Origin of the sequence: Micromonospora sp. NPDC048894 (assembly GCF_040649765.1) — a bacterium.
GTDB lineage: Bacteria > Actinomycetota > Actinomycetes > Mycobacteriales > Micromonosporaceae > Micromonospora > Micromonospora antibiotica.
This window is the reverse complement of the sequence record NZ_JBEZFY010000002.1, coordinates 285978-515835: the sequence shown is the minus strand read 5'-3', so window position 1 is coordinate 515835 and position 229858 is coordinate 285978. Positions and strand designations below refer to the sequence as shown.

The window sequence follows — 229858 nt, the reverse complement described above, 5'->3', positions numbered from 1 at the left end:
CCGACCGGCTCGGCCCGACCGGCTCGGCCCGACCGGCTCGGCCCGCCGGTGTCGGCGGACGCGGTGCCCGGGGGTGAGCCGGTCTCCGACGGGACCCATGGCATTGCGTAACCTGATGCGACCTGTGGTGCGGGATGGGGAGGATCAGTGCGACTCGGGCTCAGCCTCGGATATCAGACAGCGTGGAGCATGCCGGCGGACCACCTGGCGCTCGCCCAGGAAGCGGACCGCCTCGGCTACTCGGTGGTGTGGGCGGCGGAGGCGTACGGCTCGGACTCCCCGAGCATGCTGGCCTGGATGGCCGGCCAGACCCAGCGGATCGACGTGGGCAGCGCGGTGATGCAGATCCCCGCCCGTACCCCGGCGATGACCGCGATGACCGCGGCGACCATCGACGCCCTCTCCGGCGGCCGGTTCCGGCTCGGCCTGGGCGTCTCCGGCCCGCAGGTCTCCGAGGGCTGGCACGGCGTCCGGTTCGCCAAGCCGCTCGCCCGCACCCGCGAGTACGTCGACATCGTGAAGCTGGCGGTGGCCCGCAAGGAGGTCGCCTACGCCGGTGAGCACTACACGCTGCCGCTGCCCGACGGCCCCGGCAAGGCGCTGCGACTGGGTTTCCACCCGCCACGCGAGCACATCCCGATCTACCTGGCCGCCGTCGGCCCCAAGAACCTGGAACTGGCCGGTGAGATCGCCGACGGCTGGCTGGCGGTCTTCTACGCCCCCGAGTTCGCCGAGGAGCAGCTCGCCTCGGTGCGGGCCGGACGGGCGAAGGCGGGCAGGGAGCTGGCCGGCTTCGACGTGGTGCCGTCGGTGCCGGTGGTGGTCGGCGACGACGTGGCCTCCTGCGCCGAGCTGGTCCGCTGGTACGCCGCCCTCTACGTCGGCGGGATGGGCAGCCGGCAGCAGAACTTCTACAACCAGCTGGCCACCCGGATGGGCTACGGCGACGCCGCCCGGCAGGTCCAGGATCTCTACCTGGCCCGGCAGCAGCGGGACGCGGCGGCGGCGGTGCCGATGGAGTTCATCGACCGCACCTCGCTGCTCGGCCCCAAGGAACGCATCGCCGAGCGGATGCGGGAGTACGCGGCCGCCGGGGTGACCACCCTGTCGGTCACCCTGTTCGTGGCCGACCGGGACAGCGGCGTGCAGACCCTGCGTACCGTCGCCGAGGCCCTCGACCTCTCGGGAGTCGGCGAGTGACCTGGGTCGAGGCCATCGTCCTGGGCATCGTCCAGGGGCTCACCGAGTTTCTTCCGGTGAGTTCGTCGGGGCATCTGCGGATCACCTCGGCGATCTTCTTCGACCGGGACGCGGGCGCGTCCTTCACCGCGGTGACCCAGCTGGGCACCGAGGCGGCCGTGCTCATCTACTTCGCCAAGGACATCTGGCGGATCACCCGGACCTGGCTGGTCGGCATCCGGGACGCCTCGGTCCGCTCCAGCCTCGACTACCGGATGGGCTGGTACGTGATCGTCGGTTCGATCCCGATCGGGCTGTTCGGTTTCCTGTTCAAGGACCAGATCCGCACCGCCGGGCGCAACCTGTGGGTGGTCTCCACCACGTTGATCGTCTTCGCCTTCGTGCTGGCCTTCGCCGAGTACTGGGGCCGGCAGACCCGTACCCTGGCGAACTTCCGGATGCGCGACGGCATCGTGATGGGCTTCGCCCAGGCCATGGCGCTGGTCCCCGGCGTGTCCCGCTCCGGCGGCACGCTCACCGCCGGCCTGTTGCTCAACCTGACCCGGGAGGCCGCCGCGCGGTACTCGTTCCTGCTGGCCATCCCGGCGGTGGTGATGTCCGGCATCTTCAGCGTCGGGGACGTCTTCGAGCCGGCCGCGCCGGGCACCTCGGTGCCCTCGGTGGCGCAGATGGTGGTCGCCACGATCATCGCCTTCGGCATCGGCTACGCGGCCATCGCCTGGCTGCTGCGCTATGTGGCGCACCACACCCTCTACGTCTTCGTCCTCTACCGGGTGGCGCTCGGCACCCTGGTACTGGCGCTGCTGCTCACCGGCACGATCAGCGCCACCTGACCCGACGCCGGCCCGCCGGACCCGACGGCCCCCGACACCACCAGCCGGTGTCGGGGGCCGTCGCCGTGCCACCTGCCCCTAGGGTGGGGGCGTGGCGACCCTTCTGCTTCTGCGACACGGCCGGACGACCGCGAACGCCGACGGCGGGCTGGCCGGCCGGCAGCCGGTCGAGCTGGACGACACCGGGCGGGCCCAGTCGGCCGCGGTCGGCGAGCGGCTTCGTGGCCTGCCGTTGGCGGCGGTGGTCACCAGTCCGCTGATCCGCTGCCGGCAGACCCTCGACCTGGCGCTCCCGCAGGCCGCGCCGGTGGTCGAGGAGGGGCTGATCGAGTGCGGCTACGGCGCCTGGGAGGGGCAGCCGTTGAAGAAGCTCGCCAAGGAGAAGCTCTGGCCGGTGGTGCAGCAGCATCCCAGCGCGGCCGTATTCCCCGACGGGGAGTCGATGGCGCAGATGTCCGCGCGCGCGGTCGCCGCGGTGCGGGCCTGGGACGCCCGGGTCACCGCCGAGCACGGGCCGGAGGCGGTCTGGCTGGCGTGCAGTCACGGCGATGTGATCAAGGCCATCGTGGCCGACGCCCTCGGGGTGCACCTGGACCTGTTCCAACGCATCGTCGCCGACCCGGCCTCGGTCACCGCGATCCGCTACACCTCGCTGCGGCCGTTCCTGGTCCGGCTCAACGACACCGGCGGTGACCTGGCCGCACTGGTGCCGCCGCCGGCCCGGCGGCGGCGTCGGGCGACCCGACCGGCCGACTCCGACGCGGCCGTCGGCGGGGGTGCGGGGACCGCCGGCTGAGCCGGCGGTCCGACGTCGCACCCGGGTCGCGCCGTTTCGCCCTCGGCTGATTCGGCGTCGGTGCCTTGCGCGACCGTTCCACGCTCCGGATAGGGTCGTGGGTATGACCCACCAGGTGCACGCCTTCGAGCCGCCGGAGCGGTTCGTCGCCGGGACCGTCGGGCCACCGGGGGAGCGCACGTTCTTCCTCCAGGCCCGCGGTGGCGGTCGGCTGGTCAGCGTCGCGCTGGAGAAGGTGCAGGTCTCCCTGCTCGCCGAAAAGCTGGAGGAGCTCCTCTCCGAGGCGCAGCGCCGGTTCGGTGTCGAGCTGCCGGAGGCGCCCGTGGCCGTGGGTGACAACGACCCGTTGGACAACCCGGTCGACGAGGAGTTCCGGGTCGGCACCCTCGGGTTGGCCTTCGACGTGGACTCCGCCACCGTGGTGATCGAGGCGATCGCCGCCGGCGAGGGGGAGGCCGAGGTCGAGTTGGGCGACGACGACGAGGCCGACGAGGACGACGACGAGGAGCCGGACGAGGACCTCGACCGGCTGCGGGTGCGGCTGACCCCCGAGGCGACCCGCGAGTTCATCGAACGGGCCCGCCGGGTGGTCAACGCCGGCCGTCCGCCCTGCCCGTTGTGCGGGCAGCCGCTCGACCCGGCCGGGCACCTCTGCCCCCGGCACAACGGCTACCACCGGTGACCTCGTCGGAGGTGCGGCGTCAGGACGCCGACGCCGCGCTCCGGCTGCTGTGCGACGGTGAACTGGAGCTGGAGGGGCGGCTGGTCGACGCCTCCAACACCACCCTGCGGGCGATCCTGACCCTGGACGGCCGGACGGCCCGCTGCGTCTACAAGCCGGTGCGCGGCGAGCGCCCGCTCTGGGACTTTCCCGACGGCACCCTCGCCGGCCGGGAGGTCTCCGCCTACCTGGTCTCCCGGGCCACCGGCTGGGACCTGGTCCCGCCGACGGTGCTGCGGGACGGGCCGCTCGGGCCGGGGTCGTGTCAGCTCTGGATCGACGAGCCGGACGACGCCGATCCGCTGGTCGGGTTCGTGCCGGCCGAGGCGGTGCCGCCACGCTGGTTCCCGGTGGCCGCCGCCCGCGACGACGACGGGGCGGCGTACGCCCTGGCACACGCGGACGATCCCCGGTTGGCCCGGCTGGCGGTGCTCGACGCGGTGCTCAACAACGCCGACCGCAAGGGCGGGCACGTGCTGGCCGGCGCGGACGACCGCATCTACGGGGTGGACCACGGGGTCTGCTTCCACGTCGAGGACAAGCTGCGGACCGTCCTGTGGGGGTGGGCGGGCCGCCAGCTCCCGGCGGATGCGGTGCAGGTGCTCGACGCCCTCGCCGGGCAGCTTGCCGGCGAGTTGGGTGAGGAGTTGGCGGAGCACCTGACCCTCGGCGAGGTCGCCGAGGTGGGGGCCCGGGTGGGGCGGTTGCGGGACACCGGTCGTTTCCCGTTGCCGCCGCAGGAGTGGCCGGCGATGCCCTGGCCGCCCATGTGAGCCGTTGTCGTGTTGATCACCCGGGCGACCGTGCCCGGCGGCGGGACGGCTCGTTAGGCTGACGGTCATGGAGTCTTGGGCGGGACACGAGGTGCCACGGCTGCCGGGCGACGGCGGGCCACTGAGCTTGTACGACTCGGCGCGGCGTGGTGTCCACCCGAGCAGCCCTGCCGGCCCGGCCACCATGTACGTCTGTGGCATCACCCCGTACGACGCCACCCACCTGGGGCACGCCGCCACCATGATCACCTTTGATCTGGTGCAGCGGATGTGGCGTGACGCCGGTCTGACCGTCCGGTATGTGCAGAACGTCACCGACATCGACGACCCGCTGCTGGAACGCGCCGAGCGTGACGGGGAGGACTGGAAGGTCCTGGCGATGCGGGAGACCGCGTTGTTCCGCGAGGACATGGAGGCGTTGCGGATCATCCCGCCGGCGTACTACGTCGGCGCGGTCGAGTCGATCCCGGACATCGCCGACCGGGTGCAGGAGTTGCTCAAGGGCGGTGCCGCCTACCGGCTCGACGACGGCACCGGCGACGTCTACTTCGACATCGCTGCCGCCCCCGCGTTCGGCTACGAGTCGAACCTGACCCGGGAGCAGATGCTGGAGATCTTCCCCGAGCGCGGTGGCGACCCGGAACGGGCCGGCAAGCGCGACCCGCTCGACCCGCTGCTGTGGCGCGGCGCGCGCGACGGCGAGCCGTCCTGGCCGGGCGGTGAGCTGGGCCCGGGGCGGCCCGGCTGGCACATCGAGTGCACCGTGATCGCGCTCAACCTGCTCGGTGACCGGCTCGACGTGCAGGGTGGCGGCAACGACCTGATCTTCCCGCACCACGAGTGCTCCGCCGCCCACGCGGAGCGGCTCACCGGCACCGCCCCCTTCGCCGACCACTACGTGCACGCCGGCATGATCGGCCTGGACGGCGAGAAGATGTCGAAGTCCAAGGGCAACCTGGTCTTCGTCTCCCGGCTGCGCGCCGACCAGGTGGATCCGATGGCCGTCCGGCTCGGCCTGATGTCCGGGCACTACCGGACCGACCGGGCCTGGACCGACGACGTGCTGACCGCCGCGCAGGAGCGGCTGGACCGGTGGCGGCGGGCCGCTACCGCGCCGTCCGGGCCGTCCGGCGCGGCCTTCCTCGCCGGGGTACGCGAGCGCCTCGGCGCCGACCTGGACACCCCTGGCGCACTCGCCCTGGCCGACGGCTGGGCGGATGCGGCGCTGGCCGGCACCACCGACGACCCGCAGGCCCCCGCCCTCTTCGCCACCACCGTCGACGCCCTGCTCGGCATCCGCCTCTAACCCCACCCGCCCCGACCACGGCACGGCCCCTGGCCGGACTCCGCGTGGCCCCGTCCGGCTCGTCGATCATGGAGTTGTGGTGGGGTTGAGCCCCGTTGCGGGGTTGCGGGGCGGGTTGGCGCAGCGCGACCCGCGTCTGGGTCTGCACCACGCCGCAGCTCTTCTTGAGCCGACGCAGCAACGCGTCCAGGGCGGCGGTGTCCCGTAGCCGGGCCCGCAGCAGATAGTCGTACGGCCCGGTCATGTGCACCGCGTCGACGATCTGCTCGATCGGGGCGATGGCATCGACGAACGCCTCGTAGTCGGTCCCGGCGTCGTCCGGGAGGGGATGCTGCGTGGCCACCGCAGTGGCCTGGCCGCCGCTTCCGGCGTCGCTACCGTCGACACCCTCTACTGCCTCGGCGCGCTGCTGACCGGGGCGGCGCTCGCGCCGGTGATCGCCTCGTGGGGCGACGCCCCCCGCTATCTGTCCGGGTTGGTGATCGTCGGGCTGGGCTGCCACCAACTGGTCACCCTGCGCCGCGCCCCGGCACGCCCCGCCGGTGCCGGAGCCGAGCGGAACGCCAGCGGCGGAGCCCGCCGGGACGGTGCCGGTGCCGAGCGGAACGCCACCGGTGGAGCCCCCGGGGACGGGACCGGTGCCGAGCGGAACGCCACCGGCGAGGCCTGGCGGAACGGCACCGGTGGAGCCCTGCGGGACCGGGCCGGTGCCGAGCGGAACGGCGGCGGTGGGGAGCGTCCGGCCCGGACCGCCGCCGGACCGGTCTACGTCCGCTTCGTGCTCCTCACTGCGGTCAACCCGTTGACCCTGGTGTACTTCTTCGCCCTGGCCGGGACGGTGAACGCCGTGCCGGGCAGTTGGACGGGGCCCGGGGTGTTCGTCGTCGCTGCCGGGCTGGCCTCCCTGCTGTGGCAGACCGGCCTCGCCGCGATCGGCGCGGCCCTGGGCGCCACCGTCCCGGTACGGGTCGCCGACCTGCTCGGGGTGGTCGCCTCCCTGATCGTCGTCGCGCTTGGGGCGGCCGTCGTCGTGGTCACCGCCGTCACCTGAGGCACGGCTGGCCCCGTGCGCCCGGTGCCGTCCCGCGAGCCGCGCCACCCCTGCCCGGCCTGCGGTACTGCCGCCCGGCCCCCGCGCGGTGCTGCCCGGCCGTGCGGGGGCCGGGACGGCGGGCGGTGCCCGGGCGGGATCAGCCGAGGACCAGGCCGGGGTCGGGGTCGGGGTCCGGCGCGGGGGCGGGGATCTGGTACTCCTCGGTCAGCGTGGTCATCGGGCCGGGCCAGGTGGCCTGGGCGACCTCGATCGGCTTACGGTGGGCGTCGTAGGCGACGTGCAGCAGGTGCAGCACGGGCGTGTCGGGGCGGATCTGGAGGGTCTCCGCCTCCTCCCGGCTGGGCTGGCGGGCGCTGATGGTGTCGGCGGCGGTGGTGTACCGCCGGCCGGTCGCCTCCTCGGCCTCCTGGTAGAGCGGTCGACCGAATGCCTCTGCCCGTTCCAGGGAGGTGCCGGCGGTGTCCTTCGGCAGGAACCACGACGCGCCCACCTCCACCGGGGACTCGTCGGTGCGTACCAGGTGCCGGCGGCAGAGCAGTTCGGTGCCGTCGGGGATCCCGAACGCGTCGGCCACCTCGGGCGGGGCGGGTGTCCGACCGACGGAGACGAGCTGCTGGCGGTACCGGGCGGCGAGGTCGGCGTGGTAGCCCCGGAAGCCGCCGTACCGGCCCCGGGAGAGCCGGTTGAGTCGCCGCCGGGTGCCCCGCACGTACGTACCGGAGCCGGGTTTGGTGATCAGGATGCCCTCGACCCGCAGCTGGTCGATGGCGCGCTGCACGGTCTGCTTCGCGACCCCGAACAGCTCGGCGATGGCCGGGATGGATGGCAGCCGCTCGCCCGGCCCCCAGTCGCCCCGGCGCACCTGGGCCTTGAGCTGCGCGGCGATCTGCCGGTGCGGGAACTCGGCGGTCCCCGGGTTGATCTGCACGCCCGCCTCCTCCTGACAGCTAGGTTCCTAGGATGCCCTAGAGGACGTGACGACGCCACCCCGGACACGCCGAAAGGCCCCGGACGCCGCGACGTCCGGGGCCTTTCGAAGACAACTGCCAGAAACCCGAAAGATGACTACCAGGAATGCGAAGAACGACTACCAGGAGCCGGCGGTGGGGCCGGCGGAGCCACCCCGGCGGCGCAGGTACTTCTCGAACTCCTGGGCGATCTCGTCACCGGTCAACGGCGTGATGCCCGCGTCACCGACCCGTTCCTCCAGCTCGCGGACGTACTCACCCAGCTCGGCGTCCTGCTCGGCGGCGCTGCGGACCCGCTGCTCCCACTCGGCGGCCTCCTCGGCCAGGTCGGCCATCGGGACCGGCAGGTCGAGCACCTCCTCCACCCGGTGCAGCAGGGCGAGGGTGGCCTTCGGGCAGGGCGGGTTGTTGGCGTAGTGCGGCACGTGCACCCAGAACGACACCGCGTCGACCTCGGCCCGGGTGCAGGCGTCCTGGAGCACCCCGACGATGCCGGTGGGCCCGTCGTAGCGGGTGGGGGTGAGCTGGTAGCGCTGGGCGGCCTGGGCGTCGGAGGCGCTGCCGCTGATCGGCAACGGCCGGGTGTACGGCACGTCGGCCAGCAACGCGCCCAACAGCACCACCCGCTCGACCTCCAGGCTGTGGCAGATCTCCAGCACCTGCTCGCAGAAGGTGCGCCAGCGCATGCTCGGCTCGATGCCCCGGATCAGCACCACGTCGCGTTCGGTGCCCTCGGGGCTGGCCACCACGAACTTGGTGGTGGGCCACTCCACCCGGCGGGTCTCGCCGTCGGACATCGTGATCGTCGGCCGACTGACCTGGAAGTCGTAGAACTCCTCCGGGTCGATCTCGGTGATCTGCCGGGCCTGCCAGACCTGCTCCAGGTGTTCCACGGCGGCGGTGGAGGCGTCCGCGGCGTCGTTCCACCCCTCGAAGGCGGCGATCGCCACCGGGGACCGCAACACCGGCAGCCCGTCGAACTCGGTCACGCCGTCACCTCGCCCCGCTCGTCGCCGACGGTGCCGGGGGTCGACCCGGTCACCCGCCCGCCGTGCACGGTGGCGTCCCTGATGTCCTTCACGTCCGCCAGCCTACGTCCCGGCGCGGCGCGTGGCCCGTCGGCCGCGCCGGTCCGCCGACCCACCCCGCCCCCGAACCGGTACGAACCGACCCGATGAGCGGATGGACACATAGTGGGACGGGGCCGGGCGTCGACAATCGTCGGGATCCTCGCACTAACCTGAACCTGTGCGGACTTCGTTGCGGGATGTGCTGGCCGACCGGATCCTCATCGCCGATGGCGCGATGGGGACGATGCTCCAGGCGGCTGACCTGAGCCTCGACGACTTCGAGGGGCTGGAGGGTTGCAACGAGATCCTCAACGTGACCCGCCCCGACGTGGTCCGCGGTGTGCACGAGGAATACCTGGCGGCCGGCGCGGACTGTGTCGAGACGAACACGTTCGGTGCCAACCTCGCCAACCTCGCCGAGTACGACATCCCGGAGCGCATCCGGGAGCTGTCGGAGGCCGGCGCACGGATCGCCCGGGAGGCCGCCGACGCGTACACCACGGCCGAGCGGCCCCGCTTCGTGCTCGGCTCGATCGGCCCCGGCACCAAGCTGCCCACCCTCGGCCACGCCCCCTACGCGACGCTGCGGGACGCCTACCAGGAGAACGCCGCCGGGCTTATCGCCGGCGGGTCGGACGCGTTGATCATCGAGACCTGCCAGGACCTGTTGCAGGTCAAGGCGGCCGTGGTCGGGTCCAAGCGGGCGATGGCCGAGCTGGGCCAGCAGGTGCCGATCATCTGTCACGTCGCGGTGGAGACCACCGGCACGATGCTGGTGGGCAGCGAGATCGGGGCGGCGCTGGCGGCCATCGAGCCGCTCGGGGTGGACCTGATCGGGCTGAACTGCTCGACCGGCCCGGCCGAGATGGGTGAGCACCTGCGCTACCTGTCGCAGCACTCCCGGATCCCGCTGTCGGTGATGCCCAACGCCGGCCTGCCGGTGCTGACCGCCGACGGGGCGTACTTCCCGCTGACCCCGGTGGAGCTGGCCGACGCCCTGGAGCGGTTCGTCGGCGAGTACGGCGTCGGGCTGATCGGTGGCTGCTGCGGCACCACCCCGGAGCACATCCGGGCGCTGGCCGAGCGGCTGCACGACGCGTCCCCGGCACCCCGGGAGCCCCGGCATGAGCTGGGCGTCTCGTCGATCTACCACCCGGTGCCGTTCGCCCAGGACGCCTCGGTGCTGATGGTGGGGGAGCGGACCAACGCCAACGGTTCCAAGGCGTTCCGTGAGTCGATGCTCGCCGCCGACTGGCAGGCGTGCGTCGAGGTGGCCCGCAGCCAGGCCCGCGACGGCTCGCACCTGCTCGACCTGTGCGTCGACTACGTCGGCCGCGACGGCACCCAGGACATGCGGGAGCTGGCCGGCCGGTTCGCCACCGCGTCCACCCTGCCGATCATGCTGGACTCCACCGAGCCGCAGGTCATCGAGGCCGGGCTGGAGATGCTCGGTGGGCGCTGCGTGGTCAACTCGGTCAACTTCGAGGACGGCGACGGCCCCGGCTCCCGCTACGCCCGGGTGATGCCGGTGATCGCCGAGCACGGCGCGGCCGTGGTGGCGCTGCTCATCGACGAGGAGGGGCAGGCGCGTACCCGGGAGTGGAAGGTCCGGGTCGCGGCCCGGCTGATCGACGACCTGACCGGCCGGTGGGGGATGGACCGGGGGGACATCCTCATCGACGCGCTGACCTTCCCGATCGCCACCGGCCAGGAGGAGACCCGCCGGGACGGCATCGAGACCATCGAGGCGATCCGGGAGATCGCCGCCCGCTACCCCGGGGTCAACTTCACCCTGGGCATCTCGAACGTCTCCTTCGGGCTCAACCCGGCGGCCCGGCAGGTGCTCAACTCGGTGTTCCTGCACGAGTGCGTGCAGGCGGGGCTGACCTCGGCGATCGTGCACGCCAGCAAGATCCTGCCGATGTCCAAGATCCCCGAGGCGCAGCGGGAGGTGGCCCTCGACCTGATCTACGACCGGCGGCGCGAGGGCTACGACCCGGTGCAGCGGTTCATCGAGGCGTTCGAGGGGGTCGACGCCGCCTCGGCGCGGGCCACCCGGGCCGAGGAGTTGGCCGGGTTGCCGCTGGACGAGCGGCTCAAGCGACGGATCATCGACGGCGAGCGCAACGGCCTGGAGGCCGACCTGGACACTGCGATGGCGCAGGGGCGCAGCCCGCTGTCCATCATCAACGACATCCTGCTGGACGGGATGAAGGTCGTCGGTGAGCTGTTCGGCTCCGGGCAGATGCAGCTGCCGTTCGTGCTCCAGTCCGCCGAGGTGATGAAGACGGCGGTGGCCTACCTGGAGCCGCACATGGAGGCCGTCGAGGACGGCGGCAAGGGCCGGATCGTGCTGGCCACCGTGCGCGGCGACGTGCACGACATCGGCAAGAACCTGGTCGACATCATCCTGTCCAACAACGGCTACGAGGTCGTCAACATCGGCATCAAGCAGCCGATCACCGCGATCCTCGACGCCGCCGAGGAACACCGCGCCGACGCGATCGGGATGTCCGGGCTGTTGGTCAAGAGCACCGTCATCATGAAGGAGAACCTCGCCGAGATGGCCTCGCGCGGGGTGGCCGAGCGGTGGCCGGTGCTGCTGGGCGGGGCGGCGCTGACCCGCGCGTACGTCGAGGACGACCTGCGGGCGATGTTCCCCGGCCAGGTGCACTACGCGCGGGACGCCTTCGAGGGGTTGGCCCTGATGGACCGGGTGATGACCGCCAAGCGCGGTGGCGCACCCGTGATCGACCCGGAGCGGGAGGCCGCGCTGGCGGCCCGGCGGGCCCGCCGGGAGAAGCAGCGCACCATGGTCACCGAGGTGCTGCCGGAGCTGGACGACGCCTCGGTGCGCTCCGACGTGGCGACCGACGTGGCCGTGCCCACCCCGCCGTTCTTCGGCACCCGGGTGGTCAAGGGGGTGCCGCTGGCCGACTACGCGTCCCTGCTGGACGAGCGGGCCACCTTCCTCGGCCAGTGGGGGCTGCGCGGGTCGCGGGGCGGCCAGGGCCCGTCGTACGAGGAGTTGGTGGAGACGGAGGGGCGGCCCCGGCTGCGCTACTGGCTGGACCGGCTCATCGCCGACCAGGTGCTGGAGGCCGCCGTGGTGTACGGCTACTTCCCGGCGTACTCCGAAGGCAACGACCTGGTGATCCTGGACGAGAACGGCAACAGCGAGCGGGCCCGGTTCTCGTTCCCCCGGCAGCGGCAGGAACGCCGGCTCTGCCTGGCCGACTTCTTCCGCCCGAAGGGTGACGGGCTCGACGTGGTGGCGTTGCAGCTGGTCACCGTCGGCCAGCCGATCAGCGAGTACACCGCGAAGATGTTCGCCGCCAACGAGTACCGCGACTACCTGGAGGTGCACGGGCTGTCCGTGCAGCTCACCGAGGCGCTCGCCGAGTACTGGCACCGGCGTATCCGCTCCGAACTGACCCTCCCAGGCGGCGGCACGGTCGCCACCGGCGACCCGACCGATCTGGCCGGGCTGCTGCGCAACGACTACCGGGGCTGCCGGTACGCGTTCGGCTACCCGGCCTGCCCCGATCTGGAGGACCGGGCCAAGATCGTGGAGCTGCTCGGGGCGGAGCGGATCGGCGTGCAGCTGTCGGAGGAGTTCCAGTTGGTGCCGGAGCAGGCCACCGACGCGATCGTGGTGCACCACCCGGAGGCCAACTACTTCAACGCCAAGTGACGCCCTGACCCGGACCGGTGGGGGCGGCCCAGACCACGGGCCGGCCCCACCGCAGGTCACTCGGGGATGACGAACTGGGCGGTGCTGGTGGCGTCGTAGTTGACGCCGTTCTTCTCGGCGTGGTGGGTGCAGCGGACCGTGACGGTGCGGGACTGGACGGGGACCCCGGTGACCGGGACGGTCGGAGACCAGAAGGTCACGTCGACGAGCGCCCCGTTGTTCTCGGAGTCGTAGTCGTTTGAGACGTAGGCGAGCACGGTGGCGGAGCACCGGACGTTGATGTAGTTGGCGTCCACCCGGTCGTTGCCCCAGGTGGCGAGCCGGGAGTAGCCGCGGACCTTGATCCCGCCGACGCGCAGTGGCCAGTTTCCCTCGTGACCGACGCTCTCCAGTTGGATGACGCCCTGCAGGTTGTACGCAGGTCCCGGCGGAGACGTGGGCGTGGGCGGGACGGGGTCGCCACCGCTGCCGCCGCCGTCGCAATTCAGGGAACACTCCGGTTCCGAGGCGTACGCCGGAATGGCCACCGCGCCGGTGCCTGCAATGCAGGCCAGCAGGGTGATTGCGACCGTTGCAACGCGTTTGAGCACGTCATCTCCTGTCAGTGGACCCCGAGGAAATTGACCGGGGTGGGTGATCCGATGCGTAGGTTATCCCTGTCATTTTCAGAAGCGCAATGGATACCGGTCGGTACGGTCGAGCCGGCATTGGTCCGCTCGTCGAATCAGGGGCACGGTCGGGTGTTATTCCTGCTCACAGGCTTTTGGGGGCCCCAATTCGCTGGAGAAGAGCGACCGGAGTCCAGCTATATCGGCAGATGCTGGCCGAGGCGTGCGGTGTGCGGTGGTATCAGGCGTGTGGCGAACTGGTGGTGATTGTCTGAGGTGGAGGGTTATGCGGTTAGCCCGACTGTTTTATCCATGCCGTCCGGCCGACCATTTGCCACCTGGCCCCATTAATTGACTGGCTTGCGTGTAATTGCCACCGAAAGGGGTGTGGTGTGGGGCGGAAGTCGCGATATCGGCGACACCGGTCGGTCGCGAAGCGTGTCCCACGCCCACGCCGGCGGTGGCCCTACGTGGTCTGGTCGTAGGCCCGGCGCGCGGCTTCGATGGCGGGCAGGTGCTGGCCGGCCCAGTCGAGCAGCACGTCGACCGGGTTGCGCAGGGTCTTGCCCAGCGGGGTGATGCGGTACTCGACGGCGACCGGCCGGGAGGAGAGGACGTGTCGCGCGACGATGCCGTTGCGTTCGAGCCGGCGCAGGGTGGCGCTCAGCGACTTCTGGGACACGGCGGGGATGGCGTGGCGCAGTTCGTTGAACCGGGATGGTCGTTCGCAGAGCTGGTGGAGCACCTCCAACGACCACTTGTCGAGGACCTGGTCCAGGAGTTCACGGTGCGGCGGGGTGATCTGGAGGCGTTCTGCCGCGAGGGGGTCGGTAACTGCCATGACACTTAGTCTCGTTGAAGTTTCCTTGGCGCACCAGGTATCCATGAGCTACCCAAGAGGAAGGAAGCCAGATGGGTGTCCAGCTTTTCTCGCCGCAGGGCATGATGCAGCCCGTCCCCTATCACCACGTCGCAGTCGCGTCGGGGTCACGCCACGTCCACGTGGCCGGCCAGATCAGTCGGGACGAGGCTGGCCGGCCGGTCGCCACCGGCGACCTACGGGGTCAGGTCGCCCAGGCGCTGCGCAGCACGGGACACGGCCTGGCCGGTGCCGGCGCGGGCTTCGCGGATGTCGTCCGCCTGACGTTCTACGTGACGAACTGGTCGCCGGAGCGGATCGGCGACTTCATGGCCGGGGTCGAGGATGTCGCGGGGGAACTCGGCCTGCCGCAGCCGCTGCCCCCGTCGTCGCTCATCGGCGTCGACTACCTCTTCGAGCCCGACGTCCTCGTCGAGGTCGAGGCGACGGCGATCCTGGACTGAGCGGCGAGCTCAGGGGCGTCGTGCCGGCTATGATCCGCCGGTGGCCCGTCCGATGGTGGGAGAGACGCGATGACGGACGACCGCTCGCCCGGGCCGTACGGTGCCGACAGCCATGATCTGATCCGGGTGCAGGGCGCGCGGGTGAACAACCTGCGCGACGTCGACGTGGAGATCCCGAAGCGCCGGCTGACCGTGTTCACCGGGGTCTCCGGGTCGGGCAAGAGCTCGTTGGTGTTCGGCACGATCGCCGCCGAGTCCCAGCGGTTGATCAACGAGACCTACAGCGCCTTCGTGCAGGGCTTCATGCCGACGTTGGCCCGACCCGAGGTCGACGTGCTCGACGGGCTGACCACGGCGATCATCGTGGACCAGGAGCGGATGGGGGCGAACGCCCGCTCCACCGTCGGCACCGCCACCGACGCCACCGCCATGCTGCGCATCCTGTTCAGCCGGTTGGGGCAGCCGCACATCGGCCCGCCCAACGCGTACTCGTTCAACGTCCCCTCGGTCCGGGCCAGCGGCGCGATCACGGTCGAGCGGGGCGCGGGCCGGACGAAGACCGAGAAGGCGACCTTCCACCGTCTCGGCGGCATGTGCCCGCGCTGCGAGGGGATGGGCGCGGTCACCGACATCGACCTGTCGGCGCTCTACGACGACAGCAGGTCGCTCAACGAGGGCGCGCTGACCATCCCCGGTTACAGCATGGACGGCTGGTACGGCCGGATCTTCCGGGGCTGTGGCTACTTCGACCCGGACAAGCCGATCCGCAGGTACACGAAGACCGAGCTGCACGACCTGCTGCACCGGGAGCCCACCAAGATCAAGATCGACGGCATCAACCTGACGTACGCCGGGCTGATCCCGCAGATCCAGAAGTCGTACCTGGCCAAGGACGTCGACACCCTGCAACCGCACATCCGGGCGTTCGTGGAACGGGCGGTGACCTTCACGACCTGCCCCGACTGCGCCGGCACCCGCCTCGGCCCGGAGGCCCGGTCGTCGAAGATCGCCGGGAAGAACATCGCCGACGTCTGCGCCATGCAGCTCAGCGACCTCGCCGGCTGGCTGCGCGGCCTCGCCGAACCCTCGGTGGCCCCGCTGCTGACCGGGCTGCAACGGCTGCTCGACTCGTTCGCGGAGATCGGCCTCGGCTACCTGTCGCTGGACCGCCCCGCCGGCACCCTGTCCGGCGGGGAGGCGCAGCGGACCAAGATGATCCGCCACCTGGGGTCCTCGCTGACCGACGTCACCTACGTCTTCGACGAGCCCACCGTCGGGCTGCACCCGCACGACATCCAGCGGATGAACAACCTGCTGCTGCGATTGCGGGACAAGGGCAACACGGTGCTGGTCGTGGAGCACAAGCCGGAGACCATCGCGATCGCCGACCACGTGGTCGACCTCGGCCCGGGTGCCGGCTCGGCCGGTGGCGAGGTGGTCTTCGCCGGCACCGTCGCCGGGCTGCGCGACAGCGGCACCCTGACCGGGCGGCACCTGGACGACCGGGCCGCCGTGAAGCCGGCGGTGCGCACCCCGTCGGGCGTCCTCCCGGTACGCGGCGCGGACACCCACAACCTGCGCGACGTCGACGTCGACATTCCGCTGGGCGTGCTGGTGGTGGTCACCGGGGTGGCCGGGTCGGGCAAGAGTTCCCTGATCCACGGCTCGGTGGCGGGGCGCGACGGGGTGGTGGCGATCGACCAGGGGGCGATCCGGGGGTCGCGGCGCAGCAACCCGGCGACGTACACCGGACTGCTCGACCCGGTCCGCAAGGCGTTCGCGAAGGCCAACGGGGTGAAACCCGCCCTTTTCAGCGCCAACTCCGAGGGGGCCTGCCCCGGCTGCAACGGCGCCGGTGTCATCTACACCGACCTGGCGATGATGGCCGGGGTCGCCACCGTCTGCGAGGAGTGCGAGGGCCGACGGTTCCAGGCCGCCGTGCTGGAATACCGCCTCGGCGGTCGGGACATCAGCGAGGTGCTCGCGATGTCGGTGACCGAGGCGGCGGAGTTCCTCGGTGCGGGCGAGGCGCGTACCCCGGCGGCGAGCGCCGTCCTCGGCCGGCTCGCCGACGTCGGGCTCGGCTACCTGCGCCTCGGCCAGCCGCTCACCACGCTCTCCGGCGGTGAGCGGCAGCGGCTCAAGCTCGCCACCCGGATGGCCGACAAGGGCGGCGTCTACGTCCTCGACGAGCCGACCACCGGGCTGCACCTCGCCGACGTGGCCCAGCTGCTCGGCCTGCTCGACCGGCTGGTCGACGCCGGCACCTCGGTCATCGTCGTGGAGCACCACCAGGCGGTGATGGCACACGCCGACTGGATCATCGACCTCGGTCCCGGCGCGGGCCACGACGGCGGGCGGGTCGTCTTCGAGGGCACCCCCGCCGATCTGGTCGCCGCCCGCTCCACCCTGACCGGCGAACACCTCGCGGCCTACGTCGCCCGCTGACGCCGCCCTGCCCTGCCGGGACCACCCCCGGCCGGCTCGCCCTGCGCCCGCCGGGCCGCGCGTGACCGGGGCCTGCCGGGCTGGGTCGCGGGGACGGTCCGGCCGGTGCGGGTCGCGGGGACGGTCCGGCCGGGGCGGGCGGGGCGCGGACCCGACGGTGCCGGGGGCGGCGGGGAGCAGCCGCCTCCGGCACCGGGGGCGTCAGGGCATCGACGGACCTGGTCGACGCGGCGTCGCCGCGCGGCGGGCTAGCGTCCCCTGGTGAGGAAGCCCTCCAGGGCGAGGGTGGCCGCGCCGAGGCTGACGGGGTTGCCGGCGACGGGGGAGCGGACGATTTCGGTGGCGGCGAGCGGGCGGCGCAGCGCGTGCTGGGCGACGACGGTGCGGACCTCGTCGCGCAGCCGGTCGCCGAGCCGGTCGGCGACCCAGCTGCTGAGCACGACGACCTCCGGGTTGATCAGGTTGACCAGGTCGGCGACGGCGACGCCGAGGTAGCGGGCGGTCTCGGCGACCACCTTGGCGGCGGTGGGATCGTCGGCGGCCAGTGCGGCGGCGAGGGCGTCGAGGGTGGCGGTCTGGTCCTCGGGGTGCAGCAGCGGGCTGGTCGGGGCCAGGTCGCGCAGGGTCTGCATGATGCCGGGTGCACCGACGTACGCCTCCACGCAGCCCCGGCTGCCGCACCGGCACAGCCGCCCGTCGAGGACCAGGGTGGTGTGCCCCCACTCGCCGGCGCTGTTGCTGCCACCCCGGTAGAGGGTGCCGCCGAAGGCGAGGCCCGCGCCGACCCCGGTGCCCAGGTTGATCACGGCGACGTCGTCGCGGCCCCGGGCGGCCCCGGCCCACAGCTCGGCGAGCACCGCCGCGCGCAGCGGGTTGTCCAGGTGCAGCGGCAGTGCCAGGCCGTCGGCGAGCAGGTCCCGCAGCGGTACGTCGTGCCAGTCCCAGTTCGGTGCGAACACCGACACGCCGCCCTCCCGGTCGACCTGCCCGGGGACGCTGACGCCGACGCCGAGCACCCGGGCGTCGGTGCCGGCCAGGACGGCGTCGACACCGCTGACGATGTGCCGGACCACCTGGTGGGGGCGGCGTTCCAGCGGGTGCAGTGGCTCCTCGGCCCCGGCCAGCCGGGTCAGCGTGGTGTCGAAGAGGTCGACGTGCACGTACGTCTCGGCGACGTCGACGCCGACGAGCAGTCCGCCGTGCGGGTCGGCGGTGACCAGGCCACGGGGCCGGCCGCCACCGGAGTCCTCCCGGCCCGCTTCGGTGAGCAGCCCGAGGGCGGTGAGTTCGCCGACCAGGGTGGCGACGGTGCCGAGGCTGAGGCCGGTGTCGGCGGCGAGGCGTTGCCGGCTGGTGGTGCCGGCGGCGACGACCTGCTGGACGACGGTGAGGCGGTTGGCGGAGCGGATGTCGCGGGAGGTCCGGGCCATGGCTTATCGCAACACTTACGAAAACCCTTGGCAATAGTGCAGGATGACAACCGTCGATTTATGGGGAAGAGGTGTGTCGATGGGACGTCTCCGTTACGCCGCTCTGGCGGCGGTGCTCTGCATGCTCGGTGGCCTGCTGGTCGCCGCACCCGCGCGGGCCAACGCCGCCGGGCCGGTCCCGCACTACCTGATGACCGCGTTCACCAACAGCAGCGAATCCAACATGTACGTCTACGACTCGGCCGACGCCACCCGGTTCACCCTCCAGCGGGCCAACGCCTACACCCCGCCGTCCGGGCTGGTCCGCGACCCCAGCGTCATCCGGCACACCGACGGCTACTACTACCTCGTCTACACCACCGGCTGGACCGGCAACACCATCGGCATCGCCCGCAGCAGCGACTACCTGACCTGGACGTTCCAGCGCAACGTCACCATCTCCGTCGCGCCGGCCAACGGCAGCACCTGGGCCCCGGAGTGGTTCGTCGACAGCGACGGCAGCGTGCACGTCGTCGTGTCCGTCTCGCAGACCGGCACGGCCGGGCAGTTCCAGCCGTACCGGATCACCGCGACGAACGCGGCGCTGTCGGCGTGGAGCGCCCCGGCGGCACTCGCCGGCATCGGCACCAACCACATCGACAGCTTCATCGTCAAGGTCGGCAACACCTACCACAACTTCATGAAGAACGAGACCACCAAGTACATCGAGCACGCGACCGCCCCCGCGCTGACCGGCCCGTGGAGCTGGGCCGGCACCGGCAACTGGGCCGGTTGGGGCTCCGGCCTGGAAGGCCCCGCCCTGGTTCCTCTGCCCGACAACCGGTGGCGCATCTACTTCGACCAGTACGGCGCCGGCCGCTACTACTCCGCCGACAGCAGCGACCTGTACGGCTTCACCGGCAAGACCGAACTGGCCGGGCTGTCCGGCACGGTGCGCCACTTCACCGTGCTGAGGGAGAGCGTCGGGGACAGCTCCGCCCCGCCCACCGGCAACCGCTCGCTGCGCTCGGCGAACTTCCCCGACCGCTACGTCCGCCACCGCGACAACGTCGCCCGCATCGACGTGCTGGGCAGCGGCAGCCCGCTCGCCGACCGGCAGGACGCCACCTTCCAGATCGTCCCCGGGCTGGCCAACGCGTCCTGCTACTCGTTCCGCGCGGTCAACGGCTCCTACCTGCGGCACTGGGACTTCACGATGCGGCTCGCCGGTAACGACGGCAGCGCCGTCTTCGCCGGGGACGCCACCTTCTGCAGCCGCACCGGGCTGGCCGGGGGCGGCAGCTACTCGTTCGAGTCGTGGAACCACCCCGGCCGCTACCTGCGCCACTACGACTACGTGCTGCGGGTCGACCCGTACGCCGCCGGCAGCACCTTCGCCGGGGACGCCTCGTACACCCTCACCACGCCGCTGGCCTGAGCCCGGCGCGGGGCCGGCCGGTGGGCGCAGCCACGTCCACCGGCCGGCCCCGGCCGTCAGCGGGTGGCGGGCAGGCCGAACGCCGGGAACAGGGTGTCGTCGAGGAACGAGACGAGCTGGGCGATCCGGCCGTCGCGCACCGTCAGCACCGTGATCGACCACGGCAGGTAGGGGCCGGTGTCGCCCGTGCGCAGATAGTTGGCCACCGCCGGTTGCCCGTTGGCCGCCACCGACACGTGTCGCCAGCTGCCACAACTGCCCAACGGCATGGTCCGGGCGAAGTCCAGCACCGCGTCGCGGCCGGCGTACCAGTGCGGCAGCGGTGGCATCGACCAGGTGACGTCCTCGGTGAGCAGGGCGACCAGGGCGTCGGCGTCGCCGTTCTCCAGGGCGGCGGCGTAGCCGGCGGCGACCTCCCGCAGCCGGGCGTCACCGAGCGTGCGGAGGGTCCGCTGCTGGCTGCGGGCCGGCACCCGCTCGGCGACGACCCGGCGGGCCCGCGCCAACGCCGAGTTGACCGAACCGGTGGAGGTGCCCATCATGGCGGCGATCTCGGCGGCAGTGAAGCCGAGCACGTCGAACAGCAGCAACGCGGCGCGCTGGTTGCCGGGCAGGTGTTGCAGCGCGGCGACGAACGCCAACTCGACGGCCTCCCGCTGCTCGTAGCGGGCGTCGGGGGCGGCCGGGCCGGCGACCAGGGCGGCGTCGGGATACGGGCCGAGCCACCGGACGTGGTCGGCGGCGGCGCTGCCCGGCACGGCGTGTTCGCTGGCCGGCCCCAGGTCGACAGGCAACGCCCGCCGGCCCCGCCCGGTGGACAGGTCCAGGCAGGTGCGGGTGGCCACGGTGTAGAGCCAGGTCCGCAGCGAGCTGCGCCCCTCGAACCGGGGCAGCGCCCGCCAGGCCCGCAGCAGCGCCTCCTGCAACGCGTCGTCGGCGTCGTGCGGGGAACCGAGCATCCGGTAGCAGTGCGCGTGCAGCTCCGGCCGCAGCGGCGCGACGAGCGCGGTGAACGCGGCGTCGTCCCCGCCCCGGGCCCGGGTCAGCGTCGCCTCGTGGTCGTCGGCCGTGATGTCGGCGAGAATCATGCTCACGACCGACGATTCTGCCCCACGCCGGGAGTCTGCACCGTGTAAGAGCCGCACGTCACGACCCGGAGGACCCGATCATGAGCAGTCCCACCACCATCCCGGTGACCACCGCCACCCTGTCCGTCCCCGACGGGACCCTGCACTTCGAGGTACGCGGCCAGGGCCCCCTGGTGGCGCTGGTCGCCGCCCCGATGGATGCCCGGGCGTTCGCCCCGCTGGCCGACCTGCTCGCCGCCGACCACACCGTGCTCACCACCGACCCGCGCGGCATCCGCCGCAGTCGGCTGCACGACCCGGAGCAGGACTCCACGCCCGAACTACGCGCCGACGACCTGGCCCGGCTGCTGGCCCACCTCGACGCCGGCCCGGCGACGGTGCTCGGCTCCAGCGGCGGCGCGGTCACCGTGCTGGCGCTCGCCCACGCCCACCCGCAGGCGGCGCACACCGTGATCGCCCACGAACCGCCGCTGCTGCTCCTGCTCGACGACCGCGAGGAACTCCTCGCCCGGGAGGACGACATGGTCGCCACCTACCGGCGCGGGGACCGGCTGGGCGCCTGGCGGAAGTTCCTCGCCAACGCCAACATCGCCATGCCGGAGGAGATGATCCAGGGCATGTTCGGCCGCGACCCCGACCCGCAGGACGCCGCCGACGAGCGCTACCAGTACCTGCACACCCTGCGCGGCACGACCCGCTACCAGCCGGACGTCGCCGCGCTGCGCGACGGACCCACCCGGGTGCTGGTCGGCCTCGGCGAGGAGTCGGCCGGGGAACTGTGCGACCGCAGCTCCCGGGCGTTGGCCGCCGCGCTGGGGGTGCCACCCACGATGTTCCCCGGCGGGCACATCGGCTTCACCGACGACCCCGCCGGCTTCGCCGCCCGGCTGCGCGAGGTGATCGCCTCGTGACGGTGGGGCGTCCGTAGATCGACGGTCCGGCCGGAGTGACCCGCGTACCGTAGGACCGGCCGGGGCGGCGGCGACCGATGCACGACAGTGGCGCGGGCGGTGGGCGTCGCGGTCCTAGAGTGCCGCGCATGAAGCTGATCGTGCGACTCGCCGGCGGGTTCGCCGTCCTCGTGGCGGCGTTGGCGGCGGGGCCGGGGGCGGCCTGCGCCGCGCCGGCCGACGGAGGTCTCGGGCTGGACCTGCGGACCACCGCCCCGCGGTACGCCCCGGGCGAAGCGATCCGGTTGACGCTCACGGTCACCAACGCCACCGGCGCGGCCTGCGGCCTGGCCACCGTGGCCGACGGCACCGTGCAGGTGACCTCGGTCCGCCGCGACGGTCAGGAACTGGTGCCGGCGCTGGGCCGCAGCTTCTACGGCGACGGCATCGGTGCCGCCGCCGGCACGACGACCGTGGAACCCGGTGCGAGCGTGGCCGTGCCGCTGGCCGGCACCCGGATGCACGACGGCACCGACGCCGGTGCCGTCGTGCTGCGGTCGGTGGCGGCGACCCCGGACGGCGGCGGGTTGGACACCCTCTGGCCGGTCGGGGCACCCGGGGTTTACGAGGTGACGGCGAGCTGGACGGCGCTGCCGGTGACCGGTCTCGACACCCCGTGCACGGGCGCGACGGCGCTGCGGACCACCAGCTTCACCGTCGGCGACGACCCGGCCGGCCGGGGGTGGTGGCCCTGGCTGCTCGGCGGGGCGGTGCTGCTGCTGGTCGTCGTGGGCGGGCTGGCCGTCCTGCTCCTGCGGCGTGGTCGCCGTCGCCCGACGCTCGTCGTGGCGCTGCTGCTCGTCGGCGTCGGGACCGCCGTCGGGGGCACCGGTGGGCCGGCCCGGGCCGACTACCAGGTCGACCCGAGCGCCGGGGTGCCGGTCAGCGGCGTCGACTTCCAGGCGGCGGTCGACGGCTGCCTCCAGGGGTTCGCGGCGGCCGGCGGTGACCCGGCGGGCATCCTGCCCCGGCTCAAGGACACCAAGACCCCCCGGGTGCGGATCATCCCCACCCCCGGTGGGTCGGGGTCCTTCGAGACTCCCACCAGCAAGGACGGCAAGGGCTCGTCCACGGTGACCTGGAACCCGACCTCGGTCGACCCGTACGGCGACGGGATCGCCCGGGACCCGTGCGCGGCGCTCTACCACGAGCTGAACCACTCCGACGACATCTCCCGCGACGCGGTGCCGCAGGGCGACTGCGGTGGCACCGGGATCAAGACCGCCGAGGTCAAGGCGACCCTGGCGGAGAACAGGTACCGGGCGGCCAAGGGTCTGCCGGCGCGCACCGAGTACGACGGCAAGACCCTCCCGAAGAGCCTCGACGAGTGCAGGAAGCCCGCGAAGAAGACTCCACCGCCGAAGGGCCCGGTCAAGCTCTGCGAGGACGGGGGCGACTGCGGCGGCACCAACGGCGACCCGCACCTGGTCACCTTCGACCGGCACTACTACGACTTCCAGGCCGTCGGCGAGTTCGTGCTGGTCGGCTCCACCTCGGGTGCCCCGCTGGCGGTGCAGGTCCGGCAGACGCCGATGGGCGACTCGCGGACGGTGTCGGTCAACACCGCCGTCGCCGTCCGGATCGGCGCCCACCGGGTCGCCCTCACCCTGGTCGACGGCGACACCGAGGTACGCGTCGACGGTGCCGTCCGCGTCCCGCCGCCGGGGGAGACGGCCCTGCCCGGCGGTGGCACGCTCACCCGCCGTGACTCCGACACCGGTGCCGCCGACGGCTACGACCTGGGTTGGCCCGACGGCTCCGCCGCCGCCGTCGACCAGATCGGCCCCTACGGCTACCGGGTGCTGACGAAGCTGGCGGCGAGCCGGGCGGGGAAGGTCCGGGGACTGCTCGGCGACTTCGACGGCGACCCGACCGACGACGTCGCCGCGCCGTCCGGTGCCGCCCTGCCCCAACCCGCGCCGTTCGCGAAGCTCTACCCGTCGTACGCGGACAGTTGGCGGGTCACCCGGGACAGTTCCCTGTTCAGCTATCCCGACGGCCAGGACACCGGGTCGTTCACCGATCGCGGCTTCCCGGAGCGGGCGGTGACCCTCGACGACCTCGACCCGGCCCGGCGGGCCGCCGCCGAGCAGGTGTGCCGGTGGGCCGGGATCACCGATCCCTGGCAACTCGCCGAGTGCGTCTTCGACGTGGCCGTGACCGGCCGTCCCGAGTTCGCGGTCAGCGGCGTCGGCACCGAGCGGATCGCCCCGCCGGCCGACGCGCCGATCGCCGCGACACCGATCGCCACCGGCGCGCTGACCCCGGGCGGCGACCCGCTGACCTTCCGCGGCCGGGCCGGCGACGCCGTGTTCGTCGACGTCAGCGCGCCCGGCCTGGCGGACCGCTGCTCCCCGTACCGGCTGCTCGACCCGACCGGGACGGAGCTGGCCAGCGGCTGCAACATCGACGGACGCGGCCTCGTCGACCGCACCGAACTCACCCGCGACGGCAACTACACGGTGGTGGTCGACGCCGCCGCCGGGGGCACCGGTCGGGCGGCCGTGCGGGTCTACGCGGCCCGGGACGTCACCGGCACCCTGCGACCGGACGGGCCGGCGGTCCCGGTGACGATCGCCGGGCCGGGCGGCCGGGCCCGGTACCGGTTCACCGGCGTCGCCGGCCAGCGGGTCTTCGTCGAGGTGCCGGAGAGCACCCTGCCGGACCAGTGTTCCCCGTTGGAGCTGCGCGATCCGGACGGACAGCGGCTCAGCAGTGGCTGTGTCGTCAACGGCACCGGCGACATCGACGGCACGGTGCTGCCCGCCGACGGCACGTACACCGTGCTGGTGGACCCGGTGGACCGTACCGTCGGCACGGTGGCGCTGCGGCTGTTCGTCACCGGGGACCGGTTCGACCCGATCGCGCTCGACGGACCGCCGGTCGTCGCCACCGTCGACCGGCCCGGCGCGGTGCTCGGCTACCGGTTCACCGGTACGGCCGGCACGTCGGTGACCGTGACGGCCACCGACGCCACCCTGCCGGACCAGTGCTCGCCGCTGGAGCTGCGCGACCCCGACGGGGTGCCGGTGGGCACCGGCTGCGTGGTCAACGGTGCCGGTGGCATCGACGCGACCGTCCTGCCGGCCACCGGTGTCTACACCGTCGTGGTGGACCCGTCCGGGGCGGCCACCGGCACCGTCACCCTCACCCTGCGACAGTGACCTGAGGGCGAGGGTCGGCAGGTGAGGGTGGCGTGGACCGCGTGACGCCCACGGAGCGGACGGCTCTGGGCCGGGGCTTGAAATCCTATCGCATTGATAGGAAAATGAGGCCATGCTGCGCGTTCGGCTATTCACCTCCCGCCGGGTCGTCGACCTGATGCGGGTCGCCGCGCAGCGCTGTCCCGGCACGCCCGTCGCGGCCTGACCGGCCGCGCCGCCGCCGTGCCGGTCACCCGCTGCCGGCCCCGGTCACCGGCCGGCGACCGGCTTCAGCCCCGTCAGCCCTCCAGCCCGCGCGTGGCCGCCCGGCCCGCCCGGCACTTCTTCCACGACCTCGTCGTCCGACCGGGGGAGTCCCGATGACCGACACACCGACCGACACCGCCGCCTTCGTCCGCGACTGGCAGGACTGGCACCGACGGCACGAGGAGGCGTTGGCGGCCCCGCACGGTTTCCTCGCCGTGACCGGGCTGCACTGGCTCACCTCCCGGCCGCAGCGCTTCCCCGACCTGCCGGGGCGCTGGCACACCGGTGACGAGGGGGTGGTCGTCGAGCTGGCCGACGGCGAGCAGCTCACCATCGACGGGCAGCCGGTGCGGGGCCGGCACGGGTTCGCGTCGATCGCCGAGCGCGGCGGGCTCACCGTCGGGATCGAGGGCGGGGTGCTGGAGGTGGCCCGTCGGGGCGGCCGGGACATCCTGCGACCCCGCCGCCCCGACCACCCGCTGCGCACCGGTTTCCGGGGCACCCCGGCCTACCCGCCGACGCCGCGCTGGGTCCTCGACGGGCGGTACGTGCCGTTCGACGCACCCCGGCCGACCACAGTCGGCGCGGCGGTGGAGGGGTTGGCACACGTCTACGACGCCCCCGGTCGGATCGAGTTCAGTGTCGACGGGGTGCCGTTGAGCCTGACCGCGTTCGACGGCTTCACGCCGGGCAGCCTGTCGGTGCTGTTCACCGATGCCACCTCCGGGGTCACCACCTACCCGGCGAACCGGTCGCTGGCCGTCGACGCCCCCGACGCCCAGGGGTGGGTGACGCTGGACTTCAACCGGGCGACCAACCTGCCCTGCGCCTACACCGACTTCGCGACCTGTCCGCTGCCGCCGGTGGAGAACCGGCTGCCGGTCGCCGTCGACGCCGGCGAGAAGCTCCCGTACGAGCGGCACGCGTCCGCCGGGCAGCCGTGACCCGCCGATCCGCGCGCAGGAGGTCCCCCCGATGACCGAGCCCGACAATCGTCCACCGCCCGTCGACGCCGATGCCGACGCGCTGCGTACGCTGCTGCGCCATCAGGCCAGCACCGTCGTGGTGGTCACCGCACCCGGTGCCCCGGCGGTCGGCTTCACCGCCACCTCGTTCACCTCGGTGTCACTGGCCCCGCCGATCGTCTCGTTCTGTCTGAATCTCGGCGCGTCGAGCTGGCCCACGGTGGCCCGGAGCCGGCACGTGGTGGTGCACCTGCTCGCCCACCACCAGCAGGAGCTGGCCCGTACCTTCGCGACCAGCGGCATCGACCGGTTCGCCGCGCCGACCCGCTGGCGGACCGGGCCGGAGGGTGCGCCGATTCTCGACGACACCCTGGCCTGGCTGCTCTGCCGGGTGGTCGAGCGGGTGGTCGTCGGCGACCACGCGATCGTGCTCGCCGAGCCGGAGCTGATCCAGCACGCCGACGTGGGTTCGCCGCTGCTCTACCACCGAGGTCGTTACGCCGGCCTGGCCGGTGGTCCGGACGGCGTGACCCGCCGCCCCGCCGCCTGACCGACGCGGGCCCGACCGGGGTGACCGGCCGGGCCCGCGTCGCGGCCGATGGCTGCCGTGCCGGGTGCCGATGGCGTCCCTGCCGCTGGTCCCGGTGTCGGCGTCACCCGTCCGGGACCCGGGGTGCGTCCCGCCTCGGGTCGTCGCACGAGACACAATCCCCGTAAATCCTATAGCTTTAGTAGGGTATGCGTCAACGGATCGACACCTCCGGGTGCGATAGCCGACATCCGCCGCGCGATTCGTTGACACCGGCGACGCCCGACGGTGGACTCGGCCCATGTCCAGCGAGCTGCGGTTGACGATCCGCGGCCACATCGACTTCGGTCGGGTGTGGTCGAGTTCCTGTCTGGCCTGACCCGGCACCCACACCCGTACCCGACGCGCCGCACCGGCCCGCCGAGGTGGGGCTCACCGCCGAGCTGACCGCCGCACCCCTTCCCCGACACCCCACCGGCCCGCGCACCCTGCCCGGCCGGATGTCGGCGTACCCCTCCCGCCTGTCTGGACAGGAGACCCCGCCATGTCCGTCCGCCCCCTGCGGACCCTCGCCGCCGTCGTGCTCGTCCTCGCCGCCGGCTGCGCCACCACCACCGACCCGGCCGTCGAGGCCGTCGGACAGCCCCGCTCCGGCGGCGCCCTCACCTGGGCCGTGGAGACCGAACCGATCACCCTCAACCCGCACCAGTACGCCCAGGCCAAGGCCCGCCTGCTGGTGTGGAACAGCTTCGAGTCGCTGCTCACCTACGACGACCGGGGCGCCCTGGTGCCCTGGCTGGCGACCGGCTGGCAGGCCACGCCCGACGGGCTGAACTACACCCTGCCGTTGCGCGCCGGAGTGACCTTCACCGACGGCACCCCGTTCGACGCCGTCGCCGTCAAGGCCAACATCGACAAGCTCCGCGAACCCGGGTACGCGCCCGCCGTGGCCGCCGTGCAACTGCGCCACCTCAAGGCCGTCGAGGTCGTCGACCCGCGCACCGTACGGCTCACCCTGACCGCCCCCGACGTGCTCATCCTCGACTTCCTCGCCTCCCCGCAGGGCGCCCAGGTGTCTCCGAGGTCGCTGCGGGAGGCCAGGAACCTCAAGGCCGGCGGCGTCGACGTCGTCGGCACCGGACCGTTCGTGCTGGACCGCTACGTCCCCGGCCAGGAACTGCACTACCGGCGTAACCCCGGCTACGACTGGGCGCCACCCACCGCCGCCCACACCGGGCCGGCCCACCTCGACGAGATCACCTACCGGTTCCTCAAGGAGTCCGCGGTCCGGGTCGGCGCCCTCACCGCGCAGCAGGTGCAGCTCATCGAGGGGGTGCCCGCCACCGACCAGCCACTGATCACCGGCAACCCCCGGCTGCGGCTGACCCGTCAGCTGAACTCCGGCTCCGCCTACTCGTACTACCTCAACGTCTCCCACGCCCCCTTCGACGACCTGCGGGTCCGACAGGCGTTCCGGGAGGCCCTCGACGTCGACACCGTGCTGGCCTCGGTCTACCGGGACACCGCCACCCGGGCGTGGAGCGTGGTCAGCCCGTCCAGCCCGCTGTACGACAAGCGGCTGGAGGGCAGCTTCGGCGGTGACACCGCCAGGGCCAACCGCCTGCTCGACCAGGCCGGCTGGGGGGCCCGCGACGCCGACGGCTACCGCACCCGGGACGGCCGGCGGCTCACCGTACGGCTGGTGCAGGCCGCCCCGTACGTGCGCGACCGCCGCGACGTGCTCGCCCAGGCAGTGCAGGCGGCGGTCAAACAGAGCGCCGGCATCGACCTGAAGGTCGCCGTGGTCGACCAGGGCACCGCCCAGCAGGCGTTCGAGCGCAACGAGTACGAGGTCTTCGACAACTCCCGCGCCGACACCGACGCCGGCGCGGCGCTGAACCTGCTGCTGCACTCCGGTGGCGGCATCAACCGCACCCGGATCAACGACCCGCAGCTCGACCGGCTCCTGGAAGCCGGGCAGGCCACCGCCGACCCGACCCGTCGGGCCGCCGGCTACGCCGACCTGCAACAGCGGGTCGTGGCCGACCAGGCGCTCGCCCTGCCGCTCTACGCCCCGGCCGACCAGATCGCCGCCAGCACCGCCGTGGGTGGGGTGCGGTTCGAGCCCACCGCCGGGGTGCCCGCCAGCGCGTACGACCTGTGGATCGCGCGATGAGCCTGCTGCGGGCGGTGGCCCGCCGTGTGGTCGCCGGTCTGGTCGTGTTGTGGGCCGCCGCCACCGCCGCCTACCTGGCGCTGCTGGCCGCGCCGGGGGACACCGTGGACAGCATCGTGGGCGACGGCGCGGACACCCCGCAGATCCGGGCCCAGGTCATCGCCGAGTGGGGTCTGGACCGGCCGGCGGTCGGGCAGTACCTCGACTACCTGTGGCGGCTGGCCGGGGGTGACCTGGGCCGCTCCTACCTGCGGCAACGCCCGGTCGCCGAGGTCATCGGCGAGCAGCTCGCCCCCACCGCGACGCTCGCCGTCGCCGCCGCCGGCCTCGGGGTGCTGCTGGCCGTGGCGGTGGTGGTCGGCACCGCCGGCCGTCGTCGCCGGTGGCCGCGCCGGGTCAGCTCCGCAGGCGAGCTGCTGCTGGTCTCCACCCCGCCGTTCCTGATCGGCCTCGTGCTGCTCAGCGTGTTGTCCTTCCGGTACGGGCTGTTCCCCGTCTCCGGCGACCAGGGGCCGGCCGCCCTGGTGCTGCCGGCGGTCACCCTCGCGCTGCCCATCGCCGGTCTGCTCGCCCAGGTGCTGCGCGACGGCCTGGACCGGGCACTGGACGAGCCGTTCGTGCTGACCGCCCGGGCCCGCGGGGTGCGGGAGCGGACGGTGCTGCTGCGGCACGCGCTGCGGCACGCGCTGCTGCCGGCGGTCACCCTCGCCGGCTGGCTGTTCGGCATCCTGCTCGGCGGCGCGGTCATCGTCGAGCAGGTGTTCGGTCGACCCGGCCTCGGTCAGGTCACCCTGAGCGCCGTGACCGGCAAGGACATGCCGGTCGTGCTGGCCGTGGTGACGCTCTCCGCCGCCGTCCACGTGCTGGTCAACACCGCCGCCGACCTGACCTACCTGCTCGTCGACCCGCGCCTGCGAAGGAGCTGACGATGACCGTCACCCTGGGCACCACGCCCACCGCCGAGAAGGCGGCCACCCTCGCCGCCCACCCACCCGCACCGGTACGCCGACGCCGGGGCCGACCCCGACCGGGACTGCTCGTCGCCGGGGCGTACCTGGGCCTGCTGGTCGTCGCGGCGGCCGTGCCGGCGCTGCTGGCCCCCGGCGACCCGATCGCCGCCGACCCGCGCGCCGCGCTGGCCGCCCCGGACGCGGCGCACTGGCTCGGCACCGACCACCTCGGCCGGGACGTCTGGACCCGGGTGGTGCACGGCGCGGGGCACTCGCTGACCATCGGGCTCGCCGCGACCGCGATCGCGGTCACCGGCGGGGTCCTGCTCGGACTGCTCGCCGGGCTGGCCCACCGGTTCGCCGACGAGACGCTCAGCCGCAGCTTCGACGCGCTGTCGGCGTTCCCGCTGCTGCTGCTGGCGCTGCTGCTGATCACGGTCGCCGGCCCCGGTACGGCCAGCCTGATCGTCGCCATCGGCATCGCCACCCTCCCGCACCACGCCCGGGTGGTACGCGCACAGACCCTGCTGGTCCGTCGGGCCGGCTACGTCGAAGAGGCGGTCAGCTTCGGCCTGTCCCGGCCACGTCTGGTGCTGCGGCACGTGCTGCCCAACGTGCTCGGTCCGGTCCCGGTGCTCGCCGTGATCGGGCTCGGCGAGGCGATCCTGGCCGCCGCCGGCCTCAGCTTCCTCGGCCTCGGCCCGCAACCGCCGTCACCCGAGTGGGGCGCGATGCTCTCCGAGGGGCGCAACTACCTCCAGGTGGCCTGGTGGATGACGGTGCTGCCCGGTGCGGCGGTCACCGCGACGGTGGTGGCGTTGACCGTCGTCGGCCGGCACTGGCAGGCCCGCTTCGACGGGCGGCGACCCTGATGGCCGCGCTGCTCGCCGTCGAGGACCTGCACGTCACCTTCGACACCCCGACCGGCCCGGTGGAGGCGGTCCGGGGCATCGGCTTCACCGTCGGGGCCGGCGAGTGTGTCGCCGTCGTGGGAGAGTCCGGCTCGGGCAAGAGCGTCACCGCCCGTACCCTGGTCGGCCTCGCCGGTGCCGGCGCCCGGGTCCGCGCCGCCCGGCTCGACCTCGCCGGCCGGGACGTGCGGGGCTACCGACCACGGGACTGGCGGCGGGTGCGGGGCCGGCTCGCCGGGCTGGTGACACAGGACGCGCTGGTCTCCCTCGACCCGCTGCGCACGGTCGGCGCGGAGATCGGCGAGGTGCTCGCCGCGCACGACATCGTCGGTCGGCGGGAACGCGTCGGCCGGGCCATCCACCTGCTCGACCAGGTGCACGTGCCCGAACCCGGACGGCGGGCCCGGCAGTACCCGCACCAGCTCTCCGGCGGGCTGCGGCAGCGGGCGCTGATCGCCTCGGCGATCGCCGGGGAACCCGCCCTGCTCATCGCCGATGAGCCGACCACCGCGCTCGACGTCACCGTGCAGGCGCAGATCCTGCGGCTGCTCGCCGAACGGCGGGACACCGGCGTCGGCCTGCTGCTGATCAGTCACGATCTGGCGGTGGTCGCCCAGGTGGCCGACCGGGTCCTCGTGATGCGGGACGGCCGGATCGTCGAGCACGGACCGACCGGCCGGCTGCTGCGGGCCCCGCAGCACCCGTACACCCGGCAGTTGCTCGCGGCGGTGCCGTCGGCCTCGTCGCGGGGACGTCGACTCGGCGAACCGGCCCGGGTCCGCGACGACTGCGCCGTGCCGGTGCTGCGGCGCACCCCGCTGCCGGCGCGGCCCGTCGTCCGTCCCGACGACACCGTGCTCGACGCGGTCGGCCTGACCCGGCGGTACGGCCCGCACACCGTCGTGCGGGACGTCTCGTTCAGCGTGGCCCGGGGCGAGACGCTGGGGCTGGTGGGCGAATCGGGCTCCGGCAAGAGCACGATCGCCCGGCTGGCCGCCGGACTGCTCACCGCCGACGCCGGCGCCGTCACCTTCGAGTCGGCCCGGTGGTCCGGGGTGCCGGAGCGGGCCCGCCGTCCGCTGCGCCGCCGGTTACAGCTGATCTCCCAGGACCCGCTGGGCTCCTTCGACCCCCGCTACACCGTCGGCCGGGTGGTCGCCGAGAACCTCGACCCGGGTCCGGACCGGACCGACCGGGTGCTCGCCCTGCTGCACCGGGTCGGCCTCGGCCCGGACCTGCTCCACCGGCACCCCCGGTCGCTGTCCGGCGGGCAACGGCAGCGCGTCGCCATCGCCCGGGCCATCGCCCCCCGACCCAGCCTGATCATCTGCGACGAGCCGGTCTCCGCCCTCGACGTCTCGATCCAGGCCCAGGTCCTCGACCTGCTGGCCGAGTTGCGCGCCGCCGACGGCACCGCCCTGCTGTTCATCTCCCACGACCTCGGCGTGGTGCACCACCTCGCCGACCGGGTGCTGGTCCTGCACGACGGTGTGGTGGTCGAGCAGGGCCCGGTCGGTGACGTCTTCAGCTACCCCCGGCACGACTACACCCGGTCCCTGCTCGACGCGTTGCCCACGCTCGTCACCGCCGGCTGACCGTAGGAGGAACCCATGCCCGATCCCACCCTGCACCTGGCCGTGGCCCTCGACGGTCTCGGCTGGCACCCCGCCGCCTGGCGGCTGTCCCACGCCGACCCGGCCGGGCCGCTGTTCCCCCGCTGGTGGTCCGCCCTGGTCGGACAGGCCGAACAGGCCGCCCTGGACCTGGTCACCATCGAGGACTCGCTGGACCTGCAGTCGTCGCTGCCCGACGGGCCGGACGGTCGGACCGACCAGGTCCGGGGTCGCCTCGACGCGCTGCTGGTCGCCGCCCGGATCGCCCCGTCGACCCGGCACATCGGGCTGATCCCGACCACCAGCGTCACCCACACCGAGCCGTTCCACGTCTCCACCGCGGTGGCCACCCTCGACCACGTCAGCGGCGGGCGGGCCGGCTGGCGGCCCCGGGTCTCCGCCCGCCACAGCGAGGCCGCGCACTTCGGCCGGCGTGACCTGCCCCCGCTGGACCCGACCCGGTCCGACGACCCACGGACCGTACGCCTCGTCGGTGACCTGTTCGCCGAGGCCGCCGAGGCCGTCGAGGTGGTCCGGCGGCTCTGGGACAGCTGGCAGGACGACGCGGAGATCCGGGACGCCCCGACCGGCCGGTTCATCGACCGGGACCGGCTGCACCACACCGACTTCACCGGCCGGTGGTTGTCCGTCAGAGGACCGTCGATCGTGCCCCGGCCGCCGCAGGGGCAGCCGGTGGTCGCCGTGCTGGCCCACTCGACGGTGCCGTACGCGTTCGCCGCCCGGCACGCCGACGTCGTCTTCGTCACCCCCACCGACGCCGCACACGCCGAGGCCGTCGTCACCGAGGTCCGGGCGACGGAGGAGACCGTCGGCCGGTCCGGCCCACCCCTGCGGATCCTCGCCGACCTGGAGGTGCTGCTCGACGACACCCCGCAGCTGGCCCGGCGTCGGCGGACCCGGCTGGACGAGTGGCACGGCGCGGAGTTCTCCTCGGACGCGGCGAGCTTCACCGGCAGCCCCGGACAGCTCGCCGACCTGCTCGCCGACTGGCGGCGGGCCGGGGTGCAGGGATTCCGGCTGCGGCCCGCCGTGCTGCCCGACGACCTCACCACGATCACCCGGGCGCTGGTGCCCGCGCTGCGGGACCGGGGCCTGTTCCGTGCCCGCTACCCCGGCGGAACGCTGCGCGACCTGCTCGGCCTGCCCCGGCCGGCCAACCGGTACGCCGTCGCGGGCCCCCGCTGATCCCAGGAGACGACCCCGTGCCCAAGCAGATCATCCTCGCCGCGCACTTTCCCGGCGTGAACAACACCACCGTGTGGAGCGACCCGGCCTCCGGCAGCCACATCGACTTCGCCTCCTTCGTCCATCTGGCCCGCACCGCCGAACGGGGCCGGTTCGACTTCTTCTTCCTGGCCGAGGGGTTGCGGCTGCGCGAACAGCGCGGCCGGATCCACGACCTGGACGTGGTGGGCCGGCCGGACACCCTCACCGTGCTGGCCGCGCTCGCCGCCGTCACCACCCACCTGGGGCTGGCCGGCACCCTGAACACCACCTTCCGGGAGCCGTACGAGCTGGCCCGGCAGTTGGCCACCCTGGACCACCTCTGCGCCGGGCGGGCCGCCTGGAACGTGGTCACCACCTCCGACGCGTTCACCGGGGAGAACTTCCGCCGGGGCGGCTACCTCGACCGGTCGCTGCGCTACGAACGGGCCGCCGAGTTCGTCCGGGTCGCCCGGCGGTTGTGGGAGTCGTGGCCGGCGGACGCGATCGTCGGCGACCGTGCCGCCGGCCGGTACGTCCGCGCGGCCGACCCGGGGGCCTTCGTCCACCACGGCGACCAGTTCGACATCGCCGGGCACTTCACCGTGCCGCGCAGCCCGCAACTGCACCCGGTGATCCTCCAGGCCGGCGACTCGCCCGAGGGCCGGGAGTTCGCCGCATCCAGCGCCGACGCGATCTTCTCCCGGCACGGCACCCTGGAGGACGGTCGGGAGTTCTACCGAGACGTGAAGGCCCGACTGGCCCGGTACGGCCGCACCCCCGACGACCTGAAGATCATCCCGGGGGTGACCTTCGTGCTCGGCGACACCGACGCCGAGGCCCAGGAACGCGCCCACCACATCCGCCGCCAGCAGGTCAGCCCGCAGACCGCGATCCTGCTGCTGGAACAGCTGTGGAACCGGGACCTGTCCGGGTACGACCCGCACGGCCCGCTGCCGGCCGAGGACCCCGACGTGGACGGCGACGCGATCAGCCGGGGCCGGGCCGGCATGTACCCGGACCCGGTCGGCACCGCCCGGCAGTGGCGGGCGCTGGCCGAGGAGAAGGGACTCGGCATCCGCGACCTGATCATCGAGGTCACCGGCCGGCAGTCCTTCATCGGCACCCCGCAGCGGGTCGCCGAGCGGATGAACCACTTCGTGCAGTCCGACGCCGCCGACGGGTTCATCCTGGTGCCGCACCTGACCCCGGGCGGGCTCGACGAGTTCGTCGACCGGGTCGTCCCGCTGCTCCAGGAACGCGGCGTGTTCCGTACCGAGTACACGTCCACCACCCTGCGTGGGCATCTCGGCCTGCGGCCGGCCCGACCGGCCACCCGGGTCGGCGCGGCGTGACCGGCCCGGTGGCGTCGACGCCGGTTACCGTCTGCCGGCTGCGCTGGGACGACCCGGACGCCGTGGCGCTGCGCGCGGCGATGACCGGGGAGCTGCGCCAGCGCTACGCCGACCGTCCGCACGACCCGATCCACCTGCCCCCGGCACGGGTGCTCCTGCCGGGCTCGGTGGCCTGGACCGGGGTGGCGTACACCGCCGACGCCACCCCGGTCGGGCACGCCGCGCTGCGCTGGTGCGGCCCCGACCTGGAACTGAAACGGATGTACGTGGCGCCCGCCCACCGGGGGCGGGGCATCGCCGACCAACTCCTGGACGCCGCCCGGGAGGCGGCCGGGCGGTTCGGTGCCGGCCGGATAGTGCTCCAGACCGGCGACCGGCAGCCCGACGCGGTCCGCCGCTACCTTCGGGCCGGCTACCGACCGGTCCCGGTCTTCCCGCCGTACGACGCGTTGCCCTACTCCCGTTGCTACGCCCTGGTGGTCCACCCCATCCCTCCCCGGAAGGCCCCGGTCCCGGCATGAAGTTCCTGCTGATCACCCACCTGCCCGACCCCGTCACCGGGCGACGCCGCAGCACCACCGAACGGTTCCGGGAGGTGGTCGACACCGCCGTGCTGGCCGAGGAGTTGGGCTTCGACGGCTACGGCGTCGGCGAACGGCACGAACGCCCCTTCATCTCCTCCTCGCCGCCGGTGGTGCTCAGCCACATCGCGGCGCGGACCAGCACCATCCGGCTCTTCACTGCCGTCACCACGCTGAGCCTGCTCGACCCGGTCCGCGCCTACGAGGACTACGCCACCCTCGACCACCTCTCCGACGGTCGGCTGGAGCTGATCATCGGCAAGGGCAACGGCGCCGCCCAGGCCCAGCTGTTCCACGTCACCGCCGAGGACCAGTGGGACCGCAACCGGGAGAGCTACGAGCTGTTCCGCCGGCTCTGGCGGGAGGACCGGGTCACCTGGTCGGGCCGGTACCGCCCGGCGCTGACCGAGGCCGAGACCTGGCCCCGTCCGCTGCAACCGGCGATCCGGGTCTGGCACGGCAGCGCCACCAGCCGGGAATCGGTCGACCTGGCCGCCCGCCATGGCGACCCGATCTTCTCCGCCAACGTCACCAACCCGGTCGAGCCGTACGCCGAGCTGGTCCGGTACTACCGGCAGCGGTGGGTGCACCACGGCCACGATCCGGCGGACGCCCTCGTCGGGGCCGGCACCGCCGGGTTCTACGCCGCCCGCACCTCGCAGGAGGCGGTCGAGACGTACCGGCCGATCTTCGACGCCCGGCTCGCTGCGTTCCGCCGGCTCGGCGTGGAGCCGGTCTTCCCCACCATCGCCGACGCCGTCGCCCGCAGCTCCCTGCTGGTGGGCAGCCCGCAGCAGATCGTCGACAAGGTGCTGCGCCACCACGAGCAGCTCGGGCACGAGGTGATCCACCTCCAGGCCGACCCCGACGGGCTGACCGACAAGGCCCACCGGCAGAGCCTGGAGCTGTTCCAGGCCGAGGTGGCGCCGGTGCTGCGTCGGGAGATCCCCAGCCGCCCCTTCCGCCCGCCGGCGACCGCCGTCGCGTCGCGCTGACCAGAAACGGGACCCCCATGTCATCGACCGCGCTGTCCGTGCTCGACCTGTCGCCGGTGCCTGCCGGCGGCACCGTCACCGACGCCCTGCGGCACACCGTGGACCTGGCCCGCCGGGTCGAGCAGTTCGGCTACCGCCGCTACTGGCTGGCCGAGCACCATCTGGCCGCCGGGGTGGCCAGCTCCGCCCCGACCGTGCTCATCGGGCAGGTCGCCGCGGCCACCAGCGTGCTGCGGGTCGGCTCCGGCGCGCTGCTGGTGGGGCACCGTACCGCCCTGTCGGTGGTGGAGGAGTTCGGCACCCTCGCCGCCCTGCACCCGGGCCGCATCGACCTCGGCATCGGCCGGTCCGGACCGCCCCGCGCCGACGCCACCCGGGAACCCGTCCCGCCACCGACCGGGGCCCGGGTGGTCGACGGGCTGCTGATCCCCGCCCCGTTCTCCTACGCCCACCTCGTCGGCGCACCCCGGTACGCCCTCGCCACCGCGCTGCTGCACCAGGCCGGTGCGCAACCACCCGCGTTCGCCGGACAGCTCGACGACATCCTCGCGTTGCTGCGTGGCGACTACCGGGACGCCGACGGCCTCGACGCGCACGCCGTGCCGGGGGAGGGGGCGGATCTGCAGGTGTGGCTGTTGGGCAGCAGCGGTGGGGAGAGCGCCCGGCTGGCCGGGGCGTGGGGCCTGCCCTTCGCCGCCAACTACCACGTCAGCCCCGCGACGGTGCTCGACGCGGCCGAGGCGTACCGGGCCGCGTTCCGGCCGTCGGCGGCGCTGGCCGAGCCCTACCTGGTGGTCTCGGCCGACGTGCTGGTCGCCGACACCGACGCCGAGGCGCGTCGGCTGGGCAGCCCGTACGGGCACTGGGTGCGCAGCATCCGTGGCGGCGACGGCGCGATCCCGTACCCGAGCCCCGAGCAGGCCGCCACGCTGCCGTGGCGCGACGCCGACCGGCAGCTCGTCGCCGACCGGGTGGACACCCGGTTCGTCGGCGCGCCGGAGACGGTCGCCGCCCGGTTGCGCACCCTGCGGGACGTCACCGACGCCGACGAACTGCTCATCACTACGATCACCCACGACCACGCCGACCGGGTGCGGTCCTACCAGCTGCTGGCCAAGGAGTGGGCCCAGTCCGGCGACACCGGCCGGGCCCGATAGACACGACGGTGCGCTCACCCCGGCCCGGACGGGGACCACGGATTTGGGGGTGTCCGGGTCGGGGTGTCGCGTCAGGTCATCGTGCTGAGCAGCCCGACCTCCGGATGCAGGACGCCGTCCTGGCCCAGCGACCGGAAGTCGGCCTCGACGGCGGCCCGCTCCAGCCGGCCCGCCCGCACCGCGTGGTAGCGCACGACCGACCAGAGGAAGACGTCGAGGGTGTCGAAGCGGGTGCCGCCCTCGACGACCTCCTCCTCGTGGAACCAGAGGCCGACCTGCCCGTCGGCGAGGACCACGTGCAGGTTGCCGCCGCCGTCGGCACCGACGGAGTAGACGTCGTCGTCGGCGAGCGTCGGTTGGTAGTCGGCGTCGAGGAGTTGGCAGTCGTTGCCGGCGAAGTCGAACCCGTAGGACCAGTCGTAGATGTCGAGGAACTGGGGCATCCGCCCGGACCGGACGCGGTGGTCGAAGGCCGCCAGCGCCGTGGCGGCCGGGGAGGGGAGACGGTCGAGCAGCGACGTCACCGGGCGGGTCCCGGCGGGAACGGTGACGGGCGGCCGGTCGGCGAACCACCGGGCGAGATCGGCGTCGAGGTCCCGCTCGACGTAGCCGGTCAGATCGTCAGGGGTGAGGGTCACCGGCGGATGCTAACCGCCGACCCCGACAGGCTCGCCCGCCGGACCCGGGGCCAGCGGCAGGGTCGTCGACGAGCGTCGGTTTCGTCCACCGCTGCGGCTTTCACCGAGGTCGGGCTATATTGACGCAAGTCACTACTGCTCTGGAGGTGCCCGACGTGAGAGTCCGTTCGATGGTGGCGGCAGCGGTCGCGGCGGGGCTGGCGGCCACCGGCGTCGGCACCGCCACGCTCGCCGGGGCCGCGCCGGCCGACCCGGCCCCGGCCGCCCCGACCCTGGCCGTCGGCGACTTCGACTTCACCCGCCCCCAGGTGGTCGCCACCGGCCTGACGGTGCCCTGGGGGATGGACTTCCTGCCCGACGGCAGCGCCCTGACCGCGCTGCGCAACTCCGGCCAGGTGGTACGGGTCCGACCCGGTCAGGCCCCGGAACAGGTGGCCCAGATCTCCGGCGTGAACGCCAGCGGCGAGGGCGGCCTGCTCGGCCTCGCGGTCTCCCCGGGGTACGCCCAGGACGGCTACGTCTACGTCTACCTCACCACCACCACCGACAACCGGATCGTCCGGTTCCGGCTCAGCGCCCCGCAGAACCAGGAGCCGGTCCTCACCGGACTGGCCCGCTCCACCATCCACAACGGCGGGCGGATCGCCTTCGGCCCGGACGGGATGCTCTACGCCGGGGTCGGTGACGCGGGGCAGACGGCCAACGCGCAGAACCCGCAGAGCCGCAACGGCAAGATCCTCCGGATGCGTCCGGACGGGTCCGCGCCGTCGGACAACCCGACGGCCGGCTCCCTGGTCTACAGCCTCGGGCACCGCAACGTGCAGGGCCTGACCTGGGACGCTCAGGGGCGGCTCTACGCCGCCGAGTTCGGGCAGAACACCTGGGACGAGGTCAACCTCATCGTGGCCGGCGGCAACTACGGCTGGCCCACGGTCGAGGGGCGGGCCAACGACCCACGGTTCCGGGACCCGCTGCTGGTCTGGACGACCGCCGAGGCGTCCCCGAGTGGCGCGGCGGTCGCCGGCAACCGGCTCTTCGTCGCCGCCCTGCGCGGCACCCGGCTGTGGACCGTGCCGCTCACCGGCACCGGCGGGGTCGGCACCCCGGCCGCCGAGCTGACCGGCGCGTACGGTCGCCTGCGTACCGTGGAGTACGGGCCGGACGGCTGGCTCTGGGTCACCACCAGCAACCGGGACGGGCGTGGCACCCCGGCGTCGACCGACGACCGCATCCTGCGCTTCCCGCCGAAGGACACCACCCCGCCCCCCACCAGCCAGCCACCCACCACCCCGCCCCCGACGACGCCTCCGCCCACCACGCCTCCGCCGACCACGCCCCCGCCCACGACGACGCCGCCTCCGCCCACGACGCCGGGCACCCCGCCGCCCGTCTCCTGCCGGGTCGTCTGGCAGCCCAACCAGTGGAACGGCGGGTTCACCGCCGAGGTGTCCATCACCAACCTGGGTTTCCCGGTCACCAGTTGGACGTTGACCTGGTCCTTCGCCGCCGACCAGCGGATCACCAACGCCTGGAACGCACAGGTCACCCAGTCCGGGTCCGCGGTCACCGCGCGTAACGCCGCCTGGAACGGCAGCGTGCCGCAGAGCGGCACGGTCAGCTTCGGCGTCCAGGGCACCTCCGGCGCGAGCAACCCACGCCCGGCCGCGTTCCAGTTCAACGGGGGAGTCTGCCTGGTCCAGTGATCCACGACGGGGCCGGTCCGGGGCACCCCGGACCGGCCGCCGTCCGCCGTGCCACCCGGCCCGTCCGGGCGACGCGGTCGCGTCGTCGCCGACACCCCGGCGTCGGTCGAACCGGGGCAATGTGCCGGATTCGCCGACGCCGGCCGTCGTTCCGGTGGAGCCTGCGAGGGACGCTATCGCGCACGGTGCGGCGGAACGGGGTGGTCTTGAACCGAAGGTTCGTCGGGCTGCTGCTGGTGACCAGCCTGGTGCCGATGATCGAGGCCACCGTGCTGGTCGCCCTCGGATTCCGGGCCGCCCAGGGCATCCCCCCGCAGCTCACCGCCCTGTGGCCGTACGACACCTACCACGACCTGCGGTGGCTCTACGTCTACCACCGGTCGTGGTGGGAGTTCGCGCTCTGGCTGACCTACGTGCTGGTCGCCCGGGGCCTGTTCACCACCGGCCTGGTGCTGCTGGCCTGGCCGGCCGGGGTGCCCCGGCCGCCACTGGGCTGGCTGCTGCGCCGCAACGTCGTGCTCGGCGTGCTGGTCGGCGGGTTCGTCGCGCCCTGGGCGGCGATCTCGGTGGCGGCGTCGGTGGTCGCCCTGTCCTGGGTGCTGCTGGCGTCGCTGCTGCCGATGTTCCTGCTCGCGCCGTTCCTGCAACGGGTGGCCGTGGTGGAGCACTGGTGGCGGGGGCTGCCGTCGATCTCGCTGGTCGGCTGGTCACTGCTGAACTTCGTGGTGCTCACCGTGGCCGGCGCGCTGTGCTGGGTGGTGCCCGGCTGGTGGACGGTGCCCGTGGCCGGGGCGGCGGGGGCGCTCAACGGGGTGCTGTGGAACCGGACCGTACGGGCGGCGCTGCTGCCCTCACGGGTGCGTTGGGCCCGGGTGCCGGTGACCCCGCTGGCGGCGCTGCTGGCCGTCGCCGTGCCGCTGGTCATCCCGCCGGTGACCGAGCTGGTCCCGGGAAACGAGCAGTGGATCAGGACGGCGGTGCTGGAACGACCGCTGCCCGCCGCGGTCACCCATGCGGTGATCGTGCTCACCGGCTACGGCTCGGACTACGGCGGTGAGCAGCCGTCCGACCCCCGGGTGCAGCGCTTCTCCTACCGGGGGCTCGACTCCGACGGGAAGCCGCTCGCGTACCGGTCGGCGGACACCACCCGGTCGATGGCGGACAGCGTGGCGCTGCTCGCCCGGCAGGTGGAGCTGCTGCACCGGCGCACCGGACGGCGGGTGGCGCTGATCGGGGAGAGCGAGGGGGCGATGGTGGCCCGCACCTATCTGGCCCGGCGGCACGACGCGACGGTCGACATCCTCGTCATGTTCAGCCCGTTGATCTATGCCGGCCGGGCCTACTACCCGCCCCCGCACCACGACGAGGGCTGGGGGGTGGTCACCGGCTGGCAACTGCGGGCCATCTTCGGGCTCGCCGACGTCGGCGGCGGCCCCGACGAGCCGTTCATCCGGTCGTTGCTCGACGACGCGCCGTTCTACCGCAACCAGTTGATGTGTCCCGTGCCCGGGGTCCGGATGGTCGCCTTCCTGCCCACCGCGACGGCCACCGAAGCGCCACCGGGGGAGTACAGCCGGATTCCGGTCTACCAGATCCCCGGCGTGCACGGTGGCCTGCTGGACCGCAGGCTGCTCCAGGACCGGCTGATCGACTTCCTGACCGGCAAGCCGATCGCCCACACCCGGGCCGAGTACCCGCTGATGCAGAGCTTCGCCGCCGCCTGGCAGGCGCCGCCGCTGCCGATCGCGGCGAACCCGGCCTGGGCGGGCAACCGGCAACCCGACCCGGCGTTCACCGGGAAGGTCTGCCTGCCGGCCCGCTGAGCGCCAGGCCGCCACCGTCACCCCGCGAGCAGTTGGACGACCACCAGCACGGCGACCAGGTCCGGGCCGCGCAGCACCTGACGGACCAGGTCCACGGGCACCATCGCGAACGGCGTGTTCACCATCGCCCCGCCGTACCGCATGGGTGGGCGGGTGCCGGCCCAGAAGGCCGCCGCCACGACCCCGAGCAGCAGCACCGCGTCGAGCGGGACGGGCACCGGCCGCAGGGCGGGCAGGGTGGCCAGATACCAGAGGGTGGCGCCGACGCCCGGCACGACGAGATGCGTCAGCCGCAACAGGGCGTCGTTGCCGCCGAGGGACCGCCGCAGGCCCGGTGCGCGACTGACCGCGCGGAGCCCGCCGGTGAGCCCGCCCGTCGCCAGGTACGCCAGCACCAGGTGCGCGGGACCCGCGATCGACGGCAGCGCCACCGCGACGGCGTACATGGTCAGCAGCGCCCCGACCCAGCCGACGAGGGCACCCCGGCGGCGCGACAACCGGCGTACCTCTGCCTGGAGCAGCACCCGCAACCGACCACCGGCACGGAAGGGCCGCCCGCGCACCAGGCCGATCCCGCGCCACCGGCGGCTCTCCACCAGCGCGGCGAGCAGCGACGGATCCAGCAGCACGGCGGCGGTGGTGGCGGCGTTGGCGAACTGCGCGCCCGTGGTCAGCGCCGCCCGGTCCACCCGGGCGAGCCGCCGGTGCGCGCGGACGGTGGACGCCACCGCGACCGGCAGCAGCACCAGGCCGACGCCGGCGGTGAGCGGCACCGGCGGCAGCGGGAGGGACCACCCGGCGGCGTGCCCGAGCACCACCAGCACCGCGATCGTCGCCCCGGCGGCGGACAGACCGACGCCGAGCCGTCCCGCCCAGCGGGGTGTGGGGCGGACGCTCTGGGCGACGACGGCCCACCCGGTCGCGGTGGCCCCGCAGGTGAGGCCGGCCAACGCCGCCCAGCCCAGGTCGACGGGGCGGTCGAGGCCACCGGCGTACGCGGCTGCCACCGCCAGCAGCCCGACACCGATGGTGCCGCCGCCGACCAGGCCACCGAACCGGGGGAGCAGCCACGCCCGGCGGTCCACCGGTGAGCTGACCAACCAGGTCTGCGCGGCCGGGGTGACCAGCAGCGGCCCGGTCAGCCGCAGGCCCCACCAGGCGAGCCCGGCCCCTGCCGTCACCGCGGCGACGGCGATCCAGTACCTGTCGCCCGGGTCGGTCCGGGTCACCTGCGGGGCCGCCAGGTGGTCGCGGATCGCGGCGACCGCGAACCAGCCGTACAGGGCGACGAACAGGACCACGACGTAGGCGTCGGTGAGCACCTCGCCGAGCGAGCCGGGATGGTGGCGGCGGCGGGCCCGTCGCAGCCCGGCCCGCAGTTGCCGGGGCGTGGGCCCGACCACCGGTGGTGGGGAGGTCCTGGTCGACGTCACCTCAGCCGCCGATCTCGATCCGCCGGTCGGCGACCGCGTCGATCAGTTCGGTGTCGTGCGACGCCATCAGCACCGCCGTGCCGGCTGCCTTCTCCCGCAGCAGCCGCTGCGCCAGCCAGGCCCGGCCCCGGACGTCGAGGCGCTGCTCCGGTTCGTCGAGGACGAGCAACCGGCGCGGGCGTACGAAGCAGGAGGCGAGGGCGAGGCGGCGGCGCTGGCCGCTGGACAGGGTCGCCGGAAGCTGGTCGCGGGCCGGTTCGAGACCCAGCTCGGTGAGCACCTCCTCGACCGGGTCGGCGGTGCCGCCGTGGGCGTAGGCGAGCAGTTCGAGGTGTTCGACGACGGACAGGTCGGGAAAGAAGTCGATGTCGTCGAGGGCGGCGGCGACCGCCGCGCGGACCCGGGGGTCGGTCTCGTCGCAGCGTCGGCCGTCGAGCAGGACCTCGCCCTCGTCGGGGCGGTCCGCCCCGACGACGCAGCGCAGCAGGGTGGTCTTGCCGGAGCCGTTGGGCCCGACGACGACGGCGACCTGCCCCGCGTCGAGCTGGAAGCGCACGTCGTCGAGGACGACCAGCGCGCCGAACCGGCGGGTCAGCCCGCGTACGGCAAGTGTGCTCACAACCAGGCACTGTCGCACGCGGGCCGGTGTGGCCGTCGACCCGGTCCCGCCGCAGCGGTCAGCCCTTGACGGCGCCGATCAGCACACCCTTGATGAAATGCCGCTGGATGAACGGATAGACCGCGACGATCGGGGCGACGGTGAGCACGACCACCGCCATCTTGATCGCCTCGGTCGGTGGCATGGACACCCCGGTGCTGCCGCCGGAGGTGTGCGGGGCCTGGCCGGCCAGCAGGTAGCTCTGCAACACCCGCTGGATCGGGTACATGTCGTTGCGGTCGATGAACAGCAGCGCGTCGAACCAGACGTTCCAGTAGCTCACCGCGTAGAACAGCCCCACCACGGCGATGACCGCCCGGGACAGCGGCAGCACGATCCGCACCAGGGTACGGAAGTGGCTCGCCCCGTCGACCCGGGCGCTGTCCAGCAGTTCCTGCGGGATGGCCTGGAAGAAGCCGCGCACCACCACCAGGTTGAACACGCTGATCGCCGGCGGCAGGATCAGCGCCCAGATGGTGTCCTTGAGGCCCAGCCCGGTCACCACCAGGTATTTCGGCACCAACGGCGGGTACACCAGGAACGGGACCAGGAAGTAGATCAGCAGCCAGCGGTAGCCCACCGAACGCGGCTGGGACAACCCGTACGCGGCGAGGACGGTCACGGTCAACGCCAGCGTGCTGCCGATGACGGTGACCAGCGTGCTGATCCACAGCGCCCGGGTGACCGCCCCACCGGCGAAGATCGTCTCGTAGGCCGCGGTGTCGATGCCCCGGGGGATGACGACGATGCCGCCGGCCTCGGCGAGGGTCTCCCGGGAGGACAGGCTGGTCACCAGGATCACCCAGAGCGGGAAGAGCACACTGAGCACGAGCAGACCCAGGAAGGCGGCCTTGAACCCCTGGCCGATCCGGGTCGGTGGCTCCTCCCACACCGGCCGGCGGTCGCGCCCGGAGCGGGCCCGCAGTGCGACGGTCTCGGTCATTTCGAATAGATCCCTCGTTCGCCGAGCAGGTGGGCGACCCGGTTGGCGGCCAGGATCAGGCCCAGCCCGATCGCGGCCTTGAACAGCCCGGCCGCCGCGCCGTAGCCGTAGTTGCCGGTGGCGATGGAGAAGTGGTAGACGAAGGTGTCGAGCACCTCGGCGGCCTGCCGGCCCACCGCGTCACGTTGCAGCAGGAACTGTTCGAACCCGACCGAGAGCGCGTCGCCCAGCCGCAGGATGAGCAGCAGCACGATCACCGGGCGCAGGCCGGGCAGGGTGATGTGCCACAGCCGCCGCCACCGGCCGGCGCCGTCGGCCGCCGCCGCCTCGTAGAGGCTGGTGTCGATGGTGGACAGCGCGGCGAGGAAGACGATGGTCCCCCACCCGACGTCCTTCCAGACCGCCTCGGCGGTGACCAGGATGATGAAGGTGTCCGGGTTGGTCATCACGTTCCACGGCTGCATGCCGGCGTCGCGCATGGTCTGTGCGAGCAGGCCGGCGCCGCCGAGCATGGCGACGAAGAAGCTGACCACCAGCACCCAGCTGAAGAAGTGCGGCAGATAGACGACGGTCTGCACGAAGCCGCGCCACCGGCTGGAGAGCAGGTTGTGCAGCATGATCGCCAGGAAGATCGGCAGCGGGAAGAAGAAGACCAGCTGGAACGCGGTGATCGCCAGGGTGTTGCGCAGCGCTTCCCAGAAGGCCGAGTCCTCGAAGAGCAGTTGGAACTGGCCGAACCCGATCCAGTTGCTGCGCGCGAACGCCTGCAACGGGTTGTCGCCCAGGTAGGGGTTGTAGTCCTGGAAGGCGATGATGTTGCCCAGGATCGGCAGGTAGCTGAAGACCAGCAGGACGAGGAAGCCGGGCGTCACCATGACCAGCAGCTGCCAGTCCCGGGCGAGCCGGGTGCGCAGCGGCACCCGGCGACGGCGGGCGGGACGGCGCCCGCGTGGCGTCCCGGTGGGCCCGTCGGGCCGGGTCCGGTCGGACCCGGCCGCGACGGTGGTGTCGCGAGTGGTCATCGCCCGGCCTTGGGCAGGGACTTGGCGAGCAGTTCCCGCGCTTCCTCGCCCCCGTTGGCCTTCCACTCCTGCACGATGGCGTCGACGTCGGAGAGCGGCCGGCGGCCGCGCAGGAGGTCGGTGAACTTGTCCTCGGTGGGCACCTGGTTGGCCTTGTACGCGGCCGGCATCTCCAGCTTCACCCCGTCCCAGGGGTCCTTCTCCAGGAACTTCACCATGGCGTTGGAGTAGTTCAGGAGGTCCGGCACGTAGTTCGGGGTCTCCGGGTACGGGCCGATGGTGGGGTTGCGTCCGCTGATGAAGAAGTACTGGTTGGCGATCTCCTTGAACGCCAGGTCGGTCTTGACCGGCCCGTTCGGGGTGCTGTTGTGGTGCTTGCCCGCCAACCCGTAGTCGCGCAGCTGCGCCTCCTGCGAGCCCAGCGGCGCGGAGCACCAGTTCATGATCCGCAGCAGCTCCTCGACCCGCTCCTTGCCGAGTCCCTTCTTGACGAAGGTGAAGGAGATCGGCTCGTCGTCACCCCAGACCAGCGGGTCACCGCCGGTGGCCGAGAAGACCGGCACCGGCTGGATGTTCAGCTTGGGGTTGACCTTCTGGTGCTCGGCCTGGGCGCCCTGCCAGAAGCCCACCCCGTTGCGGGAGAAGACGATCGCGCCGTTCTTGGCGAACAGTTGGACGTTGTCCGCGCCCTTGCTGGCGACGATCTCGGGGTGGACCAGACCGTCCTTGTAGATCTTGGCCATCACCTCGACGGCCTGCCGGTACTCCGGGGTCTCGTACTTGAACTCCGGGGTCCCGTCGGCCTTCAGCCGCCAGCCCTGCTTGGAGGCCGGCACCTTGTGGTACATCTGGATCATCTCGAAGACGTTGTCGAACGCCCACACCTTCTTGGCCGGGTCGGTGACCTGCCTGGCCACGGTGAGCAGGTCGTCGAGTGACGCCGGCACCGCCAGCCCGCGCGCGTCGAGCAGGTCCTTGCGGGTGAACAACGCCCAGGGGAACGGCCCGTCGGTCGGGTTGGGCACGGCCATCAGCCGCTCGTTCCACAGCGAGTTGCGCCAGGCGCCGGTGGGGAACGAGGCCAGCATCGGGTACGCGTTGGCCGCGTCGCCCTTGAGGTAGTCGGTGAGGTCCTCGAAGAGCACCTTGATCGCCTCGGAGAAGCGCGGGATCTTCTGCACCTCCCAACCCGGCACGCAGAGCAGCTCCGGGACGTCCCGCGCGCCGAGCATCGCGTTGAGCTTGTCGGCGTAGGTGTTGCCGTCCTGGATGGTGAAGTTCACCGGCGTGCCCAGCTCGGCGTTGACCGCCTGGAGGTAGGCGTTCTGGGCGACCCCGGGTGGGGCCGGGCCCCAGGCCGGGGTCATCGCGGTGATCTCCTTGCCGCTGGTGCCGGGCCGCTCGGTGATCGCGTCGACCAGCGAGGTCGGGTACTTCGTGTAGCCGTCGGGCACCGGCCGGGTGCCGATGATGTCGGGCTTGATGCTCTGGGCGAGGTCCTTCTGCGTCGGCAGCAGGTTGGCGTACGCGTCCAGGTTCTGCGCGGCACCGGAGCCGGCCGGCTTCTCGGAGCACCCGGCGAGCAGCGGGCCGCCGGCGATGGCTGCCGTGCCGAGGCCGACCAGGCCGAGGAAGTGTCGGCGCGAGCCTGTCGAGCCGGGTTGCTGGGGTGTCATCGGTCCCCCTTCGAGAAGGGCTAGGTAGTGGGTTCGCAGGTTGGGGTAAAGCTAGTTGGTCTGGATGTTAAACAAACTAATGGACGGCGGGAGATTCCGACAAGAGGCATCGACGGTCGCCGTACCGGTACCGGCGGCGCGTCGGGTCGCCGTGACGTCGGCGTGCCCGCCGGGCCGAACCCCACCCGGAGACGACGAGCGGCCCCCGCACCCGCTACGTAGGCTGCCCGGATGAGCGCACCGTCCCGGATCCTGGTCTACGGGGTGTACGGCGCGGGAAAGTCGACCCTCGCGGCGGTGCTGGCCGACCGGTTGCGGTTGCCGTGGCACCCGGTCGACGACCTGCTGTGGCAACCCGGCTGGGTCGAGGTGCCGGTCGCCGAGCAGCGCAGCCGGATCATTGAGGTCTGCCGGGGCGACCGGTGGATCCTCGACGGGGCCTACCACGGGTGGCGGGACGTGCCCCTGGACCGCGCCGACCTGGTCGTCGCCCTGGACTACCCCCGCTGGCGTTCGTTCGGGCGGCTGCTGCGGCGTACCCTCCGCCGGCTGGCCACGGGGGAGGAGATCTGCAACGGTAACCGCGAGTCACTGGGCAGTGTGCTGTCCCGGGACTCGATCCTGGTGTGGCACGTCAGCGCGTTCGGTCGTGCCCGGCGGCGGATGCGGGCCTGGCAGGCCGACCCGTCGGGACCACCGGTGCTGCTGTTCCGCTCCCCGACCGAGCTGGACCGCTGGCTTGCCACACTGCCCCGACGGTGAGCGGCCGGGACAGGTGAGTGGCCGGGACGCCGCCGCGCCCCGGACCGTCGTCACTTGGGCGCGGGCCCGTTGTCCACGAACCGGAACACCGTTTCCAGGGGAGCGTCGCCGAGCTCCTCCAGGATCAACCCGCGCTGGTCGGAGTACTGGAGATAGGCGGAGTTGTTGCTGAGGGCGTAGGTCCGCTGGCCCCCCTCCGAGCTGTGCACCACGATCGAGAACAGTTGCCTCGGCTCGTCCGGCGAGCAGGCCGCCGCGACGACGGTGAGCGGGTCGGAACCCGCCGACCGGACCTGCCAGCAGTCCCGGTTACCGTCAGCGTTCGGTTCGGCGGTACGGACCAGATAGGTGCCGGACCCCTGGGGCACGAACACGAACAGGCTGCGCCCCTCGTCGCCGTCGACCTCGCCGAGACTGCCGTCGTCGAGCAGGGACACCACGGACTCCATCGCGGCGGACCGCAGGACGACGTAGCGGCGCTGTCCGAGCCGTAGCGGGTCGGTGGACGCCGAACTCTTCGACCCGCTGGGCGTGCCCCTGGGGGTGGCCCGGGGCGACCCGGACGTCGGATCCCCGGTGGTCGAGGTGTCCGGGGTCGGCCCGGTGGACGGGGTGGCCCCCGGTGTCGGGCCCGACGTCGTACCGCTCGGGCCGGCGGGCAGGGTGGTGCGCGCAGTGCCGGCGAGGTGCACCACGGTGGCACCGGCACCCACCGCCCCCAGCAGGGCGATGCCCAGCGCGGCGGTCGCGACGTGCCGACGCCGACGCCGGCTGTCACCGCGTCGACGGACCTCGGCGACGGTGGCGAGCCGACCGGTCTGCCCGGCCTGTCGGGCCAGCCCGCGCAGGGCCTCGTCGAGCATGTCGTCAGGCCCCATGGCTCCTCCCGGCCGCCGTCTGATGTCCGTCATCGCTCAGGTACCTGGCCAGGGCCTGGCGGCCCCGGGCCAACCGGGTCTTGACGGTGTTCGGATTCGCCCGGGTCTCCGCGGCGATCTCGGCCACGCTGAGGCCGACCAGATGATGCAGCACGATGGCCCGGCGCTGCTCGGAGGGGATGTGCCGTAACGCGTCGACCAGCACCACGTGGTCGACGGAGACCGGTTCCACCTGCTGTCCGGTCGCCTCCCGCCGGTGCGCCGTGACCCGGTTCACCGCCTTGCGCCACGCGCTCACCGCCACCCGGTAGGCGACCTTGCGTACCCACGCCTCCGGGCTGTCGCACTCCCGCACCGTCGCCCACCGGCTCCAGGCCCGGGCGTACGCCTCGGCCACCGCGTCCTCGGCCTCGGTACGGCTGCCGAGCATCGCGTACACCTGCCCCAGCACCCGTTGCGCCGACGAGGCGTAGAAGGCGTCGAACTCCTCGGCGTCACGCATCGATCACGCTCTCCACCTGACCGGTCGCCTCTGCACCCGCAGCGCCCGGCCCGGGGGCCGCCCCGCCCCGCGCGGGCCCGGTCGGATCGGACGGGACGTCGGTCCAGTCCGATCCGACCGGCCTGCCGTCAGCGGTTGGCGGGCGCCGGTCCGTTGTCGTTGAACCGGAAGCTGCTCGTCGGCGGGGCGTCACCCAGCTCCTCGAGGATGAGGCCGGAGCGTGCGGAGTCCCGCAGGAACGCCCCGGCGTTGCTGATCAGGTAGGACGGCGTGGTGCCGGTCGCGGCGAAGATCTCGAACTGCTGGCGGGGATCATCGGCGTTGCACGTGGCGGCCCGAACCTCCAACGGTTTGCTGTTGCCGGGATTATGCACCCGCCAGCAGAGCGGGCCGGCACTGGCCCGGGAGTACGACTTGACGAGGTACTTCTGCCCACCCAGCGGGGTCGGCACGAACAGCTGCCGGCCCTGGTCGTCGTCGACCTCGGCCAGCCGCCCGGAGTCGGTCAGCGACAGGCCGCTCTCGAACGCGCCGACCCGGACGATCGTGTACTGCCGGGTGCCGGTGAACCCGCGTGGGGCCCTGGTCGCCGTCGGCGGCGTGGCCGACAACCCCACCGGTACGCTGTCCGCCACGGCCGTGGTGTCCCGTTGCGCCGGGGCCGCCTGCCCACCGTCGGCCCCGGGTCGGGTGTCCACCGCACAGGCCGCCAGCGCCCCGGTCAGCGCCAGCAACCCGGCACCCGCGAGCCATCGTCTCATCGCCATTGTCCGCTCCTTCACCTGGGGACGTGGTCGGCAGGTCCGTCGTCGCACCGGCCCGGTGCCGACGTCGTTGCCCGACTCACCTCTCAGGACGTTCGGCGTGGCCGCCAGGTTTCAGCCCCACCCCACGATCTTTTCGGCACCGCCGACATCGTCCTGGCGGCGGGACCGGGGCGTCAGGCCCGCATGCCCGCATGCCCGCCCGGTCGCCCGGTCGCCCGGTCGCCCGGTCGCGGGTATCGTCGTCGGGTGCCCGAACTGATCGCACCTGCCGTCGAGCGGTACGACGCCTGGCGGGAGGCGCACCTGGAGTGGGGGCCGGGGCGGCACGAGGACGGCTTCGGGCTGCGCCCGTGCGACGAGGTGGACTCGCCGGACGGGTTCGCCGCCTGGGTGGCGCGGTTGACGCGACAGCCTGGTCCGGCCGGGCCAGCCGAGGTCGACCGCTGCACGTACCGCTGGATCGTCGCACACGAGCGGGTGCTCGGCGGGATCGCCCTGCGCCACGACCGCGACGAACACGCGCAGTGGGCCGGCCACCTCGGGTTCGGCATCCGCCCGTCCGCCCGGGGCCGTGGGCTGGCAAGTTGGGCGCTGGGCCGGATGCTCGACGAGGCGCGCGCGCTCGGGCGGGAACGGTTGCTGGTCGTCTGCGCAACCGGCAACGTCGCCTCGGCGCGGACGATCGAGCGGTGCGGCGGAGTCTTCGAGGGCATCGGGGAGACCCGGTTCGGTCCCACCCGACGCTACCGGATCACGCTGCACGGGTAGGGCCGGCGGCGTGCGGCGCGACACGCGGTGCCGGCCGACGGGCGGTGCCCGGCCGGCGACTTTGGGATGCTGTGACGGTCCAGCAAGTGATCCATCCGACTCGAAGGGACCTTTCCGATGGCAAAGGTCATCTCCACGCTTTTCATCTCGGCCGACGGCGTGGCCGAGATCGACCCCGACTGGCACTTCCCGTACTTCGACGACAACATGGGTCGGGCCGTCAGCGAGGACTACGACGCCGCCGACGTGCTCCTCATCGGCCGGGAGACCTACGACAGCTTCGCCGGGGCGTGGCCCGGCCGGGAGACGGCGGGCGGCGACGACGCGCCGTTTGCCAAGCAGCTCGGTGACCTGCGCAAGGTGGTCGTCTCGCGGCAGTCCCGGGAGTTTCCCTGGCGCAACTCCGAGCTGCTCGACGGCGATCTCCTCGAGGTCGTCGCCGCGCTCCGGAACGACGCCGGCATCGGTGGCGTCCTCATCCCCGGGTCGATCTCCGTGGTGCAGCAGCTGCTCGCCGCCGGGCTGGTCGACGAGCTGCGGCTGCTGGTGCACCCGGTGGCGGCGCGGAAGGGCCGCAGACTGTTCGACGACGGTGACGCGCCCTACCACCTGCGGGTGACGACGACGGAGGTGTTCCCGACCGGGGTGATCCGGGTGGTCTACGCGCCGGTCGAGACGCCCGCCCCGGCCGGCTACGACGAGGCCAAGGAGCAACTGCCCGCAGGGGAGTAGCCGCGCCCCGCGCGGGCCGCCTCGGCCGTCGTCACCCGCAGGTGGCACACCGCGCCACCATCGTCGCGTGGTGCCCGTCCGGCCGGTGGTCCGCGCGGCGACGCGGTCGGCGTACCGGCTAGGGGGTTGGTCCGGGCGGTTGCCGGTCCCGCTCGGCGGCGGTGACGCCGCCCCGCGCCCGCAGCCAGACGACCAGCTCGGTGGCGCCGCGCCGGACGGCCGCGTCCAGGGCGGTGCGGTGCTCCCACGGCGGTATCCAGTTGAGCCGGGCGCCCCGCTCCCACAGGTACCCGGCGCAGGACTGCCGGCCGCCGTGGCAGGCGCCCCAGAACGCCGCGTCGATCTCGTCGGCCGACGGCGGGACGACGTCGGTGCAGGCCCGCTCCACCCGGTCGAGCAGGCCGAGGGTGGCCGCGTCGGTGAGGGTGGTGCGGGCCCCCCGGACGACGAGCCGGTACGCCGCCCGCCACTGGGCGAAGGCCCGCGCGTCGGCGAGCGGCGTACCGCCGGCGATCACGCCCCCGGCAGCCTCGATGTCGGCACCCGCGTCCAGCAGGGCGTCGACGACGTCCACGTCGTCGCAGCTGGCCGCCCAGTGCAGCGGGGTCTCCCGGTGCGGTCCGACGAACCGGGCGTCGACGTCGCTGCCGGCGGCGACCAGGGCGGCCACGGTGGCCGCCCCGTGCGGAAACCGGCCCGGCCAGTCGGTGACGACGTGCAGCAGCGTGCGGGACGTCGCACCGGAGGCCCCACCGACGTGGTCGACGAGGTGCGCGGTGGCCAGCCCCGGATGTGCGGTAAGCAGCCGGCGCAGCGTGGTGAGGTCGCCGCTGCGGATCGCCCCGCTCGCCGTGACCGCCAGCGGGTCGTCGACCGCGAGCAGCAGGAGGTCACCCGTCACCTTGGCGACCCTACCTGCCGCCGGGGAGCAGCCGGTCCAACGGCCGGGGGACGTGCTCCAGATCGAGGGCGTGCACCAGTGCGGCGGCGTACCTCGCCTTACGGCCGCTGGTGGTGCCCAGGAACCGGCGTAGCTGCCGCTGCACGGACCGACCGCGCTGGGCGGGCTGGTTCTGGAAGACCCGGAATCTGGGCAGGTCGCCCTCGGTGTCCAGGACGTCCTCGACACCGGCGGGACCCAGCGCGCGGATCAGCTCGTCCTCCAGGTCGGCGACGCACACCGGGAAGCCGAGCGCCTCCATCGCGGGGCGGTTCAGGTCGACGCCGAGGCCGACCTGCTCCAGGCCGCGCCGGAACCACCCCTCCTCGGCCTCGTCGCAGAGACCCCGGACGGCCAGGCCGAGACCCGGCGGGCCGAGCAGCCGCAGGAACCGGCCGGCGCTCATCGCGCCCCCCATCGCCAGCACGCAGACGCCCTCGTCGGTGAGGTCGCGGCCACGCCGCACGGCCAACGCCTCGACCGCGCTCCGGTCACTGACCCCCTCGACGAGCACGACCGTGGCCACCACGTCACCGGCCAGGCGGCGGGCGGTCACCGCCGCCGCCGCCGCGTCCGCGCCACCGGCCGCCCAGGCGCCGACGGCGGCGCGGAAACGGTCGGGCTCTCGCACGGTGGCAGTCTCGCAACCACCGGCCGGGACTGCCACCGGGATTCGGCGGCGGTCGGCGGCCCGGATGATCACCCTTGCGGCCGGCGCTGCGAACCTGGTCCGACCCGCGGCGCGGTGAACTGGAGCCGCCACCGGGAGCCGTGCCGGCTGAGCCGCACCACCGCCAGCGGGGCGACGTCCAGTCGGGGCAACACGGCCGTCGGAAGTCGCAACGCGTGCACGATCGCCACCCGGACCACCATCGGATGGGTCACCGCGGCGATCCGGACACCCGGGGCGAGCCGACCGTCGAGCCAGCCCCCGACCCGGTCGCGCAGTGCGGCGAGGGACTCCCCGCCGTGCGGTGCCGCCCCGGGGTCCTCCCACCACTGCCGCAACGCCTCGGGCTCCCGCGCCCCCACGTCCGCCAGGCTCCGCCCGGCCCAGGCGGCGTAGTCGCAGTCCGCCAACGCGGCCTCGACGGTGGGATGCAACCCGAGGGCGTACGCGGTCTGCGCCGCTGCCGCCGCCGGGCTGGTCAGACAGACGTCCACCCGGCCCAGAGGGGTGCGCCGGTCAGGGCCGACGAGGGCGAGAGCGGCCTGCCGGCCGCCCTCGTCCAGGTCGTCGTCACCCGCGCCGAACACCGCCTGCCGCAGGGCGGCGGTGTGCGCGTGGGCGACCAGCCGCAGGCTGGTCGTGCTCACGGGTGAGCCGGTGTGCCCTGACCGATCGCCGGCTCACCGGGGCGGTCGCCTGCGTGCCGCTCGCTCTTCGGCCGTCCGCCGCCCCGACTCATCAGGGCGCTGAACAGCAGGCCGATCGCGGTCCAGAGCACCACCTGGGTGCCGAGCGAGGCCAACCGGAAGTTCCACAGCAGGGTCGCCGGGAAGTCGTCCGGAACCTCCTGGAACGACGGCAGGACCACATAGCCGACGACGGCGACCAGGAGGAATCCGCCGACGCCCGCCCCGAACCGTTGCCAGACCGGCGCGTCGGCGCGCACCGACCGGTAGCCGAGGGTGCCCGCCCAGACCGCCACCAGGCCGAGGACCACCAGCGCCAGGTAGGCGACGGTGCGCTGGTCGATGGTGTCGGGATCACCGACCGCCGGTGGATTGGCCGGGTACTTCCCGAACGGCACGAGCACCGCGCCGACCAGGGTGCCACCGGCGAGCAGCAGCACCGACCGGCCGTCGTCCGTGCTGCGCAGGCGACGGCGCAGCAGCACGTACGCCGTCGCCAACAGGCCGCCCATCGCGGTCCCGAACAGCCCGGTGGCCAGGAACAGGCCGGCCCGCTGCCCGCCCCGACCGACCAGGTCGTCCGCGTGGTGGTCGTCGGCCACCGGCCCGGTGTGGGTGGCCGACTCCTCGATCGCGATGGCCGCCTCGATGCGCGGCTCACCGACGAGATAGCCGAACGCCCCCGCGAGCAGGCCGGCGACGAGACCGGCGAGTAGACCGCGGAGCAGGACGGTCGCGAACGTGGGTGGACTGTGGGGTGTGGTCAGTGGCACGGGACACCGAGCAGGTGCCGCCCGTCGTGCATGAGTTCGTGCAGGTACATGCCGCTGCGCGAGATCGCGCCCTGATCGAAGGCGACCAGGTAGGTGAGCAGGAGGAGTACGCCGACGACGACCAGGGCCGTCCCCCACACGCGGGCGGACCCGACGGGTTGCACCAGCGACTGGGTGGGAGTGGAACTCGACATGGGACACGAACCTTCCCGGGGATGACGCGTCCCCATCGCAAGGCTGCGGACGACCGAGCGTCCTGGCTCGTGGCACCGTCGACGACGGGACCGCTCACAGTGGCGCGACCGCGCCGGAATCTCACCGGCTTACCTCGCGACGCCGCAGATAGTAGGTCGACCGTAACGGCGCGACCCCCGACTGGTCAATCGTCACCCTGACGAATGTGAGCCACCCCGGGCGGAAGCCCGACGCCTTTGACGGGTCGACGGTCCCGGCCGGCCGTCGCGCGACAACCGGCCGGGACCGGTCATCGACCGGCGGGTGCGGGTGACGTGGGGGTGGTGGTGCGCCGACGCCGTCGCGAGGTCGCGCCCAGGACGACGTCGATGGTGAGGAAGGCCAGGAGGGTGAGCCCGAACAGGGGCAGCGCCCAGCCGATCGCCACCGTCGACGGCACGCCGACGAGCAGGACCCACCGCGGTACGGCCCGCACGCCGCCCCGGGCCGGTGGGGTGCCGACGAGCGCGCGCCGGTCGGTGCGGGTGGGTCGCCGTTGCCACCACATGCGGTAGCCCCACACGATGACGCAGAGCAGCCCGAGAGCCAGCGCGGCGAGCAGGAGTTGGTTGACCGGGCCGAAGAGCACGCCCATGTGGGCCTGGATGCCGAGACCACTGAGCTTGGCCAGCAGCGGCCAGTCGGCGAAGTCGCTGCGGGCGGTGACCGTGGTCGTGGCGGGGTCGACGGCGACCCGGTCCTTCGCGACCGGCCAGGTGTTGTCGACCTGGGTGACCGTCCAGGCTGAGCCCGGCTCCGCAGCCGGGGCGATCTCGACCGGGCCGACCAGCCCGGCCGTCCGGGCGGCGGTCAGCACCCGGTCGAAGGCGGCCGACTCGACCACCCCGCCCGCCCCGGACGCACCGTGGTGACCACCGCCGTCGGCATCGGCCGGGTCGCTCGGCGTCGCGGTGAGGGCGGTGGACAGCAGCGGGGCGCGGGCGTCGAGGGAGTCGAGGCCGGCGCCGAAGTTCGCTCCGGCGTACCGGGACCAGGTCAACCCAGTCGCCGAGAGGAACAACAGGCCGACGGTGAGCCAGACCCCGAGGGTGGCATGCCAGCCCCGGGTCCGGCGGACCCCCCGGGCGGCGGACAGGTCCGGCACGAGCAGGTGCCGCACGGTGGCCCGGGAGGCCCGGCGGCGTCGCCACCACAGCACGACCCCTCCCAGCGCGATGATCCACAGCCAACTCGCGGCCAGCTCCGAGTAGTGCCGGCCGACCTCCCCGAGGTGCAGGTTGCGGTGCAGGTCGTCCAGCCAGGTGGTGGCCGGGGTGGACCCGAACCAGGTGGTCAGCTGCCCCTGCACCCGTGCCGTGTACGGGTCGACGTACACGGTGTGCTGCTTCTCCCCGTACTCCGGGGCCGCGAACACCACCCTCGTGGCCTGGTCACCCGTTCCCGGCTGCACCGAGGCGACACCGCCTTCGGGGTGGGCGTTGCGGGCCGCCCCGACCTGGTCGGCCACCGGTAGTGGCCGCTCACCCACCTCGGCCACCGTCATCCGGTCGCCGTAGAGCACCCCGTCCACCTGCGGCGCGACCGTGTACGCCAACCCGGTCAGCGCGGCGACCACCAGGAACGGCGCGACCAGCACACCCGCGTAGAAGTGCAACCGCAGCAGCAACGCGCCGAACGGGGAACCACCCCGGGTGGACCGGACGGGCGGGTCGGCGGGTGGGGCGGGTTCCGGCCTCGACGGGCCGGGCAACTCAGTGACAGACATACTCATCCGATCGAGATCGTCGGGAGGTACCCGATGGTCGTCCCGTGCCTACGGGCGGATCAGCCCGCGTTCGTGGTGCCGGCGTCGCGCCGGCCCGCCCTCAGCGGCGTGCCGACCGGCGTCGCCACCGGAGCGCGCCCGCCGCCACCGCCAGCGCGGCCACCGCGCCGCCGGCCACGCCCAGGACCGTGCCCCGGCCGCCGTCGTCGTCCCCGGCCGGGGCCGCGGCGGTGGCGGCGGCCGGGGGGGCCGACGCGGTGCTGGGGGCGACGGTCGGCGCGGCGGGGTCGGCCACGGTGAACGGGTACGACCCCTGCACCGGGTGCCCGTCGGCGGACACCACCCGGTACGCGACGGTGTACGTCCCGTTGGGCAGGGTGTCCGTCACCTGGACGGTGCTCTTCGTCCCGTCGACCACCGGATCGCCGGTGGGGACGCGTCGTTTCGTCCCGTCGGTGAGCACGATGGTGGTGAAGGCCGGGTCCAGCCGGGCCAGGAACTCGAGCGTGATCTCGGTGGGCGCGCGGGACAGGGTCGCCTCCCGAGCCGGTGAGGCCGAGGTGAGGCTGTTGTGTGCCCAGGCCGGCGTTGCGGCGACGAGGAGCGCCAGCGCGGCGGCCAGCAGCGCGGCGGCGAGCCGGCAGGTCGAGGTGATCATGACGCTCTACCGGGCCGGCTCATCCGAGCACCTGCTGACCGATCCAGCCGTCGGGTGGGCAGCCGGGCGGGACGGCGAACACGGCGGAGCCGATCGGGGTGGTCCATTCGTTGAGCAGGTCCCGGTCGGCGAGTCGTCGTTGGATCGGCAGGAACTGGGTGGTGATGTCGGCCTGGTAGGCGGCGAAGATCAGTCCACTGTCGGCGTGCCCCTGCGGGGTGGGTGTGCCGTCGTAGTTGTAGGGCCGGCGCAGGATCTTCAGCCGGTCGTCGGTGACGTGTGCCCGGGTGAGGTGGGAGAAGTCCGGGATGACGGTGAGGCCGTCGTCGCCGGTGGCGGCGAAGTTGGGTTCGTCGTGTTCGGCGGTGCCGGTGAGCGGGGCGCCGGTGTCGAGGCGGCGGCCGATGGCGAGTTCCCGGTCGGTGCGGCCGAGCAGGTCCCAGGTCTCCAGGTTCATGCTGATCCTGCGGACCACGAGGGTGGTGCTGTCCTTGAGCCAGGCCGGGCCGTCGGGCACCCACACGGCGGTGTCCGACGGTGGGCCGGGGCGAGGGTTGGCGGTGCCGTCGAGCTGACCGAACAGGTTGCGTTGGGTGTGGCCGGCCGGCTCGACGCCGGGGCTGCGCCGGAAGCCCTGCTGCACCCAACGGACGGTGGCGAAGGGCCGGCTGTCCTTGATCAGTACCCGTTGGGCGTGGGCGACGGTGACCGCGTCGTCGGCGCAGATCTGCACCAGTAGGTCCCCACCGGACCAGGCCGGCTGGAGCCGGTCGACACGGAACGCCGGCAGGTCCACCACGGACGGCGGCCGGCGGTCGTCGACGCCTGCGGCCCGGTAGAGGCCGGGGCCGAAACCGAAGGTCACGGTGAGCCGGGCGGGCAGCAACCCGAGTTCCGCCTCGGTGTCGGCCAGCGCCGGCCGGCCCTGGGTGAGCCGGGCGGCGTCGTCGCTGAGCAGCCGCAGCAACCGGCCCAGCGCCGCCCGGTCGGTGCCCGGTCGCAGGGTGAACGCGACGAAGGCACCGTGCGCCTGTGGCTCGGTGGTGACCCCGGCCTGCCGGGGACCGTGGAACGGCTCGACCAGCGCACCGACGGCCGCCACCGGGCTCGGCGCAGCCGTCGCAGGCGGGCCACCGGCCTGGTCACCGGTAGCGGCGGCGACCACCGCCGCGCCGGCCACCGCGCCACCCGCAGCCAACGCCCCACCGGCGAGCAGACCCCGCCGGCTCACCGCCCGGGCGGGCGGGGTCGTGGTCACGACGCCGGACTCGTCGTCGGCTGCCCGCTCATGCTCGGCATGGGGGCGCCGTGGTCGGGGGCGTAGCTCTCCTGCGCGCCGGTGAACGGCTTCGCCACGGCGGTGAACTGCTGGGTCCGACCATCGCCGAAGGTGAGGGTCACGGTGAGGGCGTCACCGGCCCGCACCGGCTGACGCAGGTCCATCAGCATCAGGTGATCACCGCCGGGCTCCAGGACATGGGTGCCCTTCGCCTTGATCACGATGCCGCCCTCCTTCTGTCGCATGACCATCTTTCCGTCCTTCATGGTCATCTCGTGCAGCTCCATCGGCGACACCGACGTCGTGGCACCGGTGAGCGTCACGTCGGCGTCGCCGCTGTTGACCAGGGTCGCGAAGGCCGCCGTCATGCCCTTGTCGGCCGCCTTCACCCACGGGTCGCGAATGTCGACCACCCCCGTGACCGCGCTCGCCGGGGCCGAGGCGCTCGACTGCGGAGCTGCGGCCGGATCGGCCGGGCCGCAGCCGGCGGTGCCGAGCGCCAGCAGCGCTGCGGCGGTGGTGGCGAGGACGACCGACGGGCGTCGATACGAGCCGAGTGGACGGGTGGGGCGCATGGGTTCTTCCTCCGTTGTGCTGGTGCTCTGTCCCGTTGGTCGGTCACCGGGCCCTGGAAGTTCCGGCCGGTCGGCATCGACGTTTCGTGGTCGGTCAGGCCGCCGACCGGTCGCGGATCCGCGCCGAACCGACGTGCGGCGGCACCAGGCGCAGGGGCGGCGTGGCGGTCGGTACGTCGTGCGCGGCCAGCCGCCACGCGGGACGGTCGCGCTGGTCGCGGCCCGCCGGCCCGTCGGGTCGCAGTCGGGGTCGGGACAGGGCGACCACGATCAGGTAACCGGTGAGCAGGAAACCGTGACTGACCAGCCGGGGCGGTTCCACCCGCCCGGTGACCAGGTCGTTGGCCGAGAGCAGCACCAGGGCCCCGACGAAGGCGCTCAGGGTCGGCAGGAGCCCGCTGGTCGGGGTGCGCCGGGCCGCGACGAACAGGAAACCCGCGCCGACGGCGATGTTCCAGGCGGCGGACTCGTGCCACAGGTGCCCGGAGGTCAGCGTGTCGAGCGCGCCGTGGGCGTGACCGGCAGCCGGGCCCCGCCCGACCTGGGCCAGTCCCAGCACCAGTTGCAGTGCGCCGATGAGGGCCAGCCCGGTGCGCAGGGCGAACACGAGCCGGTCGCGGAGCCGGCGGGGTGCGGGGAGCGCGGCCAGGACGGCGTCGGTGAGATCGGGGCCGGGCACCGCCCGACGCCGCCGGCCGGGGGCGGGGGCGGAGAGGGCCAGTCGGGACCGTCTGGTCACCGTCGCGGCCTGGTCACACCAGTCCCGGCAGCCCGTGCACCCGTCCAGGTGGGCGTCGACCGCGATCCGCTCGGCGGGGGTCTCCTCGCCGTCCAGCTGCGCCGACAGGATCTCACGCCACTGCTCACACCCCATGTACCGGTAGTCGGACCGGGGTGCCCGCTGGTTCCCGTGGACCGTGGTCGCGACCCAGGTCAGCGGTCAGCCGGCGGCGCTTCCGGGCCGGCGGCGGATCGAGCGGGGGTTGCCCTCGACCAGCACGACGAGATCCTCCCGGGCCCGGGCGACCCGGGACCGGATGGTGCCGACCGGACAGCCGCACACTTCGGCCGCCTCGGCGTAGGACAGGCCGAGGACCTGGGTGGCGACGAACGCCTCCCGACGGTCGGCGGGCAGGGCCAACAGCAGGTCGTTGAGGACCACCTCGCCGTCGAAGCCGCTGCCCCGAGTGTCCGGGGTGTCGTGCCACTCGGACAACGGCACGGTGCGCGGGCGCGACGTGGCGGCCCGTACGTGGTCGACGGCGGTGCGCCGGGCGATGCCGAGCAGCCAGGTCCGGGCCGACGACCGGGCGGCGAACGACGGCAGCGACCGCATCGCCCGCAGGTACGTCTCCTGGGTGAGGTCGTCGGCCTCGGCCGGACTGATCAGGTGGGCGACGAACCGTCGTACGTGCTGCTGGGTGGCCCGGATGAACCGGGCTGCTGCCTCCCGGTCACCCCGACCCGCGGCCAGCGCCCACGCGGTGACCTCCGCGTCGTCGTCGCTCACCTGCTACCTCCGTGTCCGGTCGCGCACGCCCGCCAACCGTAACGACGGGGTGTAGTAGGTCTCGGGTGAGCGTACGGCACACCCGGCGTCACCCTCGCCCACTGGTACGGACGGAAGCCGGCAACGGATCACCTCGTCCTTACCCGGTGGCGCGGTCCTGCGTCGGGCGGTGCCGTCGCCGCGGCGAGTTTTGATCATCCGGGGTCGGGATCGGGGCGTCCTGGCCAAAACTTTTGCCATCTGCGTAAAAAGTTGGTGAACTATTGATCGAAGTCCGCTCTTCGTGAGGATGATCCGATGCGCTGTCCCCCTCCAGCCACCGGGCCCACCGGGCGTGCCCTCGCGGGCCTCCTCGCGTTCGTGCTCGCCTCGGCGGTCGTCCTGCTCCCCACCGCCCGGCCGGCCCAGGCACACGGCACGCTGGCGATGTCCACCCCGGCGGCCGACGCCACGGTGACCGAGGCGCTGACGGAGGTGGAGCTGTACTTCACCGAGCAGGTCGCCGCCAACGCCTACTTCACCGTCACCGGCCCCGGGGGTGGTCGGGTCGACAACGGCTGGCGGCAGGGCTCACCCCGGCCCCTGGACAAGCCGGTCCGGGAGTACCTGCTGGTCGACGGCAAGTTCGAGCCGAAGGAGTACAGCACGGGTTTCCCGGCGGTGGTGACCCTGGCCCACCTGCCGGCGGCGGGGCAGTACGCGGTGAGCTACCTGTCGGTGGCCTCGGACGGCGAGCCGGTGCGGGGCACCATGAGTTTCCGGTACACCGGGCGGGCGACGGCCGCCCCGCAGGGCTGGCGGCCACCGGTCGACCAGCCGGACCCGGCGTTGGTGGCCGCCGCCGAGCAGCACGCCACCTCCGGCCACACCGGCGGCGCAGCTCCGGGCGGGCCGGCCTCCGCGGTCCCACCGGCCCCCTCGACGGCCGCCACCGCCGCGGCCCCGCCGGCCGCGGCCACCCCCGGCAGCGACGGGAACGACCTCGGGTGGCTGGCCTGGGCCGGCGGTGCGGTGCTGGTCGTGGCGGCGGTCGGCTTCGCAGCCTGGCGGCGTCGCCCGGTCCCGGCTGCCCGGGCCGCCGGCCGCGCCGGTGGCCGGCCCCGCAGCCGGGGGTCGGTCGCCCGGTCCGCCGCCGGGGCCCGCCCGACCCGGTCGACGACGGCGCGCGGTCGCCGGGGGGCGAACCGTCCCGCTGCCCCGCGCGCGGGGGCCGCCGAGCCGGTGCCGGCACCCCCCGCCACCGAGGTGGTACCCGCCAAGGCCGCCCCCGCCGCCAAGGCGGCATCAGGCGTCAAGGCGGCAGCAAGCACCAGGGGAGCCGCAGCCAGCACGGTCGCGCCCGCCACCGAGGCGGTACCCACCACGGCCGAGGAGGGACCCGCCGTGGCCGGGCCGGCAGCGGAACGGGGCACCCGGCTGGGCAACACCGGCCTCGCGCTGCTCGTCGGGGGGCTGGTGGTCGCCCTGCTGGCCGGGTTCGGGCTCGGCCGGCTCGGCTCCGGCACCCGGCCCGCCGACCGCAGCGCGACAGCGCCGCCGGTCACCGGGGCGGCGCTGTCGGCGGGGGACGGGCACCAGCACGGACCCGGCACCGGCGCGCACACCCATCCCGGTGACGGCGCGACACAGGCGCAGGTGACCGGGTTGTCGGTGAACTCCGGCGGCTACACCGTGCAGCCGCAGGCCAGGACCCAACCAGCGGGGGTACGCACGGACTACCGGTTCCGGATCGTCGGTGCCGACGGTCAGCCGGCGACCCGCTTCGCGGTCGTCCACGACAAGCAACTGCACCTGGTCGTGGTGGGTCGCGACCTGAGTGGCTACCAGCACCTGCATCCCACCATGGCGGCGGACGGCACCTGGACGGTCCCGCTGACGCTGGCCCGGCCCGGCGGCTACCGCATCTACGCCGACTTCTCGGTGACCGGCGTCGACGGCAAAACGGTGCCGCTGGTGCTGGGCGTCGACCACCAGGTGCCCGGTGCGCACACTCCGGCCCCGCTGCCGCCCGCCGCGCAGCAGTCGACGGCCGGCCCGTTCACGGTGACGATGACCGGTACGCCGACAGTGGGCGTGACGGTGCCGCTGTCCTTCCGGCCCGACGGGGTCGAGCCGTCCCGGCTGGAGCGCTACCTGGGGGCGTACGGGCACCTGGTCGTGGTGCGGGAGGGTGACCTGGGCTACGTGCACGTCCACCCCGAGCCGGAGCTGGTGGACGGGACGGTCCGGTTCTGGCTGACCGCCCCGAGCACCGGGCGGTACCGCGCGTTCTTCGACTTCCAGGTCGACGGGCAGGTGCACACCGCGCAGTACACCCTCGACCTGGGCTGAGCGCCGGCCCCGGCGACCGGTCCCCGGATTGCCGACCCGGCGGGTGGTCCCGGCCGCCGGGCCCACAGGCGTCAGCCGGCCGGGCCGTCCGGCGGGGGCCGGCAGCCCGGCGGGGGTGAACCGGTGGGCCCGGCCGGGACGAATCGGAGGGCCCGTACCCGGGGTGTCGGTGGCAGCGGCCATGATGGGCCGGTGAAGATCCTGTCCATCCAGTCCTCGGTCGCCTACGGTCACGTCGGCAACTCGGCGGCCGTGTTCCCCCTCCAGCGCCTCGGGCACGAGGTCTGGCCGGTGCTCACCGTGCACTTCTCCAACCACACCGGCTACGGTGCGTGGCGCGGGCCGCTGCTGGCCCCGGCCGACGTGGCGGAGGTGATCGAGGGCATCGCCGACCGTGGGGTGCTCGGCACCGCCGACGCGGTGCTGTCGGGCTACCAGGGCGACCCGGCGATGGGTGCGGTGATCCTCGACGCGGCCGACCGGGTCCGGGCCGCCAACCCGGACGCGGTGTACTGCTGCGACCCGGTGATGGGCGACACCGGCCGCGGGATGTTCGTCCGGCCGGGCATCCCGGAGTACCTGCGCGACGTGGTGGTCCCGCGGGCCGACATCATCACCCCGAACCACTTCGAGTTGGACTTCCTCGCCGGCCGGACGACCACCTCGCTGACCGCCGTGCTGGACGCCGTCGACGTGGTCCGCGCCACCGGCCCCCGCGACGTCCTGGTCACCAGCGTGCTGCACGACGACGTGCCGGCCGGCTTGCTGGAGGTGGTGGCGGTCTCGGACGAGGGTGCCTGGGCGGTGACCACGCCCCTGCTGCCGATCAGCCCCAACGGCGGCGGCGACGTCACCGCCGCGCTCTACCTGGCCCACCTGCGCACCACGGGCTCACCGGCGATCGCCCTGGAACGGACCATCGCCTCGGTCTTCACCGTGCTGGAGCGCACCCTCGCGGCGGGCACCCGGGAGATCCAGCTGGTCGCGGCCCAGGACGCCATCGCCGACCCGCCGACCAGGTTCGTCGCGCGCCGGCTGCGCTGACCCCGGTACGGGCTGCGACCCCGTACTCGCCCCGGCCGGCGCGACGGTCAGGGCGACGTGGAGAACGCCGCGACGAGGCCGAAGCCACCGCAGCAGAGCACCCCCAGCACGGCCAGCGTGACGAGCAGGATGCTGTAGTTCGACCACATGCCGAACTTCGTCACGTCGGTGCCCTGCCCGTCGTGGACCCGGTTGCGCCAGCCGCCGAAGCGGAACGACAACGGGTACACCACCCCCGGCTGGGTGACCAGCGCGGTGGTGATGACGGGGATGCCCATGAAGTCGGTGTAGCGGACGTCGTGCGGCCCGGCCGGGACGGCCACGTACCAGGTGCCCTCGCCCGGGATCGCCACCAACCGGCCGTCGACCTTGAACCGGCTCGTGGAGGGGGCGGGCACCAGGTACGGCCCCCGGTTGACCGAGACGGTCAGCACCGCGTGCCCCGGGGGCGGCGGGATCGGGTGGGGGTAGGCGATCATCGGCGTGACGCCGCCGGGCGCGGCCGGGTACGACGGCTGAGGGGGATACGACACCGCCACATCCTGGCACGGCCCCCGGACCACGTCCGCCCGGGCGGCGTACCACCGGTGGAAGTGGGATGGTCCGGCGGCCCGTCCGTCCCGGCGCGCAGGCCGATCGCCCTCCGGTTGAACCGTCGGCACCCCGGTTCGTAGAAGGGGACCGGGACGGGAGGATGTCGGTGGGACCGAGGGTGTGGAGAGCAATGGTGGGGATGCGGCGAGCCTTTGTCACGGTGCTGCTGGTCGGGATCGTGCTGGTCGTTGCGGCGGGGCCGGTACGTGCGGTGCCCGCCGAGACCGGCCGGTACTACGTGGTCGGGCCACCCGTCGACGGTCAGCGGGAGTACCTCTACGCCATCGCGCTGCGTACCCTCGGCAACGGTAACCGGTTCCGGGAGATCGTCGAGCTGAATGCGGGGCGGGCCCAACCGGACGGCGAGACGTTCACCGACGGTGTGGTCCTGCGCCCCGGCTGGCAGCTCGTGTTGCCCCGGGACGCGAAGGGCCAGGGGGTACGGATCGGACGACTGCCGCAGCTCGGCCCGCCCGCCCCACGGCCACCGGGTCCGAGCGCCCCGCCCTCGACCCCGGTGCGTCCCAGCCCGACCCCCCGGACGACGACGTCCGCTGCGCCCCGGCCCGCCACCACCCCGGCGCAGGCGGGCACCCGGGCGGTCGCCCGACCCCCCGATGGCCCGGTGGCGGCCGGCCCGCTGAGCCCGCTGCTGATCCGGGGTACCGCCGGGCTGCTGGCGGTCTTCTTCGCGGCGGTGGCGGTGATGCTGCTGCGGCGGGGTGGGAACCGCCGGGTGGTGCTGGAGGACGACGGGCCGTGGCCGCCGCAGCGGCACCACACCCCGACCCCCGCCGAACTCACCGCCGGCCCGGCGGTCGGCGACGTGGACATCCCACCACCGCCTCCGACCAGTGGACCGGCCCCGGCTACGGCACCCCGAGCGGCTCCGGTGGCCGCAGCGCCCCGGCCGGCTCCGGTGGCCGTGGCGCCCCGACCGACCCCGCCGCTGCCACCGCCGGTCACCCGGCCGATCCCACCGCCGCCCGTCACCCGGCTGGCCACGCCATCCCCGGTCGCCGGGCCGCTCCCGCCGGCACCGTCCTTCGCCCCCCAGCCGCCCCCCGCCCCCCAGCCGTCACCGCTCCCACCGGCACCGTCATCCCCGGCTCCGGCCCCGGCGGCACCGTCACCAGCGTCCCCACCGACCCTGGCGGTCCCGGCACCGTCACCGGCCACCGCGTCACCGGCCACCGCGTCACCGACACCGTCGCTGCCGATCCAGCCACCGATCCCGGCATCACCGACGTCACCGGCCCCGGCATCACCGACGTCACCGGCTTCGGCGTCACCGGCCCCGGCATCACCGACGTCACCGGCTTCGGCGTCACCGGCCCCGGCATCACCGACGTCACCGGCCCGGACGTCGCCCCCGCGGCTCCCAATCCCGGCGTCACCGGCCACGGCTCCGCCGGTGCCATCGGAGCCGACAGTGCAGCGTGCGCCCGGCACCGGCGCTGCGGAGCCCGAAGGGGCCACACCCCCCGCCGCACCGGCACTCCCGGTTCCGGCGCTCCCGGCGAAGCCGGTCTGGCCGCCCCGGTCACCGCAGTCGGCACCGCCCCGGCCGACCCCGGTGGACCTGGCGACGGTCGAGCCGTCGGGGCCGTCGGGGCCGTCGGGTGCGTCGGGTGCGTCGGAGCCATCAGGGCTTCCGGAGCCGTCGGGTGCGCCGGCCCCGGCCCGTCCGGTCACCGGCACGCCGGTCGCCCCGCCTGCCGTACCCGAGCTGCCCCGGCCGACGGTGCCGGGCGGCAACGAGGTCCCCTACCTCAGCACCGAGCTGGAAACCGAACTCGGGCCGATCCAGGTCCGGTTGGTCGGGGTGGCGGCGGGCCGGGGTGCGCCCCCCTACGCCTGGCTCGGCCCGGACGAGGCCGCGCCGCCGGCGACCCTGCCGCTGGTGCTGGGGCACCGGGGACCCTGGCGGCTGCACGTCGACCTGGGCCGGGCACCCGACGTGCTCACCCTCGTCGGCGGGACCGACGACTGCCGAGACACCGCCGCCCTCTTCGCCCGCCGGCTACGGTCCGCCGGGATCGGGGTGGCCACGGTGGGTGGGGTGCTCGGTGCGCAGGCCCCGGAGGGCTGCCGTCCGCTGCCCGGGTTACCGGCGGCCCCCGCTCCCGACGTGGACCCCGCCCCGCCGTACGTGGTGTTCACGCCCGGTCTGGCGGGTGCGGAACTGGCCGGGGCGCGTCGACTCGCCACGGAGAGCGGGGGACGGTGCGTACCTGTGGTGATCGGGCCGGTGCCCGCCGGCCGGTGGTCGGTTCAGGTGGCGTCGACCGGCGGCGGGTCGACCACCCGGGCCGGTACGGCGGACTGAAGGTCGGCGACGACGGACGGCAGCGGGCCGGGGGTGAGATCCCCGATCCGTTGCCACCCGCCGCCCTGCGCACGGTAGGCGCGCTGCACCACGATCCGGTCGTACGACCGGCTGCCGAGGACCAGCGCCACCCCCGCGTGGTGCAGCCGCGCGACCCTGGTCCGGGCCAGGGGCAACCCGGTCAGCGCGGTGTGGGTGGCGTCGACGTCGACGGTGCGGCCCGCCGGCACCCGGACCTCCACCAGCAACCGGCCCGGGCGGGCCACGGGCCGCTGTTGGTGCAACGGCAACCAGCCCCGGGGCAGCCCCCGTGACCTGGCCGGCAGCAGGGCGTACGCCGTCCGGGTGCCGAATCCGGGCCAGCGGCGGACGTCGTGGGGTAGCCCGGCGACCGAGCGGCTGGTGGGCGCGGGCCGGATCCGCAGTGGTTCGCCGTCGGCGTCCACGGTGGGCAGCAGCCGGCCGTGGCCGTCGGACCGGAACCCGCCCACCAGCCAGACCCGGTCCAGCCGGGCGGCCGGCAGCAGGTAGGTGTCGGGGCTGCCCAGGACGTACTTGAACCGCGCCGGGACGTGGGTACGCAGCACCGCCATGGCGACGGCACCGCCGGGTCCGATCCGGACCCGCAGCAGGTCGCTGCCGGCCGGGGCCGACCGGGGATCGAGGAAGGCGGCCAGGAACAACTCGACGCTCGGCACACCGTCGGTGACTGCGCGGGCCGGATCACCCTCGGCGAGGACGAACGCCTCGAACGCCTCGGCGTTGACCTGCTGGCCCCGCCGCAACCAGGGTGGACCGTAGTCCGCGGCCCGGCGGTTGTCGGTGACGAGTGCGGGGCGGGGCAGGGCCACGGCCGGTTGCTCCGCCGCGGACCCGACGGTGGTGCCGGCCGGTGTCGGGGCGGGTGCGGTGGCGGGGGTCGAGGGCGCGGGACGGTCCGCCGTCGGGCTCCCGGTGTCGACGCCGTCGGGTTCGCCGGTCCGGTCCGCCGGGGGACGGTCGGACACCGGGGTGGTGTCGACGGTCCCGCCGGTGGCCGACGCCACCACGATCCGCTGCCGGTCCAGCCGGGACACCAGCAGCCCTTCGGGGGTCGCGTCGAGGGTGGCTGGCCCGTCGGCGTACCTCGGCCGGTGGGCCTGCCAGGCGGCGATCGCGCCGGCCGGGTCGAAAGAGCGCAGGTCACGGCGGTCGTCGATCAGCTCGGCCCGACCACCGGGGGGTGGGGTCCAGACGGTGGCACCGGTCGTCTCGGCCAGCTCGACGACCTGGGTGACGAGCCGGGCCTGTTCGTCGGCGTCGGACGGCCAGGTCAGCCAGAGCCGCAGGTCCGCGCCGTAGAGCGGGAGGTCGCCGAGGACCGCGGCGAGCTGCCCGCCGCTGTGCACGTCCTGGGTGCCGCTGTAGTTGCCGACCAGGAAACCCCCGGACCGGGCCGTGACGGCCACGGTGACCACCCCGGTCGACGCGCCCAGCCGGTGCGCGGTGGCCCGTCTGGTGACGAAGTCGGCCCGGGTGGCAAGGGCGAGACCGTCCGGCAGCGGCAGGCCCACCACCCCGGTACGGGGGCGGACCAGACCGTCGTCCACCGCGAACCAGCCGGGCAGCGAGGTGGCGAGATCCGGTGGTTGGAGCACGAGCCAGTCCATCGGCTGGCGGGTCACCCGGTCCAGCGGCACCGCGTCCAGCGGCCCGCCGTCGCTGGTCGACCGGGTTGCCGGGCCGGTCGTGCGGTCCGTGGCGTGCCGGATGTCGGACCCGTCCGGGCTGACCAGCACGTCGTGGCCGAGCAGGCCGGCCACTTCGGTGAACAGTTCGACGTGCCGGGCTCCGTCGTCGGCGAGGATCCGCACGTCCTGTGCCGCGTCCGCGCCGTGCCGGACCAGGGTGGCCACGGCCCGGGCGTCGAGCGGTCGACCGGGGTCGGTGGGCACCACCAGCCGTCCGCCCGGCCCGGGTGCCAACCACAGGTCGAACAGCCCGGCGATGCGGCGGTGTCGGCGGGGGTCGAAGCGACGGGTGGCCGGCACCCGGTCGAAGCCGTTGCCGCCCGTCGGCCCTGCCGTACGCCCAAGCCCGGTCACCGCCGCCCCACCTTCGTCTCCACTGGGCCTGACGGCCCGGTCCCCTCGGTCGTCGTCGCCACCGTCGGCGGTGGACCATCGGCTGCCTACCGGTCATCCGCTCCCATCGGGGGGACGGCCCGAGGAGATCTTCCCGTCATCGTCGGCCGGTACTCTCGGCAGACCTCATGACGAGGATCATGGAAATCTGGTTCAGATTGATTTGAACGAACTCGCCGCTGATCCGCAATAGACGGTGAAGGCCGGTGACGCTCGGCCATGGTGACTGAAGGGGGACACCCAGTGCTGGCGAAGCGCTCGATCCTTGCCCGCCTGCTCGCGGTGGCGACGGCTGGCTGCGTGCTCATGGCGCTGACCGGGCCGGCTGTGGCGAAGGCCACCAACGATCCGCAGCCCTACGTGAAGTTCTACGTGGTCGCGGCGCAGTACCAGGGCCAGCCGGAGAGCCTGACGGCGATCGCACGGCGGTTCCTCGGCAGCGGTGAGCGGTCCGCGGAGATCTACCACCTGAACACGGGACGGGTGCAGCCGGACGGGTCCCGGTTGACCGACCCGGGGCGGTTGAAGGCCGGCTGGCAGTTGGTGCTGCCGTGGGACGCGGCCGGTGAGGGGGTGACGTACGGCCAGCTCCCGGCGGGGAAGCGGCCCACCCCGAGTGCCCGGCCCGCCGGCACGGCCGGTCCCACACCCGGCGCCGCCAGCCCGACCCCGCCCCCGACGCCGAGCCCGAGCCGCACGGGCGCCAGCCCCCGCCCCGGGGGTGCCGGCCCGAAGTGCACCGCCACGACTGGGTCGAGCAGCCGTTCGGACTGGGCGCAGCTGCGGATGGCCGCCGACAGCGCCTGGACCCTGACCCGGGGCAACGGGGTCAAGGTGGCGGTGGTCGACAGCGGTGTCGACGCGAGCGTGCAGCAGCTCAGCGGCCGGGTCGCGGTCGGCGCGGACGTCACGGTCGGCAACGGGCGTGGGGACACCGACTGCCTGGGCAGCGGCACCGCGATGGCGGGCATCATCGCCGGTGACAGCAGTGTCGACGGCAGCCCGGTCGGCATCGCCCCGGACGCCACCATCCTGCCCGTGCGGGTGGTACGCGGGTCGGGTGCCGCCCGGCCGGCCGACGCGGCGAACGCCATCGAGGTGGCGGTCAGCGCCGGTGCTTCGGTCGTCGCGGTCGGCTCGCATGTCGACCTCGGTGACCCGGCGGTGGCGTCCTCCGTGGCCACCGCCCTCGACCACGACGTCCTGCTGGTGGCCGGTGCGCCGACCAAGGCGGTGACGCCGCCGTCCCCGGCCGGCCGGTCCGGAGGTGGGGCGCTGCTGTTCACCGGCGGGGTCGGGGCCGGTGACCAGCTCGCCGAGCAGTACGTGGCGGGCGCGGTCGAGGTGGTCGCGCCCGGGGTGGACGTGGCGAGCCTCGGCGTCGGCGGCGGCCGGGCGGTCAGCAACACCGGCACCGAGTTCGCCGTGGCGTTCGTGGCCGGGCAGGCGGCGCTGATCCGGGCGGCCCAGCCCGACCTGACCGCCGCGCAGGTCAAGGAGCGGATCCGCGGCACCGCCGACGCGATCGGCACGGCCCCCGACGCCAAGTACGGCTCCGGCATGATCAACCCGGCTGCCTCGGTGTCGGTGGCGGTGGACGACCGCAACCAGGTGGCCAGCCAGCAGCAGGGCAGCACCGGCGCGGCGCTGGCCGTCATCCTCGGCATCGCGTTGCTCTGCGGTGCCGGCGTGGTCTTCGGGCTGCGCCTGCGTCGCCGCCGGTTCGCCGGCTGAGCCGACCCCGGGTCCGGTCCGACGTCGGACGGCCGGGTGTCCCGGTCGGGCGGGCACCGCCGGTAGCCGGATGCCCGGTGGCCGACCCCCTCGGGTGGGCCACCGGGCATCCGGTCGTGTGGGGGCCGGTCAGCGCCGGGTGAAGGTCTGCTTGGGGTTGAACACGCAGACCCAGGACATCATCGGGGCGCCCACCCCGTGGCCGTCGACGTCCAGGCACCGGTCGGTCTCCCGGTTGAGCAGGGACGTGCGGCCGTTGTACTCGGTCCACTCCCACTTCTGGGCCGGATTGCCGCTGCACACGGCGACCTGCACGGGGGTGCCGTCCTTCTTCTCACCCCAGGCCACGTCGAGGCAGAGTCCGTTGGCCCGGACGGTGCCGTCGGATCGGAAGTCCCACCACTGCGACTTCTCCTCCCGACACTTGCTCAGCACGGCGCGTACCCCGTCGCTGGTGCCGGCGGTGACGCACAGCCCGGTCTCCTTGCCCACCAGTTGCTTCGTGCCGGCCGGCCGGGTCGGTGCCGGCGTGGGCTTCTTGCCCGGCGGGCTCGCGGGGGGCGTCGTCGGGGCGGCCGGGCTGCCGCTCGGGGTGGGCGACGGCGTCGGGCTCGGCGTGGGCGACGGACTGGGCGACGGCGACGCCGCCGCCCGGAGCCGGCTGTCGAGGGCGTAGTAGTCGGTGTGTTCCCGTACGGTCCGCAGGAACGCCTGCGTCCCGGCGTCGAGGTCCCCGCCGGACTGCCGGACGGCGGCGGGACCGTTGCGGTACGCGGCCAGCGCCAACAGCGACGGGTCGCCCTCCAGCCCCGACAGTTCCCGGTGCAGCCCGCACAGGGCGGCACCGGCCGCCGGGATCGCCGCCTGCGGGTCCCAGGCCGAGGTGTCGGTCGGGCCGTACGCCTGCCAGACCTCGGGGCGGAACTGCGCGACGCCCCGCTGACCCTCGGGGCCGAGCAGGTTGACGTCGAAGCCGGACAACGCCATCAGCTGCGCGGCGACCAGCGGGGGCGTGACCTCCGGGCAGACCGAGCGGGCCCGGACCACGAGCGCGGTGTAACCGCCGGGCACCGCCTTGGGCTGCTGGACACCGCTCGACGGGCGGGGCTGACCGGAACCGCCGAACGCGGTCAGCTTGCCGTAGTAGGCGGCGTACCCGCTGGCCTGGTCGACGTACTCGACGGCGTCGGCGGGCACCCCCTTGGCGTCACGTACCTCGTCGAGGCCGGTGTGGAACGCGGCCAGGGACAGCCGCCAGGCCTCACCGGGCACGTTCGCCAGCCGGACCTGCCCGTTGAGGTCACACATGAGGTGCGCCAGGGCGAGGATGTTGGCGGCGGGATCGGAGCGTTCCGCACCGGGCCACGGCGCCCACGACTTCCACGCGGCGGCGTCGAGACCGGCGATGCCCTGACCACCGGAGGCGGTCCGGGTGGCCCGGCCGTCCAACCCTGATTCGGCCATCAGCTGACCGGCCAGCCGGGCCGGGGTGAGCGTCGGGCAGGACCGGGCGGCGGCCTGGATGGTCGTCAGGTGTTCCGTGGAGACGGGTCGACCGGTCAGGTCGTCGTCCCGGGCCGAGGCCGCGCCCCAGCCGACAGCGGCCACCACCGTGGACAGTACGGCCAGGCCGGCGACCAGGCCGGCAACGGTCCGACGGGGGATCGACCCCAGTCGGGAGCGTAAGGAGGGGTGATCGGATTTCACGGGGAGGTGTCCCTTCCGGCGTGACGGCATCGCTGTGGTGACGGACGCGCGATGTCCTTGGTTCACCGGGCTCGGATCGGATCGGATGATTTTGGTCCGGTCGACATTGAACCGAGGGGGGTACCGGGCCGTCAACGTGGCTACCGCCGGGCCCGGCCGATGTCACACCGGGTGCCGGCGGCGATGGCCGTCGTCGATCGGAGCTGTGATGCTGACTCGCCGCAGGATACTCGGGATGGGACTCGCGGGTGCCGCCGTGGTCGGTGTGCCGCTGGTGGCGGCCCCGTTGATCTCCCGGGCGCGGGCCTCGGGCGGCCTGCCGTTGAACGTGGTGAACAGCACAGGCCGGTTCGCCAACTCGGCGATCCGGATGTACGTCGTCGGCACCCACGCGGAGACCGGCGCGATGGGCTACGTCCGGGAGAGCGGGATCTTCACGCCGGCCGACCCGGCGCACAACGGACCGGACGGCGTCGCCGACATCGGGGTGCCGCTGGCCGGCTCCGGTGTGACCCGGTTCGTCCTGCCGATGATGTCGGGTCGGATCTACTTCGCCATCGACGGTCACCTGAGGTTCACGGTCGTCACCGACGGCAACGGGCGGCCGGCGTTGCAGTACCCGGTCGGCTGGGTGGCGGACGACCCGAGCTTCGGGGTGCTGCACGACTGCTGCGAGTTCACGTACAACGCGAGCGGGATGTTCTGCAACACCACCATGGTGGACATGTTCAGCATCCCGATGTCGATCCGGTTGCACGGCGACGTGGAGCAGGCCACCGGCAAGCTGGTCGACGGCGGCCGGGACGCGATCTTCGCCGAGCTGGCCCGCCAGCCCGGGTTCGAGCGGCTGGTGGTCGGCGACGGACTGCGCGTCATCGCCCCCGGCAAGGGCATCGAGACGGGCCGCTTCGACCCGGGATACTTCGACGGCTACATCGCCGAGACCTGGGACCGCTACAGCCGCTCCGAGCTGCGCGTCAGAGGTCCGTTGGGCAGCTACCGGGGGCGGGTGGTCGACGGGCGGTTGACCTTCGACGACGGGGCGCGGTCGTTCGACCGGCCCTCGACGTTGAACGTGTTCCACTGCGACGGGGCGCTCGCCGCGCCCAACGACGGGCACTACGGGCCGGTGGCGGCGATCATCGGGGCCGGGTTGAACCGGTCGGTGCTCGACCAGCCCGACCAGCCGACCACCAACCGGGACGCCTACTACCAGCACCCGGTGACCAACCACTACGCCCGGGTGCTGCACCGGCACAGCGCCGACGGCCGGGCGTACGGTTTCCCCTTCGACGACGTGGCCGACGACGCGTCGTACATCCAGGACACCGCGGCGCACGAGGTGACGGTCACCCTGACCCCGTTCGGCGCCGGTCCGGGGGAGGCACCGCCACAGCAGGCCGGCGGGCCGGTGGTCGTCGAGCGGGCACCGGTGGTCGTCGAGCCGGCCCCGGTCGTCGTCGCCGGGCAGCGGGGCGTGGGCCAGGAGATCGCGGCGGCGGGCTTCGACCGGCAGCAGGGCGTCCGGACGGAACCGTCCAGCGAGGGCGGCGAGCATCTGGGGTTCCTCGCCCACGGCGACTGGGCCGGCTACCGGGGGGTCGACTTCGGCCGCGAGCCGGCGACGCAGTTCCAGCTGCGGGTGGCCTCCGGCGCCCCGCAGGGGGTGTCGGGCCTGATCGAGGTACGCCTCGACGCCCCGGGCCTGCCACCGGTGGGCAGCATCGCGGTGGCCGGCACCGGCGGTTGGCAGAGCTGGGTCACCGTGCCGGGCAACCTCGCCCCGGTGACCGGTGTGCACGACGTCTACCTGACCTTCGCCAGTGGGCAACCCGAGGAGTTCGTCAACGTCCGCTGGCTGCGTTTCACCCGATGAGCCCGGCCACCCTCCTCGCCCCCGTGGAGCATCCCGACCGGTGCGTCGGGGCCACGGCGTCCACCACCCTGCACCGACGGTTCCGACCGGCCACACGATGGCCTGGTGGACCGTCCGATGAGCACGGTTATGCTCTCTTCCTAGGCGGGCTCGACGTCGAGACGACGGCGCGGCCGTACGGGCACGACCCGTACGTCAGGGGGAGGCGTTCTGTGTCGGCGGTGCCCAACGAAGCGCCCGGGGTGACCGGCGACGCGGCGACCGAACGGGCCTCCCCCGAGGCCCTGATGCGGGCGATCCACGAGCAGTACCGGGGGCCGCTGCTGCGGTTCCTCACCCGGTTGGTCCTCGGCCGGCAGGAACTCGCCGAGGACCTGGTCCAGGAGACGTTCCTACGCACCTGGCGCAACCTGGAGACCCTGGCCGAGGACCCGCGTCGGATCGCGCCGTGGCTCTACACGGTCGCCCGGCACGTGGCCATCGACGCGATGCGCGCCCGGCAGTCCCGCCCGCCCGAGGTGGCCATCCCCGACCTCAACCGGCTCGCCTCGGCCGAGGACGAGATGGACCGGGTGGTCAGCACCCACACGGTCCGGCTGGCGCTGCAACAGATCAAACCGGAGCACCGCGAGGTGCTGGTCGAGATGTACTACAAGGGTTCGTCGGTCGCCGAAGCCGCGCAGCGACTGGGCATCCCGGAGGGTACGGTAAAGTCCAGGACGTACTATGCGGTGCGCGCGCTGCACGCAGCGATCGGCCCGACCGAGTCCTCCTGATGACGCGACGTGTCGATCTCCCGTTCGACCCCCCGGACGCTCACCGTCCCGGGGGTCGTCACACCGTCATCGGTGTCTCCGGGTCGAAAAGGAGGGCGTGATGCGCACCGGCGGCGAACACCCCACCGCTGAGCACTCCGCCCTGGCCCTCTATCTGCTCGGCGCGCTCGACGACACCGACCGGGTCGCCTTCGAGGCCCACCTGGCCGGGTGCGGGGAGTGCCTGTCCGCAGCCGGTGAGATGGGCAGCGTGACCAGCGCCCTCGGCGGGTTGGCCGCCGCCGACTGGGACGACCTGGGTGGCCTGCCGGAGTTCGCGCCACCGGCGGAGTTCCTCCCGCCGGCCGGCCACACACCCGCCCCGGGCCTCGCCCCACCGGCCGGGCCGCCGCCGGCTGTCGGCCCCGACGTGCCGGCGGCGTCCGCCCCGGTAGTGGTGCCGAGGCAGCCGGTGCCCGACCCACCGACCCGCGCCTCCGACCCACCCCGCACCTCCGACCCAGCACCCCGCACCACCGACGCACCCCGCGCGGCTGAGCCGGTCGCCACCGTCACCGGTGCGGACCCGAGCGCCGGGGTGACCCCGCCGAGGGCAGCGGATGAACCGGCCGGGACGGCCCGGCGTGGCGCTCGCCGGGGCACCGGTCCGCGTGCCGACGCCGGCCGTCCGGTCCGGAATCGGCCGTCGGGGAGCCGCCCCGGCGGGGACCGACCGGGGTCGGCGTCCGCAACGGGTGGCACCCGGCCGGATTCGGCCCGCCGTCGTCGGATGCTGTTCTGGGGTGGGGTGGCCGCCGCCCTGGTGGCCGTCGTCCTGGCCGGTGGCGTCGCGGCCGTCACCGGGTTCGGTGGCCATAGCGCAGTGGTGCTCACCGCGACCGGCGAGGCCCCGGCCCAGGGGGTGAGCCTCTCGGTGGCGATCACCACCGACGAGGGGCGCGGCTCCACCATCCGGATCACCGCCACCGGGCTGCGTCAGGGCCTGCGGTACCGGCTGTTCGCGGTGACCCGCGACGGCGTCACGCACGTGGTGCGGGACTGGACCGCCTCGACCGGGCCGCAGGAGGTGACCGGCGAGTTGTCGCTGCCGGTCGCCGACCTGGCCTTCGTCACGGTGGGCCTGGTGGACGGCACCGCCGTCGTCACCGCACCGATCTCCCGCTGAGCCGGCCGGTCTCCCGCTGAGCCGGCCGGTCTCCCCGGCCGGCCGGGTAGACCGGATGCGGCGACGTCGCGGGTGGATCGCGGACGAGACCCCGCCCCCGTCGTCGGGCCACCGTCGGTCAGTACGGGTCGGTGTGCGGGACCTCCTTGGCCCGGTGTGCTCCCGCCTTGCACCCGGCGAACGGCCCGGTCGGGCTACGCAGACTGTTCAGCACCGGTTCCAGATAGTCGCGGTGCCAGTTCGCCGGGCCGCACAGCCCGGCGTCGGGCCCGGTGAGTTCCTGCCAGGCGAGCCACAGGCCGTGCAACTGCGCCACCGCCTCGGGGTGCTGCCACCACCGCCCGCACCACGGCGCGGTCGAGGACGCCTCCCGCGCGTAGATCGGCACGAGCAACAGCCGGACCCAGTTGCTGAGCAGCTCCAGCTCCTCGGCGTACTCCTCGTCGCGCAGGTAGAGGATGAACGGCGAGGTCGGCGGCGCGTCGCTCGGCGGTGGGCCGTCGTCGGGGCGCTGTTGCCGCCCGGCGGGGCGTTGGTCCTGCGGGGTCACCGTCATCGGAACTCCTCATCGGTCGGTCAGCGGGTCGGTCGGGGTCAGTCGCCGGTCGGCGACGCGCTGGGGGAGGCGGTCGGCGGGAACGACGGCGGTGGACCGCCGAGCCCCTGGTACTTCGCGAACAGGGAGCGGACCTGCGCCAGGTAGAGCTGCGCCGCGTTGGTCGAGGGCACACCACCGGACCGGCGTACCTCGTCGATGCCGACGGCGTACGCGGCGAGCGTCAGGTCGAGCACCTCACCGATCGCCTGGCCGTCGTCGATGAGGGCCTGAGCCTGCCCGGCCAGGGCGCAGACGTGCTTGGCCTGTGCCGCGATCGAGTCCTCCTCGTCGGTCGCGTCGGTGTCGCCGTCGTCGTCGGTGTCCTCGCCGTACTGGGCGAAGACCGCGGGCGGGAGCTGGGAGATGCCCTTCTCCCCGTTCGCGCCGACCTTCGCCGGGTCCCATCCGGAGGCCACCTCGATCTGCGCGGCGATCACCACGGGCCCGATCTGGGTGCAGGTCTTCCCGGCGCCCTCGATGCTGTCCACCAGGCCCTCGGGCACCTGGTCGGGGTCGAGGGTCCCCTTGCCGTCGCCCTGCGCGGCGGCCAACGAGTCGTCGGCGACGCTGACCGGGTCGGCCGACCCACCGCCGCCCCCGAAGAACAGGATCAACGCGACCAGCGGGGCCAGCAGCACGCCCAGCGCGCCGATCACGAAGACGGCGGCCGCGCCGACGACCCCGACCACCGGCGTGGCCAGGCAGCTCAGCCCGGCCGCGACGGCCGCGCCGATCAGGGCCGCGCTGCTGCGGTTGGACCCTTGCGTCGGCTCCGCGCCGTCGTTGTCGGACGTTGCCATGTCGCCTCCCAGGCTGCTCACCATCGCGGTGGAAAAAGTTGGTCCCCGGCGTGAACCGGGGGGCGGGAGCCCCCGTAGAGGCGTCCGTCGACTGCCCGGCCCGCCGTGATGACGGGACCGGACCCGGGGTGGTTCAACCGGGACGCCGACGAACTGGAGCGACATTTGGCGAGGAGGTGGGTGCATGGGGTCCGCGACGATGAGCGACCCGGCATCGCGGATGTCACCGGGGCCGTTGTCCGCCCGGACCGGTCCCGGGCCGGTCGCGTCGCCCCGGCGGTCGCTGTCCGAGGTGGGGCTGGGCTGGATCGCGGCGCACGGTGGTGCCGGCGCGACGACGCTCACCCGGCTCTTCGGCGGCACCGACCTGGGCTGCCGGTGGCCGGACGCGGCGCGGGCGGAGCCGGCCACGGTGATGCTGGTCGGCCGGACCGACGCCGAGGGGATGCGGGCGGTGTCCCGGGCGCTCAACGCCCTGCGGGAGGGCCGTCACCCGCCCGGGATGCGGCTGGCCGGCCTGGTGCTGCTGGCCGACGCCCCGGGCCGGTTGCCGCCGGTGCTGGCCCGCCGGATCCGGGTGTTGCGGTCGGTCGCGCCGGTGCACCGGGTGCCGTGGATACCCGCCTGGCGGCTGGGCCAGCAGCCCGCCCGGATGCCCAAGCCCCTGGAACGGCTCCGGGCGGCGACCGGCCTGGCCAGGGACGGGAGTCCGTCATGACCGTCGGGTACGGCGTGGACCGGCTCGCCGGCCACCTCCTGGCGTTCGGCCCGGGGGCGGCGCCCTCCCCGTTGCCGAGCCTCAAACCCCCGCCGCCGTACAACCCGGCGGGTGGTGCGGCCGACGACCTGCTGAACCTGCTCGCCTGGGGGGTCAGCGCGGCCGGTGTCGCCGGGCTGCTCATCCTCGGCATCTCGATGGCCATCCAACTCAACCGGGGCGTTCCCGGGGAGATGAGCGACCACTTCCGTGGGGCGGTGTTCGTCGCGATGGGCTGCGTGCTCGGCGCGACCGCCGGACCACTCGTCATGTTCTTCGGTGACCTCGGACTCTGAGCCGGATCGCCGCCGGCCGGACAGCGCACCCCGCACTGCCGGCCCGTTCCACCCCGTCACCGCCGGAGCGTCGTCGACGCCTCCGGTGCTGCCACCTGCCCGAAGGAGCTGTTCCGATGTCGTTCACGAGCCTGTCCCAGTACGCCGCCGCCTACCTGGTCGCCCGCTTCCCGATGGCCCTCGACCCGGAACCCGCCGGGGGTGGGGGGATCAACCCGACCCCCAACGCGCCGGGGCAGCTGACCACCCTGGTGAACAAGCTGCTGGGCCTGATCGCCTGGGCCGGCACCGCCGCCGGGGTGGCCGGGGTGCTGATCACCGGCACGATGATGGCGATCTCGGTGAAGCGGGGCGAGAGTTCCGAGCACATGTCCCGGCTCGGTCTGGTGCTCGGTGGCTGCATCCTGGTCGCCGTCGCGGGCCCGCTGGCGAACTTCTTCCTCGGCGGTGCCGGCACCACCGCAGGCCAGCCACAGTGACCGGCGGGCGCGGCCGGTCCCCGGCGGACCCGCCGTTCTGGACCGAGCGCGGCTGGATCCTCTCGGTGGCGTTCCTCGCCGGCATGGCGCTGCTGGCGGCGGGGGCCTGGATGTCCGGGGCGGCCCGGGAGACCCCGGCCGACCCGGTGGCCCGTAACGCCGCCGCGCAGGTGGCGCAGTGTCCGCCCCGGACGGTGGTCGCGGCGGGGCCGGCGGTGCCGCCGGACGACGTGGCGTGGCGGACCCTCGACGGTGGGGACCGGGTGCCGGTCTCCGCGACCCAGGGACCGTCGCGTACCGCCGACGGGGTGTTGGGCTGTTTCGCGCACACCCCGATCGGTGCGGTGCTGGCGGCACACGCCGTGCCCACACAACTGGCCGGGGCCACCTGGCGGACGGTGGCCGACCGGCAGGTGGTGCCGGGACCGGGCCGGGACGTGCTGGTGGCCCGGCTGGAGGCCGCCGCCGGGGTCGTCACCAGTCGTGGCGGGGGCAGCTACGCCGGCTTCGCCCTCGCCCGGTACGCGGCCGACACGGCCCGGGTGCAACTACTGGTCAAGACCGGTGCCGGCGGCTACGTGGCGACCCTGGTCGAGCTGCGTTGGGACGCCGGGGACTGGAAGGTGGCGCCGTCGCGGGCCGGGGTGGTGCACGCCTCGCTGGGCACGGTCACCGGCAGCGCCGGCTACACACTCTGGAGGAAGTAGATGGGCGGGTGTTCGCCTCCCAATCCCCTGGACATCATCACCGGCTTCTTCTCGTTCCTCGGTGACCCGATCGGCACCCTGGTCCGGATGATCGCCAACCTGATGCTGGCCGCCGCGATCTCCATCTTCGCCGAGTTGAGCGTCTCGGTGCCGACGCTGGGCACCACGACCGAGGGCGGCCCGGACGACGTGCCGAGCCTGATCAGCGACCAGATCGAGTGGGTCGTGACCTATCTCGCGATCGGGTCGGTGCTGTTCGCCGCCGCCCGGATGGCGATGGAACGCAAGGGCACCGCCGGGCGGACCGCGTTGCAGGGCTTCCTGCGGGTCATCCTGGTCGCCGGGGCCGGCTCGTGGGTGGTGGGCCGGGCGGCCAGCCTCTCCGACGGTTTCTCCGACCACCTGCTCAGGTCCGCGGCGATGGAAGTGATCATGGGGGTGCCCTGTGTGGACAACGGCTCCTCCATCGAGTCGTTCCTGCTGCTGGTGCTGGCCTTCCTGCTGCTGATCGCCGCCATCGTGCACGTGCTGATGCTCTACCTGCGGCTGGGCGTGATGACCATCATGCTCGGCACCCTGCCGCTGGCCGCCGCCGCGTCGATGACGAACTGGGGGGCCGGCTGGTGGCGCAAGCACATCGGCTGGACGATCGCCTGGCTGCTCTACAAGCCCTCCGTCGGTCTGATCATGTTCTCCGGGGCGGAGATGCTCGCCGTCGGCAGCCGTACCCAGAACTCCTCGCACATCCGCATCGCCGGCATCGGCGTCCTGCTGCTGTCGGCGGTCGCCCTGCCGGCGCTGCTCAAGATCGTGGTGCCGGCCACGGCGGCGCTGGGCACCGGTGACCCGACCGGGACCGCCGTCTCGGCCGCGGGCGGCATGGTCGCCTCCGGCGCGAAGCGGGTCGCGGGGTCCGCCCTGTCCTCGGGCGGCGGGGGTGGCGGCGCCCCGTCCGGGGCGCGCGGACCGCAGGGCCGTCGGGGCGACACCGGCGGGCAGGGCCCGGCTGGCAGCGAGGGACGCACCGGCCGTACCGGCGGCACCGGTGGCGGCAGCGCAGCCGCCGCGGGTTCCGCGGCCCGGCTGGCCGGACCGGTCGGGGTGGCGATCGACGGGGCGCAACGGGCGGCCCGGACCGGTCGGAACATGGCGGCCGGCACGGTGTCGGGCGCGGACGGCGACGCCGGCCACAACTGACAGCGCGGACCGCCGCCGACCGGACGACCCGGTCGGGCGGCGGTCCGGTGAGACGAGGGAGAGGCAATGACGACCGAAGCCGTCATCGAACCGACGTACGGCAACTGGCGTCGGCCCCGCCGGGCCGGGCTGGGCCCACTCGGCCTGGTCGGCACCGTCGGGGTGTTCGGCGGGCTGGTGCTGGTGCTGCTGGCCTCGCTGGCGTCGCTGCAGGCGGCGTTCGTGGTCGGCGTGCCGCTCGTGGTGGCCCTGCTGCCGATGGCCGTACGCACCCAGGACGGCCGTAACCTGTACCAGCTCCTGGCGTTGCGGATCGGCTGGTCGCGTCGGGTGTCCCGCCGGGAGCACCTGTACGTCTCGGGGCCGCTCTCGGCCCGACCGGGTGGCCGCTTCCCCCCGCCCGGCCTGCTCAGCGGGGTGCTCGCCCGGGAAGGCCGGGACGCCTACGACCGACCGTTCGGGGTGCTGCACCACAAGAGCCGCAACCTCTACACGATCGTGCTGCGGTGTGAGCCCGACGGCGGTTCGCTGGTCGACCCGGAGCAGGTCGACACGTGGGTGTCGCTGTGGGGCGAGTGGCTGTCCCGGCTCGCCCACGAACCGGGGCTGCGTGGGGCGTCGGTGGTGGTGGAGACCGCCCCGGACCCGGGGACCCGGCTCGCGGCGGAGGTGCTGCCCCGGCTGGACGCCGCCGCCCCCGCCGCCGCCCGTGCGGTGCTGGAGGAGGTGGTCGAGGACTACCCGTCGGCGTCGTCGGAGATGAACTCGTACATCACCCTCACCTACGCCCCGGTGGGTGGGCCACGGCGGGACCCGGAGGACGTGGTCACCGACCTGGCCATCCGGGTGCCGAGCCTGCTGACCGGGCTGATCGGTGCCGGTGGGGGTGTCGCCGAGCCGCTGACCGCCGAGCAGATCGCCGAGGTGGTCCGGGTGGCGTACGACCCGGCCTGCGCCGCCGAGGTGCTCAGCGTCCGGGCCGAGCACGGGCGGACCGGCCTGGAGTGGGCCGACTGCGGGCCGGTCGCCGCGGTCGAGTCGGTGGACGCCTACCAGCACGACTCCGGGGTGTCCCGGACCTGGCTGCTCACCCTGGCCCCCCGGGGCACGGTGCGCTCCAGTGTGCTGCGCACCATGCTCGACGCCTCCGCCGGGACCCGCCGCAAGCGGGTGGCGTTGCTCTACCGGCCGATCGACCCGGCGACCTCGGCCCGGATCGTCGAGGCGGATCGGCGGACCGCGCAGTTCATGGCCACCTCCGGGCGGGGCATGGTGCAGGCGCGGGCCGCCGCCGAGGTACGCGCCGCCGAGCAGGCCGCCGCCGAGGAGGCCACCGGGGCGGGGTTGGTGGAGTTCTCGCTGATGCTGACCGTCACGGTCGACGACCGCTCCCAGCTCGACGACGCGTCGGTGCTGGTGCGCAACATGACCGGGGCCACCCGGATCGCGATGCGGCCGGCCCACCGGATGCAGGCGGCGGCGTTCACCTGCACCCTGCCGACCGGAATCCTTCCGTGGGAGCAGACCGTGCTGCCACACGAACTTCAGGAGGCGATGTGACCGGCGCACCGGCACTGCGCGCGGGTGGGCTCGGGGCGGGTTGGCCGGTCGGGACCTCGGGGGCGCGGACCGCGCTGGCCGGGGTGGTCGGCGACCCGGACGACGAGGCCCCCGTTGCGCCGAAGAAGACCCGACCGGCCCGGCCCCGCCGTGAGCTGCCCCCCTCGGCCCGGGGCTGGGAGGGGCCCGGCGGTGGCCGGGTCGGCTACCTGGACGCGCCCACCATGTGGCGGGCCACCACCGTGCAGGCGTGCGGGCTGTGGCCGTTCTCGGCCGGCTCGGGGGCGCCGATGTCCGGGGTGCCGCTCGGTCAGCACCTGTTCACCGGCGCCACGGTCTGCGGTGATCCGATCTCCTGGTTCACCCGGGCCCGCTACATCTCCAATCCGTCGCTGTTCATGCTGGGCATGCCCGGCCTGGGCAAGTCGACCCTGATCAACCGGATGGCGGTGGGCCTGGCCGCGACCGGGGTGGTGCCGCTGGTGCTCGGCGACCTCAAGCCGGACTACGCCGACACGGTCCGCGCCCTCGGCGGTCAGGTGATCCCGATCGGGCGTGGCGTCGGCGGGATCAACGTGCTGGACCCGGGGGCGATGGGGTTGGCCGCCGAACGCATCGGCGGCCGGGCCGGCCGGGCGCTGGCCGCCGAGACGCACGGTCGGGTGCTGAACATGGTGGCGGCGCTGCTGACCATCGTGCGCGGCCGGGCGCTGGACGACCACGAGCAGTCGGTGCTCTCCGCCTGTCTGCGGCACCTGCGGGAACGCACCCCGCAGGGCCGGGCCCCGCTCCTGCCGGACCTGCTGCGGGTGTTGGAGGAGGGGCCCGACCGGGTCCGGGCGGTGACCCTGGACCGGGGGCAGGAGAGCCGCTACCGGGACGCGGTGGACCCGCTGCACCGGTCGTTGCTGGGCATCCTCGACGGTGCGTTGGGTGACACCTTCGGCTCGTCCACCTCCACCCGGATCGACCCGGACGCCCCCGCCGTGTGCATCGACATCTCCCGGATCGGGGAGTCCGACACCCAGCTCACCGCGGCGGCGATGCTGGCGGCCTGGTCCGAGGGCCTGGGCACGGTCGCCGCGTCGCACGCGATGGCCGACGCCGGGCTGGCCCCGCGCCGCTGGTTCTTCACCATCCTCGACGAGTTGTGGCGGCCGCTGCGGGCGGCGTCCGGCATCGTCGACCGGATCGACGCGCTGACCCGGCTCAACCGGTCGCTCGGCCTCGGCGATGCCAAGATCACCCACACCCTCAAGGACGCCGAGGCGTTGGGCTCCGACGCCGACCGGGCCAAGGCGCGCGGCTTCGTGGAACGGGCCGGGATCGTGGCCTGCGCCGGGCTGCCGGCGGCGGAGATGACCGACCTGGGTCGGGTGATCGGCCTGTCCAAACGGGAGATCGAGCTGGTCTCCTCCTGGTCGTCGCCGCCGGGCTGGGCGAGCACCGGCAGCAACGAGGAGCCACCGGGGCGGGGCCGGTTCCTGATCAAGGTGGGTGGCCGACCCGGCATCCCGATCCGGGTCTCCATCACCGACACCGAGCGCCGGCTGCACGACACCAACCAGCGCTGGGTGCAGAACGGGTACGCCGCCCAGCAGGCCGCCGAGCGGGCGGCGGCCCGGCAGGCGGCCTTCGAGGTCGAGGCGGAACTGGGCAACCTGGCCACCCGGCCGGAGCTGGCCCACCTCGCCGACCAGGTCGCCGCCGGTGAGCGGGGGTGGCACGCGTGAGCCGGATGTCGTCGGGCTCGCCCCGGGGCGCGGACCTGTTCTTCTGGGCGTTCTGCCTGGTGGTCCTCGCCAACGCGGCACTGTTCACGGTCGCCTGGCTGGGCGGCACCCTGGGTGCCGGGGTGACCGGACACGGCTGGCAGACGCCGCCGTTCACGCTCGGCGCGTACTTCATGGTGATCTCCGGTGCGGCCGGCGCGCTCTGGCCCGGGGCGTCACCGTACGCGCTCTACTCCGGGATGCTCGTGGTGGCGCTGCTGGTGGTGGTGCCGGCGGTGCTAGTCGGTCGCCGGCTGCTCGACCTGCGCGGGCGCGGCGTCGGGCTGGCCCGGGTGCGTGACCTGGCCCCGCTGACGCCCGCCGGGATCGCGGCCCGGGCCCGGGAGCTGCGTCCCTCGCTGGCCGGGGTACGGCAACTCGCCCCGGACGACACCGGCAACCTGCTCGGTGACCTGTCACCCAACGGCCCGGAGCTGCGCTCCTCCTTCGAGGACGTGGAGCTGGACCTGATGGCCCCCCGGGCCGGCAAGTCCACCGGCATCGCGGTGCCCCGGGTGCTGCGGGCCCGGGGCGCGGTGCTGCTCACCTCCAACAAGTCCGACGTGTACGCGGTGACCCGGGCCGAGCGGGAACGTGTCGGTACGGTGTGGACCTTCGACCCGCAGGGCATCGCGCACGTTCCCCGCCAGATGTGGTGGGACATCCTCGCCGACTGCGTCACCATCGAGGGGGCCCGCCGGTTGGCCGGTCACTTCGTGGCGTCGGTCAACGACGACACCGCCAAGAAGGATTTCTGGATCTCGGCGGCGCAGAACACCCTGACCGCGCTCTTCCTGGCCGCCGCCCGGGGCCGGGCCCCCGTCGCCGAACTGCTCGGCTGGCTGGCCGACCCGGCCGACCGTACCCCGATCGACCTGCTCCGCGACGCGGGTATGGCGGCGATGGCCGAGCAGTTGCAGGGCACCGTACGCGGGGCGGTGGAGACCCGCGACGGCATCTACGAGACGGCCCGGCAGTGCGTGGCGTGCCTGCTCGACCCGGAGATCCTCGCCTGGGTCTCCCCGGACCCGTACCTGCCGCAGTTCCGCCCGGACCGGCACGTGCTCGGCCGGGACACCCTCTTCCTGCTGTCCAAGGACGGCGGCGGTTCCGCCGCCGGGGTGATCGCCGGCCTGGCCGACGCGACCCTGCGGGCGGGGGTGGTCGCCGCCGAACGGATGGGTGGCCGGCTCGACCCGCCGATGACGGCGGTGCTGGACGAGGCGGCGAACGTGTGCCGGATCTCCGACCTGCCGGACCTCTACTCGCACCTGGGATCGCGGGGGATCAACGTGGTCACCCTGTTGCAGAGCTACCGGCAGGGGTCCCGGGTCTGGGGTGAGGCCGGGATGGACGCGCTGTGGGGCGCCGCCACCATCAAGCTGCTCGGCGCGGGCCTCGACGACGCCGACTTCGTGGAGAAGGTCTCCAAGCTGGTCGGTCAGCACGACGTCAGCACGGTGAGCGTCTCCCGCAGCCGGGACGGTTCGTCGCGGTCCACCTCGTACCGGCAGGAACACGTGCTGCCGCCGGACCGGATCCGGGCCCTGCCGAAGGGGACCGCGCTGCTGCTCGCCACCGGCATCCGGCCGGCGGTGATCACGTTGCGGCCCTGGTACAAGGAGCCGGACGCGGGGCGGATCTCGGCGCAGGCCCGGCAGGAGGTCGCGGCGATCACCGAGCGGGCCGCCGGCAAGGCCACCGCGACGCCGTGGCAGGCGAACTGGCGAGAAACCCCGACCGCCGGCTGAACCGGGACGCCGGGCCGGTCGTAATGAGCGTGTCAACCGCTGGTCGAGCATCAAGGAGCCCAGGTGTCCTCACCCCATCAGCCACCACCGGGCGGGAGCGGAAGTCCCACCGGCAGCGAGAACTACAGCGTCCACTACCCGCCCACCCCGACCGAGTCCGAGCCGCAGGTCGTCTACTCGCCGAGCGTCTACAGCCAGGTCAGCTACGCCCCGGGCACGTACACGCCCAGCAACTACAGCCAGGTCAGTTACACCCCGGGCGCCTACACGCCGAGCAACTACAGCCAGGGCGCCCCGAGCACCTCGTCGGTGCAGTCGGGCTACGGCCAGTACACCGCCGACGACTACCGGGCCGAGGTGGGCCAGCCGTACAGTTCGTCGACCTCCTCGGGCCGCAGCAGCCCCGGCCCGGGGGACTCGATCAGCGTCGAGTGGGGCGCGGGGGAGACCAGCGAGCACCGGCTGGGTCAGAACCGGGTGGAGACCTGGGCGCAGCGGGCCGGCCGGTGGGTCGTGGAGAACGACGAGCGGATCGTCAACTTCGTGTCGTTGGTCGCGTCGCCCGGGGTGCAGGGCAGCGCCGGCCTGCGCGGCAACGCGGTGGCCAACAGCGTGGGCCTGGCCCTGGCCGCCGGCCCCGGCATGTACGTGGTGGGCAAGGAGGTGGTCAACTCGTTGCGCAACGGCCGGCAGGGTGACATGGTGCGGGCCGCCTACGGCGCGGTGGCCGCCGCGGGCGCGCTCACCTGGGGCGTCGGTTACGCGCCGGGTCAGGACACCACGGCCGGCAACGCCGGGGCGATCGTGCACGGCGCGGGCTCCGCGTTCATGGTCACCCGGGGCCCCCGGGAACAGCCGGGGCGTCCCCGGCAGGACACGGAGGCCCGGGGGGACGTCGCCGACACCGCGAGTTCGCACCGCAGGGGCGGGGCCACCTCGCGTAACCACACCTCCCGTACCCACACCTCGCGGACCAGCGGCCGCGACAGCGGCTCGTCGCACGAGCCGGTGAGCCGGCGCAACGGGTCCGACCGCACCCGTGACCAGCACCGGCGCGGCGGCGGTGGCAACAGCGGTGGTGGCGGGGGTGTCGTCCGGTAGGTCACGCCTGCCGTGACCGTCCAGGTCGGGGTGCCGCCGCGTCCAGGGACGTGGACCGGCGGCACCCCGACGGCGTGGTGGGTGGGCGGGTACACCCCGACCCCTCCACCCACCACCCGCACCGGCCGTAACCGGTCGGCCGGTACGTTTCGCCTGCTGCCGGCCCGATCCGCCGGGGCGGGCCGGCAGCGGATCAGTCGGCCGGCAGGGTGAACCGCCAGCGTCGTGCGCGCAGCACGGGCGCGACCCGGTCGACGGCGGCGACGCTCTGGCTGCGGTCCCCACCGCCGTCGTGCAGCAGCACCACCGCGCCGGGGGTGACCCCGTCGAGGAGCCGGCGGACGAGCTCGTCGGTGCCCGGCGGTTCCCAGTCACCGACGGCCAGCCGCCAGCCGAGCGGTCGCATGCCCAACGCGGCGGCGACGCCGGGACTCGCCCCCCAGGCCCCGTAGGGCGCACGGAAGTAGCGGATCCGGGCATCCGGTACGGCCCGCCGGATGGCCTCGTTGGTCTCCCGCAGATCCGCCTCGATCCGGCCGGGCGACCAGGTGGTCATGTCGTCGTGGTGCATGCTGTGGTTTCCCAGCCGGTGACCGTCGGCCACGATCCTGCGGACCACCTCGGGGTGGGCCTCGACCTGCCCACCGCAGAGGAGGAACACGGCCGTGATCCGGTGCCGCCGCAGGACGCCGAGCAGGCGCAGCGTGTCGGTGGGGTTCGGGCCGTCGTCGAAGGTGAGGCTGACCGTCCGTCCGCCGCCCCGGGCCGTGTCGAGGATGTCGGCGCCCACCGGCCGGCCTACCGGCGCGGCTTCGGCGTGGCCCGCATCCGCACGTACGGTGGGCCGGCGTAGATCAGGTCGGCCTTCATCACCTGGTACGCCCGCTTGGGCTGGTAGTTCTCGTCGTAGATGGTGGCCAGGCCCTGCGGCGGGTCGTCGAAGGTGCCGGGTACCCAGGAGTGCCGGTCGGTGAACCCCCAGACGGTGAACGACAGGCAACGCGGCTCGGCCAGGCAGGCCTGCAACAGCACGTGGAAGTTCGCGGCGGACGCCTGGAGCCGTGGGTTGATCTCCTCGGAGTCGCCGGCCTGCACCCCGTCGGTCAACCGGCTGCGCACGTCGACCTCGGTGAACGCGGTGGACAGCCCCAACCCGGCGAAGCGGTGCAGCGCGTCGGCGACCTGAAGGGTGTCGTAGTTGCCGTACTGGGTGCCCAGGTGACCCTGGCTGCCGACCCCGTCGATCGGCACGCCCCGGGCCAGCAGGCCCTTGACCATGTCGTACACGAACTGGGTCTTGTCGTTGGTCGGGTCGCCGGAGCCGAACGCCTCGATGTTGTAGTCGTTGTAGAACAGCAGGGCGGTCGGGTCGGCGGCGCGGGCCCAGCGGAACGCGTCGGCCACGTAACCCGGGCCGAGGTGCTCGGCCCAGAAACCCTTGTAGTGCAGGGTGGACGGGGTGTCCCAGGGGTCGCTGACGGCCTCGTTGACCACGTCCCACTGCCAGATCTTGCCCCGGTAGCGGCTGGCGACGGTGGTGATGTGCCGGCGCAGGATCGACCGCAACTCGGTGGTGTCGATGGAGCCGTCGGCGACCCCGTCGGTGAGCCACTTGGGCAGTTGGCTGTGCCAGACCAGCACGTGGCCCCGGACCTTCTGGCCGTTGCGTCGGGCGGTGGCGACGAGTTCGTCGGCCGCCGACCAGTCGTAGTTGCCCCGGGTCGGCTCCAGGGACTCCCACTTCATCACGTTCTCGGCGGTGACCGTGGAGAACTCGTCGCGCACGATCTCCCGGTAGCGGGGCTCGGCGGGGTCGTTGAGGGCCGCCATGTCGACTGCGGTGCCGACGTACAGGCCGTGGCGCTGGCCCAGGGCGCGCAGGCTCTGCGCGGTCGGGTCGTACGGCCGCTGTGCGGTGGCCGGTACGGCGTTCAACACGCCGGCGGTCGCGACGGCGACCAACCCGGCAGCCATCCACCGTCTGAGTATCATCTGCGGTCCTTTCCCGAGGCGCGTCGACGGGTCGACGGCGGCGAGGGCGGGGGAGGGGCGCGGCACCGCCACGGCGGGCCGCACCGGAGCCAACCGATAGTTGTGCATCGATTTCCGGAAGCCGACTGGAACGTTACGAGCGCGAGCCCACCGGGTCAACCATCGAAACTTCCGGAACTCCTGGTCAGGCCGTCGACCGGTCGTCGCAACAGTTTCGAGATCCGGCCCCCCGGTATCCCGGGCACGGCCACGACCGGCCCCACCCGGAGCCGGTCGTGACGGGTGTGGGAGCGGTCAGTGCTCCCGGTAGGTGGCCCGGTCGAAGTCGGCGTGGCCGCCGTCGCCACCGAGGTCCTGGACCCAGAGACCCAGGAACGCCCCGGTGAACCCCCAGGCTGCCGGCTCGCCGTCGATGATCAGGGCGGCGTGCTCGTCGGACAGGATGGTCGCGTCCAGGTCGATCGGTAGCTGCTGCCAGCCCGCGCCCAGGTCGTAGCCGAAGCGCACCACCGGGCCGTCGAACTCCGCCCGCAGACCCACCCGGGTGGCCCCGTCGGTGTCGACGGTCAGCTCCGGATAGGCGGTACGCCGGCCGTTGTCCGAGCTGAGCAGCTCCAGCACCGTCCGACCGTCGTCGGCCCGGGTCAGGTAGAGGTGGTGCCAGTTGAGGGTGTTGTAGTAGGCGGTGATGCCGGCCAGCTGACGGTGGTCGACCGGGTCGAACTCGACCACCGTGTCGAGGGTGCACCGGGTCGCGCCGACCCGCCGGGCCACCAGACTGGGGGCCTGCCGGCCCACCGGGGACTGCCCACCGTGCACCCGCAGGTGCGACGGGCGCGACCGCAGGTCGATCCAGTCCGGGGTGGCCGGTCGACGCAACGTCGACCACGCCGGGCCCAGCTCGGCGGCGTCGAAGTCGTCGGTGGCGGGCTCCGCCGGCCACGGGTGCGCCGGCAGGTCCGGCGCGGCGACCTCGTCCGCCGGCACGCCGCCGGGGATCCGCGGCCAACCGTCGGTGGGCCACTCGACGCGCTGGATGGCCGTCTCCCGGCCCAGCACGCAGCTGCCCAGCGGAGAGTAGGGACGGCCGACCAGGTGGGCCAGGTACCACCCGCCGTCCGGGGTGCGCACCAGGCTGCCGTGGCCGGCCTTCTGCAACCGCAGCTCGGGCCGGCCGACGGAGGTGAGCAGCGGACCGTCCGGGTCCACCTCGTACGGTCCGAACAGCTCCCGGGACCGGGCCACCGTGACCTGGTGCTCCCAGCTGGTGCCGCCCTCCGCGGTGATCAGCCAGTACCAGCCGTCGTGGCGGTAGAGGTGCGGGCCCTCGGTGACCCCGACCGGGGTGCCGGTGAACAGGATGCGGGGCCGGCCGACGAGGCGGCGTGCGGCCCGGTCGTACTGCTGGATCTCGATGCCGGCGAAGCGGTCCCGGCCGGGCCGCCAGTCGGCGCTCATGGCGAGCAGCCAGCTGGTGCCGTCGTCGTCGTGGAACAGGGCGGCGTCGAAGCCACGCCCGTGCAGCTTCACCGGGTCGGACCAGGGTCCGGTGATCTCGGGCGCGGTGACCAGGAAGTTCTGCGGGTCCCAGTAGCCGCTGGCGAAGCTGGCCACGTCGCTGTAGACGAGGTGGAACAGACCGTCGTGGTAGGTCAGGTCGGGTGCCCAGATCCCGTTGGAGTCACCGCAACCGCGCAGGTCGAGCAGGCGGCGGTCGGTGACGACCCCGCCCAGCGCCCGCCAGTGCACGAGGTCGCGGGAGTGGTGCAGCCGGACCCCGGGGTACCACTCGAAGGTCGAGGTGGCCAGGTAGTAGTCGTCGCCGACGCGCAGGATCGACGGATCCGGGTGGAACCCGGCGAGGACGGGGTTGCGGATCGACCGGGCAGCGGTCGCCACTTCAGCGGTGTCGGTCGACACGGGCACTCCTCGGGCAGCTCTCGAAACTTTCGGAATCATGGCCATGGTCGGTGAGGCCCTGCACACGCTAGCCGTTTTCGCCGCGATAGGACAGAGGTCTTGACCCGCGCGGAAACAGCTCGTAGCGTGCCCGCCATCGATCGGTAATACCGGCGACGCTCTGAAAGTTCCGGAGATACACGTTTCGAAATCGCCGGCTCGACCGGCACCCGAGCACCTCGTGAGTCCCCCGAAGGGATGGATCATGACCGCCCACCTCTCCCGCAGATCGCTGCTCGGCCTCGTCGGCGCCGGTGCCGGCGCGTACCTGCTCAGCGGCTGCAGCGACGACGCCTCCGACGACCCGGACGCCCCGCAGACGATCAACTGGTGGCACATCCAGAACACCGAGCCGATGCTGCCGGTCTGGGCGGCGGTGGCCCAGGAGTACCAGAGCGCGCACAGCAACGTGAAGATCGAGATCCAGCCGCTGGAGAACGAGGCGTTCAAGGCCAAGCTGACCACCGCCACCCAGGCCGGCTCCCCGCCCGACCTGTTCCAGTCCTGGGGCGGCGGGGTGCTCAAGCAGCAGGTCGACGCGGGTCTGGTCAAGGACCTCACCGAGACCATCGCCCCGTGGAAGGACGGCCTGCTGCCGCTGTCCCTGGAGCCGTACACCGTGGACGGCAAGATCTACGGGGTGCCGTTCGACATCGGGATGGTCGGCTTCTGGTACAACAAGGACCTCTTCGCCCAGGCGCAGATCACCGCGCCGCCGGCCACCTGGGCCGAGCTGCTCGACGTGGTCCGCAAGCTCAAGGCCGCCGGGATCACCCCGGTCGCGCTGGCCGGCAAGGACAAGTGGCCCGCCCACTTCTACTGGGCCTACCTGTCCATGCGCATCGGCGGGCTCGGTGCCCTCCAGCAGGCCGCCAAGGACAAGAACTTCGAGACCCCCGACTTCGTGGCCGCCGGTGAGCGGCTCAAGGAACTGGTCGACCTCCAGCCGTTCCAGAAGGGCTTCCTGGGCGCGGAGTACGGCTCCCCGGACGGCCAGGCCGCCACGATGGGCAACGGCCGTGCCGCGCTGGAGCTGATGGGGCAGTGGGCCCCGTCGGTGCAGGCGTCCAGCTCCACCAGCAAGAAGGGGCTCGGCGACAAGCTCGGCTTCTTCCCGTTCCCGGCCGTCGACGGCGGCAAGGGCACGGCCACCGAGGTGTTCGGCGGCGGCAACGGCTTCGCCGTCGGCAAGGACGCCCCGCCGGCCACCCTGGACTTCCTCAAGACCCTGCTCAGCGTCGACGTGCAGCGTCGCAGCACCAAGACCGGCGCGGTGCTGCCGACGGTCAAGGAAGCCACCGACGCCGTCGCCGACCCGAACAACAAGGTCGTCGCGCAGACGCTGGCCGCCGCCACCGGCTTCCAGCTCTACCTCGACCAGGCCTACCCGCCCGCCGTCGGCCAGCAGGTCAACGACAGCGTCGCCGCGCTGGTCGCCGGCAGCAAGTCGCCGGCGCAGATCCTCAAGGACATCACCCAGGTGGCGAAGACCCAGTAGTACCGTCCCACCCCATCGATCACCAGCCGCCGGCGAGAACTGAGTGGAGCAGGCATGACCACGCCATCGATCCTGTCGAATGCGGGACCCGGCGGCCGAGTGACCGAACCGTCGGGGCCGGGGCCGGGCGGCGTACGCCGTACCGGCCGCCGGCCCCGGCCGGGCCGTCGCCGGGCCCTCGCCGTCTTCCTGGCCCCGTCCCTGGTGCTGTTCCTGCTGCTGGTGCTGGCCCCCATCGTGGTGGCCGGCTACGCCAGCCTCTACAAGTGGAACGGCTTCGGTCTGCCCGAGAACTTCATCGGGCTGGACAACTACACCCGGGCCTTCGGCGACCCGGTGTTCCGGGGCGACCTGTGGCACGGGCTCGTGCTGATCGTGCTCTCCCTGGCGGTCCAGCTGCCGGTCGCGATGGGCCTGGCGATGCTGCTCAACCAGCCGCTACGGGGGCGCGCGATCTACCGGGTGATCTTCTTCGCCCCGTACGTGCTGTCCGAGGTCACCACCGCGGTCCTGTTCAACCTGGTGTTCTCACCCAACCGGGGGTTCGGTGACGCCATCTCCCGGTTCCTGGGGGCCGACGCCGGGGCCGTCTTCGCCGACCCGGACACCGTCCTGTACGCCGTCTTCCTGGTGGTCTCCTGGAAGTACTTCGGCCTCTACATGATCCTCTTCCTGGCGGCCCGGCAGAACATCCCCAAGGAGCTCAACGAGGCGGCGGTCACCGACGGGGCCAACGCGTGGCAGGCGTTCCGGCTCGTCACCCTGCCGCTGCTCGGCCCGACCATCCGGATCAGCGTGTTCCTGTCGGTCATCGGCACCATCCAGCTCTTCGACATGGTCTGGGTGCTCACCGGCGGTGGGCCGATCCACGCCTCGGAGACCATGGCCGTGACGATGTTCCAGTTCGGCTTCCGCCGCTTCGAGGTCGGCTACGCCAGCGCGATCAGCATCATCATGTTCCTGCTGAGCCTCGTCTTCGCCCTCATCTACCAGCGCGTCGTCCTGCGTCGGGACACCGAGGGCGCCCTCACCGTCCAAGGAGACCAGCGATGACCACCTCGGCGAACCCGGCCCAGCGGGGCCGCCGCCTCCTGTTGCACCTCGTCTGCATCGCCGTCGGCGCGCTCATCGTCGTGCCGGTCTGGTTCGGGGTGATCGGTGGGTTCAAGGACAACGGGCAGCTCTCCACCAACCCGCTCGGCCTGCCCGACCCGTGGGTGCCGGGCAACTACGTCGAGATCTTCACCGCCGGGGTGTTCTGGCGCAACGTGGGCAACAGCGTCCTGATCGCCGTGGCCAGCACGTTCGTCGTGGTCGCGGCGGCGGCGATGGCCGCGTACGTCTTCGCGCGGTTCGCCTTCCGGGGGCGGGAGTTCCTGGTCACCATCTTCGCGATCGGGCTGATGTTCCCCTTCGCGGTGGCGATCCTGCCGCTGTTCATCCTGCTGCGCGGGATGGGGCTGTTGGACAACCCGCTCGGGGTGATCCTGCCCCAGGCCGCCTTCGGCCTGCCGATCACCATCATCATCCTGCGGCAGTTCTTCCGGAGCATTCCCGGTGAGGTCGAGGAGGCGGCGACCCTCGACGGCTGCGGTCCCTTCGGGTTCTTCTGGCGGGTGCTGCTGCCGATGGCCCGGCCCGCCCTGGCCACGGTCTCGGTGCTGGCGCTGGTGAGCAGTTGGAACAACTTCATGCTGCCGCTGGTGGTGTTCACCGACCAGAGTTGGTGGACGCTTCCCCTCGGGGTCCAGGCGTTCCAGGGGCAGTACTCCGACGACACCGCCAAGGTGCTCGCGTACGTCGTGTTGTCGATGATCCCGGCGCTGGGCTTCTATGCCATCGCCGAACGTCAGCTCATCGGTGGGCTCTCCGGCAGCGTCAAGGGGTGACCCCGACCTGCTGCGATAGCCTTCTGCGACCGTAGTTCCCCCGACCGAAAGGGTGACCGTGGGCTCCGAGAACGGCAGGAACGTCACCATCGCGATGATCGCGCGGTTGGCGGGCGTCTCGGTGCCCACGGTCTCCCGGGTGATCAACGGCCGGTCCGACGTCGCCCCGCAGACCCGGGAACGGGTGGAGGAGTTGCTCACCCGGCACGGCTACCGCCCCCGCTCGGCGGCCCGCCGTACCCAGTCCGCCCTGATCGACCTGGTCTTCAACGACCTGGACAGCCCCTGGGCCGTGGAGATCATCCGGGGCGTGGAGGACGTCGCGCAGGCCAGCGGCGCCGGGACCGTCGTGTCGGCGATCCACCGGCGGACCTCGTCGGCCAAGCAGTGGCTGGACAACATGCGCACCCGCTCCACCGAGGGGGTCATCTTCGTGACCTCGATGGTGGAGCCGCCGTTGCAGGCGGAGCTGCGCCGGCTGCGGCTGCCGGTGGTCATCGTCGACCCGGCCGGCGTCGCCCCCCAGGAGGCCCCGACGATCGGGGCGACCAACTGGGCGGGCAGCCTGCGCGCCAACCAGTACCTGCTCGGCCTGGGTCACCGGCGGATCGGCTTCATCGCCGGCCCGCCGCAGCTGATGTGCAGCCGGGCCCGGATGGACGGCTACCGGGCCGCGCTCGACGCCGCCGGTCTCGCCGTCGACGACCGGCTGGTCCGGCCGGGTAACTTCTACCACGAGTCCGGTTACACCGCCGGCATGCACCTGCTGGGCCTGCCCGAACCGCCCACCGCGATCTTCGCCTCCAGCGACCAGATGGCCCTCGGGGTCTACGAGGCGGTCCGCAAGCGTGGCCTACGGGTGCCGGACGACGTCAGCGTGGTCGGCTTCGACGACCTGCCGGAGGTCCGCTGGTGCTCGCCGCCGCTGACCACGATCCGGCAGCCGCTGGCCGAGATGGGCATGCTGGCCGCCCGGACCGTGCTGCGGCTGGCCCGGGGCGAGACGATCGAGAGCCCCCGGGTGGAGCTCGCCACCGATCTGGTCGTGCGGGACAGCGCCGCCGCGCCGCGTATCCGCTGATCCGGGCCGGGTCGGCGGTCGGCCGATCGACGCCGGAGGGTGGTCCGTAGCGGCCGGTCGGCCGGTCCGGGCGGCCCGATCGGACAGCATTGCATCGACAGTCATCGAATGCCAGACTGTTCTGGCGTCGTCACGCTCGGGAGCCAGCGTGACCACTCGTGCGCCGATTCGTCGGACACGCGAGGTGGCCGCGCCACCCCGCGCCGGGCAGTCCGCGACGGTGACCACCGGTCGGTCCTCCGCGCCCGTCGACCGGGCCGTCCGGCATCCGCCCGGCCATGACAGCCGCTGATCGCGCAGCACCTCACCCGCCCACCGCACGGTGGGCGACAGTCCCGGATCCGGCACCGCGGGCCCGTCCCGGCCGTCGGTGCCCCCGCAACCCCTCGGAGGTACGGATGCTCCGCACGCTCGGCGTGGTGCTGGCGACCACGACCCTGACCCTGGCCGGTTGGGCCGGCACACTCACCGGCGCCCAGGCCCAGCCGGCGCTCTCGGCCACGCCCCTTCCCACCCCCACCTACGCGTGCCCCCCGGCGCTGCCGGTCTCCGGGCAGTTCATGTCGGCCAGCGCCACGAGCATCACCGTCCGGTACTCGATGCTCATGACCCCGCCGTGCGGCTACAACCCGCCGATGACCCTGGTCCTCTTCGCCAGCCGGGAGGACGCGACGGCCTGGCTGAACCCGGTGGCCTCGGCGGTGTCCGGCCCGGAACGGCAGGGTGAGATCACGGTCACCGGGCTGACCCCGGACAGCGAGTACTGGTACCGGTTCAGCGCCGGGGAGAAGCACGACCCGTACGTCATCAACGGTCCGGTCCGGACGCTGCCGGCCGGGTCCGCGTCGTGCCGGGCGACGATCACCTTCGACAACCGCTGGACCGGCGGGTACGCCGCCACGGTCACCGTGCGCAACACCGCCGAGGAGACGCTCAACGGCTGGCAGGTCACCTGGCGGTGGTTGGGCGACGAGCGCATCTCGGCCCTCTGGAACGGTGTGCTCACCATCTCCGGTCCCGACGTCACGGTGCGCAACGCCTCCTGGAACGGCACGCTGGCCCCGGGTGGCAGCACGACGTTCGGCATGCTCGTCTGGACCAACGCGCCGGGCCCGCTGACGCTGAACTGCGGCCGGTGACCGTCGACGCCGGCCGGCAGGCGACGGCCGGGCCGGCGCGCGGGCGCACCGCACGGGACTGAGGTCCGCACCGGCGGGCCGCCACCCACCGGGGTGGCGGCCCGCCGTCGGCGCGGCCCGCCGCCCCGGTGACCCGTCAGCCGGTCAGCGACTGCCTGATCCGCGCGTACTCGGCGGCCATCTCCGGTGTGGCCAGGAAGTCGTCGAGCGCGGCCGAGACCCGGTGGTCGACCTCCTCGACCGAGCGCAGGGCGAGCTCGTGCAGCTCGCCGCGCCGGTGCCCCTCCAGGTACGTGGTCCAGTGTTCGAGGGCCGACAGGGCGATCAGCAGGCCGGGGTCCATGTCGCCGTCGGCGAGGATGCCCTCGTCGATGCGGTCGAGGTGGGAACGCAGCTCGCCCGCGTCGGCCGTGGCGATCCGCTCCCGCGCGGCGGCCAGCGCCGCCCACGCGTCCTCGTCGAGGTCGTCCGCGCCGGCCTCGTCGATCAGGTCGGCCGCCAACAGGCGGGTGACGGTCGCCAACCCGAAGGCGTGCAGGGCGTCCTCGTCGGCCGCGTCGACCAGCCCCCGGATGGCCGTATCGCACTCGTCGTATCGCACCGCGCCAGGGTAGTGCCCGGTCGGCGGGCCACCGCCGGTGGCCCGCCGACCGGGACGGAAGCCTTCCGCCCGGCCTACGGCCGCCAGCGGATGCTCGGGTTCACCTGACCGGTCCAGTTGAAGATGGCCATGTTGTCCCACTGGTTGCCGGTGCCGTTGATGTTCGCCGGGTCCCAGCCGTTTCCCGGCACCGCGTACCAGGTCGGCTCCCAGTAGAAGACCCCGACCGCGCCGGCGTTGCGGGCGGTGTCCTGCACCCAGGAGAACTCGGTGGCCTGGCCGCTCCAACTCGCCTGGTGACCCGCGCAGGGTTCGGTGCCGTTGATCGCGTTCGCCTCGTTGTCGGCGTTCGCGGCGGTGAACGGGTACGCCGTCTCGGTGAGCACCACCGGCTTGCCGTACCGGGTGCGGACGTCGGTGATGACGTTGTAGAGGTTGGCCAGCGTGCCGTGCCACATGCAGTAGTAGGACAGGGCGGTCAGGTCCCACTGCACGCCCTTGGCCCGGATGCCGTCGTAGAACCAGCGGGCGTGGTCCATGCTGTCCGCGTTCGCGGTGTGGATGATCACCTGGGTTCCGCCGTTGCACGCCTTGGTGGCCTGGTAGCCGGCCTTGAGCAGCAGGCTGAGGTTGGTGAAGTCGTTGTTGACGACCTTGCCGTCGTTCCAGAGCATGCCGACGTTGATCTCGTTGCCGATCTGCACGCTGTCCGGGGTGGTGCCCTGGTTGCGCAGGCTGGTGCAGACGTCGGAGGTGTAGTTGTAGACGTCGGTCTGGAGCTGGCCGATGCCGTGGTTGGCCCAGGCTGCCGGCTTGTACTGCTTGCCCGGGTCGGCCCAGGTGTCGGAGTAGTGGAAGTCGATCATCAACTTGAGGCCCTTGGCCTTGACCGTCTTCGCGTACGCCAGCACCTTCGCCTTGTTGTTCCAGCCGCTGGCCGGGTTGTTCCACACCCGCAGCCGGACGTAGTTGACGCCGAGGCCCTTGAGGATGTCGAGCGGGTCGCGGGCGGTGCCGCCGGCGTCGTAGTATCGCGCGCCGAGGTCCAGGCTGCGCTGCACGGAGGAGACGTCCGCGCCGAGCATGGTCAGGGTGTTCGCGGCCGACGCCGACGTCGGCGGGCCGAGCAGGGCGGCCGGCAGGGCGACCGCCGCGAGGAACGCGACGGCCCAGGCCCGCAGGCGGGAGCGGTACGGAGTCATCCGGACCTCCTCGGTGGTGGGGTGGTGGTGGGGGACCTGCCGGCGTCGGGGCGGCGACACCAATAGACAGACTTGACTATAGCGGGGTGTGGGGCGGTCGACTCCGTGCCGGCGACGCGAAGCGGGCCACCCGGAAGCCCGGATGGCCCGCCCGCCGTGCCACTGTCAGAGGTTCAGGCTCCAACTGTTGACGTAACCGGTGTCGAGGCTCGCCGCGTCCTGGACCCGCAGCTTCCAGCTCCCGTTCGCCACCTCGGAGGAGAGGTTCACGGTGTACGTCTGGTCGATGTTGTCGGTGCTGCCCCCGGAGCGGCTCTGCAACGTGTAGACGCTGCCGTCCGGGGCGACCAGGCTGACCACCAGGTCACCGATGTAGGTGTGCACGATGTGCACCTCGACCTTGCTCGCGGTCGACGGGGTCGCCGCGCAACCGCTGATCACGATGGTGCTCTCCACCGTCGAGTTGTCGGCGATCGGCACGTCGGTGCCGTTGGTGCCGGAGCAGCCCGGCAGCCCGTTCACCGTCAGGTTCAGGGTGGCCGTGCGGGCGATCGAGGGCGAGGTGCCCACCACCGTGATCGCCACCGTGCCGCTGCCGGCAGTGGCGGCGGCGGTGACCGTGACGGTGGTCGACCCACCGGCGGTGACCGACGTCGGGCTGAACGAGACGGTCACCCCGGCCGGCAGCGGGCCGGTCGAGAAGGTGACCGTCTCGGCGGTGCCCCGGACGACCGTGGTGGAGACCGTGGCGGTGCCCGAGGTACCCGGGTTGAGGGTGAGCGTCGTCGGGGCGACCGAGACGGAGAAGTCGTTGGCGGCGCAGGACTCGGTGCCGGTCACGTTCACCGAGGTCCAGGCGGCCATCACCGCCTTGTACTCGGTGGAGCACAGGCCGTACAGGTCGGTGGCGGCCGACAGGGTGTGCAGCCGCGCGGTGTTGGTCGGCTGGGCGGTGTTCACGTAGCGGGTGTTCGACACGAAGTACGCGTCCAGGGCGCGGAACCAGATCTTCTCCGCCTTCTGCCGGCCGATGCCGGTGACCGGCGGGGCCGACCCGCAGAGCGGCGAGGTGCCGTACGAGGTCGCCCCGGAGCCCTCGGCCAGGTTGAAGAAGAAGTGGTTGGCCACGCCGGAGGAGTAGTGCACGTCGATGCTGTTGGTGCTGCTCGACCAGCAGCCGTGCGAGGAGCCGTCCAGCGTCGGGTTGTACATGTAGCGCAGCGGGGTGCCGTTGCCGTTGATGTTGATCTTTTCGCCGACCTGGTAGTCGCCCGGGTCGGCGGTGGTGTTGGCGTAGAACTCCACCATGTTGCCGAAGATGTCGCTGGTGGCCTCGTTGAGGCCGCCGGACTCGCCGGAGTAGGTCAGGCCGCCGGGCACCACGTTCTCGGTGACACCGTGGGACATCTCGTGGCCGGCCACGTCGAGCGAGACCAGCGGCTTGGCGTTGCCCGCGCCGTCGCCGTAGGTCATCTGCGCGCCGTCCCAGAAGGCGTTGACGTAGGCGTTGCCGTAGTGCACCCGGCTCGGCACGCCGGTGCCGTTGCCGAAGATGCCGTTGCGGCCGTGCACGTTGGTGAAGTAGTCGAAGGTCGCCGCCGCGCCGAAGTGCGCGTCGACCGCGGCGGACTGCCGGTTCGAGGGTGCCCCGGTGCCCCACACGTTGTCGGCGTCGGTGAACGTGGTGCAGGTCGACGTGCCGTTGTTCATGTCGCAGGTCCGACCGTTGCCCCGGGTCGGGTCGATCAGGCTGTACGTCGCACCGGACAGCGTGGTATCGACCGCGACCGGGCCGGCGTAGACGCTGTTGCCGGTGCCGACGACGGACTCGATCTCGTCGTACGAGCCGATCCGGGCGCCGGTGAGCGCGTCGCTGATCACGTGCAGCTTGGAGGGGGTCTGCCCGTCCGGCGCCCAACCGGTGACCACGGTCTCCCAGGCGAGCCGCCCGGTGCCGCTGCTGGCGTCGACGAACAGCTCCGCCGCGCCGGTGCCGGTGACCTTGCCGGAGAACTCGGCGGTCGCCGCCTTGCGCGCCTTGGCGGCGGTGACCTTCGGGGTGGTGGCGAGGGTCAGCGGAGCGGCCAGGCCGACCGAACTGCCCGCGTAGTCGCCGTCGGCCTCGGTGCGGATCACGAAGTCGCCGCCGTAGACGCGCAGCCCGTCGTAGGTGCGGGTGTAGCGGACCGCGCCGCCGCCCTTGGCGTCCCGCCGGCTGCTGTGCACGGCGTAGCGGTCCTTCGCCGAGGACCTGACGGCTCCGGCGTGATCCTTGAGGGCGGTGTCGGCGGCGGCGACCAGCGCCGGCCCCGGGGTGGATGGTGGGGCTGCGGACACGCTCGTGGTGGTGACCACGAGACCGCTGCCGACCAGCATGGTGACGCCGGCCAGCGCTAGGGCTGATCTCAAACTGACCTCCCCAATCCGAGATGCTCTCGCATCTTTCGATAGCGAGATCATCGTCGGCTGTGGAGAGTCTGGGAAGACAGTTGTCGATGGCTATTCATACCGAGTTGCCCATCCGGGCGATGGTATGACCGACGAGTTGTGCCGGGGGTGTTCCATCCCTGTTACGGACGGAACACCCCGGCAACACCCGCTCGCGCCGTCAGCGCAGGCCGGCGAACAGGTCGTCCTCCGGCAGCGCCGCCCCGGTGGTGTCGCGGACCCGGACGAAGGTCTCCCGACCCATCAGCTCGACGAACCGGTCCCGGCCCATCCGCAGGAAGAAGATGTTCTCGGTCTGGCTGGCGTGGGCGGCCAGCGCGTCGAACTTCTGCACGCCGAAACTGCTGGTGTCCACCCAGGTGGTGATCTCGTCGTCGGGCAGACCGAGCTGCGGCCCCGGCGCGTCCGCCGCGTCCGGCTCGGCCCACTCGACGCCCAGCTCCTTCATCACCCGACCGAACTCCGCGAACGCCGTGCGCGGCACGGTGGTCCAGTACACCTTCGCCGGGATGTCGGTCATCGCCACGGCGGCCATGGTGATCCGGTGGGCCTGGATGTGGTCGGGGTGGCCGTAGAAGCCGTTCTCGTCGTAGGTGACCACCACGTCCGGGCGGTAGTGCCGGATCAGCTCCGCCAGCCGGTCCGCCGCCTCCACCACCGGAGTGGTCCAGAACGCGCCCGGCGACTCGTTGGTCGGCCAGCCCATCATCCCGGAGTCGGCGTAGCCGAGCGTCTCCAGGTGGCTGACCTTCAACGCCGCGCAGCTGGCCTCCAACTCCTCCTGCCGCATCGCCACCACGGCGGCCGGGTCGTGCCCCGCATCGCCCGGCTTCACCCCGCCGGGACCGTCGCCGCACCGCCCGTCGGTGCAGGTCACCAGCACCGTGGTGATGCCCTCCGCCGCATACCGGGCCAGCACGCCGCCGGTGCTCGTCGCCTCGTCGTCGGGGTGCGCGTGCACCGCCATCAGGGTCAGACCTCGCTCAGCCATACCCTCACCCTAGGCGTCCCGACCGACGACGGCGGGTACCGGCCCACCGGGACAACGTGTGCCGGCGCCCCGGCAGATAATGGACGCCATGACCACCACCTGGAACGTCCCGGGTCTGCCGTTCACCCTGTCCCCGTCTCCCGAGGCGGCGTGGACGATCGCCGAGGCGGACGGTGTGGTGAGCGCGTCGGCCGCCCCGCGCACCGACATCTTCATCGACCCGGCGTCGGGCGACCCGCTCCACGCCGAGCCGACGATCACCGCGGCCACCCTGCTCGGTCTGCCCCCGGACGGCGACTTCCAGTTCAGCGCCCGGGTCGGCGTCGACTTCGCGGCGACCTACGACGCCGGGGTGCTGCTGCTCTGGGTCGACGAGCGGCACTGGGGCAAACTCTGCTTCGAGTTCTCTCCCGACGGCGAGCCCATGATCGTCTCGGTGGTCGGCCGGGGGGTCGCCGACGACGCCAACGCCTTCGTCGTCGACGGCCGTTCGGTGTGGCTGCGGGTGTCCCGGATCGACCACGCGTTCGCGTACCACGCCTCGGTCGACGGGCGGACCTGGCGGATGGTCCGGTACTTCACCGTCGACGGTGCGGCCACCGGCGCCACGATCGGTTTCGAGGCGCAGTCGCCGATCGGGGACGGCTGCCGGGTCACCTTCGACGACATCCACTTCACCCGCGACCGGCTGGCCGACCTGCGCGACGGCTCCTGACCCGTACCCCGGTCGTCGCCGCCGACCCTTCGGGTGCGTGCGGACGTTCGACCCGCACGGCGTCACCCCGGACGAGGTTCCGGTGCTGGCCGCCGGGCCCGCCGGTGTGACCGGCCGACAGGAGCAGGTGGACGCTCATCCCCGCCCCCGCCCCCGCCCCCGCCCCCGCCCCCGCTGCCGACGCTCGTCCCGGCGTGCCGGTCGGAGCTCGGACCCGAGGTCGGGTGTCTTGTAGGTGACCAGTGGGACGGTGCTCGCCACGGGGGTGGCCAGGCCGTGGCCGACCAGATCGACGATCACCTGCTCGATACGTTTGTAGGCCGTCGGGGCCTCCTCGAAGAGCAGTTGCCGGTCGCCGCACACCACCAGCGAACCGACCGGCGTCCGCCGCAACTCGGCGACCGTGTGCTTGGCCCGGCCCCGACGCAGGGCGTCGGCGCGGGACATCTTGCGACCCGCCCCGTGCGCCACCGAGTAATTGGCCGCCGGGCCCGCGTGGCCGGCGACGAGGAACGAGCGGGTGCCCCGGGTACCGGCGACCAGCACGTCGCGGCCGTCACCCGGGGCCGCGCCCTTACGGTGCAGGTAGCTGCCGTCACGGACCTCGACCAGGTTGTGGCACTGGTCGACGATCGGCGCGGTGGGCTCGGCCCCCAGGGCATGGGCGACCCGGGTGGCCAGCAGCCGACGGTTGAGCGCACCCCAGCGGACGGCGTCGTCGTGCCGCGCCAGGTAGCCGGCCGGATCGGGGGCCGGACCCGCGCCGTGGGCCTCGGTGTGTGCCCGCAGGATCCGCTCACCCAGGCCGCGGGATCCGCTGTGGACGATGAGCACGAGATCACCGGCGGCGAGCCCGAGCCGGCCCGCGTGGTCCGCCGCGAAGACGGTCTCGATCCGGGCCAGTTCGACGAAGTGGTTGCCCCGCCCGACCGTGCCGAGGCCCTCGACGTGGCCGCCGGGCGGATCGCCGGCCGCGGCGGCCCAGGCCGGATCGTCGGCGTCCCGCCCGGGGTCCAGCGCCCGGTCCAGGTCGGGGAAACGGGCGGCGAGCCGCTCGGGTACGACGCGCCTGAGGCCGATCGGGAACACGGCGATGCCGCACCCGATGTCGGAGCCCACCAGATGCGGGTAGAGCACGGTCGAGGCCATTGCGGCGCCGATCGGGGCGCCCTTGCCCGGGTGCAGGTCGGGCATGGCGGCGACGTGGCGCATGCCGTCGAGGGCCGCCACCTGGTGGCACTGCCGGACGGCGTCGGACTCGATCCAGCTCTCGGGGGAGGCGAAGACGGTGACGGTGGCCGTGGTCGACGGCGGCGGGAAATGCTGTGGGGACACGGACGCTCGTTTCGGGTGACGGGAACGGACGGCGCGGCGGCGCGCGATGGCGCGCGGTATCACGGCGGCATGCGGCGCACGCGGTGGCGCGGCGCGGGCGGGATGCGGAGGTGTCCGTCAGTACGTCATGCCCACCAGCCTGGCCCACCGGACCGCTGCGGCCAACGGGTTTTCGGCCGGCCGCTCAGCCGACCGGGATCCCCAGCGGATCGGCGAGCAGCCGCGTGAAGCCGAGTTCCGCCGCGCCGACCAGGGTGGCGTCGTCACCGAGGGCGCAGACCCGCAACTGCGCCCGGGACCGTGAGACCGGCAGCACGTTGGCGGTGATCCGTTCCTGGACGTGCGTCGCCGTGCCCCGGTACACCTCCCGCAGCACGCCACCGAAGATCACCATGCCGGGATTGAACAGGTTGATCACGTTGGCCACCCCGATGCCCAACCAGTCGCCGACGGTCCGCAGGGCGTCGCGGGCTGCCGGTTCGCCGCGACCGGCCGCCTCGACCACCTCCCGGACCGCGTCGCGGCCGATCAGGTCGGCGGGTCGACCGGCCGCGTCGAGCAACGCCCGCTCGCCGACCTCCGCCTCCAGACAGCCGCGCGAACCACACCCGCACGGCCTCCCGTCGTACGGGTTGACGAGCATGTGACCAACCTCGGAGCCGTACCCGCCGTCGCCGCCGAGCAGGTCGCCGCCGACGATGATGCCGCCACCGACCCCGACGTCGCCGTGCAGGTAGACCAGGTTGTGCACCCCGACGCCCACCCCACGCTGGTGTTCGGCCAGCGCGCCTAGGTGGGCCTCGTTGCCGACCAGGACCGGCAGGCCGAGATCGAGTCGACGCCCCAGCTCCGCGCCGAACGCCTGGTCCACCCAGCCCAGGTCCGGGCCGAACCGCACCATCCCGTCGCCGGGCCGGATCATCCCGCAGTACGACGCGCCGATCCCCACGCAGACCGCCCCCGGTGCCGCTGCCCGGTGCAGGTCACGCCCGAGGTCGGCCAGCACCCCCGCCACGGTCTCCAGGTCGACGCCCGCCCGGGCCCGGGGCGCCTCCCGGCGGTCCTGGATCTGCCCGCCCAGCCCGACCCGGGCGGCCACCAGCCGGTCCACTGCGATGTCGAAGGCGAGCACGAAGACCCGGTCGGACGCGGGCCGGACCACCAGGGACGGCCGGCCGGCCCGGCCGGTCAGCTCGGGGAAGCCCTCCCGCACCAGGCCGGCCGCCACCAGTTCGGCGGTGAGCGCCAGGACCGTGCTGCGATTCACGCCCAACCCGGCGGCCAGCCCGGCGCGCGACACCGGTCCGCCGAGGTGCACCCGGCGCAGCAGCGCGCCCAGGCTCCGGCGGCGGCTGTCCCCCGGCGACTGCCCGTCCACGGTCGGACTCTTCGGCATCACGAGGCGGACCCTGTCGATCGGCGGCTGACTACCCGTCGAGCGTAGTTGCCGCCGCCGCCGTGCGTCACCTCGCGCGCCCGGCCGGTGCCGTCCCCACCCACCGGTGCGGGCCCCGCGTGTCGCGTCGCGGAGCCCGCACCGGGCGGTGGGTCAGCCGTCGATCCGGGTGATGTTGCGGATCTTGTTGGCCGCGTCCAGGGCGGCGACCTTGTACGCCTCGGACAGGGTCGGGTAGTTGAAGACCGTGTCGATCAGGTAGTCGACCGTGCCACCGCACCCCATCACGGTCTGCCCGATGTGGACGATCTCGGTCGCGCCGGTGCCGAACACGTGCACCCCGAGCAACCGGCCGTCCTGCGGGGAGACGAGCAGCTTCAACATGCCGTACGAGTCGCCGACGATCTGCCCCCGGGCCAGCTCGCGGTAGCGGGCGATGCCCACCTCGAACGGGGTGGAGCTGTTGGTCAGCTCCTCCTCGGTCTTGCCGACGAAACTGATCTCCGGAATCGTGTAGATGCCGATCGGCTGCAACTCCTGGAGTTCCCGGGCCGGCTCGCCGCAGGCGTGCTGCGCGGCCATCCGGCCCTGCTCCATCGAGGTGGATGCCAACGCCGGGAAGCCGATCACGTCACCCACCGCGTAGATGTGCTCCACGCTGGTGCGGTAGTGCTCGTCGACCGAGATCCGGCCGCGCTTGTCGGCCTCCAGGCCCGCCGCGTCCAGGGCCAGGTCGTCGGTCTGCCCCTGCCGGCCGGCCGAGTACATCACCGTGTCGGCGACGATCTTCTTGCCGCTCTTGAGGATGCACAGCGCGGCGTTCTGGTGCTTCTCCACCGCGGCGACCTCCTCGCCGAAGCGGAACGTCACCGACAGGTCACGCAGATGGTACTTGAGCGACTCGATGATCTCCTCGTCGCAGAATTCGAGCATCCGGTCCCGGCGCTCCACCACGGTCACCTTCGTGCCCAGCCCGGCGAACATGGAGGCGTACTCCATGCCGATCACGCCGGCACCGACGACGACCATGCTGCGCGGCACGGCCTGGAGGTTGATCACCCCGTCGGAGTCGACGATCGTCCGGTCGTCGAAGTCGACGCTGTCCGGGCGGGCCGGTCGGGTGCCGGCGGCGATGACGGCCTTGTCGAAGGTGATCCGGGTGTCGTGTCCGGAGCCGCCGTCCACCCAGATCGAGTGCGGGTCGGCGAACCGACCGGTGCCGGTGATCAGCGCGACCCGGTTGCGGCCCAGTTGGTTGCGGATCACGTCGGTCTGCCGCTCGATCACGTGCTGGGTACGGGCGGCCAGGTCGGCGACCGTGATCTCCTCCTTGACCCGGTAACTGCTGCCGTAGAGGTCCCGCTGGCTCAGGCCGGTCAGATAGAGCACGGCCTCCCGCAGCGTCTTGGAGGGGACGGTGCCGGTGTTGATGCACACCCCACCGATCATGTCGCGGCGGTCCACGATGCCGACCCGCCTACCGAGCTTCGCGGCGGCGATCGCGGCCTTCTGACCGCTGGGCCCGGAGCCCAGCACCAACAGGTCGTAGTCATACACGGCACCTAGCCTTGCAAGCTGCCGCAACTTCCGCCACTCGTGATCGTCGGGCGGGCGCTATCTCGTCCCGGGCAGGGCCCGGGTGCGTACGGCCGAGGGGATCGAGGTGGGGGAGCAGGTGGCCGCACACCTCACCCTCGACCTCGGGACGGCCCGGCACCGCGGCCCTGACCGGCCCGAACTCCGCGACCGCCCGGCAGAGCACCGTGGGACGGCGCTACGGTGGGCCGGTCGCCCCGGCCACCCGCCGTGGCCGCGTCCCGATGCCGGGCGTGCCGCTGGGCGACGCCGGGCGCGACGAAGGGATCAGGTGACGGCAGCGTCATGACCGACTACGGACACGAGTTGCTGTTCGGCGGCTTCCTGACCCCCGACGCCCGGCAGCCGGAGCAGGTCGTCGCCCGGGCCCGGCTCTGCGAACAGGTCGGCCTGGACCTGGTCACCTTCCAGGACCACCCCTACCAGCCGGGATTCCTCGACACCTGGACGCTGATGTCCTACCTGGCGGCGGCGACCAGCCGGATCAGGTTGGCCGGCAACGTGCTCAACCTGCCGCTGCGGCAGCCGGTGGTGCTGGCCCGTAGCGTCGCCAGCCTCGATCTGCTCAGCGGCGGCCGGGTCGAACTCGGCCTCGGTGCGGGTGCGTTCTGGGACGCCATCGAGGCCAACGGTGGCCGACGGCTCGCCCCGGGGCAGGCGGTGGACGCGTTGGACGAGGCGATCCGGATCATCCGCGAGGTCTGGGCCGCCGACCGGCGCGGCGGGGTGCGGGTCGACGGCGAGCACTACCGGGTGGTCGGCGCGAAGCGTGGTCCCGCCCCGGCGCACCCGGTGGGGATCTGGGTCGGGGCGTACAAGCCGAGGTTGTTGCGGCTGGTGGGCCGGGCGGCGGACGGCTGGTTGCCGTCGCTGTCGTACCTGCCGAAGGGGCCGGCGGAGCTGGCCGACCTCAACGCGCTCGTCGACGAGGGTGCGGCGGCGGTCGGGCGTGACCCCGCCGAGGTGCGGCGGTTGCTGAACGTCTCCGGTCGGTTCACCCGTTCCGGTGCGGGTTTCCTCGAGGGGCCGCCGCAGCAGTGGGTGCGGGAACTGGCCGACCTGGTGCTGACGTACGGCACCTCCGGCTTCATCCTCGGCACGGATGATCCCACCAGCATCCAGCTGTTCGCCCAGGAGGTCGCCCCCGCCGTCCGTGAACTGGTCGCCGCCGAGCGGAGCGCGTCGGGCGGGCCCGGCTCGACCGGACCCGCCCCGGCCGCCCAGGCGGGCTCCGGCCCGGCCGCCCAGGCCGGGGCGGGCGAGGGCGGTCCGGCCGGGACGGGTCCGATGGCGCAGGGCGGGCCGGGCGAGGGCGGGTCGGCGGCGGGCGCCGGCCGTCCGGCCGGTGCGCGGCCGGGGGAGGCCGTCCGGGCCGGGGGCGTCGCCGGGCTGGCGGTCACCCCCACCCCGGCACCGCAGGTACGGCACAGCGACCACCGGCTCTGGGACGAGTCGACCCGGCCGGTCGCCCCGCCGGCCCCGACCGGGCACGTCTACTCCCCGCAGGCCCAGGCCGTCGGCGGGCACCTGGTCGACGTCCACGACCACCTGCGCCGGGAGTTGGGCGAGATCCGCGACCTGCTCGATCAGGTCCGCCGGGGGGTGGTCTCCGCCGGGGACGCCCGGGGGGTGCTCAACCGGATGACGATGCGGCAGAACAACTGGACGCTGGGGGCGTACTGTGCCGCCTACTGCACGCTGGTCACCCAGCACCACGGGTTGGAGGACGACGCGATCTTTCCGCACCTGCGGCGGGCCGACCCGGCGCTGGTGCCGGTGATCGACCGGCTGGAGCAGGAACACGTGGTCATCCACGACGTCGTGGAGGGCGTCGACCGGGCCCTGGTCGCGCTGATCGAGGACCCGGAGCGGCTGGCCGAGCTTCAGCGGGCGGTGGACGTGCTCACCGACACCCTGCTGTCGCACCTGTCCTACGAGGAGCAGAACATCGTCGAGCCGTTGGCCCGCTACGGCTTCTTTCCCGGTCAACTCTGACCCGTCCCGGTGCGGCGGCTACGGCTGGGAAGCGGGACCGGGCGGGTGACGGCGTTCGGTTCGTGGTGTCATAATCGTGATGGTGTCCGTGGATGTCACCCGGGCCCGGGGGGCGCCTCCGCACCGCGCGGACGGCGGGGACCGACCCCCCGGAGGCCACAGTGGAATCCCCCTCTCTCACCGACCTCGTCGACCTCGTCGACGGACTGCTGCAACTGGGTGCTGCGGCGCTCAGCCTCGCCGCCGCCGTCGTGGTCGCCCGGACCGGCCGCCGGTCGGGCCGACAGCGCGACGACTGAGCCGGCCTCGGCGGGGGCCGGCCCGCATCGACAGGGCGACCGCTGCCGCCGCCGGACGGCTCAGAGGAACGCCCCGACGCGCGGGGTGGCGCCGTCCCAGCGGAAGATCGCCGCGTACAGCGCGCGGCGGGCGTTGGCGGGCAGCGCGCCGTCGGCCTGTTGCCGGCACGGGGTGGTGCCGGCGCAGACCCAACCGTGCAGGAAGAGCCGCTGCTCGTCGTCGACCAGGGCCGGGACGAGATCCGCGCCTCCCGGGCCGCAGATCCCGGTGCCGGACGTGGTGAGCAACGAATGCTCGGTCCTGCCGTGGAAGTCCCACCGGTCGGTGGAGGTGAGATAGACGGTGGCGTAGCTGCAGTTGTCGTAGCCGTACCGGGAGGCGAACAGCACGTACGTGGAGCCCCGCTGCCGCAGCACCGGGTTCTCGATGATGCCGGCGTTGCGGACCAGCTCACCACTGGCGTTGCCGACCCAGCGGGTACCCGTGTCGTCGAGCCGCAGCATCCGGATAGACGACGGGGTCTGCTGCGTCTTGTAGAGCACGAACCGCTTGCCGTCGGCGTCCTCGAACGGGGACGGGTCGATCACGCCAGCGGCGGCGACCGGCCGTCCCGCCACCGCGTCGTCCGCTCCGTGCGCGCCACCCGGGCAGATCAGCGGCGCGACACCCACCGGCGTGTACGTCCCGTCGACGGTGTCGGAGGTCGCGGCCCCGATGCACCGCTGTCCGTTCTTGCCCTTGGCGGGCGCCGAGTAGTAGAGCACCCATCCGGTGGCGGTACGGACCGCGTCGGGGGCCCACACCGCGCCGTTCTCGGCCCAGTCCGGGACCGATCCGAGGGTCGTGCCGAGGGCGCTCCACGGCCCGGACGCGGTCTCACCCCGGTAGGCCGGGGCCCGGGTGCCGGTGGCGAACACGACGAAGGTGTCGTTGTGCCGCACCACGCCGGGGTCGGCGATCCCGCCCGAGGGGGCGTACACCGGTTGCGGGGTGGCCGCTGCGGCGGGCGCGGCGGCGGTGCCGGCGACGAGCGCGACCACGACGGCGATCAGCGACGGTCGCCAGGTCGTTCGTGGATGCATGGGGTCTCCCGGTGCGACAGGCGGGTGGAGGACGGCGTCCGGGCCGGTGTCGAGCGGGCCCCTGCGCCACTCCGTCGGCAAGATCGGCAATTCATTCCGGACAATGTGTTTCCGTTGTCCGGGTGGTGAAACTAAGCTACCGTGCCGGAAGAAAGCAAGACAGTATTCTTCATCGCCGGATCGCGTTGCGCCGGTTGCCGGGACTCAGGAGAGGACCACCATGTCACGCGGAAAACTCTGGTCGGCGCGCGGGGCGGGTGCCCTCGTCGGCGCGGCGGTGCTGCTGGTGAGCCTGGTGCCGGCGACCCCCGCCGCCGCGAACTCCACCTTCCAGGCGGCGACCCTGAACATCCTCAACGAGCTGAACCAGGCCGACTTCGTCCACGACCTGGAACTGATCACCGCGAAGGCGGACCTGGTCGGGCTCAACGAGGTCGGCAACCGCAAGGCGTTCCTGCAGAACTGGGCGGCGGACAACGGCTGGTGGCTGTATGCGCCCGAGCCGACGCAGGCGGCCAACGAGGCGCTGCTGGCCAAAAAGAGCGTTTTCGACGTGCTCGACAAGGGGTCGAACTTCGTGTGCGACACCAACGGGCCCGGTGAGGTGCCACCGGCCCGCTACAACAACTGGGTGCGCTACCGGCACAAGGCGACCGGGCGCAGCGTCTACCACCTCAACGCCCACGCCAACTCCAGCATCGACAACAACGGCCGGCCCGAGGACCTGCCCCGGACCGCCTGCGCCGAGCAACAGTTCCAGGCCCTGAAGAACTTGGCGGCCGCCAAGAAGGACTCCGGTCAGGTGATCGTCAGCGGCGACCTGAACGTCGACTTCAGCGCCGACCGGGCGTACGGGTACCAGAAGTTCCCCTGGAAGGTGTTCGAGGCCAACGAACTGCCGAACCTGCGCTCCTGCTACAACCTGTACGGCGAGAAGGGGAACGGGACGCACGGCAACCGGCACATCGACTACATCTACTTCTGGAAGCGCGTCGAGGAACACCGCGAGATGTGGATGACCGACTACAACATCGTCAGCGGCACCAACTCCGACCACAATGGCGTGGTGGCGGCGTTCACCATCTCGTCGTAGCCTCCGGCCCGGCGACCCTCGCCGGGTGCCCACCGGCGCACCGCCGTCGATTCCGACCGTCGACCATTGACACATCTCGTGGTCCACTTCATCGTCGGGGGAACCGTCTCCGCGTCGAAGGGTTCACCTGATGGTCGACACCACGCACACGTACGTCATCGTCGGAGCCGGGCCCGCCGGCCTGCAGCTGAGCTACTACCTCCAGCAGCAGGGTGCCGACTACCTGACGCTCGAGCGCGGCGCCGAGCCGGGTGGCTTCTTCCGGCGGTTCCCGCGCCACCGTCGGCTGATCTCGCTCAACAAGGTGCACACCGACAGCACCGACCCCGAGATCCGGTTGCGGTGGGACTGGAACTCGTTGCTCAACGACGACCCGGAGCTGCTGTTCCCGAAGTTCAGCCAGGAGTACCTGCCGGCGGCGGACGACCTGGTGAGCTATCTCGCCGAGTTCCAACGGGTCCACCAGCTCCGGGTCCGCTACGGCACCACGGTCGAGCAGATCAGCCGCGACGACGAGGGGTTCGTCGTGCGCACCGACCGGGGGGTCGTGCGGGCGCGCTGCCTGATCGTGGCGACCGGCTGGGGGCGGCCGTTCGTGCCGGACATCAAGGGCATCGAGTACGCCACCGGCTACGAGGAGATGGACGTCGACCCCGACCGCTACGCCGGCAAGCGGGTCCTGATCATCGGTAAGGGCAACTCCGCGTTCGAGACCGCCTCGGCGATCCTGGGCAAGGCGTCGATGGTGCACCTGGCCAGCCGGCAGCCGCTGCGGCTGGCCTGGAACACCAAGCACCCCGGTGACGTCCGGGGCCAGTACGGCGCGATCCTCGACAGCTACCAGTTCAAGACGCTGCACTCGGTGCTCGACTGCACCATCGACGAGATCCGGCCGGTCGACGGAAGGTTCCAGGTCTCCATCACCTACACCCACGCCCAGGGGGAGACCGCCGAGCTGGATTACCACGAGGTGCTGCGCTGCACCGGGTTCCGGATGGACACCTCCCTGTTCGACGCCGCCTGTGCCCCGGACATGGTGCGGGACGGTCGGATGCCGGGCCTGCGTCCCGACTGGCAGTCGAGCAACGTCGACGACCTGTACTTCGCCGGCACCATCGCGCAGGCGCGGGACGTGAAGCACGCCTCGTCGCCGTTCATCGACGGGTTCCGGTACAACCTGCGGACCTTCACCCGGCTGCTGCGCGAGCGCTACGACGACGTGCCGGTGCCGGTGGCCACGACGCCGGGGGAGCCGGCGTCGCTGACCAAGGTGATGCTGGACCGGGTCAACTGGAGTTCGGCGCTGTGGACCCAGTTCGAGTACCTCTGTGACGTGTTCGTCCGCGACGACGCCACCGGCGACTTCCGGCACTACGAGGACCTGCCGGAGGACTACGCCGTGGAGCGGTTCGCCGACGCGTCGCACCTTTACACCCTCGCCCTGCGCTGGGGTCGCGACGACTACGGCGACGTCTTCGCCATCGACCGGCACCCCACGCCGGACCGGGCCCGGGAGAGCGCCTTCATCCACCCGGTGATCCGGCGGTACCGCCACGGGGAGCTGGTGGCCGAGCAGCACCTGTTGGAGGATCTGCTGGCCGAGTGGCGGCGGCCGGACCGGCACGTCGACCCGCTCGTCGAGTTCCTGACCGGGGACCTCACTGGCGGATCATGATCTCGTCGAGCGGCTTGCGGGCCAGGTCGGGGACCCGGGCGCCCGGGGCCGGGTACCCGACCGGCAGCACCAGGTTGGGGCGTTCCTCCGGCGGGCGCTCGCACACCTCGTTGAGGAACCGCATCGGGCTGGGCGTGTGGGTCAGTGTGACCAGGCCCGCGTGGTGCAGCGCGGAGATCAGCAGGCCGACCGCGATGCCGACGGACTCCTTGACGTAGTACGGCTTGGGGCTGTGCGGCCCCTGGTGCACCTCGAACACGACGATGACGGCGGGCGCGGTCTCCAGGAACGGCTTCTCCCAGTCGGTGCCGAGCTGGGCGATCGCCCCCAGCCACTCCTGTGGCGCGCGGCGCTGGTAGAAGTCGCGTTCCTCGGCCTCGGCCGCCTCACGTAGCCGGCGCTTGCGGGCCGGGTCGGTCAGCACGACGAACCGCCACGGCTGCACGTTGGCCCCGCTGGGGGCGGTCGACGCGGCCCGGACCGCCGCCTCGATCACCCCCTCGGGTATCGGGTCGGGCGCGAAGTCGCGTACCGAACGGCGGCCGGCCATCCGGTCGGCGAACGCCTCCGCCGCGCGGAGCATGTCCGCCGCCGGCCGGCGCTCGTGTCGGATCGGGACGGTGGGTAGCAGGACCGTGTCGGCCATCTGTCGCCTCCCTGCGATAACCGACCCGCCGGGCACCACGCAGCTAGTTCCACAGTGGACGCCACGCCCGTGGGTCGGCTGCTCCCAGCATTTCCGAGGCGGGCCGGTTCGTCGTTACGCCACCGTGCTGTCTTGCCGATCGGGCACGTCCGGAGCGGTCGCGGTGACCAGGGCGGCGACCACGTCGGTGAGTCGCCCCCCGGCCGCCGCCGCCCGCTGCCGGGTCGCCCCGTCACCGTCGGCGGCCAGCCCGGCCAGCCACCGCCCGACCCGGGGTCCGTCACCGGTTTCCGCCAACGCCGGCCGGGCCAGCTCGACCAGCTGCGCGGCGAGCACCCCGGCGGGCAGCAGCCGCCCGGTGCCCACCTCGACGCCGTGGCCACCCATCCCGTCCCGGGCGGCCCGCCAGTACGCCAGCCGCATCAGGTCCGGGTCGGTGCGGGGGCCCTCGTCGCCCCGGTCGACTGCCGCTCCGGCGACCATCGCCAGGGCCCGGACCAGGGCGGCGAACCCGGCGGACTCGGCGGCGGTGATCGGCATGTCGGCCACCCGGACCTCCAGGGTGGGGTGGCGTGCCGACAGCCGCATGTCCCAGAAGATCGTCCCGGAGTCGACCAGCGCGCCCGCGTCGAGCAGCAGGTCGATGTGGGCGTCGTACTGCTGCGCGGAGGTCACATACGGCGGCGGGCCGGCCACCGGCCAGCGCTGCCAGGTCAGGCTGCGCCAGCTCGCATAGCCGGTGTCGCGCTCACGCCAGTAGGGCGAGTTGGCGGTCAACGCCAGCAACACCGGCAGGTGCGGGCGCAGGTGGTTGCCGACCAGCACCGCCCGGTCCCGGTCCGGCTGCTCCACGTGTACGTGCACCGCGCAGATCGCCAGGTCGTCGTGCAACCCCCGGTAGGTGGCGTTGCCCCGGTCCTGGCGTGGCCCCTGGGTGATCGGCGGCGGCACGGCCCGGCCGAGCACCGGGGAGCCGGTGGCGACCACCCGCAGCCCGGCCCGGCCCGCCGCCGCCTGCAACGCCGCCCGGGCCTCGACGAGTTGCGCCTCGATGTCCGCCACCGCGTGGCAGGGATCGGTGCGGGTCTCGATCTGCAGCTCGGTGATCTCGCCACCCACCCGACCGCCGAGCGCCGGGCGGGCCAGGTCGACCACCGTGGCGGCCTCCGGCCTGACCTCGCCCCGCTCGGCGTCGACGACGAGGAACTCCTCCTCGACGCCGAGCAGGGGAATGGTCGACCCCGACCACTGTGCCGTAGTCATGCGCGCGTCCGACCCCTCGCCGTCGGTCGCTCGCCGACAGGGAGCAGCCTACGGCCCGTTCGGCCACGTCGTCATCAATGCCCCTCCACCGTGGACAACCGGTCGATCAGTCCGGCCAACAGGGCCGTTCGCTCCGGCATCCGGTCGAGCTGGACGTACTCGTCCCGGGCGTGCGCCCCACCACCCACCGCACCCAGCCCGTCCAGCGTCGGCACCCCCAACGCGGCGGTGAAGTTGCCGTCCGACGCGCCCGCCGCGTGCGCCCCGCCCAGGGTCGACAGGCCCAGTCGACCGGCGACCGACTGGGCGATCTCCAGCAGCGGCCGGGCCAGCTCCGGGGGCATCGGATGGCGGCCGATGCGGCCCTCCACCGCCACCGTCGCCTCGGGCAGGAACGGCACCAACCCGTGGATGGCCCGGTCGACGCGTTCGAGTTCGGCACTGGTCCACGCCCGTACGTCGACCGCCAGGCTGGCCAGCTCCGGCACCGTGTTGGTGGTGGTGCCGGCCGCCAACAGCGTCGGGGTGACCGACGTGCCGGCGCTGTGCCCCGCGCCGAGGGCGCGCAGCGTGAGAATCTGGTGGGCGACCTCGACGGTGGCGTTCACCCCCCGCTGGGGCTCCACCCCGGCATGGGCGGCCCGGCCCCGCACGGTCACCCGGTACACCGAGCCCCCCTTGCGGGCCACCTTCACCTCCCCCTGCGGGGTGGCCGCCTCGCAGACCAGCACCGCGTCCGAGCGCTGCGCCTCGCGTTCGATCAACGGCCGGGACGTGCCCGAGCCGCTCTCCTCGTCGCAGGTGAGCAGCACCCCCACCCGGGAGCTGTCGGCCAGCAGGCCCAGTGCGGTGAACATCTGCACGATGCCGGCCTTCATGTCGCACACCCCGGGACCGGTGGCGACGTCCCCGCGTACGGTGAAGGGCCGGGTCCGGACGGTGCCGGCGGGGAAGACCGTGTCGAAGTGACCGAGCAGCAGCACCCGTTGCCGGGCCGCCGGCCACAGCAGGTGCGGCAGCCCGTCCACGACGACCCGTTCGGCGGGCCGGCCGAGCACCTCCTCGCCCCAACCCGCGAGCAGGTCGGCACAGGACTCCAGGCACGGCAGGTCATCGGGGGGCGACTCGGCGGACACCAGGACGCGCAGCCGGTCCACCATCTCGGGGCGGAGTTTCGTCGCAGCGTCGAGTAGATCGCGCGGATGGTCCATCGAGCCCTCCAGCTTCGAAGACGGTGACGGGCCTGGCCAGGCGACCCATCCACCATCGCAGCGTCGCCCGCGCACGGTCATCCGTTGCCGTGCTCACCGTCCCCGGCGTCGGTCAGCCGCGCCAGCCGGCCGTACAGGTAGCGCTGGCGGGGGAGGTTCGTCGACAGCCGGGCCGCGTGCGCGTACGCCGCCCGGGCCTCGGCGAGGCTGCCGCAGCGTTCCAGCAAGTGGGCGCGGGCGGCGTGCCGGCGGGGGTCGTCGCCGATGCGGGGATCGGCGGCCAGCACGTCGAGCAGGCGCAGCCCGTCGACGGGACCCCGGGCCATCGCCACCGCCACCGCGTGGTTGAGCGCCACCACCGGGTTGTCCGAGATCCGCATCAGCACCTCGTAGAGGGCCACGATCTGCGCCCAGTCGGTCTCGTCGGCACTCGGTGCCTCGTCGTGCACCGCCGCGATCGCCGCCTGGAGCTGGTACGGCCCGACGTCCCCACGCGGCAGCACCGCGCTGATCAGGGCCACCCCCTCGGCGATCTGGTCGCCCCGCCAGCGGCGGCGGTCCTGCTCCGCCATCGGCACCAGCTCACCCGCCGGACCGACCCGGGCCGGGCCCCGGGCGTCGGTGAGCAACATCAACGCCAGCAGCCCGGTCACCTCCGGGTCGTCCGGGAGCAGCCGGTGCAGCAGCCGGGCCAGCCGGATCGCCTCGGTCGACAGGTCCACCCGGCGCAGGTGCGGGCCGGCGGTGCTCGCGTACCCCTCGTTGAAGACCAGGTAGAGCACCTGCCGGACGGCGTCGAGCCGGGCCGGGCGCTCGTCGGCGTCGGGCAGCGCGAACGGCAGCCCGCTGTCGCGGATGCGCTGTTTGGCGCGGGTGATCCGCCGGGTCATGGTGGCCTCGGGCACCAGGAACGCCCGCGCCACCTCGGCGGTGCTCAACCCACCGACCGCGCGCAGGGTCAAGGCGATCTGGGCGGCCGGCGGCAGCGCCGGATGACAGCACAGGAACAACAGGATCAGGCTGTCGTCGACCGGCTCCCGGTGGTCGGCCGCCGGGGCGATCCACCGCTGCGCCCGGCCCTCGTCGTCCTCCCGCCGGCGCCGGGCCTGCCCGGCGCGCAGCAGGTCGGTCAGCCGCCGGGCGGCCACCGTGATCAGCCAACCCCGGGGGTGCTCCGGCAGCCCCTCGACCGGCCAGCGGGTCGCGGCGGCCAGCAGCGCCTCCTGGACGGCGTCCTCGGCGGTGTCGAAGTGGCCGTACCGGCGGACGACCGCGCCGAGGACCTGCGGCGCGAGCACGCGCAGCAGGTCCTCGACGGTGGACGGGCCCACGGGAACGGGTCAGCCGTCCAGGTCGTCGATGCCGTCGGCGATCGGCCGCACGTCGACGTACCCGCCCTCGGCGTCCGGGTCGACGAACCGGGCGGCGATCTCGGTCGCCCGGTCGAAGCTGACACAGTCGACGACGGTGAACCCGGCCAGCACCTCCTGCGTCTCCGGGTACGGCCCGTCGGTGACCACGGGCGTGCCCTGCCGCAGCCGCACCCGGCGGGCGTGCACCGGCGCGGTCAACCCCTGCCCGTCGACCAGCTCACCGGATTCGGCCAGCTCCTGGTGTACCGCCGCCATGTGGGCGTGCATCGCGGCGACCTGCTCCGGCGTCATCGGCGGCTGCGCGCCGGGCCGGCCGGCCATCGCGTCGTAGTCGCGCTGCGAGCCGTACAACATGATCATGTATTTCATGTTCTCTCCTCTCGGCCGGCCGTGGCCCGGCCGGACACCGGAGACGTCGGTGCCGCGGGGCCGATCCGGACACCGGCCCCGAGGTTAACCGCCGACCGGGCGGGGGACGCCCGGATGGCGACGGGTTACCTATCGTGGTCCCATGACGACGATGTGGGTCACGCTCGGGGTGGCGGCGCTGGTGACGGTCGGCACCCTCGGCTGGCTCGCCTGGCGCGACCGGGCCCGCACCGCCGGGGCCGAGGACCGGGCCGCCGGGCTGGACGCCCAGGCCAGACAGCACCGGTACGAGGCGGAGCGACACTTCACCCAGGCCGACACGATCCACCGGGGCCAGGAGCACCACTGACCGTCCCGGTCGGGTCGATCCGGGTGCCCCATGGTCAACGGGACGTCGGCCGGGCATGATCGTTCCACGGTCGGGGTACCACCGGCCGTAGGACCGGGACGCCTTGGGAGGCACACGGTGACGGCAGGCTCACGACGCCGCTCGCACGGACCACTGGTCGCCGCGTTGACGGCGCTGGTGGTGGCGGTCGGCTGTGCTGCCGGCGGGGTGCGGGAGAACGCCCCGCAGGCACCCCGGGAACCGGCCCCACGACAGTCGTCGCCCCCGGCGGCACCGGCCTCGCCCGAGGCGGAGACCACCCGCGCCGACGGCACCACCAGCGTGGCCGAGTTCAAGAGCGACATCGACGACGCCGTCACCATCGCCGAACGCTACTGGGCCGCCCAGTTCCGGACCTCCGGGCAGCAGTTCCGGCCGATCCGCCAGGTCCTGCCCTACCAGCGGGAGGGTGAGATCTCCTGCGGCGGCCAGGCGCTGCCCCGCAACAACGCGGTCTACTGCTCCCAGGGCGACTTCATCGCCTACGACGTCAACTGGTCGGTGGCGGCGTTCCGGCAGGTCGGTGACGCGTTCGTGTTCTACCTGCTGGGCCACGAGTACGCCCACGGCATCCAGATCCGGCTCGGCATCCGCGCCAACTTCACCATCCAACAGGAGTTGCAGGCCGACTGCATGGCCGGGGCGTACCTCGGCGACTCGGTACGCGACGGCACCCTCAAGCTCGACGCCGGCGACCTGGACGAGTTCCGTGAGGGGCTGCTCGCCGTCGGCGACGACCCCGACCAGCCGTGGTTCGCCGAGGGGTCGCACGGCACCGCCGAACAGCGCACCGACTGGTTCTTCCGCGGCTACGAACGGTCCCTGGACGCCTGCAACCTCGGCTGAGGACCACGTCACGTCCGGGTGGTACGGCGGCGCGCGTCCCGGGCCGGGCTGGCAGGATCGCCCGGAGACCACCCGCGACCGCCAGGAGGATTCCGCTGAGCAGCCCACACCCCGCCGCCGTGCTCTTCGACATGGACGGCACCCTGGTCGACAGCGAAAAGCTCTGGGACGTCGCCCTGCACGAGTTGGCCGCCGTCTACGGCGGCACGCTGACCGGCCCGGCCCGTCGGGCGATGATCGGCACCGCGATGGCCGCGTCGATGCGCATCCTCCACGACGACCTCGGTCAACCCGAGCGGGACCCCCAGGCCAGCGCCGAGTGGATCAACGCGCGGATCCTGGAACTGTTCCGCACCGGGCTGCGTTGGCGGCCGGGCGCGTTGACCCTGCTGCGGGCGGTCCGCGCCGCCGGCATCCCCACCGCCCTGGTCACCTCCAGCGGCCGGCCCCTGGTCGAGGTCGCCCTGGACACCCTCGGCCGGGACAGCTTCGACGCCGTGGTCTGCGGCGACGAGGTCGACTCGGCCAAGCCGCACCCCGAGCCGTACCTGACCGCTGCCCGGCTGCTCGACGTGCCGATCGGCCGGTGCGTGGCGATCGAGGACTCGCCGACCGGGGTGGCCAGCGCGCTCGCCGCCGGCGCGGCGGTGCTGGCCGTACCGGCGGAGGTGCCGGTGCCGCCGGCCGACGGCGTACACCAGGTGGAGAGCCTGACCGCCGCTGATCTGGAGCTGCTGGCGGCGCTGCTCGGCGAGCCACCCGGCTGAGCCGCCGTCACCCACGGGGGCGGCCGGCCCGCCGTGACCGGCGGGGCGGGTGGCGCGGGCCGGTCACGGCGAAGGGGTCCCGCCGACCGGCGGAACCCCTTCGCGGCGGACGGGATCAGTCGTGCGCGATCGCGCCCAGCACGTTGATCCGGGCCGCCCGCACCGCCGGCAGCACCGCCGCCACCACGCCGATAATCGCCGCCAGCAGCAGGAACAGCCCCATCTGACCCCACGGCAGGATCAGGTCGGTGATGCCGTCGTCCTTGAGCGCCCGGACCACCGCGGCGCCGAGACCGACGCCGACCACGATCCCGAGCAGCGCCCCGAAGACCGAGATCACCACCGCCTCCACGGTGATCATGCGCATGGTCTGCGCCCGGCGCAGCCCGATCGCCCGCAGCAGGCCCAGCTCGCGGGTCCGCTCCAGCACCGACAGGGCCAGGGTGTTGACGATGCCGAGCACCGCGATCACGATGGCCAGCGCCAACAGGATCTGGATCATCGTGAGCAGGCTGTCCAGCGAGCCGGTCTGCTGCTCGATGAACGCGTCCCGGTCGGCCACCGACACCTCGGGGCTGTCCACGAGTAGCGCCTCCACCTGCGGCTGCACGTCCGCCACCCGGGTGCCCGGGGCCAGCTGGATGAACCCCTGGTTGGGCTTCGGGATGGCGAAGTCCTTCACCGCCTGCGGCGGCAACTGCACCGGGCTGGTCAGCTCGGAACTCTCGTAGATGCCGCTGACCGTGTAGGTGCGCGGCTCACCCCGGGAGGCCTGCACCGTCACCGTCGAACCGACCGAGATGTTGCGGGACTCCGCGGCGTCCGAGCTGAACAGCATCTGGTCCGGGCCGAGCCGGCTGATGTCACCGGCGGTCGCCTTCGCCCCGAAGATCCGCTGCAACGCCGTCACGTCGCTGGACGCGGCCAACCAGGTGACCTTCCCGTCGACCATGCCCATGTCGCCGTACTCGCCGTCGGCCAGCTGCACACCGGGCAGCGCCGCCACCTTCGTCAGCACCGCCGGGTCGAAGCTCGCCGGCCGTGGGCCGGTCGACGCCCCCGAGATCACCAGCTCGGCCTTGATGGTGTCCTGGGCCAACGCGCCGATGCTGCCCTTCGCCGAGTCCAGGATCACCGTCACCCCGGTCACCAGGGCGATGCCGACCATCAGCGCCGCCGCCGTGATCGCCGTCCGGCGCGGGTTGCGACCGGAGTTGAGTCGACCCAGCTTGCCCGGCACCGACCAGGCGAAGATCGCCCCCAGCAGGGAGACCACCGGGCGGCTGATCAACGGAGTCAGCAGCGCCACCCCGATGAAGGCGAACAGCACCCCACCCAGGATGACCGCCAGCGTGTTGTCCCCGGCGTTGCCGCTGAGCCCGAGGAACAGCAGCACCGCGCCGATCCCGGTGATCACCCCACCGGTCACGGTGATCCGGGTCAGCGGCCGGTCCGGGTTGGCCACGTCCTGCATCGCCGCGATCGGCGGGATGCGCGACGCCCGCAGCGCCGGCAGCAGCGCCGCCACCACCGTGATCACCAGACCCACCGCGAAGGAGCCGATCACCGCCGAGGCCGGCACCCCGATGCCCGCCAGCGTCAGCCCTCCGGCCAGGTTGCCGAAGACGTACGCCAGCAGCGCGCCGATGCCGATGCCGGCGCCCAACCCCAGCACCGAGGCGATCAGGCCGATCGCCACCGCCTCCAGCACCACCGAACCGATGATCTGCCGACCGCTGGCCCCGATCGCCCGCATCAACGCCAGCTCCCGGGTCCGCTGCGCCACGATGATCGAGAAGGTGTTCAGGATGAGGAACGTGCCCACCAGCAGCGCGACGGCGGCGAAGCCGAGCAGGATCTTGTTGAAGAAGGACAGCCCCTCCTTCAGGCTCGCCGAGGCGTCCGCCGACAACTGCGCGCCGGTCTTGACCTCGAAGCCGTCGCCGAGCGTCCGGGCCACGTCGTCGCGCAACGCCGAGTCGCTGACCCCGTCGGCCGCCCGGACCGTGACGTTGGTGAAGACGTCCCGCTCACCCAACAGCAACCGCTGCGCCACCGGCGTGGTGAAGGCGACCTCGTTGACCCCGCCGATCGAATCCCGGTCACCGCTGTACCCGAAGATCCCCACCAGGGTGAAGGTCTGCTTCGGCGACAGCGGGGTCAGCACCCCGACCCGGTCGCCGACCTTCACCTTGCCCGCCTGCGCCAGCGCCGCGTTGACGACGATCTCGTCGTCCGCCCGGGGCTCGTGCCCCTCGCGCAGCTTCACCAGGTCGCTCTCGCCCTGCCAGTTCGACCCGAGCTGCGGCGGCCCGAACGAGGTGACCACCTTGCCGTTGCTGCCGATCAGCTGGGCCCCGTCGGTGGCGACCACGCCGGTGGCCTCGGCGACCCCGGCGACCGCGCCGATGCGCTGCACCGTCGCCGCCGGCACCGTGGTCGGCACCTGCTCACCCTGCATCTCGCTGAGCGCCACCTTGGGCTTGCCGGCGACGTTGACGTCGATGCCCTCGTACGCGTCGGCGAAGACCGCGTCGAACGAGCGGCCCAGGGTGTCGGTGAGCACGAACGCCCCCGAGACGAACATGACGCCCAGCACCACGGCCAGGCCGGACAACAGCAGGCGCACCTTGCGCGCCAGCAGACTCTTGAGGGTGGCCCGCAACATCAGCCGGCCACCTCGACCGGGGTGTCCAGCTTCTTCATGGTGTCCAGGACCGTGTCGGCGGTCGGCTCGATCAGCTCCGAGACGATCTGCCCGTCGGCCAGGAAGACCACCCGGTCGGCGTACGCGGCGGCGGTCGGGTCGTGGGTGACCATCACGATGGTCTGCCCGTGCTCACGTACCGAGTTGCGCAGGAAGTTGAGCACCTCCGCGCCGGAGCGGGAGTCCAGGTTGCCGGTGGGCTCGTCGGCGAAGATCACCTCGGGGCGGGCGACCAGCGCCCGCGCGCAGGCGACCCGCTGCTGCTGACCCCCGGAGAGCTGCGACGGCCGGTGCCCCAGCCGGTCCCGCAGGCCGACGGTGTCGATGACCGTGTCGTACCAGGCCGGGTCGGGCTTGCGGCCGGCGATCGACATCGGCAGCAGGATGTTCTCCTGGGCGGTGAGCGTGGGCAGCAGGTTGAACTGCTGGAAGATGAAGCCCACCTTGTCCCGGCGCAGCTTCGTCAGGCCCGAGTCACCCAGCCCGGTCACCGTCGTGTCGCCGATCTGCACGGTGCCCTTGCTCACCGAGTCCAACCCGGCCAGGCAGTGCATCAACGTCGACTTGCCGGAGCCCGACGGGCCCATGATCGCGGTGAACCTGCCCCGCTCGAACTCGGCGCTGACCCCGCGGAGCGCGGCGACCTGCGCCTCGCCGGTGCCGTACACCTTCCACACGTCGTTCGCCCGGGCCGCGGCCTGCGCATGCCGGCCTACCGTCGCGGTCACGTCATCTACCTCTTCCGTCTGGCTGTGTGTGCCCCCACCGCCCCCGCTGGTCGGTGGGGTCGATCCCATCCTCGGTGCCGGTCGGTGGAGATCCGTCCGACCACGGGGTGACCCGAGGCGGATTTCCCGCTGCGGGTCGGCCCGGAGCCCGACTCAGGGTTGCCCCTGAGTCGACGACCGGTCACTGTTCGTCGCGCCGCCTGCGGCGGTGCCGACGCCGACGCTAGAACCTGACGCCGTGTCATGGTCAACCGCGCCGCGCCGTCTTTCGTCACGGTAGGTGAGCGGGGCAACGCTGCCGTCCGCCCACCGGCCTCACTGCGGGTACACCCCGAGGGGGACCCGCCATCACCCGGCTACGTCCCGGGGCGGACCCGCCACCACCCGGCTACGCCTTGGGGCGGACCAGCCCCGACTCGTACGCCAGCACCACCGCCTGCACCCGGTCGCGCAGCCGTAGCTTGGTCAGCACGTGCCCGACGTGGGTCTTGATGGTCGTCTCGCTGACCGACAGCGCGGCGGCGATCTCCGCATTGGACAACCCCCGGGCCACCTGGACGAGCACCTCGCGTTCCCGCTCGGTCAACGTGCCCAACGCCTTCGGTGGGCTCGCCGCCGGGTCCGGCAGCACGGTGGCGAACCGGTCCAGCAGCCGCTTGAGGATGCGCGGCGCCACCACCGCCTCCCCGGCGGCCACCGTCCGGATGGCGGTGACCAGGTCGTCGGCCGGCACGTCCTTGGCCAGGAACCCGCTCGCCCCGGCCCGCAACGCCCCCACCACGTACTCGTCGAGGTCGAAGGTGGTGAGGATGAGCACCCGCACCGGCAACCGGGCGTCCACGATCGCCCGGGTCGCGGCCACCCCGTCCATCCGGGGCATCCGGATGTCCATCAGCACCACGTCGGGCAGCAGCCGGCGGGACAACTCCACCGCCTCCTGACCGTCCCCGGCCTCGGCCACGATGTCCAGGTCGTCCTCGGTGCCCAACACCATCCGGAACCCGGTACGCAGCAACGGCTGGTCGTCGGCGAGCAGGATGCGCACCGGCCGCCCCGGCGCGCGGGCGGGCCCCCGCACCTCGTCCGGCACGACGGAAGGGGAGCTGCCGTACGTCTCGCCCATCTGCTCTCCCCGTTCTGCCGCCGTCACGTCGGGACCGCCCCGACCGGTTCCACCGGGATCCGGGCGTACACCCGGAAGCCGCCACCGGGACGTGGCCCGGTGTGCAGGATCCCACCGTAGAGGCCGACCCGTTCCCGCATACCGACCAACCCGTGCCCGATCCGGTCGGGTTCCGGCCCGGGACCCCGCCCGGTGTCGGTGACCACCACCGTCAGGCAGCCGTCCGTCACCCCCAGCCGGACCGTCGCGGTGGCCCGTCCGGCGTGCTTGAGCGCATTGGTCAACGCCTCCTGCACGATCCGGTAGACGGTCAGCGAGATGCCCTCCTCGACCGTCGGCACCGGGTCCGCGACCTCCAGGGTGACCGGGAGCCCCGCCTCGCGTACCTGCTCGGCCAGCGCGGCGATGCCGGCCAGGCCGGGCTGCGGGGTGAGGTCGGCGGCCGGCTCGGCGTCGGTACGCAGCACGTCCAGCAGTCGCCGCATCTCCCGCAGCGTGACCCGACTGGTGTCCTCGATCGTGGCGATCGCCTCGTCGGCGGCGGCCAGGTCCCGCCGCAGCACCCGCCGGGCCCCGGTGGCCAGCACCCCCATCACACTGACGTGGTGGGCGACCACGTCGTGCAGCTCCCGGGCGATCCGTCGCCGCTCGTCGGCCACCGCCTGCTCGGCCAGCGACCGTTGGTTCTCCTCGGCCACCCGGGCCCGTTCCCGCAGCGCCCGCAGCGAGGTGCGCCGGGCCCGCACCGCCCGCCCCACCGCGTAGGCGAGCAGCGCGGTCAGCAGGTTGTTGAGCACCAGGTACGCCGGGCCGACGTCGAGCCCGGTGTCCAGTGGGGTGAGCACGTTGAGCGCCGCCACCGGCACCCACAGCAGCACCGTGGCGGCGACCGCCGGGAGCGCCGGCCGGTTGACCGTCATCGTGTAGGTCAGCACCAGGAACGTCAGGCTCTGCGTGGTCGGGGCGTGCCCGAGCACCGCCGGCACGGCCAGGGTGGCCAACGCGGCCCCCACCGCAGGCCACGGGGCGACCCGCCGCAGCGCCACCGGCGCGGCGCACAGCAGGCTCCAGGCCAGCGCGGACGGCAGTTGCCGAGGCCAGAACTCGCGGGGGGTGATCAGGATGAAGGCGACCTCCAGCACCACCAGCGCGACGGCGAAGAGAGCGTCACCGGCCAACGGCCGGCGCACCCACCAGCGCTCGCCCCCCTCGGTCATACCGTGACGCTAGCCGCCCGGCGGGCCGTCCGGTCGTCGCCGACGGTGAACCTCGTCTCCTCCTCGCGGATGAGCCGGTCTCCGACCCGCCGACCCGTTACTCGTCGGCACCCGGGGTGGCCGGTCGGGACCGGGCGTCGCGCAACGGGTCGGCCGCCCCGGCCCGCTGCGGGAACGGCGGCGGGGTGCCGCCGAAGGTCGGGCAGTGCGCCTGGTGGTTGCACCAGTCGCAGAGCCGACTCGGTCGGGGCCGGAAATCCTGCCGCACGGTGGCCTGCTCGATGGCCTGCCAGAGCGCCACCACGGTGCGCTCGAACCGCAGCAGCTCCTCGGCGTCGGGGGAGTAGTCGCAGACCTCGGCGTCCTTGAGGTAGAGCAGGCGCAGCACGCGGGGCACCACGCCCCGGGTGCGCCACAGCACCAACGCGTAGAACTTCAGCTGGAACAGCGCCCGGGCCTCGAACGCCTCCCTCGGCGCACCGCCGGTCTTGTAGTCGACGACCCGCAGCGCCCCGTCGGGGGCCACGTCGAGCCGGTCGACGTAACCACGGATGAGCAGCTCGTCGTCGACCACCGCGGAGATCAGGCTCTCCCGCTCGGCGGGCTCCAGCCGGCGCGGATCCTCCACCGCGAAGTAACCCGCCAACAGCGCCGTCGCCGAGCGGAGGAACTCGGCCGTGCCCGCCTCGTCGCCCGGGTCGAACAGGCCGGCCAGCTCGGGCTGCTCGGTGACCAGCCGGTCCCACTGCGGGACGACCAGGTCACCGGCGGCGTCGGGGGTGCGCCCGCCCGCCGGCAGGTCGAACAACCGCTCCAGCACCGCGTGCACCAGGGTGCCCCGGGCCTGCTCGACGCTGGGTCGCTCGGGCAACCGGTCGATGCTGCGGAACCGGTAGAGCAGCGGGCAGGTCTTGAAGTCGGCGGCCCGTGACGGCGACAGTGAAGCCCGGACCGTGGCGGGCAACGCCGCCGGAGGATGCTGCTGGTCGGTCACCGGTTCCGCCGTCATGCCCCGAAGGTTAGGGCACCGGTGTGACACCACCGCGCTCGCCGCACCGGGCATGATCGAGTCGGCGCGTAGCATCGGGGCGGTGGAGTCCCGTCCCCGCGCACCGCGCCGGCCCCGCCGGGGTGCCGGCCTGACCGTCGGCCGGGTGTTCGGGGTGCCGCTGCACCTCAACCTGTCGATGCTGCTGCTCACCCTGCTGGTGACCGTCACCTATGCCGAGTTCGCCCGGGACCGCCTCGGGCTGTCCCCGCTCGGCGGCTACCTGATCGGTCTCGGCTTCGTGGTGTCGCTGCTCGGTTCCGTCCTGCTGCACGAACTGGGGCACGCGCTGACCGCCCGCCGCTACGGCATCGGTGTGCGCGGGATCACCCTGGAACTGCTCGGCGGCTACACCGAGATGGACCGGGACGCCCCCAACCCCCGGGTGGAGCTGCTGGTCGCCCTGGCCGGCCCGGCCGTCTCGGCGCTGCTCGGCGGGATCGCCGTGGCCGCCACGCTGGCCGCCCCCGACCACACCCTGGCCCACCAGCTCGCGCTGCAACTGGCACTGAGCAACGTCATCGTGGCCGTGTTCAACGTGCTGCCCGGCCTGCCCCTGGACGGCGGCCGGGCGCTGCGCGCCGTGCTGTGGCGGCTCACCCGGGACCGGCACCGGGCCACCGAGATCGCCGGCTGGGTCGGGCGGGCCGTCGCGGTGGCCACCGCCGGGCTGGTCGTGCTGCTCACCATCCAGCGGATCCTGGTGCCGCTGGCGTTGCCGCTGATGCTGCTGGTCGCGATCACCCTCTGGCGGGGCGCCGGCCAGTCGATCCGGTACGCCCGGATCAGCCGCCGGGTGCCGCTGCTCGACCTGGGCCGGCTGGCCCGCCCGGTCCACGCCGTACCCACCGGCACGCCACTGGCCGAGGCGCAGCGTCGGCACGCCGAGCAGGGCCCGCCCCGGTCCGCCCTCCTGGTCGTCGACGGCGCGGGCCGGCCCGTCGCCCTGGTCGACCCGGCGGCGGCGGACGCCGTACCGGTGGACCGTCGGCCCTGGTTGGGGGTGGACGCGGTGGCCCGGCCGCTGACCGCGCTGCCGACCCTGCCGCTCGGTCTCGACGGCGAGCGGCTGATGGCGGCCGTCCAGGCCCACCCGGGCGCACGGTACGTGGTGACGGCAGGCGAAGATGTGGTCGGCGTTCTGCACACCGCGGATCTCGCCCAGGTCCTCGAACCCACACGGAAGATGAACAGGTGACCGCAGCACATCCCCCCACCCTCCCGGCCCGCAACGGCACACCGACGCCCACCGCCCCAGCGGAGCTGCCCCCGGTGCACCGGGGACCGTTCCGCCCCGGTGACCGGGTGCAGCTGACCGACCCGAAGGGGAGGATGCACACCGTCACCCTGGAGCCCGGCAAGGAGTTCCACACCCACCGGGGCATCCTGGCGCACGACGCGTTGATCGGGCAGCCCGACGGCAGCGTGGTCAGCACCGCCGGCGGCGGGACGGCGTTCCTGGCGCTGCGTCCCCTGCTCTCGGACTACGTGCTGTCCATGCCGCGCGGCGCCCAGGTGATCTACCCGAAGGACTCGGCGCAGATCGTCGCCATGGGCGACGTCTTCCCCGGTGCCAAGGTGCTGGAGGCCGGTGCCGGCTCCGGGGCGCTGAGCTGCTCGCTGCTGCGCGCCGTCGGCACCGGCGGCGAGCTGCACTCCTACGAGGTGCGCGACGACTTCGCCCAGATCGCCCGGCGCAACGTGGAGGCGTTCTTCGGTGCGCCGCACCCGGCCTGGCGGTTGCACGTCGGCGACGTCGCCGACTGCCCGGAGACCGGGTTCGACCGGATCATCCTGGACATGCTCACCCCGTGGGAGACCCTGGACATGGTCGAGCGGGCGCTGCTGCCCGGCGGCGTGTTCATCGGCTACGTGGCGACCACCCCGCAGCTGTCCGAGCTGGTCGAGGCGCTGCGCGAGCGGGGCGGCTGGACCGAGCCGCGGGCCTGGGAGTCGCTGGTGCGCGACTGGCACGCCGAAGGGCTCGCCGTCCGCCCCGACCACCGGATGATCGCGCACACCGCGTTCCTGGTCTCCGCGCGTAAACTCGCTCCGGGTGTCACCGCCCCGCCGCGTCGCCGCAAGCCCAGCAAGGGCGCGGAGGCGTACGCCGAGCGCAAGCAGGCGCTGCGCGAGGCAGCGGCGGCCCGGGAGGCGGCGGCGCAGGCCACCGCAGCCGCGTCGGCCGCCGGAGCCGACGAGGTGGACCGGCCGTGACGGCGGAGCGGAGCAGCTGGGCGTGAACGGGCAGAACCCGACGGCCGGTGCGGGCCGACGGTGCGACCGCAGGGAGTGGGCATGAGTCGGCCGGGGTTCGGCGGCGGTGAACTGCCGGCCGTGTTCCCGGACTGGTCGCCGTACCAGGACCTGGAGTCGGCGGCGCGGGCCTACCTGCGTGACCCGGACATCGCCCTGGAGGCGCTCGGCGGGGTGCTGCGCGGCGCCTCGGTGCTCGGCTTCACCCTGGAACGCTTCGTCAACGAGGTCAACGGGGTATGGCAGGAGGTCGTCGTCTGCGACGGCAGCCGGCTGGTGCTCTGGCACGGCGAGGACGTGCCGCCGGGGGAGGGTCCCCCCGGGTCGATGACCTCGTCGCTGCGGGTGGTGCCGGTCTCCACCGTCACGGAGGTCGGCTGCCGACGCCGCTTGACCCGGGCCGACAACGGTGAGGTACGGGTCGACAGCATCGACGTCTACCTGCTGCTCACCTCACTGGACGAGGCCCCACCCGGCGACGAGATGGTCGGTGCGCCCCGGCACGACGCGCTGCGTTTCGGCAAGACCCTCGACGACGGCGGTGCCGGTCAGATCGCCCGGTTGGAGGAGTTCGCCCGGCTGGTCGCCTCGGTGGTCGGCCGTCCGCTGCTGTGACACCACCGCCGGGCCGGGACGACGGTCGCCCCGGCCGCTCCGCCGACCGGCCCGCCCCGCCGGGTGCCGGCTGGCCGGGTGGCGGTGCGTTCTGTCGGGAAGTGGTCAGTCGTCCGCGGCCTCGGGGCCGGCCACCTCGACGCCGTCGCTGCCGCGTACCACGTGGATGCAGTCACCCGGGCACTCCTTCGCGGAGTCGATCACTTCCAGCCGCAGGTGTTCCGGCACGTCGACCCGGCTGCCGGGGGCCAGCCGCAGCTCACCGTCGGTGCCCTTGACGTACGCCAGGCCGTCGACGTCGAACTCGAAGACCTCCGGCGCGTACTGCACGCAGAGCCCGTCACCCGTGCAGAGATCCTGGTCCACCCAGACCTGCAACTGGTCGGTCGCGACGTCACTCACCCGGCACCCCCCATGTTCTCCCGTCCCACCCCACGACGGTACCCGAACGGCCGGACCTGCCCCTCAGGCGTACCTTGGCGATCAAGGTTCAGTGACGAGGGCGTTGCGTGGGACCGAATCGGCCTCATAGCGGCTAGTGTTAGGGCAGAACGTTCAAGCCCCCCGGGGAGGTGGGACGTGGCACGCAGCGACGACGCGGACTCGCGCGCCGCACGGTGGGAGAAGGAGGCCCACGATCTCTCCACGCAGGTCGCGTTCCTTCAAGAGGAACTCGCTCTGGTGCGGCGCAAGTTGACCGAAAGCCCCCGACACGTCCGGCAGCTCGAAGAGCGGCTGGCGGCCACCCAGGCACAGTTGGCGCGGCTCACCGAGAACAACGACCGGCTCGTGAGCACCCTCAAAGAGGCTCGCGCGCAGATCGTGACGCTCAAGGAGGAGATCGACCGGCTGGCGCAGCCGCCGTCCGGCTACGGTGTCTTCCTCGCGCGACACGACGACGGCACGGTGGACATCTTCACCGGCGGACGCAAGCTCCGAGTAGCCGTCTCACCCTCACTGGACGCCGAGGAATTGCGGCGTGGCCAGGAGGTCCTGCTCAACGACGCGCTCAACATCGTCGACGCGTTCGGCTACGAGCGGGTCGGCGAGGTGGTGATGCTCAAGGAGATCCTCGCGGGTCCCGAGGGCAGCCCGGGCGACCGGGCGCTGGTGGTCTCGCACTCCGACGAGGAGCGCATCGTCCACCTGGCCGACACCCTGATCGGCACCGCGATCAGGGCCGGCGACTCGCTCATGATCGAGCCCCGCTCGGCGTACGCCTACGAGCGGATCCCGAAGAGCGAGGTCGAGGAGTTGGTGCTGGAGGAGGTGCCCGACGTCGACTACACCGACATCGGCGGCCTCCAGTCGCAGATCGAGCAGATCCGCGACGCGGTGGAGCTGCCCTTCCTGCACGCCGACCTGTTCCGCGAGCACCAGCTCCGGCCGCCGAAGGGCATCCTGCTCTACGGTCCGCCGGGCTGTGGCAAGACGCTCATCGCCAAGGCGGTGGCCAACTCGTTGGCCAAAAAGATCGCCGAGCGGCTGGGCAAGGACCGGCACACCAGCTTCTTCCTCAACATCAAGGGTCCGGAGCTGCTCAACAAGTACGTCGGTGAGACCGAGCGGCACATCCGGCTGATCTTCCAGCGGGCCCGGGAGAAGGCCGGGGAGGGCACCCCGGTCATCGTGTTCTTCGACGAGATGGACTCGATCTTCCGGACCCGTGGCTCCGGTGTCTCCTCCGACGTGGAGAACACCATCGTCCCGCAGCTGCTCAGCGAGATCGACGGTGTCGAGGGCCTGGAGAACGTCATCGTGATCGGCGCCTCCAACCGGGAGGACATGATCGATCCGGCCATCCTGCGCCCCGGCCGGCTCGACGTGAAGATCAAGATCGAGCGTCCGGACGCCGAGGCGGCCAAGGACATCTTCTCCAAGTACATCCTCGTCGGCCTGCCCCTGCACGCCGACGACCTGGCCGAGCACGGCGGCGAGCCCCAGGCCACCGTGGCCGCCATGATCGACGCGGTCGTGCTGCGGATGTACTCGGAAACCGAGGAGAACCGCTTCCTCGAGGTGACCTACGCCAACGGTGACAAGGAAGTCCTCTACTTCAAGGACTTCAACTCCGGCGCGATGATCCAGAACATCGTCGACCGGGGAAAGAAGATGGCGATCAAGGAGTTCCTCACCTCGGGGCGCAAGGGGCTGCGGTTGCAGCACCTGCTCGACGCCTGCGTCGACGAGTTCCGGGAGAACGAGGACCTGCCCAACACCACGAACCCGGACGACTGGGCCCGCATCTCCGGCAAGAAGGGCGAGCGGATCGTCTACATCCGCACGCTCGTCTCCGGCGGCAAGGGCACCGAGGCCGGCCGCTCCATCGAAACCGCCAGCAACACCGGCCAGTACCTCTGACCGGCCGACCGGACGGGCCCGCGACGCGACGCGTCGCGGGCCCGCTCGTGTACGTCACCCACTGTTAACCGCACCACCCCGCGTCGGGTGGGTGGAATGCCGGCCGCGTCGCTAGACTTCCCCGACCGCGTAGTCGACTCCGAGGAACCGCGTGCCGCCCGAGCTCACCGTCGCCGATCCGCCGCTGTCCCCGGCGGTGGATCAGACACCCCCCACCGTCGCGCCGCGCCGGCCGGCCCGCCGTTGGCGGTGGATCCCGCTCCTGCTCGCCGCGCTGGTCGCCGCATGGGCCGTACCCCTCGCCGGACACGCCCTGCACCGGGACTGGCTCCTGCCCCCGGTCGTGCTGATCGCCACGGCCAGCCTGCTGCGCGGCGGCCGTACCCTGCTCGACCGGCTGATGCTCGCCCTGGGCCTGCTGCTCGGCCTGACCGCGATCGGTGGCCTGGTCTTCCCGGTCTGGCCCTGGGGGATGCGGCCGGTGCCGCTCACCGGGACCGCCCTCACCGGGCTCGTCCTCGCCGCCGCCGTGCTACGCCGCCGCCCCCGGTTGCCCCGGCCCGGCTGGGCCGACCTGTTCCCGCTGGCCGGCGCCGCCGCCATGGTGGTCTACCTGCGGCAACCCTGGCAGCGAGCCACCGACCTCGCCGACCGGCTCACCGTCCTCGGCGCGGGCGAGGACAACTGGCGGCACCTGGCGCTGTTCGACGCCATGGGCCGCCTCGACGGCTACACCTTCGTCGACCCGGCCGCCGCCCGGGAGCAGATCACCGCCCAGCTCATCTACTATCCGCAGGGCTGGCACCTGGTCACCGCCCTGCTCGACGGCTTCCTGACCCCCACCGGGCCGCGCGTCGACGCCCTCGTCGCCCACTACTTCGGCTGGACCATCGCCGGCTTCGGACTGTTCACCCTCGTGCTGATCTGGGCAGCCCAACGGCTGGCCGGCCCGATCCACCTGCTGCACCGCACGGTGCTGACCGTGGTCGTCGGCGCGCTGGTGCTCGGCACCCAGCTGCCCCGCCTGCTCAACGCCGGCTACCCCACCGAGGTGCTCGGGCTGACCCTGACCGTCCTGATCGCCACCCTGGTCGCCCGGCCCGTCCCCGGCACCCGGGAGCAGGTCGTGCTGCTGTGCGCCCTGCTCGCCGCCGTCGGGTTCACCTACTACCTCTTCCTGCCCGCCGCCGCCGTGCTGGTCCTGTGCTGGGTGCTCACCCACTGGCGGGAGGCACTGCGCCGGTGGTTCACCGTGCTGACCGTCGGCCTGGCCGGCGCCGCTCTCGCCCTGATCGCCCCGCTGCTCGGCGTGCTGCGGGCCGGGCAGACCGAGGCGCTGGTCATCGGCTCGTCCCAGGCCGTCGAGGGCTGGCGGGCGCTGATCTGGCTCGGCGGCATCGTCGGGGTGGCCCTGCTCGTCCAGGTCGCCCGCGCCGATCCGGCCTGGCGGCGCTGGCTGCTGGTCTGCGTCGTCGGCGCGGCCCTGCCGCTGACCATCGCGCAGATCAACACCGACGCCGGGGTGACCCCGGGCTACTACTTCGTCAAGGGCACCCACCTGGCCACCGCGTTGCTCATCGTCGGCACCGCCGGGGTGGTCCGGTTACTGCCGGTGCCCCGGCCCGCCCTGAGTTGGCGGGGGGCCGGCAGCACCACGGCGGGGGTGCTGGCCGCCGCACTCACCATGACGGTCGCGGTGGCGCTCTGCGGGGTCACCGGCTGGCACCGCAGCCTGCTCGTGGTCGACGAGCAGACCTGGGCGCAGCGGTGGGTCCACCAGGACCTCGCCCTGCCGTCCAGAGTGGCCTGGGTGTGCGCCGACGCCCAACAGCGCTATCCCGAGGTGCCGGGCACCACCACCCTGGTCATCGACCGGGGGCCGATGCGGTCCTACCTGATCTCGCTGTGCCTGTCGGCCCTGCACGGCACCACGGCGGCCACCGATCCGGGCATCTACAGCCTGCCGTTCCTCGAACCGGACCGCACCGACATCATCGTCCGCCGGGTGGCCGGCCCCGTCCGGTTCATCACCTCCGACCCCAAGGGCGAACGTCGGGTACACCGGATGCTGCGCGACGAGCCCGCCTTGCGGCACCGGCTCAGCTGGGTGCCGTTGACGGTCCCCGAGTGCGACGTGGCCCCCTCCGACGAGCCGCCCCCGCCCACCCTGGAGACCGCCACTCCCGACCCGGCCGAAGCGGCGTGCCCCCTTCCCCGGTGAGGCGGACTACGCTCGACATGACGGCGGACCGGGTGAGGCGAGCGAAGCGGGTAGGTCGATGAGCGTCAGAAGGATCATGGGCACCGAGGTCGAGTACGGGATCTCCGTGCCCGGCCAGGCCGGAGCCAACCCGATGGTCACCTCGTCCCAGGTGGTCAACGCGTACGGCGCGCGCCCGGAACTCAACCGTGGCGGCCGGGCCCGCTGGGACTACGAGGAGGAGTCGCCGCTGCGCGACGCCCGGGGGTTCACCTACTCCGGGGCCGCCTACGACCCGGCGGAGGCGCTCGCCGACGAGGACCTCGGCCTGGCCAACGTGATACTCACCAACGGCGCCCGGCTCTACGTCGACCACGCACACCCGGAATACTCCACCCCCGAGGTGACCAACCCCCTCGACGTGGTGCGGTGGGACAAGGCGGGGGAGCGGGTGATGGCCGAGGCGGCCCGGCGGGCGGCCACCATCCCCGGCACCCAGCCGATCCACCTCTACAAGAACAACACCGACAACAAGGGCGCCAGCTACGGCGCGCACGAGAACTACCTGATGCGGCGGCAGACCCCGTTCGCCGACATCGTGGCGTACCTGACGCCGTTCTTCGTCACCCGGCAGATCGTCTGCGGCGCGGGCCGGGTCGGCATCGGGCAGGACGGCGGCCAGAGCGGCTTCCAGATCTCCCAGCGGGCGGACTTCTTCGAGGTCGAGGTGGGGTTGGAGACCACCCTCAAGCGGCCGATCATCAACACCCGCGACGAGCCGCACGCCGACGCCGACAAGTACCGCCGATTGCACGTCATCATCGGCGACGCCAACCTGTCGGAGATCTCCACCTACCTCAAGGTGGGCACCACCGCGCTGATCCTGACCATGATCGAGGAGAAGGCGCTCGGTGCCGACCTGGGCATCGCCGACCCGGTCGCCGAGCTGCGCGCGGTCAGCCACGACCCGTCGCTGACCCACCGGATGCGGTTGCGCGACGGCCGTCGGCTGACCGCCCTGGACCTGCAGTGGGCCTACTACGAGCGGGTGCGTTCCTTCGTGGAGGAGCGGTACGGCGCGGACGCCGACGCGCAGACCCTGGACGTGCTGGAGCGCTGGGAGCAGGTGCTGGACCGGCTGGGCCGCGACGTGTTCCTCTGCGCCGACGAGCTGGACTGGGTGGCCAAGCTGCGGCTGCTGGAGGGTTACCGGGAGCGGGAGAAGCTGGGCTGGGGCTCGCACAAGCTTCAGCTGGTCGACCTGCAGTATTCCGACGTCCGGCCGGAGAAGGGTCTCTACCACCGGCTGGTGACCCGGGGCTCGATGAAGACCCTGCTGGACGACGAGCAGACCCGCCGGGCGATGACCGAGCCGCCGGAGGACACCCGGGCCTACTTCCGGGGCCGCTGCCTGGCCCAGTACGCCTCCGAGGTGGTGGCGGCGAGCTGGGACTCGGTGATCTTCGACGTGGGTCGGGAGTCGCTGGTGCGGGTGCCGATGATGGAGCCGGAGCGGGGCACCCGCCAGCACGTCGGAGCGCTGTTCGACAGGTGCGACACCGCCAAGGATCTGCTGGAGACGCTGACCGGCGGCTGAGTCGACGCGGTGACGGCGGCCCGTCGTGCGTCGGATGCCGGCGCGCGACGGGCTTTTCGTCGTCTCCGCGAGGTAAGTTCATCGCAGACGATCGTGGAGGAGGCAGCGAGATGGCTTCACAAGAGGGCGGTCAGACCCAGTCGGGCAAGTCGCACCAGGCCGAGGAGATCGACGACGTCACCACCGAGGTCAATCCCGAGGTCGCCGAGCGGCACGCCGAGATCACCGAGGACGTCGACGACCTGCTCGACGAGATCGACTCGGTCCTGGAGGAGAACGCCGAGGAATTTGTCAGGGGTTATGTGCAGAAAGGGGGCGAATAGGGCATAAACGTTTAAATCGGACATGCCTGATCCGCTCGATGATCGAGAGGGATACCGTCGTTGCCGGGACTGCGATGAGTGGAAGCCGCTCGATGAGTTCTGCGCGAACAGCCGTCGGCCAGATGGCCGGGGTAGCTATTGCAAGCCTTGCTTCAACCTGCGTTCCAAGGTGAGCTATGCCAAGCGGACGAGAGAGAAGCATGGCCGGGAGGTTCGCCAACCACCTATGGTTCCGGATGGCCACCGTCGCTGCCCGACGTGTGGTGAGACGAAGGCGCTCGACGACTTTCCCCGTAACCGGTCGGGGCGTGGCGGCTACGGCCGATACTGCAAGCCCTGCCACAACGAGAAGGGTAAAGAGAGCAAGCTCCGGTTGCACGGCGGGTCTCGCGAGTACCACCTACGTCGCCGCTACGGGATCGGCGAGAAGGAGTTCCAGGAGCTGCTCGCCGAGCAGGGCGGCGTCTGTGCCGTCTGCGGGGTGGAAGATCCTCAACATGTGGACCACGATCACCGCACCGGATGGGTGCGCGGGATACTCTGCTTCAACTGCAACGGTGGTCTTGGCCAGTTCCGTGACAGTCCCACGAGGCTGGCCAGGGCGATCACGTACCTGAGAGGAACCACGTGGCAGCGGGCTTTGATCCATCCGGGCGTCTACCAGATGTGTTCACCAACGCGGGGACGTCCTCCTTCACGACCTTCCTGAGTCGGGTGGCCCCCGAGATGCTGCCCGGCCGACGGCCGCTACCGCCGGGCATGGCCGCCGACCTGGCGCCGCACGCCACCACCATCGTGGCCATCTCGGCCGTCGGTGGTGTGGTGCTGGCCGGCGACCGACGGGCCACCATGGGCAACCTGATCGCGCAGCGCGACATCGAGAAGGTGCACCCCGCCGACGCGTACTCGCTGGTCGGCATCGCCGGCACGGCGGGCATCGGCATCGAGCTGATGCGACTGTTCCAGGTGGAGCTGGAGCACTACGAGAAGATCGAGGGCGCGATGCTCTCCCTCGACGGCAAGGCCAACCGGCTCGCCTCGATGATCCGGGGCAACCTCGGCGCGGCCATGCAGGGGCTGGCGGTCGTGCCGCTCTTCGCCGGCTTCGACCTGGCCGCCCGGGACCCGGCCCGCGCCGGGCGGATCTTCAGCTTCGACGTCACCGGCGGCCCCTACGAGGAGACCGGCTACGACGCGATCGGCTCCGGTTCGCTCTTCGCCAAGTCCGCGCTCAAGAAGCGGTACCGCGCCGGCGTGTCGATCGACGACGCGACCCGGCTCGCCGTCGAGGCGCTCTACGACGCCGCCGACGACGACACGGCCACCGGCGGGCCGGACCTGACCCGGCGGATCTACCCGGTGGTGATGACGGCGACCGCCGAGGGCACCCGCCGGCTCACCGAGGCCGAGACGGCCACCATCGCCGAGGCCGTCGTCGCCGGGCGGATGGAGAACCCGGGCGGCTGACGCCGTCCCACCCCCCACCAGCCCCAGTCGTCAGCACAGTGCCAGAAGGAGAACCGCCGCCGTGGCCATGCAGTTCTACGCCTCGCCCGAGCAGATCATGCGCGACCGCTCCGAGCTGGCCCGCAAGGGCATCGCCCGGGGGCGCAGCGCGGTGGTCCTGAGTTACACCGGCGGGGTGCTCTTCGTCGCGGAGAACCTCTCCAGCGCCCTGCACAAGGTCAGTGAGATCTACGACCGGATCGGCTTCGCCGCCGTCGGCCGGTACAACGAGTTCGAGAACCTGCGCCGCGCCGGGGTGCGGATGGCCGACCTCAACGGCCTGAGCTACGACCGGCGTGACGTGACCGGCCGGGCCCTGGCCAACGCGTTCGCGCAGACCCTGGGCGCGATCTTCACCGAGCAGTCCAAGCCGTTCGAGGTGGAGATCTGCGTGGCGCAGGTCGGTGCCACGGTCGAGGAGGACGAGCTGTACCGGCTCACCTACGACGGTTCGGTCAACGACGAGCCGGGCCGGATGGCGATGGGCGGTCAGGCCGAGGCGATCACCGGCGTGCTCAAGGCCGAGCACCGCCCCGACCTGTCGCTCAGCGAGGCGGTCAGGGTGGCGATGAAGGCGCTGAGCAGCGTCGGCGGCGAGGGCGGCGCGGCCCGGACGATCGCCCCCAACCAGCTCGAGGTGGCGGTCCTGGACCGTGCCCGGGTGGGGCGTACCTTCCGACGGATCACCGGCGCGGCGCTGACCGCGCTGCTGGAGGGTGACGCGGCGGGTGACGCCGCGCCGGCCGACAGCCAGGCCAAGACCCCGACGGTGCCGACCGAGGCGGCGCACAAGCCCACCACGTCGGCGGGCTCGGCCGACCTGGAGGGCCAGCCCCAGGAGAAGCCGGAAGCGTGACGGCGACACGCGCAGGGGCCGGGGTGCACACCCCGGCCCCTGCGCGTGGGTGCCATCCGCCGCAGTCCGTGTCGACCCACCCGCCGCCGGTGTCCTGCGGCACGGCGGCGGCGTGACGGTCAGGCCCTGCGCAGCAGCGGCCTGGCCAGGGCCCAGTAGCCGGCGGCGATGACGTTGAAGATGCTCATCCCGGGCGGCGACTCGACGTTCGACGGGTCGACCTTGGCGGTCATCAGCTCGGCGATGACGCCGTCGGGGACCATCCGCTCCTGCTGGAGCTGGCGACGCCGGGCCCGCACCCAGGCCCGGTTGGTCCACAGCCAACCCCAGCCGCGCGCCTTCTCCCGGCTCCAGCCGCCGAGCAGCGCGGCCACCAGCATCGCCGCCTCGGTCAGCAGCAGCATCGGGGCGAGCACCACCAGCGTCCGCGTCTCGTACGCGGTGAGCAGCGAGATCAGGCGGTTGCGTTCCAGCAGGTAGTGCTTGAGCTTGTTGCGGGAGAACTCGTAGTGGTGCACCACCACGGCGTCCGGGACGTACTCCTGGCGTAGTCCGCGCTGCCACAACCGCAGGCTGATCTCGGTGTCCTCGTGGTAGGCGAAGTACTCGGCGGCGAAGCCGTCCAGCTCCCGCCAGAGCGCCCGGTTGATCATGAAGCAGCAGCCGCTGATCGACGGCACGGTGGTCCGCCGGGCGTGCGCGCTGGCGGGCTGGCCGTTGCCGCCGGCCCAGGACAGCCCGATGTAGTGCAGCGGGTTGCCGGAGGTGTTGATCAGGTCGGGGTTCTCGGCGAGCCGGATCGAGGCCATCACCGCGCCCACGCCCGGCTCACCGGCCACCGCCACCGTCCGGGCCAGCGCGTCGGGGGCGACGACGGCGTCGGAGTTGACGAAGGCCAGCCACTCACCGGTGGCCTCGGCGGCGCCGACCCGGCAGCCGCCGGAGTAGCCGGTGTTCTCCTCCGGCCGGACCACCCGTACCCCGGCGAAGCCCTTGACCACGTCGATGCCGTCACCGGTGCAGCCGTTGTCGACCACGATCAGCTCGATCTCGACGTCGGTGCTGGCCAGCACGGCGCGGGCGGCGTCGACCAGGTAGGGCTCGGCACCGTAGGCGAGCATCACCGCGGACACCTGGGGGCGGGACATCTACAGACCTCCGGAGACGCCGGTGGCCACCACGTCGTCGAGCGGCCGGCCGGGGGTGGGGGTGGCCGGGCGGGCACCCCGGCGCAGCAGCAGGACGGCCATGGTGGCGGCCACCACGACGGAGCCGACGGCGTAGGCCAGTTCGACGCGGAGCGCGACGGGGGCCGGGACGGCCGTGACGGCGAGCAGGGCGGCCACCCCGATCGTCCACGACACGGCCTGGGCGCGGTGCCGGTCGAGGGCGAGCAGCGCCTGCCCGAGCACCATCGCCCACAGGTAGGCGAGGGTGCCGACGGCCAGCCAGGCGAAGTCGCCGTGGCCGAGCACGCCGGGGGCGTCGAAGAGCCGGTGCACCAGCCACGGGCCGAGCGCCACCGCGCCGATCGCCCCGGCGACACCGAGGGCGGTGACCACGCCGAGCGCCCGGCGCAGCAGGCGGTGGAAAGCGACCACGTCGCCGGTGGTGGCGGTGGTGGCCAGGCCGGGCAGCAGCGACGCCTGCATCGAGCCGAAGACGAACAGCGGGATCCGGACCAGCACCAGGGCGGAGAGCAGCGCACCGGCGGTCGCCACGTCGGCCGGGTCGAGCAGCCGGACGTTGATCACGCCGATGTTGACCACGACCTGGGAGAGCAGGCTGGAGACGGTGAGCAGGCCGAGGCCGCGCAGCAGGGTGCCCCAGGCCACCGGGAGGCCGCCGCCGACGGCCCGCAGTACCGGCGGGAGGGTCACCAGCACCGACAGCAGCGGGGCGACGACCAGCACCGCGCCGTACCAGACCGGGTCGGTGACGCCGCTGACGCCGAGGCCGGCGACCAGCGCGATGCGTACCCCGCCGTCGACGCCGAGCTGGGTGCCGTACCAGGGGAAGAGTTGAAGGCCGGACAGCACGCCCCGGGTGGTGTACGCGACGGCCATCGCGACCAGCGCGCCGATCAGCACGGCGACCATCGTGTCGTCGCCGGCGAAGAGCCGGTCGGTGAGCGCCTGGCGCCCGACGAGGGTGGCCACGACCAGCACCGCCAGCACGGCGGCGGCGACGGTGGCTCCCCGGGCCAGCACCGGGCCGGGGGGCAGCCCCTGGCTGCGGCGGGCGGCGACGACCCGGGCCACCTCCTGCTCGACGGGGATGAACACGCCGATGCCGAGGGTGAACACGATCGACCAGAGCACCGACAGTGAGGAGTAGTCGGCGCGGTCGAGGGCGTGTCCGGCGACCGCGAGGTGCACGTAGGAGGCGAGCCCGAGCAGGGCGAGCCCGCCTCCGACGGCGACGGTGCCGGGCGGGACGAGATGGAGCAGCCGCCGCATCACCGGCGGATGAGCGCCAGCGTGAGCACCGCGAAGGCCCGACCCAGGTAGATCATCGCCTTGGCGGGGGAGTGGCTGGGGGTGCCGGCCATCCGTTTGCGCATGGCCACCGGCACCTGACGGATGCGGTAGCCGCGCCGGGCGGTGTGCACCAGGGTCTCCACCGTGTCGCCGAGGTACTCCGCCGGGTACCAGCCGGCGAACATCTCGATGACCCGCCGGTTGGCGGCCCGGAACCCGGACGTGGTGTCGGTCAGCCGGGTCTTGGCCACCCGGGAGAGCACCCCGGACAGCATGACCATCGCCCAGCGGCGGGGCCCGCGCACCGAGTAGTCGCCCTCACCGGCGAACCGGGCGCCGATGACCAGGTCGTTGTCGTCGAGCAGGTCGACCAGCTTGGGCACGTACCGGGGGTCGTGCTGGCCGTCGGCGTCGATCTGGATCGCCACGTCGTAGTCGTTGTCCCGGGCGTAGCGGTAGCCGAGCCGCATCGCCCCGCCCACCCCGAGGTTGTACGGCAGCTTCGCGACCCGGGCCCCGGCGGCGGCGGCCACGGCGGCGGTGCGGTCGGTGGAGCCGTCGTCGACCACCAACACGTCGACGCCGGGCAGTTCGCCCCGGACCTCGCCGACCACGTCGGCGATCGACCCGGACTCGTTGAGCGCCGGGATGATGATCAGGACACGCTTGCCGTTAACCATCGTGGGACACCAGTTCGTCTCGGTTGGCTGCGGTGAGCTGCGCGTCCTGGGCGAGCCGGGCGGCGCGTTCCGCGTCGATCTGCGCGCGGAGCAGGGCGAAGTCCTCGGCCAGGGTGCGGGTCTCCTCCTCCAGCGCGCTGACCTCCCAGCTCAGGTGCACGCAGACCAGCAGCAGGAAGACGATGCCGAGGAACAGCACGAGGCTGACGCCGGAGACCACGCCGAAGAAGCCGGCCACGTTGTCGAGCAGCCGGGGGAACAGCGACAACGGGATGACGATGACCAGCACGCCGAGCCAGAGCATGCCGTACTTCTCGCGGAGCTGCCGGCGGCGCAGCAGCTCGACGATGGTGGCGAGCAGGATCAGGCCGGTCAGACCGGTGACGAGGGTGAGCTTCATGCGACCTTCCACGGGGTGGGTGCAGTCGGGGAGGCGAAGGCGTCGGACAGCGCGTCGTGCCAGTCCGGCAGCGGGGGCAGGCCGGCCTCGGCCCACCGGTCGTGCCCTAGCACACTGTACGCGGGTCGCGCGGCCGGACGCGGAAACCGGTCGCTGGTGGTGGGTCGGACCCGGTTGGGGTCGAGCCCGGCCAGCGTGAAGGCGGCGCGGGCCAGCCCGTACCAGGTGGTCTGGCCGGTGCAGGTGCCGTGGTAGGTGCCGGCGGGGGCCCGGTCGGCCAGGGCCGCGTCGGCGAGTGCGACCAGCCGGGTGGCCAGCGCGTACGACCAGGTGGGTTGGCCGTGCTGGTCGTCGACCACGTCGAGGTGTTCCCGGGTGGCGGCCAGGCCGAGCATGGTGGTGACGAAGTTGCGCCCGTGTGCCCCGTAGAGCCAGGCGGTCCGCACCAGGTAGCCGGTTTCGGGGAGGAATCGGACCACTGCCCGCTCCCCGGCGAGCTTGCTGCGGCCGTACGCGTTGATCGGGTCGGTGGGGGCGTCCTCGGCGTAGGGGGTGTCGGCGTCACCGGCGAAGACGTAGTCGGTGGAGACGTGCAGCAGCCGCGCGCCGTGCCCGGCGCAGGCGCGGGCCAGGTGGGCCACCCCGTCGCCGTTGATCGCGGTGGCCGCCGCCTCGTCCCGCTCGGCGCCGTCGACGTCGGTCCACGCGGCGGCGTTGAGCACCACGTCGTGCCCGGCGACCGCGGCCCGGACCGCCTCGGCGTCGGTGATGTCGAGGTCGGTGCGGGTGGCGGCGGTCACCTTGAGGTCGCTGCGGGTGGCCAGCACGGTGAGCAGGTCCCGGCCGAGCATGCCGCCCGCGCCGGTGACGAGTACCCGGGTCATGCGGCAGGCGCCGTCTTCAGCGGCTCCCACCAGGCCCGGTTGTCCCGGTACCAGGCGACGGTCTGGGCCAGGCCCTCGTCGAGGCCGATGCTCGGGGCGTACCCCAGCTCGGTGTTGATCTTGCTGATGTCCAGCGAGTAGCGGCGGTCGTGGCCCTTGCGGTCGGTCACCGGGACGACCCGGTCCCAGCCGGCGTCGCACGCCTCCAGCAGCCGCCCGGTCAGCTCCTTGTTGCTCAGCTCGGTGCCGCCGCCGATGTGGTAGACCTCACCGGCGCGGCCGGCGTGCGCCACCATCGCGATGCCCCGGCAGTGGTCGTGCACGTGCAGCCAGTCACGCACGTTGCCGCCGTCGCCGTAGAGCGGCACCGTGCCGCCGTCGAGCAGGTTGGTCACGAACAACGGGACGACCTTCTCCGGGAACTGGTACGGCCCGTAGTTGTTGGAGCAGCGGGTCACCACCACGTCCATCCCGTGGGTCCGGTGGTAGGCCAGCGCCAGCAGGTCGGACCCGGCCTTCGAGGCCGAGTACGGCGAGTTCGGGGCCAGCGGCCAGGTCTCCGTCCAGGAGCCGGAGTCGATCGAGCCGTACACCTCGTCGGTGGAGACGTGCACGAACCGGCCGGTGCCGTGCCGCAGCGCGGCGTCCAGCAGGGTCTGGGTGCCCAGCACGTTGGTGGTGACGAACGGGGCGGCCCCGGCGATCGACCGGTCGACGTGCGACTCGGCGGCGAAGTGCACGATCACGTCCTGGCCGGCGACGACCTCGTCGACCGTCGCCGGGTCGCAGATGTCGCCCCGGACGAACCGCAGCCGGGGGTCCTCGCGCACCGGGGCGAGGTTGTCCAGGTTGCCGGAGTAGGTCAGCTTGTCCAGCACGGTCACCGTCGCGGGTTCGACCGCGGGCACGCCGGACTCGTCACCGCCGGGCACACCCAGCAGCATCCGTACGTACTCCGACCCGATGAATCCGGCTCCGCCGGTGACGAGAATCCTCACGGGGACGGAAGTGTACGCGCATCGGCCCGCCGACCCGGGGACCGTGACCCCGGTGTCCGGTTCGCGCCGGTCCCGGTAGGCTCCCCCGGTGCGTGGAATCCTTCTCGCTGGTGGCACCGGGTCCCGGCTGTGGCCGATCACCCGCGCGGTGTCCAAGCAACTGATGCCGATCTTCGACAAGCCGATGGTCTACTACCCGCTGTCGACGCTGGTGATGTCCGGGGTACGGGAGATCCTGGTGATCACCACCCCGGAGGACCAGGACCAGTTCCAGCGGCTGCTCGGCGACGGCAGCCAGTGGGGGCTGCGGCTGGAGTACGTCGCCCAGGCCCGCCCGGACGGCATCGCGCAGGCGTTCGTGCTCGGCGCGGACTTCATCGGCGACGACTCGGTGGCGCTGGTGCTGGGCGACAACATCTTCCACGGCGTCGGCCTCGGCCGGCAGCTGGCCGACAACGGCGACCTGGTCGGCGGGCGGGTCTTCGCCTACCCGGTCGCCAACCCCGAGGCGTACGGGGTGGTCGACTTCGACGCCGACGGCCGGGTGCTGTCGATCGAGGAGAAGCCGGCCCGGCCGAAGTCCCGCTACGCGGTGCCGGGCCTGTACTTCTACGACAACCGGGTGGTCGAGATCGCCGGCAACCTCACCCCGAGCGCCCGGGGCGAGTTGGAGATCACCGCGGTCAACGAGGCGTACCGGCGGGCCGGTGAGCTGTCGGTGACCGTGCTGGACCGGGGCACCGCCTGGCTGGACACCGGCACCTTCACCTCGATGATGCAGGCCGGCGAGTTCGTCCGGGTGATCGAGGAACGGCAGGGTATGAAGATCGGCTGCGTCGAGGAGGTCTGCTGGCGGGCCGGCCTGCTCGACGACGAGCAGCTGCGCGCCCTGGCCGAGCCGCTGACCAAGAGCGGCTACGGTGACTACCTGCTGGGCCTGCTGGCCGACAAGCACGACGAGGCGGTGCTGCGCGCGGCCCAGTCGGTAACGGAGGGGGTGCGGTGAAGATTCGCCCGCTGAGCATCGAGGGCGCCTGGGAGGTCACCCCGCAGCAGCACGGTGACCCGCGCGGCCTGTTCATGGAGTGGTACCGGTTCGACCAGCTCGCCGAGGCGGTGGGGCACCCGCTGCGGCTGGCCCAGGCCAACCTGTCGATCTCCGGCCGGGGTGTGGTGCGCGGCATCCACTTCGCCGACGTCCCGCCCGGCCAGGCCAAGTACGTCACCTGCGTCCGGGGCGCGGTGCTCGACGTGGTGGTGGACCTGCGCACCGGTTCGCCGACCTTCGGCCGCTGGGAGGGCGTCCGGTTGGACGACACCGACCGGCGGGCGGTCTATCTGGCCGAGGGGCTGGGGCACGGTTTCTGCGCGTTGAGCGACGACGCGACCCTGACCTACCTCTGCTCGACCACCTACAACCCGACCGGCGAACACGCCGTGCACCCGCTCGACCCGGAGTTGGGCATCGAGTGGCCGGCCGAGGTGCCGCAACTGTCCGCCCGCGACGCGGCGGCGCCGACGTTGGCGCAGGTCCGCGCGGCGGGGCCGCTGCCGGACTACGCCGCCTGCCGGGCGTTCGTGGCCGGGCTGGGGCCGGACGGAATGTCGTACTCGGACGGGATCTGAGCGACCGAAGCACACTACCTGTGCTGTGACAGTGACGAACCGACCCTCCGGGCGGCTAGTGTCACATCATGGAGCGGCGAATCTTCGGCCTCGAGACCGAGTACGGCGTCACCTGCACCTATCGCGGGCAGCGGCGGCTGTCCCCCGACGAGGTCGCCCGGTATCTGTTTCGTCGGGTGGTGTCCTGGGGGCGGTCGAGCAACGTGTTCCTGCGCAACGGGGCCCGGCTCTACCTGGACGTCGGGTCGCACCCGGAGTACGCCACTCCGGAGTGCGACTCGGTCACCGACCTGGTCGCCCACGACCGGGCCGGTGAACGGATCCTGGAGGGCCTGCTCGTCGATGCGGAGAAGCGGCTGCACGACGAGGGCATCGCGGGTGAGATCTACCTGTTCAAGAACAACACCGACTCGGCCGGCAACTCGTACGGCTGCCACGAGAACTACCTGGTGTCCCGGCACGGTGAGTTCGGCCGGCTGGCCGACGTGCTCATCCCGTTCCTGGTCACCCGGCAGCTGATCTGCGGGGCGGGCAAGGTGTTGCAGACCCCGCGCGGGGCGGTCTACTGCCTGTCCCAGCGGGCCGAGCACATCTGGGAGGGCGTCTCCTCGGCGACCACCCGCAGCCGGCCGATCATCAACACCCGCGACGAGCCGCACGCCGACGCCGAGCGCTACCGGCGGCTGCACGTCATCGTCGGCGACTCCAACATGAACGAGGTCACCACGCTGCTCAAGGTCGGCTCGGCCGACATCGTGCTGCGGATGATCGAGGCCGGCGTGGTGATGCGTGACCTGTCGCTGGAGAACCCGATCCGGGCCATCCGGGAGGTGTCACACGACATCACCGGCCGGCGCAAGGTGCGGCTCGCCTCCGGCAAGGAGGTCAGCGCGCTGGAGATCCAACAGGAATACCTGGCGCGGGCCACCGAGTTCGTCGAGCGCCGCGGTGGCGACCAGACCGCCAAGCGGGTGGTGGAGCTGTGGGGCCGGGTGCTCAACGCGGTGGAGGACGGCAACCTCGACCCGGTGGCCCGGGAGATCGACTGGGTGAGCAAGCTCCGGTTGATCGAGCGTTACCAGCGCAAGCACGACCTGCCGCTGTCGCACCCCCGGGTGGCGCAGATGGACCTGGCCTATCACGACCTGCGCCGGGGCCGGGGCCTGTACGGGCTGCTGGAGCGGCGCGGTCAGGTGGACCGGGTGGCCACCGACCCGGAGATCTTCGAGGCCAAGGAGACGCCGCCGCAGACCACCCGGGCCCGGCTGCGCGGCGAGTTCATCAGGCACGCCCAGGAGAAGCGGCGTGACTTCACCGTCGACTGGGTGCACCTGAAGCTCAACGACCAGGCGCAGCGCACCGTGCTCTGCAAGGACCCGTTCCGCGCGTACGACGAGCGGGTCGAACGCCTGATCGCCAGCATGTGACCCGGTGGGGTCGACGGCCGGCACCGACCGTCGACCCCACCGGTACGCTGGCGGGGCGATGAACACTTCCGAACCCGCCGACCGCGAGAGCGGCGACACCCAGCGGCTCAACTGGATCGATCGTCGCCGGGCGAAGATCCGCGACGAGATCGCCCGCAACCGCCGGGGCGAGTACACGGTGCCGACCTGGGTGCTGACCGTGGCGTTGGTCGTCATCGTGGTGGGTTGGCTCGCGGTGATCTTCCTGGTCGGCTGACCTCTTCCGGTCGGGCCACCGTCGGCGCCGGTCGGTCCGGTCGAGCACTCCGGAAGATGAGCGGGGGCCGCGGAGCTGGCACCCTGGTGCGACGGCAGCCCGCCCGGGGCGGCCGACGAGTCAGGAGGTGCCGGTGGCGCACATCGATCTGGGTCTCGACGAGAAGGCGTTTCCGGGGATCACCGGGCCGATGCGGTACCGGCCGGAGACCGCGAAGCCGCTGAACGAGCTGGCCGAGGTGTTGTTGCGCACCCCGCACCCGACGTTGACGCCGGGTGAGCGGGAGCTGATCGCCGCCTACGTCTCGGGGCTCAACGAGTGCCGGTTCTGCTGCGCCTCCCACTCGGCGTTCGCCGCCGCCCAGCTGCCCACCGGGATGACCCTGGTCGACCAGGTGCGGGCCGACCTGGACACCGCGCCGGTCAGCGCGAAGCTGCGCGCCCTGCTGCGGATCGCGGCGGCGGTGCAGGCCGGTGGCCGGCAGGTCACCACCGAGCTGGTCGAGGCGGCCCGCGCCGAGGGCGGCACCGACCTGGAGATCCACGACACGGTGCTGATCGCCGCCGCGTTCTGCATGTTCAACCGGTACGTCGACGGCCTGGGCACCTTCGCCCCCGAGGGGGAGGGTTACGAGGAGACCGCCGCGCGGATCGTGACGCACGGCTACACGGCGGACTGACGCTGATCCGACAGTGCCCCCGCCGACCGGTCAGTCGGCGGGGGACGGGTGGTGCGGTCCGCCGGCCGAGAGCCCCCGCCCATGCCGATCCAGCAGGTCCGGGCCGCCGTACCGCCGCCGGGTCGGTCGCCTTGCCGGCCCGCTGCGGCCGGCCCGCCGCCGGGAAACTGCCGTCGGGTCACCCGCCCGGGCTGTGTCGACAGTCCTCACTGGACCATCGGTCGATCCCCGCACTTGCATCCTCATAGAACACTGGGTCTCCCTACGCACACCGTGCGTGAGGTGCTCCGGGTGGCACGGATCCACCGGCCCCCGGTCACCGCCGCGCGGGTGCTGCTCCGGAACCGGTCGTGGAGGGTGCTGATGATCGAGATCCCCGCCGTCGGTCCGTACCTCGACTTCGACGACTTCACCGTGCAGCTGCCCCAACGGGGGACGCACGGCTACCTGCCGTGCGCGGGACTGCCCACCGCCGAGCTGCGGGACACCGCGGGAGACGGCGCGGGGGTCTGGCTCGCCCGGTCCCGGGCGGGCCACTCGTTGATCATTCCGGACGGGGTGGACGTCGTCCGCAACGGTCGACGGATCATCGGACTCGCCGTCCTGCACCACGGTGACCGGGTGGCCTTCGCCGGTCAGTTGGCGTGGTTCTCCGAGGTCCGTCAGCTGCGACTGCCCACCGGGCACGTGCTGGTCGGGCACCGTTGCCAGCAGTGCCACACCACCTTCACCGTCGACGCGGAGGTGGTGCTCTGCCCCCTGTGCGGTGAGGGCTACTGCGAGGACTGCTGGGAGTACCTGCGTGGCGCGCGGTGTTACTCGCGCGACTGCCACATGGTTCCGGTTCCGGTGCCGGTGGGTCGGGTGGTGACCACATGACCCAGGACCGCTACTCCCGGCTGGCCGACATCGAGTGGTGGGACCAGGACGAGGTACGTGGCGCGCACGCCGTGGTCGCCGGCGCGGGTGCCCTCGGCAACGAGGTGCTGAAGAACCTCCTCCTGCTCGGCTGGGGCACGATCACCGTCGTCGACCTCGACACGGTCGAGGTCGGCAACCTCTCCCGGTCGGTGCTCTACCGACCGTCCGACGTCGGCGCCGCCAAGGTGGACGCCGTCGTACGGGCCGCCGGTGAACTCAACCCGGACTGTCAGGTCGACGTGATCGCCGACGACCTGCGCACGGGTCTCGGGGCCGGTCTGCTCCACCGCGCCGACGTGGTGCTCGGCTGTCTGGACAACGTGGCCGCCCGGGTGGCGCTCGGCCAACTCGCCGGGCAGGCCGGTGTCCTGCTGATCGACGGCGGCCTCACCACCTGGGAGGGCGCGGTGCGCCTCTACCTGCCGCCGGACGGCCCGTGCTACGTCTGCGGGCTGACCGACGAGGACCTGCGGGACCTCGCCCTGCGCCACTCCTGCCTGGCCTACCGGGTCCGTGCCGAGACGGCCCGGGGGGTGCCCACCACCCCGACCGTCGCCGCCACCGTCGGGGCGGCGATGGCGCAGCAGGCGATGCGGTGGCTCAGCCGTGACCGGCACGACATGACCGTGCCGATCGGCCACGAACTGCGCTTCGACCTCGCCTACGACCGGTTCTGGCAGGTCGGCATCCCGGTGAACCCGGACTGCCTGCTGCACCCGACCCCGGCGGTGCCGACCGGGAGCCCCGGCTCGTGGGCCACCGACCGGTGGGTCGACATCCTCGAGCGGTGGCGGACGGCGCGGGCCGACGACGAGGTGGTGCTGCGCCTGCCGCTGACGGTGTTGCGTGGCTGGAGCTGCCTCGGTTGCGGCCGGCAGGACGAGGTCCACCGGGTCCACCCGGGGGACCGCCCGGTCCGGTGCCCGACCTGCGCCGCCGAGGTGGCCCTCGACCTGGTCGACCAGATCGACGGGACGCAGCCGTGGCACCTGCTGTCGCCGCACGAGACGGGTTTTCCCCGTTGGAGCTGGGTCGAGGCGCACGGCAGCGGGGGGACCGTGGTCTTCGAACTGGCCGAACCGGTGGGCTCCGACGGGGGTCGGGGCGGCGCCGGTGGTGCGCCGCCCCGGGTGCCGCCGGACGGTGGTCCGCAGGACCCGGCGCCTCGTGGTCCGCAGGCCCCGGCGGCGCGTACCGGCAGAGGCAGGAGCTGACATGGCGATGACGCCCCGCGACCGGCGGCTGGACACCGAGTACACCGACATGCGGCAGTTGGTCAGGGCCAGCTCGATGGTGACCTTCACCGCGCACGGGCTTCCACCGACCCGGTACGACGTGGTGCTCACCTGCCGTGGCCTGGTGTTCAACCAGGAGGAGCTGGGCCTGTCGTCGCACCACGAGTTCACCCTCACCCTGGGCGGCAGCTTCCCGCTGCTGCCCCCGGAGATCGTGTGGAAGACACCGATCTTCCACCCGAACATCCGGCCGCCCCGGGTCTGCACCGGCGACATCTGGTACCCCGGCATGTCCGTGGCCGAACTCTGCGTCCAGTTGTGCGAGTTGGTCCAGTACAAGTCGTTCAACATCTACGACCCGCTGGACCGCGGCGCGGCCCGGTGGCTCGGGATCAACCTGGAGGCCGACGAACCGGTGGTGCCGATCGATCCGACACCCGTGCGTGACCTGGCCTTCGACCTCGACCTGCGACCGCGAGCGAGCCCGCCGCCGGCCGGCCCCGACCTGCCGTCGATGGAGCCGGGTCAGCCGTCGGCCGGCCCCGACCTGCCGTCGACCGGGCCGGGTCAGCCGTCGGTCGAACCCGGCCTGCCGGCGGTCGAGCCGGACTCGACCGGACGGGAAGGGGGCCCGGATGAGCAGGCCTGACGGTAAGGCCATCGCCGCCCTGTTCGCGCAGATCGGCTGGACCTGCGAGGTCGTCGACGAGAACACCGTCGTCACCGGCTACCGCTGCCCGGTGCCCGGCTACCACTACCCGCTGCTGATCGAGGTGAAGTCGACGCCGCACTGGGTCTACCTGCGCGCCCTGCTGCAACGGGAGGTCGGTCTCGCCGCCCGGGGACCCGTGCTGCGGCTGGTGTCGGAGTGGAACGTCCACAGCCGACAGGCGAAGTTCCTGCTGGTGCAGGGGTGCGTGCTCATCCAGGCCGAGGTGCCGGCGGTGCAGTGGCATGCGGGGACGTTCCAGGACCTGTTGCAGACGGTGTGCCGCCTCGGCACCTACACCGGCGTGGAGATCGCCCTCATCGCCACGGACCTGACCGTCGGCGCCCTGTTCGAGGCGGTCCATCGGCGGGCGGAGGAGACCTCCGCCCACACCCTGCTCGGCCAGCCGGAGCAGGATCTCGACTTCGACATCTCGGTGAACCGCATCCAGGAATGGTCCACACCGGCAGAAGGTGACGCATGACGAATCCGCCGCTCGAATCGATCCCGGTCATCCTGGCCACCACCATGTTGACCGAGAAGTGGGACGTCAGCCTCCCGCTCGACATTCCCGTGCAGGGGATCATCGCCAAGATCGTGGCGAACCCGGCCCTGCCCTTCCCCCAACAGGACCAGACGGGCAACGTGATCCCGTACCGGCTGATGTGGCAGGAACGCAACCGCTTCCTCGGGGTGTCCGAGACCCTGCGGTCGGCGCAGGTGGAGGCCGGCCACACCCTCATCATGACCCGGGAGGCGCGGGCGGGCGACCGGTCGGCGGGGGTGGCGACCTGATGGACGTCTCGCCGGACTTCCGCATCGAACCCGTCCGCCGCCCGCTCGCCCAGCACAACCCGGCACCGTCGAGTGAACTGTTGCGGTCCGGCCCCGCGGTCGCCCTGTACGTCGACGACACCGTACTCAGCGGCATCCGGCGGCAGTCCGCGCAGCAGGCCGGCACCGAGGTCGGCGGCATCCTGCTGGGCCGTCACTTCGTCAACGGCACCGGTTGGATCGTCACGGTCACCGACCACCTGGCGGTGCCCAGCGACAACGCCAGCGCGGTGCACTTCGAGTTCGACCAGTCGTCGATCCAGGCGATCGCCGCCCGGCTCGCCGACAGCGTCGACGAGTACATCGTCGGCTGGTACCACTCACACGTCGGCGGCAAGCCGTTCATGTCGGGGACCGACCACAAGATGCACCAGGCACACTTCAACGCGCCCTGGTACGTCTCCGCCGTGGTCGGTGCCGGCGAGTGGGGACTCCCGGTGGGCTTCTGGCGGCTCGCCGGCACCGAACTGGAGGCGCTCGACGACTACCTGGTCCGGATGACCGGCCCCGACAGCGCCGCCGAACGACACCAGCGGTTCCTGGAGGAGTGCGTCGACCGGGACGACGACGACCGGCCGAGCCGACCAGGGCCGGCCGAGTTGCTGCCCGCACTGGGCGTGACCACGGAGTCCCGGCTGGCCACGCTGCTGACCGCGGCGGCCAGCCCCCGCCGCCGGTGGGGCACCGACGCCGGCATCGACCAGTTCCGGCTCCTGGTCGAGGTGGCCCTCACGGCCGGTGCCGACCCCGGCTGCGTCGAGGAGTTGGAGGCGGTCCAGCAGCGGCTGCGACACACCCGTGGCCGCCAGGGACGGCTGCGGCTGGCCTCCACCCGGTTCAAGGAACGGATCGCCGTACACCGGGGCGAGTGCTACTCCTACACCCCGGGTGACCTGCTGATGGAGCGCTTCGACATATCCCGGCGGCTGGTCTGGCCGGTCCGGATCGAGTCGCCGCCCGTCTCGGTGCACTACGACCAGGAGGGCATGCTCTGGGTGCTGATGGCCAACCACCACGTCCTGCGGATGGAGACCTCGGCGGCCGAGGACTCGGAGCAGGGGACCCGGTTCCGGTTCCAGTTCGCCCGACTCGGGCTGCCCCCACTGGAGGGGGATCCGCTGGAGGCCGTCGGCGACCCGGAGGCGGTCTGGGTGCGTACCGCCCGGCAGTGGCACCGGCTGCCCCTCGTCCAGGAGGGCGAGCGCACGTCGCTCGGCTCCGGCACGCGGGGGGACCTGCCGTCCGCGCAGTGTCGGCTGCTGCCCCGCTGGAAGGAGTCCGGTGGGTCGACGCCGCTGCTCGGGGCCGTGCAGGACGGCCGGCTCCGGCTCTGGCGACCCGCCGAGGACGACGGGACACCGCTGGTCGACATCGCCCTCGACCCACCCTGGGACCGGTGGCCGGTGCGGGACCTGTCCCTCGGCGGCGACACCCTCTACGCCCTGTTCGACGACGACGGCGGCAACCAGATCGCCGCCTTCGACCTGCGCACGCAACGACTGACCCAGCACATCGTCAGCGTGGCCGGGCAGGAGTCGGTGGCCACCATCTGCACCGACCACCTCGGCCGGTTGCACGGTCGCATCGACCACGTCCTGTGCCGGTTCTGAGCGTGGGGACGACCGGAGGAGGTGCGGGGGAGTTGGCCACCGGCCGGCGTGGAAAGGTCGGGGGCAACTGGCCGCGGCTGCTCGACGCGGGTGAGCGGGTGGTCGTGGCCCGCGAGTTCAGTGCGGCGGTCATGCTGGCCGTGGACCCTGCGGTGTTCGTACCGGCCGCCGACCCCGGTGACACCGTCCCGGCCGGATACGGGAAACTGCTGGCCGAACTGCACACCGGCCGGTGCGGCTGGTGGCTGGCGGTGATCCGGGGCTGGGCGGCGCTCGGTCTGCCGGGCCTGGCCCACGCGCTGCTCACGCACACCGTTCACCTGGTCGGCACCGGCCTGCGGGCGGACTGGGCCGAGCTGTCCGAGCTGGCGGCGTTGGCCCAGGAGCCGGCCCTGCGTCCGTCGGAACCGGTCCCCGTGCCGGCACCGGTGGCACCGCTGGGGGTGGAGGGCCCGGAGTCGAAGCGGGAGCGGCTCGCCGCCCTCTTCGACGGTGAGGACGACCTGTCGTACGGCGAGTCGCCGGCCACCGATCCGGAGGGTGTCGAACGGCGGCTGCTGCGCGATCTGGCCGGTCCCTACCTCGCCCGGGGCGACGTCTGGTACGGCCTGGGCGAATACCGGATCATCGTCGAGCAGCTCCTGACCATCGTCGGGGACGAGGGGCTGTCCGGCTGGCTCGAGTCCGAGGTGCGCACGGAACTGGTCTGGTGCGGGCGGGCCCTGCTCCGGCTGGGTGACCCCACCACCGCGTACGCCTGCTTCTACCTGGCCAGCGCCCTCACCGACGAGGCGGCGGTGGGGCCGGGCCCGGACCCGATGCGACCGAACCGGGTGGATCCGGTCCTCGCGGCGGCCTGGCGCTACCGCCGGATGCTGGTCGAGGAACACTCCCGGCTCGGCTCCGACCGGGAGCTGCACCGGGCCTTCGCCCACGGTCTGCGCATCGGCGACTGGATGATGCAGCGGGGTCTGGAGGCCCGGCTACCCGAACTCGTGTCACTGCTCGACGGCCGGGTGTTGCGTCACCGGCTGCCCGTGGCGGCCCGCCAGTTGCGGACGGTCGGTCGGCGCAGCGGGTGGTTCCTGCCGGCCCTGCTCGCCGACGCCGAACTGCTGCGGGAGGTGCCACCGCCTGTCGTCCCGGCGTCGGCACCGACCCGGGTGGCCGTGCCCCCGGCCAGCGGGGACCCGTTCCGCCCACCGGCCCGGTTGACCGGCCACCCGGACGCCCCGCCCGGGGTGCCGCTGCGGGTCGGCCTGGCCGACCGGGGCGGCGTCGCCAGCCTGCGGATCGGCCCGGGCGTCCGCTGCCGGCTGATCGGCACCCCGGTGACCGAAGCTCGGATCGGCGCGTGGGGGAACACGCTGTCCCGGCAGGGCTGGCCGGTGGTGTGGATCCGGGAGACGCCGGTCGGTGCGGTCCCCCGGGGCTGGCACCGGCTGCGACCCCAGTCCGACGGCCAGGGGCAGGCGGGCTGGTGGCTGGAGGAACTGGACCGGGCCCCGGCGCTGCGCGACCTGCTGGCGCAGTGTCTGCTGGCCCGGTTGCCGCACTGTGCGGACCCGGCCGCCGAGGCGGTGGTCAGGGCCATCGTCTACGCCGTCGGCCTGCGTACCAGGCGTGCCTATGCCAGTGACGACGCCGACGCGTCCCGCACGCACGCCGTGGCGATGGTCTCCGAGCGCGCCGGGCTGACGTTCCACCACACCGGTGACCTGCGCCGCGCCGCCCTCCTGCTCGACCGGGCCCTGGGCGTCGTCAGCATCCTGCGGCGGGCCGTGGCGATGACGTTCCAGCGGCCGGACTTCTCCGTCGAGCCGCTCGGCTCGGCCGGCCGGGTCCTGGCCGACCTGCCCACGGACGCCGTCGAAGCACCCGTGGCGGCGACGTTGCTGCTGGGTTCGATCGTCGACACCGTCGGGGCGATCGGGTCGGTGCCGAAGGCCACCGGTGACCGGGACTGGTCCGACTTCGAGTTGGACGTGGTGCCCCGACCGGACGAGGCCCGGCTGGAGGAGCTGGCGGCGCTGGTCAGCTCCGCCCGCGAACCCGACCCGCCGCCGGAGCGGTCCGCCCCGGCGGCCGGCGGCACGCCCCCCGACGACGACAATCCCTGGATCCGTACCGGCGTCGTGCCAACCACCGGGGTGACCGGGCCGGTGTGCGTGCTGTTCACCGGTGGCCCGGGGCCGGTGCTGGACCAGCTCCAGCGGCTGTTCGCCACGGCGGAGTTCGCCCCGCACGTCCTGGTGGCCGCGACGGCGGACACCGACCCGCGGGCGATCGGCGACTGCACCGGCTACACCGAGTTGTTCGCCGGGGGACTGACGCCGGCGGCGTACGGGACGCTGGCGGTCGCCGCCGGTGTCACCGTCGCGGACGCACTGGTCGACGGCATCGGCGCGCACGGCGGCATCCGGGTGACCGCCGGTCGGGGACGGTCCCACGTCTCCCGCTGTGTCGTGTGGCCGGTCAACGGGACGCAGGGAGGTGGCTGATGGAGCCCGAGAAGGTCTGGACGTCGGCTTACCACGAGGGTGTCGACGCACTGGGCCGGGACGACCTCCGGTCGGCCCGGGAACACTTCGCCAAGGCGATCGAACTGGGCGCGGACCAGTGGGAGCCGTACTACGGCCGGGCCTGGACCCTGCTGCGGGACGGGGACGGGCAGCCCGACCCGGCGGACCTCGCGGTGGCCGAGGCGGACCTGGCCCGTGCCCTCGACGAGTTCGGCGCCGGCTCGGACGCCGCCGCGCTGCTGGGTCACCTGCAGCACCTGCGCGGCGAGCACGAGCGGGCAGTCGGTTCGCTGCTGCGTGCCATCGGGCGCAGCACCCACCGGGAACTGGTGGCGAACAGCCTGACCGACGCGTTGTCACGGCTGCTGGCCGGGTTCGAGCAGCAACCGACGGTCGAGGCGGTGGCGGCGTGCGACCGGCTCGCCGGACTCCTCGACGCCGCGCCGCTGCCCGGCGGGCTGGGCCGGTACCTGTCCGCCGAGGTGCTGGCCACCCGCGCGTACGTGCACCAGGAGCTGGGCCGGCCGGAGCAGTGCGCGACGGACCTGCGTCGGGTCCGGGCCCTGCAGCCGCGGCACCCCCGGCTGCCCGCGGAGGTGGACGCCGCCGAGCCGGGGTCGGGGTCCCGGCCGGTGACCGGCTCGACCGAACCGACGTTCGCGCAGGTCGGAGGGGCGGACGAGGTGGGTACGTTCACCGGGCGGCTACGCCAGCGGATCTTCGAGACCTACTTCGGGGACCTCGACAGCGAGGGCCTCGCCGACCGGCTGGCCCGCTACCACCAGTCACCCAGCAGGTCCATCCTGTTGTTCGGACCGTCGGGATGCGGCAAGACCTTCCTCATCCGGGCTTTCAGCGGCGAGTACCGACGTCGACACGGCCGGCCACTGCCGATCTTCCGGATGCGTCTCAACGACGTGTTGAACCGTTACGTCGGCGACGACGAGAAGCGGGTGTCGGAGATCTTCGACCAGGCGATCGACGCCCAACCGGCGATCCTGTTCGGAGACGAGATCGACTCGATCGGCATGTCCCGGGAGGGCGGTCAGGACTGGCGGGTGCAGCTCACCTCGCACCTGCTCCAGGAGATCGACCGGCTACGTGAGTCACAGGCCGCGGTGATCTTCTTCGGCTGCACGAACCGGCTCTGGGCGATGGACCTGGCACTGCTGCGCCGCTTCGACGAGATGATCCCCGTCGAGCTGCCCGACGAGCAGGTCCGGGCGAAGATCTTCCAGGTGCACCTCGACCAGCTCGACGCCGGGGTGCGTGCCGACGACATCGACGTCGTCGAGTTGGCCCGCAGGTCGCACGGGTTGGCGCCGGGTGACATCCAGAAGGTCGTCTCGGACACCGTCATGGGGGTCATCTCGTCCACCGGCCCGCAGGGGCCGACCGGGCAGCTGACCCGGCAGCAGCTGCTGGCCGCGCTGGAGACGTACCAGCAGCCGATGCACATCCGCGACTGGGTGCGGCAGTCGGTCTCCGCGCTGCGGGAGTTGGGCCACGACGACATGGCGCGCGACGTCGAGCGCACCTACGGCCACTACGTCCAGGGCGGCGTCGCCTCCCTGCTGCCCGGCACCGGCCCGGCCTGGCGTCCCGTCTCCGAGCAGGCGTGGTCGGAGGAACCGGTGGTGGACCTGACCCTGCTCCGACACCTACGGAGGTAGCGATGACCGCGCAGGACAGTGTGCGGGAACTGGTCCGGCATCTGCGGCAGTTCCGGGATGACCAGGCGTCGGCGGAGAAGCCCTTCTTCTGGCTCGGCGCCGGCTGCTCGGTGCACGACGGGGTGCCGCTCAACGCGGAGCTGCTCGCCGCCGTGCTGGGCGACGACGTCGACACGTGGGGCAGCCCCCAGTACCGGTTCGACCTGTTCTGTGACGGGCTCGGGCCGGGGGTGGCGCGGGCCGGCCTGTTCCGGCGGTACCTGGAGCGTCCGCTCACCCCGGACTCGCCGTACCGCCAGCTGGTCGGGCTGCTCACCCGCGGGTACGCGGACATGGTGGTGACCGTCAACATCGACGATCTACTGGAGCAGGCGCTCGCCGCCGCCGGGCTGCGGGAACACCACGACTACCGGGTGATCGACGTGCCGCAGTACCGGCCCGAGGCGGCGGTGCTCCAGATCACCGCACCGGGTAGCCCCCGGATCCGGATCATCAAGCTGCACGGCGGGCTGGACCTCGGGCTGAACCTGATGACCAGCCGCGAGATCATCCGGTACGAGGAGCGCATCGAGCAGCTCGTCCGGGACGTCACCAGTCGACCGGCGGTGGTCTGCGGGTACTCCTTCTTCCACCTCAACGTGTTGCAGGCGTTCAGCCGGGACCGTTCCCCGCTCTACTACGCCAACATCGCCTTCCCCGACGCCCCGATGGTGCTGTCGCTGATGGCCCAGCGCAACTACAGCCCGAGGTTCATCGACGGGAAGCTGGGCAGCTTCGCCGGCCTGATGCGGGCCGTCACGGAGCAGTTGACGTGAAGGTCTCCGAGCTGAGGGTGGCCGACCTGGCCCAACGGATGCGGGCGAACCGGGAGAGCAATGTCTCCGCGGCCCTGGTGATCGGTCTGGACGGTGGGGCGGCGCTGCTCAACCACGCCCGACCGACCCGGTTCGTCGACGCGCTGCGCGGGGACCGGGCGCCGACCAAGAATGACGACCAGAAGATCGGCGATTTCTGGGCTTTCCGCTCCTCGTCGCTGGCCCGGGACGACTTCCTGAAGCGGTACACCACACCGACCGACGCGGCGGACGGCGACCTGACGGCGATCGCCAACCTGGCCGAGCTGATGAACCAGGGCTACTTCAACGCGGTCGTGGTGACCGACCCGGCCGAATACCTCTATCGACGCATCATCGACGCCGGCTCCATCGTGCCGCGCCACATCGAGGCGGTGGGGCACAAGCCGATCATGTTCGACCTCCGCCGGCAGGGCAGCGAACGGGCCCGCCCGGTGCTGGTCGACGCGGCGGAGATGCTGATCGCCGGGCTGGAACCGACCCGGCACGACGAGCACGGCACCCAACTCCGGGACATGCGTACCGCGCTGGTGGATTTCCTCGACGACTTCGACGTCGTCTACGGGTGGGGCTGGTGCCGGCTCAACGTCCCGCTCAGCACCCTCTACCGGAAGCCCACGCCGCTGTACCTGTTGGGCCGGTACAGCCTCACCCAGCAGTCCTGGGTGGAGGCCGGCTACCACCTGGTGGTCGGTGACGAGAGCGAGGACGACGAGGACGCGACGACCGACATCCTGAACCAGTTGGCGGAGAGCCTCGGCCTGTCCGGGGCCGCCTCGTCCGCCGCTGTGCCGCCGCCCGCGTCGCCGTCGGCCGGCTGGACGGTGCTGCGGCCCGAGGCGACCCCTCCGTTGCTCACCGTCGACCAACTGGCCGGGCTGCGGGAGTCGGCGTTCGCCGGGCCCGTCACCCTGATCGGCATCGCCGGTGAACGTACCCGCCGACGGGCGGCGGAGTGGCTGCTCGCGGGGCTCGACGAGGGTCTGTCCTCAGCCGGCCTGCGCGGCGGGGCGGACCTGACCGCGATCGGCCGGTGGCTCGGCCTGCGGGCCCGGGGCGCGGACACCGTCGTCGTCGGTGAACTGTGTGACCTGTCCTCCCCGGACCCCGGGTTCTGGGTCCGACTGACGGCGGTCATCGAGTGGTGGCGAGAATCGGTCGATCCGAACGGCTCGCACATCGTCCTGTTCTGTCCGCTGGCGGTGACCGACTGGGCGCGGGCGAACTACGGCCGTGGCGACACGGTCCGGGTGGAGGCCCTGCCGGAGCAGATGTTCGTCACGGTCGACGCGGTCGTCGAATGGATCATGCGGGAGCTGGGTCCGCTGCTGGCCTGGCTCGACGAGGACTGCGTGGCCCGACTGGGCGGGGCGATCATGCAGGTCGACGCCCTGCCGGAGTCCGACCCGGACTGGTTGCACGACGCGCTCGACATCTGGCGGCAGGAGGTGGGCCTGAGCATCTCCCGGGTGGCCGCCGACGCCGGCAGGGCCCCGGCGGACGGTGCACCGGACGCCGACGTGCCGGCGGACGGGTCGACGGGCGGCCTGTCCGTGGAGGAACTCGGCCGCCTCTGGTCGGAGGTGGTACGCCGGCTGGCGGACGCGACGGAGGCGATCCAACCGGTGTTCACCGTGGACCCCGTACCCCGGCACGACGCGGCGACGACGCCCGACCCGCAGGACGGCACACCGGACTTCCAGATCGACCCACGGCCGCACCCGCCGGACGGAGCGGACCGGTGACGGGACCCCCCGGGGACCAACTGCCCCTGCTCCGGGCGCATCCCCTGCAGGTTCCACCGGCACGGGCGCTGGACGCGCTCAGGATGACGGTCAACCTGAAGGACGTCGACGTGTCCCTGAACCTGCCCGACGGGCCGCTCACCTCAGCGATGATCAAGGTGGAGGTGCCGGATCTCGACCCGGTCGAGATCTCCTACTCGGTGCAGGCCGGTTTCACCGAGGAACTGGCCCGGATCAGCAAGCAGTACGCGGGTCCCACCTCGCTGGTCGATCCCACCTCGCTGGTCGGTCCGGACGAGTCGGCGGCGAGCGATCCGACGGCGGACACCGGGTCCGCCCCGTTCGACACCGAGTCGGACGACAAGCGCCTGCAGGACATCATCACCGGGCTGTTGCGCTGGCAGCAGGCGTTGGAGGTGGCCGGCGCCCTCAGCGAGTCGGCGGACCTGCAGAGCCTCGGCAAGGCGCACCACGCCCTGGTGGAGAGCCTGCGCGTCAAGTACGTCGACCGGATGGGCAAGCTCCGGACCGAACTGCTCAACCAGCGCGACGCCGTGCCGATCCTGCGCAAGTGGTTGCAGTCGGGCAACGACGCCCTGATCAACCTGGCGATCCGGGTGGCCGGGGAGCCGGCGCTGCGTACGGCGGTGCAGGACGACCTCGCCCGGATCGCCGGGGACGAGGGGATGTCGCCGCAGACCCGTCGACGGGCCCGGGCGTATCTGCGCCGGTGGCGTCGACGGGAGATCGCCGGGACACGCCCCGAGGGAGCCGCCGAGTCGCCGGACTGACCCGGCGGGGGAGCAGCCCAGCCACCCGGCGGAGGCGACCGGCCCCGACGCGGTGCCATCGACGACCGAGACGACAGGAGGGGCGGATGGCCGGGACGGTGCGCAGGATCGGACACGACGTGCGGCGGGGACGCAATCTGGAGGCGTACGCGGTGACCCTGGTCGCCGCGGCGCTCGCCGTCGTCTCCGCCTTCGGTGACCTGGTGCCGGTGGAGGTGCTGTGGAGCGTCCTGCTCGCCGGCATCGCGCTGCTGGTGTACCGGATCACCGTCCCCGACGAGCGGGCGGGCACGTTGGACGCCTTCCTCGACGACCGGGTGGCGTTCGACGCCCGGCCGTTCCCGGACCGGCTGCGTACCGCCCAGGAGGTGTGGGTCTATGCGCCGTCGGCGGTCAACATCCTGTCGCCGGCCCACTGCGACGCACTGCGCACGTCGGTGCTCGCCCGGCCCGGTGGGGTCGTCCGGGTGGTGCTGCTGGATCCGGCGTCACCGGCGGTGGAGCAGGCCGTACGGCAGCTCGACGACGCGGTCGACTTCGCGTTGCAGCGGCTCCGGCCGTCCATCACCACCACCCGTGGCCGGTTGGCCGCGATGGCCGGTTGGCCGGTCCCCGGCGTCGTCGAGCATCGGGTGCTCGACTTCAACCCCGGGTTCAGCCTGGTGGCGATCGACCCGCAGAGCCGGCACGGCCGGGTGATCGTGGAGCTGCACGGTTTCCACAACGAGTCCACCTCGGGCCGGATGCACCTGGAGTTCCACCGGCGCGACAGCGAACGTTGGTACGCCTACTGGATCGACCAGTTCCGCCACATCTGGGCGGCGGCCCGACCGGTCGACGCCGACGGCCGGCCCGAGGACCAGCCGGGCGACTGAACGGGGCGGGCCACGACGCCCACCGCCTGTCCGGCACCGGACCCGCGCCGCCCGCCCCCCGGATCCGCCGCCGACTCCAGCCGACCGGTGCCGCCGCGTCGGATCGGTGCCGCCGCGTCGACCGGGGTGCCGCCGCGCCGGGCGGGCGGGTCAGCACGCCGGACGGGTCAGCTGGCCGGCGTGTCGGCCAGCGCGGCGGCGTGCCGGCCGGCGGCGGCCGCCGCCAGGAAGTAGGCGTGGTCGGCGTCCAGCCCACGCCCCATCGTGGACAGCCGCACCGGCAGGGCGCGCAGCGCGGCGTCCAGACCGTCGGTGTCGACCCGGACCACCCGGTGCCGGTCGGCCAGCGGGGCCAACGCGGCATCCACCCGGGTCGCCAGCTCCACCGGCAGGCCGTCCGGCACCACCAGCTCCGCCGGGGCCAGCGCCACCCGGCCGTACGCGGTGAGGCTGTGGTGCGACACCCCCTGGTGCCGGGGGCGGGCGTCGGCGTCGGAGATCCGCAGCGAACCGACCGGCCGACCGCCCAGCACGGCCACCGCGTTGACCGCCTCGCCGACGGCGACGCCGGAGAACCCCCACCGGGTGCCGGTGCCCAGGTTGCCGGGCCCCTGCGCGACGATCGCCACGTCGGCGCGGAGCACGTGCCGGGCGGCCAGCAGGCCGGTGTGCAGGGTGGCCGCCTCCAGGTCCCCGCCGAACGCCTGCCCGACGCTGACCGTGCCGACCAGTGCGTCGCGCAGCCCGTCGAGGGTGCGGGAGAACCAGGCCGGCAGGGCGCCACCGTCGGTGAGCAGGTAGGCCACCCGGGCCTGCGGGGCGTCGGCGTGGATGCCGGCGAGGATGGCCGGCAGGGCGGAGTGCAGGTCGGCCGTGACCGCCGGCATCCCGTCCAGGCTGTCGACGGTGGCGAGCAGCGAGTGGTGCGGCGACGCTTCCTCGTCGACCCCCAGCATGATCGGCTGCAACGGGGTGTACCGGGCCTTGACCAGGTGACCGGCGTCGCGGGTGTCCCCGGCCTGCGGCGGGTCGGCGGGCAGCCGGTCGGGCAGGGCGACCACCAGGGCGTACCCGCCGGTGCCGAGGCCCATCAGCAGCGCACCGGCGTTGAGCAGCACCCGGTCGCCGGGGACCGGGTCGCCGACCAGCTCCGGGTAGGCCAGCGCACGCAGGGTGTCCCCGTCGGGCAGGGCGACGTCGAGTTCCACCGCACCGGCCCACCGCCGTCGTACCGCCGTGACCGTCCCGGACCGCCATCGCACCATGCCCGGCACGCTATCGCCGGCCGGCCGGGTGACCGCGTGCGGGTCCGCCGCCGCCCGGTCCGGCCCGCCGCGGTGCCGGTCGGACCGGACCCACCTCGGCCGCCGGCCCACCGGCAGGCCCGGTCACCCCGGTCGGCCCGGTCACCCCGGTCGGCCCGGTCGGGTCGGTCACGCCGGTCACGGCGGTTACGTCGGTCGGGCCGGTTACGCCGGTCGGTCGGGCCGCCCGGGGGCGTCGGTTGCCGGGTCGGGTCCGCCCCGGGTGACCCGGGCGTCGGTCACCGGGCCCTGCTCGTCCTGGGTACGCCGGGCGCGGCGGCCGGCGACACCGGGCAGCGACCGGGTGGGGTCGAGGAAGACGTACCCGATCTCCGGATAGCGGGCGGTGAGCCGTCGCTCGGCCTCGTCGGCGTCGGCCTCGATGTCGCCCCCGGTCGCGTCGTCCCGGAAGTCGACCTTGGCGGCCACCAGGATGTCCGCCGGGCCGAGCTGCATGGTCAGCAGGGTGTCGATCCGGTCCACCGTCGGCAGGCCGGCCAGCTCCCGTTCGATCTCCCGGTGCAGCCGTTCGGGCACCGCCCGGCCGACCAGCAGCGAGAGGTTGCTGCGGGCGAGGACGGTGGCGACGACGAGTAGCAGCAGGCCGATCAGGATCGAGGCGAGACCGTCCCACAGCTCGTCACCGGTCCACTCGGACAGGCCCACCCCGACGCCCGCGATGAGCAACCCGACCAGGGCGGCGCTGTCCTCCAGGAACACCGCCTTGACGGTGGTGTCGGCAGTCAGCCGCAGGAACCGGCGCGGGGTGGTCCGCCACCGGCGGGACTCGCTGCGCACCTGGCGTACCGCGCGGGTCAGCGACACCGACTCGATGACGAAGGAGACCGCCAGCACCACGTACGAGATCAGGTAGTCGCCGCTGTGTTCGTGGACCAGGATGGTCGTCACGCCGTGGGTGATGGCGAAGCCGGCCCCCGCGACGAAGGTGAACAACGCGGCGAGGAACGCCCAGACGTAGCTCTCCTTGCCGTACCCGAAGGGGTGCCGGACGTCGGCGGGCCGGGCGCCCCGGCGCAACGCCAGGTAGAGCAGCACCTCGGTGGTGGTGTCGGCGAGCGAGTGGGCGGCCTCGGAGAGCATCGCCGCCGAGCCGGAGACGACCCCGGCGACCAGTTTCGCCACCGCGATGGCGAGGTTGGCCACCCCCGCCACCACGACCGTGCCGACGCTCTCGGTCTTGACTTCACCTTCCGACATGCGGTCACCGTAAGTCTGTTGTCCCGGCTCCGCCCGGAGAGCCGGCCGGGTTCTGCCCCCGGTGATCAAGAGCGTTACGTCAAATTGATCTCTACGGATGACGCAAACCTCTTGATCACCGCAGAAGGGTGGGGTCGTGGCGGGGGATGGGGGGTTGGGTGGGGGTGGGGGTCCGGCGTGGGTGCACGGGTTTCGCGGGTGGGCTGCTAGCGTTCACCCCGTGTCGCGGAGTCGTACCGAACGCCTGGTCAACCTGGTGATCTGTCTGCTGTCCACCAGGCGGTTCCTGACCGCCGCGCAGATCGCCGCGACCGTTCCCGGCTACGAACACGATCCGGACGACGCCCGGGAGCACGAGGCGTTCCAGCGCAAGTTCGAACGGGACAAGGCGGAACTGCGCGAGCTGGGGGTGCCGCTGGAGACCGGGACGGCCAGCGTGTTCGACGCCGAGCCCGGTTACCGGATCGCCCACCGCGAGTACGCCCTGCCCGACATCCCGCTCGAACCGGACGAGGCCGCCGCGGTGGGCATCGCCGCCCGGTTGTGGCAGCACGCCGGACTGGCCGCCGCCGCCTCGTCCGGGCTGGCCAAGCTGCGCGCGGCCGGCGTCGACGTCGACCCGCAGGCCACCCTGGGCCTGGAGCCGATGGTCACCGTCGACCCGTCGTTCGCCCCGCTCACCGCCGCCGCCCGGGACCGCCGCGAGGTCACCTTCGACTACCGGGTGCCGGACCGGGACGCGCCGACCCGACGCCGGTTGCAGCCGTGGGGCGTGGTCTGCTGGCGGGGCCGCTGGTACGTCGTCGGCCACGACCGGGACCGGGCGGCGACCCGCTGCTTCCGGCTGTCCCGGGTGGTGGGCGCGGTCCGGGCCACCGGTGCGCCGGGCGGCTACGAACCACCCGCCGGCCTCGACCTGATCTCGCACGTCGCCACCTGGTCCGGGCCGGTCGAGCGGACCGGCCGGGCCACCGTGCTGGCCGCGCCCGGGCGGGCCGCCGGGCTGCGCCGGTGGGCGGTGCAGAGCGTGCCCGGCCCCGACGGCGACCACCTGGTGCTGCCCTACGCCGATCCGGAGTCGCTGGCCGGGCAGCTCGTCGGCTACGGCCCGGACGTCCGGGTCGTGGACCCTCCCGAGGTACGCGACGCGGTGATCCAACGACTCAAGGAGATCGCCGCCCGGCACGACGAGCTGGCCGTGGCCGGGGGTGCCCGATGAACCGCCCCGCCGCGCGCACCTCCGCCGACCGGCTGGCCCGGCTGCTGAACCTGGTGCCCTACCTGCTGGCCCGACCGGGCATCGAGATCGCTGAGGCCGCCGGTGACCTGGGCGTCAGCGAACGGCAGCTCCGCGAGGACCTGGAGCTGCTCTGGGTGTGCGGGCTGCCCGGTTACGGCCCGGGTGACCTGATCGACATGGCCTTCGACGGCGACCGGGTGACCATCACCTACGACGCCGGCATCGACCGGCCGCTGCGGCTCACCCCGGACGAGGCGCTGGCCCTGGTGGTGGCGCTGCGGATGCTCGCCGAGACGCCCGGGGTGGCCAACCGGGAGGCCGTCGAGCGGGCCCTCGCCAAGATCGAAAATGCGGCCGGTGACCTGGTCGGAGCCCCGGTGGCCGTCCGGCTGCCCGGCGAGAGCCAGCGGGTGCAGGAGCTGCGGGCCGCGGTGGAGCGGCACCGGGCGCTGCGGATCACCTACTACACCGCAGCCCGGGACGAGAGCACCGAGCGCGTCATCGACCCGCTGCGGATGCTGATGGTCGACGGTCGGGCCTACGTCGAGGCGTGGTGCCGCCGCGCCGAGGCGGTCCGGTTGTTCCGGGCCGACCGGATCGACGCGGTCGTCGAGCTGGACGAGCCCGCCGTGGTGCCGCCGCAGGCCCGCCCGCACGACCTGCGCCAGGGGGTGTTCCAGCCGTCCCCGGACCTGCCCCTGATCACCCTGCGCATCGGCCGGGGCGAGCGGTGGATCACCGAGTACTACCCGTGTGAGCGGGTCGAGGTCGACGGTGACCGGTGGGTGGTGTCGCTGCGGGTGACCGATCTCGGCTGGGCACGCCGCTTCGTGCTCGGGTTGGGTCCCGACGTCACCGTCCTCGCCCCGGTCGAGCTGGCTGCCCAGGTCCGTGCCCAGGCCACCGCCGCCCTGGAGGCGTACGCCACCCCGGTGCTCCCGGCCGGCCCGGCGGGTCCGCCGACCGACCGGTAGGCTTCCCGCCGTGGTGAAGTGGATCGTTCTCGCGGTGCTGCTGTTCGCGCTGGTCGTGTTGGCCCTGGCGGTCCGTCCGGTGCTGGTGCGGCTGCCCCGGTTGCGCCGCGCGGCGGTGGCGTTGCAGCGTCGCCAGGCCGACGCGGAGGCGCTGCGGCACAGCGCCGAGGCGCTCCAGGAACGGGTCGAGGCGCTCCAGCGGCAGGGCGAGACGACCCAGCAGCGGCTGGAACTGATCAAGGCCAAGCGCGGCAACTGATCGACATCCGGCGCGGGAACTGATCGACACTGGTCGGTGAACCGCGCGTCCGCCGCCCACCCGGCGTCCGATTCACGCAGCTCTGCACCCGTACAGGTGGTTGACGGGACACTCAGCGGTGGTCAAGACTTCACCGGCCGGGCCGCATCAGCGGTGGCCCGGCGGGTGGCAGCAGCCCGTCTCGCACGTACGATGGGCAGCGACCCCACCCTTCGACACAGAGCGACTGGAGCTTCCCATGGGTGCCCTCAAGCCGTGGCACATCGCCGTACTCGTGGTCGTGCTGATCCTGCTCTTCGGCGCGAAGCGGCTTCCCGACGCGGCCCGCTCGCTCGGCCGTTCGTTGCGGATCATCAAGGCGGAGACCAAGAGCCTGGCCGACGACGACCGCGACCTGGCCGAGAAGGCCGACGCGCAGGCCGGCTACCAGCCGCTGCCGCCCCAGCAGCAGCCCGTGCAGCAGCAGCCGTACGCGCCGCAGCCCCAGCAGCAGTACGCCCAGCCGCAGTACGCCCCGCAGCAGGCTCCGCAGCAGCCGGTCGCCCCGCCGGTCGACCCGGTGCAGCGCGTCCGCGACAACTGACCGAAGGGCCCCACCACCGTGGCCTTCGCGCTCCGTAAACGCGGCCCCAGCACCTTCGAACGGGCCTCCGACGGTTCCATGACCCTGATGGAGCATGTCCGCGAGCTGCGGAACCGGCTGTTCCGCGCCTCGCTGGCGATCCTGGTCGGCTTCGGCTTCGGTATCTGGCTGGCGACGCCGGTCCGGGTGCTGCTCTCGAAGCCGTACTGCGACCTGCCTCAGGCGAAGGACCCGGATACCGGGCTGTGTAAGTTCGTCCAGCTCGGCGTTGCCGATGTCTTCCTGCTCAATCTGAAGATCGGCCTCTGGGTCGGGTTGATCATTGCGGCACCGGTCTGGCTCTACCAACTCTGGGCGTTCATCGCGCCGGGTCTGCACCGGCACGAGCGGCGGTACGCGTACATCTTCACGACGCTCGCCGCGCCGCTGTTCGCGGCCGGCGCGGTGCTGGCCTTCTTCGTCACCACCAAGGGCCTGGAGTTCCTGCTCGACATCTCTGGCGGCGACATCTCCACCACCCTGGAGGTCACCCGCTACATCTCGTTCGTCACCAACCTGATCCTGTTGTTCGGGGTGGCGTTCGAGTTCCCGCTGGTAGTGCTGATGCTCAACTTCGTCGGGTTGGCCAGCGCCCGCAAGCTGCTGAGCTGGTGGCGGGTTGCGGTCTTCGTGTTCTTCGCCTTCTCCGCCGTGGTGACGCCCACCCCCGACCCGTTCGGCATGACCGCGCTGGCGATCTGCCTCTGCGCGCTCTACTTCGCCGCGGTCGGGGTGGCCTTCATCAACGACCGGCGCAAGGGGCGGCGTAAGGAGTCCTACGCGGGACTGAGCGACGACGAGGTGTCGCCGTTGGAGTTGGACGACGACCCGGTGGTGGCCACGCCGGAGCTGGAGTTGTCCGAGCCGGTGCACGCCTCCGAGCCGGTGGCCCCGCCCAAACCGATCGACCGCCGCTACGACGACATGACCTGACCGTCAGGTCATCCGCACCACCCGACGCCGCTCCCGCCCTGCCGGGAGCGGCGTCGCTCGTCCGGCCCCGGCGGGCTCAGAGCACCTGGGACAGGAAGCGGCGCAGCCGGGGGTGCTGCGGCGTCTCGAAGACCGCCTCCGGTGCGCCGGCCTCCAGCACCACCCCGTGGTCCATGAACGCGACGGTGTCGGCGACCGAGCGGGCGAAGCCCATCTCGTGGGTGACCACCACCATCGTCATGCCCCCGGCGGACAGCTCGGCCATCACCCCGAGCACCCCCTTGACCAGCTCCGGGTCGAGCGCCGAGGTGGCCTCGTCGAAGAGCATCACCTCAGGTTGCAGGGCCAGCGCCCGGGCGATGGCGACCCGCTGCTGCTGACCGCCGGAGAGGTGGGCGGGCCGGGAGTCGGCCTTGCCGGCGAGGCCGACCAGCGCCAACTGGGTCCGGGCCAGCGCGACCGCCTCGTCCTCGGGCAGCTTCTTGAGCCGGCGCAACGCCAGGGTGATGTTGCGCAGCACGGTCATGTGCGGAAACAGGTTGAACTGCTGGAAGACCATGCCGATCCGCTGCCGCAGGGCGTCCGGGTCATCGCGCAGCACGCTGCGCCCGTCGAGCAGGACGTCACCGGCGTCCGGCTCGATCAGCCGGTTGACGGTGCGCAGCAGGGTGGACTTGCCGGAACCGGACGGCCCGATGACGCAGGCCGTCGCGCCCCGGGCGACGTCCAGGTCGACGCCGCGCAGCACCCGGTTGGCCCCGAAGGCCAGGTGTACGTCGCGGACGGCGAGGCTGACCGAGGTGGTGGTCGCGGTGCCGGCGGTCATCGGGGGTCCTCCCGGGGGGTACGCGGTTGCGGTAGGGCGGTCTCGCCGGCCAGGGCCAGCCCGCCGTCGTCGTCGGGGTCGACGGTGACCGTCCGGCCCCGGCGCAACCGGCGGTCGATGGCGTTGACGGCGTGCGTCAGCGGCACGGTCAGCAGCAGGTAGCACAGGCCGGCCAGCAGCAGCGCCGACTGGTTGCCGGTGTTGGCGGCGTAGTCCTGCCCGATCCGGAACAACTCCCGCTGGCTGGCCAGCAGGCCGAGGAAGTAGACCAGGCTGGAGTCCTTGATCAGCGCGATCAGCTGGTTGACCCAGGCCGGCAGCACCCGGCGTACCCCCTGCGGGACGATGACCAGGCGCATCGCCTCACCCCAGGAGAAGCCCAGCGCGCGGGCCCCCTCCAGCTGCGCCGCCTCCACGCTCTGGATGCCGGAGCGGAAGATCTCCCCGATGTACGCGGCGGCGATCAGCGACAGCGCCAGGATGCCCAGCGGGTAGGGGTTGGGACCCCACACCTGCATGCCGAGCGGGGCCAGGCCGACACCGATCAGCAGGATGGTGGCGGCGGCCGGCAGCCCCCGGAACACGTCGGTGTAGACCCGGGCCGGCCAGCGCAACCATCGGGTCCGGGAGATGCCCGCCACGGCCAGCGCCATGCCCAGCACCGAGCCGAGCAGGGCGGCGGAGACCGCCAGGATCAGCGTGTTGGGCAGCCCGACGGTCAACATCTCGGGCAGCGCCTCGCGCATGGAGTCCCAGTCGAAGAAGGTCTCCCACAGGGTGCTCAACGGATCCATCGTGTTTCTCCTACCGCCCCGCTCGCTGGTCTGGTCGTACCGTCAGGAGTTGGCCGACGCCGACGCCGACGCCGACGCCGACGGCGTCGCCGCGCCGGGGGCGGCGACGTCGCCGCTGCCGGGGGTGAAGCCGGCGGGGATCGGCCGGCCCGGGTAGTACTGCTGCTGGAGCCGGGTCCAGGTGCCGTCGGCGATGACCTCGTCGAGGCCCTTGTCCAGCGCCTTGCGCAGCGCGTCGTTGCCCTTGGCGAAGGCGTACGCGGTGGGGGTCGGGCTCAACTCCGTGGCCGCCACCGTGATCTTGCCGTTGCTGTCGGCGGCCGACTTCTCGCCGATCTCGGCGGGGGCGATCCAGGCGTCGGCGGTGCCGGCCTTGAGCTGGTTGATCGCCCCGTTGTAGTCGGGCACCCGCACCGGGTCGAGCTTGCGCGAGGTGGCGTAGTCGTCCTGCACGGTGCCCTGCACGACCACCACCCGCTTGCCGGCGAGCTGGTCGAAGCCGGTCAGCGGGGAGCCGGCGGGCACGTCGAGGCCGAAGTAGCCGAAGTCGTAGCCGTTGCCGAAGTCGACGGTCTTCTTCCGGGCCTCGGTGATGGTGATCGAGGAGCTGCCGATGTCGAACTTGCGGTTGTTGACCTGGGAGAGCAGCGCCGAGAAGTCGGTGCCGACGAACTCGACCTTCAGCCCCACCTTGCCGGCGGCCGCGACGAGCAGGTCGTTGTCGAAGCCGGTGAAGGTGCCGTCCTTGAGGTAGACGTTCGGTGGGGCGTCGGTCAGCGTGCCGGCGCGCAGCACCCCCGGCTGGAGCAGGCCGTACGGGTTGTCGGCGGGGTCGGCGGACTCGCCGCCGCAGGCGGTCAGCGCGGTGGCGGCGAGCAGGGCGGCGACGCCGAGCGCGGCGGCCCTGGTGAGGGTGGGCCGGGGCCGCCGGGTCGTGGGCAGGGCAGGAAGGAATCGCACGGGTGTCTCCAGAGTTGATCGGGCGACGGCGGGCGCGCGTCGCCGACGGGGTGCCCGCCGGGCACGCCGCTGAGGTGGTACGGGAAGAGGGGGTCGACTACCGGGGGCGACAGGAGTCGCTGTGGACCCGCATCAGGTCGACGTGTCGCCGTCTGACCAGCCGGACGCCGCTGGTCCGGGACACGGGGGCGACGCCGTCGGTGGGCGGGGCGGGTGCGGGGGCGGACACGGGTTCTCCCGGGGTCGGAGTTGACCTGGGGAAACCAGGCCACGCTTGCACCGGCGGTCTACCGGTGCCTGGTCCTCACCCGGAGCACCCCACCGTGGCGGAGGGTTGCCGGCCAGCGAGCCGGGGCTTGACGCTGGCGCTCATGACCTGCCCGAAGGCTAGCAGCCGGGACCGGGCGATCGTCCACCCGTTATGACGGCCCTCACGTCCGCTCCTTACCGCCGGGCGGGACGGGTGAGACGGGTGGGTCGCGCGGTGCCGGTGGGCGCGCGGTGGGGCAGGTCGGCGTCGTAGCGGACCCGGGCCGCCTGCACCTCGGCGAGGTGGGTGGTGGCCCAGGTCTCCAGTCCGGAGACCAGGTCGAGCAGGCTGCGGCCCAGGTCGGTGAGGGCGTAGTCGACCCGGGGCGGGACGCTGGCGTGCACCGTCCGGGTGACCAGGCCGTCGCGCTCCAGCCCGCGCAGGGTCTGGGTGAGCATCTTCTGGCTGATCCCGTCGATGTGCTCGGCCAGCTCGCCGTAGCGCCGGTCGCCGTCGGCGAGGGTCAGCACGACCAGCACGCTCCACCGGTCGCCGATCCGGTCGATGACCTGCCGGCTGCCGCAGTCGCGCTGGAACGGGTCGGGTCGCATCCCTTTACTCTCCATCAGTGCGTCACAAACTTCAAGGTGCCTACTCTCCGATGGGAAGTATCGCCAAGCAGCTGGGTGTTTGCCAGTACGACTGAAGTAGCCACCCGAAGGAGAACGCCATGTCCATCGTCGTCACCGGAGCCACCGGCCACCTGGGTCGCCTGATCGTCGAATCCCTGCTGCGCCGGGGCGTACCCGCCGGGAAGATCGTGGCGCTGGGGCGGGACACCGGCCGGCTCACCGGCCTCGCCGACCGGGGGGTCGAGGTCCGGTCGGCCGACTACACCGACCCCGACTCGCTCCGCGCCGCCTTCGCCGACGCCGAGAAGCTGATGTTCGTCTCCGGCAGCGAGGTCGGCCAGCGGGTGCCGCAGCACCACAACGTCATCGACGCCGCCCGCGAGGCCGGTGTCGGCCTGGTCGTCTACACCAGCATCGCCCACGCCGACACCTCCGACCTGCTGCTGGCCGCCGAGCACCGGGCCACCGAGGAGGAACTGCGCGCCTCCGGCCTGCCGTACGTGCTGCTGCGCAACAGCTGGTACCTGGAGAACTACACCGGCCAACTCGACGGCTACCTGGCCCACGGGGTCGCCGGTTCCGCAGGTGACGGCCGGGTCAGCGCCGCCACCCGCGCCGACTACGCCGAGGCCGCCGCCGAGGTGCTCACCACCGAGGGACACGCAGGTCAGGTCTACGAGCTGGGCGGTGAGGCGTTCACCATGACCGAACTGGCCGCCGAGGTGTCCCGCCAGAGTGGACACGACGTCCGCTACACCGACCTGCCGGTGCCGGCGTACACCGACCTGCTCGTCTCCGCCGGGCTGCCCGAGCCGTACGCCGCCACCCTGGCCGACGCCGACCGGGGCATCGCCCAGGGTGCGCTGTACGTGCCCGTGGACGACCTGGAGAAGCTGCTCGGCCGCCGTCCCACCAGCCTCGCCGAGGCGCTCCGCGCCGCCCGCTGACCCGACCCGCCCGCCCCGGCGACACCCCGGGGCGGGCGGCGCGGGGATAACCGGTGGAACGTCGCCCCCGCCCCACCCGACAATGCTCGCCATGGATCACCAGACGCTGGTGCGGGTCAGCAAGCGGATATCGCTCGCCCTGCGCCACCAACCCGCCCGGTTCGGCCTCACCCCCGACCCGGGCGGCTGGGTGTCCGTCGTCGACCTGCTGGCCGCCCTGCGGATCGACCGGGCCGACCTCGACACGGTGGTCACCGGCAACGACAAGCAACGCTTCGCGGTGACCCGGGACGCCGACGGGATCGAACGGATCCGGGCCAACCAGGGCCACTCGTACCCGGTGGACCTGGGGCTGACCGCCGAACCGCCGCCGCCGCGGCTCTTCCACGGCACCGGGGCCGCCGCACTCGGCTCGATCCGGGCCACCGGACTGCACCGGGGCGGCCGGCACCACGTACACCTGTCGTCGGACGTGGCGACGGCCCGGCGGGTCGGGGCCCGCCGGGGTGGCGCGGTGGTGGTGCTGACCGTCGACGCGGCGGCGATGGCCCGCGACGGGCACACCTTCTACCGCAGCGCCAACGGCGTGTGGCTCACCGACGCGGTGCCACCGGCCTATCTGACCTGATCACCTCGGTCGCGGCTGCCACGACGCCAGCGGGTACCCCGGGCGGTTCACTCCGGCGGCGGGTAAGGTGCGGATGTCGTGCCTCGGGCGGCCCGGCGAGCCGAACCCAGAACGCCGTGGCCGAGGGCCGACACCGCTGCCGCCACCACGCGTCCCCCGCCGCAGCGCGAGGGACGCCCGCCGGGAAGGGACCGCGCGATGGCACCGCTCCCGCTGAGCCCGCAGGACGCCCTGGTCGAACTCAGCCGGATCCGACTCGACGAGGTCGGCCTGGACGAGGTGCTGCAGCTGATCGCCGACCTGGCCCGGCGCAGCCTGCGCGGGGTGGCCGAGGTGTCGGTGACCCTGCTGCGTGGTGGCAGCCCGCAGAGCGTCGCCGTCACCGGCGACATCGCGCTCCTGCTCGACGAGTGGCAGTACCGGCAGGGCCACGGGCCGTGTCTGGACGCCGCCATCACCGGCGACACCCTGCTCGTGTCCGACACCGCCACCGAGGAACGCTGGCCGGTCTGGGCGGCCCGGGCGGTCGACGGGGGCATCGGCAGTACGCTCGCCATCGGTCTGCCGATCCAGGAGGCGGTGGTCGGCGCCCTCAACCTCTACGGGCCCGCCCCGCGCGCCTTCGACGCCGACACGGTCGAACTGGCCCGGACCTTCGCCGCGTACGCCGCAGTGGCCCTGGCCAACGCCCATCTCTACGCCAGCACCGCCTCGCTGGCCGAGCAGATGCGGGCGGCGATGGAGAGCCGGGCCGTGATCGAGCAGGCCAAGGGCATCATCATGGGCCAACGCCGGTGCACGGCCGACGAGGCCTTCGGCATTCTCGCCCGGCTCTCCCAGGACACCCACCGCAGGCTGCGGGACGTCGCCGCCGCCCTCGTCGGCCGGGCCAGCAGCCCGACGCACTCAGGTTCCGCGAGTCACTGATCCGGCCGGGTGGGCTGACCGGACGCCGGTTCGACGACCTGGTGGACCAGGGCCTCCGCCACGTCCCGCAGCTTACGGTTGGAGTTCTGCGACACCCGGGCCAGCAGGGCGAACGCCTCGTCGGCCGTGCACCGTCGCTGGCCCATGATGATGCCCTTGGCCTGCTCGATCACGGCGCGGTTGCGCATGGCCTCCTGCATCTGCTCGGCCAGTGAGGCGGTGCTGTCGTAGAGATGGGCGTTGGCCAGGGCCACCGCGGCGTGGCCGGCGAACGTCCGGGCGGGCTCGGCCACCTGGCTGAAGGCGTCCGGCCGGGTGCCGTAGACGTTGAGCGCGCCGACCATCGCCTCCTGGATCGGCAGGCCGAGGGACATCGAGGAGCGCACCCCGGTCGTGCGGGCCCGCGCCGCCCACTCCGGCCAGCGACGCTCGTCGGTCATGTCCGCGACGATCAGCACGGTGCCCGTGGTGGCCGCGTCCAGGCACGGGCCGCGACCCTGCTCGTACTGCCACTGGTCGAGGCGGAGCGCGAGGTCACCGGTGTGGGCCGCGGTGTGCGCCTCGGTGCCGTGCACCAGTGTCACCGAGACCTCGGCGGCTCCCGGGATGCTGTCCCTGGCCACCTCGGCGATCCGGGACAGGACGGCGTCGAGGTCCATCTCGGCGTGGCGGATGGAGCCCAGCCGGAGGACAGCCTCGGTGATGTCCAGTGGTGACTGCGTCATGTCGTCTGACGTCCTTGCGAACCGGCGCAAACCTACCGGAGGAACCGGCAGCGCGTGACGAGCGGTCGTTGCCAGGGACCGCAGGTGCGGCTGCCCGGGGCGGACCGGGGACCGCGCCGCTGCTTGACGCTCGCTCGCGACACCCCATGGGACGTCGAATGCGGAGCATCACCTTACCGGTCCGCCGGGGGTGACTGGCGAGGACACCACCGAGCGCCCAATTCCGGGTGGTGTCCTGGCCGGACACCGGGGATGATGGCGGGCGACGACGACAGGGGAGCGGGCGGATGACGGTGGAGTTGCCCCGCGCGGGGCGGGTGTTGTTCATCGGCGACAGCATCACCGATGCCGGGCGCGACCGTGCCGACGAGGCCGACCTGGGGGTGGGCTGGGCGATGATGGCCGCCGCCTGGTTCACCGCCCGGCATCCGGGTCACCGGGTGACCTTCCGCAACCGGGGCGTCGGCGGTGACCGGGTACGCGACCTGCGGGCCCGTTGGACGGACGACTGCCTGGCGCTGGCCCCACAGGTGGTGTCGGTGCTGATCGGGATCAACGACACCTGGCGGCGGTACAGCAGCGACGAGGTGACCACGGTCGAGGAGTTCACCACCGACTACCGGCACCTGCTCGCCACCACCCGGGAGGCGCTACCGGACGTCCGGCTGGTGCTGATGGAACCGTTCCTCATCCCGGTCGACGACGCCCAGCGGCGCTGGCGCGACGACCTGGACCCGAAGGTCGACGCGGTACGCAAGCTCGCCGCCGAGTTCGACGCGACGCTGGTCGCGGTGGAGGCGGTGTTCCACCGCGCCGAGGTCGACGACCGGGTGTGGACCGACGACGGGGTGCACCTGACCCCGTCCGGTCACGCGGTGCTGGCCCAGCAGTGGCTGGCGGCGGTCACCCCGGCCACCTGAGCCCGCCCGGTCGGGCCCCGGGCGTTGCCACGGCCCGGGGTGATCCTCTACGGTCGGTCCAGCGGTTGGCGGTGCGGTCCTTCCCAACCACCACCGCCGAGCGGCCCTGTGGCGGGCCGGGGCCGGTGGGGCCCCGGGATGACCTGCCCGGTGCCGGCGGCGGTCCCGTGTGTCGTCCTGCCCCCTCGCCGGTCTGCGCCCTTTGTCGCGTTCGGAGTCGGTACGGTGGGAAACACGCCGAGCCGCCCGGGAGATCCCGTGTTCCTCACGCCCCACGAGCAGGACCGCCTGCTCGTCCACGTCGCTGCGGACGTCGCCCGACGACGACGCGAGCGCGGACTGCGCCTCAACTATCCCGAGGCCGTCGCCATGATCACCGCGTTCCTCCTCGAGGGCGCCCGGGACGGCCGGACGGTCACCGACCTCATGGCCGCCGGCCGGACCGTGCTCACCCGCGACGACGTGCTCGACGGAATCCCCGAGATGCTGGGGGAGGTGCAGGTGGAGGCGACGTTCCCGGACGGCACCAAGTTGGTGACGGTGCACCACCCGATCCCGTGATCCCCGGGGAGATCCTGCCCGGCGACGGGCCGGTCGAGATCAACGCGGGTCGCCCGGTGACCACCCTGCTGGTGGTCAACACCGCCGATCGGCCGATCCAGGTCGGCTCGCACTACCACTTCGCCGAGACCAACCCGGGGCTGCGCTTCGACCGCGCCGCCGCGTACGGGCAGCGGCTCGCGGTGCCGGCGGGGACGTCGGTGCGGTTCGAGCCGGGCGTGAGCCGCACCGTGGACCTGGTGCCGCTGGGCGGGGCCCGGGTCGTGCCGGGGCTGCGCGGCGAGGTCGCCGGCCCTCTCGACCGGGGGCCGGATGCCGACGGGGCCGGCCCGTGCGACGCGGAGGCGGGACGATGAGCACCGTGGACCGGCGACGCTACGCCGACCTGTACGGCCCGACCACCGGCGACCGCATCCGGCTGGCCGACACCGACCTGCTGATCGAGGTGGAGGTCGACCACTGCGTCGGCGGCGACGAGGCGGTGTTCGGCGGCGGCAAGGTGATCCGCGAGTCGATGGGCCAGTCCCGGGCCACCCGGGCCGAGGGTGCGCTGGACACGGTGATCACCGGCGCGGTGGTGCTGGACCACTGGGGGGTGGTGAAGGCCGACGTCGGGCTGCGCGACGGCCGGATCGTGGCGCTGGGGCGGGCCGGCAACCCGGACACCATGCCCGGGGTGCACCCGGACCTGGTGATCGGCCCGTCGACCGAGGTGATCGCCGGCAACGGGCGCATCCTCACCGCCGGAGCGGTGGACACCCACGTGCACTTCATCTGCCCGCAGATCGTCACCGAGGCGCTCACCTCGGGCATCACCACCCTGGTCGGCGGGGGCACCGGCCCGGCCGAGGGCACCCGGGCCACCACGGTCACCCCGAACGCCTGGCACCTGGCCCGGATGCACGAGGCGCTGGACACCTTTCCGGTGAACGTGCTGCTGCTGGGCAAGGGCAACACGGTCTCCACCGAGGCGCTGTGGGAGCAGTTGCGGGCCGGGGCGGGTGGCTTCAAACTGCACGAGGACTGGGGGACCACCCCGGCGGCGATCGACGCCTGCCTGCGGGTGGCCGACGCGTCCGGGGTGCAGGTGTCCATCCACACCGACACCCTCAACGAGGCCGGGTTCGTGGCGGACACGCTGCGCGCCATCGCCGGCCGGGCGATCCACTCGTACCACACCGAGGGGGCGGGGGGTGGGCACGCGCCGGACATCATCACGGTGGCCGGGGAGCCGAACGTGCTGCCGTCGTCGACGAACCCGACCCGCCCGTACACCCGCAACACCCTCGCCGAGCACCTCGACATGCTGATGGTCTGCCACCACCTCAACCCGTCGGTGCCGGAGGACCTGGCGTTCGCCGAGAGCCGGATCCGGCCGTCCACGATGGCCGCCGAGGACCTGCTGCACGACCTCGGGGCGATCTCCATCATCGGCTCCGACTCGCAGGCGATGGGCCGGGTCGGCGAGGTGATCACCCGGACCTGGCAGAGCGCGCACGTGATGAAGCGGCGGGTGGGCGCGCTGCCCGGTGACGGCCCGGCCGACAACCACCGGGCCCGCCGCTACGTGGCGAAATACACCATCTGCGCGGCGATGGCCAACGGGCTGGAACGGGAGATCGGCTCGGTGGAACCGGGCAAGCTCGCCGACCTGGTGCTCTGGGACCCGGCGTTCTTCGGAGTCCGGCCCTACCTGGTGATCAAGGGCGGAATGATCGCGTACGCGCAGATGGGCGACGCGAATGCGTCCATCCCCACCCCGCAACCGATGCTGCCGAGGCCGATGTTCGGCGCGTACGGCGTGGTGCCGGCCGCGACCAGCGTGGCGTTCGTCGCGCCGGCCGCGCTGGAGGCGGGCCTGCGGCTGGACGTGCGCCGCCCGCTGGTCCCGGTGGCCGACGTGCGCTCGCGGGGCAAGGCCGACCTGCCGTGCAACGGCGCGTTGCCGCGCATCGAGGTCGACCCGGACACCTTCACCGTCCGCATCGACGGGGTGGTGGTCGACCCGGAACCGGTCACCGAACTGCCCATGGCCCAGCGGTACCACCTGTTCTGATGACCCCGTCGAGCATGGTGCTGCTGCTGGCCGACGGCAGGTTCCCCGCCGGGGCGCACGCCCACTCCGGCGGGCTGGAGGCGGCGGTGGCGGCCGGGCTGGTCACCGACCCGGCCACCCTGGCCGGGTTCCTGCGCGGCCGGTTGGCCACCGGCGGGCTGGTCGCCGCCGCGTTCGCGGTGGCGGCGCACCGGGCCGCCGCAGCCACCGACCGGCGGGCGACGCTGGCCCGGCTGGACGCCGAACTGGACGCCCGTACCGCCGCCCCGGCGCTGCGGGCCGTTTCCCGCCGGCAGGGTCGGGCGCTGCTGCGGGCCGGTCGGGAGATCTGGCCCGACGGCGGGTTCGACGCCCTGCCCGCCGGTGTGCCGGGGCCGCACCAGCCGCTGGTGCTCGGTCTGGTCGCCGCCGCCGCCGGCCTGGACCCGGTGGCGGCGGCGACCGTCGCCGCGTACGGGTCGGTGACCGGCCCGGCCAGCGCGGGGGTACGGCTGCTCGGCCTCGACCCGTACCGGGTGCACGCGGTGCTGGCGGCGCTGGCCGTCGACTGCGACGCCACGGCCGCCCGCGCGGTCGCCACCGCCGCCGATCCGCCCGAGCTGCTGCCGGCCCCGGCCGCTCCGCTCACCGACATCCACGCCGAAGTCCACACCACCTGGGAGGTGCGTCTCTTTGCGTCCTGAAACCGTTTCGCCGACCCCGCACGCGTCGATCCCGCACGACGAGACCGTGCCGCACACCCACCCCGAGCCGGGGGTCGACCCGCACGCCCCGCTGCCGTCCACCGTCCGCCCGCTGCGGGTGGGCATCGGCGGGCCGGTGGGTTCGGGTAAGACCGCGTTGGTCGCGGCGCTGTGCCGGGCCTTCGCCGACGAGCTGCGCCTGGGCGTGGTCACCAACGACATCTACACCACCGAGGACGCGGACTTCCTGCGCCGGGCCGGGGTGCTCGACCCGGAGCGGATCCGGGCGGTGGAGACCGGTTGCTGCCCGCACACCGCGATCCGCGACGACATCGGCGCGAACCTCGACGCGATCGACGAGCTGGTCGACGGGGTCGGACCGCTGGACCTGGTGCTGGTGGAGAGCGGTGGGGACAACCTCACCGCCACGTTCAGCCGGGGGCTGGTCGACCGGCAGATCTTCGTGGTCGACGTCGCCGGGGGCGACAAGGTGCCCCGCAAGGGTGGGCCCGGGGTGACCGCCGCCGACCTGCTGGTCATCAACAAGACCGACCTGGCCCCGTTGGTCCGGGCCGACCTGTCGGTGATGGACCGCGACGCCCGCGCCCGGCGGGGGGACCTGCCGACGGTGTTCCTGTCCATCGTGGGCGATCCGCTGGCCACCGGGGTGGCCGACTGGGTCCGTCACGAGCTGGCCCACCACCGTGGCCGGCTGGCCGTCGCCTGATGCGCGCGGTCGCCCGGGTGGTGGCGGTGGTCGACCGTCGGGGCCGCACCGTGCTGCGCGAGCTGCGGGGCGAGTCACCGCTGCTGCTGCGCCAGGCCGCCACCGAGGAGGGCGTCCCCACGGTGTACGTCGTCGGCGGCGCGGCCGGTCCGCTGGCCGGTGACGACCTGCGGTTGAGCGTCGAGGTGGGGCCGGAGGCGGCGGTGCGGGTGCGTACCGTCGCCGCCTCGGTGGCCCTGCCCGGCCGGCCGGGGGCGGTCTCCCGGATGCGGGTCGACGCGGTGGTGCACGACGGCGGCACCCTGCACTGGCTGCCGGAGCAGCTGGTCGCGGCGGCCGGCTGCGACCATGTCGCCGAGTCCCGGGTGACCCTCGCCGAGGGGGCCCGGCTGCTGTGGCGCGAGGAACTCGTCTGCGGCCGGCACGGCGAACCCGCCGGCGACGTCGTGGTGGCGACCTCGGTCGACCACGCCGGTCGGCCGCTGCTGCGGCAGTCCCTGGCGGTCGGCCCGGCCGCACCCGGTTGGGCCGGGCCGGCGGTGCTGGGCGGGGCGACAGCGACCGGTTCGTTGCTGGTGGTCGGTCCCGCCGCCGCGTCGGGACCGGCCACCGTGGACGCCGCCGGCGGCCAGCCCCGGGGCCGGGTGCTGCCCACCGGCCCCGGGGCGTCCGCCGCCTGGCTGCCGCTGGCCGGTGGCCCGGCGGCCCTGCTCACCGCCACCGCCCCCGACGCCCACACCCTGCGTACCCTGCTCACCCCGGCCGGTGACCCGGCTGGCGTGGCGGCGATCGGCCCGCCCACCCCGGCGACGGCCACCGGTCCGACTCCGGCCGCCCCGGCCGTCAGCGCGGCTGCTGCCGGGGCCGGTGGCGGAGTTCCGGGCGCGGCGGGGGAGACCGGGTGGGTGACGGCTGCCGGTCTCCGCTGACGGCCGGCCGAGTGCCGGTGACGGCAGGCCGGAGGGACGGCCGGCCCGTGGGGCTGCCGGGCAGTCGGCCTGCATCGGCAGCCGGTCGGTCGGTCCGCTGCGGTTGCCGGTCAGCCGGCCGGTGGGGCTGCCGGGCAGTCGGCCTGCACCAGTCGGTCGGTCGGTCCGCTGCGGTTGCCGGTCAGCCGGCGCGGACCGGCTGCCGGCGGGGGTCGAGCCGGGCGACGAGTTCGACGAGCTGGCCGGTCAGCGTCGCGTCGTCGATGATCCCGGCCAGCTCGGCCCGGACGAGGGCATCGATGCGCTCGTGTTCGCGCCGGCCCCGGGGCGTCAGGTAGGCCCGGATGCGTCGCCGGTCGAACGGGTCGATCCGGCGGTGTACCAGGTTCTGGTCGACGAGCTGATCGACGATCTTCGTCAGGGTGCCCGGCGGCAACGACTCCTCGGTGGAGACTTCGCTCATCGGGTGACCCTGCCCGTCGGCGAGTCGGCAGAGCACCCGCCACGCCTCGACGGTGAGCCCCTCGGCGGTGAGCACCACACCGACCCGACGGGCGAGCAGCCGTTCGGCGCGGGTGAGCGCGCGCATCAGGTCGACGGGCGTGGTGGGATCGTCGGCCATGTCTCTCCCCGTTCGGTGGCTTGCCATGTTACCGAAGCGTCCCGGTTTCCGGTCGGGTCTGGTGGCCCGCCAGGGTTGCCGGCAATCATGTCAGCATGTCCGTGCCGGTGCCCGGCTCCCCCGGCCTGCCGGAGCCGCTGTCCCGCCCGGGCGGCCCGGCCGGTGCGGCCCCCTGGCTGACCGTCGACCGGTCGGTGGTCAGCGTCGCGTTGGTCTTCCCGATGCGCGGCCCGGCCGGCATGTTCGGCCCCACCTGTGAGCTGTGCGCCCAGTTGGCGGTGGAGGAGGTCAACCGGGCCGGCGGGGTGCTCGGTCGGGAGCTGCGGCTGGTGCCGGTCGACGGCGGTGCGCCACCGGCCGAGGTCGCGGCCGAGGTGGAGGCGCTGGTGTCGACCGGTGCGGTGCAGGGGGTGACCGGTTGGCACATCTCGTCGGTCCGGCAGGCGGTGGCGCCGAGGATCGCGCACCGGGTGCCGTACGTCTACACCGCCCTGTATGAGGGCGGGGAGCGTACCGAGGGGGTGTTCCTGACCAGCGAGACACCCGACGCCCAGCTCCGGCCGGCGATGCGGCTGCTCGCCCGGGAGCAGGGCGTACGCCGCTGGTATGTGGTGGGCAACGACTACGTCTGGCCACGCCGGACCGCGCAGGCCGCCCAGCGCTACGCCCGCGACGACGGGGCGCGGGTGTGCGGGCGGGCCTTCCTGCCGTTGGGCACCGAGGACTTCGGGCCGGTGCTGCGGGCGGTCGAGCGGACCGAGGCCGATGCGGTGCTGATGCTGCTCGTCGGTGCCGACGCCGTCCGGTTCAACCGGGCCTTCGGCCGGTCCGCACTGGACCAGCGGTGCCTGCGGTTGAGCACCCTGATGGACGAGAACATGCTGATGGCCAGCGGCGTCGGCGGCACCCGCCGGCTGTTCAGCACCGCCGGGTTCTTCGCCGGCCTGGTCACCCGGGAGAACCTCGACTTCCACGGCGCGTTCGCCCGCCGGTTCGGGGTGGACGCGCCGCCGCTGGGCAGCCTGGGGGAGTCCTGCTACGAGGGCGTGATGCTGCTCGCCGCCCTGATCACCCGGGCCCGCACTCTGGACGTACGGGCGATCGGCGCGGCTGCGGACGCCGTCACTTACCACGGCCCCCGGGGTGAGCTGCACCTGCGCCACCGCCACGTCCGCCAACGCATCTACCTCGCCGAGGCCGACGGCCTCGACTTCACCGTCCTCTCCCAACTCTGACCCCCACCCCCACCCCCACCCCACCCCCACCCCCACCCGGCCTCACCCACCCCCAGACCCCGGTGATCAAGAGGTTTGCGTCATCCGTCGGCCGTTTGGTGACGCAAACCTCTTGATCACCGGGGAGATGCGGGGCGGGGCGGCGTGGGGGAGGGGGGAGGGCGTGGGGTGGGGCGTGGGGGTGGTGGTTGACAGGGGGGTGGGTGGGGGCTCTAGGATGCTTCCTGCGTGAAGTAATCGCCATTCCTGCCATTGTGGGGCGTGCGGCCGGGTTTTTGGTCGGGTGCCTGTGCCGGTGGTGGCGGATGCTATTTCGCGGATTCTATTGAGGTCATCGTCGGTTTGCGGCGGTGGCCTTTTCTTATGCGCCGAGATCGATTGGTGAAACAGCCAATTAAGGGCTGGGAAACGTGGCGGCAATCAATTGGGCAGAGGCTCTTGCTGCCCGAAGTCCACTGCGGACCGCCACAGTGACGTCCCACCCGTCACCCGGCGGCACCGCCGACGACCACCGCTACCGCACCGATTGCCGAGTTGGACCAATGTCTGCCGACCAGTGCTGGTCGGCACGGAAAATCGTCCGGCGAAATTCGCTCCGCGCAGGGAGAATGAATGTCACAGTTCCGGGGCCGCCGCATCCTGGCGGGCGCCATGACCCTGATCGCCGCCGCCGCACTCACCGGTTGTGGCAGCAAGACCTCCGACGAGAAGTCGACCGCCGGTGTCAGTGCCGACGTCTCCGGCGACTCCGTCAAGGTCGGGCTGCTCAACTCGCTCTCCGGCACGATGGCCATCAGCGAGGTCACCGTGCGGGACTCCATCATGCTGGCCGTCGAGGAGATCAACGCCGCCGGTGGCGTGCTGGGCAAGAAGATCGTCCCGGTCGGTGAGGACGGTGCCTCCGACTGGCCCACCTTCGCCGAGAAGGCCGAGAAGCTGATCTCCCAGGACCGGGTCGCCGCCGTGTTCGGCTGCTGGACGTCGGCCAGTCGCAAGGCGGTCAAGCCGGTCTTCGAGAAGAACAAGGCGCTGCTGTTCTACCCGGTGCAGTACGAGGGGCTGGAGCAGTCGCCGTACATCTTCTACACCGGGGCCACCACCAACCAGCAGATCGTGCCCGGCCTGGACTACCTCAAGGCGCAGGGCAAGAAGTCGGTCTACCTGGTCGGCAGCGACTACGTCTTCCCGCGTACCGCCAACAAGATCATCAAGGCGTACGCGGCGGCGAACGGGATGACCGTGCTCGGCGAGGACTACGCCCCGCTCGGTTCCACCGAGTTCGGCACCATCGTCAACAAGGTCCGCTCCGCCAAGGCCGACGCGGTGTTCAACACCCTCAACGGTGACAGCAACGTCGCGTTCTTCAAGGAGTACACCTCCGCCGGGCTGACCGCCGCGAGCATGCCCGTGGTGTCGGTGTCGATCGCCGAGGAGGAAGTCAAGGGGATCGGCACCCAGTACCTCAAGGACCAGCTGACCGCCTGGAACTACTACCAGACCACCCCCGGCGCGGCCAACCAGAAGTTCGTCGCCGCGTACAAGGCCAAGTACGGCGCGGACAAGCCGACCAGCGACCCGATGGAAGCCGCCTACGTCGCGGTGTACCTGTGGAAGGCGATGGTCGACAAGGCCGGCACGTTCGAGGTGGAGAAGGTCCGGGCCGCCTCCGGTGGCATCACCTACGACGCCCCGGAGGGCCTGGTCACCGTGGACGGCCCCACCCAGCACATCGCCAAGACCGCCCGGATCGGCAAGGTCGGCGCCGACGGGCTGATCGCCGAGGTGTGGAACTCGGGCAAGCCGATCACGCCCGACCCGTACCTGAAGAGCTACCCCTGGGCGAGCGGCCTGAGCTGACCGATCCCGGCCCGGGCGGGAGGCACCCCCGCCCGGGCCGACCCACCACTTCGGAGCGCGAACGTGACAGTCCTCTTCGGTCAGCTCTTCACCGGCATCAGCATCGGCGCGGTGCTGCTGCTCATCGCCCTCGGCCTGGCGCTGACCTTCGGCCAGATGAACGTGATCAACATGGCGCACGGTGAGTTCATCATGGCCGGCGCCTACACCACCTACGTCCTGCAGCAGACCGTGACCGCCGCCGGCTGGTCGCTGCTGGTGGCGCTGCCGGTCGCCTTCGCGGTGGCCGGCACCATGGGCGTGCTGCTGGAGGTGCTGCTGATCCGCCGCCTCTACGCCCGCCCGCTGGACACCCTGCTGGTCACCTGGGGCGTCTCGCTGATGCTCCAGCAACTCGCCCGCGACGTCTTCGGCAGCCCCAACGTGCAGACCCGCGCCCCGGCGCTGCTCACCGGAAACGTGTCCCTGCCCGGCGGCCTCACCGTCGCCAACAACCGGCTGTTCATCCTGGCCCTCGCGCTGGCCGCCGTTGTGGCGCTGACCCTGGCACTGCGGCTCACCCCGCTCGGGCGGCGCATCCGCGCCGTGGTGCAGAACCGGGACCTCGCCGCCGTCTCCGGCATCCCCACCGCCCGGGTCGACCGGACGACCTTCTTCATCGGCTCCGGGCTGGCCGGCGTCGCCGGGGTCGCGCTGACCCTGCTCGGGCCGATCGGCCCCACGATGGGCACCAACCTGATCATCGATGCCTTCCTGGTCGTCGTGGTCGGCGGCATCGGCCAGCTCAAGGGCAGCGTGATCGTCGCCTTCGCGCTGGGCGTGCTCCAGGCCACCGGCGAGTACCTCACCACACTCAGCGTCGCCAAGGTGATCGTCTTCGTGGCGATCGTGGCGTTCCTCCAGTGGCGGCCCCAGGGGCTGTTCACCCTGCGTACCAGGAGCCTCGCATGACCGCCGCGCCGCTGGTCGGCACCGATCCCGCCAGCGCGGCCGGCACCCCGGCCGGCGGCCGGCGGGGCCGCCGGTTCGACGGCCCGGCCCGCACCGCCGCCGGGTTCGCCCTCGGTGCGGCGCTGCTGTTCGCCGTCGCCCCGCTGACCCTGTCGGACTTCCGGCTGTCGCTGCTGGCCAAGTACCTGTGCGTGGCGATGGTCGCGGTCGGCATCGGCATCGCCTGGGGCCGGGGCGGCATGCTCACCCTCGGCCAGGGGGTGTTCTTCGGCCTCGGCGGCTACGCGATGGCGATGCACCTCAAGCTCGCCGACGCCGGCCCCGGCGAACTGCCCGACTTCATGCAGCTCTACGGCCAACTCGACGAGTTGCCGTTGTGGTGGCGGCCGTTCGCCAGCCCGTGGATCGCCCTGCCGGCCACCGTGCTGCTGCCGATGGCTGTCGCGTTCGGCCTCGGCTCGCTGGTGTTCCGCCGCCGGGTCCGCGGCGCCTACTTCGCCATCCTCAGCCAGGCCCTCGCCGCCGCGATGGTGATCCTGCTGGTCGGCCAGCAGGGCACCACCGGCGGCACCAACGGCCTCACCGACATCCAGGGCTTCTTCGGGTACGACCTGGACGACCCGGTCAACCAGCGGATGGTCTACTTCATCATCGCCGCCAGCCTGCTCGCGCTGCTGGCCCTGGCCCGCCAGCTCATCCGCAGCCGCTACGGCGAGTTGCTGGTGGCCGTCCGCGACGGTGAGGAACGGGTCCGTTTCCTCGGCTACGACCCGGCCGGCGTCAAGCTCGTCGGCTACGTGATCGCCGCCGGGATGGCCGGGCTGGCCGGGGCGCTGTTCGTCCCGGCGGTCGGGATCATCTCACCCGCCCTGATCGGGATCGTCCCGTCCATCGAGTTCGTCATCGGTGTCGCGGTCGGCGGCCGGGCCACCCTGCTCGGTCCGGTGCTCGGCGCGGTGGCGGTGGCCTGGGCACGTACCGCCCTGTCGGAACGGTTCCCGGGCACCTGGACGTACCTGCAGGGCCTGCTGTTCGTGCTGGTGGTGGCGTTCCTGCCGGGCGGCCTGGCGTCGCTGTGGGTGCTGGCCCGGCAGCGCCGGTCGGACCCGGCCGGCGCGCGGTGGTGGCGGCGGACCCGGCCGGTGGACCGGGCCGAGAACCGGACGGAGGTGTCGGCGGCATGACCGGCCCGCAACTCGACGGCCTGTGCGTACGCGGCCTGCGGGTCACCTTCGACGGCTTCACCGCCGTCGACGGGGTCGACCTCGACGTGCCGCCCGGCGACATCCGCTTCCTGATCGGCCCGAACGGTGCGGGCAAGACCACAGTGGTCGACGCCGTGACCGGGCTGGTCCGGGCCACCGGCTCGGCCCGCTTCGGCGACCGGGAACTGCTCGGCCGCGACGTGCACCGCATCGCCCGGCTCGGCATCGGCCGCACCTTCCAGACCGCCTCGGTCTTCGAGGAACTGACCGTGGTGCAGAACCTCGACATCGCCGCCGGTGCCACCCGGAACTGGTGGACGTTGGCCCGACGACGCAACCGGATCCCCGACGAGGTGGCCGCCGCGCTGGAGACGATCGGGCTGACCGATCGGGGTGACCAGCTGGCCGGCGCGTTGGCGCACGGGCAGAAGCAGTGGTTGGAGATCGGCATGCTGTTGGTCTCCGACGCCCGGCTGCTGCTGCTCGACGAACCCGTCGCCGGGATGAGCCACGAGGAACGCGACGCCACCGGCGCCCTGCTGGAGACGGTCAGCCGGGACCGCACCGTGGTGGTCATCGAACACGACATGGACTTCCTGCGGCGCTTCGCCCGCAGCGTGACCGTGCTGCACGCCGGGAAGGTGCTCAGCGAGGGCACCGTCGCCCAGGTCCAGGCGGACCCCCGGGTGCAGGAGGTCTACCTCGGCGTCGACACCGCACCGGAGGCGTGATGTTGGATTTGCGTGGCGTACACGCCGGCTACGGCCGCAGTGAGGTGCTGCACGGGGTGGACGTGGCCGTCCCCGCCGACGGGGTGGCCGCCGTGCTCGGCCACAACGGCGCGGGCAAGAGCACCCTGCTGCGGGTCGCCGTCGGGCTGCTGCGCCCCCGCGCCGGCACGGTCACCCTCGACGGGGAGGACGTCACCCGGCTCGCCCCGCACCAGCGGGTCGCCCGGGGCCTGGCGTACGTCCCGCAGGGCCAGCAGTGCTTTCCGCACCTGACGGCGGCGGAGAACCTGCGGCTGGTGGCCGACGGCCGGCGCGACGGGGCCGCCGCCACCGCCGAGGCACTGGACCTGTTCCCGGCGCTGCGTCCCCTGCTGCGGCGGCGGGCCGGCCTGCTCTCCGGCGGCCAGCGGCAGCAGTTGGCCATCGCCCGTGCGCTGGTCACCCGGCCCCGGCTGCTGCTGCTCGACGAACCCACCGAGGGCATCCAACCCTCGGTGGTCGCCGAGATCCAGGACCGGATCGTCGAGCTGGCCACCGGGGCCGGCATCCGGGTGCTGCTGGTGGAGCAGCACCTCGGCTTCGCGCTACGGGTGGCGACCCGGCACTACGTGCTGGAGTCCGGCCGGGTCACCGCCACCGGCGACGGCGGCCGGGACGCCGAACGGTCGGTCCGCCAGGCGCTCGCTGTCTGACCGTGTTGGATCGATGACCGAAAGTGATCGAACCTGTAACATTGGCGTGCGTAGATGGCATGAAGGTGCTTCAACCGCCCGTGACGCAGGGGAGTGACTGTGCGGAATCTGCCGGCCCGGGTCCTGGGCGTCGTGACCGCGATCTCGCTCGGTGTGGTCGGCGGCCCGTCGCCGGCCCCGGACCGGCCGGCCGGCGCGTCGGCCACCGCCGCCCCGGCGGCGGACCCGGCCGACGAACTGACCGGCGACATCGTCTTCTCCGCGCCGAGCGGCACTTTCCGGGACGCACTCGCGGTCTCGTTGCGGACGACGGTGACCGACGCCGAGATCCGCTACACGACGGACGGGGCGCTGCCCCGCGCGGACTCCCCACGGTACGACGGCACCCCGGTGGCCATCTCCGCCACCACCCAGCTACGGGCCGGTGCGTTCGTCGACGGGGTGGCGACCGGTGACCCGGGCACCGCCCTCTACGTCGAGCGGGCCGTGGACGTCAGCCTCGACCTGCCGATCCTGCTGATCGACGGGTACGGCCAGGGTGCGCCGGGACGGGAGTTCGTCGATGCGGCAGCGCTGCTCTTCGCGCCGACCGGGGGACACGCGTCGCTCTCGACGCCACCCACCCTCGCCACCCGGATCGGTTACCACCTGCGCGGCACGTCGAGTTCCCTGTTCGACAAGGCGCCCTACCGGGTCGAGTTCCGGGACAACGAGGACGACGACGTCGACCAACCGGTGCTCGGCATGCCGGCCGAATCCGACTGGGTGCTGCGGGGGCCCTACACCGACAAGGCGTTGATCCGGGAGGCGTTCACCTTCGACCTGGCCCGCGAGATCGGATTCCAGGCACCCCGGTACGCCTTCGTGGAGTTCTACCACAACGTGGCGGACCGGCCGGTGAACGCCGAGGACTACCAGGGCGTCTACCTGATCGTCGAGACCATCAAGAACTCGAAGAACCGGCTCGACCTGAAGGACCTCGACCCCGACGACGTCACCCTGCCGGCCATCTCCGGCGGGTACATCTTCAAGTTCGAGTGGCTGACGGCCGAGGAGCCGACCCTGGAGTGCCAGGGACGGCCCGCGACCTGCTGGCACTACCTGGAGGTGGTCGACCCCTCGCCCCTGCAACCGGAACAGCAGGCCTGGCTCACCGGGCACCTCCAACAGTTCAACGACCTGATGCAGTCCCGCGACTTCGCCGATCCGACCACGGGCTACCCCGCCTGGATCGACGTGGGATCGTTCGTCGACTCGTTCATCGTCAACGAGCTGACCCGCAACTTCGACGCGTACGCCCGCAGCTCGTACTTCCACAAGGACCGCGGCGGCAAGATCACCGCCGGGCCGCTGTGGGACCTCGACCTCACCTACGGCATCGGCGGCGGGGACAACCTGGAGACCACCGGTTGGCAGTACGCGCAGCCCCGCTGGCCGAAGCCCAACAACTGGATCAACCGGCTGGTCACGGACCCCGGTTTCATGGCGCTGGTCCGGGCCCGCTGGGCCGCTCTCCGCCAGGGTCCGCTCTCCGCCGCCGGGCTCGACGCGCGCCTCGCCGCTCTCACCGCGCCGCTGGCCAACGCCGCCGACCGCAACTTCCAGCGGTGGCCGAACCTGACCACCGAGAAGATCGGCCCCATCGTCACCCCGACCGCCGACACGTGGCAGGGGCAGCTCGACTACCTGCGGGACTGGCTGGACCGGCGGATGGCGTGGCTGGACTCCGCCGTCTAGGCCAGCCGGATGTCGTCACCGTCGACGGTCACCGCCCTGGGCGGCAGCGGGCTACCGGCCGGGCCGCTGCGCACCGCGCCGTCGGCGATGCCGAAGACGCTGTTGTGGCAGCCGCAGACGATGGTGCCGTCCTTGACGGAGGTGACCGTGCAGCCCTGGTGGGTGCAGGTCGCCGAGAACGCCTTGATGGTGCCGGCGGCGGGTTGGGTCACCACCACCCCCTCGGCCTTGAAGATCTTGCCGCCGCCGACCGGGATGTCCGCCACCGCGGCCAGCGCCGCCGGGGCGGGCGGCTGCTCGCCACCTCCGGCGGGGGAACCGCTCGCCCCCGCGGACGGCCCGGCCGCGCCCGGTGAGGCGCCGGCCGGGTTGCCACCCGCAGGAGCCCCGGCGGAACCGCTGGCCGCCGGAGCGGCGGCCGGTGCCGTCGACTCACCGTACGTCTGGCAGCCGGTGAGCAGGGCGGTCACACCCACCCCACCGGCACCGGCCAGCACGGCCCGCCGGGACGCACAGCCCGCCCCACGTTCGTCGCACATCTGCCCGTCGTTCCTCTCGTGTGTCACACGCCCACCCTGTCCACGGGCCGCCGCCGCGGCACGTGCCCGCCCCGCGTATCGGCTACCGGCCCGCGTCAGCCACCCGGCCCGCGTATCGGCTACCGGCCCCGCGTCACGTGCCCACCCCGAAGGTGGTGAAGTACCACAGCGACGAGGTCACCCAGATTCCCATCAGGACGGTGAAGAGCAGCCCACCGACGACCGGCAGCACCCAACCGGCCAACCCCCGTTTGGGCAGGGCCAGCATCTTCATGGTGAAGATGCCGAAGAAGAGGCAGCCGAGCAGCGAGTGCAGCAGGGTCCGCAGGTCGTAGTCGGCGAAGCCCAACGCGTAGAGGCAGTGCACCGCCACCGGCACGGTCAGCAGGAACGCCACCCGGCCGCTCCACCGGTGCAGCCCACCCGCCCAGGAGGGCGAGAAGCTACCGAGCCGGCCCCACATCGACAGCGCGGTGACCAGCTGCACCACGGCGAAGAAGGCCGCCCCGGTGCCCAACCAGACCTTGACCGCCTGGGGGCTGGAGAAGCCGGCCACGTTCACCGCGATCCCGGTGGGCTGGTGCACCTTGGCGTACGCCCCGATGGCCACCGTGACCGCCGCCCCGACCAGCAGCGGTACGACCACCGAGGCGGGTGGTCCGCCGGAGGCGGTGGACGGCGTACCGGTCGGGTCGGGCGGGATCCCGACGGACGGGGGGTCGGACAGGACCCGGACGGACAGCCCGTCGTCGACGTCGCGTCCCACGTCGGTCTCGAACCTGCGGCGGGCGGTCATCACTCACCGCCGCCCGGGTCGGCCGCCACCGGGGCCGCGGTGACGGTCCGGCCGTCCAGGATGGTGGTGCCGAACGCGGGGTCCAGCGGCGGGGCCGACACCGCAGTGCCGTCGCGGGTCACCACCCCGATCTGGCTGCCGTCGGGCAGCATGATCCAGCCGCCGTCGACACCGGAACGGCGCTGCTGCGAGGTGGCCCGGTAGAGCACCGGGTCGGGCTTGCTGGTCTGCTTGGCGGTGAACTTCCACCGGCGCTGGCCCACCACCATCTCGCCGGAGGCGACGCCGTCGCCGAAGGAGCCGGTGAGCACCTCGCCCTTCTTGCCGGTCAACCTCATCCGGCCGTCGGCGGCGGTGCCCTTGAGCCACACCTCCAGTTTCTTGCCGTCGCAGACGTACGCCACCGCCTTACCGTCGGTGACGGTGATCGCGATGGTGGCGCCGCCGTCGATCCGCCCGGTCCAGTTGGAGTCGGCCTTGGCCGCCGGTGGTGTGCTCGGCGGTGGCGTCTGCGGCGGGGCGGGCTGGCCCCGCTGCTCCGACGGCTCCGCCGGGGTGGCGTCCGGTGCCGGCTCCGCTGGTGCGGCGGGCGACTCGACGGCGGCCTCGGGCGAGGCCGCCGCGTTCGCGGCCGGCCCGGCGTCGACCGTACGCGGTGCCGCCTGGGCGCTCATCGCGAACAGGACGGCGGCCATGCCCGTCCCGGTCAGCAGGGTGAGCAACGGGGTTATGCGCTTCATGAGCAGCTCCCTTCACCGGGATGTACGAAGTCCGGGCCCCGGTCGTTCAATGTCGCGGCGAGAAGCTGTGCCCGAAAGTGGGCCGGTGACCGGTCGGTGACTTTCGGTGACCGTCGGGGATGGCCGTTAGGGTGTCGGCATGGCTGCCGCGTTTCCGCCCCGCTGCGGGACCGGGTGACCGGTGCCGCCCGTGGCCACACCCCTGTCGCCGGTTCCCACCCCACGGGGTGCCCCCGATCCCGGTCCGGCCCACCTGTCCGGCCTGCCCAGGTGGTGTGCCCGCATCGCCCGGTCTCGTCCGTTCGAGGCGGCGATCGTGGTGCTCATCATGGCCAACGCGGCGGTCCTCGGGGTGGAGACCTATCCGGATCTCGGTGCGGCCCGACCCGCGCTGCACTGGCTGGAGCTGAGCTTCCGGGTCGCCTTCGTCGCCGAGATCGCCATCCGGGTGCTGGCGTACGGGCGTCGGCCGCAGGACTTCCTGCGGCACGGGTGGAACGTCTTCGACCTGGTGGTGATCGCGGCGATCTTCCTGCCCGGGCTGCACGGCGACTCGGCGCTGCTGCGGGTCGTGCGGGTGGCCCGGGTGCTGCGCCTGGTGCGTTTCTCGCCGGGGCTGCGCACCATCGTGGCCGCGCTGTGGCGCAGCCTGCCCGGTGTCGGCGGGTTCCTCGCGCTGGCCATGGTGACCCTCTACGTCTACGGCATGGCCGGCTGGCTGATCTTCGGCCGGGCCTACCCGGAGCAGTACGGCGACATCGGCCGGTCGCTGCTGACCCTGTTCGTGCTGCTGTCCCTGGAGACCCTGCCGGATCTGGTGGAGCAGGGGATGGCGCTGTCCCCGTGGACCCTCGTCTACTACGTCAGCTATGTGCTCATCACGGTCAACCTGTTGCTGAACATCCTGATCGCGGTCATCGTGAACTCGATGGAGGAGGCCCGCCGGCTGGAGATGACCGAGCGGCTGGCGCCCGGCTACGACGCCGACGGCGACGGGGTGCCCGACGAGGTGGACCGGATCGCCCTGACCCAGCGCCTGGACGACCTGCGGGCGGTGATCGCCGAGCTGGAACGTGAGCTGCGTATCGACCGGGACGACCCGGCGAGCCGGCACCGGTCGGCCGAACGCTCCGACGCACGTTGACGACGGGCGTCGGTATCCGCCGCCGACTTGTCACCCGGACCGTCGGCATTCGCCGCCGACATGTCGCACGGCCCGTCGGCCGCTGACTGGCCGGTGCCGGTCGGTGGACCCGTGATCGTCGCCCCCGAGCGGTGCCGAGGGTCCGTCGGCACCCCTCCGACGTCCAGGTTTCCCGAATGGCGGGACGGTGGAGGTGGGCGGTCGCGTCCCGATCATGATAGGGATGAAGGGGCGCGCGGCCGTTACCGGCCGGACGCCCCTTCGATGTTGGGCGAAGGAGGTCGGTGTGCGGTTCGAACGTACGGTCATTCACGGGGTCGGACTCTGCCAGCGCTTCGCCACCGCACACGGCCAGTGGGCCAGCGTCATCTCCCACCCCGGCGGGCGGCGCGACATCGTGATCTACCACCCCGACGACACCGACACCGCGGTCGGCACGCTGGTGCTCGACCAGTCCGAGGCGCAGGCCGTCGCCGGTGTGCTCAACCAGGCGGTCACCGTCGACCACCTCGCCGAGCTGGAACGCCAGCTCCCCGGCGTCACCGTCGTGCGAATACCCGTCGCCGTGGGCGGTGCCGGCGACGGAAAGCGTTGGCGGGACACCGCGTCGTCCGACCTGCCGCTGTCGCTGCTCGCGGTGGTCCGCGCCGGCCGGGTCGTCCCGACCCCCGGCGACGACTACGTCCTGCTCGCCGGCGACGAGGTCGTCGTCGCGGGCGCGGAGGCGGCCACCACGGCCGCCGTGGACGTGTTCGCCGGTCACTGACCGGGTACCACCACCGACCGACCAACCACTGGTGACGCCACCACCGCGGTGGCCGTGCGACCCGGGGACGCCCGTCCCCGCGCCGCCGGTTCCGCACCGCCCCGATCGGGTCGGTGGCCGCCGACACTGATCTTTGAGGAGGGTATGTGCTGGTCCTGGTGGCGGTCCACGCACTGGCAGCCGTGGTCGCCCCGGGGCTGGTACGCCGCTTCGGCCGCCGGGCGCTCTACGCCGTCGCGCTCGCCCCGGCCGCCACGCTGGTCTGGGCGCTGACCCGCACCGGTGGGGTCCGGGCCGGCGAGCCGGTGGTGGAGACCTGGCCGTGGGTGCCCCGGATCGGCCTGGAACTCGCCCTACGGATGGGCACCCTGTCCTGGCTGATGGTGGTGCTCGTCGGCGGGGTCGGCGCGCTGGTGCTGGCGTACAGCGCCAGGTACTTCCGCTCCGACGACCCCGGGCTGGGCCGATTCGCCTCGGTCTTCGTCGCCTTCGCCGGTTCCATGCTCGGCCTGGTGGTCTCCGACGACCTGCTGCTGCTCTACGTCTTCTGGGAACTCACCACCGTCTTCTCGTACCTGCTGATCGGCTACGACCCGGCCAAGCGGGCCAGCCGGCGGGCCGCCATGCAGGCGTTGCTGGTCACCACCCTGGGCGGGCTCGCGATGCTGGCCGGGTTCGTGATGCTCGGCCAGCACGCCGGCAGCTACCGCTGGTCGGTCGTCGCCACCGACCTGCCCGGCGGCGGCTACCTGGTCACCGCGCTGATGCTGATCCTGCTCGGTGCGCTCAGCAAGTCGGCGATCGTCCCGTTCAGCTTCTGGCTGCCGGGGGCGATGGCCGCCCCCACCCCGGTCAGCGCCTACCTGCACGCCGCCGCGATGGTCAAGGCCGGGGTGTTCCTGGTCGCGCTGCTCGGCCCGGCCGTCGCCGACGTCACCGCCTGGCGGGTGGTGCTGCTCGTCACCGGTCTGGCCACCCTCTTCCTCGGCGCCTGGGTGGCGCTGCGCCAGACCGACCTGAAGCTCCTCCTCGCCTACGGCACGGTCAGCCAGCTCGGGCTGCTGATGGTGGTCCTGGGTGCCGGCACCCGCGACGCCGCACTGGCCGGCGCGGCGATGGTGTTGGCCCATGCCCTGTTCAAGGCCACCCTGTTCCTCGTCGTCGGGATCGTCGACCACACCACCGGTACCCGTGACCTGCGCGAACTCAGTGGCCTCGGCCGGCGCGCGCCGGTGCTGGCCGGGGTCGCCGTGCTGGCCGCCGCCTCGATGGCCGGGCTGCCGCCGATGGCCGGCTTCGTCGCCAAGGAGGCCGCCTTCGAGGCGTTCCAGCACGGGGGTACGGCCGACCTGCTGGTGCTGGCCGGGGTGGTGGCCGGGTCGGCGCTGACCGTGGCGTACACGCTGCGGTTCCTGTGGGGCGCGTTCGCCGGCAAGCCCGGGGTCGCGCCGACCGAGCCGCACCCGGCGGGCCGGTCGTTCCTCGCCGCTCCGGCGCTGCTCGCCGTGGCCGGGCTGGCCGTCGGCGTCGCCGCCCCGGCCCTCGACGGGCTGCTCGCCCCGTACGCCGACGGGTTCGCCTCCGCCGAGCCGGGTTACCACCTGGCGCTGTGGCACGGCCTGACCCCGGCGCTCGGGTTGTCCGCCCTGGCGGTGGCGGTCGGCGGCGGTCTGTTCCTGCTGCTGCACCGGGGACGGCTGCGGGCGACCCGGTGGACCCCTGTCGACGGCGCGGCCGGCTACGAGCGGCTGGTCGCCGGGGTGGACCGGCTCGCGGTGGAGCTGACCGGCGCCACCCAGCGGGGCTCGCTGCCGTTCTACCTCGGGATCATCCTGGTGGTGCTGGTCGTGCTGCCCGGCGGCGCGCTGCTCACCGGCGGGCCCTGGCCCCGTGAGTTCCGCGCCTGGGACACCCCGTTGCAGGCCGTCGTCGCCGCCCTGGTGATCGTCGCCGCCGTGATGGCCGCCCGCGCGCTGCGCCGGCTCACCGCGATGATCCTGGTCGGCGTCGCCGGCTACGGCACGGCCCTGATGTTCGTCCTGCACGGCGCACCGGACCTGGCGCTGACCCAGTTCCTGGTGGAGACCGTCACCATCGTCATGTTCGTGCTGGTGCTGCGCCGGCTGCCGGTGAAGTTCTCGGCCCGGCCGATCCGGGCCAGCCGGCGCGGCCGGATCGCCCTCGGGGTCGCCGTCGGCGCGGTCGTGTCCGGGATGGCCTGGGTCGCGGGGAGCGGCCGGCTGGCCACCCCGATCTCCGACCGGTTCCCCGACGAGGCGGTCTCCTACGGCGGCGGCAAGAACGTGGTCAACGTGACCCTGGTCGACATCCGCGCCTGGGACACCATGGGCGAGATCGCGGTGCTGGTGGTGGCCGCCACCGGGGTGGCCAGCCTGATCTTCCGCCGTTCCCGGGACCTGGACCGGCGCAGCGCCGTCCCCGGCCCCCGACCGGCGACCACCGGCGGGCCGCGCTGGCTGACCGCCGGCTTCGAGGCGCACCGGCACTCGGTGATCCTCCAGGTGGTCACCCGGCTGCTGTTCCACGCCATCGTGCTGTTCTCGGTCTACCTGCTCTTCTCCGGCCACAACGCCCCCGGTGGCGGGTTCGCCGCCGGGCTGGTCGCCGGACTGGCCCTGGCCGTGCGTTACCTGGCCGGCGGCCGGCGGGAACTCAACGCCGCCGCCCCGGTCGACGCCGGCGCGGTACTCGGCGCGGGACTCTTCCTCGCCGTCGGGACCGGAGTGGTGGCGATGCCGCTGGGTGGGGAGTTCCTGCAGAGCGCGGTGCTCGACCTGCACCTGCCCCTGCTGGGCAAGGTCCATTTCGTCTCGTCGGTCTTCTTCGACGTCGGCGTCTACCTGATCGTGGTCGGCCTGGTGCTGGACATCCTGCGCAGCCTCGGCGCCGAGATGGACCGCCAGCAGGAGGACGCCCACGACGACGTACGGGACAAGGAGCTGGTGTGACCCCCAACCTCACCTACATAGTGGTGGTCGGCGTGCTCTTCGCCGCCGGGGTGACCCTGCTGCTGGAACGCAGCCTGACCCGGGTGCTGATGGGCATCATCCTGCTCGGCAACGGCGCCAACCTGCTGCTGCTCACCGGCGGCCGGGCCGGTGGCCCGCCGATCGTCGGCACCACCGACGGGGCGGAGATGAGCGACCCGCTGCCCCAGGCGATGGTGCTCACCGCCATCGTCATCACCCTCGGCATGACCGCGTTCCTGCTGGCGCTGTCATACCGCAGCTGGCACCTCAACGGCCACGACGAGGTGCAGGACGACGTGGAGGACCGCCGGATCATGGACCTGGCCGACCGGGACGAGGGGCCGGGCACCGACGACGCCGACCAGCCCGACTCCGACGACCAGCTCGACGGCGACGGGCGGCCCGATCCGGACAGCCAGCGGCCCTCGGCGGCGTCGGTGGCGGCCGGCGAGCGGGGGAGGAAAGCGTGAACTACCTCGTCCCACTGCCGGTGGTGATGCCGCTGCTCGGCGCGGCCCTGACCCTGCTGCTGGCCAGCCGCCCCCGTGCGCAGCGGTGGGTCAGCCTCACCGTGCTCACCGCGACCGTGGCGGTGGCCGCCACCCTGCTGGTCCGCTCCTCGATCGACGGTCCGCTCGTCGTCGAGGTCGGCGGCTGGGTCGCGCCGCTGGGCATCGTGCTCGTCGCCGACCAGCTCGCCGCGCTGATGCTGGTGGTGTCCGCCGCCGTGACCCTCTGCGTGCTGGTGTACTCCATCGGGCAGGGCATGGCCGACGGGCACGAGGACACCCCGCTGTCGGTCTACCACCCCACCTACCTGGTGCTGACCGCCGGAGTGTGCAACGCCTTCCTCTCCGGTGACCTGTTCAACCTCTACGTCGGTTTCGAGATCCTGCTGGTCGCCAGCTACGTGCTGCTCACCCTGGGCAGCACCGAGACCCGCATCCGGGCCGGCACCACGTACGTCGTGGTCAGCCTGCTGTCGTCGCTGATCTTCCTGGTGGCGATCGGGCTGGTCTACTCGGCCACCGGCACCCTCAACCTGGCCCAGCTCGTCGACCGGCTCGACGCGCTCCCCGACGACCTGCGGTTGGTGCTGCAGGGGATGCTGCTGCTCGCCTTCGGCATCAAGGCGGCGGTCTTCCCGCTGTCGGCGTGGCTGCCCGACAGTTATCCCACCGCGCCCGCACCGGTCACCGCCGTCTTCGCCGGCCTGCTCACCAAGGTCGGCGTGTACGCCATCATCCGCACCGAGACGCTGCTGTTCCCCGGTGGCCGGACGGCCGACCTGCTGCTGGTGGTGGCGGCGTTGACCATGCTGGTCGGCATCCTCGGCGCGGTCGCCCAGTCCGACATCAAACGACTGCTGTCGTTCACCCTGATCAGCCACATCGGGTACATGCTGTTCGGGGTGGGCCTCAGCTCGTCGCTCGGGTTGGCCGCCGCGATCTTCTACGTGGTGCACCACATCACCATCCAGACCACCCTCTTCCTCTCCGCCGGGCTGGTCGAACGCCGGGGCGGCAGCACCGCGCTGGACCGCCTCGGCGGGCTGGCCCGGTTGTCGCCGCTGCTCGCCGTGCTGTTCTTCGTGCCCGCGCTGAACCTGGCCGGGATTCCACCGTTCTCCGGTTTCCTCGGCAAGCTCGGCCTGGTCCAGGCCGGGGTGGACGACGGTGGCGTGCTGGCCTGGGTGCTGGTCGCCGGTGGGCTGCTGACCAGCCTGCTCACCCTCTACGCCATCGCCCGCGTGTGGAACCTGGCGTTCTGGCGTCGCCCGCACCCGGAGATGCCCGAACCGCAGGACAGCGTGCACACCGTGCGTACCGACGGGGTGGAGCAGCCCTACCGGGGGCCGGACCGCGACGCCCACCCGGGCGCGATGCTGCCCCGCCTGATGATCGCGCCGACGGTCGCCCTGGTGGTGCTGGGGCTGGGGCTGACCGTGGTGGCCGGGCCACTGTTCGACCTCAGCTCCGACGCCGCGGACGACCTGCTGCGGCGCACCCCGTACGTCGAGGCCGTCTACCCCGGGGGTACCCCGTGAGCCACGATCCACCGCCGCAGCCGTCCGAGGAACTCTCGCCACCACCGGAGGACCTGTCGCCGCAGCGTGCCGGTGAACCGTCGCCGCCGGTGCATCCCGAGGATCTGCCGTTGACCCCGGCGGCCCACCGCCGCAACCAGGCCGTCGCGATGATCGTCCTGGTCACCGTCTGGGTGTTGTTGTGGGGGACGCTGAGCTGGGCCAACGTGCTCGGTGGGCTGGTGGTGGGGCTGGTGGTGCTGACCGTCTTCCCGCTGCCCCCGGTGACCTTCGCCGGACGGGTGCACCCGGTGCCGCTGCTGCGGTTCGCCCTGCGCTTCCTGCGGGACCTGGTGGTGGCCAGCGTCCAGATCGCGGTGCTGGCACTGCGGTTCGGGCACCCCCCGCTGGGCGCGATCATCGCGGTGCCGCTGCGGGTCCGCTCCGACCTCAACCTCACCCTGACCGCCGAGGCGCTGTCCCTGGTGCCGGGCAGCCTCATCGTCGAGGTGGACCGGGACGCCGGCATCCTCTATGTCCACGTCCTCGGGGTGCGCGACCGCGCCGAGGTCGAACGCTTCCGCGACGGCGTGCTGGAGTTGGAGGCCCGGTTGATCGCGGCGATCGGTTCGGCGCAGGAGCAGCGGCTGATCCGGGAGCACACACCGTCCACCCTGGAAGGAAGTTCGAGATGACCGCTGTCGCCGTGATCGTCACCGTGCTGCTGGCGGTGGCCGGTGCGCTCACCCTCACCCGGATCGTCCGGGGGCCGTCGGTGCTCGACCGGGCGGTCGCCACCGACGTGCTGCTGGCGATCGTGGTGGCCGCCGTGGCGACCGAGGCCGCCTACAGCCGGGACGCGACCGCGCTGCCGATCCTGGTGGTGCTGGCCATCCTCGGCTTCGTCGGGTCGGTAAGCGTCGCCCGCTTCGCCACCCGCCGGGACGACCGGTGAGCGTCGACGCGGTGCTGGACGTGGTGGCCGCGGTCTGCCTGCTGGGCGGTGCGCTGCTCAGTCTCGCCGCCGGGGTCGCCCTGGTCCGTTTCCCCGACCTGCTGTCGCGGATGCACGCCGCGGCCAAGCCACAGGTGCTCGGCCTGCTGCTGGTGCTGCTCGGCTGCGCGCTGCGGCTGCGGACCGGGGTGGACGTCACCACGCTGGTGCTGGTCGGCGCGTTCCAGTTGGCCACCGCGCCGGTCGCCGCCCACATGATCGGCCGGGCCGGCTACCCGCACGACCGGATCCGCACCGATCTCCTGATCACCGACGAACTCGCCGCCCACCTCGACCGCCTGCACGCCGACCGCCGGCCCTGACCGGGGCGTTCCCCGGCCTTCGGGCCCCGGCCGCCGGGTCGTCGCGGCCGGGTCGTCGCTGCCCTGACCGGGGTGTCCCCGGGCGGGTCAGGGGGCCTCGACGACCTCCCGGCCGAGCGGCCAGAACGCCGCCGGGACGAGCTTGAAGTTGGCGATGCCGAACGGGATGCCGATGATCGTGACGCAGAGCGCGATCCCGGCGAGCAGGTGGGACAGCGCCAGCCACCAGCCGGCGAGCAGCACCCACAGCACGTTCGCCAGCCCGGACGGGACGCCGGCCCCGGGCTTCGCGACCAGGGTCCGGCCGAACGGCCACAGCGAGTACGACGCCAACCGCAGCGAGGCGACCCCGAACGGGATCGTGATGATGAGCACGAAGCAGACCACCGCCGCGACGAAGTAGCCGAGCGCCAGCACGATTCCGCCACCGAGGATGAGCCACAACAGGTTCAGGATGAAGCGAATCATTACTCCATAGTGACGGGTGCGTGCCACCGCGTCACCGTTCCATGATCTTATGTTCCCATGATCACTCCCACTCCTCTCATGCATCTCGTCGCCGGCGTCTGGGGCTTCAAGACCCTCGCCGTCGGGGTCGAGTTCGGGCTGTTCACCAAGCTGGCCGGCGGCCGGACCGTCACCGTGGCCGAGGTCGCCGCCGAGTTCGGGCTCGACGAACGCCCCGCCGACCTGCTGCTGTCGGCCAGCGCGTCGCTGGGGCTGCTGGAGCGGGCCGGTGACGGCTATCGCAACTCCGAGCTGGCCGAGCAGTTCCTGGTCGAGGGGCGGCCCTACTACTTCGGTGCCCAGGTGCGCTACTCCGACCTGCGCACCTACCTGCCCTGGCACCGGGTGGGCGAGGCGCTGCGCGGTAACCGGCCGCTCACCTGGGACCCGCAGCAGCAGGACTCCCTGTTCGACACCACCGACCAGGAGCTGGTGGCCCAGTTCTGGGACGCCATGTTCGCCACCTCCCGGTTCACCGCCCGCGCCCTGGCCGACGCGTACGACTTCGGCGCGCACCGCCGGCTGCTCGACGTCGGCGGCGGCGCGGGGGCGTTCCCGATCGAGTTCTGTCTGCGTCTGCCGCACCTGCGGGCGACGATCCTGGACCTGCCGCACGTGTGCGTGCGAGCCGGGGAGCGGATCGCGGAGGCGGGCCTGACCGACCGGATCAGCGCCGTCCCCGGGGACTTCCTCGCCGACCCGGCCCTGCCGGACGGGCACGACGTGATCCTGCTCAGCATGATCCTGCACGACTGGGACGAGCCGACCAACCGGGCGCTGCTGGCCCGGTGTTTCGCCGCGCTGCCGCCCGGCGGGGTGGTCGTCATCTCTGAGCTGCTGCTCAACGACGAGCGCACCGGCCCGCCGGAGGCCGCCCTGATGGGCATGAACATGCTCGTCGAGACCGAGGGCGGCAAGAACTACTCCGGTGCGGAGTACCGGGCCTGGCTGACCGACGCCGGCTTCGTCGACGTGCGTACGGTGCCGTTCGAGGCCCCCGGCGCGAACGGCGCGGTGCTGGCCCGCCGCCCCTGACCGGCCCGGCCGGCGGGCCACCACGGTCCGCCGGCCCGCCCGCTCACCCCGGCTTGTACGCGGTGACCAGCTCCCACCCGCCGGGCAGCACCGCCACCCGGGTGAAGCCGACCTCGGCGAGCAGCCCGGTGTAGAACTCGACCTCCCGCAGCCGGCTGACGCAGCTGTCCACCCCGATCAGGAAGTAGCTCCAGAAGAACTGCACGGCCAGCCGGTCCGGGGTGCGGAACTCCTCGGCGATCAGCAGCAGCCCACCCGGCTCCAGCGCCGCGTACGCCTGCTCCACCAGGCGGCGGGCGACGTCGTTGGGCCAGTCGTGCAGCACCCGGACGAACGCCATCGCGTCGTAGCCGGTCGGCAGCGGCCCGGCGAGGAAGTCGCCGCCGACGAAGCCCAGCCGGTCGGGGTGCCCCCGGGCGACCCGGGTGGCCGCCACCAGCGGTGCCACCGGCGGCAGGTTGAACACGTCGGCCCGCAGGGCGGTGTCGAGGATGTGCGCGGCGAGCGTGCTGTCGCCGCCGCCGACGTCCAGCAGGCGTCGCCGGTCCGGCCACAACCGGTCGGCGTGCCGGCGCAGCGTCTCGATCACCGGGCCGAGCCCGGCGGCCATGCTGCGTTCGAAGTCGGCGGTCTGCGCGTCGGTCCTGGGTGGCCAGGCGAAGTCGTCGTCGGTCATGCCGACCTCGCCGCGCAGGCTCTCGGCGAGCCGGCCGTGCAGCAGACGCCACGGGTAGCGGTCCCGGTCCCGTTCGATCGCGTCCGGGCCGACCACCGCCAGCACGGCGTCGCGCAACCCGGGCACCGCCCGGTAGCTGGCCGCGGCGATGTCGTCGCCGGGTTCGTGGCGGGTGACGCAGCCGAGGCTCTCCAGGCAGTCGAGGAACTTGTAGAGCCGCAGCGGGCGCACCCCGAACCGGTCGGCCAGCGCGTCGAGGCGTACCGGGCCGGGTTCCAGCGCGTCGAGCAGGCCGAGGGCCAGCGCGGTCTCCAGCACGTCGACGGCCTTGGGGCCGTTGACGAGCAGGCTCATCAGCGCCCGGGGGGACAGGGTGACGGTCACCGGTCCAGCTCCTCGGCCAGCGCGTCCATGAACGCGTCGACCTCGTCGAGGGTGTTGTAGACGTGCGGCCCGACCCGCAGCCAGCCCCGCCAGGTGCAGATCATGTTGCGTCCGGCCAGCCGCCGCTTGACCGCCTCGCCGTCGGGGACGTCCAGGCAGACCACCCCGCCCCGGCGCTGCGGGTCGGTGGGGCTGACCACCGCGATGCCGGCCGCCGCCGCCCGGTCCAGGACCCGCTGGGTCAGCGCCAGCGAGTGCGCCCGGATCGCCCCGATCCCGACGCCCGCGAGCAGGTCCAGGCCGACCTGGGAGATCAGCGAGGTCAACGGGTACGGCGTGCCGCCGGCGAAGCGTTGCGCCCCCGCCGCCCACCCGGTCGACACCCGGAAGGTCAACGCCCGGTCGCCGGCCTGCCACCCGGTCGCCGCCGGTTCCAGCCGCTCGGCCAGGTCGGGGCGGACGTAGAGGAAGGCGGTGCCGGCCCCGCACAGCCACTTGTGCGCACCGCCGAGGACGATGTCGACGCCGAGCGCGGTCACGTCCAGCGGGACCGCCCCGACGGTCTGGAAGGCGTCCACCACCACCAGGGCGCCGACGGCGTGGGCGCGGGCGACCAGCCGGGCCAGGTCGATGGTGGCCCCGGAGGAGAAACTCGCATGGGGTACGCAGACCAGCAGCGTCCGCTCGTCGATGCGGGCTTCGAGGGCGTCCTCGTCGAACCGGGGGCCGCCGGTGCCGACCACGTCGAGCCGCGCGCCGTAGCGGCCGAACGCGGTGCCGATGAACGGCACCGTCGGGTACTCCAGGTCGGTGGTGACGATCCGGTCGCGCGGCGGGCGGTAGTCGAAGCAGGACAGCACCCGGACCAGCAGCGTGCTCAGGTTGGCGTCGGTGACCACGCTGCCCGGCGGTGCGCCGAGCAGCGCGGCGACCGAGTCGGCGTACCGGTCGAGGCCGACGTGCCAGCCCTGCCACACGTCGTCGCGCCAGTCGCGCAGGGTGGCCCAGTAGTCGGCGAGCACCCGTTCGACGCCCCGGGGCGACGCGCCGGTGGAGTTGTTGCCCAGGTAGACGCAGGTTTCCAGCAGCGGGAACTCGGCGCGCAGGGTGGTGTGCGCGGCGGTGTCCAGGCAGCCTGCCGGGAGGGTGTCGGGTCCGCTCACTCGGAGCAGCCTCCAATCGGGTCGACCCGGGTGGTGCCCGGGTCTGCGGATACGGTGGTGAAGACCGGATCGGCGCGGACGGCCGCCAGGTAGGGAGTGCCCTCGGTGTAACCGGTGCCGGAACGGCTGCCGAGCATCCGGGTCGCCAGCCGGTGATGGGTGCGTCGCCAGGTCAGCACGGCCTCGGCGAAGGCCGCCATCCGCTGGCGTACCAGCGCCTGGTCGGGGCCCCGCAGTAGCCCGTCGCGGACCGCCGTCCGGTAGGCCTGGTCGATCGACGGCTGGCCGGACCGCACCAGGTCACGCACCTCCGGCACCGACCGGTACGCGGTGGAGTCCAACCGGTCCGGCGTCGGCGGACGGCACAGCGACTCCATCAGTTTGTAGGAGCGGGACTGGATCGCGCTGGCCCCCTCGGTGTAATCGCGGAACGTCCGGAACGCCGCCGGTTGCATGGTGGCCAGCAGCGAGAAGAGCGGACCGGCGTCGCTGATCAGTTCCCGGGCGTACGCCAGCGAAGCGGCGGCCCGGTGGGGACGACCGGTGGCCAGCGCGGTGATCGTGTCCCGCAACTCCTCGGCGACCCCGGCGAACACACACTCGTACGCCTGTAGGACCCGGATGAACAGGTATTCGTCGTGGGAGACGTAGACCGGCAACATGCTCAGCCGCAGGACCCGCTCCCGGGCGGGATCACGGCCGGCGACGGCGAGCCGGTGCAGCGCCGTCGCCGCCGCCACCGGGTCCCGGGTCGCTGTCACCGGGTGCGGGTCGGTGACCGCCCCGACACGGCCGAGCCGGGTCAGCGCGGAGATCCCGGCCCGCACCCCGAGTCGGTACCGTTTGGCCACCACCGTCGGCTCCGGCCGCTGCTCGGGGAGCAGATCGGTGGCATCGGTCGCGACGGCCAACTCGAACGCGAGGGCGTCGGCGACGAGGTCGACCAGCAGCCGGTCGCGTTCCCGCCGCCCGCCGGCCCGCCCGGCCGGCGTCGCCTGCTGGCTCTGCCCGGCCCGCGTCGCCGGCCCGGTCGGCCCGGTCTGGTCGGTCTGGCCGGTCGACGGGGCCGGCCCGGCCGGGCGGGTGTCCGTGGGCCCGGCGGCGGGCAGGGGGAGCAGGGGCAGGGCCAGGTAGCTGCGGTAGTCGTACCGGTCGTCCCACTTGTCGAGCGCCACGTCGAGGAAGGTGGACAGCTGGCGGGCGGGGGGCGTCCGGGTGCCCACCCGGGCGCGGACCTGATCCAGCAGGGCCAGCAGTTCCTTTTTGACGAAGTGTTTGCCGACGCGTTGAAATTCGGTGACAACCGCATCGTAGGGAAATCTCTCGGGATCGGCCGTACCGGACGACCAGCTGGTCAGCTCAAGCACGATCCGCACCTCGGGTGGGGGTATGTCAAGGGAGGCGCCGACGATTCTTCGAGTGGCGCTGGTCGTCATGCTTCTGCGGAGCGGGAATGGGCCGACACCGGCGTGTCGGTGTTCGGCCGGGCCGGTCGCAGCTCGGGGAAGAACCGGTGCTCGACGAGCTTGGCGAGCATCGTGGCCGGGCTGGACGGGCTGCCGTCGGCGGGGTGCCCACCGACGGCCAGGGCGACCTGGTAGTGACGTGCCCGCCACCGGGAGACCTGTTCGTCCCATTCGGCCATCGCCTCGGCGAGCCGACGTGTCGGGTCGGTCGGCGGCAGGGTGTGCAGCGTCGCGCCCCGGTCGGCGAGCTGCCCGGCGAAGGCCCGGCCGAGCTGCCGGCTCACCGACGCGACCTGACGCCAGCCGGGTGACTCGGCACCGGATCCGTTGCCCAGCGCCGGTTGCATCGTCTGAAAGTCGATCGGTGCCAGATGGTCGAACATCGTCAACTGGTCGGTGACCAGTCGCACCGCGAGCGTCGCACGGGCCAGCAGCTCCGCCGCCGCTGCCGGGTCGGCGGCCTCGGTCCGCGCCACGGCGGCGCTCAGCTCGGCCCCGGCCAGCTTCAGCCACAACTCGGTGGACTGGTGTACGACCTGGAAGAGCAACTCGTCGCGGTGCAGCACCTCCTCCGGGCGGCGTTGCAGATCGAGCAGTTCACCGGTGCGCATGTAGCGGGCGTAGTCCGTAGGACCGTCGCCGGGCAGCACGGGTGACTGGTCACGTTTCACGACTGTCCCTCCGGTAAATGCCGGCGCGGCACGGATGTCGGCGCTCAACGGTGCAATTATCCAACGAAGAACGGCAATGTGTCACCCCCCTCCCGAAGTGGAGGGTGGTCGGCTCCGGGGGAGGAAACGCACTTTTTCTCTCAGCATGTGAGCGCTAACATGAATAATTCCTTTCGTCAATGCCGAAAGGTGCCTGACGTGTCACATCCGCCCGGCCCGGGCGAGGTCCGGGGTGGGTGACCCACTCCGCGCTCGCCCGACGGGGGCTGCGTGGGCGGGGCGGTCCGGCCGGGAATTCGGGCGTACTCGGAGTGTTCGATTGCTTACTGTGCGGATGCGTGGTTGGGTCGTCCTTACCCATCGGCTGCGGCGGTCGGCAGCGGCGGTGGCGGTTCGTGGGTCGACGGTTCGTGGGTCGACGGTTCGTGAGTCGACGGTTCGGTCCCGGAAGGAGTGCCATGGCGACGGTGTCGACCTCCGCCTCGCGTCTGATCGACGGCTTCGGTGAGGTGACCATCCGGCCGGTGCGGCCCGACCGGGACGTCGAGGTGATCCACGACTGGGTCACCCGGGAGCGGTCCCGGTTCTGGGGCATGCGGGACGCCGACCGCGAGCGGGTGCACGAGATATACGCGTACCTCGACTCGTTGAGCACCCATCACGCGTACCTGGTCCACCGGGACGGCCGCCCGGTGGCCCTGTTCCAGACCTACGAGCCGGCCGCCGACCCGGTCGGGCGGTGCTACGAGGTGCGCCCCGGTGACTTCGGTGTCCACCTGCTCATCGGCCCCCCGGACGGCGGTACGGAGCCCGGCTTCACCGGTGTGCTCCTCGACGCGTTCCTCGCGTTCGTGCTGGCTGATCCGACCCGGCTGCGGATCGTGGCCGAGCCGGACGCCCGCAACACCCGTGCCGTCGACCGGCTGGCCCGCGCCGGCTTCGTACCCGGCCCGCAGATCGACCTGCCGGACAAGCGCGCCCAACTGATGTTCCTCGACCGGGTCGCGCCGGGTCGCTGACCGCCGCCCGCCGGCCGTGCCCGCCGCCGGTGCCCGCCGGTCGGGTGGGCCGACGGTGCCCGCCGGTCGTGCCCGCCGACGGTGCCGCAGGGTCGGGTGCGCCCCGTGGTCCTGACCGGGTCGCCACGTCGAGACCCGCGTGGTCCTGGCCGCGACGTGGCGTGGCCGCGACGGCGGTTCACCCGAACGGGGACGGGGTAGGCCACCTCGCCATTCATCTTCTTGGTTAGGTTAGCCTCACCTACGTGCTTAGTGATCGAGTTCGCCCGGCGGGGGAGCCCCACCACGCCACCGGCACCACGACCCTGCCCGCGGCCCCCTGGCGGCTGTTCGACGTACAGGTACGCGCGGTGCGTCGACTCAGCCCGTCCTTCCTGCGGGTCACCTTCACCGGCCCGGACCTCGACCGGTTCGCCGACAACGGCTACGACCAGCGGATCAAGCTGGTGCTGCCGCTGCCCGGCCGGCCCGGCGTCCACCTGCCCGGCGGCGTCGACTGGTACTCCCACTGGCGGGCGCTGCCCGAGGACGAGCGCTGCCCGATCCGCACCTACACCGTCCGGGCGGTCCGGCCGTATCTGGCCGAGGTCGACATCGACCTCGTGCTGCACGGCGACAGCGGTCCGGCCGGTCGGTGGGCGTTGCGGGCCCGCCCTGGCGACGAGGCCGGCCTCCTCGGACCCGACGCCGGCTACCACGGTGACCACGGCGGCATCGAGTTCCGCCCCCCGGCCGCCGGTCAGCTGCTGCTGGCCGGTGACGAGACCGCCGTACCGGCGATCAGCGCCATCCTGGAGCGGCTGCCCCTCGACGCCCGGGGCCGGGTGCTGTTGGAGGTGCCGGACCGGGCCGACGTGCTGCCGCTCGTCGCGCCGCCCGGGGTCACGGTCGACTGGCTGCCCCGCGACGGCGGCGACCACGGCAGTCGGCTGCTACCCGCCGTCGCCGCCGCGGCACACCACCTGCTCTGCGACGTCGGCGTGCACCCCACCGGCCCGATCGTCGACGTCGACGTCGACCAGGCTCTGCTCTGGGAGGTGCCGACCCCGACCTCGCCGGTGCCGGTCTACGCCTGGCTGGCGGGGGAGGCCGGCGTCATCCGCGCATTGCGCCGGCACCTCGTCGCCGACCGGGGCATGGACCGGCGCGCGGTCGCCTTCATGGGGTACTGGCGGCACGGCCGGACGGACCCGGCCTGAGCGTGACCAGCGGTTGTGACCCGCGTTACCTCTCGGTGGAGCGGGAATCAGAACAGCGGATCCGGATTTGAAGCCAGGTGTGATCTTCGCACCCGTTACCGTCCGGCCGCACCCCGACCGGGCGGAGCCTTCCCGATGACCGATGTCGTCCACGACCAGTCGCCGAAGGTCGCGTCGACGCCGGGCGACCTGATGACCCGCCGGCAGCGCGTGCGACTCGTTCTCGTCCTCGGCTCGCTGATCGCCATCGGCCCGCTGACCATCGACATGTACCTGCCGGCGCTGCCGGCCATCGCCACCTACTTCGCGACCACTTCGGCGGCCGTCCAGTTGACCCTCACCGGCACGCTCGCCGGGCTGGCCCTCGGTCAACTGCTGATCGGGCCGCTCTCCGACGCGGTCGGCCGCCGCCGCCCGCTGATCGTCGGGCTCGCGGTGCACGTCGTGGCCTCGGCGCTCTGCGTCGTCGCCCCCAACATCGCCGTCCTCGGCGCACTGCGGGTGGTGCAGGGCCTCGGCGTCGCCGCCGCCACGGTGGTCGCCATGGCGGTGCTGCGTGACCTGTTCGACGGCACCGCCTTCGCCACCCTGCTCTCCCGGCTGCTGCTGGTGATGGGCGCGGCGCCGATCCTCGCCCCCACCCTCGGCGGCGGAGTGCTGCGCTGGACCGACTGGCGGGGTGTCTTCGTGACGCTTGCCGTCTTCGGCGTGCTGCTCGCCGTGCTCGCCGTGATCGGCCTGCCCGAGACCCTGCCGGCCGCCCGTCGTCAACGGGGCGGCGTGTGGACGACCGTCGGCCTGTACGGCTCACTGCTGCGCGACCGCACCTTCGTGGGGCTCGTCCTGGTCGCCGGCCTGGCCATGGCGGCGCTGTTCGCGTACGTGGCCGGTTCGTCCTTCGTCCTCCAGGAGGGGTACGGGCTCGACGAGCAGCAGTTCGCGCTGGCGTTCGGGGCGGGCGCGGTGGGCCTGATCGGGGCGGCCCAGTACAACGTACGGCTGCTGCGTCGTTTCTCCCCGCAGCGCATCCTGGTCACCTCGTTGAGCGTCGGCACGCTGGCCGGGCTGGCGCTGCTGGCCTTCGCCGTGACCGGATTCGGCGGGCTGCCCGCCCTGCTGGTGACGTTATGGGTGGTGCTGGCGACGGCCGGCCTGGCGATGCCGAACGCCCCGGCGCTGGCGCTGTCCCGCCACGGCGAGGCGGCCGGCACCGCGTCGGCCCTGCTCGGTGCCGTGCAGTTCGGCGTCGGTGCGGTGGCCGCGCCGATGGTGGGGGTGCTGGGCAACGGTGCGGTGGCGATGGCGCTGGTGGTGGCGGGTGGGATGGTGGCGGCGCTGGCGGTGCTGTTCCTGGTGGTTCGCCCGTCCCGGCTCGCCGACCTGGAACCGCCCTCGGCAGTGGTCGTCGTGCACTGACGGGACCGGCCGGACACGTCGACTCGGGTTACTCCGGCCGCGAGCGGTGCGAACAGCGGCGGAGAGGGTGAGGCGGTGACCGGCGCGGTCGCCCGCACCGGCGGCCCCGGCGGCGCGGGCACCGGCCCGCACGAGGCGAACAGGGCGGGCCCGAGGGCCCGCCCTGCCGTTTGTTGGCGACTACCAGAGGATTTGAACCCCTAGACCACATCTGCAATCCGCAACCGTGCTAAGTGGCAGTCACCATGAGCGTAGTCCCGCCCGCCGGGCCGACGCAGTCGTGCTTGTGACAGCTCAACTGACGTTGCCCGAGCTGCGCGCACCCCCGGCCACCTGGATGGATCCGTTCGACGAGACGTTGTCGGTGACCGACCACAGCCGCTTCGCCGGCGCCCCCGACCAGGACGGGTTGCACAGGATCGCCGGCTCGCAGTTCTGCACCAGGTTGTCGCGGATCGCCATGATCGGACCCCCGGCGGCGAAGGCCCAGATGCCGACGCCCGCCCCGGCGGCCACCGAGATCCGGTTGTCGGAGACGAACACGTGCCGGATGCTGCCGATCTTGATGCCCCGGATGGTGCCCGAACCACGCCACCACGCCTGGTAGAGGTGGATGTCGTTGCCGGTCACCCGGATGGTGCGGCCCTGGATCGGCGGTCCCTTGTGGTAGGAGACCCCGATGTGGATCCCCTCGGCGACCTGATCGATGCGGCAGTCGGAGACCTCGACGTCGCCGACCGCCGTACCGCCGCCGATCACCACCGCGCAGGCCCCGACGGAGACCTCCGCCGCGGCGGTCAGGTCCCGCCGGTAACCACCGGCGTACTTCTCGCCGAAGGCCGGCTCCAGCAGGATCCGGTCGGCGACGCTGCGCAGGTGCTTCGCCGCCGCCGACGGGGTCTGCACCGGGCGCGACGGGGGCGACGCGGCCACCGCCGCCTCCCAGGCGCCCTGGCTCAACGCCGAGTCGAAGCGCAGGCTCGCCCCCGGCGCCGGCAGTGCCACCTCCCGGCGGTCGCGGGCGATGTCGTCGGCCTCCCGCACGTCGATCCCCTCACCGACCAGGTAGTCGCGCAGCGTCTTGCGGCCCTCGTCGGTGTCGAAGATCCGCCCGGCGCTCTCCCCGAGCCGCCCCTTGAGCGAGGTGAGCTGCCGCTTGTACGAGGGCAGCTGGGCCGGGTCCTCGGTGGCCAGGTCCGCCAGCCGCAGCACGTACGCCTCGGCGGCCCCGGCGGTGCGCTGGTCCTCGGCGGTGGGCGGGCGCAGGGTGGTCAGGGTCTTCCACTCGCTCTGCGGGACCATCGAGTTCATCCGTACGCCCCACCGGCCGACCCGGACCACGGTGTTCCACTCGCCCGTCTCCAACCGGTCGTCGCGGTCCAGGGCGAGCCGCCCCACCAACTGGGTGGCGAGCTGGCTGCGGAACTTCTCGTCCTTGACCAGCTCGGCCAGGGTCAGCGAGGCCGGCCGGGGCGGGCAGGAGAACCGGCACCGGGTGATCACCGCGTGGTCCGGGTTCACCAGCAACACACCCTGCTGGCCGTGGCCGATGAGGAAGTCCGAGTCGAGCACCCGGACCTTCCCGGGGGCCGCGCCCTGGTCGTTGCGGACGGTCAGGCAGGTGCTCTGCGGGGACGCGCCGGCCACCCCGGTGAGCTGGCAGTGCTCGATCGTCACCTCGGCACAGTTGACCGCCGACACCGGGCCGAGCCGCCCCTCGGCGGCAGCCGGGCCGGGAGTCTCCACCGCCAGGTGCGACACCGACACGGTGCCGCAGTTGACGAACATCAGCGCGAACTCCTGACCCTGCACCCGGATCCGGCTGGCCGGCCCGCTGCCCAGCACCCGGATGTTGGCCCGGCCGGTGAAGGTGACCGGCACGGTGCTGGTGTAGAGGCCGGGGGCGAAGCAGATCAGCACGTCCCCGGCAGGCAGCGTGGTGAGCGCCTGCACCCAGTCGATGCCCGGCCGGATGGTGATGGTCGCCCACCCACCGGTGGCGGACGCGGCGAGCTGGTTGATGGCGGCCTGGACGGTGGTCGCCCCGGCCAGCGACGGCCGCCCGGTCGGGTCGTACGACACCCGGTCGGCGCGCGACAGCGCGGCGGTGAAGGTCACCGGCAGGTGGGACGGCTGCCCGGCCTCGTCGAGGAGTTGGGCGGTGACCTCCTGGGTGGCGGCGGCCGAGTCGAGTTGCCAGGCGCAGCGGGCCCGGCCGTCGGCACCGGTCTCCACGGTGACGGTGGTGGCGGTGACCGCCCCGGCGGTGAGCCGGCCAGCCCCGCCGGTGACGGTGAACCGGACCCGGGCCTTGGCGACCGGCTGACCGCCCATCGCCACCCCGGTGACCAGGTCGTGCCCCAGCGGCACCAGGGTCGCCGGGCTGCCCGGCACCGGCACCGCCTCCTGGCCGTCCCCGCCGAGCAGGCTCAGGGTGGCCTGCCCGGTCAACGGGGCGAACACCGGCCGGCAGTCGCGCAGCACGCTCCACTGGCTGCCGTCCCAGCTCACGACGCCGATCCGGCCGTGCGCCCGACGCGGCCCGTGCGGGGTCTGCGCCACCGGCGTGGTGCCGACCCGGGGCCACTGGACGTCGTGCAGCGCCGAGCGGGCCGGAAACGACCACCAGTCGCCGGTGCGGAAGCTGCCCGCCGCCGAGAACCGGATCTTGATGCCGAGTTCCAGGTCCAACTCGACGCCGCCGGCCGGCACGGTGCCCCGGCCGTCCCAGCGGCGGACCCGGGGCCGCGACGGGAAGTCCGCCCGGTCGAGGCTGCCGGTGGCGGTGCCCGGCCGGATCACGATCCGGTCCCCCTCCACCCGGTCGACCTGCACCAACGTGCCCGGCAGGCCGTTCTGCTCCCGGCCGTCGTCGGTCAGCTCCACCCAGGAGCCGTTGGTGAAGCCGGCACTGCCGTCGCGGCCGGGGACCTTCACCGTCAGCACGTCGACGTCGATGCTCTCCCAGGTCGCCACCGTGGCGGCGTTGTCCCGGGACCAGACGAAACCGGCCACCCCGGGCGCCCCACCGGTCAGGATCTCCACCCGGTAGAACTGGTTGTCCAACCCGGTGTACGGCGACCCGGTCGGGATCACGCAGTCACCCCCGGAACTGCCCGTCGGGTCGGCGCGGACCGCGAGGGTGCCGGTGGAGGCGGCGGTCAGCTCCGCCCAGCCGGGTGGGGTGTCCGCACAGCCGACCGGGGTGTTGGGCGGCCCGGCCTGCAACAACCGCACCTGCCACACGGTCCGCAGCCGGGTGGTGGTGTCCGGCCCGCCGAGGGCGACCTCCCGCAGCGCCGGGTCCTCGATCGCGGTCACGTGCTGCGACCACACCTGCAACCAGGCGGCGTAAACCCCCGGCGGCACGGGGGCGCCACCGGCCAGCCAGGAGCCGTCGAGCTTACGGACGAACGGGCCGGCCGCCGGCAGGTCCGGCTGGGCGAACACGGAGACCGGGGTGTCGTTCTCGCAGAGCACCCCGTCGAGGTAGTAGCGGCCGGCCGACAGCTTCAGGTCGGCCCCGCCGGTCAACCCGAACGCCCCACCGACCAGCGGCGCACCGGCGGCGCCGACCACGTCGGTCAGCGCGGTGGCCCGCAGGTGCGCCTGGATGTCCTGCTGTTCGTTCCAGTCCGCGTCCAGGTCGACCCGGCCCTGCTGCTTGCGGACGCTCGTCGCGTGCCGCCGCTGGTCGAACGTGACGCGGCTGATGTCGCCCTTCATGGTGTGGTTCCTCCGGTCGGCAGGACGGGCAGGGCAGCGGCCACCCGCCCCAGCGGCAGGTACTCCGCCAGCGCGAGGGTGAGGTTGTGCAGGCGTTGCGGGGTCAGGGCACGACGGAACGCCCCCAGCTCCGCCCCGGACTCCGCCCCCGTACGCAACTCGGTGGCGGCGGTGGCGGCGAGCCGGCCGTAGGTGGCGTCGCCGTAGCGGGTGCTCGCCCAGGCCGGCCCGACCCGGGTGGCCACGTCCGGGTCGTCGGGTTGAGCCTGCTGGGCCAGGTCCGGTTGGCAGCGGTAGCGGCGCGGGGTGACCGAGCCGGGCCGCAGGTAGCTGAACCGGACGTACCCCTGTTGCCGGCGGGCCACCGTCACCTGCTGGTCGAACAGGCAGTCGGTGGCGGTCAGCACCCGCGCCGTGGTGGTGCCCAGCACCGTCACCCCAGCCAGTTCCGCCGCCGCGTCCCCGGCGGCGACCGGGCCGTGCACCAGCGTGTCCGTCACGGTCAACGGGCCGTCGGTGGTGGTCAGCGCACCCGTCACGCAGCGGTGCACCACCACCCGGGTCCGGTCGTTGCCGGCGGTGACGGTGAGCCCGGTCGCCGCCGGGCCGACGGTGCAGTGCCGCAACTCCACCAGGCCCAGGCCCGGTCCGCCGTCACCGGGCGCGGCGACGGTCACCGTCCCGGCGACCAGCAGCCCGTCGACGACCAGCTCACCCGGGCGGTCCCCGACACCGACGCCGGTGACGGCCAGCGTGCCCAGCAGGCAGGGACGCACCCCGACCGGGTCGAGGTCGGTCTGCCGCCGGGGCCGGTCCGGCGGCCGGGGCCACTGCGCGGCCAGCACACTCAACCGGCTGCCCTGCCCCACCCGCACCGACAGGTTCTCCCGGTAACGGTGGCTGTCCAGCACCACGATCCGGCCGGTGCTGCCCGGGTGCGTGGCCTGGAAGTCGTGCCAGGCGGTCACCGCCTCACCCAGCGAGGCGACCACCTCCCCGGCCCGTGCCGGCTCGGTCACGCTCACCGCGAGTTGCCAGTCCACCGGCCCGTCCGCCGCCCCCAGGTCACCGCGGCGGGGGTACGGCCCGGCGCCGACGTCGGCGCTGAACGCGTACCACCAGGAGACCGCGAGGCGGTGCACGGGCCGGCCGGCGGCGACGGTGATCCGGCCGCGCACCGGGTCGACCCGCACCACACTGCCGGTCGGCAGCTCCCAGCCGGCCAGGTCGCAGATCCGTAGCAGGTCCAGCGGGACCGGCCGCAGCTCGTCGGCCGGGGTGGGCTGGATCCACACCACGAACGACGGGTCGTCGTCGCGGAACCAGCGCCGCTGCTCGGGTGGGGGCGGGGTGCCGCTGGCGAGCGCCGCCAACTCGTCGCGCAACGGCCGGCGGCGCAGCGGACCGGGCACGTTCGCCTCGTCGGCCCGGTGGTCGATGTCCGGCTCGGTCACCGTCGGCCCGGTCAGCTGCCGGCCCACCCCCACCGGGTCGATCCACCACCGGCCGTCCGCCGGCACCACGGCCGGTGCGGCGGTGGCCCGGTCCAGCCGGTACGACGGCAGCGGCCACACGTACAGGCCGATGTGCCCGATGTTGGGGCGGCCCTGACCGGCGTCCATCGCCCGTACGTCCACCGTCCGGCAGACCGTCTCGAAGGGCCCACCGACCAGCTCCAACGGCGCGGCGGCCCGGATCGACGCGGTGGCCGGCGCGTCGCGGACGTGGTTGACGTGCTGGGTGGCGACCAGCCGTTCGAAGAACTCGACGACGGCGGCGCTCCAGCCGGTGTTGGCCCGGGTCAGCTCCTCCAACGCGGCGGCGGTGCCCTTGCGCCGGCGGAACCGGATGGTGTCGGCGACGCGGGCCCGGTCGGACAGGCCGGTGCCGTCGGCCAGCGGATGCAACTGACCCGCCCCCACCAGCTCACCCAGGTAGGGCACCACCCACTCGGCGCAGGTCTCCACGAACCAGTCGTCGGTGAGTTGGTCCACGTCGGCACCCAACGCGACGGCCTGCTCGGCCATCACCTCCACCAGCGCGTGCAGCACCCCGCCGGCCGCCTCGTCCTGGCTGCGCAGCGCGGCCGGCAGCAGGCCCCAGATATCCTCGGCCCTCACGATGCCTCCAGCAGGGTGACGTCACCGGCGTCCACGGTGAGCAGATCGGCGGGCAGCAGCACGTCACCGACCCGACGGGCCGGCGCGGCGGTGATCACGTCGAGGCGGGCCGGCGACTGCCCGGCGTCGTGCAGCAGCTCCAGCACCACCGCCGTGACCCCGGGCACCCGGTGCAGCAGCGCCTGCACCTCGCTGGCGCGTACCGGCTGGGCGTAGTCGCGGGCGTCGAAGCTCAACCCGGCGACCAGCGACGCGCGGGCTGCGGTCGAGACCGCCGCGAACCGGTGCCCGGCGGCCAACAACAGCCGGGCGGTCACCGCCACCCGGCGCCGGTGGTGGCCGAGGATCCGCACCGGCACGGTCGCCTGGCGGGCGGCGTCCAGGGCCCGCAGCAGGTCGGCGCGGACCGCCGCGTCCGGCGGGATCTCCGCCCCGTCCGGGCCGGCGACGGTGAGCAGGACCAGCTGCCGGGCGTCGTCCCAGACCAGGTCCGCGCGGGCCTTGCCGATCCCGGCGAAGGCGCGGGCGAAGTCGGCGTGGTCGTCAAGCGAGACGACCCGCCCCAGGGTGCGGACCGCCAGCGGCGCGTTGCGACGGGCCCGGTCCACCCCCTCCGGGTCGTCGGCCCCCGCGGCGGGCACCGGGTTGCCGACCTCCATCAGGCCCAGCGGCCGGGACAGCGGGATCGTCAACCGGCCGGGTGCCAGATCGGCCAGCCGCCCGATGCCGCTGCGGTAGGTGGCCACCACGTTGTCCTGCCCGGTGGGCAGCCGGGCCCCGGTCAGGCCGTCGCCGAAGGTGACCGTGACGGTGCCGTCGTCGGCCCGGCGCACGGTGTAGACCCGGGCGGAGGGGGCCTGCCCGAGCAGCGCCGGAACCTCCTGCCAGCGCACCCCGTCCACCCAGACCGCCAGGGTGGTGCGGGAGCCGCTCGCGGTCGCGGCGGGCACATAGGTCAGCGGCACGTGCCGCAGGCTGAACCGTTGGAACGCCCGCCGTGCATCGCCTCCCCCGAGCACCTCCGCCCGGCTCTCCCCGTGGGTCGCCGCCGTCACGTTGCCCAGCACCCGGACGCTGTCGCGCCGGTAATGCCGCGTCACGTTGGCCGTCAGGTCCACCGTGCTCTCGTCCCGTACCCGCAGCACGGTCACCACCTCGCCGACCGGCCCGCCGTCCGGGTCGACACCGGTGAGCACCAGCGGCCGGCCCGGCTCCAGCCCCGGCGTCGGCCGGGCCAGCTCCAGGGTCGCCGTCGCAGTCAGCGGGGCGGTCAGCGGTGCAGCGGCCGGCGGCAGCAACCGGCTGTCGCCGAGCACGGTGGTGGTGCGCAGGGAGAACATGTTCGAGTCGCCGCCGGCCACGGTGACCCGGGTGGTGCGGGCGGCGATGCCGAAGTCGGCCACCGGCACCTCCGCCACCGCGTCGACCCGGCGCAGCTGCGGCACCCCGGCGGTCTCCAGGACCAGCCACGACCCGGCCACGATCGACGGGTACGACTGGTCCAGGTGCAGCGTCCGCTCCTGGCTGCCCAGCGGGGCGTCCACCCAGCTGTCCTTGCGGGTGGCGTACGCGCCCGGCAGCACCTGGTTGGTGCCCGGGTTCAACTCACCGACCCGCAGCGCCACCGGCAGCGCCGACCACGGCTGCGCCTGGTGCCCGAAGAGCGCGGCCCGCTGCGCCAGCAGGTGCACCTGCACGTCCCGTCCCGGCTGACGCAGGTCCGTGCCGAGCGGCTGGGCGGTCACCGCCGCGTCCAACCCGACCACCGTGTACGCCGGCACCACCGCACCGCCGTCCAGCGCGGTGGCCGCCGCCGGCAGCACCGCGGTGGCCGCGCGCACCCGACGGACGTCGAACCAGTCGGGGCCGAGCACCAGCAGCGCACCGCCCGGGGTGAGCACGGTGTCGGTGCCGGCCAGGTACAGGGTGGCGTCGCCGGGGCGGGGCGCGCGGGGCGCGGTGACCCGCAGCCCCACCGCGTTGAGTTCCGGCCGGGCCAGCAGCGGCGTCACCGTCTCGAAGACCTGCGGCAGCTCGCCGGGGCCGGGCACGCTCTGCGCCTGACTGCCCGCCGGGATCGGCACCCCGTCCGGGGCGCCGGGGGTGGCGGTGACGGTGAACGACAGCCACGTCGTCGCGGCCACGCCGGGACGCAGCTCGTAGCCGATCGCGCGGGCCAGCATCAGCACCGAACCGCGTTCGGTGGCGGTGCCGAGGAAACCCTCGTTGGCGATCCGCTCCTGGTAGAAGGCGAGCACGTCCAGGGTCGTCGCCCAGGCGTGCAGCAGCGCCACCGCCGGGTCGTCGACCTCCCGGGTGGTCAGCCCGGCCAGCTCCGGCCGCCCACCGAGCCGGGCCACCAGGTCGGCGGCGAAGTCGGCCTGCCGGCCCAGCCGGTAGGCGATGCCACTGCGGCCGGGCGGGTTGGGCCCCCGGCCCACTCGTGAGGTCACAGTCCACCCACCAGGTCGAGGTGCAGGATGCCGTGCTCCGGCACGCTGGGATCGTTGTCGAGGCGGATCACTTCGGTGTCGCCGGCCCGCAGCACCCGGGCGGCCAGTTCGCCGCCGGCCACCACGCCCACCGGGTGCAGCTCGGTCACCCGCACGTCGGTGACCCCGGGGACACCGACCGCGGCGGCCAGCAGTTGGCTGACGTAGAGCGGGGTGCCGAAGCTGAACCGGTCGGGGTGGAAGAAGCCCCGCACCCCACCGGGCAGGTCGCGGGCGGAGAAGAGGTCCAGCAGGGCCCGGCGTACGTCGGACCGGAACGCGCCCGGGGTGACGCACACCCACAGCCGTAGCTCCACCGGCAGGTCGACCGGGTCGCGCAGTTGCAGGTCGTACCCGGCGACGCGGAACCGGTCGAGCCGCCCGGCCAGCCGTCGGGCCAGCGCCGGCTCGTCGGTGAGCCGCTGCCCGCCGGTCAGGTCGAGGGTGAGGAAGACCGTCCACCACGACCCCGTCCAGCGGACCCGGGCGGTGGCGTTGGCCACCTCGGGTAGCCGCAGGGCCGCCGCCACCCAGTCGGCGGTGGTGACCGCCCGTTCCTGGACGGCGAAGGCGACCGGGGCGTGCTGCCGGGCGTGCTCGATGTCCTCCGGGTCGGTGCCACCGACGGCGGGCAGCGGGTTGGTCGCGGCGAGCAGCCCGACCCGGTCGGTGACCAGGGTGGTCAGCGCGTCGTGGCCGAGGTTGCCGGCCGCCCCGCCGCCGCGCCACCAGGTGACCTGGAAGACCGTGCCGGCCGGTGGTCGCCGCCCCGACACGTCGTCGCCGAACCGCAGGCTCACCCGGCCGTCGCGTTCGCGTTCCGGGACGAAACCCTGGTCGAAGCGGTCGGCGTTGAGCAGGTCCCGGCGGGGCCGCCAACTGCCCTCGGTGGTTTCCAACCGGATCAGCGGCACCGCGGCACGCGGGTCCTGGTCGAGGGCCTGACTGGCCGGGGTGTCGGTCGGGAACGGCACCGCCGAGGCGACCGGCTCGCCGGTCAGCACCGGCCGCCACCGGTGTTCGGCGGCGGCCGGGAGCTGCCCGGACACCGCGCTGGCGTGCTGGACGGCGACCAGGTTGGCCCGGGCCACCGCACAGGTCACCAGCTGGCCGGTGCCCGTGCCGGCGACGGAGGCGGTGACGGTCAGCGGGAAGGCCAACCGGTCGGCGGCGCTCCACTCGACCTCCAGCACGGCCACCCCGGTGACCGGGTCGGTGGTGGGGTTCGCCGACACCAGCCGGACCACCTGCCGGTGGGTGGGGTCGGCGTCGGCACGTCTGCCGGTCTGCGGGGAGAGCACCTCCTCCAGCAGCAGCAGGTCACCGGCGGCCAGGCCGGTGGCCGGCAGGTCGACCAGGGTGGCCCGGGTCGCGCCGACGGGCAGCCCGCAGTCCCGGCCGCCCCACACGTACAGGGCGATCTCGTTGCGGGCGGCCCTCGGGGCGAGCGGGGTCAGCGTCTCGAAGCCGGTCGCGCCGTCGGCCAGCAGCGCCGCCGCGTCGGTGGGCCGTACCGCCGGGGTGGCCCGGTCGGCGGCCAGCACCGGGGTCCCGGCGGGCACACCCCGGCTCTCCACGTCCGACCCGGCGGCCACCCGCACACTGAGCCAGGCGCGGGCCGCGCAACCGTCGTGCACCGCGTAGTCCAGCAGCCGGGCGTGCCGGCGCACGGAGATCCGGCTGCGGGCGGTGCCCAGGTACGCCTCGGTGCCGGCGGCGTCCTGCCGGTAGGACAACCGGTCGGCGACGTGCGCCAGCGCCTCCACCACCGTGATCAGCGGGTCTGCCGGGTGCCGTTCGGCCCCACCGGGCAGGGCGGCGAGCCGGTCGAGCATCAGCCGCCGGAACCCGGCGTAGTCCTTGGCCAGGTAGTCGGCCGGCGCGGTGGTCGGCGGCGGCGGCGTCACGGTGGGGGCGGCCGGTGCCGGGTCCAGGTCGCTGGGGCAGTTGGCCTTGAAGGAGAAGGTCTGCACCGACAGCACCGGGTCGAAACCGGGCGGCACCCGGTCGTCCACCGCCGAGCGCACCAACCTCAGGGTGTACGGGGAGAAGTCACCGGCCCGGTCCACCCGGACGGTCAACTCCGCGCCGGTGGCGGCGACGCTGAGCACCCGCACGCCGGTGATCCGGACCCCGCCGTCGACAAGTACGTTCCCCACCGCCAGCGCGGCCCCGGCGGGCACCCCGCCGGTCTGGCCGGGCAACGGGTGCAGGAAACCGACGTGCAGCAGCCGCTGGTCGGTGGCGTCCACCTCGACCCAGTCGATGCCGTTGAAGGCGCTGCCCGGCCGGCCCACCTCGGCCCGCCGCTCGTCGTCGTCGCAGCGCACGCTCATCCCGCACCCCTTTCCACCGACACCTGCGCCGGCCGGCCGGTGGCCCGCAGCCGGTACCCGACGTGCACCCGCACCGCCGCTTCGGCCAGGTCGACGCGGACGTCGTCGACCTCGATCAGTTCGCCGAGCCAGCGTTGCAACGCGCTGCGGGCCTGCAACTCGGCGGTGCCCACCACCGCGTCGTCGACCGGGGCGAACAGCAACTGGCCGAGACCCGCGCCGAAGTCCGGCCGGTTGACCCGTTCGCCGGGCGCGGTGAACAGCACCGCCTCCACCAGGTCGGCGACGTGCCGGTCCGGGCCGGCCAGGCCGGAGCGGCCCCGGTTGTCCGGTCGCCACGGAAACGCCGGGTACGTCATGACGCCACCGCCCGGACCTGCACGCCGGCCACCGTCGGCGGCCCCTGCGGGATGCCCTCCGCGCTGACCCCGAGCCCGACGCTGGTGGCGAGCACGGCCGGCTGCCCGTTGACCAGCACCCGGGCCGCCAGGGTGGTCCACCGGAGCTGGACGCAGGGCTGCGGTTTGGTGCCCGCGCCCACCGGCACCTGGAAGGGGCACCCGGTGACCGGGTACGCGTCGGTGGCGGTGACCACCGGCAGGCCGCCGACCAGCACCCGCGCGTTGCCGGTCTGCGGGGTGACCGGGCCGGTGTGCGGGCAGGTGAGCACGGCACCGACGTGCAGCAGCGGGCCGGGCATCAGGTCACCGTCAACGCGGTCTGGTTGACCGCGACGGTCGGGCCGACCAGGGTGATCGAGGCACCCTTGCCGTTGGAGATGATGATCCCGGTGTCGTTGATCGAGATCATCGCCCCGGTCAGCGTCTTGAGCAGGATGCCGCCGGTCGGGCCGGGAGCATCGGAGATCATCAGGGTGGCCTGGCCGGGGGTCTGCAACACGATCGGCGGGGTGGGCGGCGGGGCCGACGACACCAGCGCCGGGATCTCCGCCTTGGAGCCGTACCAGCAGCCCGTCCAGATCGGATGGTCGGCGTCGCCCTGCTCGAACTCCACCCACACCCCGGTGCCCGGCAACGGCACGGCGAACATGCCGGCCTGGATGCCGGCCAGCGGGAAACAGGGCATCGCCCAGCTCGACGGGGGGAGCGTGACGTCCGGAACGGTCACCTGGATGCGGCCCTGCTGCAACGGATCGAGGTGGTTGACCACCGTGCCGCGATACTTGCCGTAGTACCTCGTCGTCATGGCTGTGCCCTTCCCGAGGTGGAGACCTGGGCGTTGCGGCCCAGGGTGAACCGCTGCTTGACCTCGCCCGCCTTGACCGTGGTGGTCACGCTGCGCACCACGTACTCACCGTCGTAGGCCCGGCCGGCGCCGCGCACCCCGACCAGCCGCCGGCAGCGCAGCAGCCGGCCGTAGCGCAGCACGTCCAACGAGCCGGACCCGGTGATCACATTCGCCGACTGGGCGGCCCGGGCCAGGCCCCGGGCGAGGGTCTGCACGACGTCCATCCGGGCGGTGGCGTCGTCGGTGCCGCTCGGGTTCGACCGCCCGATGTTCATCCGCCGGTACGACAACGGAATCGGGATCTTGCGGCCCAGCGGCGGGTTGAGCGGGCTGACGTCCGGCACCGGCAGCGGAATCGGCACCCGCACCTGCTCCGGGAACGCGGTGAGCAGGTAGACGGTCTTCTGCACCCCGTCGAAGGAGAACGACAACGACTCCACGTTGGCACCCGCGTCGGCGTTGACCGTCAACGCCGGCTGCGGCTGACCGGCCCGCACCTCCGGCCCCCAGTAGGCGGTGTTCATCCCCGGGGTCGGCCCCGGCTCCACATAGAACGTGTAGCCCACCTCGTCGGCGAGCTGCGACACGTACGCGAAGGTGGTGCCGCGTACCGCCGGGATCCGCTGCACCGGGTTCGGCGCGAACACCAGCACGCTGGGCACCACCATCGGCACCACCCCGTACGCGGCGAACGGGGCGAGCAGGGTCAGCACCCGGGCCTCCGCCGGCATCGGCATCGGCAGGTCCGACAGGTCGATCAGGTCCATCATCTGGCTCACGTCCACCCCGGTGAGGGTGAGCGTCGACGCGCCCGCGTCGTTGCTGCGGGCCACGTCGTGCCGGGTCACCACCCCGTCGGAGAGCACCTGCGGCCGGCCGTCGACGTGCAGCACCAGCAGCAGCCGGGTCGGCGGGTCGAGGCTGCCGTCGGCGAGCATCCGCTCCACCAGCGACCCCCGGCCCAGCGCCAGGCGCAGCTGGAAGCCCGAGCGCTGCCCGGCGTTCTGGGTGACCTGCGCCTCCTGCACCGCCGCCACCAGCTCCATCGGGGCCGGCCGGAAGGTCAACGGCCCGATCAGCACCTGCAACCGCACCCCGCTAGGCATCGAGGCCCCCCGGGAAGCCCTCGGGCAGGGCGACCCGGACCACCTGGCCCGGCTGCTCCAGCTCCGCCGGGTCGAAGACGCCGTTGGCGTCGCAGAGCTGCCAGAACGCGGTGGGGTCGCCGACGGTCCGACCGGCCAGCAGGTCCACCCGGTCCCCGTCGGCGACCGGTTCCCAGCCGGCGGTGGCGAGCCGGTCCGCGGGCGGCACGAACCGGCGACGCAGGTGCACGACCTCCCGACCGGTGTCCGGGTCGACGGTGACGGTGGTGCCCACGGTGGCGTACCGGCTGTCGGGGGAGACCGCGCCGGGTGCCGGCGTGTCGACGCCACCCGCGCCGGTCGCGGCGAAGAGGGTCTGCGCGACCCGGCTCTGCGCGGCCACCAGGGCCGGATCGGTGTCCGTCGGGTCGCTCATGGCAGCCGGTCGATGCCGAGGTCGGCCAGCCGCCCGCCGCGCGCCCGGCCGGCGAGCTGTTCGAGCTGCTGGTGGGCGGCCATGGCCAGGCCACCGGCCCGGCCGTCGGTGCCCACGTCGTTGACGGTCAACACCCGCAGACCCAGTCGGATCTTGGCGCGGATCGGGTTCAGCATCGGGTCGAACGCCTCCTCGGTGATGGTCAGCTCGGTGATCCGTACCGGCCAGAGCCGGCGTCGTCCGAAGGCCAGCAGCACCAGCGGCGCCGGCGGCGGCACCACCTCCAGGGTGCCGGCGGCCAACAGCGCCGCGGCGTCCTGCACCGCGGCCAGGCTGGGATAGGCCAGCGACTCCAGGGCGGCCAGCTGGGCGGTCAACCCCAGCTCCACCGCCTCGGGGTCGGTGAGCTGGTCGGCGGCGTCGAGGTCGGCCTCCAGGGTGAGCGTCTGCACCGGCGGGCCGGTGATCCGCAACGCCTCGCCCCGCGCCCCGCCCTCGGCCCCGGCCGTCTTGAGCTGGAAGCCCCGGGTCAACGAGTCCGGGTTGTACTGCAGGGTGATCACCCGCCGGCTGCGCCCGCTGTCCGGGTCGAGCACGACCAGGCCGGCGCGCAGCAACCGGGGGCTGAGGGGACTGGTCACGGGGTGCCTCCAGAGGTGGGACGCCGCCAGCGGATCCGCTCCGCCACGGCCCGGGTGATCCGGCCCTGCATCAGCAGCGGGTCCAACCCGCTGAAGTCGACGGTGCAGTCGGTCAGGTCGGTGATCCGGATCTGCCCGGTCGACAGGCCGAGCCCGTCGAAGAGCAGGTTCACCCGGGCCACCGTGGCGCTCTGCAACGACACCGGCCGCAGCCGGCCCGGCAGGCCGCCCCCACCGGCGGCCCGGCGTACCCCACCGCCGACGGCGAGGTGCACCAGCGCGTCGGGGGCCAGCACGATCTCGTTGCTGCCGCCCAGCGGCAGGGTGATCTCCCGGGGGTTGTTGATCGACAGGTCCACGTCGACGTTGCCGATCGCCAACATGCCCGGCGGGCCGGTCGACGGTTCGTCGCTCTGCACGTCGGCGATGGTGTGCAGCAGGTCGTCACGGGAGGCGGCGGTCGGCCGCAGCAGCCGGTTGAGGCGTACCAGGTGCTCGGTGCGGGCCTGGCTGACCTCGCCGGTGTCGAGCTGCCACCGTAGGAGGTCGACGTCGCTGTCCGGCGGGGGAGCGCCCTCCGCCCCGAAGCTGGGCAGGTGCACCCGGTAGACCAGGTCGTCGCCCTCGACGATGAACCGGCCCGGGGTCCACCACGGTAGCGCGCCGGTGAGCCGGCGGTAGTCGACCGCCCCGTCGCGCAACGCCAGCCGCACCTCCCAGCTGCGCTCACCCCACAGGAACCCGTCGTGGGTGACGTCGAAGTCGATGTGCCCGTTGAGGCTGTCCAGCACCTCACCGATGCGGTAGGCGTCCAACACCCGCACCAGCGCGTCCCATTTCCCGGCCAGGGCGGCCCGCCGCTGCGCGCTGGTGGTCCGGGCGGGCGGCGGGGCCGGGATCGGGGAGCCGCCGCCGAGCATGGTGGCCAGGTCCAGCACGAACCGGGCGTTGCGGATGTCCAGCGACGGCAGCTCGCCCGACCCGCTGGTCAGGTCGTGGGTGAGGTCGCCGAGCAGCCCCTGCTCGACGAAGATGTACAACCCGAGCCCGCTGTCGGTGAAACTCAGCCCGGTCACCTCACCACCGCGTACGGCGATCCGCCGGCCGGGGGCCGCCGAGCCGTCCGGCCCGGCCGGGTCCTGCTCGTAGCCGATCGAGGTGAACCGCAGCCCGTACTCGGGGCGGCCGGTCGGTGCGCCGAGGAACAGCAGTTGGCGACGCGGGTCGGCGGTGACCTGGGCGCTGATCGCGGTCAGCGTGGGCTGCGCCAGGTTGAGCCGCAGCCCACCGTGGTCGAGGAAGTCGACGCTGAGCCCACCGGCGGTGAAGTCGGCCGTGCCGCCGGACAGGAACGTGCCGATGTCGAAGCCGACCCGGGCCGCCTCGATCGCCCCGATCCGCAGTCCACCGAGGATCCGCATCCCCTCCGCCGTGCGGGTCGCCTCCACCAGGAAGCCGTCCTGCCCGGCCGCCGGCACCAGCCGCAACTCCCCGAGCACCGCCTCGATGTCCGGGTTGAGCCGGATGGTGACGCCGTCGTGCAGATCCACCAGCAGCCCGCTGGCCCGGGTCTGCTGCACCACCAGCTCCCGCAGCAGCAACCGGCGGAACCGGCCGCCCGGCGTGCCCGCCGGCCACAGGTCGACCCGGGCCCGCGCGCTGATGCCGAGCAGGGTGATCGCCCCCGCGCCCGACGGGATCCGCAGGCCGAGCGCCGCACCCTGCCAGTTCAGCGCGTCCACCGAGATGGTGGCCAGGCTCAGCCCCGGCTGCCCGTCCGGGCCGATCTCGATGTGGTCCGGGCCGACGCTGACCACGCCGGTGTCCAGCCCCTGGATGCTGACGTGCTGGTCGTGTTCGCCCGGCCGGGGACCGACGCCGAGCTGAGCCTCACCGCCGACCACCCGGGCCTGGATCCGGCCGCCCCGACCGAAGGCGAGGGTGAGCTGGGCGGCCCACAACGCGCCGTCGACGTGCAGCGCGGCGTCGATCCGGCCGGCGATCTCCACCCGGGTCGCCCCGGTGGTGAGCCGTCCGGCGGTCACCCCCGCCGCCGCCGACCAGCGCAGGCCGCGCAGGTCCACGTCGAGGATCTCCAGCGGCGGCCGGTCCGGCTCCCCGGCCGGGAGCGGTTCGGGCCGGCCGAGGCCGACGTCGAGCACCCCGTCGCGGTAGCGCAGGTCCCGCCCGGTGATCCGGGCGATGTGCAGCCGCTCCAGGTGCAGCGCGGCGGTGGCCGGGACGACCCGACCGGCGGCGTCGCGCTGCTCCGGCGTGCTGTCCCAGCGACCGCTGGCGGTCAGCCCGTCCAGCACGGTCGCCCCCCGGGAGACGATCCGCCCGTCGCCGGCCCGCCAGTCGATCGCGCCCAGCTCGATGCGGGCCGGGCCGACGTCCTCGAAGCGCAGCCCGCCGGCCCGCTCGGTGACCAGCCGGCCGCCGAGCCCGGCCCGGCGTACGGTGACCGCGCCGTCCGGGGTCCGCAGGGTGGTGTCGGTGAGGGTGAGCCCGTCGAGCTGGATGCGTTGGCTGTCGGTGGGGTCGCTGAGGATCCGGCCGGTCACCGGGTCGACCTGGTGCGGCCCGGCCCGGATCAGGTCCACGGTCACCGTGGCGGCGTTCGGGCGGGTCGCCCGGCCACCCACGGTGCCGGTGATCGTGGTCGGGCCGCCCTGCACCGCGCGGGACACCACGGCGAACCGGAGCCGGTCGAGCTGACCGACGGTCAACCGCCCGGAATAGGTCAGCTCCTCGCCGGTGAGGTCCACGTCGAGGTCACGCAGCCGCACCCCGATCAGCGCGCCGGAGACCACCTCGACGCTCATCCCCGGCGCCGGGTCGGTGACGTCCATGCCGATCCGGTCGGCGTCGATCCGGTCGATGACCAGGTTGCGGACCAGCGCGCCACGGACCTGCCGGCCGGTGGCGGTCGCGCCGGTGCGGACCTGGACGTCGAGGCTCATCCGACCGATCCGGGTGCTGCCCCGGGAGTAGAGGCTGCGGCCGGGCGAGTGCATGGACAGCCCGGTCAGCTCGGTCTGCTCCACCACCAGGTCGGGTAGGCGCAGATCGTCACCGACGGGCAGCACCCGGCCGTGGATCGCCTCGCCGGGTGTGCCGTCGGCCCGGGTGGGCGCGGTGAAGGCGATCCGCCGGGCCTCGACGCCCGGCCCGGAGAACCCGGTGACCGCCAGCTCACCGACCCCGAAACGGACGGCGGTCCGACCGATCGGCAACCCCTGGGCCGCGGCCGGGCCGGCCAGCTCGGCGGGGAGCGGACCACCGCCGACGGTGTCGAGGTCGGCGCGCAACCGCAGCCGGGCCGCCGCCAACCGTTCCACGGTGGTGGCCCCGGCCCGGACGTCGGTGGCGGTCACCTCGGCCAACCGCAGCTCCACCCCGAGGGTGGCCGGGTCCAGGGTGACGTCGAGCCCGCCGACGGTCAGCCCGCCGGCGGTGACGCCGAAGTACCGCCGGGCCCGTTCCCGCAGCAGCTGAAGCTCCTGCTCCTGGGCGCGGGTGCGGTGTCGCGGCAGGGGGCGGCCGGCCGGGTCGACCGGTTCGGCGGCCAGCGACTCCAACTCATGCAACCGGTCCAGGTCGGTCAGCCAGCGGGTCAGCTCCGCCCGCCGGTCCGCCCAGCGGGGCTCGGCGGGCAGCGCGGCGAGCTGGGCGGCGACGTCGGCCCGGGTGGGCAGGTCCCCGGCGGTGATCCGCAGCGCCGGTGCGCCGGCCGGGCCGGGCAGCAGCCGTACCCCGGCGAGGGTGGCCGACCCGGTGCTGCCCCGGGCCGTCGTCGCCGCGTCGACCGGGACCCGGTCGCGGCGAAACCTGGTGATCAGCTCGTCGTCGGGCAGGTACTCGCCGATGCGCGACGGCAGGGACGCCTCGGCGTGGATCGGGTCGACCTCCACCCCGGCGGCCTCGACCCGGCCGGTCAGCCCGGTGACCCGGATACCGCCGATGTCGATCGCGCCGCCGACGGACTGGCGCAACTGGTCGGAGAGTTCCACCAGCCGGCGGCGTTCGGCCTCGGACAGCGACTCGGCGTGCCAGCGGTGCCGGGCCTCCAACCGGTCCAGTTCCCGCTCGGCCGGCTCCAGCGTGGTGAGCTGGCTGTCGACGGCGCGCAGCCGCTCCTCCAGGATGGCACGTTGCGCCCCGGTGGCGGTCTCGCGGCGCAGCCGCAGCGACTCCTGCTCGGCACGCAACCGGGCCGGCAGGCTGGTGGCCACCCCGATCAGCGTGCGACCCACCTCGATCCGGCCGACCTGTTGCAGGCCGGCGAAGGAGAGCCCCTCGGCGGTGGCGCTGGAGAAGCTGACCCGCAGCGAGTGCATCATCTCCACCGCGTCGGTGACCCGTTCGCCGACCCCACGGGGCGGGCGGAACACCCCGTCGGTGAGCAGCCCGATCGTCGCGTTGGCCAGCGGAGTGAAGATCTCCCCGGCGGTCAGCGAGGTGAACTGCTGGGCCAGGAACGGCGCTCCGGCCGTGTACGGGGCCAGCAACGCGTCGCTGATCTTGGACAGGAACGGCAGCCCACCGTAGAACGAGATGACGTTGTGCAGCAGGTGGATCAGCGGATCGATGATGGGGATGCCGACCCAGCCGTGCCGGCCCGGCTCGGTCACGTTCTCCTGCCCGGTCGCCCCGGCCCGGAACGCCAGCGTGGACAGCCCGAACCGGGTCAGGCCGAGCAGCCCGCCGGGCAGCCCGTCGCTGGCGTACACCACGTCGGAGACGCTCAACGCGCCCATCCCGGCCTGCGCGCCGACCGGCCGCTCGTAGCCCCGGTCGGAGAACGAGGCGACGATGTCCAGGTCGGTCAGGGTGACCCGGCCGGTCCGCAGCGAACTGCCGGTGAAGGTGCGGTTCACCCCGTCGAGTTCCAACCGGGGCAGCCGGACCCGCAGCACCCCCTGCCGGGCGTCCACCGACAGCGACAGCCGGTTGGTGCGTTCCCGGTCGGTGTCGCGCAGCCGGGCGCCACCCAGGTCGCCGCTGATCCACTGGGCGTCGTGCAGGTCGAACTCGTCGACGGTGACCTCGTCGGTGAACAGGCTCAACCCGGTGCGGCTGAGAAACAGCAGCTTCAGCCCCACCGCCACCAGCCGGGCCAGGTCACCCACCACGGTCGGCAGGCCGTCGGTGCGCAACGACTCCGGGTCGAACGAGGGCCGGCGGGTCGCGTGGTAGAGCCGCAGCTCCGCCACCAGCGCCGCCAGGTCGGGCAGCAGGTCCGCGCGCACCTCCCGGGAGCGCAGGAACACCCACCGCCGGTCGTCCAGCGCGTACGCCTGGATGATCAACGACCGCAGTTCGGTGGCCCGCCCGGCCCGCCAGAGCCGGTCGTCGCGCAACCGGTCGCGCAGCTGGTCGCGGGCCTCCACACGGCGCGGACCGGAAATCGCGGTGACGGCGAGGGAAGCGCGCATCTGCGGGGTCATCCCGGACTGCATCCGGGCCCACCGGTCCGGATCGTCGGCGGCCAGCCGGGTCTGGTCGGCCACCGGCAGGCTGCGCACCAGCTGGAAGGCCAGCCACGCCTCCCGGGGGTTCACCGCCCAGTCGGTCAGCCCGATCGCCAG

General features: G+C 73.0%; 205 protein-coding genes, 2 pseudogenes and 2 riboswitches (1 of these 209 running past the window's edge). Of the genes and pseudogenes, 120 read left to right on the top strand and 87 right to left on the bottom strand.

Annotated features, from left to right (window positions below; translation table 11 throughout):
* Positions 1 to 147: 147 nt before the first annotated feature.
* From AB0C22_RS06170 to mshC, 6 genes are all read left to right on the top strand, one after another.
* Positions 148 to 1200 carry an LLM class F420-dependent oxidoreductase gene (locus tag AB0C22_RS06170; protein ID WP_219461199.1) on the top strand — a complete coding sequence of 351 codons (1053 nt, stop codon included), beginning with the start codon at positions 148 to 150 and terminating at the stop codon, positions 1198 to 1200.
* Positions 1197 to 2033, top strand: a complete 837-nt coding sequence (locus AB0C22_RS06165) for an undecaprenyl-diphosphate phosphatase (protein ID WP_219461202.1) — start codon at positions 1197 to 1199, stop codon at positions 2031 to 2033. Before AB0C22_RS06170 ends, AB0C22_RS06165 begins: the two co-directional genes overlap by 4 nt.
* A 91-nt stretch (positions 2034 to 2124) precedes the next feature.
* Positions 2125 to 2829, top strand: a complete 705-nt coding sequence (locus tag AB0C22_RS06160) for a histidine phosphatase family protein (protein WP_208566268.1) — start codon at positions 2125 to 2127, stop codon at positions 2827 to 2829.
* Between the two features lie 103 nt (positions 2830 to 2932).
* Positions 2933 to 3511, top strand: a complete 579-nt coding sequence (locus AB0C22_RS06155; protein ID WP_208566267.1) for a DUF3090 domain-containing protein — start codon at positions 2933 to 2935, stop codon at positions 3509 to 3511.
* Positions 3508 to 4323, top strand: coding sequence for an SCO1664 family protein (locus tag AB0C22_RS06150; RefSeq protein WP_219461206.1), 816 nt, complete (start codon positions 3508 to 3510; stop codon positions 4321 to 4323). The genes AB0C22_RS06155 and AB0C22_RS06150 overlap by 4 nt, the downstream gene beginning before the upstream one ends.
* Positions 4324 to 4390: 67 nt before the next feature.
* On the top strand, positions 4391 to 5629 hold the full coding sequence (gene mshC, locus AB0C22_RS06145; RefSeq protein WP_219461210.1) for a cysteine--1-D-myo-inosityl 2-amino-2-deoxy-alpha-D-glucopyranoside ligase: 1239 nt from the start codon (positions 4391 to 4393) through the stop codon (positions 5627 to 5629).
* A gap of 175 nt (positions 5630 to 5804) precedes the next feature.
* Here the strand turns inward: mshC and AB0C22_RS06140 are convergent.
* Positions 5805 to 5873: pseudogene (locus AB0C22_RS06140) on the bottom strand (Lrp/AsnC ligand binding domain-containing protein); the annotation flags it as partial.
* Here AB0C22_RS06140 and AB0C22_RS06135 point away from each other — a divergent pair.
* Positions 5874 to 6680 carry a LysE family transporter gene (locus AB0C22_RS06135; RefSeq protein WP_357533789.1) on the top strand — a complete coding sequence of 269 codons (807 nt, stop codon included), beginning with the start codon at positions 5874 to 5876 and terminating at the stop codon, positions 6678 to 6680.
* A gap of 139 nt (positions 6681 to 6819) precedes the next feature.
* On the opposite strand, the gene AB0C22_RS06130 is transcribed toward AB0C22_RS06135, so the two are convergent.
* Together AB0C22_RS06130 and AB0C22_RS06125 are read right to left on the bottom strand one after the other, a co-directional pair.
* Positions 6820 to 7611 carry a GntR family transcriptional regulator gene (locus AB0C22_RS06130; RefSeq protein WP_219461215.1) on the bottom strand — a complete coding sequence of 264 codons (792 nt, stop codon included), beginning with the start codon at positions 7609 to 7611 and terminating at the stop codon, positions 6820 to 6822.
* A gap of 159 nt (positions 7612 to 7770) precedes the next feature.
* On the bottom strand, positions 7771 to 8640 hold the full coding sequence (locus AB0C22_RS06125; RefSeq protein WP_208566261.1) for a PAC2 family protein: 870 nt from the start codon (positions 8638 to 8640) through the stop codon (positions 7771 to 7773).
* 259 nt (positions 8641 to 8899) lie between these two features.
* Here AB0C22_RS06125 and metH point away from each other — a divergent pair, with 259 nt between their 5' ends.
* The gene (gene metH / locus AB0C22_RS06120; protein ID WP_357533786.1) at positions 8900 to 12415 is read left to right on the top strand and encodes a methionine synthase; all 3516 of its coding nucleotides are present in this window, start codon (positions 8900 to 8902) and stop codon (positions 12413 to 12415) included.
* 56 nt (positions 12416 to 12471) lie between these two features.
* Here metH and AB0C22_RS06115 read toward each other — a convergent pair whose 3' ends face one another.
* Together AB0C22_RS06115 and AB0C22_RS06110 are read right to left on the bottom strand one after the other, a co-directional pair.
* On the bottom strand, positions 12472 to 13005 hold the full coding sequence (locus AB0C22_RS06115) for a hypothetical protein (protein ID WP_219461221.1): 534 nt from the start codon (positions 13003 to 13005) through the stop codon (positions 12472 to 12474).
* A 484-nt stretch (positions 13006 to 13489) separates the two neighbouring features.
* On the bottom strand, positions 13490 to 13864 hold the full coding sequence (locus tag AB0C22_RS06110; RefSeq protein ID WP_219461224.1) for a helix-turn-helix domain-containing protein: 375 nt from the start codon (positions 13862 to 13864) through the stop codon (positions 13490 to 13492).
* A gap of 71 nt (positions 13865 to 13935) precedes the next feature.
* Between AB0C22_RS06110 and AB0C22_RS06105 the strand changes: the two genes are divergently transcribed.
* Positions 13936 to 14346, top strand: a complete 411-nt coding sequence (locus tag AB0C22_RS06105) for a RidA family protein (protein WP_219461227.1) — start codon at positions 13936 to 13938, stop codon at positions 14344 to 14346.
* A gap of 69 nt (positions 14347 to 14415) precedes the next feature.
* On the top strand, positions 14416 to 16794 hold the full coding sequence (locus AB0C22_RS06100; protein WP_357533784.1) for an excinuclease ABC subunit UvrA: 2379 nt from the start codon (positions 14416 to 14418) through the stop codon (positions 16792 to 16794).
* A 248-nt stretch (positions 16795 to 17042) separates the two neighbouring features.
* Here the strand turns inward: AB0C22_RS06100 and AB0C22_RS06095 are convergent, their stop codons facing one another.
* Positions 17043 to 18224 (bottom strand): ROK family protein, encoded by a 1182-nt coding sequence (locus AB0C22_RS06095; RefSeq protein WP_219461234.1) that lies wholly within the window; start codon positions 18222 to 18224, stop codon positions 17043 to 17045.
* A gap of 79 nt (positions 18225 to 18303) precedes the next feature.
* On the opposite strand from AB0C22_RS06095, the gene AB0C22_RS06090 reads away from it, so the two are divergent.
* Positions 18304 to 19641: a glycoside hydrolase family 43 protein gene (locus AB0C22_RS06090; protein WP_357533781.1), complete on the top strand. Its 1338-nt coding sequence runs from the start codon at positions 18304 to 18306 to the stop codon at positions 19639 to 19641.
* A gap of 56 nt (positions 19642 to 19697) precedes the next feature.
* On the opposite strand, the gene AB0C22_RS06085 is transcribed toward AB0C22_RS06090, so the two are convergent.
* Complete coding sequence (locus AB0C22_RS06085; protein ID WP_219469930.1) at positions 19698 to 20729, bottom strand: sigma-70 family RNA polymerase sigma factor; 1032 nt, start codon at positions 20727 to 20729, stop codon at positions 19698 to 19700.
* 80 nt (positions 20730 to 20809) lie between these two features.
* Here AB0C22_RS06085 and AB0C22_RS06080 point away from each other — a divergent pair, with 80 nt between their 5' ends.
* The 13 genes from AB0C22_RS06080 (at position 20810) to AB0C22_RS06020 (ending at position 37545) form a co-directional block, all read left to right on the top strand.
* On the top strand, positions 20810 to 21640 hold the full coding sequence (locus AB0C22_RS06080) for an alpha/beta hydrolase (RefSeq protein WP_219461240.1): 831 nt from the start codon (positions 20810 to 20812) through the stop codon (positions 21638 to 21640).
* 128 nt (positions 21641 to 21768) lie between these two features.
* Entirely contained in the window at positions 21769 to 24843 is a 3075-nt protein-coding gene (locus tag AB0C22_RS06075; protein WP_357533779.1) for a VWD domain-containing protein, read from the top strand.
* Positions 24844 to 25202: 359 nt separating this feature from the next.
* Entirely contained in the window at positions 25203 to 26033 is an 831-nt protein-coding gene (locus AB0C22_RS06070; RefSeq protein ID WP_219461243.1) for a DUF1684 domain-containing protein, read from the top strand.
* 31 nt (positions 26034 to 26064) lie between these two features.
* The gene (locus tag AB0C22_RS06065; protein ID WP_219461248.1) at positions 26065 to 26604 is read left to right on the top strand and encodes a flavin reductase family protein; all 540 of its coding nucleotides are present in this window, start codon (positions 26065 to 26067) and stop codon (positions 26602 to 26604) included.
* A gap of 523 nt (positions 26605 to 27127) precedes the next feature.
* Positions 27128 to 28759 carry an ABC transporter substrate-binding protein gene (locus tag AB0C22_RS06060; RefSeq protein WP_219461252.1) on the top strand — a complete coding sequence of 544 codons (1632 nt, stop codon included), beginning with the start codon at positions 27128 to 27130 and terminating at the stop codon, positions 28757 to 28759.
* On the top strand, positions 28756 to 29685 hold the full coding sequence (locus AB0C22_RS06055; protein ID WP_357533775.1) for an ABC transporter permease: 930 nt from the start codon (positions 28756 to 28758) through the stop codon (positions 29683 to 29685). Before AB0C22_RS06060 ends, AB0C22_RS06055 begins: the two co-directional genes overlap by 4 nt.
* Before the next feature lie 2 nt (positions 29686 to 29687).
* Complete coding sequence (locus AB0C22_RS06050; RefSeq protein WP_357533773.1) at positions 29688 to 30581, top strand: ABC transporter permease; 894 nt, start codon at positions 29688 to 29690, stop codon at positions 30579 to 30581.
* Entirely contained in the window at positions 30581 to 32215 is a 1635-nt protein-coding gene (locus tag AB0C22_RS06045) for an ABC transporter ATP-binding protein (RefSeq protein ID WP_219461258.1), read from the top strand. Before AB0C22_RS06050 ends, AB0C22_RS06045 begins: the two co-directional genes overlap by 1 nt.
* A gap of 15 nt (positions 32216 to 32230) precedes the next feature.
* Positions 32231 to 33439, top strand: coding sequence for an LLM class flavin-dependent oxidoreductase (locus AB0C22_RS06040; protein WP_219461260.1), 1209 nt, complete (start codon positions 32231 to 32233; stop codon positions 33437 to 33439).
* Between the two features lie 17 nt (positions 33440 to 33456).
* Positions 33457 to 34812 (top strand): NtaA/DmoA family FMN-dependent monooxygenase, encoded by a 1356-nt coding sequence (locus AB0C22_RS06035; protein ID WP_219461274.1) that lies wholly within the window; start codon positions 33457 to 33459, stop codon positions 34810 to 34812.
* Positions 34809 to 35333, top strand: a complete 525-nt coding sequence (locus tag AB0C22_RS06030; RefSeq protein WP_219461277.1) for a GNAT family N-acetyltransferase — start codon at positions 34809 to 34811, stop codon at positions 35331 to 35333. Before AB0C22_RS06035 ends, AB0C22_RS06030 begins: the two co-directional genes overlap by 4 nt.
* Positions 35330 to 36388: an LLM class flavin-dependent oxidoreductase gene (locus AB0C22_RS06025; RefSeq protein ID WP_357533769.1), complete on the top strand. Its 1059-nt coding sequence runs from the start codon at positions 35330 to 35332 to the stop codon at positions 36386 to 36388. The genes AB0C22_RS06030 and AB0C22_RS06025 overlap by 4 nt, the downstream gene beginning before the upstream one ends.
* 17 nt (positions 36389 to 36405) lie before the next feature.
* Positions 36406 to 37545, top strand: coding sequence for an LLM class flavin-dependent oxidoreductase (locus AB0C22_RS06020; protein WP_219461284.1), 1140 nt, complete (start codon positions 36406 to 36408; stop codon positions 37543 to 37545).
* Between the two features lie 71 nt (positions 37546 to 37616).
* On the opposite strand, the gene AB0C22_RS06015 is transcribed toward AB0C22_RS06020, so the two are convergent.
* Entirely contained in the window at positions 37617 to 38183 is a 567-nt protein-coding gene (locus tag AB0C22_RS06015; RefSeq protein WP_219461287.1) for a hypothetical protein, read from the bottom strand.
* A gap of 170 nt (positions 38184 to 38353) precedes the next feature.
* Here AB0C22_RS06015 and AB0C22_RS06010 point away from each other — a divergent pair.
* The 3 genes and pseudogenes from AB0C22_RS06010 to AB0C22_RS06000 form a co-directional block, all read left to right on the top strand.
* A pseudogene (locus AB0C22_RS06010) lies at positions 38354 to 39421 on the top strand (PQQ-dependent sugar dehydrogenase); the annotation flags it as partial.
* Complete coding sequence (locus AB0C22_RS06005) at positions 39413 to 39886, top strand: cellulose binding domain-containing protein (RefSeq protein ID WP_357534031.1); 474 nt, start codon at positions 39413 to 39415, stop codon at positions 39884 to 39886. The pseudogene AB0C22_RS06010 and the gene AB0C22_RS06005, both read left to right, overlap by 9 nt.
* A gap of 119 nt (positions 39887 to 40005) precedes the next feature.
* Positions 40006 to 41709 carry a hypothetical protein gene (locus AB0C22_RS06000; RefSeq protein WP_219461290.1) on the top strand — a complete coding sequence of 568 codons (1704 nt, stop codon included), beginning with the start codon at positions 40006 to 40008 and terminating at the stop codon, positions 41707 to 41709.
* 17 nt (positions 41710 to 41726) lie between these two features.
* Here AB0C22_RS06000 and AB0C22_RS05995 read toward each other — a convergent pair whose 3' ends face one another.
* The 5 genes from AB0C22_RS05995 to AB0C22_RS05975 are packed head-to-tail and all read right to left on the bottom strand — an operon-like array spanning position 41727 to position 47441.
* Positions 41727 to 43142, bottom strand: a complete 1416-nt coding sequence (locus tag AB0C22_RS05995) for a DUF6297 family protein (RefSeq protein WP_357533767.1) — start codon at positions 43140 to 43142, stop codon at positions 41727 to 41729.
* Position 43143: 1 nt separating this feature from the next.
* Entirely contained in the window at positions 43144 to 43761 is a 618-nt protein-coding gene (gene ccmA, locus AB0C22_RS05990; protein ID WP_307799071.1) for a heme ABC exporter ATP-binding protein CcmA, read from the bottom strand.
* Positions 43762 to 43819: 58 nt separating this feature from the next.
* Positions 43820 to 44743 (bottom strand): carbohydrate ABC transporter permease, encoded by a 924-nt coding sequence (locus AB0C22_RS05985; RefSeq protein WP_357533764.1) that lies wholly within the window; start codon positions 44741 to 44743, stop codon positions 43820 to 43822.
* Positions 44740 to 45765 (bottom strand): ABC transporter permease subunit, encoded by a 1026-nt coding sequence (locus AB0C22_RS05980; protein ID WP_357533762.1) that lies wholly within the window; start codon positions 45763 to 45765, stop codon positions 44740 to 44742. Before AB0C22_RS05980 ends, AB0C22_RS05985 begins: the two co-directional genes overlap by 4 nt.
* Positions 45762 to 47441: an extracellular solute-binding protein gene (locus AB0C22_RS05975; protein WP_219461303.1), complete on the bottom strand. Its 1680-nt coding sequence runs from the start codon at positions 47439 to 47441 to the stop codon at positions 45762 to 45764. The genes AB0C22_RS05980 and AB0C22_RS05975 overlap by 4 nt, the downstream gene beginning before the upstream one ends.
* 231 nt (positions 47442 to 47672) lie before the next feature.
* Between AB0C22_RS05975 and AB0C22_RS05970 the strand changes: the two genes are divergently transcribed.
* On the top strand, positions 47673 to 48203 hold the full coding sequence (locus AB0C22_RS05970; protein WP_219461306.1) for an adenylate kinase: 531 nt from the start codon (positions 47673 to 47675) through the stop codon (positions 48201 to 48203).
* Positions 48204 to 48253: 50 nt separating this feature from the next.
* Here AB0C22_RS05970 and AB0C22_RS05965 read toward each other — a convergent pair whose 3' ends face one another.
* From AB0C22_RS05965 to AB0C22_RS05955, 3 genes are all read right to left on the bottom strand, one after another.
* Positions 48254 to 49081: a hypothetical protein gene (locus tag AB0C22_RS05965; RefSeq protein WP_357533759.1), complete on the bottom strand. Its 828-nt coding sequence runs from the start codon at positions 49079 to 49081 to the stop codon at positions 48254 to 48256.
* Positions 49071 to 49583 carry a sigma-70 family RNA polymerase sigma factor gene (locus AB0C22_RS05960; RefSeq protein ID WP_357533757.1) on the bottom strand — a complete coding sequence of 171 codons (513 nt, stop codon included), beginning with the start codon at positions 49581 to 49583 and terminating at the stop codon, positions 49071 to 49073. Before AB0C22_RS05960 ends, AB0C22_RS05965 begins: the two co-directional genes overlap by 11 nt.
* A gap of 128 nt (positions 49584 to 49711) precedes the next feature.
* A complete protein-coding gene (locus AB0C22_RS05955) occupies positions 49712 to 50350 on the bottom strand; it encodes a hypothetical protein (RefSeq protein ID WP_219461313.1) in 639 nt (212 codons plus the stop codon).
* Between the two features lie 246 nt (positions 50351 to 50596).
* Here AB0C22_RS05955 and AB0C22_RS05950 point away from each other — a divergent pair, with 246 nt between their 5' ends.
* Together AB0C22_RS05950 and AB0C22_RS05945 are read left to right on the top strand one after the other, a co-directional pair.
* Complete coding sequence (locus tag AB0C22_RS05950) at positions 50597 to 51118, top strand: GNAT family N-acetyltransferase (protein WP_357533754.1); 522 nt, start codon at positions 50597 to 50599, stop codon at positions 51116 to 51118.
* A gap of 117 nt (positions 51119 to 51235) precedes the next feature.
* The gene (locus tag AB0C22_RS05945) at positions 51236 to 51850 is read left to right on the top strand and encodes a dihydrofolate reductase family protein (RefSeq protein WP_357533753.1); all 615 of its coding nucleotides are present in this window, start codon (positions 51236 to 51238) and stop codon (positions 51848 to 51850) included.
* Positions 51851 to 51968: 118 nt separating this feature from the next.
* Here the strand turns inward: AB0C22_RS05945 and AB0C22_RS05940 are convergent, their stop codons facing one another.
* From AB0C22_RS05940 to AB0C22_RS05890, 11 genes are all read right to left on the bottom strand, one after another.
* Positions 51969 to 52751 carry an ankyrin repeat domain-containing protein gene (locus AB0C22_RS05940; protein ID WP_357533751.1) on the bottom strand — a complete coding sequence of 261 codons (783 nt, stop codon included), beginning with the start codon at positions 52749 to 52751 and terminating at the stop codon, positions 51969 to 51971.
* Between the two features lie 10 nt (positions 52752 to 52761).
* Complete coding sequence (locus AB0C22_RS05935) at positions 52762 to 53421, bottom strand: TOPRIM nucleotidyl transferase/hydrolase domain-containing protein (RefSeq protein WP_357533749.1); 660 nt, start codon at positions 53419 to 53421, stop codon at positions 52762 to 52764.
* Positions 53422 to 53489: 68 nt separating this feature from the next.
* On the bottom strand, positions 53490 to 54107 hold the full coding sequence (locus tag AB0C22_RS05930; protein WP_357533747.1) for a histidine phosphatase family protein: 618 nt from the start codon (positions 54105 to 54107) through the stop codon (positions 53490 to 53492).
* On the bottom strand, positions 54104 to 54919 hold the full coding sequence (locus AB0C22_RS05925) for a CbtA family protein (protein WP_219461329.1): 816 nt from the start codon (positions 54917 to 54919) through the stop codon (positions 54104 to 54106). The genes AB0C22_RS05930 and AB0C22_RS05925 overlap by 4 nt, the downstream gene beginning before the upstream one ends.
* Positions 54910 to 55113, bottom strand: coding sequence for a CbtB-domain containing protein (locus tag AB0C22_RS05920; protein ID WP_208566216.1), 204 nt, complete (start codon positions 55111 to 55113; stop codon positions 54910 to 54912). The genes AB0C22_RS05925 and AB0C22_RS05920 overlap by 10 nt, the downstream gene beginning before the upstream one ends.
* A gap of 60 nt (positions 55114 to 55173) precedes the next feature.
* Positions 55174 to 55242: riboswitch (cobalamin riboswitch) on the bottom strand.
* Between the two features lie 161 nt (positions 55243 to 55403).
* Positions 55404 to 56885: a PepSY domain-containing protein gene (locus AB0C22_RS05915; RefSeq protein WP_357533744.1), complete on the bottom strand. Its 1482-nt coding sequence runs from the start codon at positions 56883 to 56885 to the stop codon at positions 55404 to 55406.
* A gap of 94 nt (positions 56886 to 56979) precedes the next feature.
* On the bottom strand, positions 56980 to 57537 hold the full coding sequence (locus AB0C22_RS05910; RefSeq protein ID WP_357533742.1) for a copper resistance CopC family protein: 558 nt from the start codon (positions 57535 to 57537) through the stop codon (positions 56980 to 56982).
* A gap of 19 nt (positions 57538 to 57556) precedes the next feature.
* Complete coding sequence (locus AB0C22_RS05905) at positions 57557 to 58768, bottom strand: Dyp-type peroxidase (RefSeq protein WP_219469933.1); 1212 nt, start codon at positions 58766 to 58768, stop codon at positions 57557 to 57559.
* A gap of 23 nt (positions 58769 to 58791) precedes the next feature.
* Positions 58792 to 59391 (bottom strand): copper chaperone PCu(A)C, encoded by a 600-nt coding sequence (locus AB0C22_RS05900; RefSeq protein ID WP_357533740.1) that lies wholly within the window; start codon positions 59389 to 59391, stop codon positions 58792 to 58794.
* 94 nt (positions 59392 to 59485) lie between these two features.
* Positions 59486 to 60265, bottom strand: a complete 780-nt coding sequence (locus tag AB0C22_RS05895) for a zf-HC2 domain-containing protein (RefSeq protein ID WP_357533738.1) — start codon at positions 60263 to 60265, stop codon at positions 59486 to 59488.
* 66 nt (positions 60266 to 60331) lie between these two features.
* Complete coding sequence (locus AB0C22_RS05890; RefSeq protein WP_208566211.1) at positions 60332 to 60901, bottom strand: sigma-70 family RNA polymerase sigma factor; 570 nt, start codon at positions 60899 to 60901, stop codon at positions 60332 to 60334.
* Between the two features lie 297 nt (positions 60902 to 61198).
* On the opposite strand from AB0C22_RS05890, the gene AB0C22_RS05885 reads away from it, so the two are divergent.
* Together AB0C22_RS05885 and pdxY are read left to right on the top strand one after the other, a co-directional pair.
* Positions 61199 to 63232, top strand: coding sequence for a copper resistance protein CopC (locus AB0C22_RS05885; RefSeq protein WP_357533736.1), 2034 nt, complete (start codon positions 61199 to 61201; stop codon positions 63230 to 63232).
* Between the two features lie 192 nt (positions 63233 to 63424).
* On the top strand, positions 63425 to 64276 hold the full coding sequence (pdxY, locus tag AB0C22_RS05880) for a pyridoxal kinase PdxY (RefSeq protein WP_219461347.1): 852 nt from the start codon (positions 63425 to 63427) through the stop codon (positions 64274 to 64276).
* Positions 64277 to 64323: 47 nt separating this feature from the next.
* Here pdxY and AB0C22_RS05875 read toward each other — a convergent pair whose 3' ends face one another.
* A complete protein-coding gene (locus AB0C22_RS05875; RefSeq protein ID WP_208566208.1) occupies positions 64324 to 64809 on the bottom strand; it encodes a hypothetical protein in 486 nt (161 codons plus the stop codon).
* A 200-nt stretch (positions 64810 to 65009) separates the two neighbouring features.
* On the opposite strand from AB0C22_RS05875, the gene AB0C22_RS05870 reads away from it, so the two are divergent.
* A complete protein-coding gene (locus AB0C22_RS05870) occupies positions 65010 to 67199 on the top strand; it encodes a hypothetical protein (protein ID WP_357533733.1) in 2190 nt (729 codons plus the stop codon).
* Here the strand turns inward: AB0C22_RS05870 and AB0C22_RS05865 are convergent.
* The gene (locus tag AB0C22_RS05865; protein WP_357533731.1) at positions 67145 to 69283 is read right to left on the bottom strand and encodes a hypothetical protein; all 2139 of its coding nucleotides are present in this window, start codon (positions 69281 to 69283) and stop codon (positions 67145 to 67147) included. The genes AB0C22_RS05870 and AB0C22_RS05865 overlap by 55 nt on opposite strands.
* A gap of 282 nt (positions 69284 to 69565) precedes the next feature.
* Here AB0C22_RS05865 and AB0C22_RS05860 point away from each other — a divergent pair, with 282 nt between their 5' ends.
* Positions 69566 to 71056 (top strand): S8 family serine peptidase, encoded by a 1491-nt coding sequence (locus tag AB0C22_RS05860; protein WP_357533729.1) that lies wholly within the window; start codon positions 69566 to 69568, stop codon positions 71054 to 71056.
* A gap of 129 nt (positions 71057 to 71185) precedes the next feature.
* Here AB0C22_RS05860 and AB0C22_RS05855 read toward each other — a convergent pair whose 3' ends face one another.
* On the bottom strand, positions 71186 to 72664 hold the full coding sequence (locus AB0C22_RS05855) for a ricin-type beta-trefoil lectin domain protein (RefSeq protein WP_357533727.1): 1479 nt from the start codon (positions 72662 to 72664) through the stop codon (positions 71186 to 71188).
* 334 nt (positions 72665 to 72998) lie between these two features.
* Between AB0C22_RS05855 and AB0C22_RS05850 the strand changes: the two genes are divergently transcribed.
* From AB0C22_RS05850 to AB0C22_RS05840, 3 genes are all read left to right on the top strand, one after another.
* Positions 72999 to 74639, top strand: coding sequence for a beta-1,3-glucanase family protein (locus tag AB0C22_RS05850; RefSeq protein ID WP_255597557.1), 1641 nt, complete (start codon positions 72999 to 73001; stop codon positions 74637 to 74639).
* A gap of 221 nt (positions 74640 to 74860) precedes the next feature.
* Entirely contained in the window at positions 74861 to 75415 is a 555-nt protein-coding gene (locus AB0C22_RS05845; protein WP_208566204.1) for a sigma-70 family RNA polymerase sigma factor, read from the top strand.
* Positions 75416 to 75515: 100 nt separating this feature from the next.
* The gene (locus AB0C22_RS05840; protein WP_219461363.1) at positions 75516 to 76580 is read left to right on the top strand and encodes a zf-HC2 domain-containing protein; all 1065 of its coding nucleotides are present in this window, start codon (positions 75516 to 75518) and stop codon (positions 76578 to 76580) included.
* Between the two features lie 118 nt (positions 76581 to 76698).
* On the opposite strand, the gene AB0C22_RS05835 is transcribed toward AB0C22_RS05840, so the two are convergent.
* Positions 76699 to 77136, bottom strand: coding sequence for a DUF4913 domain-containing protein (locus AB0C22_RS05835; protein WP_219461365.1), 438 nt, complete (start codon positions 77134 to 77136; stop codon positions 76699 to 76701).
* Between the two features lie 38 nt (positions 77137 to 77174).
* Positions 77175 to 77978 (bottom strand): transglycosylase SLT domain-containing protein, encoded by an 804-nt coding sequence (locus AB0C22_RS05830; RefSeq protein ID WP_219461368.1) that lies wholly within the window; start codon positions 77976 to 77978, stop codon positions 77175 to 77177.
* 184 nt (positions 77979 to 78162) lie between these two features.
* On the opposite strand from AB0C22_RS05830, the gene AB0C22_RS05825 reads away from it, so the two are divergent.
* The 9 genes from AB0C22_RS05825 to AB0C22_RS05785 all read left to right on the top strand — a co-directional run bounded on the left by AB0C22_RS05825 (position 78163) and on the right by AB0C22_RS05785 (position 87598).
* Entirely contained in the window at positions 78163 to 78696 is a 534-nt protein-coding gene (locus AB0C22_RS05825; protein ID WP_255597558.1) for a hypothetical protein, read from the top strand.
* Positions 78693 to 79031 (top strand): hypothetical protein, encoded by a 339-nt coding sequence (locus AB0C22_RS05820; RefSeq protein ID WP_208566200.1) that lies wholly within the window; start codon positions 78693 to 78695, stop codon positions 79029 to 79031. The genes AB0C22_RS05825 and AB0C22_RS05820 overlap by 4 nt, the downstream gene beginning before the upstream one ends.
* A 116-nt stretch (positions 79032 to 79147) precedes the next feature.
* Positions 79148 to 79510 (top strand): hypothetical protein, encoded by a 363-nt coding sequence (locus tag AB0C22_RS05815; RefSeq protein WP_255597559.1) that lies wholly within the window; start codon positions 79148 to 79150, stop codon positions 79508 to 79510.
* On the top strand, positions 79507 to 80217 hold the full coding sequence (locus AB0C22_RS05810; RefSeq protein WP_357533722.1) for a hypothetical protein: 711 nt from the start codon (positions 79507 to 79509) through the stop codon (positions 80215 to 80217). The genes AB0C22_RS05815 and AB0C22_RS05810 overlap by 4 nt, the downstream gene beginning before the upstream one ends.
* The gene (locus AB0C22_RS05805) at positions 80218 to 81414 is read left to right on the top strand and encodes a hypothetical protein (protein ID WP_219461378.1); all 1197 of its coding nucleotides are present in this window, start codon (positions 80218 to 80220) and stop codon (positions 81412 to 81414) included.
* 66 nt (positions 81415 to 81480) lie between these two features.
* The gene (locus tag AB0C22_RS05800; RefSeq protein ID WP_219461381.1) at positions 81481 to 82974 is read left to right on the top strand and encodes an SCO6880 family protein; all 1494 of its coding nucleotides are present in this window, start codon (positions 81481 to 81483) and stop codon (positions 82972 to 82974) included.
* Entirely contained in the window at positions 82971 to 84707 is a 1737-nt protein-coding gene (locus AB0C22_RS05795) for an ATP/GTP-binding protein (protein ID WP_357533720.1), read from the top strand. The genes AB0C22_RS05800 and AB0C22_RS05795 overlap by 4 nt, the downstream gene beginning before the upstream one ends.
* Positions 84708 to 84712: 5 nt before the next feature.
* On the top strand, positions 84713 to 86497 hold the full coding sequence (locus AB0C22_RS05790) for a TraM recognition domain-containing protein (protein WP_357534028.1): 1785 nt from the start codon (positions 84713 to 84715) through the stop codon (positions 86495 to 86497).
* Between the two features lie 63 nt (positions 86498 to 86560).
* Complete coding sequence (locus AB0C22_RS05785; protein ID WP_357533718.1) at positions 86561 to 87598, top strand: hypothetical protein; 1038 nt, start codon at positions 86561 to 86563, stop codon at positions 87596 to 87598.
* Between the two features lie 193 nt (positions 87599 to 87791).
* On the opposite strand, the gene AB0C22_RS05780 is transcribed toward AB0C22_RS05785, so the two are convergent.
* The 3 genes from AB0C22_RS05780 to AB0C22_RS05770 form a co-directional block, all read right to left on the bottom strand.
* Complete coding sequence (locus AB0C22_RS05780) at positions 87792 to 88388, bottom strand: polysaccharide deacetylase family protein (RefSeq protein WP_357533716.1); 597 nt, start codon at positions 88386 to 88388, stop codon at positions 87792 to 87794.
* An 8-nt stretch (positions 88389 to 88396) separates the two neighbouring features.
* Positions 88397 to 89590, bottom strand: coding sequence for an endo-1,4-beta-xylanase (locus AB0C22_RS05775; protein WP_357533714.1), 1194 nt, complete (start codon positions 89588 to 89590; stop codon positions 88397 to 88399).
* A 294-nt stretch (positions 89591 to 89884) separates the two neighbouring features.
* On the bottom strand, positions 89885 to 91510 hold the full coding sequence (locus tag AB0C22_RS05770; RefSeq protein ID WP_219461395.1) for a glycoside hydrolase family 43 protein: 1626 nt from the start codon (positions 91508 to 91510) through the stop codon (positions 89885 to 89887).
* 244 nt (positions 91511 to 91754) lie between these two features.
* Here AB0C22_RS05770 and AB0C22_RS05765 point away from each other — a divergent pair, with 244 nt between their 5' ends.
* The 5 genes from AB0C22_RS05765 to AB0C22_RS05745 all read left to right on the top strand — a co-directional run bounded on the left by AB0C22_RS05765 (position 91755) and on the right by AB0C22_RS05745 (position 97156).
* Entirely contained in the window at positions 91755 to 93047 is a 1293-nt protein-coding gene (locus AB0C22_RS05765; protein WP_208566191.1) for an extracellular solute-binding protein, read from the top strand.
* Positions 93048 to 93101: 54 nt separating this feature from the next.
* On the top strand, positions 93102 to 94100 hold the full coding sequence (locus AB0C22_RS05760; protein WP_219461401.1) for a sugar ABC transporter permease: 999 nt from the start codon (positions 93102 to 93104) through the stop codon (positions 94098 to 94100).
* Positions 94097 to 94936, top strand: coding sequence for a carbohydrate ABC transporter permease (locus AB0C22_RS05755; RefSeq protein WP_208566189.1), 840 nt, complete (start codon positions 94097 to 94099; stop codon positions 94934 to 94936). Before AB0C22_RS05760 ends, AB0C22_RS05755 begins: the two co-directional genes overlap by 4 nt.
* Positions 94937 to 94994: 58 nt before the next feature.
* A complete protein-coding gene (locus AB0C22_RS05750; RefSeq protein WP_208566188.1) occupies positions 94995 to 96017 on the top strand; it encodes a LacI family DNA-binding transcriptional regulator in 1023 nt (340 codons plus the stop codon).
* A gap of 398 nt (positions 96018 to 96415) precedes the next feature.
* A complete protein-coding gene (locus tag AB0C22_RS05745; RefSeq protein ID WP_219461403.1) occupies positions 96416 to 97156 on the top strand; it encodes a cellulose binding domain-containing protein in 741 nt (246 codons plus the stop codon).
* A 136-nt stretch (positions 97157 to 97292) separates the two neighbouring features.
* Here AB0C22_RS05745 and AB0C22_RS05740 read toward each other — a convergent pair whose 3' ends face one another.
* From AB0C22_RS05740 to AB0C22_RS05725, 4 genes are all read right to left on the bottom strand, one after another.
* On the bottom strand, positions 97293 to 97757 hold the full coding sequence (locus AB0C22_RS05740; RefSeq protein ID WP_357533711.1) for a hypothetical protein: 465 nt from the start codon (positions 97755 to 97757) through the stop codon (positions 97293 to 97295).
* A 74-nt stretch (positions 97758 to 97831) separates the two neighbouring features.
* Positions 97832 to 98959: a glycosyl hydrolase 53 family protein gene (locus tag AB0C22_RS05735; RefSeq protein WP_208566185.1), complete on the bottom strand. Its 1128-nt coding sequence runs from the start codon at positions 98957 to 98959 to the stop codon at positions 97832 to 97834.
* 165 nt (positions 98960 to 99124) lie between these two features.
* Positions 99125 to 101368 carry a M4 family metallopeptidase gene (locus AB0C22_RS05730; RefSeq protein ID WP_357533709.1) on the bottom strand — a complete coding sequence of 748 codons (2244 nt, stop codon included), beginning with the start codon at positions 101366 to 101368 and terminating at the stop codon, positions 99125 to 99127.
* A 199-nt stretch (positions 101369 to 101567) separates the two neighbouring features.
* Positions 101568 to 102398: a PIG-L family deacetylase gene (locus AB0C22_RS05725; protein ID WP_357533707.1), complete on the bottom strand. Its 831-nt coding sequence runs from the start codon at positions 102396 to 102398 to the stop codon at positions 101568 to 101570.
* Positions 102399 to 102486: 88 nt separating this feature from the next.
* On the opposite strand from AB0C22_RS05725, the gene AB0C22_RS05720 reads away from it, so the two are divergent.
* Positions 102487 to 103113 carry a DUF1349 domain-containing protein gene (locus AB0C22_RS05720; RefSeq protein ID WP_357533705.1) on the top strand — a complete coding sequence of 209 codons (627 nt, stop codon included), beginning with the start codon at positions 102487 to 102489 and terminating at the stop codon, positions 103111 to 103113.
* A 135-nt stretch (positions 103114 to 103248) separates the two neighbouring features.
* Here AB0C22_RS05720 and AB0C22_RS05715 read toward each other — a convergent pair whose 3' ends face one another.
* The 3 genes from AB0C22_RS05715 to sthA form a co-directional block, all read right to left on the bottom strand.
* Positions 103249 to 104448, bottom strand: a complete 1200-nt coding sequence (locus AB0C22_RS05715; RefSeq protein WP_357533703.1) for an RNA ligase RtcB family protein — start codon at positions 104446 to 104448, stop codon at positions 103249 to 103251.
* 184 nt (positions 104449 to 104632) lie between these two features.
* Positions 104633 to 105844, bottom strand: a complete 1212-nt coding sequence (locus tag AB0C22_RS05710; protein ID WP_357533701.1) for an ROK family protein — start codon at positions 105842 to 105844, stop codon at positions 104633 to 104635.
* 153 nt (positions 105845 to 105997) lie between these two features.
* Positions 105998 to 107401, bottom strand: coding sequence for a Si-specific NAD(P)(+) transhydrogenase (sthA, locus tag AB0C22_RS05705; protein WP_208566178.1), 1404 nt, complete (start codon positions 107399 to 107401; stop codon positions 105998 to 106000).
* 324 nt (positions 107402 to 107725) lie between these two features.
* Between sthA and AB0C22_RS05700 the strand changes: the two genes are divergently transcribed.
* Complete coding sequence (locus AB0C22_RS05700) at positions 107726 to 109435, top strand: LLM class flavin-dependent oxidoreductase (RefSeq protein ID WP_357533699.1); 1710 nt, start codon at positions 107726 to 107728, stop codon at positions 109433 to 109435.
* 161 nt (positions 109436 to 109596) lie between these two features.
* Positions 109597 to 109734: a hypothetical protein gene (locus AB0C22_RS05695; protein ID WP_219461432.1), complete on the top strand. Its 138-nt coding sequence runs from the start codon at positions 109597 to 109599 to the stop codon at positions 109732 to 109734.
* Between the two features lie 60 nt (positions 109735 to 109794).
* Here the strand turns inward: AB0C22_RS05695 and AB0C22_RS05690 are convergent, their stop codons facing one another.
* Entirely contained in the window at positions 109795 to 110817 is a 1023-nt protein-coding gene (locus AB0C22_RS05690) for a glycoside hydrolase family 43 protein (RefSeq protein WP_357533697.1), read from the bottom strand.
* 220 nt (positions 110818 to 111037) lie between these two features.
* Between AB0C22_RS05690 and AB0C22_RS05685 the strand changes: the two genes are divergently transcribed.
* Positions 111038 to 111910, top strand: coding sequence for an endonuclease/exonuclease/phosphatase family protein (locus AB0C22_RS05685; RefSeq protein ID WP_357533695.1), 873 nt, complete (start codon positions 111038 to 111040; stop codon positions 111908 to 111910).
* 130 nt (positions 111911 to 112040) lie between these two features.
* Positions 112041 to 113585, top strand: a complete 1545-nt coding sequence (locus AB0C22_RS05680) for an NAD(P)-binding domain-containing protein (protein WP_357533693.1) — start codon at positions 112041 to 112043, stop codon at positions 113583 to 113585.
* Here the strand turns inward: AB0C22_RS05680 and AB0C22_RS05675 are convergent.
* The 5 genes from AB0C22_RS05675 to AB0C22_RS05655 all read right to left on the bottom strand — a co-directional run bounded on the left by AB0C22_RS05675 (position 113569) and on the right by AB0C22_RS05655 (position 118447).
* On the bottom strand, positions 113569 to 114168 hold the full coding sequence (locus AB0C22_RS05675) for a nitroreductase family protein (RefSeq protein ID WP_255598079.1): 600 nt from the start codon (positions 114166 to 114168) through the stop codon (positions 113569 to 113571). The two genes, AB0C22_RS05680 and AB0C22_RS05675, sit on opposite strands and share 17 nt — an antisense overlap.
* 177 nt (positions 114169 to 114345) lie before the next feature.
* On the bottom strand, positions 114346 to 115494 hold the full coding sequence (locus AB0C22_RS05670; protein ID WP_219461448.1) for a glutamate--cysteine ligase: 1149 nt from the start codon (positions 115492 to 115494) through the stop codon (positions 114346 to 114348).
* Positions 115495 to 115568: 74 nt separating this feature from the next.
* A complete protein-coding gene (locus AB0C22_RS05665) occupies positions 115569 to 116705 on the bottom strand; it encodes a M20 family metallopeptidase (RefSeq protein ID WP_357533691.1) in 1137 nt (378 codons plus the stop codon).
* Between the two features lie 77 nt (positions 116706 to 116782).
* A complete protein-coding gene (locus tag AB0C22_RS05660) occupies positions 116783 to 118036 on the bottom strand; it encodes a sigma-70 family RNA polymerase sigma factor (protein ID WP_357533689.1) in 1254 nt (417 codons plus the stop codon).
* Between the two features lie 9 nt (positions 118037 to 118045).
* Positions 118046 to 118447 (bottom strand): YciI family protein, encoded by a 402-nt coding sequence (locus tag AB0C22_RS05655; protein WP_357533687.1) that lies wholly within the window; start codon positions 118445 to 118447, stop codon positions 118046 to 118048.
* Positions 118448 to 118589: 142 nt separating this feature from the next.
* On the opposite strand from AB0C22_RS05655, the gene AB0C22_RS05650 reads away from it, so the two are divergent.
* From AB0C22_RS05650 to AB0C22_RS05640, 3 genes are all read left to right on the top strand, one after another.
* The gene (locus tag AB0C22_RS05650; RefSeq protein ID WP_357533685.1) at positions 118590 to 118796 is read left to right on the top strand and encodes a hypothetical protein; all 207 of its coding nucleotides are present in this window, start codon (positions 118590 to 118592) and stop codon (positions 118794 to 118796) included.
* A gap of 117 nt (positions 118797 to 118913) precedes the next feature.
* On the top strand, positions 118914 to 119681 hold the full coding sequence (locus AB0C22_RS05645; RefSeq protein ID WP_357533683.1) for a neutral zinc metallopeptidase: 768 nt from the start codon (positions 118914 to 118916) through the stop codon (positions 119679 to 119681).
* A 119-nt stretch (positions 119682 to 119800) separates the two neighbouring features.
* Positions 119801 to 120448 (top strand): HAD family phosphatase, encoded by a 648-nt coding sequence (locus AB0C22_RS05640; RefSeq protein ID WP_219461460.1) that lies wholly within the window; start codon positions 119801 to 119803, stop codon positions 120446 to 120448.
* 115 nt (positions 120449 to 120563) lie between these two features.
* Here AB0C22_RS05640 and AB0C22_RS05635 read toward each other — a convergent pair whose 3' ends face one another.
* From AB0C22_RS05635 to AB0C22_RS05615, 5 genes are all read right to left on the bottom strand, one after another.
* Positions 120564 to 123116 carry an FtsX-like permease family protein gene (locus AB0C22_RS05635; RefSeq protein ID WP_357533681.1) on the bottom strand — a complete coding sequence of 851 codons (2553 nt, stop codon included), beginning with the start codon at positions 123114 to 123116 and terminating at the stop codon, positions 120564 to 120566.
* Positions 123116 to 123883: an ABC transporter ATP-binding protein gene (locus tag AB0C22_RS05630; RefSeq protein WP_219461466.1), complete on the bottom strand. Its 768-nt coding sequence runs from the start codon at positions 123881 to 123883 to the stop codon at positions 123116 to 123118. The genes AB0C22_RS05635 and AB0C22_RS05630 overlap by 1 nt, the downstream gene beginning before the upstream one ends.
* Positions 123884 to 124271: 388 nt before the next feature.
* Positions 124272 to 125006, bottom strand: a complete 735-nt coding sequence (locus tag AB0C22_RS05625; protein WP_255597561.1) for a response regulator transcription factor — start codon at positions 125004 to 125006, stop codon at positions 124272 to 124274.
* Between the two features lie 23 nt (positions 125007 to 125029).
* Positions 125030 to 126223 carry a sensor histidine kinase gene (locus tag AB0C22_RS05620; protein ID WP_357017437.1) on the bottom strand — a complete coding sequence of 398 codons (1194 nt, stop codon included), beginning with the start codon at positions 126221 to 126223 and terminating at the stop codon, positions 125030 to 125032.
* 97 nt (positions 126224 to 126320) lie between these two features.
* A complete protein-coding gene (locus AB0C22_RS05615; RefSeq protein ID WP_219461474.1) occupies positions 126321 to 127232 on the bottom strand; it encodes a PD-(D/E)XK nuclease family protein in 912 nt (303 codons plus the stop codon).
* An 82-nt stretch (positions 127233 to 127314) separates the two neighbouring features.
* On the opposite strand from AB0C22_RS05615, the gene AB0C22_RS05610 reads away from it, so the two are divergent.
* From AB0C22_RS05610 to AB0C22_RS05600, 3 genes are all read left to right on the top strand, one after another.
* The gene (locus AB0C22_RS05610; RefSeq protein ID WP_308290713.1) at positions 127315 to 128469 is read left to right on the top strand and encodes a site-2 protease family protein; all 1155 of its coding nucleotides are present in this window, start codon (positions 127315 to 127317) and stop codon (positions 128467 to 128469) included.
* 65 nt (positions 128470 to 128534) lie between these two features.
* Positions 128535 to 129488: a tRNA (adenine-N1)-methyltransferase gene (locus AB0C22_RS05605; protein ID WP_219469942.1), complete on the top strand. Its 954-nt coding sequence runs from the start codon at positions 128535 to 128537 to the stop codon at positions 129486 to 129488.
* Between the two features lie 81 nt (positions 129489 to 129569).
* The gene (locus AB0C22_RS05600; protein ID WP_091239677.1) at positions 129570 to 130142 is read left to right on the top strand and encodes a hypothetical protein; all 573 of its coding nucleotides are present in this window, start codon (positions 129570 to 129572) and stop codon (positions 130140 to 130142) included.
* A 105-nt stretch (positions 130143 to 130247) separates the two neighbouring features.
* Here AB0C22_RS05600 and AB0C22_RS05595 read toward each other — a convergent pair whose 3' ends face one another.
* Entirely contained in the window at positions 130248 to 130544 is a 297-nt protein-coding gene (locus AB0C22_RS05595) for a ferredoxin (protein ID WP_208566160.1), read from the bottom strand.
* Positions 130545 to 130721: 177 nt separating this feature from the next.
* Here AB0C22_RS05595 and arc point away from each other — a divergent pair, with 177 nt between their 5' ends.
* The 7 genes from arc (at position 130722) to prcA (ending at position 138985) form a co-directional block, all read left to right on the top strand.
* Complete coding sequence (arc, locus tag AB0C22_RS05590; protein ID WP_208566159.1) at positions 130722 to 132503, top strand: proteasome ATPase; 1782 nt, start codon at positions 130722 to 130724, stop codon at positions 132501 to 132503.
* A gap of 151 nt (positions 132504 to 132654) precedes the next feature.
* A complete protein-coding gene (locus AB0C22_RS05585; RefSeq protein ID WP_357533677.1) occupies positions 132655 to 134724 on the top strand; it encodes a hypothetical protein in 2070 nt (689 codons plus the stop codon).
* A 58-nt stretch (positions 134725 to 134782) separates the two neighbouring features.
* Positions 134783 to 136300 (top strand): depupylase/deamidase Dop, encoded by a 1518-nt coding sequence (dop, locus tag AB0C22_RS05580; RefSeq protein WP_357017429.1) that lies wholly within the window; start codon positions 134783 to 134785, stop codon positions 136298 to 136300.
* A gap of 110 nt (positions 136301 to 136410) precedes the next feature.
* Positions 136411 to 136623, top strand: a complete 213-nt coding sequence (locus AB0C22_RS05575) for a ubiquitin-like protein Pup (protein WP_204924405.1) — start codon at positions 136411 to 136413, stop codon at positions 136621 to 136623.
* 22 nt (positions 136624 to 136645) lie between these two features.
* Positions 136646 to 137332 (top strand): endonuclease VII domain-containing protein, encoded by a 687-nt coding sequence (locus AB0C22_RS05570; protein ID WP_357533675.1) that lies wholly within the window; start codon positions 136646 to 136648, stop codon positions 137330 to 137332.
* Positions 137251 to 138090, top strand: coding sequence for a proteasome subunit beta (gene prcB / locus AB0C22_RS05565; RefSeq protein WP_357533673.1), 840 nt, complete (start codon positions 137251 to 137253; stop codon positions 138088 to 138090). The genes AB0C22_RS05570 and prcB overlap by 82 nt, the downstream gene beginning before the upstream one ends.
* Before the next feature lie 61 nt (positions 138091 to 138151).
* Positions 138152 to 138985 carry a proteasome subunit alpha gene (gene prcA / locus AB0C22_RS05560; RefSeq protein WP_357533671.1) on the top strand — a complete coding sequence of 278 codons (834 nt, stop codon included), beginning with the start codon at positions 138152 to 138154 and terminating at the stop codon, positions 138983 to 138985.
* Positions 138986 to 139104: 119 nt separating this feature from the next.
* Here prcA and AB0C22_RS05555 read toward each other — a convergent pair whose 3' ends face one another.
* The 6 genes from AB0C22_RS05555 to rfbB are packed head-to-tail and all read right to left on the bottom strand — an operon-like array spanning position 139105 to position 144427.
* Positions 139105 to 140133: a glycosyltransferase family 2 protein gene (locus AB0C22_RS05555; RefSeq protein ID WP_357533669.1), complete on the bottom strand. Its 1029-nt coding sequence runs from the start codon at positions 140131 to 140133 to the stop codon at positions 139105 to 139107.
* Entirely contained in the window at positions 140134 to 141444 is a 1311-nt protein-coding gene (locus AB0C22_RS05550) for a polysaccharide biosynthesis protein (protein WP_357533667.1), read from the bottom strand.
* Positions 141444 to 142145, bottom strand: coding sequence for a glycosyltransferase family 2 protein (locus AB0C22_RS05545; RefSeq protein WP_145920205.1), 702 nt, complete (start codon positions 142143 to 142145; stop codon positions 141444 to 141446). Before AB0C22_RS05545 ends, AB0C22_RS05550 begins: the two co-directional genes overlap by 1 nt.
* Positions 142138 to 142545 carry a DUF2304 family protein gene (locus tag AB0C22_RS05540; RefSeq protein WP_244251851.1) on the bottom strand — a complete coding sequence of 136 codons (408 nt, stop codon included), beginning with the start codon at positions 142543 to 142545 and terminating at the stop codon, positions 142138 to 142140. The genes AB0C22_RS05545 and AB0C22_RS05540 overlap by 8 nt, the downstream gene beginning before the upstream one ends.
* A complete protein-coding gene (rfbD, locus tag AB0C22_RS05535; RefSeq protein WP_357533665.1) occupies positions 142542 to 143429 on the bottom strand; it encodes a dTDP-4-dehydrorhamnose reductase in 888 nt (295 codons plus the stop codon). Before rfbD ends, AB0C22_RS05540 begins: the two co-directional genes overlap by 4 nt.
* On the bottom strand, positions 143426 to 144427 hold the full coding sequence (gene rfbB / locus AB0C22_RS05530; RefSeq protein ID WP_357533663.1) for a dTDP-glucose 4,6-dehydratase: 1002 nt from the start codon (positions 144425 to 144427) through the stop codon (positions 143426 to 143428). The genes rfbD and rfbB overlap by 4 nt, the downstream gene beginning before the upstream one ends.
* Positions 144428 to 144515: 88 nt before the next feature.
* Here rfbB and rfbA point away from each other — a divergent pair, with 88 nt between their 5' ends.
* The 17 genes from rfbA to AB0C22_RS05445 all read left to right on the top strand — a co-directional run bounded on the left by rfbA (position 144516) and on the right by AB0C22_RS05445 (position 162184).
* Positions 144516 to 145433 (top strand): glucose-1-phosphate thymidylyltransferase RfbA, encoded by a 918-nt coding sequence (rfbA, locus tag AB0C22_RS05525; RefSeq protein WP_208566150.1) that lies wholly within the window; start codon positions 144516 to 144518, stop codon positions 145431 to 145433.
* Complete coding sequence (rfbC, locus tag AB0C22_RS05520) at positions 145430 to 146053, top strand: dTDP-4-dehydrorhamnose 3,5-epimerase (RefSeq protein ID WP_357533660.1); 624 nt, start codon at positions 145430 to 145432, stop codon at positions 146051 to 146053. The genes rfbA and rfbC overlap by 4 nt, the downstream gene beginning before the upstream one ends.
* 68 nt (positions 146054 to 146121) lie before the next feature.
* On the top strand, positions 146122 to 147480 hold the full coding sequence (gene pafA / locus AB0C22_RS05515; RefSeq protein WP_208566148.1) for a Pup--protein ligase: 1359 nt from the start codon (positions 146122 to 146124) through the stop codon (positions 147478 to 147480).
* Positions 147481 to 147538: 58 nt separating this feature from the next.
* Positions 147539 to 147736 (top strand): hypothetical protein, encoded by a 198-nt coding sequence (locus AB0C22_RS05510; RefSeq protein ID WP_208566147.1) that lies wholly within the window; start codon positions 147539 to 147541, stop codon positions 147734 to 147736.
* Between the two features lie 133 nt (positions 147737 to 147869).
* Entirely contained in the window at positions 147870 to 148415 is a 546-nt protein-coding gene (locus tag AB0C22_RS05505) for a carboxymuconolactone decarboxylase family protein (protein WP_219461514.1), read from the top strand.
* Positions 148416 to 148706: 291 nt separating this feature from the next.
* A complete protein-coding gene (locus AB0C22_RS05500; protein ID WP_219461518.1) occupies positions 148707 to 149294 on the top strand; it encodes a hypothetical protein in 588 nt (195 codons plus the stop codon).
* Complete coding sequence (locus AB0C22_RS05495; protein ID WP_357533657.1) at positions 149291 to 150550, top strand: ThiF family adenylyltransferase; 1260 nt, start codon at positions 149291 to 149293, stop codon at positions 150548 to 150550. The genes AB0C22_RS05500 and AB0C22_RS05495 overlap by 4 nt, the downstream gene beginning before the upstream one ends.
* A 1-nt stretch (position 150551) precedes the next feature.
* Positions 150552 to 151220, top strand: coding sequence for a ubiquitin-conjugating enzyme E2 (locus tag AB0C22_RS05490; protein WP_219461526.1), 669 nt, complete (start codon positions 150552 to 150554; stop codon positions 151218 to 151220).
* A complete protein-coding gene (locus AB0C22_RS05485; protein ID WP_219461529.1) occupies positions 151207 to 151764 on the top strand; it encodes a hypothetical protein in 558 nt (185 codons plus the stop codon). Before AB0C22_RS05490 ends, AB0C22_RS05485 begins: the two co-directional genes overlap by 14 nt.
* Entirely contained in the window at positions 151761 to 152075 is a 315-nt protein-coding gene (locus tag AB0C22_RS05480; protein WP_219461533.1) for a hypothetical protein, read from the top strand. The genes AB0C22_RS05485 and AB0C22_RS05480 overlap by 4 nt, the downstream gene beginning before the upstream one ends.
* Complete coding sequence (locus AB0C22_RS05475; RefSeq protein WP_357533654.1) at positions 152075 to 153724, top strand: Mov34/MPN/PAD-1 family protein; 1650 nt, start codon at positions 152075 to 152077, stop codon at positions 153722 to 153724. Before AB0C22_RS05480 ends, AB0C22_RS05475 begins: the two co-directional genes overlap by 1 nt.
* A gap of 2 nt (positions 153725 to 153726) precedes the next feature.
* Positions 153727 to 156225 (top strand): hypothetical protein, encoded by a 2499-nt coding sequence (locus AB0C22_RS05470; protein ID WP_219461549.1) that lies wholly within the window; start codon positions 153727 to 153729, stop codon positions 156223 to 156225.
* Positions 156225 to 157919, top strand: coding sequence for an AAA family ATPase (locus AB0C22_RS05465; protein ID WP_219461551.1), 1695 nt, complete (start codon positions 156225 to 156227; stop codon positions 157917 to 157919). Before AB0C22_RS05470 ends, AB0C22_RS05465 begins: the two co-directional genes overlap by 1 nt.
* 2 nt (positions 157920 to 157921) lie before the next feature.
* Entirely contained in the window at positions 157922 to 158734 is an 813-nt protein-coding gene (locus tag AB0C22_RS05460) for an SIR2 family protein (RefSeq protein ID WP_208566137.1), read from the top strand.
* The gene (locus tag AB0C22_RS05455; RefSeq protein ID WP_219461554.1) at positions 158731 to 160518 is read left to right on the top strand and encodes a hypothetical protein; all 1788 of its coding nucleotides are present in this window, start codon (positions 158731 to 158733) and stop codon (positions 160516 to 160518) included. The genes AB0C22_RS05460 and AB0C22_RS05455 overlap by 4 nt, the downstream gene beginning before the upstream one ends.
* Positions 160515 to 161309, top strand: a complete 795-nt coding sequence (locus AB0C22_RS05450; RefSeq protein ID WP_219461557.1) for a hypothetical protein — start codon at positions 160515 to 160517, stop codon at positions 161307 to 161309. Before AB0C22_RS05455 ends, AB0C22_RS05450 begins: the two co-directional genes overlap by 4 nt.
* Positions 161310 to 161395: 86 nt before the next feature.
* Positions 161396 to 162184, top strand: a complete 789-nt coding sequence (locus tag AB0C22_RS05445; RefSeq protein WP_219461560.1) for a hypothetical protein — start codon at positions 161396 to 161398, stop codon at positions 162182 to 162184.
* A gap of 167 nt (positions 162185 to 162351) precedes the next feature.
* On the opposite strand, the gene AB0C22_RS05440 is transcribed toward AB0C22_RS05445, so the two are convergent.
* Together AB0C22_RS05440 and AB0C22_RS05435 are read right to left on the bottom strand one after the other, a co-directional pair.
* Positions 162352 to 163449: a DUF3866 family protein gene (locus tag AB0C22_RS05440; protein WP_357533650.1), complete on the bottom strand. Its 1098-nt coding sequence runs from the start codon at positions 163447 to 163449 to the stop codon at positions 162352 to 162354.
* Between the two features lie 204 nt (positions 163450 to 163653).
* Positions 163654 to 164706 (bottom strand): cation diffusion facilitator family transporter, encoded by a 1053-nt coding sequence (locus AB0C22_RS05435; RefSeq protein WP_357533648.1) that lies wholly within the window; start codon positions 164704 to 164706, stop codon positions 163654 to 163656.
* 220 nt (positions 164707 to 164926) lie between these two features.
* Here AB0C22_RS05435 and AB0C22_RS05430 point away from each other — a divergent pair, with 220 nt between their 5' ends.
* The 5 genes from AB0C22_RS05430 (at position 164927) to tatC (ending at position 168734) form a co-directional block, all read left to right on the top strand.
* Positions 164927 to 165925 (top strand): WYL domain-containing protein, encoded by a 999-nt coding sequence (locus tag AB0C22_RS05430; protein ID WP_219461573.1) that lies wholly within the window; start codon positions 164927 to 164929, stop codon positions 165923 to 165925.
* A complete protein-coding gene (locus AB0C22_RS05425; RefSeq protein ID WP_219461576.1) occupies positions 165922 to 166920 on the top strand; it encodes a YafY family protein in 999 nt (332 codons plus the stop codon). Before AB0C22_RS05430 ends, AB0C22_RS05425 begins: the two co-directional genes overlap by 4 nt.
* Positions 166921 to 166930: 10 nt before the next feature.
* Positions 166931 to 167179 (top strand): hypothetical protein, encoded by a 249-nt coding sequence (locus AB0C22_RS05420; protein ID WP_357533646.1) that lies wholly within the window; start codon positions 166931 to 166933, stop codon positions 167177 to 167179.
* 238 nt (positions 167180 to 167417) lie between these two features.
* Positions 167418 to 167762 (top strand): Sec-independent protein translocase subunit TatA, encoded by a 345-nt coding sequence (tatA, locus tag AB0C22_RS05415; RefSeq protein ID WP_208566128.1) that lies wholly within the window; start codon positions 167418 to 167420, stop codon positions 167760 to 167762.
* Between the two features lie 18 nt (positions 167763 to 167780).
* The gene (gene tatC / locus AB0C22_RS05410) at positions 167781 to 168734 is read left to right on the top strand and encodes a twin-arginine translocase subunit TatC (protein WP_357533644.1); all 954 of its coding nucleotides are present in this window, start codon (positions 167781 to 167783) and stop codon (positions 168732 to 168734) included.
* Positions 168735 to 168810: 76 nt separating this feature from the next.
* Here tatC and AB0C22_RS05405 read toward each other — a convergent pair whose 3' ends face one another.
* The 4 genes from AB0C22_RS05405 to AB0C22_RS05390 all read right to left on the bottom strand — a co-directional run bounded on the left by AB0C22_RS05405 (position 168811) and on the right by AB0C22_RS05390 (position 172175).
* The gene (locus AB0C22_RS05405; protein ID WP_208566126.1) at positions 168811 to 169560 is read right to left on the bottom strand and encodes an amino acid ABC transporter ATP-binding protein; all 750 of its coding nucleotides are present in this window, start codon (positions 169558 to 169560) and stop codon (positions 168811 to 168813) included.
* On the bottom strand, positions 169557 to 170354 hold the full coding sequence (locus AB0C22_RS05400) for an amino acid ABC transporter permease (RefSeq protein WP_219461589.1): 798 nt from the start codon (positions 170352 to 170354) through the stop codon (positions 169557 to 169559). Before AB0C22_RS05400 ends, AB0C22_RS05405 begins: the two co-directional genes overlap by 4 nt.
* A gap of 42 nt (positions 170355 to 170396) precedes the next feature.
* Positions 170397 to 171314: an ABC transporter substrate-binding protein gene (locus tag AB0C22_RS05395; protein WP_357533642.1), complete on the bottom strand. Its 918-nt coding sequence runs from the start codon at positions 171312 to 171314 to the stop codon at positions 170397 to 170399.
* Positions 171315 to 171579: 265 nt separating this feature from the next.
* Positions 171580 to 171691: riboswitch (SAM riboswitch) on the bottom strand.
* 67 nt (positions 171692 to 171758) lie between these two features.
* A complete protein-coding gene (locus AB0C22_RS05390; RefSeq protein ID WP_357533640.1) occupies positions 171759 to 172175 on the bottom strand; it encodes a helix-turn-helix domain-containing protein in 417 nt (138 codons plus the stop codon).
* Between the two features lie 119 nt (positions 172176 to 172294).
* Between AB0C22_RS05390 and AB0C22_RS05385 the strand changes: the two genes are divergently transcribed.
* From AB0C22_RS05385 to AB0C22_RS05375, 3 genes are all read left to right on the top strand, one after another.
* A complete protein-coding gene (locus AB0C22_RS05385) occupies positions 172295 to 173143 on the top strand; it encodes an SDR family oxidoreductase (RefSeq protein WP_357533638.1) in 849 nt (282 codons plus the stop codon).
* Positions 173144 to 173234: 91 nt separating this feature from the next.
* On the top strand, positions 173235 to 173771 hold the full coding sequence (locus AB0C22_RS05380) for an RNA 2'-phosphotransferase (RefSeq protein ID WP_357533636.1): 537 nt from the start codon (positions 173235 to 173237) through the stop codon (positions 173769 to 173771).
* A 198-nt stretch (positions 173772 to 173969) separates the two neighbouring features.
* The gene (locus tag AB0C22_RS05375) at positions 173970 to 174698 is read left to right on the top strand and encodes a GAF and ANTAR domain-containing protein (RefSeq protein WP_219461604.1); all 729 of its coding nucleotides are present in this window, start codon (positions 173970 to 173972) and stop codon (positions 174696 to 174698) included.
* On the opposite strand, the gene AB0C22_RS05370 is transcribed toward AB0C22_RS05375, so the two are convergent.
* Positions 174692 to 175423 (bottom strand): GAF and ANTAR domain-containing protein, encoded by a 732-nt coding sequence (locus tag AB0C22_RS05370; protein ID WP_219461607.1) that lies wholly within the window; start codon positions 175421 to 175423, stop codon positions 174692 to 174694. The genes AB0C22_RS05375 and AB0C22_RS05370 overlap by 7 nt on opposite strands.
* A gap of 287 nt (positions 175424 to 175710) precedes the next feature.
* Between AB0C22_RS05370 and AB0C22_RS05365 the strand changes: the two genes are divergently transcribed.
* The 7 genes from AB0C22_RS05365 to AB0C22_RS05335 all read left to right on the top strand — a co-directional run bounded on the left by AB0C22_RS05365 (position 175711) and on the right by AB0C22_RS05335 (position 181299).
* Positions 175711 to 176343 (top strand): SGNH/GDSL hydrolase family protein, encoded by a 633-nt coding sequence (locus tag AB0C22_RS05365; protein WP_357533634.1) that lies wholly within the window; start codon positions 175711 to 175713, stop codon positions 176341 to 176343.
* A gap of 258 nt (positions 176344 to 176601) precedes the next feature.
* Positions 176602 to 176904, top strand: a complete 303-nt coding sequence (locus AB0C22_RS05360; RefSeq protein WP_208566118.1) for an urease subunit gamma — start codon at positions 176602 to 176604, stop codon at positions 176902 to 176904.
* Positions 176901 to 177260: an urease subunit beta gene (locus tag AB0C22_RS05355; RefSeq protein ID WP_357533632.1), complete on the top strand. Its 360-nt coding sequence runs from the start codon at positions 176901 to 176903 to the stop codon at positions 177258 to 177260. Before AB0C22_RS05360 ends, AB0C22_RS05355 begins: the two co-directional genes overlap by 4 nt.
* Entirely contained in the window at positions 177257 to 178960 is a 1704-nt protein-coding gene (locus AB0C22_RS05350; protein WP_357533630.1) for an urease subunit alpha, read from the top strand. The genes AB0C22_RS05355 and AB0C22_RS05350 overlap by 4 nt, the downstream gene beginning before the upstream one ends.
* A complete protein-coding gene (locus tag AB0C22_RS05345) occupies positions 178960 to 179643 on the top strand; it encodes an urease accessory UreF family protein (protein WP_219461634.1) in 684 nt (227 codons plus the stop codon). The genes AB0C22_RS05350 and AB0C22_RS05345 overlap by 1 nt, the downstream gene beginning before the upstream one ends.
* Positions 179633 to 180370, top strand: a complete 738-nt coding sequence (gene ureG / locus AB0C22_RS05340; RefSeq protein WP_219461638.1) for an urease accessory protein UreG — start codon at positions 179633 to 179635, stop codon at positions 180368 to 180370. Before AB0C22_RS05345 ends, ureG begins: the two co-directional genes overlap by 11 nt.
* Positions 180370 to 181299, top strand: coding sequence for an urease accessory protein UreD (locus AB0C22_RS05335; RefSeq protein WP_357533627.1), 930 nt, complete (start codon positions 180370 to 180372; stop codon positions 181297 to 181299). The genes ureG and AB0C22_RS05335 overlap by 1 nt, the downstream gene beginning before the upstream one ends.
* 181 nt (positions 181300 to 181480) lie before the next feature.
* Here AB0C22_RS05335 and AB0C22_RS05330 read toward each other — a convergent pair whose 3' ends face one another.
* The gene (locus tag AB0C22_RS05330) at positions 181481 to 181921 is read right to left on the bottom strand and encodes a MarR family transcriptional regulator (protein ID WP_357533625.1); all 441 of its coding nucleotides are present in this window, start codon (positions 181919 to 181921) and stop codon (positions 181481 to 181483) included.
* Positions 181922 to 182016: 95 nt separating this feature from the next.
* Between AB0C22_RS05330 and AB0C22_RS05325 the strand changes: the two genes are divergently transcribed.
* The 7 genes from AB0C22_RS05325 (at position 182017) to AB0C22_RS05295 (ending at position 190329) form a co-directional block, all read left to right on the top strand.
* The gene (locus AB0C22_RS05325; protein ID WP_357533623.1) at positions 182017 to 183156 is read left to right on the top strand and encodes a substrate-binding domain-containing protein; all 1140 of its coding nucleotides are present in this window, start codon (positions 182017 to 182019) and stop codon (positions 183154 to 183156) included.
* Between the two features lie 612 nt (positions 183157 to 183768).
* On the top strand, positions 183769 to 185013 hold the full coding sequence (gene urtA / locus AB0C22_RS05320) for an urea ABC transporter substrate-binding protein (RefSeq protein ID WP_208566110.1): 1245 nt from the start codon (positions 183769 to 183771) through the stop codon (positions 185011 to 185013).
* A gap of 63 nt (positions 185014 to 185076) precedes the next feature.
* Complete coding sequence (gene urtB / locus AB0C22_RS05315) at positions 185077 to 185964, top strand: urea ABC transporter permease subunit UrtB (protein WP_219461644.1); 888 nt, start codon at positions 185077 to 185079, stop codon at positions 185962 to 185964.
* Positions 185961 to 187148 (top strand): urea ABC transporter permease subunit UrtC, encoded by a 1188-nt coding sequence (urtC, locus tag AB0C22_RS05310; RefSeq protein WP_219461649.1) that lies wholly within the window; start codon positions 185961 to 185963, stop codon positions 187146 to 187148. The genes urtB and urtC overlap by 4 nt, the downstream gene beginning before the upstream one ends.
* Positions 187145 to 187900: an urea ABC transporter ATP-binding protein UrtD gene (gene urtD, locus AB0C22_RS05305; protein ID WP_357533621.1), complete on the top strand. Its 756-nt coding sequence runs from the start codon at positions 187145 to 187147 to the stop codon at positions 187898 to 187900. The genes urtC and urtD overlap by 4 nt, the downstream gene beginning before the upstream one ends.
* Positions 187900 to 188592, top strand: a complete 693-nt coding sequence (urtE, locus tag AB0C22_RS05300) for an urea ABC transporter ATP-binding subunit UrtE (protein ID WP_208566106.1) — start codon at positions 187900 to 187902, stop codon at positions 188590 to 188592. The genes urtD and urtE overlap by 1 nt, the downstream gene beginning before the upstream one ends.
* A 99-nt stretch (positions 188593 to 188691) precedes the next feature.
* Positions 188692 to 190329 (top strand): CotH kinase family protein, encoded by a 1638-nt coding sequence (locus tag AB0C22_RS05295; RefSeq protein ID WP_357533619.1) that lies wholly within the window; start codon positions 188692 to 188694, stop codon positions 190327 to 190329.
* Here the strand turns inward: AB0C22_RS05295 and AB0C22_RS05290 are convergent.
* From AB0C22_RS05290 to AB0C22_RS05280, 3 genes are all read right to left on the bottom strand, one after another.
* A complete protein-coding gene (locus AB0C22_RS05290; RefSeq protein ID WP_308290718.1) occupies positions 190326 to 190895 on the bottom strand; it encodes a Rieske (2Fe-2S) protein in 570 nt (189 codons plus the stop codon). The genes AB0C22_RS05295 and AB0C22_RS05290 overlap by 4 nt on opposite strands.
* 106 nt (positions 190896 to 191001) lie before the next feature.
* Positions 191002 to 191664: a DUF6529 family protein gene (locus AB0C22_RS05285; protein ID WP_219461659.1), complete on the bottom strand. Its 663-nt coding sequence runs from the start codon at positions 191662 to 191664 to the stop codon at positions 191002 to 191004.
* A complete protein-coding gene (locus tag AB0C22_RS05280) occupies positions 191664 to 192404 on the bottom strand; it encodes a hypothetical protein (RefSeq protein ID WP_357533616.1) in 741 nt (246 codons plus the stop codon). Before AB0C22_RS05280 ends, AB0C22_RS05285 begins: the two co-directional genes overlap by 1 nt.
* A 190-nt stretch (positions 192405 to 192594) precedes the next feature.
* On the opposite strand from AB0C22_RS05280, the gene AB0C22_RS05275 reads away from it, so the two are divergent.
* The 8 genes from AB0C22_RS05275 (at position 192595) to mnhG (ending at position 200647) form a co-directional block, all read left to right on the top strand.
* Complete coding sequence (locus AB0C22_RS05275; RefSeq protein ID WP_308290719.1) at positions 192595 to 193548, top strand: ion transporter; 954 nt, start codon at positions 192595 to 192597, stop codon at positions 193546 to 193548.
* 286 nt (positions 193549 to 193834) lie between these two features.
* A complete protein-coding gene (locus AB0C22_RS05270) occupies positions 193835 to 194314 on the top strand; it encodes a potassium transporter TrkA (RefSeq protein ID WP_219461666.1) in 480 nt (159 codons plus the stop codon).
* Positions 194315 to 194460: 146 nt separating this feature from the next.
* On the top strand, positions 194461 to 197283 hold the full coding sequence (locus tag AB0C22_RS05265; RefSeq protein ID WP_219461670.1) for a Na+/H+ antiporter subunit A: 2823 nt from the start codon (positions 194461 to 194463) through the stop codon (positions 197281 to 197283).
* Complete coding sequence (locus AB0C22_RS05260; protein ID WP_357533613.1) at positions 197280 to 197774, top strand: Na(+)/H(+) antiporter subunit C; 495 nt, start codon at positions 197280 to 197282, stop codon at positions 197772 to 197774. Before AB0C22_RS05265 ends, AB0C22_RS05260 begins: the two co-directional genes overlap by 4 nt.
* The gene (locus AB0C22_RS05255) at positions 197771 to 199351 is read left to right on the top strand and encodes a Na+/H+ antiporter subunit D (RefSeq protein ID WP_219461678.1); all 1581 of its coding nucleotides are present in this window, start codon (positions 197771 to 197773) and stop codon (positions 199349 to 199351) included. Before AB0C22_RS05260 ends, AB0C22_RS05255 begins: the two co-directional genes overlap by 4 nt.
* On the top strand, positions 199348 to 200025 hold the full coding sequence (locus tag AB0C22_RS05250; RefSeq protein WP_357533610.1) for a Na+/H+ antiporter subunit E: 678 nt from the start codon (positions 199348 to 199350) through the stop codon (positions 200023 to 200025). The genes AB0C22_RS05255 and AB0C22_RS05250 overlap by 4 nt, the downstream gene beginning before the upstream one ends.
* On the top strand, positions 200022 to 200285 hold the full coding sequence (locus tag AB0C22_RS05245) for a monovalent cation/H+ antiporter complex subunit F (protein ID WP_088645903.1): 264 nt from the start codon (positions 200022 to 200024) through the stop codon (positions 200283 to 200285). The genes AB0C22_RS05250 and AB0C22_RS05245 overlap by 4 nt, the downstream gene beginning before the upstream one ends.
* Positions 200282 to 200647: a monovalent cation/H(+) antiporter subunit G gene (mnhG, locus tag AB0C22_RS05240; protein ID WP_208566100.1), complete on the top strand. Its 366-nt coding sequence runs from the start codon at positions 200282 to 200284 to the stop codon at positions 200645 to 200647. Before AB0C22_RS05245 ends, mnhG begins: the two co-directional genes overlap by 4 nt.
* Positions 200648 to 200734: 87 nt before the next feature.
* On the opposite strand, the gene AB0C22_RS05235 is transcribed toward mnhG, so the two are convergent.
* Positions 200735 to 201115 (bottom strand): YccF domain-containing protein, encoded by a 381-nt coding sequence (locus tag AB0C22_RS05235; RefSeq protein WP_219461681.1) that lies wholly within the window; start codon positions 201113 to 201115, stop codon positions 200735 to 200737.
* A gap of 57 nt (positions 201116 to 201172) precedes the next feature.
* Between AB0C22_RS05235 and AB0C22_RS05230 the strand changes: the two genes are divergently transcribed.
* Complete coding sequence (locus AB0C22_RS05230) at positions 201173 to 202189, top strand: methyltransferase (protein ID WP_357533608.1); 1017 nt, start codon at positions 201173 to 201175, stop codon at positions 202187 to 202189.
* A 43-nt stretch (positions 202190 to 202232) separates the two neighbouring features.
* Here the strand turns inward: AB0C22_RS05230 and AB0C22_RS05225 are convergent, their stop codons facing one another.
* Genes AB0C22_RS05225 through AB0C22_RS05210 form a run of 4 tightly spaced genes read right to left on the bottom strand, consistent with a single transcriptional unit; the run spans position 202233 to position 206549 of the window.
* The gene (locus AB0C22_RS05225; protein WP_357533606.1) at positions 202233 to 203249 is read right to left on the bottom strand and encodes a methyltransferase; all 1017 of its coding nucleotides are present in this window, start codon (positions 203247 to 203249) and stop codon (positions 202233 to 202235) included.
* Entirely contained in the window at positions 203246 to 204412 is a 1167-nt protein-coding gene (locus AB0C22_RS05220) for an aminotransferase class V-fold PLP-dependent enzyme (protein WP_357533604.1), read from the bottom strand. Before AB0C22_RS05220 ends, AB0C22_RS05225 begins: the two co-directional genes overlap by 4 nt.
* Positions 204409 to 205788, bottom strand: a complete 1380-nt coding sequence (locus AB0C22_RS05215) for a tryptophan 2,3-dioxygenase family protein (RefSeq protein WP_357533602.1) — start codon at positions 205786 to 205788, stop codon at positions 204409 to 204411. Before AB0C22_RS05215 ends, AB0C22_RS05220 begins: the two co-directional genes overlap by 4 nt.
* Positions 205789 to 205844: 56 nt before the next feature.
* Positions 205845 to 206549 (bottom strand): tryptophan 2,3-dioxygenase family protein, encoded by a 705-nt coding sequence (locus AB0C22_RS05210; RefSeq protein WP_357533600.1) that lies wholly within the window; start codon positions 206547 to 206549, stop codon positions 205845 to 205847.
* A 458-nt stretch (positions 206550 to 207007) separates the two neighbouring features.
* Here AB0C22_RS05210 and AB0C22_RS05205 point away from each other — a divergent pair, with 458 nt between their 5' ends.
* From AB0C22_RS05205 to AB0C22_RS05195, 3 genes are all read left to right on the top strand, one after another.
* Positions 207008 to 207568 carry a GNAT family N-acetyltransferase gene (locus AB0C22_RS05205; RefSeq protein WP_219461695.1) on the top strand — a complete coding sequence of 187 codons (561 nt, stop codon included), beginning with the start codon at positions 207008 to 207010 and terminating at the stop codon, positions 207566 to 207568.
* 305 nt (positions 207569 to 207873) lie between these two features.
* Positions 207874 to 208767, top strand: coding sequence for a siderophore-interacting protein (locus tag AB0C22_RS05200; RefSeq protein WP_255598096.1), 894 nt, complete (start codon positions 207874 to 207876; stop codon positions 208765 to 208767).
* Between the two features lie 135 nt (positions 208768 to 208902).
* A complete protein-coding gene (locus AB0C22_RS05195; RefSeq protein ID WP_255597567.1) occupies positions 208903 to 210183 on the top strand; it encodes a multidrug effflux MFS transporter in 1281 nt (426 codons plus the stop codon).
* 294 nt (positions 210184 to 210477) lie between these two features.
* Here the strand turns inward: AB0C22_RS05195 and AB0C22_RS05190 are convergent, their stop codons facing one another.
* The 11 genes in view from AB0C22_RS05190 to AB0C22_RS05140 are tightly spaced (each overlapping or abutting the next) and all read right to left on the bottom strand, a layout consistent with a single transcriptional unit that may run on beyond the window.
* A complete protein-coding gene (locus AB0C22_RS05190; RefSeq protein WP_357533598.1) occupies positions 210478 to 213909 on the bottom strand; it encodes a DUF6519 domain-containing protein in 3432 nt (1143 codons plus the stop codon).
* Complete coding sequence (locus AB0C22_RS05185; RefSeq protein WP_219461704.1) at positions 213906 to 216029, bottom strand: phage tail protein; 2124 nt, start codon at positions 216027 to 216029, stop codon at positions 213906 to 213908. The genes AB0C22_RS05190 and AB0C22_RS05185 overlap by 4 nt, the downstream gene beginning before the upstream one ends.
* Positions 216026 to 218482, bottom strand: coding sequence for a hypothetical protein (locus AB0C22_RS05180; RefSeq protein WP_357533595.1), 2457 nt, complete (start codon positions 218480 to 218482; stop codon positions 216026 to 216028). The genes AB0C22_RS05185 and AB0C22_RS05180 overlap by 4 nt, the downstream gene beginning before the upstream one ends.
* A complete protein-coding gene (locus AB0C22_RS05175; RefSeq protein ID WP_357533593.1) occupies positions 218479 to 220857 on the bottom strand; it encodes a hypothetical protein in 2379 nt (792 codons plus the stop codon). Before AB0C22_RS05175 ends, AB0C22_RS05180 begins: the two co-directional genes overlap by 4 nt.
* On the bottom strand, positions 220854 to 221216 hold the full coding sequence (locus tag AB0C22_RS05170; protein WP_219461715.1) for a GPW/gp25 family protein: 363 nt from the start codon (positions 221214 to 221216) through the stop codon (positions 220854 to 220856). Before AB0C22_RS05170 ends, AB0C22_RS05175 begins: the two co-directional genes overlap by 4 nt.
* Complete coding sequence (locus AB0C22_RS05165) at positions 221213 to 221557, bottom strand: hypothetical protein (RefSeq protein WP_357533591.1); 345 nt, start codon at positions 221555 to 221557, stop codon at positions 221213 to 221215. The genes AB0C22_RS05170 and AB0C22_RS05165 overlap by 4 nt, the downstream gene beginning before the upstream one ends.
* Positions 221557 to 222063, bottom strand: a complete 507-nt coding sequence (locus AB0C22_RS05160; protein ID WP_067303923.1) for a phage baseplate assembly protein V — start codon at positions 222061 to 222063, stop codon at positions 221557 to 221559. The genes AB0C22_RS05165 and AB0C22_RS05160 overlap by 1 nt, the downstream gene beginning before the upstream one ends.
* Positions 222060 to 223211 (bottom strand): hypothetical protein, encoded by a 1152-nt coding sequence (locus AB0C22_RS05155; RefSeq protein WP_219461720.1) that lies wholly within the window; start codon positions 223209 to 223211, stop codon positions 222060 to 222062. Before AB0C22_RS05155 ends, AB0C22_RS05160 begins: the two co-directional genes overlap by 4 nt.
* Positions 223204 to 223626 carry a hypothetical protein gene (locus AB0C22_RS05150; protein WP_219461722.1) on the bottom strand — a complete coding sequence of 141 codons (423 nt, stop codon included), beginning with the start codon at positions 223624 to 223626 and terminating at the stop codon, positions 223204 to 223206. Before AB0C22_RS05150 ends, AB0C22_RS05155 begins: the two co-directional genes overlap by 8 nt.
* Positions 223623 to 224267, bottom strand: coding sequence for a hypothetical protein (locus AB0C22_RS05145; protein ID WP_208566086.1), 645 nt, complete (start codon positions 224265 to 224267; stop codon positions 223623 to 223625). The genes AB0C22_RS05150 and AB0C22_RS05145 overlap by 4 nt, the downstream gene beginning before the upstream one ends.
* Positions 224264 to 229858, bottom strand: the 3' portion of a protein-coding gene (locus AB0C22_RS05140; RefSeq protein ID WP_357533589.1) for a DUF4157 domain-containing protein. It continues 1959 nt past the right edge of the window; 5595 of the gene's 7554 nt are visible here — the last part of the coding sequence; its start codon lies off the right edge, out of view; the stop codon is at positions 224264 to 224266. The genes AB0C22_RS05145 and AB0C22_RS05140 overlap by 4 nt, the downstream gene beginning before the upstream one ends.

What these genes read in the sequence shown, in the direction of transcription:
- AB0C22_RS06085 (WP_219469930.1), bottom strand. Translation starts at nt 20,729, where the DNA reads ATGATTCTCGCCGACATCACGGCCGACGACCACGAGGCGACGCTGACC.
- AB0C22_RS05370 (WP_219461607.1), bottom strand. Translation starts at nt 175,423, where the DNA reads ATGACGCAGTCACCACTGGACATCACCGAGGCTGTCCTCCGGCTGGGC.
- AB0C22_RS05820 (WP_208566200.1), top strand. Translation starts at nt 78,693, where the DNA reads ATGACCGTCGGGTACGGCGTGGACCGGCTCGCCGGCCACCTCCTGGCG.
- AB0C22_RS05235 (WP_219461681.1), bottom strand. Translation starts at nt 201,115, where the DNA reads ATGATTCGCTTCATCCTGAACCTGTTGTGGCTCATCCTCGGTGGCGGA.
- AB0C22_RS05350 (WP_357533630.1), top strand. Translation starts at nt 177,257, where the DNA reads ATGAGCACCGTGGACCGGCGACGCTACGCCGACCTGTACGGCCCGACC.
- AB0C22_RS05475 (WP_357533654.1), top strand. Translation starts at nt 152,075, where the DNA reads ATGGACGTCTCGCCGGACTTCCGCATCGAACCCGTCCGCCGCCCGCTC.
- AB0C22_RS05885 (WP_357533736.1), top strand. Translation starts at nt 61,199, where the DNA reads ATGCGCTGTCCCCCTCCAGCCACCGGGCCCACCGGGCGTGCCCTCGCG.
- AB0C22_RS05375 (WP_219461604.1), top strand. Translation starts at nt 173,970, where the DNA reads ATGGCACCGCTCCCGCTGAGCCCGCAGGACGCCCTGGTCGAACTCAGC.
- AB0C22_RS05490 (WP_219461526.1), top strand. Translation starts at nt 150,552, where the DNA reads ATGGCGATGACGCCCCGCGACCGGCGGCTGGACACCGAGTACACCGAC.
- AB0C22_RS05790 (WP_357534028.1), top strand. Translation starts at nt 84,713, where the DNA reads ATGTCGTCGGGCTCGCCCCGGGGCGCGGACCTGTTCTTCTGGGCGTTC.
- AB0C22_RS05365 (WP_357533634.1), top strand. Translation starts at nt 175,711, where the DNA reads ATGACGGTGGAGTTGCCCCGCGCGGGGCGGGTGTTGTTCATCGGCGAC.
- AB0C22_RS05960 (WP_357533757.1), bottom strand. Translation starts at nt 49,583, where the DNA reads ATGCGTGACGCCGAGGAGTTCGACGCCTTCTACGCCTCGTCGGCGCAA.
- AB0C22_RS06155 (WP_208566267.1), top strand. Translation starts at nt 2,933, where the DNA reads ATGACCCACCAGGTGCACGCCTTCGAGCCGCCGGAGCGGTTCGTCGCC.
- AB0C22_RS05685 (WP_357533695.1), top strand. Translation starts at nt 111,038, where the DNA reads ATGTCACGCGGAAAACTCTGGTCGGCGCGCGGGGCGGGTGCCCTCGTC.
- AB0C22_RS06075 (WP_357533779.1), top strand. Translation starts at nt 21,769, where the DNA reads ATGAAGCTGATCGTGCGACTCGCCGGCGGGTTCGCCGTCCTCGTGGCG.
- AB0C22_RS05425 (WP_219461576.1), top strand. Translation starts at nt 165,922, where the DNA reads ATGAACCGCCCCGCCGCGCGCACCTCCGCCGACCGGCTGGCCCGGCTG.
- urtC (WP_219461649.1), top strand. Translation starts at nt 185,961, where the DNA reads ATGACCGCCGCGCCGCTGGTCGGCACCGATCCCGCCAGCGCGGCCGGC.
- AB0C22_RS05655 (WP_357533687.1), bottom strand. Translation starts at nt 118,447, where the DNA reads ATGAAATACATGATCATGTTGTACGGCTCGCAGCGCGACTACGACGCG.
- AB0C22_RS05680 (WP_357533693.1), top strand. Translation starts at nt 112,041, where the DNA reads ATGGTCGACACCACGCACACGTACGTCATCGTCGGAGCCGGGCCCGCC.
- dop (WP_357017429.1), top strand. Translation starts at nt 134,783, where the DNA reads ATGAGCGTCAGAAGGATCATGGGCACCGAGGTCGAGTACGGGATCTCC.
- AB0C22_RS05190 (WP_357533598.1), bottom strand. Translation starts at nt 213,909, where the DNA reads ATGAAGGGCGACATCAGCCGCGTCACGTTCGACCAGCGGCGGCACGCG.
- AB0C22_RS05945 (WP_357533753.1), top strand. Translation starts at nt 51,236, where the DNA reads ATGGCAAAGGTCATCTCCACGCTTTTCATCTCGGCCGACGGCGTGGCC.
- AB0C22_RS06110 (WP_219461224.1), bottom strand. Translation starts at nt 13,864, where the DNA reads ATGGCAGTTACCGACCCCCTCGCGGCAGAACGCCTCCAGATCACCCCG.
- AB0C22_RS05690 (WP_357533697.1), bottom strand. Translation starts at nt 110,817, where the DNA reads ATGCATCCACGAACGACCTGGCGACCGTCGCTGATCGCCGTCGTGGTC.
- AB0C22_RS05710 (WP_357533701.1), bottom strand. Translation starts at nt 105,844, where the DNA reads ATGCCGAAGAGTCCGACCGTGGACGGGCAGTCGCCGGGGGACAGCCGC.
- AB0C22_RS05970 (WP_219461306.1), top strand. Translation starts at nt 47,673, where the DNA reads ATGAGCGCACCGTCCCGGATCCTGGTCTACGGGGTGTACGGCGCGGGA.
- AB0C22_RS05825 (WP_255597558.1), top strand. Translation starts at nt 78,163, where the DNA reads ATGGGGTCCGCGACGATGAGCGACCCGGCATCGCGGATGTCACCGGGG.
- AB0C22_RS05615 (WP_219461474.1), bottom strand. Translation starts at nt 127,232, where the DNA reads ATGACGGCGGAACCGGTGACCGACCAGCAGCATCCTCCGGCGGCGTTG.
- AB0C22_RS05665 (WP_357533691.1), bottom strand. Translation starts at nt 116,705, where the DNA reads ATGGACCATCCGCGCGATCTACTCGACGCTGCGACGAAACTCCGCCCC.
- AB0C22_RS05400 (WP_219461589.1), bottom strand. Translation starts at nt 170,354, where the DNA reads ATGGATCCGTTGAGCACCCTGTGGGAGACCTTCTTCGACTGGGACTCC.
- AB0C22_RS05760 (WP_219461401.1), top strand. Translation starts at nt 93,102, where the DNA reads ATGACCACGCCATCGATCCTGTCGAATGCGGGACCCGGCGGCCGAGTG.
- AB0C22_RS05165 (WP_357533591.1), bottom strand. Translation starts at nt 221,557, where the DNA reads ATGCCCGGCCCGCTGCTGCACGTCGGTGCCGTGCTCACCTGCCCGCAC.
- AB0C22_RS05330 (WP_357533625.1), bottom strand. Translation starts at nt 181,921, where the DNA reads ATGGCCGACGATCCCACCACGCCCGTCGACCTGATGCGCGCGCTCACC.
- AB0C22_RS05835 (WP_219461365.1), bottom strand. Translation starts at nt 77,136, where the DNA reads ATGACGGTGACCCCGCAGGACCAACGCCCCGCCGGGCGGCAACAGCGC.
- AB0C22_RS06070 (WP_219461243.1), top strand. Translation starts at nt 25,203, where the DNA reads ATGACCGACACACCGACCGACACCGCCGCCTTCGTCCGCGACTGGCAG.
- AB0C22_RS05245 (WP_088645903.1), top strand. Translation starts at nt 200,022, where the DNA reads ATGACCGCTGTCGCCGTGATCGTCACCGTGCTGCTGGCGGTGGCCGGT.
- AB0C22_RS05635 (WP_357533681.1), bottom strand. Translation starts at nt 123,116, where the DNA reads ATGTTGCGGGCCACCCTCAAGAGTCTGCTGGCGCGCAAGGTGCGCCTG.
- AB0C22_RS05285 (WP_219461659.1), bottom strand. Translation starts at nt 191,664, where the DNA reads ATGACCGCCCGCCGCAGGTTCGAGACCGACGTGGGACGCGACGTCGAC.
- AB0C22_RS05670 (WP_219461448.1), bottom strand. Translation starts at nt 115,494, where the DNA reads ATGACTACGGCACAGTGGTCGGGGTCGACCATTCCCCTGCTCGGCGTC.
- AB0C22_RS05230 (WP_357533608.1), top strand. Translation starts at nt 201,173, where the DNA reads ATGATCACTCCCACTCCTCTCATGCATCTCGTCGCCGGCGTCTGGGGC.
- AB0C22_RS05600 (WP_091239677.1), top strand. Translation starts at nt 129,570, where the DNA reads ATGAGTCGGCCGGGGTTCGGCGGCGGTGAACTGCCGGCCGTGTTCCCG.
- AB0C22_RS05280 (WP_357533616.1), bottom strand. Translation starts at nt 192,404, where the DNA reads ATGAAGCGCATAACCCCGTTGCTCACCCTGCTGACCGGGACGGGCATG.
- AB0C22_RS05540 (WP_244251851.1), bottom strand. Translation starts at nt 142,545, where the DNA reads ATGAAGCTCACCCTCGTCACCGGTCTGACCGGCCTGATCCTGCTCGCC.
- AB0C22_RS05390 (WP_357533640.1), bottom strand. Translation starts at nt 172,175, where the DNA reads ATGCGACCCGACCCGTTCCAGCGCGACTGCGGCAGCCGGCAGGTCATC.
- AB0C22_RS05805 (WP_219461378.1), top strand. Translation starts at nt 80,218, where the DNA reads ATGGGCGGGTGTTCGCCTCCCAATCCCCTGGACATCATCACCGGCTTC.
- AB0C22_RS05700 (WP_357533699.1), top strand. Translation starts at nt 107,726, where the DNA reads ATGACCGACTACGGACACGAGTTGCTGTTCGGCGGCTTCCTGACCCCC.
- AB0C22_RS05920 (WP_208566216.1), bottom strand. Translation starts at nt 55,113, where the DNA reads ATGTCGAGTTCCACTCCCACCCAGTCGCTGGTGCAACCCGTCGGGTCC.
- AB0C22_RS05765 (WP_208566191.1), top strand. Translation starts at nt 91,755, where the DNA reads ATGACCGCCCACCTCTCCCGCAGATCGCTGCTCGGCCTCGTCGGCGCC.
- AB0C22_RS05405 (WP_208566126.1), bottom strand. Translation starts at nt 169,560, where the DNA reads ATGACCGCCGGCACCGCGACCACCACCTCGGTCAGCCTCGCCGTCCGC.
- AB0C22_RS05965 (WP_357533759.1), bottom strand. Translation starts at nt 49,081, where the DNA reads ATGGGGCCTGACGACATGCTCGACGAGGCCCTGCGCGGGCTGGCCCGA.
- urtE (WP_208566106.1), top strand. Translation starts at nt 187,900, where the DNA reads ATGTTGGATTTGCGTGGCGTACACGCCGGCTACGGCCGCAGTGAGGTG.
- AB0C22_RS05480 (WP_219461533.1), top strand. Translation starts at nt 151,761, where the DNA reads ATGACGAATCCGCCGCTCGAATCGATCCCGGTCATCCTGGCCACCACC.
- AB0C22_RS06000 (WP_219461290.1), top strand. Translation starts at nt 40,006, where the DNA reads ATGTGCCGGATTCGCCGACGCCGGCCGTCGTTCCGGTGGAGCCTGCGA.
- AB0C22_RS05380 (WP_357533636.1), top strand. Translation starts at nt 173,235, where the DNA reads ATGGATCACCAGACGCTGGTGCGGGTCAGCAAGCGGATATCGCTCGCC.
- urtA (WP_208566110.1), top strand. Translation starts at nt 183,769, where the DNA reads ATGTCACAGTTCCGGGGCCGCCGCATCCTGGCGGGCGCCATGACCCTG.
- AB0C22_RS05150 (WP_219461722.1), bottom strand. Translation starts at nt 223,626, where the DNA reads ATGAGCGACCCGACGGACACCGATCCGGCCCTGGTGGCCGCGCAGAGC.
- AB0C22_RS05160 (WP_067303923.1), bottom strand. Translation starts at nt 222,063, where the DNA reads ATGACGACGAGGTACTACGGCAAGTATCGCGGCACGGTGGTCAACCAC.
- AB0C22_RS06020 (WP_219461284.1), top strand. Translation starts at nt 36,406, where the DNA reads ATGTCATCGACCGCGCTGTCCGTGCTCGACCTGTCGCCGGTGCCTGCC.
- AB0C22_RS06080 (WP_219461240.1), top strand. Translation starts at nt 20,810, where the DNA reads ATGAGCAGTCCCACCACCATCCCGGTGACCACCGCCACCCTGTCCGTC.
- AB0C22_RS05465 (WP_219461551.1), top strand. Translation starts at nt 156,225, where the DNA reads ATGGAGCCCGAGAAGGTCTGGACGTCGGCTTACCACGAGGGTGTCGAC.
- AB0C22_RS05815 (WP_255597559.1), top strand. Translation starts at nt 79,148, where the DNA reads ATGTCGTTCACGAGCCTGTCCCAGTACGCCGCCGCCTACCTGGTCGCC.
- AB0C22_RS05545 (WP_145920205.1), bottom strand. Translation starts at nt 142,145, where the DNA reads ATGGTTAACGGCAAGCGTGTCCTGATCATCATCCCGGCGCTCAACGAG.
- AB0C22_RS05325 (WP_357533623.1), top strand. Translation starts at nt 182,017, where the DNA reads ATGTCCGTGCCGGTGCCCGGCTCCCCCGGCCTGCCGGAGCCGCTGTCC.
- AB0C22_RS06090 (WP_357533781.1), top strand. Translation starts at nt 18,304, where the DNA reads ATGGGACGTCTCCGTTACGCCGCTCTGGCGGCGGTGCTCTGCATGCTC.
- AB0C22_RS05650 (WP_357533685.1), top strand. Translation starts at nt 118,590, where the DNA reads ATGACGACGATGTGGGTCACGCTCGGGGTGGCGGCGCTGGTGACGGTC.
- AB0C22_RS05800 (WP_219461381.1), top strand. Translation starts at nt 81,481, where the DNA reads ATGACGACCGAAGCCGTCATCGAACCGACGTACGGCAACTGGCGTCGG.
- AB0C22_RS05830 (WP_219461368.1), bottom strand. Translation starts at nt 77,978, where the DNA reads ATGGCAACGTCCGACAACGACGGCGCGGAGCCGACGCAAGGGTCCAAC.
- AB0C22_RS06100 (WP_357533784.1), top strand. Translation starts at nt 14,416, where the DNA reads ATGACGGACGACCGCTCGCCCGGGCCGTACGGTGCCGACAGCCATGAT.
- AB0C22_RS06095 (WP_219461234.1), bottom strand. Translation starts at nt 18,224, where the DNA reads ATGGCCCGGACCTCCCGCGACATCCGCTCCGCCAACCGCCTCACCGTC.
- AB0C22_RS06040 (WP_219461260.1), top strand. Translation starts at nt 32,231, where the DNA reads ATGCCCGATCCCACCCTGCACCTGGCCGTGGCCCTCGACGGTCTCGGC.
- AB0C22_RS05625 (WP_255597561.1), bottom strand. Translation starts at nt 125,006, where the DNA reads ATGGGCGAGACGTACGGCAGCTCCCCTTCCGTCGTGCCGGACGAGGTG.
- AB0C22_RS05510 (WP_208566147.1), top strand. Translation starts at nt 147,539, where the DNA reads ATGAACACTTCCGAACCCGCCGACCGCGAGAGCGGCGACACCCAGCGG.
- AB0C22_RS05555 (WP_357533669.1), bottom strand. Translation starts at nt 140,133, where the DNA reads ATGTCCCGCCCCCAGGTGTCCGCGGTGATGCTCGCCTACGGTGCCGAG.
- AB0C22_RS05205 (WP_219461695.1), top strand. Translation starts at nt 207,008, where the DNA reads ATGGCGACGGTGTCGACCTCCGCCTCGCGTCTGATCGACGGCTTCGGT.
- AB0C22_RS05775 (WP_357533714.1), bottom strand. Translation starts at nt 89,590, where the DNA reads ATGATACTCAGACGGTGGATGGCTGCCGGGTTGGTCGCCGTCGCGACC.
- AB0C22_RS05745 (WP_219461403.1), top strand. Translation starts at nt 96,416, where the DNA reads ATGCTCCGCACGCTCGGCGTGGTGCTGGCGACCACGACCCTGACCCTG.
- AB0C22_RS05550 (WP_357533667.1), bottom strand. Translation starts at nt 141,444, where the DNA reads ATGCGGCGGCTGCTCCATCTCGTCCCGCCCGGCACCGTCGCCGTCGGA.
- AB0C22_RS05435 (WP_357533648.1), bottom strand. Translation starts at nt 164,706, where the DNA reads ATGTCGGAAGGTGAAGTCAAGACCGAGAGCGTCGGCACGGTCGTGGTG.
- AB0C22_RS06060 (WP_219461252.1), top strand. Translation starts at nt 27,128, where the DNA reads ATGTCCGTCCGCCCCCTGCGGACCCTCGCCGCCGTCGTGCTCGTCCTC.
- AB0C22_RS05440 (WP_357533650.1), bottom strand. Translation starts at nt 163,449, where the DNA reads ATGGTGCGATGGCGGTCCGGGACGGTCACGGCGGTACGACGGCGGTGG.
- AB0C22_RS05985 (WP_357533764.1), bottom strand. Translation starts at nt 44,743, where the DNA reads ATGACCGAGACCGTCGCACTGCGGGCCCGCTCCGGGCGCGACCGCCGG.
- AB0C22_RS05895 (WP_357533738.1), bottom strand. Translation starts at nt 60,265, where the DNA reads ATGGGGTGTGAGCAGTGGCGTGAGATCCTGTCGGCGCAGCTGGACGGC.
- AB0C22_RS05755 (WP_208566189.1), top strand. Translation starts at nt 94,097, where the DNA reads ATGACCACCTCGGCGAACCCGGCCCAGCGGGGCCGCCGCCTCCTGTTG.
- AB0C22_RS05840 (WP_219461363.1), top strand. Translation starts at nt 75,516, where the DNA reads ATGCGCACCGGCGGCGAACACCCCACCGCTGAGCACTCCGCCCTGGCC.
- AB0C22_RS05385 (WP_357533638.1), top strand. Translation starts at nt 172,295, where the DNA reads ATGTCCATCGTCGTCACCGGAGCCACCGGCCACCTGGGTCGCCTGATC.
- AB0C22_RS06105 (WP_219461227.1), top strand. Translation starts at nt 13,936, where the DNA reads ATGGGTGTCCAGCTTTTCTCGCCGCAGGGCATGATGCAGCCCGTCCCC.
- AB0C22_RS05915 (WP_357533744.1), bottom strand. Translation starts at nt 56,885, where the DNA reads ATGAGTATGTCTGTCACTGAGTTGCCCGGCCCGTCGAGGCCGGAACCC.
- AB0C22_RS05955 (WP_219461313.1), bottom strand. Translation starts at nt 50,350, where the DNA reads ATGGCGATGAGACGATGGCTCGCGGGTGCCGGGTTGCTGGCGCTGACC.
- AB0C22_RS05720 (WP_357533705.1), top strand. Translation starts at nt 102,487, where the DNA reads ATGACCACCACCTGGAACGTCCCGGGTCTGCCGTTCACCCTGTCCCCG.
- AB0C22_RS05900 (WP_357533740.1), bottom strand. Translation starts at nt 59,391, where the DNA reads ATGCGCCCCACCCGTCCACTCGGCTCGTATCGACGCCCGTCGGTCGTC.
- AB0C22_RS05445 (WP_219461560.1), top strand. Translation starts at nt 161,396, where the DNA reads ATGGCCGGGACGGTGCGCAGGATCGGACACGACGTGCGGCGGGGACGC.
- AB0C22_RS05620 (WP_357017437.1), bottom strand. Translation starts at nt 126,223, where the DNA reads ATGACCGAGGGGGGCGAGCGCTGGTGGGTGCGCCGGCCGTTGGCCGGT.
- AB0C22_RS05345 (WP_219461634.1), top strand. Translation starts at nt 178,960, where the DNA reads ATGACCCCGTCGAGCATGGTGCTGCTGCTGGCCGACGGCAGGTTCCCC.
- AB0C22_RS05195 (WP_255597567.1), top strand. Translation starts at nt 208,903, where the DNA reads ATGACCGATGTCGTCCACGACCAGTCGCCGAAGGTCGCGTCGACGCCG.
- AB0C22_RS05870 (WP_357533733.1), top strand. Translation starts at nt 65,010, where the DNA reads ATGCGGCGAGCCTTTGTCACGGTGCTGCTGGTCGGGATCGTGCTGGTC.
- rfbD (WP_357533665.1), bottom strand. Translation starts at nt 143,429, where the DNA reads ATGACCCGGGTACTCGTCACCGGCGCGGGCGGCATGCTCGGCCGGGAC.
- AB0C22_RS06055 (WP_357533775.1), top strand. Translation starts at nt 28,756, where the DNA reads ATGAGCCTGCTGCGGGCGGTGGCCCGCCGTGTGGTCGCCGGTCTGGTC.
- AB0C22_RS06065 (WP_219461248.1), top strand. Translation starts at nt 26,065, where the DNA reads ATGACCGAGCCCGACAATCGTCCACCGCCCGTCGACGCCGATGCCGAC.
- AB0C22_RS05495 (WP_357533657.1), top strand. Translation starts at nt 149,291, where the DNA reads ATGACCCAGGACCGCTACTCCCGGCTGGCCGACATCGAGTGGTGGGAC.
- AB0C22_RS05910 (WP_357533742.1), bottom strand. Translation starts at nt 57,537, where the DNA reads ATGATCACCTCGACCTGCCGGCTCGCCGCCGCGCTGCTGGCCGCCGCG.
- AB0C22_RS05675 (WP_255598079.1), bottom strand. Translation starts at nt 114,168, where the DNA reads ATGCTCCGCGCGGCGGAGGCGTTCGCCGACCGGATGGCCGGCCGCCGT.
- AB0C22_RS05975 (WP_219461303.1), bottom strand. Translation starts at nt 47,441, where the DNA reads ATGACACCCCAGCAACCCGGCTCGACAGGCTCGCGCCGACACTTCCTC.
- AB0C22_RS05980 (WP_357533762.1), bottom strand. Translation starts at nt 45,765, where the DNA reads ATGACCACTCGCGACACCACCGTCGCGGCCGGGTCCGACCGGACCCGG.
- AB0C22_RS05575 (WP_204924405.1), top strand. Translation starts at nt 136,411, where the DNA reads ATGGCTTCACAAGAGGGCGGTCAGACCCAGTCGGGCAAGTCGCACCAG.
- AB0C22_RS05170 (WP_219461715.1), bottom strand. Translation starts at nt 221,216, where the DNA reads ATGACGTACCCGGCGTTTCCGTGGCGACCGGACAACCGGGGCCGCTCC.
- pafA (WP_208566148.1), top strand. Translation starts at nt 146,122, where the DNA reads ATGGAGCGGCGAATCTTCGGCCTCGAGACCGAGTACGGCGTCACCTGC.
- AB0C22_RS05735 (WP_208566185.1), bottom strand. Translation starts at nt 98,959, where the DNA reads ATGACTCCGTACCGCTCCCGCCTGCGGGCCTGGGCCGTCGCGTTCCTC.
- AB0C22_RS05175 (WP_357533593.1), bottom strand. Translation starts at nt 220,857, where the DNA reads ATGAGCGTGCGCTGCGACGACGACGAGCGGCGGGCCGAGGTGGGCCGG.
- AB0C22_RS06025 (WP_357533769.1), top strand. Translation starts at nt 35,330, where the DNA reads ATGAAGTTCCTGCTGATCACCCACCTGCCCGACCCCGTCACCGGGCGA.
- tatA (WP_208566128.1), top strand. Translation starts at nt 167,418, where the DNA reads ATGGGTGCCCTCAAGCCGTGGCACATCGCCGTACTCGTGGTCGTGCTG.
- AB0C22_RS05485 (WP_219461529.1), top strand. Translation starts at nt 151,207, where the DNA reads ATGAGCAGGCCTGACGGTAAGGCCATCGCCGCCCTGTTCGCGCAGATC.
- AB0C22_RS05155 (WP_219461720.1), bottom strand. Translation starts at nt 223,211, where the DNA reads ATGCCTAGCGGGGTGCGGTTGCAGGTGCTGATCGGGCCGTTGACCTTC.
- mshC (WP_219461210.1), top strand. Translation starts at nt 4,391, where the DNA reads ATGGAGTCTTGGGCGGGACACGAGGTGCCACGGCTGCCGGGCGACGGC.
- AB0C22_RS05335 (WP_357533627.1), top strand. Translation starts at nt 180,370, where the DNA reads ATGCGCGCGGTCGCCCGGGTGGTGGCGGTGGTCGACCGTCGGGGCCGC.
- AB0C22_RS05570 (WP_357533675.1), top strand. Translation starts at nt 136,646, where the DNA reads ATGCCTGATCCGCTCGATGATCGAGAGGGATACCGTCGTTGCCGGGAC.
- AB0C22_RS06045 (WP_219461258.1), top strand. Translation starts at nt 30,581, where the DNA reads ATGGCCGCGCTGCTCGCCGTCGAGGACCTGCACGTCACCTTCGACACC.
- AB0C22_RS05850 (WP_255597557.1), top strand. Translation starts at nt 72,999, where the DNA reads ATGGGACTCGCGGGTGCCGCCGTGGTCGGTGTGCCGCTGGTGGCGGCC.
- AB0C22_RS06050 (WP_357533773.1), top strand. Translation starts at nt 29,688, where the DNA reads ATGACCGTCACCCTGGGCACCACGCCCACCGCCGAGAAGGCGGCCACC.
- AB0C22_RS05725 (WP_357533707.1), bottom strand. Translation starts at nt 102,398, where the DNA reads ATGGCTGAGCGAGGTCTGACCCTGATGGCGGTGCACGCGCACCCCGAC.
- AB0C22_RS05460 (WP_208566137.1), top strand. Translation starts at nt 157,922, where the DNA reads ATGACCGCGCAGGACAGTGTGCGGGAACTGGTCCGGCATCTGCGGCAG.
- urtD (WP_357533621.1), top strand. Translation starts at nt 187,145, where the DNA reads ATGACCGGCCCGCAACTCGACGGCCTGTGCGTACGCGGCCTGCGGGTC.